This window comes from Streptomyces sp. NPDC056231 (genome assembly GCF_048270745.1).
In the GTDB taxonomy this organism is placed as follows: Bacteria; Actinomycetota; Actinomycetes; order Streptomycetales; family Streptomycetaceae; genus Streptomyces.
In genome coordinates, this window is the sequence record NZ_JBLVKW010000007.1 from 1 (window position 1) to 204,127 (window position 204,127).

The following is a 204,127-nucleotide window of genomic DNA, read 5'->3' on the forward strand; positions in this document are numbered from 1 at the left end:
GGTCCGATCTTCCGGACCCGCCCGGCGACCGGGGCAGTTCCCAGTGCCCCTCCCGGCAAGCTTTGCCCCGTCGCGCCGCCCACCACGGCCTCCCCCAAGGCCTTAAGGGCCAGGGGGGACCCCCTTCCGCGTTGGCCAAAAGTCCTGGTAGCTCCTTCCCCAAGCTCTCAGCTTCGTTCGAGCAGGGGAGACCCCGTCCAAGGACTTCCGGCCGCCTTGCGACCGCACGCACCGGACGACGCTCCTCACGGGACAAACATCGCCGGTCACGGCACTAGAAGCCCGCGATCGGGTTCCTGAGTGTGCCGACGAGCTGCAGTGCTCCCGACGGGTCCGTCAGATCGACCATCTGCTTGTTGTCGCGCAGCTGGAGCCGGTTCAGGCAGGACAGTGCGAATTCCTCCGTGAACATGTCGTACTGCTTGAACTTGTCCGCGAGCTGCGGCACCGACTCCTGGTAGCCGGACACACAGGCGGCGACCGTCCGCCAGAACGTCTCCTCGTCGAGGATCCCCTCGGTGGCGAGTCCGGCGCCCAGGAAGCGGAGGAAGCAGTCGAAGACGTCGGTGAGGACCGACAGCAGTTTCATGTCGTCCGGGACCTCGGCGCGGATCCGCTCGACCTGGGGCGGCAGCACCGCGTCCGGGTCCATGACGGCGATCTCCTCGGCGATGTCCTTGAAGACCGTGCGGGTGACGACGCCGTTCTCGACGACCAGGATGACGTTCTCGCCGTGCGGCATGTACACGAGGTCGTACGCGTAGAAGCTGTGCAGCACCGGCACCAGGTAGGCGTCCAGGTAGCGGCGCAGCCAGTCGGCGGGCGCCAGTCCCGACTCTCCGATCAGTGCGCCCGCGACGGAGTTGCCCTCGTGGTCGGTGTGGACGAGCGATGCCATGGTCGCGACCCGTTCGCCCGGCGCCAGGCCGGGCACCGGACTCTCCCGCCAGAGCGCGGCGAGCATTTTCAGGTACGGGGAGCCCTTGGCGGTGGCCGCTTCGTACGTCCGGTGGCGGTAGCCGATGGCCGCCCGCTCGCGGATGATCGAGAACCGGGCCGCGCGCAGCACCTCGTCGCGCTCGATGAGCCCGGACAGCCAGTCGTTGATCGCGGGCGTCGCCTCCATGTACGCGGCGGAGAGCCCGCGCATGAAGCCCATGTTCAGGACGGACAGTGCCGTCTTGACGTAGTGCTTCTCCGGGTTTCCGGTGTTGAAGAAGGTGCGGATGGACTGCTGGGCGAGGTAGCTGTCGTCGCTCTCGCCGAGGCAGATCAGACGATGCTGGGCGATTTCTCCGGCGAAGGTGACGGCCAGTTTGTTCCGCCACTGCCAGGGGTGGACGGGGATGAGCAGGTAGTCGTCGGGGTCGAGCCCGAGGCCGGTCAGCGTGCCGGCGAACCGCTGCCGGGTCGCCTTGCTCAGTTCGCCGCCGATCAGCGTGTCGTAGTCGAGCCCGGCGCCCGCCGTGAACGTGGCGCGGTCGCGGTGGGCGGCGAGCCAGACCAGCCGGATCGCTCTCGCCGTCTCGGGTGCGTACGCACGGTACTCGTCGATGCCGAAGCCGAGGCGCCCGTTGTTGGCGACGAAGCAGGGATGGCCCTCGGTCATGCCCGTCTCGATCGCCTGGAATCCGGCGGCGACGAGCGCGGCGGAGGTCACCGGTTCCTTGGTGAGTTTGTACGCGGTTCCGGCCAGTGTGGAGGAGATCTCCTCCAGATAGACCGGCAGGACCTCCGCCGAAAGCCCCAGCGTCTCGCGCAGTTCGACGAAGAATTCCAGTGCGTCCAGGGGCAGTTCGGTGCCGTGCCGGTGGCGGGTGACGGAGGCGGCGTCGACCTGCCAGTGGTCGAGCGCGAAGCGCCGGGCGGCGAAGCGGTATTCGGTCGCCGTGTCGTCGCCGCGTACCGCGTAGAGGCCGGCGCCGAGCGGCTCGGGGGTCAGCAGCCGCTCGTGGCTGAACTCGGCGAGGGCTTTGCGGATGAGCTGCCGGTTGGCGATGGCCCAGCGCTCGGGGGTGAGGTGCGCGACGGCGGCGGCGGTGGTGGTGGTGGTCATCGGGCGTCTCCTTCGCGCGCGGCGTGGAACTGTTCTCGGGTGCAGGCGCTGAGCAGGGCGGTCTTCTCCGGCTTGGCGATCTCGCGGAGGACCTCGAAGCCCACGGCCTTGTTGAGCGCGTGCACGGCTGTGTTGCGGACGTCCGGTTCGACGACGACCCGGCGTACCGAAGGATCGGCGAACAGCGTCTCCAGCACAGTGGTGATCACCGCGTGCGTGAAGCCGTGCAGCGGGGTGTCCGTCGGGGCGACGAGGAAGTGCATCCCGATGTCGCCGGGTTCGGCCTCGTACAGCCCCTTGAGCTCGACCTCGGCGGGGTCGTACCGCTCCATCAGGAAGGCGGGCTCCCCGTTGTGCAGTCCTATGAACGCGTCGCGGTGCGGGTGGGCGGCGATCGCCCGGTACTCCCGCTCGACGTCCTGCAGCCGGGCGTCGCCCATCAGCCAGAAGGACGCCTTGGGGTGGGTGACCCAGCTGTGCACCAGTTCGGTGTCGGACATGGAGCCTGACCCGTTCGAACCGGGCCGAGAGGCCGTGGAAGGGTCGAGGGCGCGGACGGTGAAGGTACCGAGGCCGGTGTTCATACGGCGAACTCCTGGAAGGCGATGGACTTCTCGACCGGGTAGTACTCACGGCCGAGCAGCTCGCCGATGATGTACGCGTTGCGGTAGGCACCCATGCCCAGGTCGGGCGAGGTGATCGAGTGGGTGTGCGTGCCCGCGTTCTGCAGGAAGACGCCGCGCCCGGTGGTATCGATGGAGTAGTTGCGGGCCACGTCGAAGCGGCCGCGGCTGTCGTGGCGCAGCCGGCCGGCGATCGGCTCCAGGAAGGCCGGCGGGGTGTAGCGGTAGCCGGTGGCGAGGATCAGCCCCTCGGTGGTGAGGCTGTACTCCCTTTCCTGCTCCTCCTGGTGCAGGCCGAGCGTGTACGTGCCGCTGCTCTCCGCGTAACGCGCGCTGAGCAGGGCGGAGTTGGTGAGGAGGCGGGTGGGGACCGGTCCGGGCAGGTTCTTCCGGTAGAGCAGGTCGAAGATCGCGTCGATCAGTTCGCCGTCGATGCCCTTGAAAAGTCCCTTCTGGCCGGACTCCAGCCGGTAGCGGGTCTGTTCGGGCAGGGTGTGGAAGTAGTCGACGTACTCCGGGGAGGTCATCTCCAGCGTCAGCTTGGTGTACTCCAGTGGGAAGAACCGCGGTGAGCGTGTCACCCAGTTCAGCCGGTAGCCGTGCGCGTCGATCTCGGAGAGCAGGTCGTAGTAGATCTCCGCCGCGCTCTGCCCGCTGCCGACGAGGGTGATGGACTCCTTGGCCTGGAGGGCCGCCTTTCGCTCCAGGTAGCGGGAGTTGTGCAGGAAGTCGCCACCCAGTTCCCGGCACGCCTCCGGGATGTACGGGGGAGTTCCCGTGCCCAGCACCAGGTGCCGGGCGCGGAAGACGCTTCCGGCGCGGGTGCGGGCAGTGTAGAGAGCGGTGCTCTCGTCGTACCTGACCGATTCGACGGTCTCGTTGAATCGGACGCTGCTCAGCCGGCCGGCGGCCCACCGGCAGTAGTCGTTGTACTCGGTCCGCAGCGGGTAGAAGTTCTCCCGGATGTAGAAGGAGTACAGCCGTCCGCGTTCCTTCAGGTAGCTGAGGAAGGAGTACGGCGAGGTGGGGTCCGCCATCGTCACGAGGTCCGACATGAACGGCGTCTGGAGATGGGCGCCTTCGAGGAACATTCCGGCATGCCACTCGAAGTCCGGCTTGGACTCCAGAAACACACCGCGGAGTTCGTCGATGGGTTCGGTCAGGCAGGCGAGGCCGAGGTTGAACGGGCCGAGGCCGATCCCGATGAAGTCGTGGGGGTCAGGAAGCGCGGTCAAGGGAGTCTCCCAGGTACTGCTCGGCGTGGCCGGCGATCAGGTCGAGGACTGCGGCGATGTCCTGTGCGGTCGTTTCGGGGTTGAGCAGGGTGAATTTCAGGTACTGGCGGCCGCCGACCTTCGTCCCGGCGACGACGGCCTCGCCGGAGGCGAAGAGCGCCTTGCGGGCGTAGAGGTTGGCGCGGTCGATCTCGACGGGTGAGGTGACGTCGTCCGGGACGCAGCGGAACACCAGCGTGGAGAGCTGCGGCTCGACGACGACGTCGAAACGCGGGTCCGCGGTGAGCAGCTGCCATCCCTCGGCGGCCAGGCCGCAGACCTCGTCGAAGAGCTCGCCGATGCCGTCCGCGCCCATGACGCGCAGGGTCATCCACAGTTTGAGGGCGTCGAATCTGCGGGTGGTCTGCAGGGACTTGTCGACCTGGTTGGGGATGCGCTCGGCGGTCATGCGCTGCGGGTTGAGGTACTCCGCGTGGTACGTGGCGTGGCGCAGCGTGGCCCGGTCGCGCACCAGGACAGCCGAGGAACTCACCGGCTGGAAGAAGGACTTGTGGTAGTCCACGGTCGCGGAGTCGGCGTGCTCGATGCCGTCGAGGAGGTGGCGGCGCTCGCCGGAGGCGAGCAGTCCGCAGCCGTACGCGGCGTCGACATGCATCCAGGTGGAGAACTGCCGGCAGAGCACGGCGACTTCGGGCAGCGGGTCGATCGAGCCGAAGTCCGTGGTGCCCGCGGTGGCGACGACCACCATCGGGGCGGCGCCCTCGGCGGCGCACTGCTCCAGCGCGTGGGCGAGGGCCACGGTCTGCATGCGCTTCTTCCGGTCGACGGGGACGGAGACGACGGAGTCCGGTCCGAGACCGAGGAGTTTCGCCGATTTCTGGACGCTGAAGTGGCTGCATTCGGAGGTGAAGATCCGCAGCCGGTCGAACTGCCCGGGGCGGGACTTGGCCTCTTCGCGGGCGAGCAGCAGGGCCTGCAGGTTGGACTGTGTGCCGCCGCTGGTGAAGATGCCGTCGGCGGCCGGGCCGAGGCCGATCCGGGCCGCGGTCCAGTCGATCAGCCGGCGCTCGATCAGGGTGCCGCCCGCGCTCTGGTCCCAGGTGTCCAGGGAGGAGTTGACGGCCGACAGGACGGCTTCGCCGACGAGGGCGGGGATGACCACCGGGCAGTTGAGGTGGCCCAGGTACCGGGGGTGGTGGAAGTAGACGGCGTCCCGGAGATAGACGCGGTCGAGCTCGTCGAGGGCGGCGGACGCGTCGCCCAACGGCCGGTCCAGGTCGATCGCGTCGACGACCGGGGAGAGCTCGCCGACGGAGATCCCGGTGAACGGCCGGTCGGCGGCGGCGAGTTTGGCTGCGACCCGTTCGATCCCTGCGGTCACGGAGCGACGGTAGTGCTCCGCAGTCGAGTCATTGAGCAGGTGCGAACGCATGAAGGGGTCCTCCCGGGTGCGGGGAAACTTCATCGGCGCCCTCAAGGCAGAGAAAGAGGGGCGAGGGCCCGATGTCAAAGTAAGGTTAGCCTAACCTAACGTTGCGTCGAGTTGTTCCCTCGCCCCACGGGACGCCGCCTGCCATGTGCCGGTCGGTCAAAGTTGTCCGGATCAGGCGTTCTCGGTGACCGCTTCTGCGCGCAGCTGCTCCTCACTCATCCCGCGACGCCAGTAGCCGACGAACGTCACCCGCCTGCGGTCGAACCCGCGCTCCTGGACCAGATAGCGGCGCAGCGCCCGTACGTTCGACGACTCGCCCGCGATCCAGACGTACGGGGTCCCCTCGGGCAGCTCGGCGGCGCGTACGGCGTCCACGGCGGACGGTGCGCCCTCGTCCCGGACGAGCCAGCTGATCCGGGCGCGGGCCGCGGTGCTCAGCGCCTGGCGGTCCTTGGTGTGCTGGACCTCGAGCCAGACGCGGGCCCGCATGCCGGCGGGCAGCCACTCCAGGGCTGCCGATGCGGCGGGAAGCGCCGTCTCGTCGGCCCAGATCAGCACCCAGTCGGTGTCCTCCGGGGGCCGGAAGCGGACGGCCGTGTTGTTCTCGACGGCCGGGCCGAGCGCCTTGAGGAGATCGCCGGGGGCAGCGGTGGCGGCCCAGCGGCAGGCGGGTCCGCCGTCCTCGTGCAGCGCGAAGTCGATGTCGATTTCGGGCGATCCGTCGGGGGTGCGGCGCTGCGCACGGACGGTGTACGAGCGCATGACGGCCCGTATGTCCTCGGGCAGGGCGCGCCAGGCGGCGAACCAGTTGCCGTCCTTGCCGACCGGAACGACTGGTTCCGGCTGGCCGGGGTGCGGCAGGAACAGCGACAGGCTCTGGTCGCGGCCCCCGGCGGCGAAGCCGTCGAGCCCCGGACCGCCGAAGGTGATCCGGAGCATGGAGGGTCCCAGCCGCCTGGTCCGGGTGACCGTCAGGCCGAAGAACCGGAAGGGGGCTGCGGGAGGTGCGGCTGCGGTCGTCATACGAGGGCTCCTTCCAGGAACCGGGAAGCGAAGGAAAACGGCCCGGCCGGGGGGCAACCCTGGCCGGGCCGGAGACGGGGGTGCCTGGTGCTCGGTCAGCTGACCTTCTTGGCGCCCTCGATGGCCTTCGCGAGGTCCTCGAGGATCGGCGCGCACTTGTCGTAGGAGTAGATCGGCTCGGTGGTGCGCGGGATGACTTGACCCGCCTTGACGGCGGGCAGCCGCGTCCAGGTCGGCTTGGACGTCAGGGCGTCGGGCTGCAGGGCCGAGGAGCGGTTGTCCATCATGATGATGTCGGCGTCGTACTTGTCGACGTTTTCCCAGCTCAGCTCCTCGAAGAAGCCCGCGGCGTTGACCTTCGGCTCGACGAACTTCACACCCAGCTCCTGGAAGTACAGGGTGTCCGCGGACATCGTGGCGAGCGAGACGTAGAAGAGGTCCTGGCTGGCCGAGCCGATCATGACCTTGATGTTCGGCTTGGACTTGGCGGCGGCGCGCAGCCGGGCCGCGGCCTTCTCGAAGCGGGCCTTGGCGTCGGTCACCGCGGCGGCCCTGACGTCGGCGCCGAGGGAGGCGGCGAGATCCTCATGGCGCTGGATCGCCTTGGGGATGGTGGTGTGGGCGGCCCACAGGGCGACGCTCGGCGCCAGCTTCAGGATCTTGTCCTTGGACTGGTCCGGCACGTACCAGAGGGAGTCCTTCTCCCACATGGCGGTCACGAGCAGCTCCGGGCCGAGCGCCGCGTACTTCTCGACGTTGAACTCGCCCCAGACGTTGCCGAGGATCTCGACCTTGCTGATGTCGAGGTCGCCGGCCTGCACATCGGCCTTGCCGTCCTTGGTCTTCGTCGGGCCGAAGACGCCCTTGACCTCGATGCCGTAGTCGTGGAGGGCGGCGGCGACACCGATGAAGGCGACGATGTCCTTCGGGACCTTCGCGGCCTTCACGGTCTGGCCGCGGTCGTCCTTGAACGTCCACGGGCCGGACTTCCCGGCACTCGAACCCGAGCCGGAGTCCTTCGAGTCGTTGCCGCCGCACGCTGCGAGTGCGGCGCCGAGACCGACGGCGCCGCCGGCGGCCAGCAGGCCGCGACGGGAGAGGGAGGTGGTCCGGACCTTGGGCATGGGTGTGTCTGCTTTCGTACGCGCCGGTGGGCGCCCGCTGACGAGTTCGAAGGTAGGTTAGCCTAACCTCACTAACTGTCCAGAGGGCGGCCTGCCCGGCCCGCCGGGCTACCAGACGAGCACCCCGCCGCCGACGTCCTGGGCCCGCCGGGCCGCAGCGGTGATGTTGGCCAACCGCTCGACCACATAGCCCTCGCGGTAGCCGCAGTGCGCATCGAGCTCCGCCGCGTGCGGGTGCAGCAGCTCGCACTCGGCGAGGAAGTCCTCGATGTCCTCCGGCTCGACGTACAGGTCGCAGGAGGCGAGCTCCGGAAGGAACCGGGCCCCGAGGGACCGGATCCGCTCCGACCCCCACAGGCCGGTCCGGCAGCTCTCGCACCCCGCCATGTCGCTGCCGTCCGGGGGATCGTCGAGGAGGTGCGGCCTGCCGCTCTTCCCCCGTACGAAGGTGTGCACCAGGAGCGTCATCCGCCGAAGTCCTTCCGGCACGCGTCGAGTCCGGTGATCCGCACATCGACGGTGCGGTGTTCCTCCCAGCGGTCGCGGTCGATCCGCAGCCGCTGCAGGGTGACGGGGGCGCCCCGCAGCGCGGCCACCTCCAGTCCGTCCGGCAGATAGCCGAGCCGGCGCGAGACGCCCAGCGAACGCGGGTTGTCCGTCATCGCGGACGAGATCGCGCTCCGGGCGCCGAGCCCGGCGAACGCCAGATGCAGCACGGCGGCCCGCATCTCGGTGCCGATGCCCTGACCCTGGTGCGCCAGCCCCAGCCACGACCCGGTGTGCACCTCACCGGTCACCGCGAAGTCGCGCGCCCCCAGGTCCTGCCGCCCGACTACCGTGCCCTCGTGCAGCACGACGAGGCTCAGGACCCAGTCCCGTACGGACCAGTTGGCGACGGTGGACAGCACATGCTGGTACACGGCCCGGCCGCGTTCGGCGGGCGTGCCGTCGGTCCAGGGCACGGTGAACGGCATGCTGTCCGGCGCGTGCACCCCGTCGGCGGCGACGCTTGCCAGGTCGTCGAGCAACTCCAGTTCCGGAAGGCGGAGTTCCAGGCGTGGCGTGCGGATGCGGAGCCCGTACAGGGGCCAGTGCTGGGGTTCCATGAACAGACTCTGCCGGGGCGGGCCCGGCCCTGTCGAACGAATTGCCCGTGGTGTGACGCCGTACCGGGCTGCTCGTCCGGGCTGCCGCGGTGGTTCTCGGCAGGCGATGCTCTGTGCCCCATCGTGGCCGGTCTACGGGCGGCGGAGCTGCGGATTCCGATTGCCGGGCCGCACCGGCCCCGTCACCACGGCCCGACCCGCTGATCCCGGCAGGTCCCGCCGCGCGTCGGGGCTCGACGCACGGCGGGTGGTGGAGTCCTGCCGCGCACTTTTCAGGCCGGCAGCCCCAGCTCCCGGGCGATCAGCATCCGCTGCACCTCGCTCGTTCCCTCGCCGATCTCCAGGATCTTGGAGTCGCGCCACATCCGCGCCACCGGGTACTCGTTCATGAAGCCGTAGCCGCCGTGGATCTGGGTCGCCTCGCGGGCGTTGTCCACCGCCACCGTCGACGAGTACAGCTTGGCGACCGCCGCCTCCTTCTTGAACGGTTCGCCCGCCAGCAGCCTGGATGCCGCGTCCCGCCAGCCGATCCGGGCCATGTGCGCCCGCATCTCCATGTCCGCGATCTTGAACTGGATCGCCTGGTTGGCGCCGATCGGCCGGCCGAAGGCGTGCCGCTCCTTGGCGTACTTCACCGACTCGTCGACACAGCCCTGCGCCAGACCCGTGGCCAGCGCCGAGATCGCGATCCGTCCCTCGTCGAGGATCCGCAGGAACTGCGCGTACCCGCGGCCCTCCTCGCCCAGCAGGTTCGCCGCCGGGACCCGGACGTCCGAGAAGGACAGCTCACGGGTGTCCGACGCGTTCCAGCCGACCTTGGAGTACGGAGCGGCGACCGTGAAGCCGGGGGTGCCGGACGGCACGATGATCGACGAGATGAGCGGGGCGCCGTTCTCCTTGCGTCCGGTCACCGCCGTGACCGTGACCAGCGAGGTGATGTCCGTGCCGGAGTTGGTGATGAAGCACTTGGATCCGTTTATCACCCACTCGTCGCCGTCGCGCACGGCCGTCGTCCGGGTGCCGCCCGCGTCCGACCCGCAGTCCGGCTCGGTCAGCCCGAAGGCACCCAGCGCCTCGCCCGAGCAGAGCTTCGGCAGCCACTGCTGCTTCTGCTCCTCCGTGCCGAACCGGTAGACCGGCATGGCACCGAGCGAGACCCCGGCCTCCAGAGTGATCGCCACGGACGAGTCGACGCGGGCCAGCTCCTCCAGGGCGATCCCGAGGGCGAGATAGTCGCCGCCCATGCCGCCGTACTCCTCCGGGAACGGCAGCCCGAACAGGCCCATCCGCCCCATCTCGCGCACGATCTCGTACGGGAACTCATGACGCTCGTAGAAGTCGCCGATCTTCGGGGCGACCACGTCCTGCGCGAACTCCTCGACGGTGCGGCGCAGTTCCTCGTGCTCGGCAGTCAGCCGGTGGTCCAGTGGCATGGTGGGGGTCACTCCTTGTGGGACTGTGTTTATTGAACCGAGAGCGCGCGGACGGTACGGGACGGGCTCGGGCGGCCCAGTTGTTCGGCGAGCCACACGCTGGTGGCGGTGAGCGCGTCGAGGTCGACCCCGGTTTCGATGCCGAGGCCGTCGAGCATCCACACGAGGTCTTCGGTGGCGAGATTTCCGGTGGCGCTCTTCGCGTACGGGCAGCCGCCGAGGCCGCCCGCGGAGGCGTCCACGGTGGCGACACCGTGCTGGAGCGCGGCGAGGGTGTTGGAGAGCGCCTGGCCGTACGTGTCGTGGAAGTGCACCCCGATGGTGTTGGTGTGCACGCCCTCCTCGTTCAGCTCGGAGAGCAGGTTCTGCACATGGCCGGGGGTGGCGACGCCGATGGTGTCGCCGAGGGAGAGCTCGTCGCAGCCGAGGTCCATCAGCGCCTTGGCCACGCGCACGACCTGGTGGACGGGGACCGGCCCCTCCCACGGGTCGCCGAAGCACATCGACAGATAGCCGCGGACATGCACCTTGTCCGCCTTGGCGCGGGCGACGACGGGCTCGAACATGGCGAGCGACTCGGCGACCGTGCGGTTGAGATTGCGGGCGGCGAACGTCTCGGTCGCCGACCCGAACACGGCGATCCGGCGCGCACCGAGAGCGAGGGCGCGGTCCAGACCGCGTTCGTTCGGTACGAGCACCGGGAGCGCGACGCCCTTGATGTCCCCGAGGCGGGGGAACAGGTCCTCGGCGTCGGCGAGTTGGGGCACCCACTTCGGATGGACGAAGCTGGTCGCCTCGATGGTGGTCAGGCCGGCCGCGGCGAGGCGGTGGATGAACTCCGCCTTCACCTCGGTCGGAACGACCGCCTTCTCGTTCTGCAGCCCGTCGCGGGCGCCGACCTCGTGGATGCGTACCCGGGCGGGCAGATCCGGTGCGGGCACGGGCATGGGCAGCTTGCCGACGGTCATGCTTCCTCCTCGCTCGGAACCACCACGGCCAGCACCTGGTCCATGGCGACGGTGGCACCGGCCGTCACATCGAGTTCGGTGACGGTCCCGGCGTGCGGGGCGGAGATGACGTGCTCCATTTTCATCGCCTCCACGACGAGCAGGCTCTGCCCGGCGACGACCTCGTCCCCGACGGCCACCTTCACGACGGTGACCGTGCCCGGCATGGGCGCGGCGAGCGTGTCCGCGCCGCCGTGTGCGGCGCCGGTGAGGGACGCCTCCACGGGGTCGTGGTCCTGTACGTGCCAGGTGTCGCCGTCGCGGCCCAGCCAGGTCCCCTCCGGGGATGCGGCGTGGGTGAACGTGTGGGTGACACCGGCGAGTTCGAAGATGAGGCGGTGTGCGGAGACGTCGATGACCCTGGCTGTCTCCGTGCCGCCGGGCAGCGGGGCCAGCGGGCCGCAGGTGCCCGTCGCGGGCGCCGGCGGCAGCGTGCCCTCCCCGACATGACCGAACGTCAGCTCCGTGCCCGCCGGACAGGAGCGCGCGGCGACCTGCACCGGGTCGTGGCCCGGCAGCCGGAAGTGGTGGACCGTGCGGGCGGGGGCGCCGCCCAGCCGCCAGCCGTTGGCCACCGAGAACGGGTCGACCCAACCGGAGCTGCCCCCGGGCGAGGTGCCCCGGGCGGCCGGCTGCCGCAGCAGCGCCGCCGCCGCGTACACCTCCTCCGGTACCCCGTCCGGCACCAGCCCGTCCACCGCGCGCTCCACCAGCCCGGTGTCGAGATCGCCTGCCACCACCTGCGGGTGGGCGAGCAGCCTGCGCAGGAACCCGGCGTTGGTCGGCACGCCCAGGATCACCAACTCCGACAGGGCGGTGCGCAGCCGCCGCAGCGCCGTGGCCCGGTCGGGTCCGTGGACGATGACCTTCGAGAGCATCGGGTCGTACAGACTGCCGACCTCGACCCCCTCGCTGAGACCCGAGTCGGTCCGTACACCCTGGCCGTTCGGCTCGCCGAGGGAGAGCACCGTACCGCCGGACGGCAGAAATCCGCGGGCCGGGTCCTCGGCGCAGATACGGGCCTCGATCGCATGTCCGGTGAGTGTGATGTCCGGCTGCTTGTACGGGAGTTGTTCACCGGAGGCGACCCGCAGCTGCCACTCCACCAGGTCCAGGCCGGTGATCAGTTCGGTGACCGGGTGCTCGACCTGGAGGCGGGTGTTCATCTCCATGAAGTAGTACGAGGCGGGGTCGTTGCCCGGGACGATGAACTCCACCGTGCCCGCCCCGACATACCCGCAGGAGCGGGCCGCCTGGACGGCCGCCTCGCCCATCGCCGCCCGGGTCTCCTCGTCGAGCAGGACGGACGGCGCCTCCTCGATGATCTTCTGGTGGCGGCGCTGGAGCGAACACTCGCGCTCGCCGAGATGCACCACGTTCCCGTGCCCGTCGGCCAGGACCTGGATCTCGATGTGGCGCGGCCGGTCGATCCACCGCTCCACGAGCAGGGTGTCGTCCCCGAACGAGCCGCGCGCCTCGCGCCGGGCGGCGGCGATCTCGTCGGCGAGCAGCGCCTCGTCGCGCACCAGCCGCATGCCCTTGCCGCCGCCGCCCGCCGAGGGCTTCAGCAGCACCGGCATGCCGATCGTGCGCGCCGCCTCCGCGAGCTGTGTGTCGCTGAGCCCGCTGCCGGACGAACCCGGCACGACCGGAACCCCGGCCGCCGCGACGGTCTCCTTGGCCCGGATCTTGTCGCCCATCAGCGAGATCGCGGAAGCGGGCGGCCCGATGAAGACGAGCCCCGCGTCCGCGCACGCCTGCGCGAACCCCGCGTTCTCGGCGAGGAACCCGTACCCCGGGTGCACGGCCTGCGCGCCGGTGCGCCGGGCGGCCTCCAGCAGCGCGGGCACGCTGAGATAGCTCTCGGCGGCGGGTGCGGGTCCGATCCGCACCGCCGTATCGGCCTCCCGTACGTGCCGGGCGTCGGCATCCGCGTCGCTGAAGACGGCGACGGACCGCACACCCAGCTCGCGCAGGGTCCGGATCACCCGGACCGCGATCTCGCCGCGGTTGGCGACCAGAACGGTGTCGAACATCGTCATCTGTTCCCTCACATCCGGAAGACGCCGAAGCCGGGGTCACCCAGCGGGGCGTTGGCACACGCGGTCAGAGCGAGCCCCAGCACCTGCCGGGTCTCCAGCGGGTCGATGACCCCGTCGTCCCAGAGCCGGGCGGTGGCGTAGTACGCGTTGCCCTGCGTCTCGTACTGCTCGCGGATCGGCGCCTTGAAGGCTTCCTCGTCCTCGGCGCTCCAGTCGTCGCCCAGCTGGTCGCGCTTGACCGTCGCGAGGACGGACGCGGCCTGCTCGCCGCCCATGACGGAGATCTTGGCGTTGGGCCACATCCACAGGAAGCGCGGCGAGTAGGCCCGCCCGCACATGGAGTAGTTCCCCGCCCCGTACGACCCGCCGACCACGACGGTCAGCTTCGGGACCCGGGTGCAGGCGACGGCCGTGACCATCTTGGCGCCGTGCTTGGCGATGCCGCCGGCCTCGTAGTCGCGCCCGACCATGAACCCGGAGATGTTCTGCAGGAAGACCAGCGGGATGCCGCGCTGGTCGCAGAGCTCGATGAAGTGCGCACCCTTCTGGGCGGACTCGGAGAACAGGATGCCGTTGTTGGCGACGATGCCGACCGGGTGCCCGTGGATCCGGGCGAATCCGGTGACCAGCGTCGTCCCGTACTCCGCCTTGAACTCGGCGAACCGCGACCCGTCGACGACCCGCGCGATGACCTCCCGTACGTCGTACGGCGTCCGCGAATCGACCGGCACGGCCCCGTACAGCCCGGCAGGATCGACCTTCGGCTCCTCCACGGCCTCCACGGACCAGGGCAGAGCCCCGCGCGCGGGCAGCGTGGCCACGATGTTCCGGACGATCCGCAGCGCGTGCGCGTCGTCCTCCGCGAGATGGTCGGTGACGCCCGACGTGCGGGAGTGGACCTCGCCGCCGCCCAGCTCCTCCGCCGTGACGACCTCACCGGTCGCGGCCTTCACCAGCGGCGGACCGCCGAGGAAGATCGTCCCCTGGTTCCGCACGATCACGGCCTCGTCGCTCATCGCGGGGACGTACGCCCCACCGGCCGTACAGGACCCCAGCACGGCCGCGACCTGCGGAATCCCGGCCCCCGACATCCGCGCCTGGTTGTAGAAGATCCGCCCGAAGTGCTCCCGGTCGGGAAACACCTCGTCCTGCATCGGCAGAAACGCGCCACCGGAGTCCACGAGGTACAGACACGGCAGCCGGTTCTCCAGCGCCACCTCCTGTGCCCGCAGGTGCTTCTTCACCGTCATGGGGTAATACGTGCCGCCCTTGACCGTGGCGTCATTGGCGACGATCACGCACTCCCGGCCGCTGACCCGCCCGATCCCGGCGATCACCCCGGCCGCCGGAGCGGCGCCCCCGTACAGCCCCTCGGCCGCGAGCGGTGCCAGCTCCAGGAAGGGCGACCCGGGGTCGAGCAGGGTGTCCACCCGCTCCCGGGGCAGCAGCTTCCCGCGCGCCACATGGCGGGCGCGGGCCTTCTCACCCCCGCCCAGCCTGGCCGCGGCCAGGCGCGCCCGCAGCTCGTCGCCGAGCGCGCGGTGCGCCTCCTCGTTGGCCAGCCAGCCCTGAGACGCGGGATCCGCCGCACTCGCCAGCACCGGTGCCTGCTGCATCCGTCGAGCCCCCTTGCCCGGTCGGCCGGCCCGGCCGATCCGGTTAATGAGCGTTAACACTTTTCCTTCAGGTTAACGCTCGCTAACGCCACTGTCTAGAATCGAATCCATGACCACCAGGACGGACGCCCCCACGCGCCGCGAGCAGATCCTCAAGGAGGCTGCCCGCCTCTTCGCCGAGCGCGGTTTCCACGGTGTGGGCGTCGACGAGATAGGCGCAGCCGTCGGGATCAGCGGTCCCGGCCTCTACCGCCACTTCCCCGGCAAGGACGCGATGCTCGCCGAGCTGCTGGTCGGCATCAGCGAGCGCCTCCTGGCCGGCGGAAGGCTCCGCGTCACGGAGGACGCGAGCTCCGGTGACGGCTCCCCGGAAGCCCTCCTGGACGCGCTCATCGAGGGCCACATCGACTTCGCCCTGGACGACCGCCCCCTGATCACCCTGCACGACCGCGAGCTGGACCGCCTCCGGGACACCGACCGCAAGCGCGTACGCCAGCTCCAGCGCCAGTACGTGGAGCTGTGGGTCGAGGTGGTCCGCACCCTCTACCCGCTCCTCCCGGAGAGCGAGGCCCGCGCCACCGTCCACGCGGTCTTCGGCCTGCTCAACTCGACCCCGCACCTGGGCCGCCCCGGCGCCCTTCCGGGGCGCACGGCGACGGCGGCGCTGCTGCACCGGCTGGCGCGGGGGGCGTTCGCTGCGGCGGCGACCGGGCGTGAAGCAGCAGACGTATAGGGCGTCGCCGGGCTGTGGTGCGAAATCGGGGAGCGAAGGCGCGGCCCGATTTACGACGAGGGCGGGGCGAACACGCTCTGTTCCGTCACATCGGTAAGAACGCGCGCTGCGGCACGGAAGTCGTTGTCGTCATGCAGAACGACCAAGCAGTGGTGCGCGGCTGTGCCGCAGACCAGCCAGTCGACCACGGACAGGCTCCGATGCTGTCCCCGCTGGGCCAGGGCCTGTTGTGAAAGTGCTGGTCGCGTAGGTTGTTAGGGTCCAGCCATGACGCGGCTGAAGATTGAGATATCCGTCCCCGAGAGTCACGCGGAGACCGTGATCGAGGCTCTCCGTACAGCCGGTGCAGGACGGGTTGGCGAGTATGCGCAGTGCTCCAGCATCTGGAAGGTGACCGGCAGTTGGCAAGCCCTGCCCGGCTCGCAGCCATACGACGGTGCAGTGGGTGTCGTGCAGCACAGCGAAGAGTGCCGGATCGAGTCGGTCTGTGATGCGGAGCAGGCCCGTTCCGTCCGGCAGGCTGTCCGCGACGCCCATCCGTACGAGGAACCGGTCATTCACTTCCTGCCCCTGTACGAGCTGTAGGCGACAGCTGTCAGACGCACCCGTCACAGCCATTCGTTGAGGATCATCAGTGATCCGGGTCAGGTGCAGCTCGGGATCGACTGCTCGGGCTTTCAGTACGCCTACGGTGGTGATTTCGCGCAGCGCCTGATGCTGGTGAAGCTCCCTGCCTGTGCGCCGACCACTGCGGAGGTGGAGGGCTGTAAGGCGCGTGAGGTCGTGCCACACGAGGCGTAGAGCTTCGACGCCGTATGGGCGACCGCAACCCCCGTGCAACAGGAAGGCTGACCGTGGCCCGCACCGAGTACTACGACGACCCCGGCGCACTGAAGCCGAACAGCATGGTCGTCGCCGCCTCCGCCGTCGTCACCGACGACCACGGGCGCATCCTCCTCCAGCGCCGCCGCGACAACGACCTGTGGGCGCTGCCCGGCGGCGGCATGGACCTTGCCGAATCCCTGCCCGGCACAGCCGTCCGCGAAGTCAAGGAAGAGACCGGCCTCGACGTCGAGATCACCGGCCTGGTCGGCACCTACACCGACCCGAATCACATCGTCGCCTACACCGACGGCGAGGTCCGCCGCCAGTTCAACGTCTGCTTCACCGCCCGCATCACCGGTGGCCAGTTGGCAATCTCCGACGAGTCCACGGAGCTTCGGTTCGTGCCGCCGGAAGAGATCGAGCAGTTGCCGATGCACCACACCCAACGGCTCAGGCTCCAGCACTTCCTGGAACCCCGTGAGAAGCCGTACCTGGGCTGAACCAGCTGACGGCAACAACCCCGCACAAGCGCGGACCCCCACGCACGTCACCGGACCAGCAAACTGCACTCCGGTGCGGTGTAGGAGCGCGTCCCTCCCCGCCCTGTCCGCCGTGCAAGACACCGGGCACACTGCGCACACCTGACGGCACAATGGGTTCATGCCGATACCCAGCCGCGCCGCCCTCGTCGAACACCTCGTCCGCACGCGTATCGCCGGAGATGTCGCCACTCCCCGAGACAACAACCTCACCCACTACCGCAGGCTCGCCAACGGTGACACGCACTACTGGCTGGGGCTGGAGCTCGGCAACCGGTGGGCCGATGAGCAGGACGTGCTCGCCGTGATGGCCGAGCGCTGTGGGGTCAGTGATGATCCGGAGCACCGACACGGGCAGGACACCATCGACCCGGAGCTGACCGTAGACGCGCTGGAGCGGATGGCGGCCCGGCTGCGCAAGGCGGCGGCCGGGGCGGAGCGGGTGTTGTTCGCGACCGGGCATCCGGGTGGGTTGCTGGACGTGCACCGGCAGACCGCGGACGCGCTGCGCGGGGCGGGGTGCGAGATCGTACGGATTCCGTCCGGGCTGATGGCGGACGAGGGCATGGTCTTCCAGTTCGCGGACGTGGCGGTGCTGGAGCGCGGGGCGACGCTGTGGCACACGCACTCACCGGCGCCGATGGCGGCGATCCTGGACGGTCTGGAGCGCGAGGGGCGGCCGCTGCCGGATCTGGTCGTCGCCGACCACGGGTGGGCGGGGTGCGCCGGGCAGCGGGGGCTCGATGCGATCGGGTACGCGGACTGCAATGACCCCGCGCTCTTCCTGGGCGAGGCGGAGGGCACCCTGCAGGTGGTGGTGCCGCTGGACGATCACGTGCTCGACCCACGGTTCTACGACCCGATGACGGACTATCTTCTGGACGCGGCCGGGCTGCTCTGATGCGCACGGTCGGCGCGGGGCCGAGCTGGGCCGACAGCCGCGGGGTGCTTTGCCCCGCGGGCATTCCAGAGGCGGACGGAGCGTCACAGCCGTCCGGCACTCGGTGAGCTCCCACGCGCGTACCCAGCCCCGCTCCTTGTCCCGCCCCCCCCAAGCGCCGGTCGGTCTCAGTCCCGCGGGACCCGGACCACGCCCTCCTGGATGACGGTGATCGCCAGCCGGCCGTCCTGTGTGTAGATACGGGCCTGGCCGAGCCCGCGCCCGCCGGACGCGGACGGCGAGGCCTGGTCGTACAGCAGCCATTCGTCGGCCCGGAACGGCCGGTGGAACCACATCGCGTGGTCCAGGCTCGCGCCCACCACGTCGCCGACCATCCAGCCGCCGCGCCCGTGCGCGAGCAGCACCGAGTCGAGCAGCGTCATGTCGGAGACGTACGTGGCCATGCAGACGTGCAGCAGCGGGTCGTCCGCGAGCTTGCCGTTGGTGCGGAACCACACCTGGGAGCGGGGCTCCTGCGGTGTGCCGACGCTGGCGAACGGCGGGGCGCCGACATAGCGCAGGTCCACCGCGTCCCGCGCCTCCAGCAGCCGGTCCATGACACCCGGGTCGGTGAACAAGCCGGCGTACTGAGGCAGCAGCTGCGCCGCCGTGGGCAGGGTCTCCGGGTCGGGAGCGGGCGGCATGTCCGCCTGGTGCTCCAGGCCCTCCTCGTACGTCTGGAAGGACGCCGAGAGATGGAAGATCGGCTGCCCGTGCTGGACGGCCACCACCCGGCGGGTGGTGAAGGAGCGGCCGTCGCGGATCCGGTCGACGCTGTAGACGATCGGCGCGCCCGGGTCGCCCATCCGCAGGAAGTAGGAGTGCAACGAGTGGGGCAATGGGGTCTCCCCTGCTCGAGCGGAGCCGAGAGCTTGGGGAAGGTCCCCGGGGACGGTGCGGCCCGCGGCAACGAGTGCCTGGGCCGCGACCTGGCCGCCGAAGACCCGGGGCACGATCGCCGAACGGCTCGTACCCCGGAAGATGTCCCGCTCGATCTGCTCCAGGTCGAGCAGATCGAGCAGGGAGTCAAGTGCTGCGCTCATGGAGAAGAACGTAACCGTTCTACAGGCCCATGGACTTGGCGATGATCGACTTCATGACCTCGCTGGTGCCGCCGTAGATGCGGTTGACGCGGTTGTCCGCGTACAGGCGGGCGATCGGGTACTCGTTCATGAAGCCGTAGCCACCGTGCAGCTGGAGGCAGCGGTCGATCACGCGGTGCGCGACTTCGGTGCAGAACAGCTTCGCCGAGGCGGCCTCGGCGGCGGTCAGCTCGCCGGCGTCGAGGGCCTCCAGCGCGCGGTCGGCGACGGCCTGGGCCGCGTCCACCTCGGCCTGGCAGGCGGCCAGCTCGAACTTGGTGTTCTGGAACGAGGCGACGGTCTTGCCGAAGACCGTGCGGTCCTGCACGTAGCTCTTGGCGAACCGGACGGCGGCGGCGGCCTGCGCGTACGCGCCGAAGGCTATGCCCCAGCGCTCGGACGCCAGGTTGGTGCCGAGGTAGCCGAAGCCCTTGTTCTCCTCGCCGAGCAGGTCCTCGGCGGGGACCTTCACGTCGACGAAGGCCAGCTCGGCGGTGTCGGAGACCTTCAGGCCGAGCTTGTCGAGCTTGCGGCCCACCGAGTAGCCCTCGGACTCGGTGTCGACGGCGAACAGGGAGATGCCGAAGCGGCGGTCGTCCTCGCGGGGAGCGGAGGTACGGGCGCACACGATCACGCGGTCGGCGTGCACCCCGCCGGTGATGAAGGTCTTGGCGCCGTTGAGGACGTAGTGCGTGCCGTCCTCGGAGAGCTTGGCGGTGGTCTTCATGCCCGCGACGTCGGAGCCGGTGCCCGGCTCGGTCATCGCGAGAGCCCACATCTCCTCGCCGGTGGTGAACTTCGGCAGCCAGCGCTTCTTCTGCTCGTCGGTGCCGAGCATCTTGATGTACGGCAGGCCGAGCAGGGTGTGCACACCCGAGCCGCCGAAGGAGACGCCGGCGCGGGCGGTCTCCTCGTAGATGACGGCCTCGTACTTGTGCGAGTCGATGCCGGCGCCGCCGTACTCCTCGTCCACCTCGATGCCGAAGACGCCCAGCTCGCCGAGCTTGTGGTAGAACTCGCGCGGCGCCTGGCCGGCGGCGAACCACTCGTCGTAGACGGGGACGACCTCGGCCGCGATGAAGGCGCGGATGGTCTCCCGGAACGCCTCGTGGTCCTCGTTGAATACCGTACGGCGCACGGGGGTGCCTCCTCTGTCGGCTTCGATCAGCTTCGGACGAGCATCGGCCAGGCTGGTTGGCTAAGCGCTTGCTCAGTTCTGGTCAAAGTTACCCGGCGGTCACCAGGGCTGTCCAGGGTGATGCTCGGCACGCTCGGGGCGGTCGGGGGGCGAACAAGAATTCAGTCGGATCTCCGCGCTCGGCCGGCTGCGGAGCGCAGCGCGAACCACAGTTCCGTGCGCACGTCCATGTCGTCCAGGTCCGTGTCCAGCAGCGTCGCGCAGCGGGTGATGCGCTGGCGGACCGTGTTGCGGTGGATCTGGAGGGCGGTCGCCGTACGGTCCCAGCTGCCGTGCAGGCTGAGCCAGCAGCGCAGGGTCTCGATCAGCGGTTCGGTGAGCGGGGCGAGCAGGGCTCGGGCGTGGGCCTCGGCCTGGTCCGGAGGGATCAGGGCGGACAGACCGCCTCCGGCGCCGTTGTCGTGGTGGGCCAGCGGGGTGCGGGTGGCCACGGCCCGGCCCAGGGCGCGGGCCGCCTGGCCGTCGGCGAGGTCCAGCGCGGTGATGGAGACGGGGGTGGAGGTGCCGAGTGTCCAGCCGGGCTGCGGGGTGACCCGCGCGTCACCCGGGACCAGGACCTTGACCGCATCGCCGCCCCGGCCCGCGTCGACCAGCGCCGACCCCAGCGCGGCACCCAGTGCCCCGGCGGTGAGCGGGTCGACGGGGCCGCCACCGCTGCGCCGGGCATGCACCACCGTCCAGAGTTCGGCGCCGCCGAGCAGCGGGGCGACGGCCACCGGGTCCGCACCCAGCAGCAGCCGCACCAGTGCCGCGGACCGGCCCGCGGCGTCGGCGCCCTGGTGCGGGGCGGCCAGCAGGGAGAGAAGGACGACCGCGATCCCGGTGACCGTGTGGTCGCCCGCCTCTCGCCGCCCCGTCGACATCGCAAGGACGAGCCCCTGCCCGCCGCCGAGCGCGTACGCGAAGAGATGCGTGTCGCCGACGGTGTCGGTCGCGGATGTGGGGGCGGGGGAGGCGGGAAGCGCGGCGGGGGAGACCACGCGGGTCAGCCGGGCCAGCGCCGCCCGCACCTCGGGGGGTGGGCGGCGGCCCGCCGCGTGCAGTTCCTCGCCGGCCGCGGAGAGCAGGACCGCCCACCCTGAAAACTGGGCGGCGAGCTGGTGCAGCACCGCGGGGACCGGATCCGCCCGGGCCGCCGCCGTGGCCAGGGCCTGCTGGGCGCGCGTCACCCGGCGCAGCTCCCGGTGCCGGGCCTCGGCCATCAGGCGCCACACCGCTCGGGCGATCGCGGTGAACGGGGTCTCGGGCGGCACCTCCACCAGAGGCAGCCCGTGCCGGTCGCACGCCTCGATCAGCGCCTGCGGCACGGAGTCGTGCACCGGTGTGACCCCGAAACCGAGCGCCGCCGCCCCCGCCTCCACCAGCCGGGCGACATAGGTGGCCGGGTCCTTGAGCAGGACCCCGGCGCTCAGCAGCAGCTCACCGCCGAGCAGATATGGGTACGGGTCGGCCATCTCCGAGGTGTGCACCCACCACAGGTCCGCGTGGTCGGGTCCCGCGATCCGGCGCAGCCGGAGCTCCTCGCGGGCGAGCAGCTCGGCGAGCGGGACGGGCGGAGTGGGGGGAGCGGACCCGGTGGTGGCTGTGGGTCCGGTGGGAGTGTCAGGCATGGATGGTCCATCCATCGGCTACGACGAGAATGGATGAAACGTACACTTCAGCGTCGCTTTTGAGCCACCTACTGTCTTCACACAACACATACCCGCAACATTTCACGGAGACGGAGGTAAGCCCATGGGTGTCGACTACGCAGTGATCATCGTCTATCTGGCCGGCATGCTCGCGATGGGCTGGTGGGGCATGCGCCGCGCCAAGTCCAAGAGCGAATTCCTGGTGGCGGGCCGCCGCCTCGGCCCCTGGATGTACTCCGGGACCATGGCCGCGATCGTGCTCGGTGGCGCCTCCACCATCGGCGGCGTCGGCCTCGGCTACCAGTACGGACTCTCCGGCGCCTGGATGGTCTTCACCATCGGCCTCGGGCTGCTCGCCCTGTCCATCTTTTTCTCGGCGCGCATCGCCCGGCTGAAGGTCTACACCGTCTCCGAGATGCTCGACCTGCGCTACGGCGGCCGGGCCGGACTCATCTCCGGTGTCGTCATGTGGGCGTACACGCTGATGCTCGCGGTCACCTCGACCATCGCGTACGCCACCATCTTCGACGTCCTCTTCGACATGAACCGCACCGTCGCGATCATCCTCGGCGGCACCATCGTCGTCGCGTACTCGACGCTCGGCGGCATGTGGTCGATCACGCTCACGGACATGGTGCAGTTCGTCGTCAAGACGATCGGCGTCCTGCTGCTTCTCCTGCCGATCGCCGTCATCAAGGCCGGCGGCTTCAGCGAGATGAAGGCGAAGCTGCCCACCGAGTACTTCGACCCGCTGGGCATCGGCGGCGAGACGATCTTCACCTACGTGCTGATCTACACCTTCGGCATGCTGATCGGCCAGGACATCTGGCAGCGCGTGTTCACCGCGCGCAACGACCGCACCGCACGCTGGGGCGGCACCGTCGCCGGTACGTACTGCCTGGTGTACGCGATCGCCGGAGCCGTCATCGGTACCGCCGCCAAGGTCATGTACCCGAAGCTGCCCAGCGCGGACGCGGCCTTCGCGACCATCGTCAAGGACGAACTGCCGGTGGGTGTACGCGGACTGGTGCTGGCCGCCGCACTCGCCGCGGTGATGTCGACGTCGTCCGGTGCGCTGATCGCCTGCGCCACTGTCGCCAACAACGACATCTGGTCGAGGCTGCGGGGCGCGGTGACCCGGAGCGGCGGCGAGGAGCACGACGAGGTGAAGGGCAACCGGGCCTTCATCCTCATCATGGGTGTGGCCGTCATCGCCATCGCCATCGCCCTCAACAACGTCGTCGAGGCCCTGACCGTCGCGTACAACCTGCTCGTCGGCGGGCTGCTCGTACCGATCCTCGGTGGTCTGCTGTGGCGTCGCGGCACGGCCGCCGGTGCGCTGGCCGCGGTGTCCGTCGGTGGCCTCGCGGTGATCGGTCTGATGGCGACGTACGGAATCCTCGCCAACGAACCGGTCTACTACGGGCTGCTGTCCTCGCTCGCGGCGTATGTGATCGTGTCCCTGGCCACGAAGCCGACGGACGCGGCGGTGCTCGCCGCATGGCGCGAGCGCCTGGCGGGCCGGGGTGCCGACTCCGACGAGACGCCGGCCGCGGACCCGGTCGCCGTCTAGTGCCCCTCGTCCTCAATCGCCGGGCAGGCAATTCAAGCCCGTCCGGCGATTGGGGGCGGCACTGTTGCGGGAGGCACCCCGCGTGCCATTGCATTCCGCACATTCGAATATCGTACGAACGCCCACAAAGCGTGCATCACCCTCTCAGGAAGGCACTTCACATGAGCAGCAACGAAACGCCGCGCGGCCCCGTCGACTCCTCCCGCGTCCCGCGGTACGCCGGTCCCGCGACGTTCGCGCGGCTGCCCCGGCTCGACGAGGTCGGCACCGCCGATGTCGCCGTCGTCGGCGTGCCTTTCGACACGGGTGTCTCCTACCGCCCCGGCGCCCGCTTCGGCGGCAACGCGATCCGTGAGGCGTCGCGCCTGCTGCGCCCGTACAACCCGGCGCAGGACGCCTCGCCGTTCGCCCTCGCGCAGGTCGCCGACGCCGGTGACATCGCCGCCAACCCGTTCAACATCAACGAGGCCGTCGAGACGATCGAGGCCGCGGCCGACGACCTCCTCTCCACCGGCGCCCGCATGATGACGCTCGGCGGCGACCACACCATCGCTCTTCCGCTGCTGCGCTCCGTCGCGAAGAAGCACGGCCCGGTCGCCCTGCTCCACTTCGACGCCCACCTCGACACGTGGGACACCTACTTCGGCGCCGAGTACACCCACGGCACCCCGTTCCGCCGGGCTGTGGAGGAGGGCATCCTCGACACGTCCGCGCTCTCCCACGTCGGTACCCGCGGCCCGCTGTACGGCAAGCAGGACCTCGACGACGACGCCAAGATGGGCTTCGGCATCGTCACCTCCGCCGACGTCATGCGCCGCGGCGTCGACGAGATCGCCGACCAGCTGCGCCAGCGCATCGGCGACCGCCCGCTGTACATCTCCATCGACATCGACGTCCTGGACCCGGCGCACGCGCCCGGTACCGGCACCCCCGAGGCGGGCGGCCTCACCTCCCGCGAGCTCCTCGAGATCGTCCGCGGCCTGTCCTCCTGCAACCTGGTCTCCGCCGACCTGGTCGAGGTCGCCCCCGCGTACGACCACGCGGAGATCACCTCCGTCGCCGCATCCCACACCGCGTACGAGCTGACGACGATCATGTCCCGTCAGATCGCCGCCGCAAAGGGGACTCAGAGCAAGTGACCCACGACCACCACGACGAGCGGCCGCAGCTCACCCCGGAGCAGATCGCGGCCGCTCTGAACCCGCCGGCCGGGCGCAACGGCGGTGACCTCGTCGTCGAGACCCTCCAGGGTCTCGGCGCGACCACCGTCTTCGGACTGCCCGGTCAGCACGCGCTGGGCATGTTCGACGCGCTGCGCCGCTCCTCCCTCTCGTACGTCGGGCTGCGCGTCGAGAACAACGCGGGCTTCGCCGCCGACGCGTACGGTCGGATCACCGGCGAAGTGGCGCCGCTGCTGCTCTCCACCGGGCCGGGCGCGCTCACCTCCCTCGCCGCGCTCCAGGAGGCGGCGGCCGCGTCCGCCCCCGTGCTGGCCATCTCCAGCCAGATCCCGACCGCGGGTCTGGGCGGCGGCCGCCACGGCTACCTGCACGAACTCCGGGACCAGAAGGCGTCGTTCCGCGACATCGTGAAGTCGGTCCACACGGTCCGTACGGCGTCGCAGATCCCGTCCGCGATCGCCGCTGCGTGGGAGTCCGCGCTGACGGCCCCGCACGGCCCGGTCTGGATCGAGATCCCGCAGGACGTGCTCCTGGCCGAGACCACCCTGCCCGCCGTCACGGCGATGGACGCCACTCCGCGCGCCCTGCACCCGCGTCCCGAACTGACCGCCGTGGCAGCGCACCTGCTGTCGAACGCCGAGCGTCCGGCGATCATCGCGGGCGGCGGAGTCGTACGCTCCGACGCGTCCGGCAAGCTGCTCGCCCTCGCGGAGAAGATCGACGCCCCGGTCGTCACCACGTTCGGCGGCAAGGGCGCGTTCCCCTGGGAGCACCCCCTCTCGCTCCAGTCCTGGCTGGAGGACCGTCACACGACGGACTTCCTCGAAGCGGCGGACGTCCTGCTGGTCGTCGGCTCCGGACTGGGTGAACTCTCCTCGAACTACCACACGTTCAGCCCGCGCGGCCGGGTCATCCAGATCGAGGCGGACGCCGGGAAGCTGGAGTCCAACCACCCCGCACTCGGCATCCACGCCGACGCCCGCGAGGCCCTCGCCGACCTCCTCGACGCGGTCGACTGCCGCGAGGACACGTCGGCGGCGGACCGCGTGCGAACGGTCCTCGACGCGGTACGGACCCGGATCGCAGGCCAGGACCTCACGCTGGAGCAGCAGCTCATCGCCTCGGTCCGTGAGGCGCTGCCCGACACGTCCCCCAGCTTCTGGGACATGACGATCCTCGCCTACTGGGCCTGGTCCGCCTTCGACGCCCGCCACCCGAACACGATGCACTCGGCGCAGGGTGCGGGCGGCCTCGGCTACGGCTTCCCGGCTGCGCTCGGCGCGGCGGCGGCCGACCGTACGAAGCCGGTCCTGGCGGTCTCCGGCGACGGCGGCGCGATGTACTCCGTCGCGGAACTGGCCACGGCCCGTCAGTACGACCTGCCGGTCACCTGGCTGATCGTCGACGACGGCGGCTACGGCATCCTGCGCGAGTACATGACGGGTGCGTTCGGCGAGGCCACGGCGACGGAACTGTCCCGCCCGGACTTCGTCGCCCTCGCCGAGTCGTTCGGCGTACCGGCGGTCCGTACGACCCCGGAGACGCTCGCTGACGACCTGGCGAAGTCCTTTGCGGAGCCCGGCCCTTCGGTGGTCGTGCTTCCGGCGCTGCTGAGGATGTTCGAGCCGACGCATCTGTAGGGCGTTTTCCGAAAGTCCCGCCTGCCGGGCGGCGTCCGGCACGCACGCTCGCCGTGGTGGTGCGCAGGTGGTTCAGCGATCGGCGGACTCCTCGCCGATCGCTTCCACCTGCGCCTGCCGACCGTGCTCGAACTCCTTCTGCTGGTCATCGGACAGGGTGTCAGGCAAGTGCCTGGTCGAGGGCATCAGGCCCGGGATCGACCGGAAGACGGCGCCGGCTGCCGGGCCGCGGCCCTTCATCCGTGCCTTGTCCAGATACCGGCCGGACTCCCACAGGCGTGGCTGCATTTCGGGACGGGGTCTCCTGGCGGCCTTCTGCCTCGACTCCGGGCGCGACAGCGAGCGGAAGTCGACATCGGCGAGGGTCTGCAGCGCTTCCAGCGCCGCGTACAACTGCCCACAGCGATATGCGTCGCTCGGTCGATCGTTAGGCATGGTCCCTCCCCGGGCCGCTCACGGAAGCCATCTCTACCCGCGTCTTCGGGGCCGGGAACGCCAGTCCGGACCAGCCGTACAACTTTTCGACCAGTCGTGAGTCATCCCTGACAGGTGTGCAGGGGGCACACCGCACAGATCACTCAGGGGGACACGTCTCATGACGGACCAGCCTCGTACATCCCGCCGCGCGCGCACCGCGCTCGCCGTCACGCTCGCCGCAGGCGTGCTCGCGCCCGTGACCCTCGCAGCCACGCCCGCCGCAGCCGCGACGCCGGTCGTGACATGCACCTCAGGCAAGGCGGGACTCGCCGCCAAGCTGTCGACCGACATCACCGCCGCGCTCAAGGGGCGCAACTCGACCACGGCGATCGCGCTCTACGACCGGACCACCAAGACGTCCTGCACGATGCGGTCCACGAGCAGGTACGACTCCGCGAGCGTCGTGAAGGCGACCGTCCTCGCGACGCTGCTCTGGGACAACAAGAGGCACAATCGCTATCTCACCCAGCGCGAGATCAACCTCTCCACCGCCATGATCACCAAGTCCGACAACAATGCGACCACCAGCCTGTGGAAGCAGCTCGGCGTGTCCAAGGTGAAGGCGTTCCTGACCGCCGCGGGCATGACGCACACCGTGCCCGGCTCCGGTGGCTACTGGGGGCTGACCCAGATCACCGCGCAGGACGAGCTGCGGCTGCTGACGCTGCTGACCGCCAAGAACTCCGTACTCAGCGACAACGCGCGTGCGTACGAACTCGGCCTGATGCGCAAGGTCATCTCCTCGCAGCGCTGGGGAACGCCCGCCGGAGCCCCGTCCGGGGTGACCGTCCAGGTCAAGAACGGCTGGCTGCCGCGTGCCACGCACGGCTGGCGGGTGCACAGCATCGGTGCGTTCACCGGGAAGGGGCACGACTACGGCATCACCGTGCTCACGCAGGACAACAAGACGATGAACGAGGGCATCAACACCATCCAGGCCGTCGCCCGCGCCATCCACAAGGACCTGAACCCGGCGGCCGTGACCGGGACGACCGTCGCCCCGCCGGCCGCGCCGCAGGAGGCGGTCCCGGCGGTGCCGGAAGCCCCCGCCGTGCCGATGCTGACGGCGACGCCCAGGTCGTAGCGCGCCGATGAGAGCCTGTCGGGTGACCTCCGACCGGGCGGCCACGCCCTGGCACGCACGCTTCCCGCGTTGTCGTCAGTCACCAACGCTCCGCGTTGACTCCCTCCTCCGCCTTGGAATCGCACGCACCAGACCGCGTCCGCTATCCGATCAGAGGTCACCCGACAGGCTCTGAGCCGCGCCCCCCGCCCCCAGATGCGCTCCGTCGGACGACGTACGCCGGTCCTACTCCGTTGGGACCGTCTTTGTGACGGCGGGATGAAATCCGCAGCTGATCGCGTTGGTGCCTTCCGGTAGACGAGGTCGAACGGGAGGCACCGGTGACGGTCGGGGACACGGACGCGGCACAGCAGGGCTGGGCGCGGCGACTGGGCGGTTACGCATGGCGCTACCGGCGCAATGTCCTGCTGGCGCTCGGTTCGTCGCTCGCCGGGATGGCCGTGCTGGCAGTCGTCCCGCTGATCACCAAGGTGATCATCGACGATGTCGTCGGCAACCACACGCGTTCCCTCGGCGTCTGGACCGGCCTCCTGATCGCCACCGCCGTGCTGGTGTACGTATCGACGTACATCCGCCGTTACTACGGCGGCCGGCTCGCCCTCGACGTACAGCACGATCTGCGCACCGACATGTACCGGACGCTCACCCGGCTCGACGGGAAGCGGCAGGACGAGCTGTCCACCGGGCAGGTCGTCGGGCGCGCCACCAGTGACCTGCAGCTGATCCAGGGGCTGCTGTTCATGCTCCCGATGACGATCGGGAACGTGCTGCTGTTCCTCATCTCCCTGGTGATCATGGCGTGGCTCTCACCGCTGCTGACTTTGATCGCGATCGCCGTCGCCCCCGCGCTCTGGCTCATCGCCCGCCGCTCCCGCTCCCGGCTCTTCCCCGCCACCTGGTACGCCCAGGGGCAGGCCGCCGCCGTCGCCGAAGTCGTCGACGGAGCCGTCTCCGGGGTCCGGGTCGTCAAGGGGTTCGGGCAGGAGGAGCAGGAGACCGGGAAGCTCCGCGAGGTCGGGCGGAAGCTGTTCGCCGGGCGGCTGCGCACGATCCGGCTGAACTCCAGGTACACCCCCGCCCTCCAGGCCGTCCCCGCGCTGGGCCAGGTTGCGATGCTGGCGCTCGGCGGCTGGCTCGCCACCCGCGGCGAGATCACCCTCGGTACGTTCGTCGCGTTCTCGACCTACCTCGCCCAGCTCGTCGGGCCGGTCCGGATGCTCGCCATGGTCCTCACCGTCGGTCAGCAGGCCCGCGCCGGTGTGGAGCGTGTCATCGAGCTGATCGACACCGAGCCGACCATGAAGGACGGCACGGTGGAGCTCCCCGCCGACGCCCCGGCGAGCGTCGAGTTCGACGACGTGCGGTTCGGATACGACCCCGAGCGGCCGGTGCTCGACGGGTTCTCGCTGACCATCGAGCCCGGCGAGACCGTGGCCGTCGTCGGCGCCTCCGGCAGCGGGAAGTCCACCGTCTCCCTCCTCCTGCCCCGCTTCTACGACGTGGCGCACGGCGCCGTCCTGGTCGGCGGCCACGACGTCCGGGAGCTCACCCAGGACTCGCTGCGGGCCGCCATCGGCCTCGTACCGGAGGACAGCTTCCTCTTCTCCGACACGGTCCGCGCCAACATCGCCTACGGGCACCCGGACGCCACCCAGGAACAGATCGAGCAGGCCGCCCGCGCCGCCCAGGCGGACCGGTTCATCGCCGATCTGCCGAACGGCTACGACACCAAGGTCGGCGAGCACGGGCTCACCCTCTCCGGCGGCCAGCGCCAGCGCGTCGCGCTCGCCCGCGCCATCCTCACCGACCCCCGGCTGCTCCTCCTCGACGACGCCACATCCGCCGTCGACGCCCGCGTCGAGCACGAGATCCACGAGGCCCTCGCCCGGGTCATGGAGGGGCGGACGACCCTCCTCATCGCCCACCGCCGCTCCACCCTCGGCCTCGCCGACCGCATCGCCGTACTCGAAAATGGCCGGCTCGCCGACATCGGCACGCACGAGGAGCTGGAGCGCCGCTCCGCCCTCTACCGGCGTCTGCTCACCGACCCGGACGAGCTGGGCGGCACCTCCCCGGGCCACCAGCCGGTGAAGACCGACACGGCCGTCGAGGACGACCGGGCACTCCAGGAGGATCTGGAAGCCGATTTCGACGCCGAGCGCGGCATCAGCCCCGGACTCTGGGTCCGCAAGGAGGAGCCCCGCGACACCGGCGCGGCCGGCATGCCCGCCACGCCCGAGCTGCTCGCCCAGGTCGAGGCGCTTCCCCCGGCCACCGACACCCCCGGGATCGACGAGGCACGCGCCGTCCGGCGTGAGGAGTCGTACGGGCTGCGCCGGCTGCTGCACGGCTTCGGGCTTCCGCTGGCGGTCAGCCTGGCGCTCGTCGCCGTCGACGCGGGCATGAGCCTGCTCCTGCCCGTACTGATCCGGCACGGCATCGACCAGGGCGTCACGCGGATGGCGACCGGTGCGGTCTGGGCGGCGTCCGCGCTCGCCCTGCTCGTCGTGCTGGTGCAGTGGGCGGCGCAGATCGGCGAGACCCGGATGACGGGCCGCACCGGAGAGCGGGTGCTCTACTCGCTCCGGCTGAAGATCTTCGCGCAGCTCCAGCGGCTCGGTCTCGACTACTACGAGCGCGAGCTCACCGGCCGCATCATGACCCGGATGACGACGGACGTGGACGCGCTGTCCACGTTCCTGCAGACCGGTCTGGTCACGGCCTTCGTCTCCGCCGTCACGTTCTTCGGCATCATGGTCGTGCTGCTCGTCCTCGACGTCCAGCTGGCGCTCGTCGTCTTCGCGACCCTGCCGGTGCTGGTCATCGGTACGTTCTTCTTCCGCCGCAAGAGCGTCAAGGCGTACGAGCTGGCCCGGGAGCGGATCAGCGCCGTCAACGCCGACCTCCAGGAGTCCGTCTCCGGGCTCCGGATCGTGCAGGCGTTCCGCCGCGAGAAGGACGGCGCGGAACGGTTCGCCGAACGCAGCGACCACTACCGCGAGGCCCGGGTGCGCGGCCAGTGGCTGATCTCGGTGTACTTCCCGTTCGTGCAGCTGCTGTCGTCGGTGGCCGCGGCCGCCGTACTGATCGTCGGCGCGGGCCGCGTCGACAACGGCACGCTCACCACCGGCGCCCTCGTGGCGTATCTCCTCTACATCGACCTGTTCTTCGCGCCCGTGCAGCAGCTCTCGCAGGTCTTCGACGGCTACCAGCAGGCCACGGTCTCCCTCGGCCGCATCCAGGAACTCCTCCGGGAGCCGACCTCCACCGCCGACTCCGAGGAGCCGCTGGACGTGCTGTCGCTGCGCGGCGAGATCGCGTTCGAGGACGTGACCTTCGCGTACGGCTCCGGCGACGACGAGGAAGAGGCACTCACCGGCATCACCCTGCGGATCCCGGCCGGGCAGACCGTCGCCTTCGTCGGGGAGACCGGCGCCGGGAAGTCCACCCTGGTCAAGCTCGTCGCCCGGTTCTACGACCCGACGGGCGGGCGGATCACGGCGGACGGCACCGATCTGCGCCGCCTCGGCCTCACCGCGTACCGGCACCGGCTCGGAGTCGTACCGCAGGAGGCGTACCTCTTCGCGGGTACGGTCCGGGACGCCATCGCGTACGGGCAGCCGGACGCCACCGACGCACAGGTGGAGGCGGCGGCCCGGGCGGTCGGCGCCCACGACATGATCGCGACGCTGGACGGCGGCTATCTGCACGAGGTCGCCGAGCGGGGCCGCAACCTCTCGGCCGGCCAGCGCCAGCTGATCGCACTCGCCCGCGCCGAACTCGTCGACCCCGACATCCTGCTGCTCGACGAGGCGACCGCCTCCCTGGACCTCGCCAGCGAGGCCCTGGTCAACCAGGCGACCGACCGGCTGACCGGCCGGCGCACCACTCTCGTCGTCGCCCACCGGCTGACCACGGCCGCCCGCGCCGACCGGGTCGTGGTGATGGACCATGGCCGGGTCGTCGAGGACGGCACGCATGACGAACTCCTCGCCGGGGACGGGCATTACGCCGTGCTGTGGCGCACCTTCATCGGGGAGGACGAGCCCGCGGGAGTCTGAGAGTGCCCGGCAGCAGGCAGCCCGCGACGCCGCGAAGCCTGCTGCCGGGCACTCTCAACCGCAGGTCTCAGCGGATGCCGGAGATCTTGCCGGTCTGCAGGTCCGACTGGACGGTCAGATAGGTGTACCGGGGGTGCTTGCCGCCGCTCCAGGTCAGCCGCACCTTCGACCAGGTGTGACCGACGCCGCTGTCGCCCGCGGTGACCTTGAGGGCGAGCGGTGTGTTCTGGGCGCGGAGCACCCCGTCCGCGTGGTTGCGTGCCTCCCAGGTGCGCAGCTGCGAGCGGAGACCCGGCGTCAGGTAGAAGGACCGGAGGGCGGTGGCGAGCCTGCTGCCGCCCCCGGCCGTGCGAGCGTCGATGTAGGCGCCGTAGAAGTGGGCGACCTGCTGATGGGCGGGGGTGACGTGGGTGCTGCGCAGCTGCGTCGAGGGCGCCGGGGCCTGCGGCGCGGCAGCGGCGGCCGGGACCACTGAGGCGGCGGCGAGGAGAGCGGTCACGAGAAGGGTGCGGCCGGCGGTGCCGCGGCCGAGCGGGCTGGGCGCATTGCGGAGTTGGATCACGGCAGTTCCTACCTTTCATATGGCTCTGCCCTGTTTGACCCACGCTGTGGAGGTTCGGTTGCGCGGGATGCGGAGCGCGCCGTATGCAACCTTCGGATGGCCCTTCGCGTCGTACGCATGTACGCGTATGAGCCGGGCGGGGGCGCGAGTGTTCGATGGGGTGAGGGAACTGCTGGGAGACAGGCATGGGGAAACCGCCGGAGACGGCGGCACCGGACGACGGGCACTGGTCCAGGTGTTCGTCCTGGCACTGGTGACCGCCGTCGGGCTGGTGCTCGGCGGCCCTGGGGCCGGCAGCGCCGACGCCGCATCGTCCTGCGGAGGGCGGCTCGCGAAGACGGTGACGTTCTCCACGGGTGAGGTGCGGGTCTACAAGAGCCGTTCCTACGCCTGCGCGATCACGGTCGCGAAGAAGTCGGGCCCGCGCCGCAAGATGTCCGTCATGATCCAGGCGCGCGGCGGCCGGCCCGTCACCGGCAGCGGCAGGTATACCAAGCAGACCGGCCGGGTGACCGTCCACGCGCTGCACCGATGTGTCCGGGCCGCGGGTTCGGTCGCCGGAAAATCCGGCGCCACGGGCTGGATACTCTGCTGATACTTCTGACGATGTGACAAGAGGGTCTGTTCAGCCGGGTGTTGCACCGCTAGATTCGCGATCAATCTTGTGAATCCAGGTGAATTCCCCATGGAGGGTGCATGCGCAAGGCGCTCAGAGGTTTCCTTTCGCTCGCGGTGCTCATAGGCACGGTGAGCGCGACGGGTGCCTCGGTCGGTGCGGCCAGTGCCGCGGACGCGACCGCGATCCGGTCCGCCGGGTCCGACCGGTCCGCCGATGCGACCGCGGACATCAAGGACCGCATCCTGGCCATACCCGGGATGAGTCTGATCGAGGAGAAGCCGTACGCGGGCTACCGCTACTTCGTTCTCAACTACACTCAGCCGATCGACCACCGGCAGCCGTCCAAGGGCACGTTCCAGCAGCGCATCACCCTGCTGCACAAGGACACGTCGCGCCCGACGGTCTTCTACACCAGCGGATACAACGTCTCCACGAACCCCAGCCGCTCCGAGCCGACCCGGATCGTCGACGGCAACCAGGTCTCGCTGGAGTACCGCTTCTTCACCCCGTCCCGCCCCGCCCCCGCCGACTGGTCGAAGCTCGACATCTGGCAGGCGGCCAGCGACCAGCACCGCGTCTTCACCGCGCTGAAGCAGATCTACTCCGAGAACTGGCTGAGCACCGGCGGTTCCAAGGGCGGCATGACCGCCACGTACTTCGAGCGCTTCTACCCGAATGACATGGACGGCGTCGTCGCGTACGTCGCGCCGAACGACGTGGTCAACAAGGAGGACTCGGCGTACGACCGGTTCTTCGAGAACGTCGGCACGAAGGAGTGCCGCGACCGGCTCGAGGGTGTGCAGCGCGAGGCGCTGATCCGCCGCGAGCCGCTGGAGAAGAAGTACAAGGAGTACGCCGAGACGAACGGCTACACCTTCAACACCGTCGGATCCCTCGACAAGGCGTACGAAGCCGTCGTCATGGACTACGTCTGGGCGTACTGGCAGTACAGCCTGCTCTCCGACTGCGACACCATCCCCGCCGATGCCAAGACCGCACCCGACCAGGCGATCTGGGACTCGATCGACGACATCTCGGGCTTCTCCGCCTACGCGGACCAGGGCCTGGAGAGGTACACGCCGTACTACTACCAGGCGGGCACCCAGCTCGGCTCGCCGGACATCAAGCAGCCGTGGCTCGGCAATCTCAGCCGCTACGGGTACCAGCCGCCGCGCACCTTCGTGCCGAGCTCCATCCCGATGAAGTTCCAGCCGTCGGCGATGCGGGACGTCGACACCTGGGTGAGGCACAACGCCACCCGGATGATGTGGGTGTACGGGGAGAACGACCCGTGGGGTGCGGAGCCCTTCCGCCTCGGCAACGGCGCCCAGGACAGCTACGTCTACACGGTGGCCGGCGGCAACCACGGTTCCAACGTGGCCGGTCTCGCCGCCGACGAGAAGGCGAAGGCGACCGCCGACATCCTGCGCTGGGCGGGCGTCGCCCCGGCCGCTGTACAGTCGGACCCGGCCAAGGCGAAGCCGCTCGCGCCGTACGACGCGCGGCTCGACAAGCGGGACGTGACGAACGAGCGCAGGCAGGGCCCCGCGCTGCGCCCGTAGCAGGCCGACCGGTGTGATGCGTGCCGGGTCCGAACCGTGCGGTTCGGGCCCGGCACGCGCGCGTAGCCCGTCCGGTCAGTACGTCAGGCCGTAGCCGACCGGGTACAGCACCTGCGTCGGATCGTCCGCCTGTTGCACCGGCACCGGCAGTCGGCCCTCCGGCTTGGCCTGGCCCGCGATCACCCGGGCCGCGGCGCGCAGTTCGACATCCGTCCAGGAGTACGCCGCCAGGCTCGCCGCGTGGGCGGGCAGGCGGGCGATGTCGTACGGGTTCCGGATCGCGATCGTGATCACCGGGACTCCGGTCGCCACGAGGGCGCTGACCAGGGTGCGCTGGGAGCTGGTCGCCGAGACGTTGTACGTCCCCACGATCACCGCGTCCTTGCCCTGCGCGGCCGCCACCGCCTCGGCGATCTTCGCCTGGGTGGGCGCGGTGCCGGTGGACAGCGCGGTCGCCGCGTACCCCAGTTCGGTGAAGGCGCCGGCGAGGGTGGTGGTCGGCGGTCCGGTGGTGCCGGACGGGGAGGCGGGATCGGCGCCGACCACGAGGAGGTTCTTGTGGGAGCGGCGGGACAGCGGCAGCACCGCACCGGTGTTGGCCAGCAACGTGGTGGTGTGCTCGGCGATCCGGTCGGCGGCGGCGAGGTGCGACCGGGTGCCGACGGCACGGTCCACGCCCTCGTGGCTGACGAACGGGTCGTCGAAGAGCCCCAGCTTCGCCTTCAGCCGCAGGATGCGCAGGATCGATTCATCGATCCTGGCCTCGCTGATCTCGCCGCTCTTCACGGCCGCCAGAACGGCGTTCCAGGAGACGTCGAGGCTCGGCGGGTTCAGCAGCTGGTCCACACCCGCCTGCAGGGCGAGGACGGGCACGCGGTCGTCGCCGTACTTCGTGCGCACCCCCTCCATGCCGAGCGAGTCGGTGACCACGACACCGTCGTAACCGAGCTCCTCGCGCAGGATGCCGGTGAGGATCGGCCGGGACAGGGTCGCCGGGTCCTCGGCGGGGTCGAGCGCGGGGACGACGATGTGCGCGGTCATGATCGCGTCGATGCCCGCGGCGATCGCGGCGCGGAACGGCGGCGCGTCCAGCTCCTCCCACTGGTCGCGGGAGTGGTGGATGTAGGGCAGACCGGAGTGGCTGTCGGTGTTGGTGTCGCCGTGGCCCGGGAAGTGCTTGGCCGTCGAGGCGATCCCGGCGCTCTGATACCCCTTCACCTGCGCGGCGACCATACCCGCCACGGCCTGCGGATCGGCGCCGAAGGACCGTACGCCGATCACCGGGTTGGCCGGGTTGACGTTGACGTCGGAGTCCGGGGCGTAGTTCTGGTTGATGCCGATCGCGGCGAGCTCGGCGCCCGCGATCTGCCCGGCCCGGCGTGCGTCGGAACGCGAACCGCCCGCACCGAGCGCCATCGCACCCGGCATCAGCGTGGCGGGCTCGCCGACGCGGCAGACGATGCCGTGCTCCTGGTCGGTGGAGATCAGGAGCGGCAGCGGAGTGGGACCGGCGAGACCGGCGCGCTGGATGCCGTTGGAGAGGTCGGCGATCTGGTGCGGGTCGCGGGTGTTGTGCGCCCAGGCGAAGTAGATGATGCCGCCGACGTGGTACTTGGCGATCATCTCGGCGGCGGTACGGACCCCGATCTCGGCCATGTTCGCGTTGATGTCGGCCTGGTCGGGCTCGGTGGCGGAGTGCCCGTACACCCGCATCACGAAGAGCTGGCCGACCTTCTCCTCCAGGCTCATCCGGGAGATGAGCTGCTTGAGGCGCTTGGTGGTGGACGCGGAGGAGGCGAATGCCCCGGGGGCGGAGACCGCTCCGGTCGCAACCGCTGCGGCGGTCACGGCGGTTGCGGTGAGGAGGGTCCGTCTGGAGGTGCGGTGGTGCACGTGTGCTCCTTCGGCCGTACTCAGGGGAGAGGGGGGCGGTGAAAGTAACTTCCAAGGGGCACGAATATCTAGAAAGTAACTTCCAGTCAAGGGGGCGGTCCGATAATCGGCTCGGCGACGTGTGATCCGGCTCGGCTCGTCCGGTGACCGAGGCGGGTGCGTGGCCGCAGGCCGCACCGGGGAAGCCCCCCCCGGTCCCTTACGGCCTTCCCTGCGACAGGGAGGGGGCCCCCGACGCCCTGCGGCTCCCCAAGCCCGCCCCCGCCCCCCGCGCCTGAAGCGATTCCACCGCCACGGTGATCGCGGGCCGCCGGGCCGCCTCCGTGCGCCACAGCGCGTACAGCCGCCGCACCGGTACGGGGTCCAGCGGCACCGCCACCACTCCCGCCGGCAGCGGTCCCCGCCCCAGCCGCGGGATCATCGCGACCCCGAGACCGGCGGCGAGCAACGCCAGTTGGGTGTGGTTCTCCTCCGCCTGGTGCCGGATGTCCGGTTCGTAACCCGCCGCTCGCAGCGTCCGTACGAGCCAGTCGTGACAGACCGTCCCCGGCGGCTGGCAGATCCACCGCTCCTTCGCCAGCTCCTCGCGCCGCACCGAGTCCCGCCCGGCGAGGCGATGCCCCTGCGGCACCAGCAGATCGCACCGGTCGTCACCGATCACCGCCTGCGCGATGCCCTCGGGGGCGGGCAGCGGTGCGATGTCCCAGTCGTGCGCGACAGCGAGGTCGATCACGCCCTTGGCCACCAGATCGACCGACAGATGAGGGTCGACCTCGGTCAGCCGCACGTCCAGGGCAGGGTGGTCCCGGTCCAGCTCGGCCAGCACGCCGGGCAGCAGACCGCGCGCCGCGGACGCGAAGGCGCCGATCGACAGCCGTCCCGTCGGCAGCCCCCGGCGCTCCTCCAGCGTCGTCTCGGCGCGCTCCACGATCGCGAGCAACTGCTGGGCGGTGGCGGCGAGATGCAGTGCCTCCTCGGTGAGCGCGACACCGCGCCCGCGCCGCTCCAGCAGCGTCGTACGGGTCTCCCGCTCCAGCTTCGTGATCTGCTGGGAGACTGCCGACGGGGTGTAGCCGAGCGCGGCGGCGGCGCCCGCCACGGACCCGTGGACGGAGATGGCGTGCAGTGCGCGCAGCCGGGACAGATCGAGCACCGGAACCTCCCGGACCTTCCTGATTCATTAGCGACGCTCAATTCCACCATGAAGAAATCCGCGCTGGTGCTACATGGTCCCGGCGGGCGATCCTCACTCCATGCGTCCCCTTCACATCGCCCTGGCCGCCCTGGTGGCCGCCGTCTGGGGTGTCAATTTCGTCGTCATCGAGGTCGGCCTCGGGCACTTCCCGCCGCTGCTCTTCTCCGCCCTGCGCTTCCTGGTCGCGGCGCTGCCCGCGGTCTTCTTCGTCGGGCGGCCCAAGGTCGCGTGGAAGTGGATCGTGGGCGTCGGGCTGGTCCTGGGCGTGGCCAAGTTCGGTCTGCTGTTCATCGGTATGGACCGTGGAATGCCCGCCGGTCTCTCCTCCCTGGTGCTCCAGGTCCAGGCAGTCTTCACGGCCCTCTTCGCGGCCGTGGCGCTCGGCGAACGGCCGGGCGGAGTACGAGTGTTGGGGATGGGGATCGCGCTGGCCGGTATCGGGGTCGCGGCGGTGGACGAGGGCGCGGGCGGCCCCGTGCTCGCCTTCGTGCTGGTGATCGCGGCAGCGGCCTGCTGGGGCGTGTCGAACGTCCTGACCCGCAAGGCCGCCCCGCCCGACTCCCTCAACTTCATGGTGTGGGTCTCGACCGTGCCCGTCCTGCCGCTGCTCGGTCTCTCCCTCCTCTTCGAGGGCTGGGGCCGCGACGCCGACGCGCTGGCCGCACTGGACTGGAGCGGCGCCGGCATCATCGTCTACGTCGCCTGGATCACCACGGTCTTCGGCTTCGGGGCGTGGGGTTTCCTGCTGCGCCACCACCCGGCGTCGTCCGTGGCCCCGTTCACCCTGCTCGTCCCGGTCTTCGGGATGTCCTCGGCCGCGCTGTTCCTCGGTGAGTCGGTGAGCCCGTTGCGGTGGTGCGCCGCGGCGCTGCTGGTGGGCGGGGTGGCACTCACGTCACTGGCGGGGACGCGGCGGACGCGGGCCGCGGCGGCAAAGACGCCGGAACCGCAGCCCGCGCGCACCTGAGCTCCTGCGAACCCGGGCCGGCCCCTACTGCTCGGGCGCGCCCAGGCGGAGCAGGTGCTCGCGCCCCGCGCTCAGCAGTCCCGGCAGCTCGGCCGCGTCCGGGTGCCAGCGCTTCTCGTACTCCCAGCAGACCCAGCTGTCCGCGTCCAGCGTGTCCAGACAGGCACCCAGCGGCAGCACCCCGGCCCCGAGCGCCAAGGGTTCGGTGTCCTCCGCCGATGCGATGTCCTTGACCTGTACGTATCCCAGGTGCGGGGCGAGCACCGCATGGCTCGCGGCCGGCTCCTCGCCCGCCAGCCAGGTGTGCATGATGTCCCACAGCGCACCGACCTGCCGGTGCCCGACCGTCCCTGCGATCCGGGCCACATCGGCACCGGCCCGGTGCGAGTCATGGGTCTCCAGCAGGATCCGTACGCCCAGGTCGGCGGCGTAGGGGGCGGCGGCGCCCAGCCGGCGGGCGGCGTTCGCATCGGCCACCTCCGGGTCCAGCCCGCCGCCACCGGGGAAGACCCGGACGTGGAGGGCGCCCAGATCCCGCGCCAGCTCCACCAGCCCGGCGAGCTCGTCCAGCACCGGCTGGTCGTCCCCCTCGGCGGCAACCCGGACGTACCCGGCGACGGTCAGGATCTCGACGCCGCCCTTCTTGAACTCCTCGGCCACGTCGGCGCGTTCGGCCGAGGAGAGCCCCGGGTGCACCGGCTCCTCGGGGTGGGCGCGCAGCTCCACCCCCTGGTAGCCGTGGTCGACGGCCAGCCGGATGACGTCGGCGATCGGCATCCCCGGTACTCCGAGGGTCGAGAAAGCGAGCTTCACGTGCGTGTTCCTTCCGTCGGTACCTGCCCCTGCGCCGTACGGACCGGACAGCGGCCCGCACATCATCGGCCCATGGCACGCGGTAGGGGTACCACGGACCGGGGAGCGGAACCCGGCCGCGTCACTTCCGCGGCGGCGCCGTCGACCCCCGCACCATCAGCTCCGCCGCGATGGTCGCGATGCCTCCGGGCGGCGGCGTCTCCCTGCCCATCGCCAGCCGGCCGGCCCGCGCCCCCGCCTCGAACAGCGGCAGTCGTACGGTCGTCAGGGCCGGGACCGCGTCCACCGAGAACGGCAGGTCGTCGAAACCGGCCACGGAGATGTCCTCGGGGATACGCAGACCGCGGTCCCGGATCGCCGCGCTCGCGCCCAGGGCCACGGTGTCGTTGGCGGCGACGATCGCGGTCATCTCCGGTTCGCGGCGCAGGAGTTCGAGCGTCGCGTCGTAACCTGACCGGCGGTCGTACGGGCCGTGCACGGTGAGGCGATCCTCGTCCGCGGCATCTGCGAGGCGCCCTTCCGTGGTCGCGTCGTCCCCGTACAGGCCCGCCGCCGCCATCGCGTCGCGGTGCCCTTCCAGCCGGTGGCGCGTCGTCGTCCGCTCCATCGGGCCCGCGACATAGCCGATCCGCCGGTGGCCGAGCGACAGCAGATGTTCGGTGAGGCGCCGGCCGCCGCCCCGGTTGTCGAAGGCGAGCGCCGCCACGACCGCTTCGCCCTCGGGCAGCGGGGGCCGTCCGCACAGCACCACCCTGGTCCCGGCATCCGCGAGTTTCGCCAGCTTCGCCGCCATCGCCCCCTGGTGCGCCGGGTCCTCCACCGCGCCACCGGTGAGAATGACGGCCGCGGCGCGCTGACGCTGGAGCAGGGTGAGGTAGGTGAGTTCGCGTGCGGGGGAGCCGCCGGTGTTGCAGACGACGGCGAGCTTCTCGCCCCCGGCCCGCCCGGAGCCGTCGCCCGGCCCGCCGATCTCGGTCTGCGCCGCCCCGGCCATGATCCCGAAGAACGGGTCGGCGATGTCGTTGACCAGGATGCCGACCAGGTCGGACGTGGCGGCGGCGAGCGAGCTGGCCGGTCCGTTGAGCACGTAGTCCAGGTCGTCGACCGCGCGCAGCACCCGCTCCCGGGTGGACGCCGCCACCGGGTAGTTGCCGTTGAGCACACGGGACACGGTGGCGGGCGACACCCGGGCGCGAGCCGCCACGTCCGCGAGGGTGACTGTCATCGCTTCCTCCGAGGGTTTTGGACGGAGCCCTCTTGTCCGGGCCGCTGTCGGCAGGCTAGCGTCATACCGCATAGAAAGCGCTTGCTACGGCTGTATGGAGGAAACTTCGTGACACGCAGGACAGTGCGCATCGCCATGAACGGCGTCACGGGTCGCATGGGATACCGGCAGCACCTGGTGCGCTCGATCCTCGCGATCCGCGAGCAGGGCGGCCTCGACCTCGGCGGCGGCGAGGTGCTGTGGCCCGAGCCCGTCCTCGTCGGCCGCCGCGCCCACGCGCTGGAGGAACTCGCAGACCGGCACGGTCTGACCGAGTGGTCGACCGACCTCGACGCGGTCCTCGCGGACGAGCGCATCGACATCTACTTCGACGCCCAGGTCACCTCGGCCCGCGTCGAAGCGATCAAGAAGGCGATCGCCGCGGGAAAGCACGTCTACACCGAGAAGCCCTCCGCCACGGACGTCGAGGGCGCCCTGGAGCTGGCCCGCCTCGCCAAGGACGCCGGGATCAAGCACGGCGTCGTCCAGGACAAGATCTTCCTGCCGGGCCTGTTGAAGCTGAAGCGCCTCATCGACAGCGGCTTCTTCGGCGAGATCCTCTCCGTGCGCGGCGAGTTCGGCTACTGGGTCTTCGAGGGCGACTGGCAGGAGGCCCAGCGCCCCTCCTGGAACTACCGTGCCGAGGACGGCGGCGGCATCGTCGTCGACATGTTCCCGCACTGGGAGTATGTGCTCCACGAGCTGTTCGGCCAGGTCAAGACCGTTCAGGCGCACGTCCGGACGCACATCCCGCAGCGCTGGGACGAGCAGGGCAAGCCGTACGCCGCCACCGCCGACGACGCCGCCTACGGCATCTTCGAGCTGGCCGGTGGCGCCGTCGCCCAGATCAACTCCTCCTGGGCCGTCCGCGTCAACCGCGACGAACTCGTCGAGTTCCAGGTCGACGGAACGCACGGCTCCGCCGTCGCCGGGCTGCGCAACTGCCGCACCCAGCACCGCTCGGCCACCCCCAAGCCGGTCTGGAACCCCGACCTCCCGGTCACCGAGTCGTTCCGCGACCAGTGGCAGGAAGTCCCCGACAACGCCGTCTTCGACAACGGCTTCAAAGCCCAGTGGGAGCTCTTCCTCCGCCACATCGTGCTCGACGAGCCGTACACCTGGGACCTGATGGCCGGCGCCCGCGGTGTCCAGCTCGCCGAGCTCGGCCTCAAGTCATCCGCCGAGGGGCGACGCCTGGACGTACCGGAGCTGACGCTTTGACTCCTCCCCCTCGTGAACGAGGGGGACTCCTAGCTCACTTCGCCCGACACCTAGCAGGTGGCAGGGCTTACAAGATCAGCACTAGCCGGGTTGAGACCAGCCCGGACGAGCATCACGCGGGCGGAGTTCTTGTCCCTGGAGGACACCGCTCCGCACGCGGTGCACGTATACGTTCGTTCCGAGAGGGGGAGTGCGTGCTTGGCTCTCGCTCCGCACTGCGCGCAGTCCATGGTGGTGTGCGCTGGGTGGACAAGGTGCACGGCGCGGCCGTGCTTGCGGCCCATCTCGATCAGGGCGCGCTTGGTCGTGCCGATTGCTGCGTCGGCCGCTTTACGGGCCATGGTGGACTTGGCGAGGAACTTCGGCCGGAAATCCTCCACGGCAAGGGCGTCGTGGTCGCGGACCACGGTCTTGGCCCACTTACGGGCGGTGTCCTGCCGCTGGTTGGCGACCTTCTTGTAGAGCTTGGCCCGCAGGTTCTTCGCATGCCGGTAGCCCTTCGATGCGGCCTGCCCCTTCTTCGGCTTGCGCCGGGCCATCATCCGGTCATAGCGGGTCAGCTTCGCCTGGGCCTTCTTGCCGTGCTGCGCGTGAGGCAGGTCATGGGTGTCGGAGGTGGTGGTCGCGGTCTCCTTCACACCCCAGTCGATGCCTATCACCCTGCCCGTGGTGGGCAACGGCTCCCCCTCGGTCTCCACGACGAAGCCGACGTACCAGTGCCCGACGGCATCGCGGTACACGCGCACGCTGGACGGGTCGGCCGGAAGATCCCGCGACCACACCACGGTCAGCACGCACTCGTTCCACACCCACCGACACCGCGCCCACTCGGTACTCAAGGCCGTGCGGGCAGTGGACGACACACGCAGACGGAAGGTGTACCGGGCGTGCCGACCCCTCAGCCGTTTCCTGCGCCGTCGTCATGATCGAGACCTTAACCCCGCCCACTGACAATCAACCGAAAGCGCAGGTCAGAGCAGATGTACAGAGAACTCCGCCGCTTCGCGGCGTTCCAAGGACCCATTCCTCCCCGGGCTGAAGCCCGGGGCATCCTGGGAGAAATCCGGTGACGATCCATCTCCCGCAGGGCCCGTACGAACCCCGCACCACCCCGCTCGACCTTGCACCGGCCGGGGCTCCGCTCGCCTCCCGTACGGTCTTCTCCGCCGCTCATGTCGTCGCCGACCCGTACGCCGACATCAGCCCCGACGATCCCGCGGCCGTCGACTGGGACGCCACCCTCGCCTTCCGCCGCCACCTGTGGTCGCACGGCCTCGGCGTCGCCGAAGCCATGGACACCGCCCAGCGCGGCATGGGCCTGGACTGGGCCGGTGCCGCCGAACTCATCCGCCGCTCCGCCGCCGAGGCGAAGGCGGTCGGCGGCCGGATCGCGTGCGGGGTCGGCACCGACCAGCTCCCCGCAGGGCCCGCCACGCTCGCCGAGGTGAAGGCCGCGTACGAGGAACAGCTCGCCCTCGTCGAGGAGAGCGGTGCCCAGGCCATTCTGATGGCGTCCCGCGCCCTCGCCGCCGCGGCGAACGGCCCCGAGGACTATCTGGAGACGTACGCACACCTGCTGCGCCAGGCCTCGGAGCCGGTCGTCCTGCACTGGCTCGGCCCGATGTTCGACCCCGCGCTGGAGGGCTACTGGGGCTCGTCGGACCTCGACGCCGCCACCGACACCTTCCTGAAGGTCATCGCCGAACACCCCGACAAGGTCGACGGCATCAAGATCTCGCTCCTCGACGCCGAGCGCGAGATCGACGTACGCCGCCGCCTTCCCGGCGGGGTCCGCTGCTACACCGGCGACGACTTCAACTACCCGGAGCTGATCGCGGGCGACGGCCAGGGCTTCAGCCATGCCCTGCTCGGCATCTTCGACCCGCTCGGCCCACTGGCCGCCCACGCGGTACGCGTCCTGGACACCGGAGATGTGAAGGGCTTCCGCGAACTCCTCGACCCCACGGTCGAGCTGTCCCGGCACCTCTTCCAGGCTCCCACCCGCTTCTACAAGACGGGCGTGGTCTTCCTCGCCTGGCTGGCCGGTCACCAGGACCACTTCACGATGGTCGGCGGCCTCCAGTCCGCCCGCTCACTGCCCCACCTGGCGAAGGCGTACGAACTCGCCGACCGGCTGGGCCTGTTCCCCGACCCGGAGCTGGCCGAATCCCGGATGCGCGCCCTGCTCACGGTCAACGGAGGTGTCCGGTGACGGATCTGTCGCGCCTGAGCATCAACCAGGAGACCATCAAGCAGTGGTCGCTGCCCGAGCTCGCCGAGGGCTGCGTCAAGGCGGGCATCGACAAGGTCGGCCTGTGGCGGGCACCTGTCCAGGAATACGGAATCGAGCGCACCGCGCAGCTCCTGAAGGACGCCGGCCTGACCGTCACCAGCCTCTGCCGGGGCGGCTTCTTCACCGCGCTCGACCCGGCCGAACGGGCCCGCGCCCTGGACGACAACCGCGCCGCGATCGACGAGGCGGCGGCCCTGTTCACCGACACCCTGGTCCTGGTGTCCGGCGGCCTCCCGCCCGGCAGCCGCGATCTCCACGGCGCTCGCGAACGTATCGCGGAAGCGCTTGCCGAGCTGGGCCCGTACGCGCGGGAACGCGGCGTACGCCTGGCGATCGAACCGCTGCACCCGATGTTCGCCTCGGACCGCTGCGTCGTCTCCACCCTGTCCCAGGCCCTGGACATCGCGGAGCGATTCCCGGCGGAGCAGGTCGGCGTGGTCGTCGACACGTACCACATCTGGTGGGACGACCAGGCGGCCGCGCAGATCGCGAGGGCGGGGGCGGGCGGCCGTATCCACTCGTTCCAGCTGGCGGACTGGATCACCCCGCTCCCTGCCGGCGTACTTGTCGGACGGGGCCAACTCGGCGACGGGAGCGTCGACTTCCACGCGTTCCGCGAGATGGTCGAGGCCGCCGGCTTCGACGGACCGATCGAGGTGGAGATCTTCAACGAGGACCTGTGGGCGCGCGACGGCGCCGAAGTCCTCGCGGAGGTCGCGGCGCGGTACGCCGAGCACGCCTGCTGAGAGCGGGCACCGGACGCCCGGGCAAAGAGAAAGCAAAGGCGTACAACCCTTTGCCGCCTTGCCGGGTCGTACCTTGCGTCGGGCGCTTCCGGGAGGGATCCGGGGGGATCGGGAAGCCCTGATGGAGGGGGAAAGCGAGGGGGTCCGGTCTTCTGACCGGACCCCATTTCGTCTCCCGCGCCACAGCTGAGGGGCTGTGGCCCCCAGTCGTCAGCTCGATCTGCCAGCACACCGGACGCGGCACACGCCGTTCCCCCGTGCAGATCTTGAGGTGCTTACGCCCGAGATCTGTGGTGCCGGGGGAACGGCGTGCGGTTCACTGCGCGGAAGAGCTGTTCGAGGCCGGTGGCCGTCGAGATCGGCGTCGCCGCCGGCTGATCAGTAGGCCGAGTTGACGTTGTCGATCGAGCCGTAGCGGTGGGCTGCGTAGTTGCAGGCGGCGGTGATGTTGGCGACCGGGTCGTAGATGTTCCACGAGGTGCCGGGGACGTGGTACGCCTTGAAGGTCGGGTCTATGACCTGGAGCAGGCCCTTGGACGGGATGCCCTTGGCGGCATTCGAGTCCCAGTTGTTGATGGCGTTCGGGTTGCCGGCGGACTCGCGCATCAGGTTCTTGTAGATGCCGTTGTAGGAGCCCGGGATGCCCTGCGCCCGCATGATCTCCAGTGACTGGTTGATCCATGTGCTGACGCTGCCGCCGGACCGGGCGGGGGCGGCGGCGGAGGCGGCCGGAGCGCTGACGAGAGAACCGGCGACGACTGCGGCGCCGGCGGCGACCATACCCAGCGAAACCTTCTTGGTCTGGGTCAGGTGAGCGAACTTCTTGGACATCGCGGAGATCTGCATCGGAAATTACCTCTTCCGTCGGGATGCCAAGAAGTTTTAAACGGGGCTTAAGTTTCGGTCAATGAGCCTCATTACTATCGAGGTACGTACAAGGAACCGACAGCATGTCCGAAATGGCCGCTAACGGGCGACAAGGCGACCTCTTTGCCCTACTAAGTCGTATCATGGTGACGCACACCATATCGCCCACGTCACACGACAGAAGTATTAAAGCGTCACAAAACGGACAAGGGTGTATTGCCTCCGTCAAACGGAAAACCCTCTATTCGAGCCGCGTGATGAATAAAATGCACGGTGTAATGAGAGTGTGTTGGGCCCATTCGAAAAGCGGCCTGGGGGAGCCTGCGGAGGCAGTCTCGACGGAGATGGCGGGTGAAGGCCTCGTCGTGAGTCCGGTCGTCGTCGACCCGGTGCCGGACGACGCCGCGCGGACCCTCGCGGGCAGGGGTGGCCGCCGCTGATCTTCGCGTAGTACGCGATCTCACCCTCGGTGTCCGGGGCGTAGAGCGTTGCTGAGGCAAGCGTGGGGGCGGGAGGTGGATGTGCGAGCGCGGCGGAGGGTGCTGCGTCGACAGGCCCGAGGGCCTCACCCGCCGCTCACGCCAGGGCCCGCAACGTGCAGAAACCAAGACGACACGGCCTCACTCCGTCCGGCGCGCATCGCCGAGCGCGGGTTGTCTGCTTCTAGACAATGCTGGTTTCGGACAGTCACCATCCATTCACCACAGGGTCACTGGGCCTACACACTGGGCCCGCCTGCTCGTCCTTGCAGGCACCTTCGAAAAGGAGTCCCTGTGAAGAAGACCCTCTCCATGGCGGTCAGCCTGGCGATCGCCGCGACCTGTGCTGTTGGTGTGGCGCTCCCCGCGCACGCCGCTGACGCGACGGGGACCGCGACCGCCAGCAGTCAGTCGCTCCAGTCGGCCATCGACACCTCCACGTTGCCTCCGCGGCTCAAAGTCCTTGCCGACAAGATGCTGGCGAAGTTGCCCGCCGACTGGCAGTCCCGCTCCAAGGCTGCTGCCGCGAAGTACGGCATTGACGATTCGCAGTGGAGCGAGCTGCGCGACAGCCTGATCAATCCCGACGACTACCAGTGCCCGTCGACTGAGCTCAAGACCTGGGCCCGCTCTCTCCTCGTGGGCGCCGAGGACCCCTTCGCCATCTTCATGCTCTCGATCTTCGATGGTTTCAACCTCCCGACCTACGACGCGCTGATCTTCGGCACGGAGTCGAAGTCCAACAAGTTCGGTGCCAACGGTGAGTACACGCAGGAGCTCACCTCCGAGATGAAGAACCTCAAGCGGTTCTGGGACATCAACTCGGCGGACATCCAGCTGGTACCCCTGCACGGGGCCGATGTCTTCTCCAGCCCCGAGCGGGTTGCTCGCACGCTCTCCGTGCTGTACGGCGGGACGCCGGAGTCCCAGCTCGACCTGGCCGAGATGTTCCTCGAGATCGTCGACATGGAACCGATCCTGAAGGGCGGCGCCAACCCGATCTTCTCCTTCAACGCCTTCGCCTACAGCGAGAAGCGTGACCCGGAACCGACAGGCGTCTCCGACCGGATCGTCATGGGTGACGGCATCCTGCAGGGCATGAAGGCCGTGGGTCTGGGCGATGTCGCGCCGCGGGCGATCGAGGCCCACGAGTTCGGCCACCACGTGCAGTACGAGAAGGATCTGTTCGTGAGCGACCTGACCTGGGCCGAGGCCACCCGCCGTACGGAGCTCATGGCCGACGCGTTCGGGACGTACTACCTGACCCACGCCCGCGGCGAAGCGCTGAACACCAAGCGTCTTCTGGGCTCTGAGCAGTCGTTCTACGAGGTAGGCGACTGCGGCTTCGACAACCCGGGCCATCACGGCACGCCGAACCAGCGGCTCGCTGCGTCAAGTTGGGCGGCGAGCGTGGCCAACGACGCGGCGAACCAGGGCCGCATCCTGCCGTCGCTCACGTTCGCCGGGCGGTTCGAGGCCAAGCTTTCCGACCTGGTCAAGCCGGACGCCGGCTGACGCTGCAGGTCGACCGCAGGACGCGCTCCCTCGATCGGCCGAAGATCCGCATGAGGCGGGCCGGATCCCTCTGCCGGCCCGCCCCACGCGCCCGTCACGTGTGGGCGATGTCGTCGACACCAGAGCGCAGAAAGGTGCAGACCACCGGGTGTGCGGGTGAGGCAGCGGCCTCCGGCCTGGGCGACGGTTCAAAGGACCGTTCAGAGCCAGCCTTGGCGGCTGGCCTGGACACCGAGCTGGAACCGGGTCTGGGTACCGAGTACCTCCTGCAGGCGGGCGACGCGTCGGGTGACGGTCCGTTCACTCACCCCGAGCTCACGGGCGATCGACTCATCGGTGAGCCCGGCGCTGAGGTAGCCCAGGAGTTGCCGCGCCTCGTTCGTCGGACGGGCCCAGCCCTCGGTGGGCTCGCCGGCCCGAGGAAGCGGGACGGCTATCCGCCAGTACGACTTGAAGACTCCGATCAGCCCATCCAGCAGGCCTGATGGCTGGACGATGACGCTGTGGTGTCCCGAGCGGTCCGGCGCGGCGACGGACAACACGGCCAGACGATCGTCACAGAGGAGCAGATTCATCGCGAGGTCGGGAAAGACCCGGGCCTGCTCCCCGCGGTCGACGCACGCGTGCGCCGCCTCCAAGGCCTTGGGCTCCTGCAGGATGTCGACGCTGTACACCACTCGGTAGGCGACCCCGCGGGCCAGGGCGTCCAAGGCTCCGCTGTCGACCTCCGGCACACGATCACCTCCGCCCACCGGCCCGATCGACAGCGCGCGCACCTCTGCCACTGCCTCGTTGTGGACCCGTTGCTGGATCACGTCAGGGCTGTGGGAGGTGTCGACGACCTCGATGTAGCTCGAGCCCGAGGTGTGGTCGAGCCAGAAACGCGAGAGGAGCGTCGCACTCTCGTGGGCGATCCGGGCCTCTCGTGCGCGCCGCTCGGCTATGGCTTCCAGCACTGCGCGAGGGGGCTGGGCGGCCAGCCTGTCATCCGTGCGGGACACCAATCCGATGGCGGCGAGCTCTTCGACCGCGTGGTGCAGCCCTTCGGCAGACGATCCGGCCCGCGCCAGCTGACCGGCGAGCTTCGCCGGGGTCAGCGGACCGTGCTCCACGAGTGTGAGGTAGGCAGTCTCAGCTGTCATGGAGAGGCCGAGATCCTGCAGTGGGCGCATTTGGGTAGGTCACTCCCAACCAGCGGCGCCACACGGCGCCCGTCACTGACCCCATTCCCATGGGGACTGTCCATCTGCCGGATGGCCGTCAGCCTAACATCACATGATCATGTGGGGGCCGGGCCGAGGATGGAGACCACCCGGCCAAGTCCGCCCTGGCGATTTCGGCAATGTCCTGCCCAATCTGGCTGTCTTGGTCACCTCCGCCGGGGCTTTCGCTGTGTCTGCCGGCGGGGCCGTCGCGGTGACATGGCAGCGGCCCCGTCGGGCGCGCGGCTGGATGCGCTGGGTCCGTGACCGGGCGTGTGGAGTGTCGGTGGCGACCGATACCGTCGAGCCATGTCCAACATGGCCGTCCTCGAAGGTGTGCTGGAGCGCATCACGTACGCGAACGAGGAGAACGGGTACACGGTCGCCCGCGTCGACACGGGTCGGGGCGCGGGTGATCTGCTGACGGTCGTCGGTTCGCTGCTGGGTGCGCAGGTCGGCGAGTCGCTGCGGATGGAGGGGCGCTGGAGCTCGCACTCCCAGTACGGCAAGCAGTTCACCGTGGAGAACTACACGACCGTCCTGCCCGCCACCATCCAGGGCATCCGCCGCTATCTCGGCTCCGGGCTGATCAAGGGCATCGGGCCGGTGATGGCCGACCGGATCACGACGCATTTCGGTGTCGAAACGCTCGACATCATCGAGCAGCAGCCGAAGCGGCTGGTCGAGGTTCCGGGGCTCGGGCCGAAGCGGACGAAGATGATTGCCGCCGCCTGGGAGGAGCAGAAGGCGATCAAGGAGGTGATGGTTTTCCTGCAGGGTGTGGGTGTCTCCACCTCCATCGCCGTCCGTATCTACAAGAAGTACGAGGACGCGTCGATCTCCGTCGTCAAGAATCAGCCCTACCGGCTGGCCGCAGACGTCTGGGGCATCGGTTTTCTGACCGCCGACAAGATCGCGCAGGCGGTCGGCATCCCGCACGACAGTCCGGAGCGGGTCAAGGCGGGGCTGCAGTACGCGCTGTCGCAATCCACCGACCAGGGGCACTGCTTCCTCCCTGAGGAGCGGCTGATCGCCGACGCCGTCAAGCTGCTCCAGGTCGATACGGGGCTGGTCATCGAGTGCCTCGCCGAACTTGCCGAGGATCCGGAGGGCGTCGTACGGGAGAAGGTGCCGTCGCCCGAGGGGGGCGAGCCGATCACCGCCCTCTATCTCGTACCGTTCCACCGCGCCGAGGTCGCTCTCGCCGCGCAGGTGCAGAGGCTGCTGCGGACCCCCGAGGACCGGCTGTCGGCCTTCCAGGACGTGGACTGGGACAAGGCGTTGACGTGGCTCGCCGGTCGTACCGGGGCGACGCTCGCCGCCGAGCAGGAAGCGGCCGTACGGCTCGCGCTCAGCCGGAAGGTCGCCGTGCTGACCGGCGGACCCGGCTGCGGCAAGTCGTTCACGGTCCGCTCCATCGTCGAGCTGGCCCGCGCCAAGCGCGCAAAGGTCGTTCTGGCCGCACCCACCGGGCGGGCCGCCAAACGGCTGTCCGAGCTGACCGGCGCCGAGGCGTCCACCGTGCACCGGCTGCTGGAGCTGAAGCCGGGCGGGGACGCGGCCTACGACCGGGACCGTCCGCTGGACGCCGATCTCGTCGTCGTCGACGAGGCGTCGATGCTCGATCTGCTGCTCGCCAACAAGCTGTTCAAAGCCGTGGCACCCGGTGCCCATCTGCTGCTTGTCGGGGATGTCGACCAGCTGCCGTCGGTCGGCGCGGGGGAGGTGCTGCGCGATCTGCTCGCCGAGGGCGGACCCGTTCCCGCGGTCCGGCTGACGACGATCTTCCGACAGGCCCAGCAGTCCGGTGTCGTCACCAACGCCCACCGGATCAACTCCGGGACGCCGCCGCTCACTCAGGGCCTGAGCGACTTCTTCCTCTTCGTCGAGGACGAGACGGAGGAGGCGGGCGTCCTCGCGGTGGACGTCGCCGCCCGCCGCATTCCGGCCAAATTCGGCCTCGACCCGAGGCGTGACGTCCAGGTTCTCGCCCCCATGCACCGCGGTCCGGCCGGCGCGGGCACGCTCAACGGACTCCTGCAGCAGGCCATCACCCCGGCCCGTCCCGACCTGCCCGAGAAGCGGATGGGGGGCCGGGTCTTCCGGGTCGGCGACAAGGTCACCCAGATCCGAAACAACTACGACAAGGGGGAGAACGGCGTCTTCAACGGCACGGTCGGCGTCGTCACCTCGCTCGACCTCGATGAACAGCAGCTGACGGTCCTCACCGACGAGGACGAGGAGATCCCGTACGACTTCGACGAGCTGGACGAGCTGGCTCACGCGTACGCCATGACGATCCATCGCTCCCAGGGCAGCGAGTATCCGGCCGTCGTCATCCCCGTCACCAAGAGCGCCTGGATGATGCTCCAGCGGAACCTGCTGTACACGGCTGTGACGAGGGCGAAGAAGCTCGTCGTACTGGTCGGCTCCCGGCAGGCGATCGGCCAGGCGGTCCGCACGGTTTCCGCCGGCAGACGCTGTACGGCGCTGGATTACCGGCTGCGTGGAGGGGCGGGCGGAGGATCGGCGGAAAAAATGATCGATCAAATCGGTGGCAAACATCACGGAGCCCTTCCGGAACCGGAGTCAAGGGGGCAGGATGAGTAAGTTGACGGCACTCAGTGCCGTCAGTAGGTCCAATGGACGACCCCGAGTGCACTCTCCTGGGCCAAATGGAGGAGGGTGGAGACAGTCAGGGAATCTCGAAGTAGAGCCACTACGTCGGTGAGGGATGACGTGAGCGACAACTCTGTAGTACTGCGGTACGGCGATGACGAGTACACCTACCCGGTGATCGACAGCACCGTCGGCGACAAGGGCTTCGACATCGGGAAGCTCCGGGCCAATACCGGCCTGGTGACGCTGGACAGCGGATACGGCAACACCGCCGCATATAAATCCGCCATCACCTACCTCGACGGCGAGCAGGGCATCCTGCGGTACCGCGGCTATCCCATCGAGCAGCTCGCCGAGCGCTCGACGTTCCTGGAAGTCGCGTACACGCTCATCAACGGTGAGCTTCCCAAGGTCGACCAGCTGGCGACCTTCAAGAACGAGATCACCCAGCACACGCTGCTGCACGAGGACGTCAAGCGGTTCTTCGACGGCTTCCCGCGCGACGCCCACCCGATGGCCATGCTGTCCTCGGTCGTCAGCGCGCTGTCCACGTTCTACCAGGACAGCCACAACCCGTTCGACGAGGAACAGCGCCACCTCTCGACGATCCGGCTGCTGGCCAAGCTGCCGACGATCGCCGCGTACGCGTACAAGAAGTCGATCGGTCACCCCTTCGTCTACCCGCGCAACGACCTCGGGTACGTCGAGAACTTCCTGCGCATGACCTTCTCGGTCCCCGCCCAGGAGTACGACCTGGACCCGGTCGTCGTCTCCGCGCTCGACAAGCTGCTCATCCTGCACGCGGACCACGAGCAGAACTGTTCGACCTCCACCGTGCGTCTGGTCGGCTCCTCGCAGGCGAACATGTTCGCCTCGATCTCCGCCGGCATTTCGGCGCTGTGGGGCCCGCTGCACGGCGGCGCCAACCAGTCGGTGCTGGAGATGCTCGAGGGCATCCAGGCCAACGGCGGCGACGTCGACTCCTTCATCCGCAAGGTGAAGAACAAGGAGGACGGCGTCCGGCTGATGGGCTTCGGCCACCGCGTCTACAAGTCCTTCGACCCGCGCGCCAAGATCATCAAGGCTGCGGCCCACGACGTGCTGTCGGCGCTCGGCAAGTCCGACGAGCTGCTCGACATCGCGCTGAAGCTGGAGGAGCACGCGCTCTCCGACGAGTACTTCGTCTCGCGCAACCTCTACCCCAACGTGGACTTCTACACGGGTCTGATCTACCGGGCCATGGGCTTCCCGACCGAGATGTTCACCGTGCTCTTCGCGCTCGGCCGGCTCCCCGGCTGGATCGCCCAGTGGCACGAGATGATCAAGGAGCCGGGATCCCGCATCGGCCGCCCGCGCCAGATCTACACCGGCGAGGTCCTGCGCGACTTCGTCCCGGTCGAGAGCCGCTGAATCCCGTAGCACCCCTGTACCGCCCCGGTCCGCTGCGGCCGGGCTGCCTTCGCCCCGCGTACCGCGCTTTCGCACAGAGCGCGGTGTCCGGGGCGATTCGCGTATCCGGCCCGCCCCTGCATGGAGCGAGAAGCGCCCCGCCATCGATCCCCCCACGGGCCGACAACGAGGCGCTTCCCATGTCCCGGAGCGGATTCCCCCCACGGGATCCGGCCGGGCGTCTGCGGGAGCCGAAGCTCCTGGGTGTTCCTCGGTACTGCTGCACCACGTCACTGCGGTTGCACGTCTCGCGGTCTGCCGGGGTACGTACCTTCGGGAGGGCCGCTCAAAGCTCCCCGGTGCACGTGCCCCGGCCAACGCTTGCCTGAAGCGTCCCCCAAGACGCTTCGTCGGACGTCCCCCAAGACATCCTTGGCATCGCACTCTTAGACTCGCGAACCCATCGGATGGTTACCCTCAAACCAATGTGATCTAGATCTCTTTGTGGAAATCACGTGAAGGCGCGCAACCGCAGGCTGTTCGTCACGACGAAGACCGATGAGAAGGCCATCGCCGCTCCGGCAATCATAGGGTTGAGCAGGCCAAACGCCGCAAGGGGTAGGGCGGCAACGTTGTAGCCAAATGCCCAGAAAAGGTTGCCCTTGATCGTGGTCAGGGTGCGTCGTGAGAGCCGGATGGCATCGGCGGCCACCTCGAGATCTCCACGAACGAGGGTGAGATCGCTCGCCTCGATCGCGGCGTCCGTGCCGGTGCCCATGGCCAGCCCGAGGTCGGCGGTCGCGAGGGCCGCCGCGTCGTTGACACCGTCCCCGACCATCGCGACCGAACGGCCCTCCGCCTGGAGCCGCTCGATGACGTGCACCTTCTCCTCGGGGAGCACCTCGGCGTAGACCTCGTCGATGCCGACGGCGCGGGCGACGGCGTCCGCCACGGCCCGGTTGTCGCCGGTCAGCAGCACCGGCCTGAGGCCGAGGGCGCGCAGCTCGGCGACGGCTGTCGCACTGGAGTCCTTGATCGCGTCGGCGACCCCGAGAACGCCACGCGCCTCGCCGTCCCAGGCGACCGCGATGGACGTACGTCCCCGGGCCGCCGCGTCCGTGAGGGAGCCGGACAGTGCCTCGGGGACGGCGATCCCGGCGCCGGTGAGCAGCTGGGGGCGTCCGACGAGCACCTGATGCCCGTCGACGGTGCCGCGTACCCCGAGCCCCGGGACGTTGGTGAAGGACTGGACGGTGGGGAGCGCGGCCCCGGTGCGTTCGGCGGCGCCGGTGGCGACGGCCTGGGCGATGGGGTGCTCGGAGGCGTGCTCCAGGGCGCCGGCCAGCCGCAGCAGTTGCGTCGCGTCGGTGCCGGGCGCCACGTGGACGTCCTGGAGAGTCATCCGGCCGGTGGTGACCGTGCCGGTCTTGTCCAGGACGATCGTGTCGATACGCCGGGTGGTCTCCAGGACCTCCGGGCCCTTGATCAGGATGCCGAGCTGTGCGCCGCGCCCGGTCCCCACCATGAGGGCGGTCGGAGTGGCGAGGCCGAGCGCGCACGGGCAGGCGATGATCAGTACGGCGACGGCGGCGGTGAACGAGGCGGTCACGTCGTCCGTGAACAGCAGCCAGACGACCAGGGTGACCAGCGCGAGCAGCAGGACGACCGGGACGAAGACCGCGGAGATCCGGTCGGCGAGGCGCTGCACCTCGGCCTTTCCGTTCTGGGCGTCCTCGACGAGCCTGGCCATCCGGGACAGCTGGGTGTCGGCGCCGACCCGGGTGGCGCGCACGACGAGGCGGCCCGAGACATTGACGGTGGCGCCGGTGACGGAGTCCCCGACGTTCACATCGACCGGAACGGACTCGCCGGTGAGCATCGACGCGTCCACGGCGGAGGTGCCCTCGGTGACGGTGCCGTCGGTGCCGATCTTCTCGCCGGGACGGACCACGAAGCGGTCGCCGACGGTGAGCCGGGCGACGGGGACGCGTACTTCGGTGCCGTCCCTGAGGACGGAGACGTCCTTCGCGCCCAGGTGCATCAGTGCGCGCAGCGCGGAACCGGCCTTGCGCTTGGACTTCGCCTCCAGATAGCGGCCCAGCAGGATGAAGGTGATGACCCCGGCGGCCACTTCCAGATAGATGGTGGACGAACTCTCCGTGCGTGAGACCGAGAAGTCGAAGCCGTGCCGCATCCCGGTCATGCCCGCGTCCCCGAAGAACAGCGCCCAGAGCGACCAGCCGAACGCGGCGAGTGTGCCGACGGAGACGAGGGTGTCCATGGTGGCCGCGCCGTGCCGGAGGTTGGTCCAGGTGGCGTGGTGGAAGGGCAGTCCGCCCCAGACGACCACGGGGGCGGCGAGCGTGAGGGAGAGCCACTGCCAGTTGTCGAACTGGAGGGACGGGACCATGGCCAGGAGCACGACGGGGGCGGCGAGGACGGCCGAGACGGCCAGCCGCTGCCGCAGGGCGGCGAGGGCGTCGGCCGCGCTGCGCTCGGCTTCGGTTTCCTCCGGCGTGGTGTCGGAGTCCGCCGCCACCGCGGTTTCCCGGATCTGCCGGGTCTCCTCGGTCCGCTCGGCCTCGGCGGGGCCGGTGGCCTCGGGCGGCGAGAGCGTTTCAGCGGGCAGCGGGGGCGGCGCCGGTGCGGGCCGTTGTACCGGCTGTGCGGTGTATCCGGTCTTCTCGACCGTGGCGATCAGGTCAGCCAGCCGGGTCCCGGCACCGAACGTGACGCGTGCCTTCTCTGTCGCGTAGTTCACGGACGCGGTGACGCCGTCCATCCGGTTGAGCTTCTTCTCGACGCGGGCCGCGCACGAGGCGCAGGTCATCCCGCCGATCGTGAGTTCCGCTTCCGAACTCGCGACTGCCGGGGCTTCGGCCTCTGTTGCGCTGTGCATGTCCGAACTCCTGAAATGCCGACCGGGCCGTGCCCCACCAGTATCAGCTGGTCGGTCCGGCCCGGTGGTGCAAGGGGTGGTGCAGATGATGCTGGTGGTGCAGGTCCGCAGGGTGTCCGGGTGGGCCCGGACGGCGTTCAGGCCTGGCCGGCGAGCTCGTAACCCGCCTCGTCGACCGCGGCGCGGACGGCGTCCTCGGACAGCGGGGCCTCGGAGACGACGGTCACCTCTCCGGTGGAGGCCACGGCCTTCACCGAGGTGACGCCCTCGATGTCGGAGATCTCCGCGGAGACGGCGCCTTCGCAGTGCCCGCAGGTCATGCCCGTCACTCGGTAGACGGTGGTGACCGCACCGGCCGTTGCCTCGGTGCCCGCACCGTCGTGGCAGGAGCCGTCGGGCGAGCAGCAGGAGCCGGTGGCCTGGGGGAGCTGGGTCTCGGCGGTCATGGTGTTCTCCTCTTCGACGCGTACAGCTTCAGTGTGGCGCCAGGGAGCTCCGGGAAGGCCGGCGCGCCCCAACACTCAGAACTATATACCCCTAGGGGGTATGAATGCGAGGGGGGACGATGTCGCTTCGCGCGCTATCGGTCATTCGGCGGAGCGGCGGCCGGGGTGGGCGAGGGGGGTTGGAGGGTCCGGTCGCCGACCAGTGGCTCCAGGTAGCGGAGGAGTACGGTCTTCAGCTCCCTGATGTACGCCTCCCGCTCCTCGCCCTCGTGGGCCATGATCACGTCGAGTCCCGCCTTGAAGAGGATGAAGATCATGGTGGCGGTGCGGGTGATCTCGGCGGGCGGTGTGTCCGGGAGGTAGCCGCCGAGGATGGCCTCGACCCGGGAGAGCATCGCCGCGTGCAGGGTGTCGTGCTCGTGGGTGATCACGCCGGGGATCTCGGAGCCGTGCATCAGGACGGTGAAGGCCGGATTCTCGCAGTTGAAGGTGATCAGCGGGTCGAGGGTGGCGTCCAGCATCCGGTCGAGGGGGAGCGCCAGATTGTCCGGCAGGAAAGCCGCCCCGTACGTCTCGCGCCAGCGTTTGAGGAGCTGGTCGCCGAGCTCGACGGCGATGGCCTCCTTGTTCGGGAAGAACTGGTAGAGCGTGCCGGGCGAGACGCCGGCCTCGCGGGCGATGGCGTTGGTGCTCGCTGCTGTGTAGCCGGTCGCACAGAAGACGCTGGCGGCCGCTTTGAGGAGCTGGGTGATGCGGGCTTCGCCGCGGGCCTGACGGCGGCGCGGCCGTCCGGCGGTGGTACCCGCACGCCCGTCGGCAGGTGCGTCCCCGGTGGCGCTTTTCCTCTCGGTGGTGCCCGCGTCCCCGGCGGCGCCCTTCCTCCCGGCGGCTCCGGCGGCTCCGGATCTGGCCTCCGACACGGTAATCCCCAGCTTTCCTCACGCGTTTGACAAACGCGAGTGGCCGCTCGCATTCTCGTGGAACGCGAGCGATGACTCGTGTTTGCCAGTGTATGTGGCAACGAGTGACCCATGCTGCCCTGTGCCGCCCGGGTCTGGGGGAAGGGGACACCGCACCATGCCTCAAGTCAACCGCCCGGAGCGCCTGGGGGGCTGGACCCGGTTCGTCACCGCGCGGCCGCGGCTCGCGCTGCTCGCCGCCCTGGTGATCACGGCGCTCGCGGTGTTCGCGGGCAGCGGTGTCGCCGACCGGATGGGCAGCGGTGGCTGGGAGGCCCCCGACGCCGAGTCCACCTATGCGACCAAGGCGCTGGAGCGCGAGTTTCCCGCGTCCCAGCCCAATCTTCTGCTGCTGGTCGACAGCGGCAGCACTTCCGTGGACGACCCCGCGGTGGCCGCCGAGGCCGCGCGGCTCACCGAGGGGCTGGCTGCTGAGAAGGGCATCACGGGCGTCGGTTCGTACTGGCAGAGCAAGTCGCCCGCGCTCCGCGCCAAGGACGGGCGGGAGGCATTGATCGCGGCCAGGATCGAGGGCCAGGACAAGGCGGTGGGCGAGACCCTGGACCGGATAGCACCCACCTACCGAGGGACGCACGGTCCGGTGAAGGTCTCGGTCGGCGGCCCCGTCGCCGTACGGCACGAGATGCAGACGATCATTCAGGAGGACCTGCTGCGGGCCGAGATGATCGCCCTTCCCGTCACCCTGGTGCTGCTGGTCATGGTCTTCGGCAGCGCGATCGCGGCCCTGCTGCCGCTCGGCGTCGGCATCGTCGCGATCCTGGGGACCAACGCCGTGCTGCGGGGCATCACCGAATTCACCGACGTCTCGGTCTTCGCCCAGAACCTCACCACGGCCCTCGGTCTCGGGCTCGCCATCGACTACGCCCTGTTCATCGTGCGCCGGTTCCGTGAGGAGCTCGCGGCGGGAGCGGACACCCGGTCGGCGGTCGGCGCGACGCTGCGCACCGCGGGGCGCACGGTGCTGTTCTCCGCGCTGACCGTGGCGGTCTCGCTGGCCGCGATGCTGGTCTTCCCGCAGTACTTCCTGCGCTCGTTCGCCTATGCGGGGATCGCCGTGGTTCTGCTGGCCGCCGCTGCGGCGCTGATCCTGCTGCCCGCCGCGCTGATGCTTCTCGGTCCTCGGGTCAACTCCCTGGACCTGCGCGGACGGTTGCGCCGCCGGGGGAGCGAGGCGCGCCACGAGCCGGACACGGCGGGCAAGGGATGGGGGAGGTTCGCGACGTTGGTAATGCGCCGGGCGCCGGTCTTCGCCGTCCTCACCACCGTGGGCCTGGTCCTGCTCGGACTGCCGTTCCTCGGGGTGAAGTTCGGTACGGCGGACGACCGCCAGCTGCCCGCAGGTGCCGAGTCGCATGTCGTCCAGCAGCACATACGGGACGGCTTCCCCGGCAGCCCCGGCGGCGGCCTCGAAGTCTTCGCGGAGGGCAGCGCGACGCCCGCCCAGTACGCCGACTACCGGAACCGGATCGCTGCACTCCCCGGCGTTCTCCGAGTCGACGGGCCGGTGACGGAGGGGCGGTCCGCATACTTCGGCGTGCTGCCCAAGGGGGAGGCCGTGGGGGAGGAGTCCCAGCAGCTCGTACGCGAGCTCCGGGCCCAGCCCGCTCCGTTCGACACCTCGGTGACGGGCGCGGCGGCGGTCCTCATCGACTCCAAGGACGCCATCGCGGACCGGCTGCCGTGGGCAGTGGGCATCATCGTCCTCGTGACGCTGCTGCTGGTCTTCCTGCTCACCGGCAGCGTGCTCATCCCGCTCCAGGCAGTGGTGCTCAACGCTCTGAGCCTGACAGCGATGTTCGGAGCGGTCGTCTGGGTCTTCCAGGACGGGCATCTGTCCGGACTGCTCTCCTTCACCAGCACAGGGGACATAGAGACGACCCTGCCCGTACTGATGTTCTGCGTCGCGTTCGGACTCTCCATGGACTATGGGGTGTTCCTGCTCTCCCGGATCAAGGAGGAGTACGACCGCACCGGTGACCACGAGCATTCGGTGACCTTCGGGCTGCGGCGCACCGGCGGGCTGATCACTGCGGCTGCCGTGATCCTCGCGGTGGTGATGGTCGCCATCGGGACGTCGCGGGTGACCAACACGAAGATGCTCGGCCTCGGCATCGCGCTGGCCGTGCTGATGGACGCCATGGTGGTGCGGAGCCTGCTGGTGCCGTCGGTGATGAAGCTGATGGGTCGGGTGACCTGGTGGGCGCCCGCGCCGCTGCGGGCCTTCCACCAGCGATTCGGGCTGAGCGAAGGGGGGTCCGCACCTGCCCCCGTCGAGGAGGTGTCCGCAGCCGCTCCCGATCGGGACAGGATCAGCGCCGGGGCGTAGACGGACGGAGGCCCCGTGCGGCGCCGGGTCGGAGCCGGTCGCCGTACGGGGCCTGGAACGGACGGAGGGAGGGGGAGAGGGCGTCAGCCCTTGCGGCCCCGGTTGCTCGGGCGGGCAGCGACCCAGGCGCGGACGGTGTCCGCGTACCAGTAGGGCTTACCGCTCTCCACATGGTCGGGTGCGGGAAGGAGACCGTGCTTGCGGTACGAGCGAACGGTCTCCGGCTGCACCCGGATGTGCGCGGCAATGTCCTTGTAGGACCAGAGCCTTCTGTCCGTCATAAGTGACACCTCTCTGCGCCGCAGCGGCAGCCGGGAGGCTGTCTGGAGAGCCGCGGCACGGACGCTGACGATCACTCAGCCTGTGTCCGGTGAACGACACGGAGTGACGGGCTGGGTGGGGTCGTCGAACGCCTGTGACGGAAGACCCGTGTAACGCGGACATGTGTGACGAGGGAGTGATATCTGTGACAGAAGGCGTGCATTCGAAACACGCCTTAGGCGTGCCAGAGCGCGAACCAGGTCTGCGGACCGACGAGGCCGTCCGGGACGAGTGGCGGGTGGTCCGCCTGGAAGCGCTGAACAGCGGCGAGGGTCGCCGTCCCGAAGGTGCCGTCAACGGCACTCCACGGCAGATAGCGGCGGTTGGCCAGAAGGCACTGCACCTCGGAGACCCGTTCGCCCTGCTCGCCGAAGAAGGTCAGCTGATTACCGTCGTAGAACACGCAGGCCGCGCCGGGCGAGGGGAGCGGCTGCTCCGGGGTGTGCCCGGCGGCCCAGGCGGCGGGGGCGGTGGTGAGGGCGGCAGTCAGGGCGAGTGCGGCCAGGACCGAGGCCCCTGCCGTCCTCGCGGAGAGAGGCGTCTTTCGGATCACGGTGAGTTGCTCCTTGTGCGGTCACGGGGCGCGGAAGGGACCGCACCCGCTTCACTGCGAGCACAACACCGCACGCCGCCGGGACGTCACATCTGTGCCTCGTTCGGTGTGTCCTGCTCGGGCGCGGGTGTCGGCGCCGGTGTGCCGCAGGAGCGGAGGAAGGCGCGGGTGCGACGGGCGATCGGCAGCGGCTTGTCGGGCGGGCACGGATACATGTCCTGCTCGACGATCGCGAACAGATCGATGTCCAGCCGTCGGGCCGCGTCCAGCACGGGACCCAGAGCGGGTACGCCATTGGGCGGTTCGCACATGACGCCCCGTGCCACGGCCGGCCCGAACGGCACCTCGCCCGCTACGACGTCGGCCAGCACATCCGGGTCGACCTGCTTGAGGTGCAGATAGCCGATCCGCTCGCCGTAGGTCTCGATCAGCTTGACGCTGTCCCCGCCGCAGTAGGCGTAGTGGCCGGTGTCGAGACAGAGCGAGACCAGGTCGGGATCGGTGGCGTCGAGGAAGCGGTGGACGTTCTCCTCGCTGTCGACATGGGTGTCGGCGTGCGGATGGACGACGATCTGCAGTCCGAAACGGTCCTGTACCTCGCGGCCCAGCCGCTCCGTCTGCGTGGTGAGGTGGCCCCACTGTTCCGCGGTGAGGGTGCGGTCCTCAAGGATCTCGCCGGTCTTGTCGTCCCGCCAGAATGACGGGATGACCACCAGATGCCCGGCGCCCATCGCCCGGGTGAGTGCCGCGATGTCGGCGACATGCGCCCAGGTCCGTTCCCAGACGTCCGGGCCGTGGTGCAATCCGGTGAAAACGGTGCCCGCGGAGACGGTGAGTCCGCGGCGGCCGGTCTCCTCGGCGAGGCGGGCCGGGTCGGTCGGGAGGTAGCCGTACGGGCCCAGCTCGATCCACTCGTAACCCGCCTCGGACACCTCGTCGAGGAAGCGCTGCCACGGCACTTGGCGGGGATCGTCGGGGAACCAGACCCCCCAGGAGTCGGGTGCCGAGCCGATACGGATGCGGGCCGGAGCGGAAGCGGAGGAGGTCATGCGGCCAAGAATTCGGCGCCGGAAGACGAGTGTCAAGAGAACGTCCTTATGTCCGGACAAAATGTTGACAGGGTTCCGGGGAGAGGGCTAGACCTGGGGGCAGCCGCTCCGGTCGCCGGTCGAAGGGATGCGTATGCCCGAGATGTACGACGTGATCACCATGGGGCGGATCGGGGTGGACCTCTACCCCCTGCAGACCGGACGGCCGCTGGCCCAGGTCGACACGTTCGGGAAGTTCCTCGGCGGCTCACCGGCCAATGTGGCGGTTGCGGCCGCCCGGCTCGGCCGGCGGACGGCGGTGGTGACACGCACCGGCCGGGACGCGTTCGGGGACTATCTCCACCAGCAGTTGCGGGAGTTCGGGGTGGACGACCGATGGGTGACGTCTGTCGACGCGTATCCGACGCCGGTGACCTTCTGCGAGATCTTTCCGCCGGACGACTTCCCGCTCTACTTCTACCGCCTGCCCAAGGCGCCCGACCTGGAGATCCACGAGGCGGAACTCGACCTGGACGCGATCCGGGCGGCCCGGGTCTTCTGGATGACCGGCACCGGACTGTGCGCAGAACCCAGCCGCACGGCCACGCTGGCCGCGTTGCGGGCCAGGAGCGAGGCGCGGGCGGAGTCCGGCGACGAGCGAGGCCTTGCGCCAGGTTGCTGCACGGTCTTCGACCTGGACTGGCGCCCGATGTTCTGGACCGACGTGCCCGATCACCCCGGCGCGGACCACCTCTCCGACCCCACGGCCACCGCGCGCTACCGCGAGGCCCTCGCCCACGCCACCGTCGCCGTCGGCAATCTCGACGAATGCCGGATCGCCACCGGGGAACGCGAGCCGTATGCGGCCGCCCGCGCCCTGCTCGCCGCCGGGGTCGAGCTCGCCGTCGTCAAGCAGGGCCCCAAGGGTGTCCTCGCCGTCCACCGGGACGGCACCGTCGCCGACGTCCCGCCTCTGCCCGTGGACGTCGTCAACGGTCTCGGCGCCGGAGACGCCTTCGGCGGGGCGCTCTGCCACGGGCTGCTCGCCGGCTGGGAGACCGAGCGCATCATGCGGTACGCCAACGCGGCCGGCGCCATCGTCGCCTCACGGCTCGCCTGTTCGCCCGCGATGCCCTTCCCCCGCGAGGTGGAAGAGGCACTCGTCCGCGGCGCCGTCACCACCGGCGAAACCGAACCCGGAACCGGGACCGGGGCGGTGTCATGACACCCGCGGCCTCCTCCGTGGCCGACCTCGTACGGCTGCGCGTGCGCCACCCCGAAGCCGTCGCCGAGGCCGCCGCCCGCCGCCGCAGACGGCCCCTCGTCGGTGACAGCGGGCGCCTGATGATCATCGCGGCGGACCATCCGGCCCGCGGCTCCTTCGCCGTCGGCGGGCACGAACTGGCCATGGCCAATCGGTTCGAGCTCCTGGAGCGGCTCTGCCTCGCCCTCTCCCGCCCCGGCGTCGACGGTGTCCTCGGCACCGCCGACATCCTCGACGACCTGCTGCTCCTCGGCGCGTTGGAGGACAAGGTCGTCATCGGCTCGATGAACCGCGGCGGACTCGCGGGCGCCTCCTTCGAACTCGACGACCGCTTCACCGGTCACCGCCCCGACGACCTCGCCCGGCTCGGCTTCGACGCGGGCAAGCTGCTGCTCCGCATCGACTACGACGACCCCGGCTCCCTCGACACCATGCACGCCACCGCCCGCACCATCGACGCCATGGCCGCGCACCGGCTGCCGGTCTTCGTCGAGCCGTTCCTCTGCCGCCGGGTCGACGGCAAGGTCCGCAACGACCTCGGCGCGGCCGCGGTGACCACGTCGATCGCCATCGCCTCGGGGCTCGCGGGCACCTCCGCGTACACCTGGCTCAAGGTCCCCGTCACCGAGAACCCCGACCACATGGCGCGCGTGATGGAGACATCGACGCTGCCTGCCGTGCTGCTGGGCGGCGAGGTGGGCGCCGACCAGGAGGGTGCGTACGAGAAGTGGCGTGGCGCGCTGCGACTTCCCACCGTTCAGGGGCTGGTGGTGGGGAGGTCGCTGCTCTATCCGGTCGACGGGGATGTGGCCGGTGCAGTCGACACGGCCGTGGCACTGCTGTAGCGAGTGGACAGGAGGGGAAGGGAGAAGGCATGACGACGGACCATGAGGAACGCGTACGGGAACGGCCGGGGCGCCGGTGGCATCTGCCCGCGGGCAGCACGGCGCAGGGACCGTACGCCCTGGACATCGATCCGAAGCGGGCCGGCTGGGACCGGTCGAGCCTGCGTGTGGTGGACCTGAGGCCCGGTGGCGTTCACACACTTGTCACCGGGGAGAGTGAGTGGATCGTCCTGCCGTTGACCGGTGGCTGTACGGTGCACACCTCAGGTGACATCTTTGAACTGCTGGGCCGGGAAAGCGTGTTCAGCGGGGTGTCCGACTTCGCCTACGTACCACGCGACGCCCATGCGCAGATCGCCTCCGGCGCAGGAGGCCGCTTCGCCCTGGCAGGAGCGAAGTGCGAGCGACGACTCCCCGCTCGCTACGGCCCTGCGCCGGAGGTACCCGTGGAACTGCGCGGCTCCGGAACCTGCTCGCGCCAGGTCAACAACTTCGCCGCCGCCGACACGTTCGAGTGCGACCGGCTGATCGCCGTCGAGGTCCTCACCCCGGGCGGCAACTGGTCCTCGTATCCGCCGCACAAACATGACGAGCACCGCCCCGGATCCGAGTCGGTCCTCGAAGAGATCTACTACTTCGAGATCCAGGATCGGGGCGGCACTGCCGGGTTCGGCTATCACCGTGTCTCCCCGTCCCGGCCCGGCGGCACGGATGTCCTCGCCGAGGTCCGCAGCGGCGACGCGGTCCTGATCCCCGACGGATGGCACGGCCCGTCCATCGCCGCCCCCGGCCACACCATGTACTACCTCAATGTGATGGCCGGCCCGGGGGAGCAGCGGGAGTGGCTGATCAGCGACCACCCCGATCACGGCTGGATCCGCGACACCTGGCCGGCGCAGCCGGTCGACCCCCGGCTCCCGCTCCACGGACTCCCCGGCCCCGGCGGAATCTCCGGTCAGGAGGCAACCCGATGAGCACCCGCAAGCTCACCACCGCCCAGGCCCTGGTCTCCTTCCTCGCCCGCCAGTACACCGAGCGCGACGGCCGGCGGCAGCGTCTGATCAGCGCCACCTGGGGCATCTTCGGCCACGGCAACGTCGCCGGAATCGGCCAGGCACTGCTGGAGACCGGGCCCTCCATGCCCTACCTCCAGGGCCGCAACGAGCAGTCCATGGTGCACGCCGCCGTCGGGTACGCCCGCCAGTCCGGCCGGCTCTCCGCACACGCCGTCACCACGTCCATCGGCCCCGGCGCCACCAACCTCGTCACCGGTGCCGCCCTCGCCACGATCAATCACCTTCCCGTCCTGCTCCTCCCCGGCGACACCTTCGCGACCCGCCCCGCCGACCCCGTCCTGCAGCAGCTCGAAGTCCCGTCCGCCGGCGATGTCTCCGTCAACGACTGTCTGCGCCCCGTCTCCCGCTACTTCGACCGGATCACCCGCCCCGAGGCGCTCGTCCCGGCCGCGCTCCAGGCGATGCGGATCCTCGCCGACCCGGCGGAAACCGGCGCCGTCACGCTCGCACTGCCGCAGGACGTACAGGCGGAGGCGTACGACTGGCCGGAGGAGTTCTTCGCCGAGCGCATCTGGTACGTACGCCGGCCTGCGCCCGACGCCCATGAGCTGGAGCGGGCGGTACGGGCCGTGCGCACCGCCCGCCGGCCGCTGATCGTCGCAGGCGGCGGCGTCCACCACAGCGCCGCCGAGGAGACCCTCGCCGCGCTCGCCGCCGCCACCCGGATCCCGGTCGCCTCCACTCAGGCGGGCAAGGGCTCGCTGCGCCACGACCATCCCGCCGATGTCGGCGGCATCGGCTCGACCGGCACCGCGGCCGCCGACGAGCTGGCCCGCACCGCCGACCTGGTCATCGGCATCGGCACCCGCTACTCCGACTTCACCACCGCCTCCGCCACGCTCTTCTCCCACCCGGCGGTCCGCTTCCTCAACCTCAACATCACCGGCTTCGACGCCCACAAGCTCGCCGCGCTCCCGCTCGTCGCCGACGCCCGCACCGCCCTCGAAGCACTGACCGGGGCCCTGAACGGGCGCAACTACCGCGTCGACCCGGCGTACGAGACCGAGTACACCGAGGCGAAGGAGCGTTGGGAGCAGCGCGTCGACGCCGCGTTCGCCGCCGACGACCCCCACGCCCGGCCCACCCAGGCCCAGGTCCTCGGCCTCCTCGACACCCTGGTCACCGACGACGACATCCTGATCAACGCCGCGGGTTCGCTCCCCGGCGACCTGCACAAGCTGTGGCGGACCCGCTCCCGAGGCCAGTACCACGTGGAGTACGGCTACTCCTGCATGGGATACGAGATCCCGGCCGCGATCGGCGTACAGCTGGCCGCCCCCGGCCGTCCCGTCTGGGCGCTCGTCGGCGACGGCACCTACCTGATGAACCCCACCGAGATCGTCACCGCAGTGCAGGAGAACCTCCCGATCAAGGTCGTCGTCCTGCAGAACCACGGCTACGCCTCCATCGGCGGGCTCTCCGAGACGGTCGGCGGCGAGCGCTTCGGCACGGCCTACCGGCACCGGAGCGCCGACGGGAGTTTCACCGGCCCCCCGCTGCCCGTCGATCTCGCCGCCAACGCGGCCTCCCTCGGAATGCGGGTACTGCGCGCGAAGACCGTCCATGACCTGCGCGAAGCCCTCGCCGAGGCGCGGAGTGCGGACCGCCCCACTTGTGTCTACGTCGAGACCGAAACGGCAGACACAGTGTCGGGCCCCCCTCCGGCACAGGCGTGGTGGGATGTTCCTGTAGCCGAAACGGCCACCCGCCCGTCGGCGGTAAAAGCCCGGGAAGACTACGACCGGCAAGTCGCAGCCCGACGCCGCCACCTCTGAAGGCCTGAAGGAGTTTCGTAATGAAGACCGTCAACCACTGGATCGGTGGCAAGACCGTCGAGGGCACGTCGGGCAACTACGGCCCCGTCACCGACCCGGCCACCGGTGCCGTCACCACCCAGGTCGCGCTCGCCTCCCTCGAAGAGGTCGACGCCGCGGTCGCCGCAGCGAAGGACGCGTACGCCACGTGGGGCACGTCCTCGCTGGCCGCCCGCACCGCCGTCCTCTTCCGCTACCGTGCGCTGCTCGACGCCCACCGCGACGACATCGCCGAGCTGATCACCGCCGAGCACGGCAAGGTGCACTCCGACGCGCTCGGCGAGGTCGCCCGCGGTCTGGAGATTGTCGAGCTGGCCTGCGGCATCACGACCCAGCTCAAGGGCGAGCTGTCCACCCAGGTCTCCAGCCGGGTCGACGTCTCGTCGATCCGTCAGTCGCTCGGTGTCGTAGCGGGCATCACGCCGTTCAACTTCCCGGCCATGGTGCCGATGTGGATGTTCCCGCTGGCCATCGCGTGCGGCAACACGTTCGTCCTCAAGCCCAGCGAGAAGGACCCGTCGGCCGCCAACCTGCTGGCCGAGCTGGCCGCCGAGGCCGGTCTGCCGGACGGCGTGCTGAACGTCCTGCACGGCGACAAGGTCGCGGTCGACGGGCTGCTGAACCACCCGGACGTCGCCGCGGTCTCCTTCGTCGGCTCGACCCCGATTGCCCGCTACATCCACACCACCGCCTCCGCCAACGGCAAGCGCGTCCAGGCGCTCGGCGGTGCGAAGAACCACATGCTGGTCCTGCCGGACGCGGACCTCGACGCCGCCGCCGACGCCGCGGTCTCCGCCGCGTACGGCTCCGCCGGTGAGCGCTGCATGGCGATCTCCGCGGTCGTCGCGGTGGGTGCCATCGGTGACGAGCTCGTCGCCAAGATCAAGGAGCGGGCCGAGAAGATCAAGATCGGCCCCGGCAACGACCCGACGTCCGAGATGGGTCCGCTGATCACCGCGGCCCACCGCGACAAGGTCGCCTCCTACGTCACCGGCGCCGCGGCCCAGGGCGCCGAGGTCGTCCTCGACGGCACCGGCCACACCGTCGACGGCTTCGAGGACGGCCACTGGATCGGCCTCTCCCTCCTCGACCACGTGTCCACCGACTCGGACGCGTACAAGGACGAGATCTTCGGCCCGGTGCTCTGTGTCCTGCGCACCGAGACGTACGAGGAGGGCGTCGCCCTCATGAACGCCTCGCCGTTCGGCAACGGCACCGCGATCTTCACCCGCGACGGCGGCGCCGCCCGCCGCTTCCAGCTGGAGATCGAGGCCGGCATGGTCGGCGTCAACGTGCCGATCCCGGTGCCGGTGGGCTACCACTCCTTCGGTGGCTGGAAGGACTCCCTCTTCGGCGACCACCACATCTACGGCAACGACGGCGTGCACTTCTACACCCGTGGCAAGGTCGTCACCACCCGCTGGCCGGACCCGGCGGACGCCCCGGCGGGCGTGGACCTGGGCTTCCCGCGTAACCACTGATCGCCACTGGTTCCGCTGCTCTTCCGCCCGACGGCCCGTACGGAAGCTGTATCCGTACGGGCCGTCGGCATGCACCGACGGCCGTGTCCGGCGGCCACGGCCGTCCGGTGTGCTCTCACAGGCGCCGCAGGCCCACGTACTGGAGCGCACCCATGGCCGCCACCGTCAGGCCCTGGAACACGATCCACCCGTTGCCGGCGCCCGTCGCCGTCAACGCGTCCGCGAGCACGGTCACGACACTTGCCACGGCCCAGGCCACGTTCAGGCCGATGACGACGGCGACCGCGCCGCGGCTGATGCGCTCCTGACGGGAGACGGCCAGCACCCACAGGGCGTACACGGTGAGGAACGCGCCCACCGCGTACTGAACGGACGCAGGCACGCCGAGGAACGAGTCCAGGACGGTGGCCAGCGCGAGGTATCCGATGCCGTTCGCACCGGTGAGGACGACGTCCGCCGAGAGGGCGAACCTGAGCAGGCTGTCGGAGCGGGTGGCGCCTGCCGCCGGGACCGTACCCGCGTTCTGGGACGACATCATGAGGTCTTCCTTTCCTTGTTGTGTTGCTGATCCGCAGGTGTGTGCCGGGTAGGGCTGGAGGTGCCCCGGCATCGGGGAACACCGGGGTGGGCGAACCGGGCAGGACCCGGGTCCCGGTGTTCACCCGCAGGAACGATTCGAGCGCGATGCCGCTCGGCGGACCGGAGGGGAGATCGGAGGTGAGGGGGCCGGGGCGTTCACCCGCGCGTCCGCGGCGCGAAGGCCCCTACGGGGACGGTAACGACCGGCACACGGCCGCCTCAATTACCTCCCAGGTAATCGTCGCCCGGCGGAGTCCGGGGCCGACCACCGGTTCGGGGACCGGTGGTTGCCGGCTGACCCGACCGGTGAAGCGGTCCGACCGAGCCGGTACGCCGAAGGCATGCGGAATCCGGACGGGGATGGGCTGACCGCCAAGCAGCGCAAGCGTCGGGAAGAGGTACGAATGCGGGCCGTTGACCTCCTCGAGACCGGCCCCGAGACGCTGAAGTCAGGTAGACATCAAGCTCAGAACGGTCGCTGGGCGTTGTCCATGAGTCGGCTCTCCCAAGCCCAGGCCGCGATCTCGACCCGATTGCGGACCTGAAGCTTGTTCTGGATCGTCGCCAGGTGGCTCTTGACCGTGCTCAGCGAGATGAACAGCTCGGCGGCGATCTCCTGGTTGGTGCGACCTCGCGCGATGGCTCGGACCACTTCCATTTCGCGCTCCGAGAGCGGCTGCGTCGGCCTCGGGTTCGCCCTCCGGGCCGGCGCGAGGTTGCGCAGCAGCCGCAGCGTGATCGACGGAGAGATGAGGGCGTCGCCGGCGCTCGCCGCGCGGACCGCCTCGACCAGCAAGGTCGGCCCGGCGTCCTTGAGGACGAAGCCGACCGCCCCGGCGTGCAGCGCGCCGTAGACGTACTCGTCAAGGTCGAAGGTGGTGACGATGACCACCCTCAGAGGGTCCGGCACGCCCGGCCCGGCCAGGGCGCGGGTGACCTCGATGCCATCCAGCATCGGCATAGGGATGTCGATCAGGCAGACATCAGGGCGCAGCCGCCGGGCGAGGTCGACCGCCCCGGCGCCGTCGGCGGCCTCGCCGACCACGGTGATGTCCTCCTGGTCCTCCAGAATGAGCCTCAGACCGCTGCGGATCATCGCCTGGTCGTCGGCCAGCATGACCTTGATCGTCACCGGCCCTCCTTCAGGAGAATCGGCACCTTGGCGAGCACCGACCAGCCGACTCCAGGCTCGGGCCCCACAGCCAGGGTGCCGCCGAGCGCCTCGACCCGCTCGCGCATGCCGATCAGGCCGAACCCGCCCTTCGGCAGGTGCCGGGTATGACCGGTGGGCGCGTCGTCGGTGATCCTGACGGTGACGCCGGCCGGGTCCTGGGCGATGTCGACGGTGGCCGAGCGGGCGTGCGAGGCATGCCGGGCGATGTTCGTCAGGGACTCCTGGACGATCCGGTGCACGGTGGTGGTGACCTCGGGCGGCCAGGGTGCCTGGTCCTCGGGCAGCCGGAGTTCCACGTCCGGTCCGTGCCCTTCGAACCGCCGTACGATCTCGGCCAGTTGCTCTGGGTCCGGCGTGGTGGGAGAAGTGGTCGCCGCGTCGTCGGTGTCGCGCAGCAGGCCGACCACGCGGCGCATGGCGGCCAGCGCCTCGCTGCCGGCCTCCTCGATGCCTGCCACGGCTTGGTCCAGCATCTCGGGCTGCCGCTTACCCACGATCCGCGCGGCCTGGGCCTGCACCACGATGCCCGTGATGTGGTGGGCGACCACGTCATGCAGTTCCCGGGCCAGGGCCAGGCGCTCGTCGTGCCGGACAGCCTCGGTGGCCATCCGGCGGCGGTAGTCCGGGAAACGCAGGCCGAGACCGGTCCCGAGGGCGAGGATCCAGACGTCCGTACCGACCCGGACCGGAGTGCTGGGGGCGTCCGTGGTCAGCCAGCCGACGGTCATCAGCGCGAACCCGGCGGCCGCGATTCCGCAGGCCTGCCGGCGAGGCAGCGCCCGGACCGCGGAGCCGCCGAGGACCAGCAGCGCCAGTGATCCGGCCGCACTACGAATCGCCGGTCCGCACCTCGGTGCCGCTCACCGCACAGCTGATCAGCGGCCTGACGAAGATCGGCACCTACGGCGACATCGGCGGGCTGCGGGTGCCCGGTGGGCCCTGGGTGGTGGAGACCACTGCCATGCTCGACTCCAAGGGCAAGGAGGTCGGCCACACGGACTGGTTCCAGGACTGCACCAACAACAAGTCGCTGACCCAGATGCCGAGTTGCCTGGCGAAGGGCAACCTCCACGTAGACGTCTCCGAGCAGCCGGCCAGCCGCTACTGGACGTTCCAGTGGCTGGAGACCTCGATCTTCGCGACCCTCGCCGGGCTACTGGCTGTCCTGAGCCTCTGGCGGATTCGCAGCCGGCTCGACTGACGCCGGCGCGGCAGCGGAATCCTCCGCCGCCTGGCCTCAGCAGCCAGTCGGTTCCCGGCCGGCCGCCAGGGCCGCCGCGGGTGAACGCACGTGCCCGTAACTCGCTCGCCGGACCCGTCCGGTGGGTGTTGTGATGGGCGCATGACCGCCCCGACCAGGCCGCAGCACGAGATCCGCGCCCAGTACACGGACACGACCGTCACCGTCTACCAGGCGTACACCCCGTCCATCGGCCTTCCCGCCGCACGTGACGGCCGCTTCCCTGCGGCCTGGAAGCGCGACCGCATGACATGGATCAAGCCGAGCTTCCTGTGGATGATGTACCGCTGCGGCTGGGGCACGAAAGAGGGCCAGGAGACCGTCCTGGCCGTCGAGATCACCCGTGAGGGCTTCGACTGGGCCCTGGCCAACTCCGAACTCTCCAATTACGTAAGGGGAGTACACCCCGACCGCACCACCTGGCGGAGCAGCCTGCGCCGTTCCCCGGCGCGCGTCCAGTGGGACCCCGAGCGCGATCTCCGCCTGGACCGGCTTCCGAACCGCTCCCTCCAGCTCGGGCTCGCGGGCGAGGCGGCGCGGCGGTACGCGGACGAGTGGACGGTCTCGATCCGTGACGTCACCCCGCTCGCCCGGGAGATCCATGGCCAGGTGCGGGCGGGCCGGCTCGACGAGGCGAGGGCACTGCTGCCGGCCGAGTTGCCGTACCGGACGGACGCGACGCCGCCCAGGGACTGACCCGAGCTGCGCTACCTGGCATTCTGCACGTGTCCACCGGGCCCCGAAGGCGGAGACCGGTCAGGGAAGAGGGACGAGGGGAGACAGCCGTGGAACCCACGCCTGCCCGGGGGCGGCACGACACACTCCCCGAAGGGCTCACCGAGGCGATACGCGACACCGCCGAGGAGATAGCGGCGCTGCTGCGCGGCCGCACGGACACGAGCGTGCCCGTCCCCGGATCCGAGTGGACGCTCGGTGAGGCGGCAGCCCATCTGGCGCAGGCCAACGAGCTGATGGCGGAGGTCGCCGCGGGCCACGAGCGCAGCTACGGGGACGGTACGCCGCAGAGCCTGGCGGCGGCCAACGAGCGTGCCCTCGCCGGGTTCGAGGAGCGTGGGGCGGATCCGCTGGCCGCCATGATCGTGGCGCAGGCGGCCGCCTTTCTCCGGGCCGCGGAACACCGAGCACCGGACGAGCCGGTGGAGACGCCGCTGGGCTCGATGGGTCTCGCAGAGCTCGGCTCGTACCTGCTCACCCACATGCTCGGCCACGGCTACGATCTCGCCCGCGCGCTCGGCCGTCCGCACATGCTCGACCGCACCCGGGTCGAGCTGTCGATGCCCTTCATGCTCACGGTCATGCCGAAGGTCGTCTCCGCCGCATCCGCCGGGCTGACCGCCCGCTTCGACATCCGTCTGCGCGGCGGCTCGCGGTTCGGGGTGATCGTCACCGACGGTGCGGTGACCGTCGAGCGCGGGCCGGTGAGCCGCCCGGACTGCACGATCCTCATCGAGCCGGTCACCTTCCTGCTGATCGCGCTCGGCCGCTGCGATCCCTGGGGCGCCATCGCCCGCGGCCGGGTGCTCACCTGGGGCCGCAAGCCCTGGCTCGCGCCCCGGTTCCCGACCTTGTTCACGGCTCCCTGAAGCCGGGCCGCGACGGGAGCTGTTCCGCGCGCGGCCCATCGGCAGCCTTGCCCGGCGATGCGCGCACCCCAGCCCCGCTCCTTCACCCACCCCAACTGCCCTTCGGTCTAGGGTCGACACATGCAGACCCCTGACTCCCGATGGCGCCGGTGGACCCGTGAGCGCGGCCGATGGGCGGCGGCCCTGGCCGCGCTCGTCGTGCTCGCGGGTGCCGGTACCTGGACCGCGGTGGCCGACGACCGTGCGCCCGCCGTGCAACGCGAGGACCGGACGATGCGGATCGACGGGGTGTCCCTGGACACCTCGTACTTCACGTCCGGCGGTTCGGAGCGACGGCCTGCCGTGCTGATCGGGCACGGCTTCGGCGGTTCCAAGGACGATGTGCGGGCACAGGCGGAGGAGCTGGCCGGTGCCGGGTACGCCGTCATGACCTGGTCGGCCCGCGGATTCGGGAAGTCCGGCGGGGAGATCTCGCTCAACGCGCCCGACCGCGAGGTCAAGGACGTGTCCGGGCTGATCGACTGGCTGGCCCGGCGGCCCGAGGTGCAGCTGGACGCGAAGGGCGACCCGCGGGTCGGCGTCACGGGCGCCTCGTACGGTGGCGCGGTGTCGCTTCTCGCCGCCGGGTACGACCGGCGCGTCGACGCCATCGCGCCGGTGATCACGTACTGGAACCTCGCCGACGCACTCTTCCCCGGAGGGGTCTTCAAGAGGCTCTGGGCCGGGATCTTCGTCACCTCGGGCGGCGGTTGCGAGAAGTTCGAGAAGCAGCTCTGTGCCATGTACGAACGGGTCGCCGTCTCCGGGAAGCCGGACGCCGCCGCGCGTGCGCTGCTCAGCGAGCGGTCGCCGAGCGCCGTCGGCGATCGCATCAAGGTGCCCGCGCTCATCGTGCAGGGGCAGACCGACTCCCTCTTCCCGCTCGGCCAGGCCGATGCCATGGCGCGGACCATCAGCGGGAACGGCGCACCCGTCGCCGTCGACTGGATCGCGGGCGGTCACGACGGCGGCGACATGGAGAGCGGGCGGGTCGAGAACCGGATCGGGGCCTGGTTCGACCGCTATCTGAAGGAGGACAAGGGAGCCGACACCGGACCCGCCTTCCGTGTCACCCGTACGGGAGGCATCGACTCCACGGACGGGGAGGCGCTTCAGCGCGGGGCGAGCAGCGACACGTATCCCGGGCTGTCCAGCGGCGACCGGGAGATCGCGCTGACCGCGACGAGCGACGGGCCGGGCATCGTGGGCACAGGCACAGGCACAGGCACAGGCACAGGCGCAGGCGCAGGCGCAGGCGCAGTTACGCCGGCGAGTGGCGGACGGAGCGGCGGATCCGCGGACCGCCGGACGCAGACCTTCCGCAACCCCGCCGGTGCCAACCCGCCCGCCATCTCCGCCGTCCCGGGCGTCGGCGGCGGCATCGCCCAGCTCTCGTCCCTCGGCGTCGGTCTGTCGATCGACTTCCCCGGCCAGCACGCCCGCTTCGACTCCGCACCGCTCGATACCTCGATGCGCATCACCGGATCACCCACCGTCCGCGTGAAGGTGACGGCCGGGCAGGGCGACGCGGTCCTGTTCGGCAAGGTGTACGACGTCTCGCCGGACGGGAAGCAGCAGGTGCTGCCCGCCCAGCTCGTCGCCCCCTACCGGATCACACCGGAGCAGCAGAACAAGACGGTCGAGCTGACCCTGCCCGCCGTCGACCACGCAGTCGACGCCGGACACCGGCTCCGGCTCGTCCTCTCCGCCACGGACCTCGGCTACGCCTCACCGGCCGAGCCGACCACCTACAGCGTCTCCCTCGACGGCCCGCTGACCGTCCCCACCGCCCCCGCGGTGAAGACGGCATCGGCCGCCCTGCCGTGGTGGACCTGGGGGCTCCCGGCGGCGGCCGCCGTCATCGCTCTCGTACTCCTGCTCACCGCACGGCGGCGCACCGCGACCCCCGCCCCCGACCCGGTGCTCGCCGAGGTCCCCCTCCAGATCACCGGACTGTCGAAGAAGTACGCCAAGTCCGCCGACCGGTACGCCGTGCAGGACCTCTCCTTCCGCGTGGAGAAGGGCCAGGTCCTCGGACTCCTCGGGCCCAACGGCGCGGGCAAGACCACCACGCTCCGCATGCTGATGGGGCTCATCACGCCCGACGACGGCGAGATCCGCGTCTTCGGGAATGCCATCCGGCCGGGCGCGCCCGTGCTGTCCCGGGTCGGCTCGTTCGTCGAGGGCGCCGGATTCCTGCCGCACTTGTCCGGGCGCGCCAATCTGGAGCTGTACTGGCAGGCCACCGGACGCCCCGCCGGGGACTCGCACATCGAGGAGGCCCTGGAGATCGCCGGGCTCGGTGACGCGCTGGCCCGCGCCGTGCGTACGTACTCCCAGGGCATGCGACAGCGGCTCGCGATCGCCCAGGCCATGCTCGGCATGCCGGATCTCCTCATCCTCGACGAGCCGACCAACGGGCTCGACCCGCCCCAGATCCGCGAGATGCGGGACGTGATGATCCGTTACGCGGCCGGGGGCCGGACCGTCATCGTCTCCAGCCATCTTCTCTCCGAGGTCGAGCAGTCCTGCACCCACCTGGTGGTGATGGACCGGGGCCGGCTCGTCCAGGCCGGACCGGTCGCCGAGATCACCGGCTCGGGCGACATGCTGCTCGTCGCCACCGCCGAGGAGATCGCCGAACCGCTGGTGGAGAAGATCGCCGCACTCCCCGGGATCGGCTCGGCCGTCCGTACGGACGACGGGCTGGGCCTGCTCGTCCGGCTCGACGGCGCGAACTCCTCCCGACTGATCGCCGAACTGGTACGGCTGGACGTGCCGTTGACGGGGGTCGGGCCGCACCGTCGCCTGGAGGACGCGTTCCTCACTCTGATCTCCGGAGGCTCCGCATGAGTGCCGCAGTCGATGTCACCCACGCCGCCGAGGCGCCCGGATACCTGGCCCGGCGCACCCTGCCGCTGCGTGTCGAGGCGGTTCGGCAGCTGCGCAGGCGGCGCACCTTGCTGATGGGCGGGGTGCTGGCGGCGCTGCCGTTCATCCTGATCACCGCCTTCGCGATCGGCGGCACCCCGAGCTCCCGGGGCGGCGGCGACCGGATCACCCTGATGAACACCGCGACCGCGTCCGCCGCGAACTTCGCCGCGACCTGCCTGTTCGTCTCGGCCGGGTTCCTGCTCGTGGTGCCGGTGGCACTGTTCTGCGGGGACACCGTCGCCTCGGAGGCCAGCTGGTCCTCGCTGCGCTACCTGCTCGCCGCGCCGGTGCCCCGGGCCAGGCTGCTGTGGAGCAAACTCGTCGTGGCACTCGGCTTCAGCCTGGCCGCGATGGTGCTGCTGCCGCTTGTCGCACTGGCCGCCGGAGTGGCGGCATACGGCTGGGGGCCGCTCGAACTCCCCACCGGTGGTGCGCTCGCGGCCGGCGATACGGTGCCGCGGCTCGCCCTCGTCGTCGCCTTCATCTTCGTCTCCCAACTGGTCACTGCCGGGATGGCGTTCTGGCTGTCGACGAAGACCGACGCCCCGCTGGGCGCGGTCGGCGGCGCGGTCGGGCTGACCATCGTCGGCAATGTGCTGGACGCCGTCACCGCGCTCGGCTCCTGGCGCGACTTCCTTCCTGCGCACTGGCAGTTCGCCTGGGCGGACGCGCTCCAGCCGGATCTGGAGTGGGGTGGCATGGTGAAGGGGGCGGCGGTCTCGGTGGCGTACGCCCTGATCCTTTTCGCTTGCGCGTTCCGCGGGTTCAGTCGTAAGGACATCGTGTCCTGACGTTGATGTTCCGCGGCGTATCGCGCCGTTTGCGCCCGCCGTTGCCGCATCGAGACTGTTCCGCAACGTCTTCGTCTGCTCCCCTGCGCCGTCCCGAACGTCACATTCACAAGTGCTGACGCGATGGTTGGGGGTACGGGATGGAAGACCGGACGCATGGCCGGACATATCGAAGGACGCTCGGACTGGCGCTGGCGGGCGGGATGCTGGGCGCGGCGCTGCTCACCGGGTGCGGGGCGGGGGGAGGCGGGTACAACTCGTCCGCCAAACGTGCCGACGGTCCGCAGGGGACGAGCGGGGGCGGCCAGGTCGTCCCCGCGCCCGGCGCCGAGAAAGACGGTGCGCAGAAGGCCGAGGACAGGCCGGAGAAGCCCGTGGCGCCGGACTATCTCTCCACGTTCGCGCTGGACGTGGACACCGCCAGTTACGGGTATGCGCGCCGCAAGCTCGGCGACGGCGAGCTGCCGGGGGCGGAGACCGTACGGCCCGAGGAGTTCGTCAACAGCTTCCGCCAGGGCTACCGACGGCCGACCGGCAACGGATTCTCGGTGACGGTCGACGGGGCACGCACGGGCGAAGGCTCCGGGGCCGGTGGCTGGTCGCTCGTACGGGTCGGTCTGGCCACCCGCGTCGCGGACGAAGACGCTGAACGCCCGCCCGCCGCGCTGACCTTCGTCGTCGACATCTCCGGCTCGATGGCCGGTACCGGCCGCCTCGACCTGGTGAAGAAGTCCCTCTCGATCCTCACCGACGAACTCCGCGACGACGACTCCGTCTCCCTGGTCACCTTCAGCGACAAGGCGAAGACGCTGGTGCCGATGACCCGGCTGCGGGACCACCGCGGAAAGATCCGCGACGCCGTCGACTCCATGGAACCCACCGACTCCACCAATGTGGAAGCGGGTGTCCGGCGCGGTTACGAAGAGGCGGTCGCCGGTCACCGCGCGGGCGCGAACAACCGGGTCGTCCTGCTCTCCGACGCCCTCGCCAACACCGGCGAGACCGATGCCGACGCCATCCTCGAACGGATCGACGACGCCCGCCGCGAGTACGGCATCACCCTCTTCGGCGTCGGTGTCGGCAGCGACTACGGGGACGCGCTGATGGAACGCCTCACCGACAGGGGCGACGGCCACACCACCTACATCGGCGACGAGACCCAGGCCCGCAAGGTCTTCGTCGACCAGCTTCCCGCCCACATCGAACTGCGGGCCCGCGACGCCAAGGCGCAGGTCGCCTTCGACCCGAAGAACGTCAAGCAGTTCAAGCTCATCGGGTACGAGAACCGCAAGGTGGCCGACGACGACTTCCGCGACGACAGCGTGGACGGTGGCGAGGTCGGCCCCGGGCACACGGTGACCGCGCTCTATGCCGTACGGCTCCGGGACGGCGCCGCCGGACATGTGGCGACCGCGACGGTGCGCTGGCTGGACCCGAAGACACGGGCGCCGCACGAGCGGTCGGGCACGGTCGAGACCGGCGCGATCGACGGCAGCCTGTGGGGCGACGGCGGCGACAAGCGGCTCCAGGTGGCCGCGGTGGCCGCGTACTTCGCGGAGGACCTGCGCGGCGGCGCACTGCCGGATCAGCCGAAGCTCGGCGAACTCTCCAACCGGGCGGCGGCGTTGGCGGCCGGCACGGAGGACAGCTCGGTACGGAAGCTGGCGACGGCGATCGATCAGGCCGACCGGCTCCGGGGCGACGACAGGGGACCCGGCGGCGGAGGCGAGAAGGAGGGCGAGATGGGCTGACCCGGCCGGGGCACCGGATTCTGACCGGTCGCAGAACAGCTTGGTGCCGACCGTCGACGGGTCGGCTCGGTTTGCCTGACGGCCGGCTGTCGGCGCCGGTGGCCCTGCGTGAGGTATGCGCAGGGCGACGGGCTGAACGACGCTGTGAAGTGCCCCTGTTAGCCTGATCGACATGATCAGGGGGGCCAGGCAGCGGGTACCCGGCGGGCCGGATTCCGGTCCGTAGCGAGCTCTGATCACCGCCAGTTTCGTCAGCAGGGTGGGCAATGGTCTCTTCAACACCGCTGCCATCCTCTACTTCACGTTCGTGGTGCACCTGCCCGCCACACAGGTAGGAGCGGGTCTCACGATCGCCGGCCTCAGCGGCTTGGCGGCCGGCATACCGGCGGGGAATCCGGCCGACCGGTACGGGCCACGCGCGATCTGGCTGGTGACCCTCGCCCTACAGGCCGTCACCATGGCGGCCTTCGTCTTCATCAACAGCTGGCTCGCGTTCACGCTCGTCGCCACACTGGGCCGGCTGGCTGCCACGGCGAGCGGCGCCGCGGGCGGTGCACTCATCGCCAGGGTCGGCGGTGAACGTCCCGCCGCCTTCCGGGCCAGACTCCGGACCTTCGTCAATCTCGGCGTCGTCGTGGGCACCCTGGGTGCGGCCGTCGCCATCCAGATCAACACTCGCGCTGCCTACACCGGGCTGATCCTCGCGAACGCCGCCAGCTTCGCCTGCGCCGGACTGATCGCGTTCCTGGGCGTCCCGAACTACCGTCCTCTGCCCCGGCCCAAGCAGCACCGTCAGTGGTCCGTGCCGGCCGACCGGCCGTATGTGTCCTTCGTCGCGCTCTACAGTGCCATGGGGCTGCAGTACCAGACGCTCGCGGCGTTGTCGGGCTCGCCCCGATACGACCGGTATCGGGGCGACCCTCCGCCTTGCGATCGCACGCACCAGACGCCGCCCGGCCCGCCCTGCGGGCGGACGACGCTACTTTCGAAACACGCCCTAGTTGCGATGAGCCGCGACGGATCGGATTCGGTCAAGGAAGTCTCAGAGTTGGCTCAGGTTTGAGCAACGGAATCGTTCTTACGATCGATCTTCGAACTCCGTATGAGAAAGTTTGCTGCTTCCGAGTCGCCTGTCTGACGCAGCGTCCAGCCGGCTCCGCCTTGTTCCCCGCTGTCCCGTACTCATCGTTGAGGTCTCTGTGTCGAATCACCGCATGTCGAAGAAGCGGCGCCGGATCGGAATGGCGCTGGCCGGGGTGGGCGTGCTGACCGGTGCGGCGTTCGCCGCCGAGGCGGCCACCGCGACCACCGTCACCCGGCCCGCGCCGACCGTCTTCACCGGCCACGCCTTCGACACCTGCACCGCACCGACGCTCACCACCATGCAGAAGTGGCGGGCCACCTCGGTCTACCGGGCTGCCGCGGTGTACATCGGCGGGAAGAACCGCGGGTGCGCCCAGCCCCAGCTCACCCCGTCCTGGGTGAAGTCCGTGAGCGCCGGGGGCTGGAAGCTGATACCGCTGTACGTCGGCGCTCAGCCGCCGTGCCAGACCAGCAACAACCCCGAGAAGATGACCGCCGCCAACGCCACCGCGCTGGGCGCCACCGACGGCGCCGACGCGGTGGCCAAGGCGTCCGCGCTGGGCATGAAGACCGGCAGCCCGGTCTACCTGGACATGGAGTACTTCGACCCCGCCAACACGTCCTGCGTGAACACCGTCCTCGCCTACATCCGCTCCTGGGACAAGACGGTCCACGCCAAGGGGTACTGGACCGGCTTCTACGGTTTCAGCAACTCCAGCGCCGCTGTCGTCGCCAAGGCCACGACGCGCACCGACCTGCCGGAGATCCTCTGGTACGCGCGGTACGACGACATCTACTCCACGACCACCGGGTTCCCGTACGACAAGACTCTGTGGACCGGACACCGCCGCGGCCACCAGTACGCGGTCAACAAGAAGGTGACCCATGACGGGGCCACTCTCACCATCGACCGCGACGCGTGGGACGCGCCGGTGGCCGTCGTCGCCAAGTAGCGCCCGGTGCAGCGGCCTGCCCCACGACAGGGGGTGGGCTCCCGACGCCCTGTGATTTCCTTCTCCGCCTTGCCGTCGAAGCCGCGTGACGCCGCTCCCTGCAGCGGGGAGACCGTAAGCGGAGCAGGGACGGACGGCGACGGAGGCGGGCCGGGCAGCGGCGCCTTGGTGAAATGATGCCGCGCGGCCCGTCCCGCCGCGCCATGATGTGCGCCATGGCCTCTCTGCTGCTCGCGCTCGCCGCCGTCACCACCGGTCTCTATGCCGGCTTCCTGGTGTGCTTCACCACCGGGATCATGCCCGGCCTGAAGCTATTGCCGGACGACCAGTTCGCCGCCGCGATGCGCCGCTTCAACGAGACGGTGCCGAGGCCGGTGTTCCTCGTCCTCTTCCTCGGGGTGATCGCCTTCCCGGTCGCCGCGCTCGTCGTCCCCGTCGACGGCCGGACCTCTGTTGAGCGGGCACTCGTCGCAGGCGGGCTGGTCTGCGCGGCGCTCAGCCACCTCGTCACCGTGAGCGGCAACATCCCGCTCAACTCGGCGCTCGCGGAGGCCGAGGGCGGCGACGACAGCGCGGCCCGCCAGGCATTCGAGTCCCGTTGGACCGCCCTCCACCGGATCCGCACCGTGCTCTCGGCCGCGGCCTTCGCGCTGCTGGTCGCTGCCGCGGTGTAACTGAGACCGGCCCCCGGGACTCCGGCAGCACCGATGGTTCCGGTGCGGCAGCGTCTTCTACGGTGGGGCCATGCGCCCTCAGAACGTGTGGCAGGCCCTGCCGGGAGCCCGCTATCTGCTGTCGTCCTGGCCCTGGCGGTCGGCCGGATACCTGCTGAGCGGAGCCGTGGCAGGCGCCGTGGTGCTGTTCGTGATCACGCTCGGCGTGCTGCTCGGCGGAGCGCTCACCCTCGTGGTGATCGGGCTTCCGCTGCTCGCCCTGATGACCCTCGCAGGGATCCCGGTGGGTGCCCTGGAGCGGGTACGGCTCCGCCTGACGGACCGGGTTCCTGCGTCCGGCCCGCACCGCCGTCCGGCCGAGCCCGGGCTTTGGAGCTGGCTCGCGTTCCGTTACCGGGAGCCGGCGACCTGGCGGGAACTCGGGTACGCGCTGCTCTGGGCCGTGGTCCTGTGGCCGCTCGACGCCCTCGCGCTGGGTGCGTGCGTGGCCGTCCCGCTGGCGCTGATGTCCGCCCCCGCGGTGATGCAGGTGTACGGGAACGGCGAAGAGGCCCGCGTGGTGAAGCAGTGGACGGTCACCACCTGGCCCGAAGCCTTCGCCACTGCCGCGCTCGGCCTCGTACTCCTCGCGCTCGGCTGCTATGCGCTGGGCCTGCTGGCCGGAGCGAGAGCCGGACTGGCCCGCCTCCTGATCGCTGACAGGGGCGACGAGATGCGGGACAGGGTCACCGAACTCACCCGTTCCCGGGTCCGGTTGGTCGACGCCTTCGAGGCAGAGCGGCGCCGCATCGAACGCGATCTCCACGACGGCGCCCAGCAGCGCATCGTCGCGCTCACCATGACCCTCGGACTCGCCCGCCTCGACGCGCCGCCCGGCCCCCTCGCCGACCAGTTGTCCAAGGCCCACCAGGAGGCCGGTCAGGCACTGGCCGAACTGCGCGAACTGATCCACGGTATTCATCCCAAGGTCCTTGCCGACTACGGCCTGGAAGCCGCCGTCTCCGACGCGGCCGACCGTTCCGCGACCCCCGTCGACCTGGAGCTCGCGCTCCCCGGCCGGTTCCCCGAGGCCGTCGAGGCGGCCGCGTACTTCGTGGTCTGCGAGGCGTTGGCCAACGTCGGCAAGCACAGCGGTGCGAGCCGCGCCGAGGTGACCGGCGGCCACAGCGCGGGCCGGCTCTTCCTGGAGATCCGCGACGACGGGCGGGGCGGCGCGCGCACCGGTGGCGAAGGGTCCGGGCTGACCGGTCTTGCCGACCGGGTCTCCGTACTGGATGGCAGACTTGCGCTGTCCAGCCCGCCCGGCGGCCCGACCCTGTTGCGTGTGGAGATTCCTTGCGAGTGGACCGATCGCTCCGTGTAGTGCTGGCCGAGGACAGCGTGCTGCTCCGGGAAGGTCTCATCGGAATGCTCACCCGCTGCGGCCACGAGGTCGTCGCCGCCGTCGGCGACGCGGAAGCGCTCCTCGCGGCCGTCGCCGCGCACTCCCCGGACATCGTCGTGACCGACGTCCGGATGCCGCCCGGTCTCCAGGACGAAGGACTGCGCGCGGCGGTGGAACTCCGCGAGAGGCAGCCCGCTCTGCCGGTGCTGGTGCTCAGCCAGTATGTGCAGCGGACGTACGCCGCCGAACTCCTCGACTCCAGCGACGGATCCGGTGTCGGCTACCTGCTCAAGGACCGGGTCGGCCAGATCGAGGAGTTCATCGACGCCCTGCGGGAGGTCGCCGACGGCGGCACTGTCGTCGACCCGGAGGTCGTACGCCAACTCCTGCGCCGCCGCCGCGATCCGCTGGAGCGGCTCACCGCCCGCGAACGGGAAGTGCTCGCCCTGGTCGCCCAGGGCAGGTCGAACGGAGCGATCGCCCGCGACCTGGTGGTCTCCGAAGCCGCGGTCGGCAAGCACATCGGCAACATCCTCGCCAAGCTGGACCTGCCGCCGGCCGACGAGACACACCGCAGGGTGCTGGCGGTGCTGGCGTTCCTCCGCGCCTAAGTCCGATCGGCAATCGGGGGGCGGCGTCACGGGGCTGGGGCACGCACCTCGCGGCGTTGTCGTCCATCACCATGGCTCCTTCCCCAAGCTCTCGGCTTCGCTCGAGCAGGGGAGACCCCATCCGGCTCGATCCTCCGCCTTGCGATGCACGCACCCCAGCCCCGCTCCTTCACCCACCCCCCAATTGCCGGTCTGTCTAACTCCACGCCCCGTGGCCGTTATGCGTCGCCGCTGTGAGTGTTGCGGCGTCAAATTTCCCGTGCGGTAGTCGATGTGTCTCCAGGCGCAGGGCATACAGCTCCCGTATACATCCGTGACAGTCCACTGCCGGATGCTGTGCCCGTCCCGAGCGAAGACCGCCGGGACAGTCACGTTCCCTCACGGAGGAGCTCCCCCATGCGCCGACGCATCGCAGTCCCTCTGGCCACTGCGGCCCTCGCCCTGTCCGCCGCACTTCTTCCCGCCGCCGACGCCGCCGCCGCACCCGCCGACAAGCCCCAGGTCCTCAGCAGCTGGACGCAGACGAGCGCAAGCAGCTACCACGCGTTCTTCGCGGCCAGAGGCAACCAGAGCGCATGGAGTGCGTACGGGTTCGACTGGTCGACCGACTACTGCACCACCTCGCCCGACAACCCCTTCGGCTTCCCCTTCGCCAACTCCTGTGTCCGCCACGACTTCGGCTACCGGAACTACAAGGCGGCCGGCACCTTCAGCGCCAACAAGGCCCGTATCGACAGCGCTTTTTACGCCGACCTGAAGCGGGTCTGCGCGGCATATTCGGGCGTCAAGAAGGCCTCCTGCGACGCGACGGCCTGGACCTACTACCAGGCGGTCGACAAGCTCGGCTACACGGCGGTGGTGGACGCCGCGTAGCGAGCCCCGCGGCCGCCGCCTGCACATTCGCTGGTCCACACCCGTACGTACACTTAAGAGGGCAAAGTGACTCATTCCGGGTGCCCTGTGTCCTACGCGGGTTCGCGGAAGGGAGCGAGCGATGGCTGGGCGGCTCCTGACGGACAAGGCCAGTGCGGCACGGCTTCGGATGATCATCGAAGCGGGGGTTGAGCTGGGCGGAGTCGAACTGCTCGGTTTCGCCCTGGAACATGCGGTGACGGAGGCCGACGGACTGGGCGGAATGGTTCATGTGAGGGGCCCCGGAGGCCGGGGCCTGCTGATGATGGCGTCCAGCGGGATCGTGCGCACCGTGGCCCAGGACTGGGAAGAGATCGCAGTGGACGGCGACACCGCGCCGGCGCGCGCGGTGACCGGTGGCGCCTCGGTATGGATGTCCGCTCTGGGCGGGCAGAGCCTCCCCGAGACCTCCGTGGACCAGCGTGGCACAGGGGGCGGCACAAACCGCGCCGGACAGGGCGGTACGGACGGCGGCGCGCGGCACGGCGGCCGGGGCCCCGACAGCCCCCTCGGCCGCCACCCCCACGCCGCCGCCCCCTGGTCGCCGCCCTCCGCGCTGCCCGCAGGCAGCGGACTGCTGGCCGTTCCGCTCCTCACGCCGGACGGGGTCGTGGGCGCGCTGTCCGTGCTCACCGTCGGCGAGGGGCAGCCCACGCCGCAGCAGCGGTCCGCCGTCGAGACGCTCGCCGCCTGGGCAGCCCTGCGGCTGCGGGAGCCCTCGATGGACTGGGGCAGGGCCGACCTCAGGCGGTCCGGGAAGGAACCACCCGTCACCAGGCTCCAGGAGGCACTGGAAGCGATCAAGGTCGGTTCCTGGGAATGGGACCTGGCCACCGGGGAGCTGCTGTGGGACGAGTCGACACTCGCCATCCTCGGTATGGCAGGGCAGTCCACGAACCAGCGCTTCGACACCTGGAGCGGGCTGGTCCACCCCGATGACCTGCCGTGGCTCCTGGTCGAGGTCGAGCAGGCGATCCGTAACGAGCGGGTGTCCGGAGTGGAGTACCGGATACGCCGCCCGGACGGGACCACGCGCTGGGTCAGCTCGCGGGGAAGGGTCCTGCCGGGGGAAGGCGGCCGGCCCGGCCGCATGGTCGGCACGGTGTGGGACACCACCGAGAGCCGGATCGCCCGGGACTCGGTCAGCCGCGCGCTGCGGCACATGAGCGATGCGTTCTTCGCGGTCGACGGCGAGTGGCGGATCACCTTCCTCAACATGGAGGCGGAGCGGCTCATCGGAGCCTCGCAGGAGCTGCTCGGCCAGGACCTGTGGGACGCATTCGCCGAGATCGGCATCGACGCCGTGGGACTCGGCCTGCACGCGTCGTACCAGCGGGCCGTCGACCGCGGCACCCCGGTCTCTTTCGTGGTGCGGTGGCCCGTCAACCGGCGTCAGTACCAGATGCGGCTGGTCCCGGTACCGGACGGCCTGATGGTGTACGCCACCGATGTCACCGAGATGCGGTCGCGTGAGGCCGAGTCCGTGGCCGCCGAACGCGTCACGGCCGACCGCAACGCCCGCATCACCGCACTGGCCGGCGCCCTCGCCGAGGCCCTCACGGTGCAGGATGTCGTGAATGCCGCCGCCGAGCGGATCATGGCGCCGTTCGGCGCCTCCGGTCTCGTCGTCCACCTCATCGAAGGGGAGACGCTGCACGTCGCCGGGCAGGTCGGATACCCGGAGACGTTCTTCCGCGACTTCGAGGGAAAGCCGGTCGGCGACATCGCCCCGCTCGACGAGGTGCATCGCACGAGAACGGCCGCCTTCATCGACTCGGAGGAGGAGTACGTCGAGCGCTTCCCCCGGATGGCCGGCCGCCCGGCCGAGGCCAGGAAGTCGTCCTGGGCGTTCCTGCCGCTGGTTGTCTCCGGCCGCTCCGTCGGCTGCTGTGTCGTCTCCTTCACCGAGCCGCGGCGTCTCGGCGGTGAGGAAAAGGCTCTGCTCATCACACTCAGCGGACTGATGGCGCAGGCCATCGAGCGTGCCCGGCTGTTCGACGCCGAGCACATGAGGGCCCAGGAGCTCCAGCGGGGACTGCTGCCGAGTGAGCTTCCGACCCTGTGCGCGGTCAGCACCGCCGCCCGCTATGTGCCCGCCAACGAGGGCATCGAGGTCGGCGGCGACTGGTACGACGTGATTCCGCTGTCCGGCGCCCGGGTGGCGCTGGTCATCGGCGATGTGATGGGACACGGCCTGGCCGAGGCGGCCACCATGGGGCGGCTGCGGACCGCCGTGCACACGCTCGCCGATCTGGAGTTCCCGCCCTCCGAGCTCCTGACCCGCCTCAACCAGGTGGTGAACGACCTCGGCGACGACTTCTACGCCACCTGCCTGTACGCGGTGTACGACCCCGTCACGTGCACGTGCAGGTTCGGTTCCGCCGGGCACCCGCCGCCGGCCGTCGTGTATCCGGACGGCACCACGGAGTTCCTCGCCCACCGTCCGGATCCGCCGCTGGGCACCGCACGCCCGCCGTTCGAGACCACGGAGGCCGTCCTCCCCGAGGGCAGCTTGCTGGTGCTCTACACGGACGGACTGATCGAATCCGTCACCCGCGACATCGACCGGGGCATGCTGCACCTGACGAAGGCGCTCTCGATTGCGGCGGCCGCCGCACGGGAGGACGACGCCGCGGGCAGCGCGCTCGGGCTGGAGCGGCTGTGCGACGACGTCCTGGCCGAGCTGCTGCCCGGCACCCAGCTCATGGACGACGCCGCACTGCTCGTCGCCCGCACCTCTGCGATACCGGCCGACTCCATTGCCAGCTGGACACTTCCCGACGGTCCGATCGCCGCGAGCGAGGCACGTCACCATGTCCGGGACCAGCTGGAGGGCTGGGAGCTCGACGACCTCGCCATGACCGCCGAGCTCCTGGTCAGCGAGCTGGTCGGGAACGCTGTCCGGTACGGCAAACGCCCCATCGCCCTCCGCCTGCTCCGCGCCGAGGGGCTGATCTGCGAGGTCTCCGACGGCAGCCTGTCCACACCCCGCATCCGCAATGCGGCGGAGACCGACGAGGGCGGCCGCGGTCTGCAACTGGTCGCCGCCCTCGCCCACCGCTGGGGCGCTCGCTACACCGCCACCGGCAAGTGCATCTGGACCGAACAGCCGGTGACCTGACCGCCGTGCGGCGGGTCCCCGCGAACGGGCGGACGGCGCGGCCGGATCGAGGGCGCCGGTCGGCGAACTCGTCCGGTACGGCCGATTCCTCTCCCGCCTCCGCCGACGGCCAGTGGAGGGAGGCCAGTTCACCTGCCAGGTGCGCCGGCCAGCAGCTGTTCGGCTCGGGTCTCGGTGATCTCCAGCACGGCGAGCACGGCCGGCAGTGCGATGCTCGGCAGTACATAGCGCAGCAGCATCGAGATCCGTTGTTCCAAGTCCGCGCGCTCACAGAGGACCTGGGACATCTCCTGAATGCCGGAGAAGGCGCCGGCCAGGAGCTGGGCGGCCTCCGCGGGGTTGACGTGAGGCAGGACCTCGCCCTGCTGCTTCGCCTCGATCAGCAGGGTTTCGAGCCGGGCGATCCAGGAGTGGAACGGCAGGCCGCGGTCCAGTTCGCCGCTGCCCTGCTCCATCGCCAGCCCGACGCTCGCGCGCACCAGCGGCTCGTGGCGGAGCCGATGGGCCAGCACCAGGCCCTGATCGACCAGCTCCTGGAGCTTCGTCAACTGCGCTGGCAGCGAACCGACTTCCAGTTGCGCCTGCATCACTCCGAGGGCCAGATCCTCCTTCGAGGCGAAGTGGAAGTAGAGGGCCCCTTTGGTCACGCCGGCCCGTGTGAGAATTTCGCTGATGGTGGCGCTTCCATAGCCGCGCTCGTCGAAGACGGTGGCGGCGGCCAGCAGGATCGACTGCCGGGTCTGGATCGCTCGAGCTTGTTGGGCCATCAGCTGTGCGTTCCTGCCTCTCGTGGCGTTGGGATCCCGCATACGCCAGCCGGAGTGTGGAAGAACCAGGGCCGTCGGTATCTTACCGTGGGGGAGCGAGGCACTCCCCGACGGATGAGTTGGGGGTATTGCCATGGTTCACATCGATGTGCCCGACACTGTCACCCTCACCGAGACCGAACCATCCGGTCTCCACAGGCCGGCGATCCCGCCCCAGAGAGGCTGGAGAACCGATGTCTCGCATGAACTCGTTCACCGGTCCGACCCCAGGGACATCTTTCCCACCGCCTGGTGCAGGCTGAGCGATACGGAGTTCTCCGTAACGGCCCAATGGCCGCGCCCGCACCACTTCTTCGCCGCCGCATCGGGCGACCACCAGGATCCCCTGCTGATAGCCGAGACCATGCGGCAGGCGACGATGATGCTGGCCCACGCGGAGATGGGAGTTCCGGTCGACGACCAGTTCGTGATGTGGGACCTGGCGTACGACACCGTCGTTCCGGGTTTTGCCCTGGAGACCGCGTCCGGAAAGGTTCTGATCGATCTGACCTGCTCGGATGTGCGGAAGCGGGGCAGGAGCATCGCCGGTATGCGGGTCGACCTGTGTTTCCGCCGCGGCGGCACCGTACTGGCGACCAGCTCGGGACGGATCAGCTGCACATCGGCGCGGGCCTACCGCCGCCTCCGCCAGGACAGTCTGGACATGGTGGGCCGTCCCGTACCGCTGTCGCCCGGTGCGGATCCGTACGAGGTGGGCCGGACGGCGGAGTCGGACGTCGTACTGTCGCGGACACCTCAGCCGAACCGCTGGCGGTTGCGGCTGGACACCACCCACCCGACCCTGTTCAGGCGCCCGAACGACCATGTTCCGGGCATCGTGCTGCTGGAGGCGGCCCGCCAGGCAGCCGTCGCCGCCGCTCCGGGGCACGCGTTTCTCCCGACATCGGTGGAGATCGCCTTCCACAAATACGCCGAACTCGACAGCCCCTGTTGGGTGGAGGCCGAGTTGATGGCCTCCGACGACAGCGACCGCACCGTGGTGCGGGTGCGCGGGCAGCAGGACGGCGAGCCGGTATTCACCAGCGCACTCACTCACACACATGGGGACGGCCGGTTGTGACCACGCACATCCTCATCACCGGGGCGAGCGGCTTCGTCGGCAGGCATGTGGTGGCGGCTGCGGATGCCGTCCCCGGCGTCCGGCTGCGTCTGATGGAACACCGGGTGCCCGTGGACGTCCCGGCGTCCGGCGCGGGCTCCGGTATCGAAACCGTGCCCGGGGACCTCGCCGCCATCGCGTCGTTGCGCGGCGTCTGCGACGGGGTCGACGCGGTGATTCACTGCGCCTCGCAGATCAACGGGGACGAACGAACGATCCGGTCCGTGAACGACCTCGGTACCCGGGCGCTGGTGGAGGAGGCACAACGCGCAGGCGTCGCGCGCATCGTCTATCTGAGCACGGCAGCCGTGTACGGACGCGGGCCGTTCACGGATTTGGCACCCGGCCGTGCACCGCTCGCCCCGGTCTCGCCCACCAGCGTCACGCGTGCCGCCGCGGAGAGCCATGTGCTGGCCGCGGGCGGGACCGTGCTGCGCCCCCACCTCGTCCACGGCGAGGGGGACCGCTGGGTGATCCCCGGTCTGGCCGCGCTGGTCCGGGAACTGTCGTCCGGTCTGGCCGGGTGCGGCGCCCGGCACTCCATGGTCGATGTGCGGGTGCTGGGCCGGGCCCTGCTGGCCGCGGCGCTCTCACCCCGGGAGACCGCCGGTGTCCACCACGTCAACCACCCTGACCCGGTGGCCTGTTCCGATATCGTCGCGACGGTCTCCGCCGCGCTCGGACTGGAGTGGGCCGCCGCGGACACCGCGCTGGACGAGGCCCGGGCGCGGCTCGCCGCGTCACCGCGTCTCCTGCATGCCCTCCAATTGCTCACCGTGGAGCACTGGTTCACCGATGACCGGGTCTGGGAGCTCCTCGACTGCGATCCCGGTGGCGGCTTCAAGGCGGACTTCCCGCTCCATGCCGACTGGTACAGAAGCGTTCTGATGCCCGGCAGGCAGGGATGACCGGGCCGGACCCGTCGATGATGTGCGGCGCGTCCGACGGCGTCGTTCCCGGGGCGTCTTCCGACTCCTTGTAAGCTACACAGATCAACCACCGTAAGGACACGCACTGTTCACGCCTCCATCATGTGTGAACGTCGGTGTTGACATGATCCAGCCATTGAATCTCCCCGAACCCACGCCTGCCACGGGCGTGATCGAGGGAGGGCCGCATGTCGACCGCAGAGGCGGGATTGGAACCGGCCAGACCGGAGCCGGAGAGCGCCCCGCCGCGCCCGAAGAACGCGGCCCGCGGCACCGGTGACCGGATCTTCCGGCTTCAGCTCACGGGCGCCGGCACGATCGTGCTCACCATCATGGCCGCAGTCGGAATCTTCCTGCTGCTGAGAGCCGGATCGGCGCTCAAGGTGGCCGGCCTGTCCTTCCTCACCACCGCCCAATGGCAGCCCGACGTCCACAACTTCGGCATCGCCGCAATCCTCATCGGCAACCTGCTCATCGCCGCCGTCGCCGTCACCTTCTCACTGCCGCTCGCGCTCGGCACCGCGCTGTTCATCTCGGACATCGCGCCGCGCAGGCTGCGCCGCACCCTGATCGCGATGGTCGATCTGATGGCCGCCGTCCCGTCCGTGGTCTACGGCCTGTGGGGCCTGTTCTTCCTGCAGGGACACGTCGTCGGAGTGTCGCGCTGGCTGTCCGACTGGCTCGGCTGGATCCCGTTCCTGCACGTGGACGGCGCGCAGCCGGGCGATCCGCTTGCCTCCACCAGCGTCTACACCGCCTCCTCCTTCGTCGCCGGGCTCGTGGTTGCGCTGATGGTGGCACCGATCCAGTGCTCCGTGATGCGCGAGGTCTTCTCCCAGGCCCCCGTGGGCGAGCGGGAGGGCGCGTACGCGCTCGGGGCGACCCGCTGGGGCGTGATCCGGACCGTCGTCCTGCCGTACGGGCGCGGCGGCGTGATCGGCGGCACGATGCTGGGGCTCGGCCGGGCGCTGGGCGAGACCATCGCGGTCTACCTGATCATCTCGCCGGTCTTCACGATCCAGCCACACATCCTGCAGACCGGCGCCAACTCGGTCTCCTCACTGATCGCCCTGCACTACGGCGACGCCTCCGAGTTCGGCATGTCGGCGCTGATGGCGGCGGGCCTGGCGCTGTTCCTGCTCACGCTGGTGGTCAACTTCACCGCCTCATCCATCGTGGCCCGCTCCCGTTCCGGCTCGCAGAGCGAGGCATGACATGACCGTCGTCGAAGAGACCCCCGCGCACGTCGTCGAGGACGCCGTCCCCGACCCCCCGGGCATCGCTCACGTGCCCGAACCGCCCGACCGGCCGCGCCGGATCGGCGGTGTCACCCGGGGCGGCGTTCTCGCCGTCACCGGCGCCGCCGCCTCCGGGCTCTGTGCCGCGATCCTGCTGTTCGGCGAACTGGCGCCGCTCTCGGGCACGCTGGGCTTCACCGTGACCGCGTACCTGTGCTTCCTGGCCGCCTACGCGATGCTGACCGGCCTGGAGGACGACGGCCCCGCTGTCCGCGACCGGGTGATGACGGTCGTGCTGTGGTCGGCGGCCACGGTCCTGTTCTCCGCGCTCGCCCTCGTCGTGGGCTTCACCCTGTGGCGCGGCCGGCAGGCGCTGCCGCACGGCAACTTCTTCACCCACGACATGCAGGCGGCGGGTCCCCTGGATCCGCTGACCGCGGGCGGCATCGCGCACGCCATGCTCGGCACCCTGATCATGATCAGCATCGCGCTGGCCATCACCGTCCCCCTCGGCCTGGCCTGCGCGGTCTACCTCAACCAGATCCCGGGGCGCTTCTCCCGCTTCGTCCGTACCATCGTCGAGGCCATGACGGCGCTCCCGTCGATCGTGGCCGGCCTGATGGTGTACGCGACCTGGATCCTCGGCCTCGGCATGGAGAAGTCGGGCCTCGCGGCGGGCTTCGCGATCAGCGTGATGATGCTGCCGATCGTGATCCGCGCGTCCGACGTCGTCCTGCGGCTGGTCCCCGGCACGCTGACCGAGGCCTCGGAGGCGCTCGGCGCGCCGCGCTGGCGCACCGTGTGGCACGTCATCCTGCCCACCGCCCGCTCGGGCCTGGCCACCGCCGTCATCCTCGGCACCGCCCGCGGCGTCGGCGAGACCTCGCCGGTGCTGCTCACGGCCGGCTTCACCGCGGCCCTCAACGCCGACCCGCTGCAGGGCCCGATGGTCTCCCTGCCGCTGGCCGTCTTCAACTTCGTCAAGTCCCCGGAACCCACCATGATCGCCCGTGGTTTCGGTGCCGCCGCCGTGCTGATGGCCCTGGTCCTGGTGCTCTTCACGATCGCCCGGCTGCTCGGCGGCCGCGGCCCGGGTCACCACACCAAGCGCCAGGCGCGCCGCGCCGAGCGGGCCTCCCGCCGCGACGTGGAGCGCTTCGTCGAACTGCACGCCCCCGCCCTGTCCGTGCTCGGCGGTGCCCCCGCCGCCGCCCCTGGAGACAACGACTGATGCGCATCCCCTTCACTCGACGGTATGCGGCCGTCCGGGCCCGATGGCGTGTCCTGAGCGCGCTGGCCGCGCTGCTGGGCGTGCTGTCCGGCGTGGTCCTGCCCGCCGCGCAGCCCGCCACCGCCGACTCCGGCTACACCCCGATCGCCGGCGCCGGCTCCACATGGGCCGAGAACGCGGTGGACGAGTGGCGCCGCGGCGTGACCCAGTACGGCATGCGGATCAGCTACTCCGGCACCGGAAGCTCCGACGGACGCCGGCAGTTCCTCAACGGCCAGGTCGACTTCGCCGTCTCCGACATCCCGTTCCAGACCCACCCCACCGACGGCTCCGCCGCCGAGCAACCGGGCGCCGGCACGTACGCGTACATGCCGATCGTCGCGGGCGGCACGGTCTTCATGTACCACCTCACGATCAACGGCAAGCGGGTCAACAACCTGCGGCTCTCCGGTGACGTGGTCACCAAGATCTTCACCGGTGCCATCAGCTACTGGGACGACAAGGCGATCGCCGCCGACAACCCCGGGATTCGGCTGCCGCACCGCAAAGTCATCCCCGTCGTGCGCTCCGACGGCTCCGGCTCCACCGCCCAGTTCACGTTGTGGATGGCCAACCAGCACAAGTCGCTGTGGCAGGCCTACTGCGGGCGAGTCGGCCGCTCCGGGGCGTGCGGCCAGACCTCGTACTTCCCGAGCGTCTCCGGCATGATCGCCCAGTCCGGCGACCTGGGCGTGGCGGGCTACGTCGCGCAGAATTACGGCGAGGGCGCGATCGGGTACGTCAACTACTCGTACGCCCTCAACGCCGGCTTCCCGGTGGCCAAGGTCCTCAACCACGCCGGTTACTACACCGAGCCGACCGCGCAGAACGTCGCCGTGTCCCTGCTCAAGGCGAGGATCAACACCGACAAGCAGTCCACCGACTACCTCACCCAGCAGCTCGACGGTGTCTACAACGACACCGACCGGCGCAACTACCCGCTGTCCAGCTACTCGTACATGATCCTGCCGCTCAAGGAGCAGGGCACCTTCACCGAGGCCAAGGGCAAGACCCTGGGCGCCTTCTCGTACTACTTCATGTGTCAGGGCCAGCGGCAGGCACCCGAGCTGGGCTACTCGCCGCTGCCGATCAACCTGGTGCAGGCGGGCTTCGACCAGATCCGCCGCATCCCGGGCGTGAAGACGCAGACCATCAACATCAAGGGCTGCAACAACCCCACCTTCAGTCAGGACGGCCGCAACCGCCTCGCCGAGACCGCTCCGTACCCCAAGGCCTGTGACAAGAAGGGCGCCCCGCCCTGCACCACCGGCAGTGGCGGTGCGAAGGGTAACGGCGGCTCGTCCGGCGGTACGTCCGGCGGTACGTCCGGCGGCAGCGCCGCCACGGGCGGTACGGCCTCCGGCGGCACGACCGCGTCCGGTGGTACGTCCAGCGGTCCCTCCGTGGACCCCGACACCGGGCAGACCGTCGCCCCGAAAGGCGGGACCTCGGGCGGCACCGGCGCCTCCGGCGGTGCCACCGGCACCGTCGCCCTCGCCCAGCCGGTGACCGTGGCCGCCGGGAGCGGCTGGGGCGGTGCCCAGACGCTGATGCTGCTGGCCGTGGTGACCCTGCTCGGGCTCGTGCTGCTGCCCGCCGCCGTCTCCCAGGCGCTGCGAAGGAGATCCCGATGAGCACGCGGAGCCGTATCAAGCGCCTCCTTCTTCGCGTCGCCGCCGGATCGGCGATCGGCGCGCTCCTCGGCGGCGTCGTGGCCCAGGCCGCGCAGCCCGCGGCCGCGGCGGACCCGAAGAGCTCGGCCGTCACCGTCCCCGGGCGCGGCGAGTTCCAGGACATGGAGTTCACGGTCAGCCAGACCGAGGACCTCACCAGTCAGGCCGTCACCGTGTCCTGGCGCGGCGGCAGCCCGACCACCTTTGCCGGCACCCAGTTCAACACCGACTTCGTCCAGATCATGCAGTGCTGGGGCGACGACGACGGCACCGTCCCCGGCAACCCAGGACCGCCGCGCACCCAGTGCCAGTACGGTGCCTCGCCGACCACCGACCGCAGCAGCTGGCCGGGGAACAACAGCGACGACACCCGCGATGTCATCTACAGCGCCGACCCGTCCAACTACGGTCAGGACGACCGTTACGGCGCCGGTGGCGTCTTCGGTCAGGGCGAGGTGCCCTTCAAGTCGGTCGACGGCACGCTGATCACCAGCGGTCTGCAGAACAACGCCCTGTACAACCGCAACACCACCAACGAAGTCGACTTCGCCCGCACCAGTGCCGACGGCACCGGCAAGGAGTTCTTCGAGGTCCAGACCGCCTTTGAGGCCCCCCACCTGGGCTGCGGCACCCCCGTCACCAAGAACGGCCGCACCGCGCCTCGCTCCTGCTGGCTGGTCATCGTGCCCCAGGGGCACCTCGACCTCGACGGCAAGCCGTACGCCGACCGCACCCAGGTCAATGCGGGCTCGCCGGTCTCCTCCACCAACTGGAAGAACCGCGTCGCCATCAAGCTCGGCTTCAACAAGGTCGGCGCCTCCTGCCCGCTCGGCTCCGACGAGCGAGCCACCAGTGGCAGCGAACTGGCCGCCGACGCCATGACCAGCTGGCAGGCCGCGCTCTGCCCCAGCGGCACCGTCTACGGCTACACCGAGCTCGGTGAGCCCGAAGCCCGTGCCCGCCTCGCCCGCGAGGGCAAGAGCGGTCTTGCCTTCACCACCCGCGCCCTGGACACCGCCAACGACGTGACGTACGCGCCCGTCGCGCTGTCCGGCGTGGTCATCGGCTTCACGATCGAACGCCGCGCCAGGGCAGGTGCCCCGGACTCGGTGCGCAAACTCTCCGGCACCAAGGTGGAGTCCATCGACCTCACCCCCCGGCTGGTCGCCAAGCTGCTCACCGAGTCCTACCGCAACTCCCCGTGGGCGGCGGTGGTCACCACGTTCTCCGACGGTACGTCCAGCCTCACCGCCGCCAAGCACTACGAGTGGGCGAAGAAGAACCCGGCGGGTCTGGTCACCGACCCCGAGTTCCTCGCGTACAACCCGGAGTTCGCCGAGCTGTCGGTCTCCGAGACCCCCGCCACCGATACCGACCTCATCACCGCGCTCGGTCACTCCGACTCCGCGCGCGCGGTGTGGAAGTGGGTCACCGCCGACAAGGACGCCCGGCGCTTCCTGGCCGGCATCCCCGACGACTGGGGCATGACGGTCAACCCGTACTACAGCACGAACGCCGACCTGAACACCGACGGCGCCTTCGATCCGGCGCGCGACGACTTCCCCAAGAGCGACCGCTGGTGCACGATCCCGCCGGGGACGGGCGCCACGCAGCAGCAGTGCATGACCGACTTCCACCCCTACGTGGCGGACATGCACGCCGGAGCCCTGCACACCCGCCGCGCGGACACGCTGTGGAAGTCCTCCTGGGACGCGCTCGCGAGCCCGCCGGCCTTCAAGAGCCCCGGCCCGCAGACCGTCGGGTCGCGCTTCGTGCTGACCATCACCGACGCCGCCTCCGCGGCCCGGTACGGACTGCAGACCGCGCGGCTGCTCAACGCCGCAGGAAAGTTCACCGCGCCGGCCGGCAAGACCCTCGTCGCGGCCGCCGCGAGTGCGTCCGGCGATTTGGTCCAGGAGATCGACCCGGCCACGGCCAAGGCCAAGAACGCCTACCCGCTCGCCCAGCTGGTCCACGCCGCCGTACGCCCTGCCGCGCTCGAGGCCGACGCCCGCAAGGACTACGCGACGCTCCTGACGTTCGCCGCCGGCTCCGGCCAGACCAGCGGCACCGGCCCCGGTGAACTGCCGCCCGGCTACGCCCCGCTGCCGTCCGCTCTGCGCGCCGAGGCCGTCAAGGCCGCGGCCGAGCTGGCCTCCTGGAAGCCCAGGGCCTCCGCCAGCCACGACAAGGGGTCCGGCGACAGCGGCGGCTCAGGTACTTCGGGCGGCAGCGACGGCACGGACGCCGGGCCGACCGGCGGCGCCGGCCCCGACGCGACGCCCACCGGGGCGAGTCCGGTGCCCAGCGGTTCCCCCTCCTACGACGGCGGCGACGCCGTCCAGGTCACGGCGAACGGAACCACCCCCGCCGACCCGTCCAACGCGCTGCGTTACGCCGTCCCGATCGGCGCGGCGCTCGGCGCCGCCGCCGGTCTGGGCGCGCCCTTCGCGGGCGGCGCGAGGCTGCGGCTGCCGCTGCGCGTGCCGCTGCCCGGCGGCCGCGCGCTGACGGTGCTGCCGGAGTCGGCGGTCCTGCGGGACCGGTTCGGCCGACTGCGACGCCGCGTCGGACTGTGACCCGCCCGGCGGCTCAGCCGCCCCCACAGACGGCCGTCCGCCCCGAAAGGCAGTCGGGGCGGACGGTTGGTACCACCTTGCCAGATCCCTTGCAATCACCGGTTTCACGTTCATGAGCAGGAGACCTTTCATGCGCTCTGTGCGCCTTACGGCCGTGGCCCTCGTGTCCGCCGTCATGGCCGGCGGTCTGGCTCTCGCGAGCCCGGCCCAGGCCGATCCCGATGCCCGAGCCTTCCGCAAGCTCGTCGGCGTCGGCTCCGACACCACCCAGGACGTGCTCAACGCGCTGGCGGGCGACACCGTCAACACCAAGAGCTACGCCGCCACGGCCGTGACCGCCGGCGGCGCCGGCCTCGCCTCGTACGACGCGGTCGAGCCCGGCACCGGCTCCACCACCTCCAAGATCACCACCCGTTCCGGCGGGCCGTCCTTCCTGCGCCCCAACGGCTCCGGCAACGGCCGCACCGCGCTGAGCATGTCGCTGACCGGCAGCAAGTTCCCGAACAGCGACGGCGTCGGCATCTCCGGCCAGGTGGACTTCGCCCGCTCGTCGGGCGGCCCGAGCGCGAGCGGCAACGCCCTCACCTACATCCCGATGGCCCGCGACGCGGTCGGCGTGGCCGCCCGGGGCTCCGCGCTGCAGAACCTGACGGTCGACCAGCTGCACGACATCTACAACGGCACGCTGAAGACGCTGAACGGCCTGACCGTCAAGCCGTACATCCCGCAGAACGGATCCGGCACCCGGAAGTTCTTCCTGTCGTCCATCGGGCTGAACGACAACGACGTCGCCTGGGTCCCCACCGTCCAGGAGAACCAGGCCGACGACGCCCTCACGGCCGAGGGCGCCCTGGTGCCCTTCTCCGTCGCGAGCTGGATCGCCCAGAACAACGGCGTCGCCCCGGACCACAGCTCCACCGCGGTCGCCGCCGGCGCATTCCTGGCCGGCATCCAGCTGCCCGGGGACGCCGTCCCCACTTCCCCGGTGACGAAGGTCGACGGCAAGTTCGCCCCGGTCGGCGACTACTACGACGACGCGACCTTCGGCCGCGACGTCTACAACGTCGTACCGTCCCGGGCGATCGACCCGAGCAGCGCCTTCTTCGACAAGGCGCTGTACGACATCTTCGTCACCAACGGCAGCCACGTCGCGGCGCTGGCCTCGGACACGGCCGAGGATGTCATCGACGACTTCGGCTTCATGAACGAGCCCTACAACGGCTCGATCAATCCGGCCAAGCACGCCAAGTTCGGCGGTCTCGAGGACGGCGGTGTCTCCAAGAACCTGCCCGGCACCCCGGTGCTCAAGGCCACCCCCGGCAGCGGGAGCCTGAAGCTCAGCTGGACCGCTCCGGCCGGCACCGGCCTGGCCGTCACCGACTACCGCGTGGTCATCACCGGTCCAGGCGGCTCGGTCGTGGCGAACAAGGACCTGGTCGCGGGCACCACCTCGTACACCGCGAGCGGCCTGACCGTCGGCAGCTACTCGGCCACGGTCACCGCCAACAACCTCAACGGTGCGGGCAAGGCGGCCTCCTGGACCGGCTCGGTCAAGTACGCCAGCAAGACCGTTGCCACGGTCGCCACCACCGCGTACGGCCGCACCCCGAAGCTCGCCGTCACCGTCACCGGCAGCAACTCGGTCACGCCGAGCGGCACGGTCACGGTGAAGGAAGGCAGCACCACCCGCGGCACGGGCACGCTCGACAGCCACGGCAAGGTCACCGTCCCGGTGTCCAACCACCTGTCGGTCGGCACGCACACCCTCACGGTGTCGTACGGCGGCAACAGCAAGCTCTCCTCCTCCACCGCGACCGTCAAGCTGACGGTCACCAAGGCCACGGCCTCGGTGACCACCAGCGCGCCCACCTCGGTAAGCCACACCAAGCAGGCCAAGGTCACCGTGAAGGTCACCGCCACGGGCACCACCCCGGGCGGCAAGGTGCAGATCGTCGAGGGCACCAAGGTCCTCGCCACGGGCACCCTGAGCGGCGGCAAGGTGACCATCACCCTGCCGAAGCTGAAGACGGGCAAGCACACCCTGCACGCGCACTACCAGGGCTCCTCGACGGTGAACACCAAGAACGGCGCGAACTTCACCATCAAGTCCACCTGATCCACCTGCCGGGGAGGCCGCACACCGCGGCCTCCCCGGCCCCACCCCATCCGTAGGAGGCAGGCCGCCGTGACGGTCGTCGCACCGAACCCGCCCCGTATCCGTGACCGGGGCGCCACCGTAACGCTGTCCCGCACCCGGATACCCACCGCTCAGCACCTTGCCCGGGGCGCCCTGCTCACTCTTGCCGCGGTACTGCTGGGACTGACCACGCAGCTGCTGGTCGTCAGCCATGCGCAGCACCGCGCAGCCCAGCAGGGAGCGTTCGACGAGCTGCGCGCGAATCTCGCGCTCGGCACCGCGCCCGTCGCCCAGACGGACCCGCAGGGCAGGCTGCTCGCCCCCGGCACTCCGGTCGCCCTCCTCAGCATCCCGTCCCTGCAGGTGCGCGAGGTCGTCATGGAGGGCACCGATTCCCGTGTGCTCACCGACGGCCCCGGCCACCGCCGCGACACCCCGATGCCCGGCCAGGCCGGCACGAGCGTTCTGCTCGGCCGCGCCGCTGCTTACGGCGGTCCCTTCGGACGGCTGTCGGAGCTGAAGAGCGGCGCCGCCTTCACGGTCACCACCGGCCAGGGCAAGGTCTCCTACCGCGTCATGGACGTCCGCAGGGCCGGGGACCCGGCGCCCGCGCCCGTCGCCGCGGGCAAGGGCCGCCTCGTCCTTGTGACCGCCACCGGTCCGGCCTACCTCCCGGCCGGCATCCTGCGCGTCGACGCCGAGCAGGTGTCCGCCACCGCCGAGACCCCGGCCGCCACCATCCAGCCCGGCACCTTGCCCGAGTCCGAGCAGCCGATGGCCGCCGGCTCCGGCGTGCCCTGGCCGCTGGTGATGTGGCTGCAGGGCCTCGCCCTCGTCTCGATCGCCGCCGTGTGGGCCTGGTACCGCTGGGGCCGCCACCAGACCTGGATCGTCTTCGCCCCCGTGACGGCCGTCCTGGGGCTCCAGGTCGCCGCCCAGGTCACCCAGCTGCTCCCCAACCTGCTCTAGAGGAAACCGCCATGACCGACACCGTCGTACTTCCCGACCCCACCGCCGTCACCGGAGCGAACCCGGCCGCGCTGGAGGCCCGCGCCGTCTCCGCCTGGTTCGGCAGCCACAAGGTGCTGGAGCGGGTCTCACTGACGATGCCCGCCGGGGAGGTCACCGCCCTCATCGGCCCGTCCGGCTGCGGCAAGTCGACCTTCCTGCGCACCCTCAACCGGATGCATGAGCTGATTCCGGCCGCCGCCATGTCCGGCGAGGTGCTCTTCGAGGGCGAGGACGTCTATTCGCCCGGCCGCCGCCTCACCGACGCCCGCCGCCGGATCGGCATGGTCTTCCAGAAGCCGAATCCCTTCCCCGCGATGAGCATCTACGACAACGTCGTCGCCGGGCTGAAGCTCACCGGCGTCCGCGCCACGCGCCGTACGAAGGACGAGCTGGTCGAGGAGTGCCTGACCCGCGCGGGCCTGTGGAAGGAGGTCCACGACCGGCTGCGCAAGCCCGGCGGTGCCCTGTCCGGAGGCCAGCAGCAGCGGCTGTGCATCGCCCGCTCGCTCGCGGTCCGGCCGCGCGTGCTGCTCATGGACGAGCCCTGCTCCGCCTTGGACCCCACCTCCACGCGGCGGGTCGAGGAGACGATCACGGAGCTGGCGGGCGAGGTGACCATCGTCATCGTCACGCACAACATGCAGCAGGCGGCCCGCGTCTCCGTGCAGTGCGCCTTCTTCCTCGCCGAGCAGGGCACACCCGGCCGGATCGTCGAGCACGGCCCCACGGAGCAGATCTTCGGCAGTCCCACCGACCAGCGCACCGCCGACTACGTCGCGGGCCGCTTCGGGTGAGGCGCGGCCCTCCGCGGTCGGCCATCTCCGCGGAGTCCAGCCTCTTCTCTCACCCGTCGCCGGCGGACTGAGTCACCGGGGGAAACGTCGACACGCGTTCGTCCCGCGCACTGTCCGGCATCGACTTCCGTAGCACGGCAGGGTCAGGGTCCGCTCGCCTAAGGGCTGTCCCGTAATCCCTGGCGGGCGCACGACGACAGCTGCGGCACCTCGCTGCGTTGTCGGAACACGCGAATACGCCCAGTATGAGGACGCCCCTCCGCCTTACCAATGCCGCGCCAGAGCCTGCCAGCTTCTGGCGCGGCACCGTCTTGCTGGGGTGGACCATTTCGAGGCGCTCACACAATGGGCGCCCGGCTCGCGACGCCTGGCACGCACGCTCGCTGCGTTGCCGAAATGCCCCAGCAGCTCCTTCTCCGAGCTCTCAGCTTCGTTCGAGCAGGGGAGGCCCCGTCCGAGGACCTTCCAGCGCCGAACAGTGTCCCCGTGCTGCCGGCCGCCTACGCCCGGTGCGTCGAGGGGTAGCTTCCTCATATCCAGGGGCGGCTCGAAGCTGCGGGGGATCCCCCTGAGCTGCCGGATGCCGGCTGACTGTTCCGGCCGAAGACCTCGGCACGTATTCGATACGGCCATCCGCGAAAACCCGGTGCCAGCCGGACAGCGCCGGACCCTCCCCACCGTGACCTGGGGCCGGTCCGGCGTTTATGCGTTCGCTACACGTCCCCCGCTACCGTGCCATGACCAGCAAGAAGGCCCTCCCGGCGGGAGGGCCTCATGGTCGTGCGCGCTGTGCGCCCCCGGCAGGACTCGAACCTGCGGCCAAGCGCTTAGAAGGGGCTGGTCTTCTGCTACATGTTTAGCCGTGTGACCTGGGGCGGAGCACCGGCCAGCTCCTCTGCAGTGGCCGACGCGCCGCGTATTCACCGGAGGGCATCGTTCCACTGGAGAGGTGCGGAGCTGCGGGGAAGCGTGCGGCAACCTGCCATCACGCAATCCCTGCTGATCTCATGAGCGATGGCTCCAGACGAGGCACGCTCCATGCCGGGCCGAGCGGATCCGTCGGAGGCGTATGGCGTCAACGGGTCGCTACTCCGGGCGCCCGCGGGGGCGGTATCGAGCTGGAAGGTCACGGAGCCAGACGGTCACGGTCCGTAGCCCCATAACGCGCGCAGCAGGCGCCTTCGTCCTTGGATCTCCTAGTGGGGTGGCCACTCCGTGCGATCCTCTACGATCAAGCCGACTGTGCTCCTCGCCATGCCCGGAGCCCGCCGCCCCAGGACAGGAACATGTTCTTCGACCCTCTCGCTCCAGAGCCTTACCTTGCTGCCTTGATCAACGCGTTGCCAGCTGAGTGGGGCGGATGCTAGACAGGGACGGAGCTGGCCGACAGCTATCAAGAAGAGCTGCGCCAGCGGGATCTTGCTCGTGATGCCCGTCCCTGGGCGGAGTTTCTCCGACCGGATGAGACAACGGGCGCTGGGGAGCGGTTGCTGCTGTCCCTTCACGATGAGCGCTACGCAGTCACCATCGGACTGCTGTCCGGCCCCGATGGCAGCTCGTCCCTGTTCATCTCATCTCCTGGCGGGCTGGCAGACGAGCGCGGGGAGTTTCTTCGGCTCCCCCACGTCAGCACGCCCGGCGAGGTAGCTCACGCTCTGTGCCGGCTGGCCCGTGCCGCGGACCGGCGCGCGGTTGAGAAGCATTTGCAGGAGGCGACAGCAGAGAGACGGCATGCCGCTAGTTCGTTTCCTGGCGAGCGCATCGTCGTTTTGGATCTGGAGACGACTGGGTTGGATCCCGATACGGACCGCATCGTGGAGGCCGCCTGGCTGCTGGCCGACCACCGCGCCCTGGCCTGGGACAGCGTCCTGATCAATCCCGGCGTGCCGATTCCCGAAGACGCCTACGACATCCACGGCATAGACGACACGATGGCCCGTAATGACGGTGTGAGCCCACGTGACGCCATCGTTGAACTGACAGGCATCCTCGCTGAGCAAATCGCCGATGGGGCCACGCTGGTGATCTTCAACCGCACCTACGACCTACCCTTGCTGGACGCGGAATGCCGCCGACACGGCCTTCCCACCCTTGCCGACCGTCTGGGTCGGCCGGTGCAAGTCGTGGACCCGATGCGGATCAGTCAGCAGACCCGATACCACAGAGGCAATCACGCTCTGTCCGACCTCGCCGACCTGTACTCTCCCGGCAACCTTGCCGCGCACAGTGCTCTCGGCGACTGCCTGGCCACCTGGGACGCCCTGGTGGGTCTGTGCCACCACTACGGCAAAATCGTCGTGCGCCTACTGTTCCAAAGGCAGGAAGTTGCCCGGCATGATGAGCCGCTCACGGTGAGGCACCTGCTCGCCTGCAGCAACGTCGGGTGAGATTCGCCTTCATCCTGCTGGCAGGTTGACCGGCTCGACGTGGTGTATGACGGCTGTCCGTTGAGGAGCCTTCGTTGTCTCAAGCATGCCTGAAAGCAGTTCAAACGCCTCGCCGTCCGCTGGGAACGTCTCCTCGACGACGTGGCGCAGTTTGCCCAGGCGCTTGATGTTCGGTATGCACTAGCGGGAGATCGAGCGGGGCTCCCCCGCGCCCCAGCCTCGCCTGCCATGAGGTCGTCACCGTTTCCTGTAGGCGCGGAGCAGCGCACTATAGTCCGGCTCGTCGTCGCCGTCGGGCTCGTCGTCGCCGTCGGGCTCGTAGTCCTCGTCTGGTTCGAACTCGTTGTAGTAGTCCTCGGGCGAAACGTCCACGTCGACGTCGCCTCCAAGGGGTACGACCAGCAGGTCAAGCTCCTCCTGCTCAAGGCGAAGGTCGCAGACGAAGCACCGAAAGATGTGGGGTGTCAGCACGACAGCCCACCTCTCTTCATCCACGGAGTTGTGACCCATCAACGAGCCCTGTGACGAGCACGCGGGACAGGCCGCTGACGCGGAGTACTCGCCGATGAACCCCGGAGTGATCACACGAGCAACGGTGGTCAGCACGAGCTCCCGATCCCTCTCGTTGATGTGCCCATACCGCTCCGCGAAGACGCGCCGGGCTCTGGCGAGCTTGCCCTCCAGCCGAACACGAGCAGCTTCCACTCCCTCGCCGAGCAGCTTGTCGTGCAGCGCCTTGTAGTCACCCCAGTAGTCGGGGCCAACCGCAAGCTCAACAAGCAGCTGATCGATCACCGCAATGCAGTTGGTGAAGACCTTGTGCACCTCTGACGGATCGTGGTATCCGCAGTGGGCAACGCCATTACGGGCATCAGCAAGCGGCCAGACCTTGGGCTTCGGGGGGATCTTGCCTTTCAAGATCTTCTGCACTCGGTCATACGCCTCACCGAGTGGGATCGTCTTGACCTGTGTCCCCCGGACCTGAAGGAGTGCGCCATGCCCCGCGGCGTAGAGCATCGAATTGAAGTCCTTGCCGTCGACTATCAGTGTCGGGTGCAGCCTGACGAGGAACGCCTTCAGTAGATGCTCGGTGGCCACTCCTGCGTGATGGACCGCCATGTCTTCCGAGGACGGTCCATCAGAGAAGGCCGCGAATGCGGCGGTCATCCACTTGCGCGAGGAACCCGCGAGCCGTTCTGCGTCCATATGCATGAGTTGGACAGTAGAGGTCGATGCCCGGCGCGGGACAGCGATTATGGAACCTAAGAACTCGTAAAAGGATCACGAGCGGGTCTTTTTGAGGCGTCTCCAGCAGATGAGGCTGCAGGCCAACGCGACCAAGGCGTGGTGGAGCTCGGGTCGTCGTTCCCAGCGGACGGCGAGGCGTTTGAACTGGTGGAGCAGGGCGAATGTCTGCTCCATGACGTAGCGGATCCTGCCCAGGTCCTTGATGTTCGGGGCGCCTCTGCGGGGGATGACCGGCAGGATCTGGCGCTTGCGCAGTGCACGGCGGACGGCCCGGGAGTCGTACGCCTTGTCGCCGAGCACGGCTGTACGAGCTCCGGGAAGCGGTCAAGACCGCTTCAGTGTGCCGACGTTGCCGCAAAGATTGCCGTCACCGCAGCTTGCAGAGAGCTTGCGTGCCGGCACGGCACGCCCGAGTTGCGCCCTCTCGCCGGAGTTCGACTCGGGCTGGTCGGGCGAGCGGATCCTCAGCGGTAATGCGGCTCAGCAGTGTGCGGGCTTCCTGGGTCCGGGGGTGGATCGGATGCAGGAATTGCTCGCAGGCGTTCAACGCCTGCCGGGCTGTAGCTTCCGCCTCGCTGCGGCGGCCCAGGCCATACAGGGCTGTGGCCGCGCCGATGTCCTGAGCCCCGCTCGCGGCGCGGACCCGGTCTGGCGTGAGCCGACGGGCCTCGGCCAAAGCTTCTTCGTGCTGGCCCTGCCCGTTCAGGCTACGCACCAGGACTCGCCAGCATCGCTCCCTTGCGCCTGTTGTGATCTGCGGAGAAACGCCGACGCTCAGGGACACGGGTCCTCGCCGTCCGCACCTCGTCCAGAAGGGACGCTTCGCCCAGAAGGGACGCTTCGTCGAGGGCACTGTCAGTGTTCTGATCTACGGTGTCGCCCATGGCTCGTTCCGGCAGAGGGTCGTTCCCGGAAGGAGCCACTAGACTGGGGCTCTGGGCTAGGGGGAGGGACCAATTGACTTCATCTCAAGTAGTCACTTACATGCTCGACGATGCCACCACCGTGCGCTTCGAGATTGAGCCGACGAGTGATTTCCAACCTGTGAGTGCTGATGGCGTGGCCGGCCATGTGCAAGAGGCGATAAGCCCTGCCGTGCAGGCCGCTCGTATTGTGATGCAGAAGGTGGCGGAGGCCAAGCCGAGCGAAGTGCAGATAAAGTTTGGGATCAAGGTAAACGGCACAACTAACTGGCTCGTAGCAAAAACTGGCGTAGATGCCAATTTTGAAGTCACGCTGACATGGAAACCTGACGGCAACAGCAGCGCCACAGCATAGGTAGCGGTACATGTCCGGGGCCGAGCGTGACGCTAGACCGCAGTCAGCCGCGTGGGTTGCAGCCATACATGCCTCAGAGGACGACTTGCGACCTCTTGGGTCAGGTTTTGTAGCTGACATCAATCGAGTCATGACTTGTGCCCATGTTGTACAACCCCTGCTAAGTAGCGGAGTAAGTCCTTGGGTGGCATTTCCCAAATCAGACCACATGGGCCCCCGCAGAGTCCAAGTTCGTGAGATCGTAACCCCACCACAACCACAGATTCAAGATGTTGCCATCCTGTATCTGGAAGAGCCCCTCCCTGACGATACACCCGCCAGATTGAGATGCCCTAGCGCCAACGATTTGATTGGCGGGGAATGGTGGTCTTTTGGATTTCCCGATGGACAGTGGATAGGGAATTCATCCAGCGGATTGATCGGCGAGGAGCTGAGTTACGGGTGGGTGCGCCTGGATACAGACTCTCGTTACCCCGTCCGTCCCGGTTATAGTGGCGCAGCCCTTTGGTCGCCAAATTACAATGCGGTAGTCGGCATGGTGGGACAAGCAAGCGGCGTAAGCGGTGACGCCTGCGCTATCTCACTTGCCCAGGTGGATCGATGCCTTCCCGACCAAAAACTTCGAATCCTCAGCGAATGGTCTGTTGAAGCAGCGGGTGAGGCGGCACTTGCAGCCTGGGGTTGGAAGCTCGAAGAAGATCCTGAAGCAGGCAGACACTGGAAGCCGCGCGCACGCGGCGTCACTGTAGACACCGAACGAGGTTACCGATTCCGCGGTCGAACTACCGCGCTTACAAAGATAATTCAGTGGATCGGTGGGCGGTATGAGCGGCGAGCCCTCGTAGTTACTGGTTCGCCCGGTGTCGGAAAGTCAGCTGTGCTAGGCCGCATAGTCACGACAGCAGATGCAGCGATAGCCGCGTCTCTACCGCCTGAGGACGACGGCATACGGGCCCCTATTGGCTCAGTAGCATGCGCTGTCCACGCCAAGGGAAAAACTGCCTTGGACGTAGCATGTGAGATCGCGCGAGCCGCTTCGGCTACTTTGCCAGCTCAAATAGATGATCTTCCCGCTGCGCTACATAGCGCACTTGTTTCGCGTCCCGTCAAGGGATTTACCGTCGTCATCGACGCGCTGGATGAAACTGTAAGCGCCGAGCAGGCGCGTCTTACAGTTACCAGAATCGTGCTTCCCCTTGTGGAAACCTGCTCCGATGTTGGCGTTCGCGTGCTCGTTGCGACTCGACCACGCGACGACGAAGGCAACTTGTTGGATGTCTTCGGGCCCGCTGCAGAAGTCATTAACCTTGATAGTTCAGAGTTCTTCGAAGAAACAGATCTTGCCGCCTACGCGGAGGCTACGCTACGCCTCCTGGGAGATGAGAGACCAGGCAATCCATACCTGGACCACAAGGTAGCAAGTCCTATTGCTCGTAGAATCGCTGAACTTTCTGAGAGAAACTTCCTCGTAGCGGGTTTGGTCGCTCGCACCCATGGTTTGTATGATGACGTTGCGATCAGGCCTGAGGATGTATCTTTTACACCGACGGTCGAAGCGGCTTTGAGGAATTACTTGCAAAGGCTTCCCGATGTTGGAAGCGTCAAGGCAGAGGTTGCACTTTCAGCACTCGCTTACGCTGAAGCCCCCGGGTTCCCTATCGATCTCTGGAAAACGGCAGTAGCGGCTATATCGGGTATTGACCTAAGCGTCGCTGAGGTCAAGAATTTTGCTCGCTCGTCTGCCGCTAATTTCTTGATCGAAACTAGCAGTATTGATGAGGTGAGCCAATATCGCCTCTTCCATCAAGCATTGAATGATGCCTTGATTGCAGGCCGCCGCGATGGGTCATCAAGGAAAGAGGATGAGCGCGCCATCGCCAGGTCGTTTATCGCGGAAGGGCGATCTCTGCGTTGGCAGAATTGTTCACCTTACATGTTCAAGTCTCTCCCCAATCATGCTCACCGCGGCGGGATTCTGGATGAGATACTTGTTGATAACGAATACCTACTGCGCTGTGATCTACCGAGAATCATTCCCCTAGCAGATGATGGAGCGAGTGAGGCCACTCGCCACCGTGCCCAATTGCTCAGGAAAGTCCCTCAGGCAATTGGCGCGACTCCCGAGGAGCGAGTTTCGCTATTCAGCGTTTCCGAATTGCAGGAGCGTCTGGGAAGTAACTTTAAGGAGTACCCAGCACACACTCCCTACAGGGCCGAGTGGACCACGGTGACGCCTAGATCAGAGGAGGTTACGCTCGAGGGTCACACTGGCGGCGTTGGAGCATTGTGCGCCGTGAAGGCTGGAGGGCGCCAGCTACTAGCGAGCGGTAGTGAGAACGGAAACCTGCGTCTATCTGACCCTTCGAGTGGAGAAACAGTCAGAGTGCTGGAGGGCCACGCCGGCACAGTGATCGCGCTCTGCAGCATCCAGACCGGAGGCCGGACCCTGCTGGCAAGCATCACGGCGGATTCCACTACCTCTGCGACTCGAAGGGCAAACGAGGTATGGCTGTGGGATCCGACAACTGGCATTAAGATTCGCGCACTCAACAACGACTCAAAAGAGGCTGCCGACACAGACGCGTTTGCCCTACGGAGTGTTCGTGTGGGAGGAAATGATCTCCTCGCGATGGCACACTTCAGTGGTCGTGTTTCTATCTGGGATCCACTGTCAGGACGGTGCCTCCGTACGGTTTCGTCTGTGAACTGGGTAGAGGCGATATGCACCGCGACATTGGAGAGTCGCGAATTCCTAATCTGCTCAGAAGCAGGAGATATAAGCATAGTTGACCCGCGATCCGGGGGAATTGTCCGGAGGTTGGGGGAGGAGGACGAGGGGGATATAAGTAAGGATTACTACACCGGCGAACAAGAAATAAATTCAATATGTCAAGTCGTCGTTGGTGGTATCCCCTGTGTTGCTAGTGCTTCAACCATGGGCGTTACGCTAAGGCGTCTAGACAGTGGCAGAGCAACGCTAACAATCGAAGCTCCAGATGAGGCTATTCGAGGGGTCTGCGTCGTAAACGATGGGGAAACTGATCTACTAGCAGGATTTTGCAACGAGGTCATCCTCCTCTGGTGTCCTCAAACTGGACGAGTGGTTCGTCGTCTCAAGGGACACACCGAGGATGTCCTTGCTATCTGCAGTGTTCAAGTCGGCCGACGTGCCATGTTGGCGAGTAGCGGGGTCGATAACTCGGTTCGGCTCTGGGACCCGAATGCAGCCATAGGTCATACACTGTCTGAGCTTACGCACGGGGTCCACACAGTGCAGAGCTTCTCGCTTCAGTCGCGCCCTTCGGTCTTGTCTTGTGATTACAACGGTGCGGTCCGTCTGTTGAGTGTAAAGTCGGGAAAGACGGTGCGTCTGATCCGGCGTGGCCCGCAGGGCGTCGGGTCTGTGCTCTCTTCCCAAGTTGCTGGTAAACAAGTGGTACTGACGGGTGGGTTGGACGGGACCATTCGAATGCGTGAACCACTTGCACTGGATGAGTTCGTACCGATTTTTCAATCGCATACGGCACCGGTCGTTGCCATGTGTCGCGTCAATGTTTTCGACTGGTCCCTCATCGCGAGCGCCGATCGGAGTGGGCTCATCTGTGTCTGGGACCCGATTTCCGGTGAGTGCGTATTGCGCATTGAAGATTGGTACAGCGCTGCCTACGATGTGTGCGGCCTGCCAAGCGGAGGTGACACGCTCATTGCTTGCGCGGGTGAAAATTGGACTGGAGGTTCACTTGCGATAATGAACCCAGTAACGGGCGAGGTTGTTCGCAAACTCTGTGATCAACCAGACTGGGTGTTATGCGTCGAGGGATTTGAGGTCAACGGCAGCAATTTTTTGGTCACCGGGGGTAGGGATACCCTGGTTCGGATATGGGATCCATTGAGTGGTAATCCTATTGCAACCTTGGAAGGACATACTGACTGGGTCACCTCTGTTGCGCTATTCCGCTCTCGGGGTGCGACCATTTTGGTGAGTGGAGGCGACGATAGAACAGTGCGACTCTGGGACCCAGTTGAGCACAGGCGGTTGATGGAGATCCCCGTTTATCATCCCGTCACGTCCATTTCCCAAGTGGGGCGATCTCTTGTCGTGGGGTCCAGCGCCGGCATTCTCTCCTTGTCGATTGATATGCAATTGCATGAATTGCGGCGATAATCGCAGTTCTGCGGGCAGACGTGCGGCGGAGGGCTCCCCTTAACCCCCTTCACCTGCGGCCTCTCCATCGCTAGATACCCCTAGGGCACGCCGGGGGGATGGGGCTCCGAGAACAGTCGCAGGATTTTAATGGAGTAGAGAAACTTTTACCGCGCTCGCACAGCGACGACTTTCAAGACAGGTCGGCGTGTAGGGGCTATTCGGGGCCTGACCTGCGCATTTCCGGGATCCGGCGCGGTGTGCGGCGTACCTGGCCCACAGGCCCGTCAGAGCTCCGACTCTGCAAAAGCACGGGCAACGCTGTTCATGTCGACGACGACCACGTCCGCGCCGGCCTCGGCGAGGGCGACCGCCTTCGTCGGCTTGTTGGCGAAGCCGACGCTTCGCGCCGACGCTGCGCGGGACGCCTCGATGTCGGTCACGGAGTCGCCAATGAGGACCGTCCGCTCAGGGGGCACACCAAGACGCGAGGCCACTTCGAGCAGGGGGTGTGGTGACGGCTTCATGAGGTCCGGCCGCAGAACCGGGCGACCGACCACCTCATCAACGACGCTCAGGATCCGGTTCAACGAGAGGTAAGCCCGCACGCACTCGGCAGAGTTGTTGCTCACGACCGCCACGCGCCGACCCGACTCGCGCGCGGCCTTTATGCTCTCGACGGCCCCGTCGGTCGGCGGCCCGGCGACGCTGACCGGCTTGATCTCCGCCTCTGTGAGCGCCGCTTCGACGACAGCAAGGGCCGCCTCCCCACCCCCCACCGAAAGGCGGTGGACCTCCATCGGGTCGTCCGTGGCGCGCGCTGCACCTTCGAGCGCCGGGGTAAGCCCGACGAGCATCTCCGCGAGTTCGTGGGCCACACCGGGGGCGGGGAGCCCCCGGAAGACGTGACAGATGGGGCCGTCGAAGTCGAAGCTACTGCCGTGAACTGGTACGACTTCGCTGTCCAGTTCGCCGACGTCCAATGGGACCGGACGGCCGGCAACAGCCGGAAGAACACGTCCAAGGCGCTGACGGCAACCACCATCGCTCTGCTGCGAACGCCATCAACAGGCTTTCGGCCTGTCGACGTGCGCACGGCACTCCGTGAGTTCGCCTTCAACACCAAGCGGCGCGAGGAGGCGCCGCCGGAGGTATTGGCCATCCTCAAGTGGGTGGAACGGAACACACTGTCCATGGCGGCCTGGGAGGACCCGGCCAAGGTCGATGGAGTGCTGCGCGCGTTCGATATTCGGCTGGACGGCACACGCGCTGCCGCCAGCTCCGTCAAGCGCAACCGGCGCGTTCTCAACGTCGCCATGGAGCACGCCGTGAAGCGCAAGGTCCTGAGGACGAACCCCCTGCCGAAGGGCAGGGGAACCGCGCCGAGGACATCGTCTGCGGTGGACAAGCGGGCACTCCTGAATACCGGCCAGGCCGCCCGGCTGCTGGGGTGGGTACGCAGCCGTCCCCGCGGTGGTCCCCGACTGCATGCAATCTTTGCGCTGCTCTACTACGCCGGTCCGCGCCCCGAAGAGGCAGTGGCGATGCGCGTGAGGGACGTTCGGCTGCCCGACCCAGACTCTGCGGACCAGTGGTGCGAGCTGCTTTTTCACACAGCTCAGCCGGAGGTCGGCAAGAACTGGACCGACACCGGGGCCATCCACGAGGAGCGGGGATTGAAGGGGCGAGCCGCGGACGACACCCGCGTCGTCCCCGGGCATCCGTCGCTCACGCGGATTCTGCGCGAGCACATCAAAGCCGAGGAACTGAAGCCGAGCGACCTGCTGTTCCAGGGGGAGAAGGGCGAGCTGCTCGCAGGCTCCGTCATTCGCCGGGCCTGGCGATCCGCTCGTGCGAAGGTCCTCACCCCTGATGAGTTCGCCTCACCCCTGGGCAAGCGGGTGTACGACCTGCGGCACACGCGGCTGACGAAGTGGCTCAACGACGGCATTCCGTCGGCACAGGTCGCGGAGTGGGCGGGGAACAGCGTGCCGGTCCTGCTGGCCATCTACGCCCGCTGCGTGTCCGGTCAGCTCTCCGAACTCAAGAAGCGGATGGAAGCCGGGGAAGACCTCCCCGACCTGCCTGACGAGGGCTGATGGGGGCGCGGAGACCTTCTCCGTGCATTCTCCGTAGCCACCCGTAGAAACCCGGTGGCAACCGGACAGCGCCGGACCCTCCCCACCTTGACTGGGGGTCGGTCCGGCGCTTATGCGTTCTCTACGCCGCCCTCGCTACGGTGCGGTGACCTGCCAAAAAGGCCCTCCCGAGGGAGGGCCTGATGTCGTACGGGCAAAGTGCCCCCGGCAGGACTCGAACCTGCGGCCAAGCGCTTAGAAGGCGCCTGCTCTATCCACTGAGCTACGGGGGCCGGGTGGTGGCCTCGGTGGCCTGGAGCCCTGGGGCCGGACCGGTCCGTGACCTTGCCGGGACAAGGATAGGGCTCCGTTCGCCTTGACCCGGTTGCATCACCTGCGTGGCACGATGTGTAGGTTCGGTGAAGCGAACCGATAATCGCAGGTAGGCGCCGCTCGCGCATCGCTTTTGACGCCTCGCGCCCCGGGTGTTGTGCACTCGTTATGCCTGCGTCCCACTCGCCCCCTCTGTCCCGGCGGCGCCATCGGCGCGCAGAGGTGGCTATACGCTTCAAAAAGGCGCCAAAATTGGGCATTCTTCGCATGTGGTGACCATGGACGTACGGCCTCAGCTCATCGACGCACTTTCCGCCCTGCGCGACCGTGTCGCCGCCGTGCGTCTCCCACTCCCGCTCCCCGGGGTGACACGTGCCCGGCAAACCAGGGTCGAGCTGCTCGCACAGCTCGACGACTACCTGCTTCCCCGGCTCAAGGATCCCGAAGCGCCCGTGCTCGCGGTCATCGGCGGATCCACCGGCGCCGGGAAGTCGACGCTCGTCAATTCGCTCGTGGGGCGGCAGGTCAGTGAGGCCGGGGTGCTGAGGCCAACCACCCGGATCCCCGTCCTTGTCTGCCATCCGGATGACCATCACTGGTTCGCCGGGGGCAGGGTGCTGCCGCAGCTGACCCGGGTCTGGCTGCCGCCGGGGGAGTCCATGGACCCCGGCCTCTGCGACGAGCTCGACGGGCTCCACGACGGGGCGGAGGAGGACGGGACCACACTGCGGGTCGAGACCGCCGCGAGTCTGCCGCGTGGGCTCGCGCTGCTCGACGCCCCCGACATCGACTCGCTCGTCGTACGGAACCGGGTGCTGGCCGCCGAACTCATCTGTGCCGCCGACGTCTGGGTCATGGTGACCACCGCCTCCCGGTACGCCGACGCGGTGCCGTGGCATCTGCTGCGTACCGCGAAGGAGTACGACGCCTCGCTCGTCACCGTGCTCGACCGGGTGCCGCACCAGGTGATCGACGAGGTCTCGCGGCAGTACGGGGCGCTCCTCACCAAGGCGGGACTCGGTGAGGTGCCGCGGTTCACCATCCCGGAACTGCCCGAGTCGGCGGGCGGCGGCAGCGGGCTGCTGCCCACCACCGCGGTTGCCCCCCTGCGCGCCTGGCTCAGCCACCGTGTACAGGATCCGGCGGCCCGCCAGCAGGCGGTGGGGCGTACGGCGGCCGGGGTCATCGACTCGATGGACGTGCGGATGCCGGAGCTGGCCGGCGCCGTCGCCGCACAGCACGCCGCGGCCGTGCGGCTCACCGGTGTGGTCGAGGACGCCTACCAGAAGGAGAGTGCACGGGTCCGGCGGCGGGTGGAGAGCGGTGGCGTGCTCTCCGGGGACGCCCGTACCCGATGGCGCGGATACCCGCACTTCAGCACATCCGAGGAACTTCTCGAAGCGCTGGTGGACAGCCTCGCCGCGCTGCTGCAGTGCGCTGCGGCCGCCGCGGACGAGCAGATCCGTACCGCCTGGCAGCGCGAACCAGCAGCCGGTGTGTTCGGGTTCGGGGACTCGGGCCGGGAAGCCGGGGGATGGGGGCCCGCCGAGGACGTCCGGGGCCGGATCGCCATGGCCGCACGGCGGTGGCGGCGGGTCCTGGAGGAGCTGGCCGAGGAAGAGGTGCGCCGACTGGAACGCAGCGCCGCACCCGACGCCGAGACGGTGGCCGCGCTGCTGGCCGCCGCGCTGCTCGGCGGCCGTCGCGCCCGCAGCGCCGGGGAGCAGCTCGCCGAACGTATCGGAGCCCAGGGCGCGCTGCGGCTGCGCGACAAGGGCGGGGCCCTGCTGACCAGCTGTCTCGACCGGGTGCTGGGCAGCGAGCGCGACCGGCGGCTGGCGCCGCTCGACGCGCTCGACGTGGCCCCGGAGCCGCAGGCCGAACTGATTGCCGCGCTGTCCGTACTGCAGAAGGAGAGGGGGCAGCATTGACTGCCGTCACTGACCAGGATCACGGCCAGGAACAGGGCGAGGCCGGTGGTGTCGTCGTATGCCAGGGCCGGCACGTCACCGCGTCCGAGGGCCGGTGGGACGACGGGCTCATCGCCCGGCGCGCAGCGGCCCTCGCCATGGACCCCGAGGACCCCGAGCCCGAGGCCGTCCCCGACGACGTACGTCCTCAGGTCGAGGCGTACGTAGCCTCCGGCGGCCCGCTCCGGCCGCGGCTCGACGCGCTGCGCGAACTCGTCGGGCTGTCCCGGGCCCGCCTCGACGGGACCACGCTCGCCGAGGCGGGGCGCGTACTCGACGAGGCCGCCGCACGACAGCGGCTCTCCTCACGGCACACCGTCGTCGCCATCGCCGGGGCGTCCGGCAGCGGCAAATCGACGCTCTTCAACTCCCTGGCGGGTGCACAGATCTCCGAGACCGGGCTGCGGCGGCCGACCACCGCCGCACCCCTTGCCTGCTCCTGGACCGACGGCGCCGCCGGACTGCTCGACCGGCTGGCCATCCCGGGACGCCTCAGGCGCAGGCCGCAGCAGGGCGGTACGGAGGCGGACGAGGCGCTCCAGGGGCTTGTCCTCGTCGATCTGCCCGACCACGACTCGGCAGCGGCCGGGCACCGCGAGCAGGTCGACCGGGTGCTGGCCCTGGTCGACGCGGTGATCTGGGTCGTCGATCCCGAGAAGTACGCGGACGCCGCCCTGCACGAGTGCTATCTGCGGCCGCTGGCCGGCCACGCGGAGGTCACGTTCGTCGTCCTCAACCAGGTGGACCGGCTGCCCGGTGACTCCGCCGACCAGGTCCTCGACGACCTGCGCAGGCTCCTCGACGAGGACGGCATGGCGCTCGGCGAACACGGCGAACCGGGCGCCACCGTCCTGTCGCTGTCCGCGCTCACCGGCGAAGGCGTCGGTGAACTGCGTGAGCTGCTCGGCCGGTTCGTGCAGGAACGCGCAGCAGCGGCGCGCCGGCTCTCGGCCGATGTGGACGCCGCGGCGGCGGAGCTGCGGCCGGTGTACGTCGCCGAGGGGCGGCCGGGGCTCGGGGAACGGGCCCGCGAGGAGTTCGCCGACCGGCTGGGGGAGGCGGTGGGCGCGGCCGCGGCCGGTGAGGCCGCCGAACGTGAGTGGCGCAGGAACGCCGGACGCGCCTGCGGGACGCCGTGGCTGCGGCTGTGGCGGTGGTACGAGTCCACCCGGCGGCCGGGAAGTCCGGACCGGGCGGCGGCCATGCCGGCGCCCGCGGAGGAACAGCTGACCGCCCGACAACGCGTTGAGCAGGCGGTACGGACGGTGGCGGACGCCGCCGCGGACGGGCTGCCGGGTCCCTGGGCGCAGGCGGTCCGCGAGGCCGCGGTGCAGGGGGCGACGGGGCTGCCGGAGGCGCTGGACGATCTGGTCGGGAAGGCCGGAACGGTGGGGCCCGGGCGGGCCAGGGGCGCGGGCGACGACGCGGGGCGCGGTACCGCGGCCGCAGTCGGCGGTGGGGGCGTGGTGGCCACCGGTGTGGCCGGTGCATCGGGTGTGGCGCACAGCGGGCGGGTGGGAGGCAAGCCGCCGAGGCCCGCGTGGTGGCCCGCCGCCGTGCTGGCGCAGGCGTCCATGACGCTGCTGCAGATCTTCGGCGGGCTCTGGCTGGTCGGCCAGATCATCGGCGTGATCGAACCGGGACTGCTCACGCCCGCGCTGGTGATGCTGGCGGGCGTGATCGGCGGTCCACTGGTCGAGTGGTCGTGTGCCGCAGCAGCCCGGGGGCCCGCCCGGCGGTACGGGCAGGAGGCCGAGCGGTGTCTGCGCGAGGCGGCTGCGGCCGTCGGCCGGGCGAAGGTGCTCGATCCGGTGGCGGCCGAACTGGTGCGGTACCGGGAGGTGCGCGAGCGGTACGTGACGGTGACGGAGTTTTCCACAACCGGTCGGTAGTACACAGCCCTCAGCAGGATCCCCGCCTCCCCTTCAGCATGAGATCTGTGACCGCGCAGCAGCGGTCACGGAGCCGAAGGGGAGGCGGAGGCATGAACGAGACCGTGGTGACGCTGGTGGGCAATGCGGCGACCGGGGTGGAATTCCGGGAGACCGCGACCGGGGGAATGGCGCGATTCCGGTTCGCCGTGACGGCCCGCAGATGGGACCGGGAGAAACAGCTCTGGACGGACGGGCACACCAGCTTCTACACCGTGTGGGCGTGGCGCACACTGGCGGCGAATCTCGCGGGCTCGGTCTCCGTCGGAGAACCGCTGCTCGTGCACGGCCGGTTGAAGGTGCGCGAGGAGGAACGGGACGGACAGCGCCGGACGTTCGTGGACATCGAGGCGGTGGCGGTCGGACACGATCTGACACGGGGGACGGCGGCGTTCCGGCGGGTGCTGCGGGGTGACCCGACGCTGACGGCACGACCGGGCAGGAGGGACGGGCCGGACGGGGCGGGAGATGTGAGGGGAAGGGGGAAGGATGCCGAGCGGGGGCGGCGGCGGGCGGCAGTCGCAACGGGGGAGCCGACGGGGACACCGGTGCAGACGCCGGTGGGGATGATGATGCGTCAGGAGCCCATCCCTGAGCTGGCGTCGGCACCGTGACGCCGCTCGGGGTGGGGGAGCGGGGGGCGGCGGCGGGCGGTAAACCGTTCCGGCGATAACGATTCTGATTCGGAATGGTTGTACGACAGTATTGACGGGGGACTGTGCCTCGTCTCCTCCTTAGGATTCCCCAGTACTCATCGGGTACTTGAGTCGGCTGGCGGGGCAATCCCCACACGCGCATCAGGCGCGGAAGGCCCCGCCCGGAGGGGACATCTGTGTTTTCTGCTTCTTCAGCGACCTTTTCATCGTCCAATGCGGGGGCGAATCCGCCACGGGGCCGGGGCATTGCCCGGCTGGCCGCATCGGTGGCGGCATCCGGACTCGTCATAGCCGGGGCCCTCGTCGGCGCGGGCACTGCGATCGCCGACGAGGTGCCCCAGCACCAGGGCGGTGCCAGCGCGGTCCTGGACGGGTTGAAGACCTACGACCGGGCCGTGCTCACCACGAACGGGAAGAAGCAGGAACTGCCCGCCGGGCTCTTCGAGATGACCGTCGACGGCGGCGGCAAGCTCAAGACGTACTGCATCGACATCCATAACCCCACCCAGGACCAGGCGAAGTACCTGGAGACCCCCTGGAACCAGACGTCGCTCGGCGCCAACAAGAACGCGGGCCGGATCCGCTGGATCCTGGAGCACTCCTACCCGCAGATCGACGACCTCGCGGCGCTCGCCGAGAAGGCCGGCACCGGGCCGCTCACCGAGCGGACCGCGGCGGCGGGCACCCAGGTCGCCATCTGGCGCTACTCGGACGACGCCGATGTCGAGGCCGCCGACAAGCAGGCCGAGAAGCTCGCCGACTGGCTGGGGGAGCACGCCGAGGACGTCGCCGAGCCCAAGGCGTCCCTGGCTCTCGACTCGGCCGCGGTCTCCGGCCGGTCCGGTGAGCGGCTCGGGCCGGTCACCGTCCGCACCAACGCCGGCCAGGTCTCGGTGACCCCGCCCGCCGACTCCGCCAGCGGCGTCAAGGTCACCGACAAGAGCGGCAAGCCCGTCACCGCCGCCGCCAATGGCGCCGAGCTCTACTTCGACGTCCCGGCGCGCGCCGCCGACGGCACCGCCTCGCTGACCGTCCAGGCCACCACCTCGGTGCCGGTCGGCCGGGCCTTCGCCGGAGTGACCAAGAGCCAGACGCAGATCCTGGCCGGCTCCAGCGAGTCCACGGTCTCCGCGACCGCCACCGCGACCTGGGCCAAGAAGGGCGCGATCCCCGCGGTCACCGCGAAGAAGAACTGCGCCAAGGGTGGCGTGGACGTCACCGCGAGCAACGAGGGCGACGAGGCGTTCACCTTCGAGCTGGCCGGCATCAAGCACACCATCGAGGCCGGCGCGTCCGAGACGGTGACCGTCCCGGTCGCCGAGGACCAGGCTTACGACTTCACGATCACCGGTCCTGGCGGGTTCACCCAGACGTTCAAGGGCGTCCTGGACTGCAAGACCACCGGCAGCTCCACCGGCGGCCTCGACACCCAGACCCTCGCCCAGCCCGCCCCGGCCACGGCCGGCGGCAGCTCGGCCGGTACCGGGGGCGACCTCGCCGAGACCGGCAGCTCGAGTGCCACTCCGGTGATCGCGGGCATCGCCATCGCCCTGGTCGTCGTCGGCGGCGGCGCGGTCTTCCTCCTTCGGAAGCGGAAGACGCAGACCACCGCGGAGTAAACAAAGAGTGACGCATCGGGCCAACACCGTCACGATGCGCTGATGGCAGCCCCGGTACGCCCACGCGCACCGGGGCTGCCGCGTACCGGAAGGCACCCATGGGGCGCGGGAGCGCCCCGCGGCGCGTGGCTGCGGGGCGCCTTGTGGGGTCTAGTCGACCGCCTGGCCGTCGTGTGTACCGCCCACGCAGGGGTTGCCCGGCAAGTCGATCCGGGGCTCTCCGCCGCCCTCCCTGCACTGAGAAGGGCTGACGACGGATGGGGCACCCTGGGCGGTGGCGGTGGCGACACCTGTGAGGCCGAGTCCGGCGAGGGCTGCCGTGGCGATGACGGCGGCGAGGATTCGTCGAATGCGCATTTGGTTCCCCTTTCACGGATTGCCTCGGTCGGGGCACTAGTCAGCTTGATCTTCACCAATGTGGGTGGCACCTCATATTGCGCCATTCGGGTGACAGTGCTGTCGGGTGCGGGGTCGGTGACGTGACCCGTCGGACAGGCCCTGGAACGAGTCGGACAGGCCCTGGAACGAAGAGACCACCCCGGCCGGAAGGGGCGTTTCTTTGTTGTTCCGAGATCAGAAGGCTTCTGACATCCACGGCTGACATCAACGAGGACGGACAGCGGCACACAACGGTGCCCCTGGGTGACCGTCGGGCCGGCCGACGACAGCACCAGGGGCGGGCGTGGATCGAACTCCTCATGCGGTGCTCATCTCCGCGCAGCGGCGCGGAGCCAGTCGGTGAGCGTGGAGAAGTCGGCGTCCGTGAGCCCTTTGGTTCGGTCGACGCGATGCAGAAGCGACTGCCCAGGGTGTTGGGCAGCGACCCAGAGGCGGTCCATGGCGCTGATCTCGTCGTCGATCCAGATGAACGGCCGGCGGTCGGCCCACTCGACAAGGTGGCGGGTCTTCCAGTGCAGGCCGCGCGGGCTGTCGTCGGCGCAGGCGTCCGGCCACTCCACCACGGGCAGCTTCGGCAGTCCGAGGCGTGGGGCGACGGCCTCGTTCGCATCGTCCATCCATGTCGTAGCCCACACGAGACGGCGGCCCAGGGCCAGGAGACGCGGCCCGATCCCGGGAGCAAGCCGATCAAGCAGCGGGTTCCCCTGATCGAGAGATGCCGAGGAGCCGGAAACGGTGGCCTGCCGTGGACCGTACGACGTCCCGAACGGGATGAGTGGACCGTCGACGTCGAGGAAGAGGACGGGGCGCTCCGCTGCGCTTGTCACAGCGGCACGACAGCGCGGCGCGGAGAGGGCAATCTGGTTCCTGGGCCGTCCCTGGGCCGTCCGAGGCCCCGGGGCCGACCAACGGCGACCGACAGTGACAGACGAGCTACCGCCGCCGGCAGCGACCCCCAGGTCAGAGCCCCCCGACCGCACGGGTTTCCGCACAGGGGTGGCGGTACGGCAAGATGGGGTGTATCTGCCCACACATCGATAGCCGGACGGTTTCTCTTGGCTGAGTACATCTACACCATGCGCAAGACGCGCAAAGCGCACGGCGACAAGGTGATCCTCGATGACGTCACCCTGAACTTCCTGCCCGGCGCGAAGATCGGTGTCGTGGGCCCCAACGGCGCCGGCAAGTCCACGGTGCTGAAGATCATGGCGGGCCTGGAGCAGCCGTCCAACGGTGACGCGTTCCTGTCGCCCGGGTTCAGCGTCGGCATCCTTATGCAGGAGCCGCTGCTCGACGAGTCGAAGACGGTGCTGGAGAACGTCCAGGACGGCGCCGCCGAGATCATGGGGAAGCTCACGCGCTTCAACGAGGTCGCCGAGCTCATGGCGACGGATTACTCGGACGCGCTGATGGAGGAGATGGGCAAGCTCCAGGAGGACCTGGACCACGCCAACGCGTGGGACCTGGACGCCCAGCTGGAGCAGGCCATGGACGCCCTGGGCTGCCCGCCCGGCGACTGGCCGGTCGTCAACCTCTCCGGTGGCGAGAAGCGCCGCGTCGCGCTCTGCAAGCTGCTGATCGAGGCGCCGGACCTGCTCCTCCTCGACGAGCCCACCAACCACCTCGACGCCGAGTCGGTGAACTGGCTGGAGCAGCACCTCTCGAAGTACACGGGCGCCGTCGTCGCCGTGACGCACGACCGGTACTTCCTGAACAACGTCGCCGAGTGGATCCTCGAGCTGGACCGCGGCCGCGCGCTCCCGTACGAGGGCAACTACTCCACGTACCTCGACAAGAAGGCCACCCGCCTCAAGGTCGAGGGCCGCAAGGACGAGAAGCGCGCCAAGCGGCTCAAGGAAGAGCTGGAGTGGGTCCGCTCCAACGCCAAGGGCCGGCAGACCAAGTCCAAGGCGCGTCTCGCCCGGTACGAGGAGATGGCGGCCGAGGCGGACAAGATGCGGAAGCTGGACTTCGAGGAGATCCAGATTCCGCCGGGCCCGCGGCTCGGTTCCATCGTCGTCGAGGTCGAGAACCTCTCGAAGTCCTTCGGCGACAAGGTCCTCATCGACGACCTGTCGTTCACGCTGCCGCGCAACGGCATCGTCGGCGTCATCGGTCCGAACGGTGCGGGCAAAACCACGCTGTTCAAGATGCTCCAGGGCCTGGAGACGCCGGACTCCGGTGGCATCAAGATCGGCGAGACCGTCAAGATCTCCTACGTGGACCAGAGCCGCGCCAACATCGACCCCAAGAAGACCCTCTGGGCGGTCGTGTCGGACGAGCTCGACTACATCAACGTCGGCCAGGTCGAGATGCCGTCGCGGGCGTACGTCTCCGCGTTCGGCTTCAAGGGCCCGGACCAGCAGAAGCCGGCCGGTGTGCTCTCCGGTGGTGAGCGCAACCGCCTCAACCTGGCGCTGACGCTCAAGGAGGGCGGCAACCTGCTGCTCCTCGACGAGCCCACCAACGACCTCGACGTCGAGACCCTGTCCTCGCTCGAGAACGCCCTGCTGGAGTTCCCGGGCGCCGCTGTGGTCATCTCCCACGACCGCTGGTTCCTGGACCGCGTCGCCACGCACATCCTGGCGTACGAGGGCGACTCCAAGTGGTACTGGTTCGAGGGCAACTTCGAGTCGTACGAGAAGAACAAGGTCGACCGCCTCGGTGCGGACGCGGCCCGCCCGCACCGCGCCACGTACAAGAAGCTCACGCGAGGCTGATCGTCTTGGCTCGTCACATCTACAGCTGCCCGCTGCGCTGGTCGGACATGGATGCCTTCGGCCACGTCAACAACGTGGTCTTCCTCCGCTACCTGGAGGAGGCGCGCATCGACTTCATGTTCCGGCTGGCGCCGGGGGACGGCTCGCCGTCCTTCGCCGGCGGGTCCGTCGTGGCCCGGCACGAGATCGACTACGTGCGCCCGCTGGTCCACCGGCACGCGCCGGTGACCGTCGAGTCCTGGGTCACGAAGATAGGTGCCGCGTCCCTGACGATCTCGTACGAGATCAAGGACCCGGACCAGGTGTATGTACGGGCCTCGACCGTCGTCGTGCCGTACGACCTGGCAGCGGAGCGACCCCGGCGGATCTCCGCGGAGGAGAAGCTCTTCCTCCAGGAGTACCTGGCCGAGGAGCCCGCCGCCGTATGACGGTGTCCGTGCAGTCGCTGCACTTCGCGGATGCGAGGGAGGCGGCGGATCTCGCCGCCTTCCTCGTCCGCCTGCTGCACTACGACCGGGCGGCCGCCGTCCGGTTGCAGGCGGGCGGCGGCGCACTGGCCGTGTTCGGCCGGCCGCCGTCGTTCGAGGTCCTCGCGATCCGGACGGCGCGGCTGGCCGGCCCGGTCGACTTCGACATCACCGTGTCCGCCGGTGAACTCCTCGAATCGCTCGACGTCGAGGCGGGTGATTTCCGTGGCGGGCTGCCGGCGCCCGTCACCGGGCCGCCGTGGACGGGGCTGCTCCCGCCGCGCACCGGCTGGCAGGAACGGCCCGGACTGCCCGGCGCCGTCTCCCTGCGCACCGCCGTCACGGCCGCGGTGGCGGAGTTCCGCTCCCGCGACGAGGCGCTGCCCGAGGACCGCCGCACCAGAGCGGAACGGGACCTGATCGGCCGCGAGATCTGGTCGCGCACGGTCGGCGGTACCCCGCTTCCGCTGCGGGCCGTCCACGCCGCCCAGTCCCTCGGCTTCCTCCGCTCGGCGCCGGACTTCCCGGTCGCTCTGCTCGCGGCCGGGACCTGGCTGCGGCTGCGTACCCCGTTCGGCTCGATCGCGTTGCGTGGTCCGGGCAGCGGACTCGGCACACTCGCGGTGACGGTGGGCGCGGGCTGAGCACCGGTGGGCCGATGACACGGCCCAGCCGCCCGGTGGCCGCGGCCGCGGTTGACGAGCGGTCCGAAGACGGGCTGGGCAGCGCGGCTGCGCTCCATGTCGGCCCAGTACGCCTCCGGGTCCTTCGGCCAGCCGCTGGCCAGTCAGCCGCTGTCGCCGCCCTGAGGGGCGCGCACGGCGAGGCAACACGGGGCCACCTGGCCGGAGCTCCCTGGGGCCGGCACCAGCAACTCCGGTTACGGGTGCGGCTGGTCGTCCGGCCACACCCCGATGTGGTCCTGCTCCAGCTCCAGCATCACGCGGTGCTCCATCCCCAGCGTCTCGGTGTAATCGGCGGGCAGCTGCAGCCGCCCCGCGCGGTCGAGCATCGCGTACTCGCGGGCCACCTGGGACTCCTGGCCCGTCGCCGCATCCACCTCCGTACGGCGCAGCACCTCGGACGACGTGCGGCCGTCGCGGATGGCGACCGTACGGCGGACCTCGCTCGCCACCGCCTGGTCGTGGGTGACGATCACGATGGTCGTCCCCAGCTCCTCGTTGGCCCGGCGGAACGCGGCGAACACCTGCTCGCCCGTCGCCGAGTCCAGCTCGCCGGTCGGTTCGTCGGCGAGCAGCACCGAGGGGTTGTTGGCGAGCGCGACCGCGATCGCCACCCGCTGCTGCTGGCCGCCGGACATCTGCGGGGGCCGCCGGTCGCGGCAGTCCGCGACCTCCAGCATCTGCAGCAGCGACTCGGCGCGCGCGGCGCGTTCGCGGTTCCGGCCGCGGCCGCGCAGCTGCATGGGCAGCGTGACGTTCTGGACGGCGGTGAGGTAGGGGAGCAGGTTGCGGGCGGTCTGCTGCCAGACGAACCCGACGACGTCCCGGCGGTAGCGGAGCCGTTCCTTCGTGCCCATCGACAGCAGATCGCAGCCCGCGACCTTCGCCGACCCGGCCGTCGGCACGTCGAGGCCCGCCAGAATGTTCATCAGGGTCGACTTGCCGCTGCCGGACGCCCCGACGAGTGCCATCAACTCGCCCTCGGTGACCAGCAGATCGAGGCCTTGGAGGGCCTGCACCTCGACTCCGTCCGCGGTGAAGATGCGGACCAGCCGATCGCAGGCGATCAGTGCGTCGTGCCCGTACGAGGGCCGGTTGCGGCGTGCGGCGGCCCGCTGTTCGAGCTCCGCCAGCGTGGTCTCGGTCGTCGATGACGTCATCGCGTGTCTCCTGCCCTGAGTTCGGTGATCGATCCACGGCGCCCGGCCCACCAGGCCTGCACGGCTGCCACGGCGGCGGCGAGTGCGACCACTCCGAGCGCCGGAAGCGCCAGCGACCACGGGTCGGCCCGCAGCGGAGCGGTGTCGAGAACGTCGGATCCGGGCCCGCTGGACAGCGCCAGCTGGACGAGGTCGACGCCGGGTGCCAGCAGGGCGATCGTCGCCCAGCCGACGAGAAGCCCGCCGACCGCGGCCAGCAGTGCCTGCGGCATCGCCTCCAGGCCGAGGAGCCGTCGGCCCTGCCGGCGAGTGAGGCCCATGGTCCGCAGCCGGGCCAGCAGCGCGCTGCGTTCCGGTGCGGTCTGCAGCAGCGACAGCAGTACGGCGAGCAGCGCGTAGCCCGCGCCGGCCGCGATCGCCGCCGCGTAGATCCGCTCGGCACCCGACTGCATGGGGGTGTCGACGAACGCCGCGCGCTCCTCGGACCGCAGCACTACGAAGTACGTCGAGCCCGCCCGGTGCGTGGCCGCGCGCAGCGCCTGCGCGTCCAGGGAGTCCCCGGTGACCAGCAGGGTGGTGGTCTGCCGCTGGGTGAGGGACGCGGCGTCGACGATCACGAAGTTGTCGTTGTCGACGGCGGGCGTACGCGGCACCGTTCCGACGACCCGCACCTTGAAGTTCCCGGCCAGCGACTTGATGTCGCGGGGCCGTTCGCCGAGCTGCTCGGCCACGGTCGGCGACGCCAGGACGGGCAGCACTCGGTCCTCCGACGGCGGCGTGCCCTTCACGGGCGCCGCTCCGGTGGCCTTCAGCCGGTCCGCGGGGAACGGTCCGAGACCGGTCGCGCGGGCCAGCCTGGCGTACGTTCCCGGATCGACGCCGATCAGCGCGGTCTTCGCGTCGGTGCCGAGCCTGCTGGACGGCAGCGCAACGCTGTACTCGATCTGGACCGGCGTTACTTCCCGTACGCCTCGGGCCTTCCGTACGTCCCGGACCAGCTGGTCCGGCAGCGGCATCACGTCGCCCTCGCCGCTGATCCGGGCGTCCGCACCGGTGGCCAGCACCGCCGCGTCGTCCCGGGCGCCGGCGACCCCCGCCAGCACCGAGCCGCCGAACGCCGCCGTCGTCAGCGCGACCAGCAGCGCCAGCAGCGCCGGTATGCCGCTCGCCGACGCGCGCCCGGCACGGGCCAGTGAGAGGAAGCCGACCGCGCCCCGCAGCCGTGCGATGGAGCGGGAGGCGAGCCGTAGCGGCAGCGGGTACAGGCGGGCGAGGACCAGCGCCGCGATCAGCCCGACCAGCACGGGAGCGGCGCTGACCAGGAAGTCCGTCCCACCGTCCGCGGAGGTACCGCGGCGGCGCAAGGCGGCAACCGCGCCGACGGCCAGCACCAGCAGGGTGAGCTCGGCGACCGTGCGCCGCCGCGACGGGCGGGCGGTCATCATGTCGTCGCGGGCGCCGTGCAGCAGCGGTCTGCGGTGACCGAGCGTCGTATTCAGCGGCAGGGCAGCACAGACCAGGACGGCGACGGCTGCGGCCCCGATGGCCGCGGGCCACAGCCGGGCCTCGCCGACGGCGGCAACGGCGAGCAGCAGACCGAGCGCCGCCGCGGGCAGCGTCGTCACCGCGGTCTCGGCGAGCAGCCGCCCGCCGATGCCGCGCAGCGATCCGCCTCGTGAACGCAGCAGAGCCAGTTCGCTGTGGCGGCGGGCGGCGAGCAGGCCGCCCGTCATCAGCAGGACGACGGCGGCGACGGCACCGATTCCGACGGCGGCGACCGTGACGACCGGGCTGATCGCCGAACGCATCGCGTCGTAGTCGGTGAGGACCTGGTCCAGATCGGTCCTCAGTGTCGCCGCCGGACCGGCCAGCGCACGCAGCTTCAGCAGCTCGGGGCCGTTCTCCAGAGAAGCCACCCGGGAACGCAGCCGGTCCACGTCGAGCGCGGTGAGCCGGTCGGCGTCCGGAGCGATCCGCCAGTACGGCTCGGGTGTACCGGTCGTGGCGAGCAGCGCGGGCGCCGCGTCCGGCGGCAGCAGCAGGGCCGCCATCCAGTAGTAAAGAGGGTCGGTCTTGGTGGGCTTCGCGGCCAGCGCCGGAGTGCGCAGCAGGGGCTCGAACGACCAGTAGACGGCCTCCGGAAGCTTCGGGGCGACGATGCCGGTGATCCGTACGGTCAGCGGACGATCGCCCAGGGTCGGTACGGCGATCGTCGACCCCACCTTGATCCGCAGGGCCTTCGCGGTCGCTTCGGTGACCGCGGCCTCGACCTCCGTGGAGGCCGTGGTGACCTCGCCGTGGACGGTGGGCCAGGCGCCGTCGCGCAGCGTGGCGTGGGCCGGCAAGGCCGACGGGGTCACGTACGTCAGCTCGGGGTCGAGGCCGTTGGGCCGGGGCAGCCATTTCTCCCCGGCGGCGATCGTCTGCGTCGTGTGGATGCCGTAGGAGGACTGGGAGGCGTCGGCGCGCACCGGCTCGGGCAGCCCGGCGATGACCTTGTGGTGGACCGCGCCCAGCGCTGCCCCGCGCACTGCGGCCTCGCGCTCCGCGTCCACCCCCAGGGCGGGTGGCGGAGCGCTCAGCTCCAGCACGCTGCGCGTGGGGTTCTCGACGGTCAGCTTGTGGCGCAGCCCTTTGTTCTCGTACGCGTCGACGGCCCGCGGGAATGCGGCGGCGAGGAACGCGGTGAGCAGCACCAGCAACGCGAGCGCGCAGGCGGCCCCGGGTGCGGTACGCAGCCGGGTGCGAACCCACGGGGCACAGGCGCCGGCCCGGGCGATGGCTGCGGAACGACCGCTGTCGGAACGCGGACTCATGTCAGTTGTCCCCCCTGGTGGCGCAGCGAAATCGCCGGGTCGGCGCGGCGCAGGGCAAGCGCTGCCACGATCAGCAGCGGCAGCGCGGCGACGCCCGCCAGCAGCGCGACGACCTGCCCGGCCGGCAGCTGCACCAGCACGGGTGGCACCGGCTGGGCGGCCTGCCCGGTCAGCACGATGAGTGGCACGACGGCCTTGGTCAGTACGGCCCCGAGCGCGAACCCGACCAGCAGCGCGATGGCGATCAGCACGCTCTGCTCGGCGGCGACCATCCGGGCCAGCCCGCGGCGCGGCGCACCCAGCGCGCGCAGCACGGCGAATTCGGCGGACCGTTCGCGCTGCGACCCGACGGCGCTCACCGCGAAGCCGACCGCTGCCAGCGCGGCGGCGACGACGGCCACCGCGAGCAGCGCGGACTGCGGCCCTGCACCCAGCGGGTCGCCAAGCAGGTCCTGGGCCACCTCGTCGCGGACCATGACCTGCGCCGGGTCGGTGTCGGGTTGTTCACGGAGCGCGGCGGCGACCTTCCCGGCCTGGCCGGGGTCGGTGCTCAGCCACCATTCGGTGGCGGTGAGGACGGCGTTCGGGCGGTCTGCGAGGACCTGGCCGAGGGCCCTGAGGTCGATCAGCAGCGCGCCGCCGTCCCGGAGCCGGGACGCCTCGACGGCGGCTGCGGTGATGGCGGTGCCGGGCCCGGTGGTGGGCAGCTGACGGACCGACCGCACGATCTTCACCCGGACCGTTTCGCCGGCCAGCGTGACCTCGACGTCCTGGCCCACCTTCGCCCCGGACGCCTTGAGATAGGTGTCGTTGGCGATTGCCTGAACTGCCGGGGCCTTGGCGCGGGCTGCGGCGATCCGCACGTTGATGGCCGGCACCCCGTACACCAGATCCCTGGTCGGAACGAACCCGGTGGCGTATTCGGCCGTCAGCGGGGCCTGGTCGGACGCGGCCGCGTGGATGGGGCCGCGTGCGTGCGTCTCGTTGAAGAGGTTGGTGGTCAGGCTGCCCTGCCAGCTGAATCCGGCGGGGACGGGGACCGGCTGCTCGGTGCCGTCCGTGGTCACGGTCCGCAGCCGGTTCACGGAGAACCGGTGCGTCTCGCCCCGGTCGACGGGCTGACTGCCGGTCAGCTCGAACCCGGTCACGGCCAGCTCACTGGCGGCCGTCACCGCGAGCGACACGGGGTGCGCCCTGCCGTCGGCCGGTACGGCTCCGACGAGAACCCGGTACGGAATGCCGTAACGGTCCTCCAGCGCCATGGTGACCTGCGGGGCCATGTGGGACGGCGACGCCCGGTGCGGCGCCGAGGCCACGGTGGTCTGCAGGTCGAACCGGATCTCCCTGCTGCCCTTCGGCAGCAGCAGCCCGGCCCGCGCGCTCTTCGGCGGTGTGATCGAGTCGAACAGCCCGTCCGCCGACCCGTCGGCGAGATCGCCGCGCATCAGCATCCGCTCGTCGGCGTGCGCGGTGTCCAGGGCGATCACGTCGGCCGCGCGGTCGCCGGACAGGTCCACCGTCGTACGGAAAGCGGGCGCCGCCTCCCGTACCCCCGGCAGCTGTGCGTACGAGCCCGCCTTCGACGGATCGCTGGAGACCTTGCCCACCACGCGTACCGACGCACCGGCCCTGAAGTCGGCCTGATCGCTCTGCGAACGGTTCCAGGACGCGCTCTGCCCGATCGCCAGCATGCCCATCGCAGCAGAAAGGACCAGCAGCAGCACCGGTCCGGCGCCGCGCAGCGGACGGCGGCTGAACTGCCAGCCGGCCAGCGCGGTGGACAGTCCCCGGCCGCCCGCCGCACGACGTTCCGCCAGCTTGGCCGCGGGCGGCAGTAGCCGCAGCGTCAGTACGGTGCCCGCGAGCAGCAGCAGCGCGGGCGCGGCGACGAGCAGCGGATCGATACCGAGACCGCCCTTCCGGTCACCGCTGAGCGCACCGCTGCCGGAGCCACCGGTCTGCCGGTCGAGCTGCCAGTAGGCCACCGCCGCGATCAGCAGCAGCCCGATGTCGGCGCCCGCGCGCACCGGTCCGGGCAGCGCGGCGGCCCGGCTGCGGCTGCGCACCCCCGCGCTGGCGGCCAGCGCGGGCGCGACGACGGCCAGCGCACAGGCCAGCGCGACGGCGGCGGCCACCAGCCACACGGTGCCGGTCGTGCCCTCGTCGAGCCGCAGCCCGATCCGGGTCAGCTCACTGCGGTCCGCGAGGAGCCGGGTCAGCGGCCCGGCCAACAGCGGGGCGATGACGGCGGCAGGCAGCGCGAGCAGGAGCGCCTCGATCGCGGCGAGCGAGGTGATCCGGCCGCGCGAACCACCGCGGGCCCGCAGCAGTTCCGTCTCCCCGCCGCGCTCACTGCTCAGCAGCCGGGCCACGAGCAGCAGCGCGTAACCGGCGAGCAGCACCAGCTGCACGGCGACGATCATCAGGGTCGAGCGGGAGACCAGCAGCGCCCGGTCGATCTGATCGAGGACGGTGGGCAGTGAGGTCTGCACGGTGGCCCCGGTTTTGAAATCCGGGGTGGCGAGGAGCGATTTCGGGCCCTTGGTCGCGGCGGTGTGCAGCGCGTGGATGCGGTCCGTGGTGACGGTCCGGAAGTCGGCTGAGGCCAGCCACGACATCTCGCCGGGGCTGATCGGCCCGGAGGCGAGCACGGCGGGATCGGTGAGCAGTGGACCGTACGTGGTGAAGACGACCTTGCGGACGCCACGCCCGCCGAGTTCGTCCAACTGCCAGTACGGGTCGGACTGGTCGACCGCTTCGTAGAGGCCGGTGATCAGGATCGGCTGCTTGGTGCCGTCGGCGAGCCGGGCGGTGAGCGTGAGTCGCGCGCCGGGCTTCAGCTTCAGCACATCGGCGGCGGCGGAGGGCAGGGCCACCTCGACGGGTTCGCCGTTCTTCCCGCTCTCGGCACTGGGCATGCGGCCCGCGGTGAGACGGACGCGGCTGGGCTCGAGCGAGGCGAACCGGGTGAGATCGGGGTAGTCGCTCCGGGCCGCCGGAGCCTGAAGGCTGCGCGGCAGAGCGTACGGCCCCGAGGCCTCCAGCTTCCGTACGGTCACCGGCAGGCCGTCGAACGTCTCACGGGCGGCCTTGCGCGCGGCCGCGTCGGCCGATTCCCGCTGCTCGCGCTCCACCTGCGCGGAGATGACGAGCGACGCGGACGCGGCGGAGCGGTGGGTGAGCGTGTGGCGCATGGCCGCGTCGCCGATGGAGCCGGAGAAGGCGGTGAGTGCCGCCAGTACCGATGTGGTGAGCATGACGGCCAGGACGGCTGCGGCGAGAAGGAGCCGATGCGCCCTCACCCGCAGAAAGACGAACCCCGTCACATGGCCCCCTCGGCACTGTTGTCCCTCACGCCCCCCGACGTTCCCGGAATGCTTTCAGAGCGCACCCGCTGCTGGAAACCGCTTACGAGCACACCTTGATGGGATCGTGACCGTTATCCGGTTGCGGAGCACCGCATTCCGCACCGGGGCATGCGTGATTGGGGGATAAAAGGGACGGGGCTGCGCCGTCAGCCCTCGGTGTTCACCATCGAGGCGGCTGCGTACGTGAGGTAGTCCCACAGCTGCCGCTCGTGCTCCGGGGACAGTCCGAGTTCGTCGAGAGCCACCCGCATCCGGCCCAGCCAGGCATCGTGCGCGGCCCGGTCCACCCGGAACGGGACGTGCCGCATCCGCAGCCGGGGGTGACCGCGCTGCTCGCTGTAGGTCCGGGGGCCACCCCAGTACTGGATCAGGAACAGGGCGAACCGCTCCTCGGCAGGCCCCAGGTCCTCCTCCGGATACATCGGCCGCAGCAACGGGTCCTCGGCTACCCCCTGGTAAAAGCGGTGGACCAGGCGCCGGAAGGTCTCCTCGCCGCCGACCTGCTCGTAGAAGGTCTGCTCCTGAAGCGTGCCGTGCGGATTCTCTGTCACCCGTCCATGGTCGCAGACGCACCGGCCGAGGACCCGGGTCCTAGGACCCGGACCCGGCAGACCCGGACGGCTCAGTCCTTCCGGGGCACTCGCCTGTGCCGGTACCGCCGGGAAAGCAACCCGCCGGCGAACGTCGCCGCACCCTCGCTCAACACGACCGCACAGGCCGTCGGCGTACCCATTCCCCACCGGGCGAGCCGCACAGGGAACCGCATCCCGAGGGCCGGCCCGCCGTCCGCCTCGTCGCTTCCAGGGAGCGCGAGCGGGAGAGTGGAGGTATGGGCCCACATCTGGATCAGTTCGCGGAGGCCGGCGCCGAGGCCCGGTGGGCGATGGTGCGGGGGATTGCCGAGGGCGGGGCGCTGGAGGACCCCGCCTGGCGTGCCGCGTTCGAGACGGTGCCCCGCCATCTGTTCGTGCCGTACTACTACGTGACCGGGACCAGCGGGCCCGAACGGCTCTGGTGCGAGGACCCCGACCCGACCCGGCAGGCCCGGTGGCTGCACGGCGCGTACGCCGACGCGGCGCTGGCCACCCGGATCAGGGACGGCGAACTCGTCTCGTCGAGCAGCCAGCCGTCGCTGATGGCCCGGATGCTGGAAGAGCTCGACATACGGGACGGCCACACCGTTCTGGAGATCGGCGCGGGCACCGGCTACAACGCCGCGCTGCTCGCCCACCGCCTCGGCGACGACGCGGTGACCACGATGGACCTCGACCCGGAGATCACGGAGTCGGCCCGCAACCATCTGTCGGCGGCGGGCTGTCACCCGGCGGTGATCACCGGGGACGGGGCGCGCGGCTGCCCCGAGCGGGGCCCGTACGACCGGATCATCGTGACCTGCACCCTGCCGTCCATACCGGAGGCCTGGCTGGCGCAGTGCAGGTCCGAGGCGCGGATCCTGGCACCGTTCGCGACCGGTCTGATCCTGCTGCGGGTAAGCCCGTCACCGCACGGCCCGTATGCCGAGGGCCGGTTCCTGCACACCCCCGCGTACTTCGTGCCTCTGCGCGGGGTGGTGCCGCCGCCGGTGCGCCACCCGCACACCGGCGGAGTGCCGAGGCGGGTGGCCGAGAACGAGTTGTTCCGGTTCCTGCTGGCGCTGACCGGCACCACCCTCGACCCGCGTGAGGCCCTCTCCCTCTGGCAGCGCGAGAAGCGTCCCGAGCGGGAGAGGTTCGGCATCACCGTCCGCGACGGGCGGCAGTGGGCCTGGCTGGACGACCCCGAAGGGCCGTACGCCTGGCCACTGATCGCCGGCTGAGAAACCCGGTCAGTCGCGCTGGATGGTGATCGTCGTCCACGCGCCGACATGCACCTGGTCGCCGTCCTGGAGCGGTACGGGGACGTAGGGCTGGATCGGGTCCTCGGCGCCGTTGAGCGTGGTGCCGTTGGTGGAGTTCTGGTCGACCACGGCCCAGCTGCCGTCGGGCTGCTGCACCAGCACCGCGTGCTGGTGCGAGACGCCCGGATCCTCCGGCGGCACGGACAGATCGACGTCGGGGGACTCGCCGGTGCTGTGCCGGCGACGGCCGATGGTGACCTGGTTGCCGGTGAGCTGCAGGCGCTGCTCCGGGGAGTACGCGGGCAGATTGAGCCCGGTCGCCTCGGGGCCGCTGCGCTGCATCATCGCCAGGAAGTACTCACGGTCCGGGGCGATGACCGCCGTCCAGCCCGCAGGCGCCCGGTTCTGGTCCGGTCCCTGGTTCGGTCCTTCGCCGGGGCTCTGGCTCCGGAACGGCTGTTGCGTCGGCACCTGCTGCTGCGAGGGCGGTGGCAGCATCCAGTCGTCCCCCGTGGCCTGCGGCCGCGGCGGCGCGGGCGGGCCGGGCTGTTCGAACGAGGGCGGCGCGCTCTGCTGCTGGAACGACGGCGGAGGGGGCGGGCCCTGCTGCTGGAACGACGGCGGAGGCGGCGGAGCCTGCTGCTGGAACGACGGCGGGGGAGGCGGGCCCTGCTGCTGGAACGGGTGCGGCGGCTGCTGCGGGCCCGGTGCCGGGGGCTCGGGGGCGAGCGGCTCGGCCGACCGGTTCACCTGCGAGGGCCGTGAGCTCTGGTACTCGTACGGATCGCGCTGCTGCGGCGGCACGGGCGGCCCCTGCTGCGCCTGGAAGCCGGGCGGCAGGTTCAGACCGGGCACCGGACCGCCGGGGCGGGGCCCGCCGCCCCCGCCGTGCTGCGGGGCCAGCGGGGTGTACGACGTCGCCGTGTTCGTGAGGAAGTTCCAGCGGCACTCCTCGCAGAACGGCGCCATCGCCTCACGCGGGGTGCGGCACTGCGGGCAGAGCTCTGCCTGCTGGGTGGCATCGGAGCCGGGGCCCTGCGGGCGGCTGTATCCGGGCGCGGGCGGCGGTGGAGGCGGCGGGGGGACTGCACCCGCAGGCGCGCCGGCCCCGGCCATACGATGGCCGCAGACCTCGCACCAGTCCTCGGAACCCGACTGGTGTCCGTTCGGGCAGGTCGGCATGTCGGCGCTTCCTCCTCTCCTCGTCCGGCCCCGGGGGCCGTCATGTCTTGTCGCTTCGCCACGTCGCTGAGCTGCGCGGCCCTCGTGTTATTTCTTCACGCGGACGGTCTTGGTGGAGCGCGTTTCGAGGGTCATCTCGTCGGCCTCCGCGACCTTCGCCTTCAGTCGCACAGTACCGGTCGCCGCATCGACGACGTCGACCACCTTCGAAAGCAGTTTCGCAGTGTCCTCGTTCCCGGACGCCGATGCCAGCTGCACCGCACGGCCGAGTTTCGCCGTCGCTCCGTCGAAGTCACCCGACTTGCGCGCATCTAGTCCCTGCTGGATGACTTGTGCCAGTTCCGCCTGGCCGGTGTAGTGCGCGACCTGCGGATTGATCGAGGTGGATGCCACCATGTCGTCGGTCCACACCGCCCGTACCAGCGCCTGCGAGAGGACCTGCGGGGCCGCCGCCCCCGACGGGTCGGGGAGGATCAGCGAGACGCGGGCCGCGAGCATCTCCTGCCCGATCCCGGCCTCCGGCACCCGTACACACACGTGGTAGTCGCGGGACTCGTCACCCCAGGAACCGGTCGGGTAGTCCCCCGCGCGCGGGCTCGCCTCGGTGCGGCGGTCGGTCAGTTCGGCGACCGTCGGCGCGACCTGCTTCACGAACTTGATCTCGACCCCGACGGGCGTCCACAGGCGCAGCGCCACGTCCGCGACCTCCTTGCCCATCGCGTTCTCCATCATCTGCGTGAAGTCCGCGGCGAGCCCCGCCGGGTCGGCGACGATGTCGGCCGTGCCGAGCAGCGCCGAGGCTATGCCTGTGACCTCTTTCACCTCCCAGTCGGTTCCGACACCGCGGGCGTCACAGGTGAAGCGGCCCGCACACGCGTCGAGCGCGGCCCGCAGATCCTCCGGCGACTCGTGTTCGTTGCGGCCGTCGGTGAGGAGGATGCCGTGCCGGATGTCGACGTCGGCGGCACCGAGCAACCGGTCGGTGAGCCGCAGCCAGGTGCCGATCGCCGTACCGCCGCCCGCGCTGAGCCGGCGCAGCGCCTCCTTCGCCTGGGCGCGGGTCTGCGCGCCGGCCACGGCGAGGCGGCCGTTGCCCGGATAAACCTCCTTGGCGATGTGCGTACCGCCGACCACGGCGAACGAGGTGCCGTCGCGCAGGGTGTCGATGGCCGCTGCCGTCGCATCACGGGCGTTGCGCATCTTCGTCGGCGGATAGTCCATCGAACCGGAGCAGTCCACCATGATCACCACGGCGGCTTTCGGCCGCCGGCCCGGCACCTGCGCGGGCGGGAGAGCCGCACCGGCCAGCGGGACGCCACCGGTGGTGCCACCGCCGGTCGAGACGACCGTGACGATCGCGTTGACCTCGCGCCCGCCCTCCGGCAGATATTCGTTCTGATACACCTCGACGGAGAACTGCGGCACGTGGGACTTGGAGAAGTTGGCCATCTGATCGGCTCCTGGCAGAGGTGGCAGAGCTGGCAAAGGTCGCGGCGGACACGAGGGCAGGCAGTACCGGACGTGGGGCCTTCAGAGGTGCTCTTACGCCGATCCTGCCCCTGGTGACGGCACGGCGAACGGCAGCAGAGCCACTGTTACGTTGTCGTGGCCCCCGCCGTCCAGCGCGTGACCCACCAGCACCTGGGCGCCGTGCAGCGGTCGTTCGTGGGCATCGGCGGGTACCGCGGCGGCCATCTCGTCCGCCGATTCCGCGTAGTTCCACAGCCCGTCCGTGCACACCACGACCAGACCCGGCCGGTCCGGTTTGAACGACGCGGTGTGCGGCTCCAGTTCGTACGCATCGGCGCCGAGCCAGCCCGTGATGGCGTGGGCGCGCTCGTCCGCGTACGCCTCCGCCTCGTTCATCAGGCCCGCCGACACCATCTGCGCGGCCCAGGAGTCGTCCTCGGTCAGGCGTGCGGGCGGGTGAGTGCGGTCGTCCGGCACCCAGTAGACGCGGCTGTCGCCGACCCAGCCGACAACCAGGAGTCCGCCGGCGCTGATCGCGCCGACGAGGGTGCACGCCGGGGCGTTCGTGTGGTGGTGCGGATCGTGCTCCCTGGCCCGGCCGTCGTCGTGGGCCAGGGAGTTGACAGCCTCGGCCGCCACGACGATCGCGTCGTGCATTGCCTGCTGCGGGTGGGCGCCGCGCGGCAGCGACTCCAGCAGCGCCTCGTTGGCGGCCGTCGCGGCGGCGGCCGAGGCCTCGTCGGGGCGGCTCGCCGAGGAGACGCCGTCGCAGACGATCGCGACGACGGCCGGGGAGCCGTCGGGCAGGGCGGTCGTCGACACCGCGAACGAGTCCTCGTTGCGGTGATGGCGCAGACCGCGGTCGCTGACGGCTGCCACCGAACCGAGCTCCTGCTCCATGTGGTCGCGCTCGCGGGGCTGGGCATGGCCGCAGTGCTCGCAGTAGCCGTCGGTGTCGACACGACCGGCGCGGCAGGCCACGCACAGTTTGCTGCCCGCCGTGCGTTCCTGCTCCGGGGCGGAGCCGGTGGTACGGGGATCGGGAGCGACGGGTGCCGCGGGCGCGGCCAGTTCGAAGTCGCCCGACCCGCCCCGCCGGTCGAAACGGACTCCGGCGGGCGGACCGGCCGGGGCGGGCGGCTCGGACCGGTCGGCGGCGGACGCGGCCGGCCACTCCACCGAACCGGAGGCCGCCGCGGTGTGCCCGCCCGGACCGGCCACCGGCGCACCGGTCCCTTGCGCACCGGTCATGGGCGCACCGGTCCCTTGCGCACCGGTCATGGGCGCACCGGTCACCGGCACGGTGATCGCGATGGTCGGGCGGTCCTCCGGCGGTGCGGGTACGACCGACAGGTCGTACCCGCACGCGCCGCAGAACAGGTCGCCCGATTCCAGCGGCTCCTCGCAGTTGGGACACCTCGACAAGGCGGTCTCCTGGTGCATCCGCGACATCTTCACACCCACGTCCGGGGGCGGAAACGGTTGGCCCGCTCCACCAGTTCGATCCTCTCGTCGCCGCGCTGTGCCAGCCGGGCGAGCATCCGGTACGAACGCTCCAGGCCGAAACGCAGGCCGCGTTCGTCCAACTCACTGCCGAGCAGCATGCTCGGCCCGGCAGGCCCCTGCGACTGCGACGGCGACTGCGGTGCCGGCGACTGGGCCGTGGGACTCCCGGAGAGTACCCAGTCCAGCGCCGTCCCCAGCACCTCCGTCGACAACTGCTCGCGGCGCACCGCGTCCAGCCCGAAACTCTGCAGCCCGGTCACCTGGTCGGCGGCCGCCGTGAGATCGGCGATCAGCGGCTCGTGCGGGGCACGCTCGCGCAGCCGGGCCCGTACGGCGGCGACCCGGGCCGCCGTGTAGTGGATCGACGCCTCGGGCACGGACTCCAGCGTCCGCACGGCCCCGGCCCGGTCCCCGACGGCGATCTGCACCCGGGCCAGACCGAACGCGGCGCTGACGAAGCTCGGATCGGTCGCCCACACCAGGTGGTAGTACTCGGCTGCGTTGTCCAGCTGGCCGAGGACCTCCGCGCAGATGCCCAGCGCCAGCTTGGGCGCGGGCTCACCGGGGAAGGCGTCGTAGACCGCGTCGAACGACAGCGCCGCGGTCGCGTTGTCCCCGGTCACCAGCGAGGTGATCCCGCGGTACCAGACGACCCGCCAGTCGTCCGCGTGCAGCGCCTCCAGACCCGTCAGCGTCTGGACGGCGGCACCGGGTTCGTTCAGCTCCAGGCGGGCGCGCAGCTCGCGCAGCCGGGTCTCCAGCGAGGCGGCGGGAACCGCCTGCAGTGCGGTGATCAGTTCGGAGGGTGCAGACGTCATCACACCGGCGAGGAATCCCGCGTTCGGGTCGTTCGCGTCAACCCGGGGGACGGGCAGCGCGAGCGAAGTGGCCCGCGCGTCGAGCCCGGCCAGCCGGGGGCCGGCCGAGGCATACGCGTCAGGGCCGGCCGGCGCCGGCCGCGGCGCCGGAACGGCCGCCCTGGGCGGCTCGTACGGGAGAGCGGCCGCAGTGCCGTTACCGCCCCGGACGTGTGTGGGAGGCGCCGACAGCAGGGCAGCCCCCGGAGCCCGCTGCCCCGGTACACCCGGCACCGCGTGCCCCACCGCCCCCGGCGCAGCCGGAGCCCCGGCGGCCGGAGCAGCCGCGAGAGGAGCCCCGGATCCAGCCGTCCTCTTCCCCTTCCGCCGCCCGGTCGGCTCCGCCCGTACCCCGAGCCGCGACACATCGCCCGTCAGCTCGGCGAACAACTGCGTGTCCGTGACCCGCAGTTCCGTACCGAACAGCGTCGACAGGGCCGGCCGCGGACGCCCCGTCTGCAACGCCACGACCTCCCGCAACACCCCCGTCAGCTGCTCCGCCATCTCCGAGGCCGAGGCGAACCGCCGCGCCGGATCCGGGTCCGTGGCCCGGACCAGGAGCCGGTAGAACGACTCGTACGTCCGGAAGACCTCGATGTTGTCCGGGTCCGGCAGCGAGTCCACGAAGACGTTCGTGTACCCCTGGAAGTCGAAGGTGAGCACCGCGAGCGTCCGCGCCACCGTGTACAGATCGGAGGCGACCGACGGTCCGACCTCCGCGACCTCCGGCGCCTGATACCCCACCGTGCCGTAGATGGCCGACTCCTCGTCGTCCATCCTGCGCACCGCGCCCATGTCGATCAGCTTCAGCTGGTCCTCGGTCTGGATCGCGTTGTCGACCTTGAAGTCGCAGTACAGCAGATTGCGGCTGTGCAGATGACCGAGCGCCTCCAGCGCCTCGATGCCGTACGCGCAGGCCTGTTCGACGGGCAGCGGATCCCGCCTCCCGGCAGCGGTGCGGCGCTCGTTCGCGATCTCCTTGAGCGCCTTGCCGCCCACGTACTCCATGACGATGTAGCCGTCGAGCGAACCGGTCCGCTGATCGAGGTGCTCGACGAAGTTGTAGATCCGGACGATGTTGGAGTGCTCGATCTCGGCGAGGAAGCGGCGCTCCGAGATCGCGGCCGCCATGGCGTCCTGGTCACCGGTGTCCAGCAGCCCCTTGAGGACCACCCAGCGGTCCGAGACCGCACGGTCCACCGCGAGATAGACCCAGCCGAGCCCGCCGTGCGCCAGACAGCCCGCCACCTCGTACTGGCCGTGCACGATGTCGCCACCCCGCAGCTTCGGTACGAAGGAGTACGGGTGGCCGCACTTGGTGCAGAACCCCTCCGTCCGTCCCGGCTGTTCGCCGCGCGACCGTCCCACCGGGGCCCCGCAGTCGGAGCGCGAACAGAACCGCTTCCGCTCCGGCACCTCCGGGTTCTCCATCACCGCGGAACGCGGGTCGGGCCGCGGCACCTCCGGCACCTGAACCAGGCCGGCGCCCAGCCGGTTGCGCCCGGAAGCGCTCGACGACGCGCCGGAGGAACGCACCGACACCGAGCGGGCCGTGGAGGTCCCCGACAGGGACCGGGAGAGCCGCCCGGAGACCGAACGTCGCGAGGTCGACGAGCGGGACGAGGAGCGCGACGACGCCTGTGAACTGCTTCGCGTCGAACTGCTGTTGCCCCCCTTGCCGACCGCGATACCGGTGGGCGGCGAGCTCACCATGCCCACTGGCGAGACGACCGGGGCCAGACCGCAGGTGTCGCAGTACAGCTCACCGTCGCCCATGTCCTCGTAGTTGCCTTCGCACGCGGGACGCTGGCACTGCGTACTCATGATCGGTCCCCCTGTTCGCCCCGCCGCCGCGGCGGCCCGTTCACCTTGCGCGCTCATCGCCGATCCTCCGGTGCGGACGACCGGCGGACGTCCAGCAGTTCCGCCACCGCCTCCTGATAGCGCAGCACCGCCTGCCCCGCGACCCGCAGATCGCACGGGGCGCTCCACAGCATCCGGCGCGCCGCGTCGTACCGCTCGATCAGCAGCGGGTCCTCAGCCAGCCCGTGCCGGGCGACCTTCGCCTTGTACGCGTCGAGCCGGCCACGCAGCTCCGCCCGGACCGCCAGTGGCGCGGTGACCGCCGACAGTGACTCGCGGGCCCGCAGCAGTTCGTCCTCCGCCTCCCGTTCCAGCGACTCCAGCAGCGGGGAGAGCCGGTGCCACTGGGCGTGCCTGCGGTACTCCGACGCGGCGGCCAGCCGCTCCTGCAGCGCGGTCGGCGGACCGCTGACCGCGGGCACCTCGGACGCGGCGATCTTCGCCAGCACCTCGCCGCGAGCCGACCGGGCCTCGGCCAGCGTGCGGTCCGCGCGGGAGAGCACGTCGCGCAGGTGGACCAGGCGCTGCTCGGCGTCCTGGCGGACCGCGATCACCGCCTCGATCTCCCGCCGCACGTCGTCCAGCGCGCGGGCCGCCCGGTCGTAGCGCGTCGTGTCCGGACGTCCGCCGCCGGGCGCCGCGCTGCCGGGACCCGGCAGCCAGAACGCCAGCGGGTCGGAGATCACCTGGACCCGCAGCGTGGCCAGCTCCTGGGTGATCGACTCCAGGTCGTCGCCCGCCGGGTGCTCTCCGGGACGCACGCCGACGGAGTGTGCCAGCGAACGCGTCCGGTGCAGCTCGGCGGCGAGCAGATCTATCCGGGCGGGCAGCGCGGACCATACCGAGTCGGAGGCGACGACCATGTCCAGCGAGCGCGCGTACAGCTCGTTCATCCGGGCGACCAGCTCCTCCAGCGTGAACCGCTCGGAGAGTCTGGCCGGACCGGTGATGGACGGATCGGGCCGGGTGGCGGTGGACGCCACCGTGACGCCCTGGCCGCGCAGAAGCTCGGTCAGCGCCAGCAGGTCGTCACGGTTGGGGAAACGACGCCTGGCCCGTATCTCACGTGCCGCGTCGATCGCCCCGGCATAGGCGTCGAAATACCCCCACAGCAGCGTGATCGACTGCTCGGTGGCGGCCCAGCGCTCCTTGGTGACACCGGTCAGATCGGCGCCCTCCAGGAGCCGGCGGCCCGCATGGTCCTGCAGGGCGAGGAGCGAGGTCTCGATCGCCTCGTGCTCCGCGCCGAGCCGGGCCAGCGCACGGTCCGCCTCGTCCCGGTCCATGACCGGGCCGGGGGGCCTCCCCGCATAGCCGGGGAAGGGGCCCGCGACGCCCATCGATCACCTCTTCGCTCTCCCCGCCGGGCGGACCCGGCGGGATCAAGGACTAATTGCTCCGGTACTTGGGCGCAGGCGGCGCCGTTATGCCGGGCAGTCCGGTCGCCAGCCACTTCCGGTACGACACCATCCAGGGGCTGTCCGCACCACCCCTGCGGTAGTCGACCAGTACGTGGTTGACCCGGGCCACCAGGTCGTTCGCGCCGTGCTTCGTGGCCACGCCGTAGTACTCGGTGGTGAACGGCTTGTCGCCCTTGAGGGCGATGGCCGGATCCTGGGCGGCCTGTCCCGCAGCCAGCGCGTTGTCCGTGACCACAGCGTCGACCTCGCCCAGCTGCAGCCGGACCAGGCAGTCCAGCTGGTTGGGGACGGTGAGCCGGTCCTCGTCCGCCTCCGTGCCGTCGTGCTCGTCCTTGAACACCGCGCCGAAGGACTGTTTCTCCAGCGCCTCGTACGCCGTGGAGCCCTCCGCGGTGCAGACCCGCTTGCCGGCCAGGGACTTGTCGTATCCCGTGATCGGCGAGTCCTTCGGTGCGAGGACCTGCTGCCCGGCCTGGAAGTAGGCGGTGGAGAAGGAAACCTGGTCGAGCCGGCTGCAGTTGATCGTCATCGTTCGCACGACGACATCGACCCTGTCGTTCTCCAGGGCGGCGATGCGCTGGTTGGTGGGGATCGCCCGGAAGATCACCTTGTCGGGGTCGCCCAGGATGTCCTGCGCGATGGCTCGCACCAGATCGATGTCGAAGCCCTCGAGCCTGCCCGTCTCCCGATTGCGGTAGCCCCAGCGGAAGCTGTTCTGGTCGACCCCCGCGATCAGCCTCCCGCGCGCCTTGATCTTCGCGATGCTCGGTCCGTCGGCGATCGACGGCTGCAGGCTCGCCTCCGGGTCCTTGCAGTCGCCGGCCCGGACGGGCACCGCCGTCGCCGTACCCGGCCCGGAGACACCGACGTCGAAGGAGCCGGCGCCGCCGCGCGAGAGCGGCAGCAGGGTGAGTGAGGCCGTCAGCGCGCAGGCCACGGCCATCCCCGTCACCCCGCCCCAGCCGCGCAGTCCGGCCCGGGCGGAACCAGTCCTGGTCATCGCTCCCCCTCTCACCGGTACTCCGACAGCCTGCGGTTGACCCCGATGATCGCGGCGACCGCGGCCAGCGTGGCGAGAGCCGCCGCCCCGGCCGGCAGCCCGCCGAGCGCCCCGCGCCCGCTCTTCGCGGCCCGGGTGAACTCGCCCTGCTCATGGGCGAGTGCCTGCTGCAGCGCGTCGTCCACCTCGTTGAAGGACTCCCCGGTGGAGTCCTTCGCCCCGATGATCTGCTTCAGCGCGCTCTCGTAGTCGCCGTTGTCGTCGGTCTTGCGGGCGGTCCGGTGGCGGGTCTGCCACTCGGAGACACCGCTGATGGCGTGCGCCACCGGCCCGCTCCCCTGGGAGTCGTCGGCGAGCTTCCTGGCCGTCCTCAGCTCATCGCCGAGGGCCTTCATGCCCGTGGTGTAGTCGGTCTCGTACTTGTCGTTCTTGCCGTCGGCGGTGAGCACCGCGCCGCGGGCGACCACGGTCAGGAGCTCATTGGCGCGTGCCTTCAGCGAGTTGATCCGTGCCTGGTTGAGCACATCGAGCGACTGCTGCCCGTGCACATCGGCGTCCCGCAGTTCGGTGCGTGCGACCGTGTGTCCCACGGCCAGCCACAGCATCAGCACCGTGGAAGCGGCGGTCGCGGCGAGCAGCCCGTGATTGAAGACCCGGTTCGTCCTGCGGTAGTTGCGCCGCTGCGCCCAGAACAGCCCGCCCAGCGCGACGGCACCGAGACCCAGCGAGAAGAACGGCCAGGCCCGGGCGGAATCGTAGTCCTGGTCGAGCCGTCCGGTCTCCGCTGTGTAGAGCCGCTCGGCGGCGGGGAGGAGCTCCTTGGACATCTTCTGGTTCGCGTACCGGAGGTAGGCGCCGCCGAGCGGCAGCCCCTGCCGGTTGTTGGCGCGGGCCCGCTCGATCAGGCCGGTGTACCGGGGGAGTTCCTGGTTGAGCGTGGCGATCTCCTGGCCGGACGGCGACGCGGCGTCCGTGGTGGACGCCGCCTTCACCAGCAGCCGGGACGCGTCCTTGATGTCCTTGTCGTACCGTTCGCGGACATCGCGCGGCTCCTGCGCCCCCGCCAGGAATCCACTGGCAGCCGCGGTGTCCGCATCGGCCAGGGAGCGGTAGATGTTCGCCGCCTCGGCGCTCAGCGGCTGACTGCGGCTCACCACGTCGTCTGCGGCGGCCGCCCGGTCGGAGACCTCGATCGCCGTCACGGCCCCGAACGCGACGACGAGCGCCGCCAGCACGGCCCCGATGATCTGGAGCCTGCCCGGTTCGGTCGTCGCCGCCGCACGCAGCCGCGCCGACGGCTCGGACCAGGCACCGCGGCGCGGCGCGGGCACGGAAGCGGGCGCGGGCGGCTGGGCCGGCACGTGGTCCGGCGCCGTGCGCACATTCGGCGGGTATGTCACGTGACCTCCCCCTCGGTCGCTGACGGTGGCCATTCCCCCGGCCGATCAGGGGACTGGCACCCGGCCAGAAGTATGGCCGCAGGGACCGACATCCACACCAGGAACGCCTGGATCGCATCGATCCTCGGATGCACCACGCATTCGATCAAGGCAGGCGCCGCCGATCAAGACGAATCGGCGGAACAACCCTCGGTGCGGACCGATCTCCCCACTCATGAACACGCTCGGGACGACTGATCGGTTCCCTTGTGCAAGGGGCGTCCTGCGGTGTGATCAACCGCAGGACGCCCCCTCAGTGCCCGTCTGCCGAGGTGTCAGCCGTACTGCGCACGCAGCATGCTGTGCACCTCCGGCGCAGCCCCCGTGTGGTCCAGCCCCAGCAGGCCGGCCCCCAGCACCGGCGGCTCCTGGACCACCCGGACCACCGACTTCGGGGCCCGTGCCGCGAGGAGTTCGGCGATCCGGTCGTCCAGCTGCGGGTGGCGCGCCGCCAGCACGCTGCCGCCCAGGACCACCGGTGCGTCCTCGTCCAGCAGCCCGAGGCGGGTCAGCGCGACCGACGCCATCGCGACGACCTCCTCCGCCAGCCGGTGCACGAGGCCGCGCGCCACCGGGTCCCCGGCCGCACCGGTCGCGAACAGCACCGGTGTCAGCTCGTGCCGTCGCTCGAACTCGATGTGCCCCAGATGCAGCGCCTCGATCAGCGCGTACATCGAGTCGAGCCCGAAGTGGGCAGGCAGGGTGCGCGCCAGTTCGGTCGGTTCGCCGCGCCCGTCCTCGGCCCGCGAGGCGAACCACAGGGCCTCCTCGGCGAGCCCCGAACCGCCGCCCCAGTCACCGGAGATCCGGCCGATGGCGGGGAAGCGCGCGGTCCGCCCGTCCGGCACCATGCCGACACAGTTGATCCCCGCGCCGCAGACGACGGCCACGCCCCGGGGCTCGTCGACCCCGGCACGCAGTATCGCGAACGTGTCGTTGCGGACCTCCACCGTGCGGCCCCAGTCACGGGCCTGCAGCGCCGCGGCGAGCGCGTGCTCCTCGACCGGGAGATCGGCATTGGCCAGACACGCCGACACATGCGCGACGGAGTCCACCGGCTCGCTGAACACGCGTGCTTTCGCCAGCGCCTCCCCGATCGCCGCGGCCAGGACGTCCACGGCCGCATCGATGCCGACGGTCGGCGGCTGGAAGCCGCCTCCGCGCACCGAGCTCAGCAGCGTTCCGTCCGGTCCGATCAGGGCCACATCGGTCTTGCTGTTCCCCGCGTCGATGGCGAGGACCGCAGCGTTCACGCCCACGCGAGGTGCTCCCGGTTGTGCGCGATCAGCTTGTCGGTGAGCGCCTCGGCGTACTCGAACTGGCCGATCAGGGGATGGGCGAGCAGCGCCTTGAAGACTGCGTCTCTCCCACCCGCCCGACCGGTGGCCCGGCCGCCGCGCAGCGCCGCTTCCAGGGCGAGGTCCTCGTACGCCGTCACGTTGGCGATCAGCCCCGCGTACAGCGGGTCCAGCTCCGGAACGGCGAGCGGCGTCGCCCCCGTGCCGTCGACCCGGGCCTGCACCTCGATCACCGCGTCGTCCGGCAGGAACGGCAGCGTCCCCCTGTTGTAGGTATTGACGACCTGTACCGCCGCGCCGCCGGAGCCCAGCAGCGAGGACGCCAGGTCCACGGCCGCCTCCGAGTAGAACGCGCCGCCGCGCTTGGCGAGCAGCGCGGGCTTCTCGTCCAGCGCCGGGTCGCCGTACATGGCGAGGAGTTCCTTCTCCATCGCGGCGACCTCCGCCGCCCGGGACGGTTTGGTGCCGAGCTCCCGCACGACCTCGTCGTGGGCGTAGAAGTACCGCAGATAGTACGAGGGGACGACGCCGAGCCGGTCGACGATCGCCCGCGGCATGCGCAGATCGTCGGCGATCGCGGCGCCGTGCTCGGCGAGCAGCTTCGGCAGGACGTTCTCGCCGTCAGGGCCGCCGATCCGCACTCCGAGCTCCCACGTCAGGTGGTTGAGCCCGACATGGTCGAGGTGCACCTCACCTGGGGTGACGTCGAGCAGCCTGGCGAATTTCCGCTGGAGGCCGATGGCCACGTTGCACAGGCCGACGGCCTTGTGGCCGGCCTGGAGCAGCGCCCGGGTCACGATGCCGACCGGATTGGTGAAGTCGATGATCCACGCGTCGGGGTTGGTGCGACGGACCCGCTCGGCGATGTCGAGGACGACCGGGACGGTGCGCAGCGCCTTGGCGAGACCGCCGGCCCCGGTGGTCTCCTGGCCGATGCAGCCGCACTCCAGCGGCCATGTCTCGTCCTGGTTGCGGGCGGCCTGACCGCCCACGCGCAGCTGCAGCAGGACCGCGTCGGCGTCGGCGACGCCCGCGTCGATGTCCGAGGTGGTGACGATCCGCCCCGGGTGGCCCTGCTTGGCGAAGATCCGCCGGGCGAGACCGCCGACGAGGTCGAGACGGTCGGCCGCCGGGTCGACGAGCACGAGCTCCTCGATGGGCAGCGTGTCCCGCAGCCGGGCGAAACCGTCGATCAGTTCAGGGGTGTAGGTGGACCCGCCACCAACTACTGCGAGCTTCATGGGTCAGCCCTTTACTCCGGTCAGTGTGACGCCTTCGACAAATGCCTTTTGAGCGAAGAAGAACACGAGGATCACGGGGGCCATGACCAGTACGGTCGCGGCCATGGTCAGGTTCCAGTCGGTGTGGTGTGCGCCTTTGAAGGATTCCAGGCCGTAACTGAGTGTCCAGGCGGCCGGGTTCTCGGAGGCGTAGATCTGCGGCCCGAAGTAGTCGTTCCAGGCGTAGAAGAACTGGAACAGTGCGACGGCCGCGATGCCTGGTCTGGCCATCGGCAGCACCACCTTGAGCAGGGTGCGTACTTCGCCGCAGCCGTCGACCTTCGCCGCGTCGAGGTACTCGTTCGGGATGGTCAGCAGGAACTGCCGCAGCAGGAAGATGGAGAACGCGTCACCGAAGGCCATCGGGATGATCAGCGGCCAGAGCGTGCCGGACATGTCCAGCTGCTTCGCCCAGAACAGATACATCGGAATGACGACGACCTGCGGCGGCAGCATCATCATCGAGATGACGAGCATCAGCGACAGCCGGCGGCCGCGGAAACGGAACTTGGCGAGCGCGTACGCCACGGGCAGTGACGACGCAACCGTGAGGACGGTGCCGAGTCCCGCGTACAGCAGGGTGTTCTTCCACCAGGTCAGGAAGCCCGGCGTGTCGAACACCTTGCGGTAGTTGTCCCACTCGAAGGGGTGCGGCCACAGATCCCTGGTCAGCGCCTGCTGGTCGCTCATCAGAGAGGTCAGGAACAGGAAGACGAACGGCAGCACGAAGAAGAGTGCGGCCGCGACGCCGAGCGCGTGCACGGCGATCCAGTTCAGCAGCGCCTTGCGGCGTGCGACGCGCTCGGCCGGGGTGACCGGTCCGGCCGACGGGCCGGCGGCCTTGAGGGTGTCGAGAGCCTGCGCCACGTCACTCACCTGCCTGGATCAGCCCGCTGCGGCGTCGCATCAGCAGTGCGGTGAACGCCATGGCGAGTACGAAGAGAACGAGCGCGACCACACAGGCGGAGCCGTAGTCGAAACGCTGGAAGCCGAGGTTGTAGACGAGTTGCGGAAGCGTCAGTGTCGACTTGTCGGGATAGCCCGGTTCGAACTGCTGCCCGGAGCCGCCCATCACCCCCGAGGCGACCTTCCCGGCCACGAGCGGCTGGGTGTAGTACTGCATCGTCTGGATGATCCCGGTGACCACGGCGAACATCACGATCGGCGAGATGTTCGGCAGTGTGACGAAGCGGAACCGCTGGTACGCGGTCGCCCCGTCCAGCTCCGCCGCTTCGTACTGCTCCTTCGGTACGTCGAGCAGCGCGGCCATGAAGATCACCATCAGGTCGCCCACGCCCCAGACCGCGAGCGCGGTCAGGGCCGGCTTGGACCAGGTGGCGTCGGTGAACCAGCCCGGCGTGGGCAGCCCCAGATCGCCGAGGAGTGAATTGACCGGCCCGGTGCCCGGGTTGAGCAGGAAGACGAAGCCCAGGGTCGCCGCGACCGGCGGCGCCAGGTACGGCAGGTAGAACAAGGTCCGGAAGACGCCGGTACCGGTCTTGATCTTGGTGATCAGCAGACCGACGCCGAGACCGAAGACGACCCGGCAGCTGACCATGACCACGACCAGCCACAGCGTGTTCCGCAGGGCGGGCCAGAACAACGGGTACTCGTTGAAGACATACGACCAGTTCTTCAGCCCGTCGAACTCCGGGGGCGCGAAGCCGTCGTACTGGGTGAAGGAGAAATAGACCGTGGAGATCAGCGGATAGGCGAAGAAGACGCAGAACCCGATCAGCCACGGCGACATGAAGGCCGCCGTCCGCAGCGCCGCGCGGCGGCGCTTCGAGCCCAGTGTGTACGTGCCCGTACGTGTGCTCATCGCGGTTCTACTTCGCCTGTGCGATCGCCGCGTCGATTTCCTCGGCGGTCTTCTCCAGACCCGCCTTGATGTCCGTCTGCTTGCCCTTCTCGATGTCGAATCCGAGGTTCTGCAGGGACACCAGGTACGCGCCGCCGTTCACCGAGGGCGGGGTGGTGGTGCTCTTCGGGTTCGCGGCGATGTCCAGGAACGTCTGGAACCGCGGGTCGTACTTCAGCTTCGGCGACTTCAGCGCCGCCAGCGTGGACGGAACGTTGTGAATGGCGTTGGCGAAGTCGACCACCGCGTCGGTGTCGGTGGTCATGAACTTCACCAGCTCCCACGCCGCGTTCTGCTTCTGCGAAGTGGCGGCGATACCGGCGATGGTGCCGGTCAGATAGCCCTTGCCGTAGGTGTCGGCCTCGTTGTCGGCGACGGGCATCGGGGCCACGCCGATCTCGAACTTCGGCTTGGTGTCCTCGGCCATGCCGAGCCGCCACTCGCCGTCCAGCTGCATGGCCACCTGGCCGGTGTGGAACGGGTGCTTGGCGCCCCACTCGTCACCGAACGTGGTGCGGAACTTCTCCAGCTTCGCGTAGCCGCCCAGGTCGTCGACCAGCTTCTTCTGCGTGGTCAGCATCGACGCGAACGCCGGGTCCTTGGCGATGTTCGATTTGCCGTCGCCGTCGAAGTACGTCGGGTTCCAGCCGCCGAGGTAGTGCTCGGTCGTCGTCTCGTAACCGTGGTAGTTCGGCATGAAGCCGAGCTGCTCGTACGAGTCGCCCTTGGTCTTCGTCAGCTTCTTCGCGTCCGCGGCGAGTTCCGACCAGGTCTTCGGCGGGGAAGCGATACCCGCGGCCTTGAAGGCGTCCTTGTTGTAGTACAGCCCGTACGCGTCCCCGAGCAGCGGCAGCGTGCACCGGACCCCGTTGAACTGGGTGTACTCGTTCATCGCCTTCGGAAACGTCCTGTCCGCGTCGATCCCGTCCTTCTTCAGGAAGGAATTCAGGTCGACGAACGCCTTGGACGAGCAGAACTTGCCCACATTGTTCGTGGTGAACGAGGAGACCACATCCGGGGCTTTGGAACCGCCCGCCCGCAGCGCCTGGTTGATCTTGTCGTCGGTCATGTTGCCGACGACCTTCACATGGATGTTGGGGTGCGCCTTCTCGAAGGCGTCGACGGTGGCCTGAATTCCCTTGACCTCGTTCGGGGCACTCCAGCCGTGCCAGAAGGTGATGGTCGTCTCCTTGGACGCGTCATCGTGGGCACCGGAGCCGCTCTGACCGGTACAGGCGGAGGCGAGAAGGGATATCGCGGCGGTCGCGGCGAGCGCGGCGGCCGTCTTCCGGCGGTTTCCGGACATGGCGGTGTCTCCCGATGAAGGGTTGGGGCAGGGAAGGGACGGACGTGCGGCGGGCGGGTCAGCGCGACGTGTCGAAGACTTCGTCGCGGGTGGTGGCGAGGGCGCTCTCCAGCGCCCCGCGCAGTACGGGCCGGTGCGTGACGCCACCGATGATCAGCCGGGGCCTGGAGGCCGCCAGTTCGGCGAGCTCCGCTTGCACCCGGGCGCGCAGCGGTTCCCCGCCGGAGGCGATCAACTCGCCGGAGAGAACCACGAGTTCGGGGTCGAGTACGGCGACCATGGAGGCCAGGCCGGTCGCGAGGCCGGTGGCGAACAGATCGAGGAGCCGGGCGTACGGGCCGTCCTCGCCCTGCTCCGCGGCCGCGGCGGCCCGGGTGATCAGGCCGGCCGCGACCTCGTGATGGGTACCGGTGGCGCGGGCCGGCTCGGCGTCGATGCCGAGCTCCCGGGCCAGTCGGGGCAGCGCCTGAGCGCCCGCCAGCTCCTGAAAGCCGCCCGAGTTCGCCTTGGCGACCTGACGGACCAGCGGGACACCGGGCACCGGCAGGAAACCGACCTCACCGGCGCCGCCGGTGAAGCCGCGGTGCAGCCGTCCGCCGATGACGAGGGCGGCGCCGAGCCCCTCCTCGTTCCACAGCAGGACGAAGTCGTCGTGGCCGCGGGCCGCGCCGAGCCGCTGCTCGGCCACCGCGACGAGGTTCACGTCGTTCTCGTACTCGACCGGCATCGGCAGGAAGGCGGCCAGCTCGTCGAGCAGGGTGGGGGAGTGCCAGCCGGGCAGGTGGGAGGCGTACCGCAGCCGCCCGGTACCGGGGTCGAAGGCGCCCGGTGTACCGATGACGACCCGGTGCACATCGGAGCGGGTGAGCCCGGCGTCCTTGATGGCCCCGTCCAGCGCGTCCGCCACCTGCCGCACCACACTGTCGGCGCGCCGTCCCGGGGTGCGCAGCTCGAACTCGCCGACCGTCTCACCGGTCACATCGGCAATGGCGGCGACGATCCGGTGGGCGTTCACATCGAGACCGGCGACATGGGCGGCACGGGCGTTCACCGCGTACAGCTGGGCATTGGGCCCCGGCCGCCCGGCCACGGTCCCGGTGGCGACGACCAGACCGGCCGCCTCCAGGCGGGCCAGCAGCTGCGACGCGGTGGGCTTGGAGAGTCCGGTCAGCTTCCCGATCTTCGTACGCGAGAGGGGTCCGTGCTCCAGCAGCAGATCGAGGGCGGCCCGGTCGTTCATGGCCCGCAGGACGCGGGGGGTTCCGGGTGTCGTTCCGGCCATGCGTGCTGCACCCGCCCTCTGTTAGGAAAGTTTCCTATTCGATGAGAGGACGGTAGGGCGCACGTCACCGACGCGTCAATGGGCCGAGCGCCGGCGGCAACCAAAGCGTTATCCGGCGAGCCGGACGGAGGGCTGTCCCGCCGGCGATCACGGGACAGCCCTCAGGCGCATTCAGGCCGAACCGGGCCCGCTTCGGCGGGGTTGGGCGGAGTGGTACGGCCGGTGGCGCCGAGTCCGGTTGTGCCGTCCGTGGGGCGGGTGGGCGCGAGCGCTGCCAGGGCCCGGCCGCCCGGCACCCCTCGGGCGGGCCAGGAATGAGCTGCTTCCGAGCCCCGGTCTCCTGTACTGCCGCCCGGGGCCCGTCCCGGTGTCATCGGCTGCCCGCCACCGCCGTTCAACCCGCTTTCACGCCGAAGGGCGCCCCACAGGCCCTCAGGGGCCGGGCGGGGCGCCCGTGGTTCCGCGGTGCTACTTGGCCAGGTTCGACGGCGGGATGGGTGTCGCGGCCAGCGACTGCGGGGATGTCGTCGACGCGTACGCGGACGGGGCAGCCATGCCGGCGGTCGGGTCCGCCGCCGACGGCTCGTCCGGCTGGGCCGGCACGCCACCGACCATCCGGATGCCCGCCTCGTCGAAGGCCAGCTTGATCCGCCAGCGCAGCTCGCGCTCCACGCCCAGCGCCTTGCCCGGCATCGTCTTCGCGGTCACCCGGACCGTCATCGAGTCCAGGAGCACCGAGTCCAGCCCGAGGATCTCCACCGGACCCCACAGGCGCTCGTTCCACGGGTCCTCCTTGGCCATCAGCCCGGCGGCCTCGGTGATCAGCGTACGTACCCGGCCGAGGTCCTCCGTGGGTTGTACCTGCACATCCACCCCGGCGGTCGACCAGCCCTGGCTGAGGTTGCCGATCCGCTTCACCTCGCCGTTGCGGACGTACCAGATCTCACCGCTGTCACCACGCAGCTTGGTGACCCGCAGACCGACCTCGATGACCTCACCGGAGGCGACGCCCGCGTCGATGGTGTCCCCGACGCCGTACTGGTCCTCAAGGATCATGAAGACACCGGAGAGGAAGTCGGTGACGAGGTTGCGCGCACCGAAACCGAGTGCCACACCCGCGACACCGGCGGAGGCGAGCAGCGGCGCCAGATCGATCTGGAAGGCGCCCAGGATCATCAGGGCGGCCGTACCGAGGATCAGGAACGAAGCGACCGACCGGAGTACGGACCCGATCGCCTCGGAGCGCTGACGGCGGCGTTCCGTATTGACCAGCAGGCCGCCGAGAGCGGTGCCCTCGACGGCTTGGGCGCTGCGGTTCATCCGCTCGATGAGCTTGGTGAGAGCACGGCGGATCGCGATGCGCAACATGACCGCGATGACTGCGATGAGGACGATGCGCAGACCGGTGTTCAGCCAGGTGGACCAGTTCTCCTCCACCCAGCCCGCGGCGTGACCGGCCTGCTTGGCGGCTTCGTCCAGCGAGCCGCCGGGCTCGGGTGACGGGGCTGCGGCCAACAGGGCGGACAGGGACACGGCGGAACCTCCAGATGGACGTGGGCTGACCAACCACACTAACGGGGTATCGGGAGTGCTCCATTGCCGTGACGGAGGGGAGAGGCACGCCTCACCCGGGGATATGGCAAGGGCAGCCGGTTCCGCGAACGGGGTGCGAGGCTGATTGTGGCCGATCGCACATCGATTCCGGGACCGCTCCGGCAACGGCCTCCCCAGCACGTGTTCCGGCGCTTGCGGGCCGTGCCGACGGCAGGGACCCGGGAAAATCCTTCCGGCCCGTTACCCGCACGTGGTGGCGGATTGACCAGGCATGAGGAGAGACTGAGATCGGATCGTCCCGGCGCGAGCCACGCGCCGCCGGCGTACAAGGAGGCATCCACCGTGCCGCATGTCCTGGTTCTCAACGCGTCGTACGAGCCGCTCGGCGTCGTACCGCTCCGCCGCGCGCTCGTCCTCGTCCTGGAGAACAAGGCCATCTGCCTTGAAGAGTCAGGCGCCCTCATGCACAGCGCCACCCGCGCCATCCCAGCCCCGAGCGTCGTCCGCCTGAAGCGGTTCGTACGGGTTCCCTATCGGGGGCCCGTTCCACTGACCCGCCGGGCGCTCTTCGCCAGGGACGGCGGGCGATGCATGTACTGCGGCGCCGCCGCGACCAGCGTCGACCATGTCATCCCCCGCAGCCGAGGCGGACAGCACGCCTGGGACAACGTGGTGGCGGCCTGCCGCCGCTGCAACCACGTCAAAGCCGACCGGCATCTGCCGGAGCTCGGCTGGCGGCTGCACCAGCAGCCCGCCCCGCCGACGGGACTCGCCTGGCGGATCATCGGGACGGGGCACCGGGACCCGCGCTGGCTGCCGTACTTGCAACCCTTCGGCGCGGACGACGCAATGGCCCGGATCGATGGCATCTCAGCCTGAGGACCCGGGCCTTTGTCGTCCCCGGGGCAGCCCCAGGGGTGACGGGAGAGCCCCTCTCAAGGGCTGTCCTCGACGGCGTACGCCTCCACGGACCAGAGCGAGTAGCCGAACTCGGTGCCGCGGGCGTCGCCCTGGACCCTGAGGAAGCGGGTGTCCTTCGCGTCCATGCGGACGGATTCGCGCCCGCCCTTGCCGTCCCGGACGGTCGCCGCCGTGCGCCAGTTGCGGCCGTCCGCGGAGACCTGTATGCGGTAGCGGGAGGCGTACGCGTCCTGCCACCGCAGTACCACCTGCCCGATCCTGGCGGGCTCCGCCAGTTCCGCCTGCCACCAGGCGCCGTCCTCGGCCGGGGACGACCAGCGGGTGGCCGGATCGCCGTCCGACGCGGCGGCCGCCGGGAAGTCGGGGGTCTCGTCGCCGGACGAGGAGGCGGTGGCCGTACGCACCAGATCGGGCCCGGCGGTCCGCGGGTAGGCCCGCACGGTGAGGGTGCTCTCCTCCCCGCCGAAGCCGATCGGCACCTCGTACTCACCGGCCGGGGTGTCCGCCGGGACGGTGATCTCCACGGGGACGTCGGTACGTGACCCGCGCGGCACCGTCGTCTGCTTCGGGATGGTCACCTCGATGCCCCGGGGCGCCTTCACGGTGAGTGTGCCGCGCACCTCGGTGAGGCGGCGGGCGGCGAGCCGCGCCGCGACCCGCTGCGGCCGGCCACCGATCTCGGCGTCCGTCTCACCGCGTACGAGGTCCAGCCTGGCCGCGGGCTCGTCACCGAACCACGGCACGAGGGCGCGTACCCGGAGGGCTTGGGGTGCGGTGGCGATTCCGGAGACGATCGGGGGCAGCGTGCCCGGGCTCGCTCCCGGGGCCTTCGCCATGGAGCCGGTGGGCCAGATCAGCCGGATCGCGTCGGTTCTGAGGCCCTTGGCCGCGGTCTGGGTCCAGCCCGTCCGCGACACCGGGCCGAGGCTGCGCCAGCCCTCGCCCGGCACATGGGCCTGCAGCGTCGCGTCCGTCCCGGCGCCCGGAACGGTCATCGCGGTCACGGCCTCCATCGGGCGGGCCCGGTTCAGCCGGACCGTATAGCTGCCCGGGGCCTCGGTCACCGTACCGGTGTCCCGGTCGGCACCGGTCCACGCGTCGGCCTCCTTGCGCACCCGGTCCAGGAAGGGGTCGAGCACCCCCTTGCCGACCGTCGCCCCGCTCGCCCTGACCTCAGTGCGCAGCGGCTCCAGGGCCAGCGACGCCTTCCACGCGGCCGCGCCGTCGCCGCGTGCCTGGGCCTGCAGCAGATCGACGGCGAGTTCGCCCGCCCGTCCGTACCGGGCCAACTGCTCGGTCCAGGGACGCACTTCGTCGTCGAGCCGCCCGTCCGCCGGGCCCTTCAGCCGCTGCGGGGCCTCCCGCATCACGGTGAAAGCGGCCCGCAGCTCGCGTGCCGCGTCGGCCCGCGCCGTGGCGTTTGTCGTCGTACGGGAGTTCCAGAACGCGGCGAACAACGGCCGCAGATACGCGGACTCGTCGCCGCCCAGCACGGACGTCGCACTGTTCCCGGCCAGCGCCCGCAGCGCGTCCCGGGTGCGGGCGTCGCCGCCCGCCAGATCGTCGATGGCCGCCTGCCAGGACTCCTGCGCCCGGTAGCCCTGTGGGTTCCAGGCGAAGTCGGCGGCGGTGAACAGCGGGATGCGGGACGCGGACGGCTGCTCCATCGCGTTGGCGAGCAGCGCCGCCGAACCGATTGCGACCGCCGGGTCCCGGCCGGTGTACGGGCCGAGGAAGATGCGGTCCTGTGCGTAGTCGTTGACCGGGTAGTTGTCCATCGTGACGAGCGGATGCCGGAACGTGGCGCGAGCCCCGGCCAGTTCTCCGCCGGTGATTGTCCTCGGCACGACCCCGACGCCGGTCCAGGCGATCTGCACGCGGTCGTCCAGCTCCTTCGCGAGAGCCGCGCGGTAGTCGGTGACCCCGTTCTGGTAGAACTCCGTCGGCATCACCGACAGCGGCTCCGCATCCGGGTACCGGTCCGCGAGGTGCTGTGCCACCTTGCTCGCGACCCGCGCCTGGGCCCTGGCCGCCGCCTCGGGGCCGCTGCCGAAGGTGTCCCGGTCGTCGTCGCAGTGCCATTCGCTGTAGCTGACGTCCTGGAACTGCAGCTGGAAGACGCGCACGCCGAGTGCCCACATGGCGTCGATCTTCCGCGTCAGCGCCTTCACATCGCTGTCCGAGGACATGCACATGGCCTGGCCGGGCGAGACCGCCCAGCCGAGCGTCACATGCTGGGCGCGGGCCCGTTCGGCCACCGCCCGGAAGTCGGCGCGCCGTTCGGCGGGGTACGGATCGCGCCAGCGGGCCTGCCGATACGGGTCGTCGCCCGCCGCGTAGAGGTACCGGTTCTGCTTCGTCCGCCCCATGAAGTCGATCTGCGCGAGCCGCTCCGCACGCGTCCACGGATGCCCGTAGAAGCCCTCGGTCATGCCGCGCACGGTGGTGCCCGGCCAGTCCCGCACGGTGACCCCGGCGACGCTTCCGTTCCGGATCAGCTGACGCAGCGTTTGCACGGCGTGGAAGAGGCCGTCGTCGCCGAGGCCGTCCAGGGCGATGGTGGGGCGGCCCGCGACCGTACCGACCGCTATCCGGTAGCCGCCGGACGGCAGATCGGTGCGCTCCGGGGCGTGCAGGGCCCGCAGGGCGTCCTGGGCGTCGTCGCCGCCGAGCCGGATGACCGGCCCGCGGCCCGGCAGCGCCTCGTGGACGGTCCGTACGCCTGCGTCGCGCAGCACCTGCCGGGCTGCGTCGAGGGCGTACGGATCGGTGCGCGCACCGGCGAGGAGGGTCACCTCGGTGGAGAGCGGTACGGCGGCTCCGGACGCCTTGATGGCCTGCGGGCGAGGCCACACGGTGGGCAGCGCGCCGTCGTCGGTACGGTCGGATGCCGAAACGGCGGGAGAGCCGGGGCCCGAGGGTGCGGCGAAGGCGGCCGGGGAGCCGGTGGAGAGCAGTCCGCCGAGCACGGCGGCCGCGACGGCCGCCGCCTGCTTTCTGCGCCTGAGCTGCATGCCGTACTCCCTCGCTCCCATCGATGGGATCCGAGCCCACCACCCGGGCGCGAGGGTGTCAATGTGTGTGACCGTTGTGCCGCATATGCCCGATGCGGTGGGTGGGGTGAGATGTGGTCAGCGATCGGCGGACCGCAGCAGGGATGACGCCGAACGGCCGAAAACGGCGGACGGTTTACGGGTGACCGGCCTCTGGGGAACGGAATGTGACCCAGGGCACGTTGGGGTCGTTGTTGTAGCGCCTATGTCTGCGGTCGCCCCCGCTGGGTAGGCCTGCTGTGTCCACTTGTCCACGGCCAGGAGGCCGCCATGCCCGCTGCCGCGCAGCTTCTGCTCTCCGCCCTGACCGAACAGGTACCGGGTCCCGCCCCGCTCACCGGCGAACCCGCATCCGCCGACGTCATTCCTCTCACCAGCGAGCCGCCGCTCGCCGACGCAATTCCTCTCACGAGCGAGCCGCCGCACGCCGCAGCCATCCCTTTGACGAGCGAGCCGCCGCTCGCTGCCGTCGCCCCACTGACCAGCGAGCCGACCGCCCCCGGCACCGCGGGGGGCACGGAGTCCCCAGGAGTCTGAATGGGCCTGTCCCGGCTTGCCGCAATGCACGGCGTCGCCACCTCCTACTCCCCGTCCGCGGATGTCACGGTGACCGTCCCCGACGGCACGGTGATCACCGTGCTCGCCGCGCTGGGCGTGGACGCCACCACCCCCGAAGCGGTACGGGAATCACTCTCCGCCGCCGAGTCGGCGGCCGCCTCCCGGCTGCTCCCGCCGACGCTCGTGGTGTGGGCCGGGGAGCCCCTGCCGCCCGCCCTGACCGCACTGAGCCCGGGCACCACACTGGACATCGAGCCAGAGGGAGCGGCCGGATCGCCCCGGCCGCCACGGATGAGGGTGGCGGGCGGACAGCCGGATCCGGCCGTTTCCACGGTGAGCACTGCCACCCCCGCCTGGTGGGCCGAACCTTCGCTCGGCGTGCACCGGTTGACCGTGCGTACCCAGCACGGCCGGTCCGCCACCACCACTTTGATCGTCGCCCCAGCCCGGGTGCCCCAGTCGCCCCGGCGCACCCATGGCTTCCTCGTTCAGCTCTACTCCCTGCTCTCCGGGCGCTCCTGGGGCATGGGCGACCTCGGCGACCTCGCCGACCTCGCCGCCTGGTCGGGCCGGACCCTCGGCGCCGGGTTCGTCCAGGTCAATCCGCTGCACGCCGCCGTACCGGACAGACCCACCGACCCGTCCCCGTACCGCCCCTCATCGCGCCGCTTCCCCGACCCCGTCCATCTGCACATCGAGTCGATCCCTGAGTACGGGCACGTGCGGGACCGGGCCGCCCTCGACGACCTGCGGCAAAGTGCCGAAGCCCTCAGCGAGGCGGTCCTGAACAAGGGCGCCCTGATCGACCGGGACGCCGTCTGGGAACTCAAGCGCCAGGCTCTCGAACTCGTATCGGAGGTCCCGCTGACCCCCGGCCGCCGCGCCGCCTACTGCGACTTCCTCGCCGAGCAGGGGCAGGCCCTGGAGGACCACGCCCTGTGGTGCGCCCTCGCCGAGGTGCACGGCTCCGACTGGCACGCCTGGCCGGCCGGGCTGCGCGACCCCCGCTCCCCGCAGACCGCCCGCGCCCGTGGCGAACTCCTCGACCGGGTCGACTTCCACTGCCGGCTCGCCTGGCTGACCGACACCCAGCTCGGCGCCGCCCAGAGCGCCGCGCGGGACGCCGGGATGGCGGTCGGCATCGTCCACGACCTCGCCGTCGGCGTGCACCCCGGCGGCGCCGACGCCTGGGCGCAGCAGGACGCCTTCGCGCACGGCATGTCGGTCGGCGCACCCCCGGACGCGTTCAACGCGCGCGGCCAGGACTGGGGGCTGCCCCCGTGGCGCCCCGACGTCCTCGCCGCATCCGGCTACGCCCCGTACCGCGGACTGCTCCGCGGTCTCCTCTCCCGCGCGGGCGCCCTCCGCATCGACCACGTCATGGGCCTGTTCCGGCTCTGGTGGGTTCCCGAGGGAAAGCCGCCGACCGAGGGCACATACGTCAGTCATGACGCCGAGGCGATGCTCGCCGTCCTCGCCCTGGAGGCGCACCTGGCCGGCGCGGTCGTCATAGGGGAGGATCTCGGCACGGTCGAACCCGGCGTACGCGAAGCACTCGCCCGGCGCGGAGTGCTCGGCACGTCCGTGCTCTGGTTCGAGCGCGACTGGGCGGGCACCGGCCGCCCGCTGCCCCCGCAGGCCTGGCGCGAGGGATGCCTGGCCACCGCCACCACCCACGACCTGCCGTCCACCGCCGCTCGGCTGACCGGCGACCACGTGACGCTCCGCCACCGTCTCGGCCTGCTCACCCGCACCCTGGAGCAGGAACAGACCGAGGACGCCGCCGACACCGCCGAGTGGCTCGCCCTGCTCGCCCGACTCGGACTGTTCCCGGAGGGCGCGGGCGACGAGGAGGGCGCGGTCCGGGCCGTCCACCGCTTCCTGCTCCGTACCCCCGCCCGCATGGTCGGCATCTGGCTCCCGGACACGGTCGGCGACCGCCGCCCGCAGAACCTGCCGGGCACCTGGGACCAGTACCCCAACTGGCGGCTGCCCATCGCCGACGCGGAGGGCCACCCGGTCACCCTGGAGGAGCTCGCCGCATCCCCTCGTCTGCACCGCCTGATGGAGGTCCTCGGCCCCGAGAACAGTCGCCCCCGTCCCCGTACGGTACCCCCGGGCGCGCGCCGCTCCTAGGCGTTCGCTACGTTTGCACTGTGGACAAGAAGAACGCAATGCGCGCCGGCGCCGTGGCGGCCGGTACGACGCTGATGATGCTGCTCATGTCGTCCCCTGCGCTTGCGCTGACGCGTGACGCCGGCGACGACCCGGGCCCCGGCCTGAGCGCGATCGAAACGATCGGCCTGTACGTCGTGGCCCCCATCGCTCTGTTCGTGATCATCACGGGTCTGGTCATGCTCCTGGACAAGTCCAAGAAGCACGCCTGACCCTCCGGTTGCGCAGCGCCAGAACTGCGTAGCCACACCAGCGCTGTCCCAGGGCGCCTCGGCGTGCGTCAGGCACGTCGAGGCGCCCTGTTGTGCGTTCCGGCGGAGCGCCCTTCCTCGCGGGCCGGGTCCGCGGCGGCGGATAATGTGCGGACATGACCGAGTGGGACATCAAGAAGCTCCGGATTCTGCGCACGCTGAGCGAGCGCGGGACCGTCACGGCGACGGCCGAGGCGCTGCTGATGACCCCCTCCGCGGTGTCCCAGCAGCTCTCCAACCTGGCCAAGCAGCTGGGCGTACCCCTGCTGGAAGCACAGGGGCGACGCGTCCGGCTCACCGATGCCGCGCACCTCGTACTCCGCCACGCCGAAGCGGTCTTCGCCCAGCTGGAACGCGCCGATGCCGAGTTGACCGGCTACCTGCGGGGCGAGGCGGGGGAGGTGCGGGTCGGCGCCTTCTCGACGGCGGTGCCCGCCCTCGTCGTACCGGCGGTCCGGCTCCTGCGCGCCGACGGCCGGCCGGGACCGTCGGTGCGGGTACGGGAGGCGGAGGCCGCGGAGGCGTACCAGCTCCTGTCGGCCGGCGACGTCGACCTCGCGCTCTCCCTCGCCGCGCACGCACCGACCGCCCACGATCCCCGCTTCACCCTCCGCCCTCTGCTGACCGACCCGCTCGACGTCGCCCTCCCCGCCGGTCACCGGCTCGCGGACGCCCCAGGGCTCCGGCTGGCCGACCTCGCCGCAGAACCGTGGATCTTCGGCGGTTCGGGCCCCTGGTCGGAGATCACCACGGCCGCGTGCGAGGCGGCCGGGTTCGTGCCGGAGCAGGCGCACAGCGCCTCCGGGTGGACCGCGATCCTCGCCATGGTCGAGGCGGACATGGGTGTCGCCCTGATCCCGCGGATGGCCTCGGCAGAACGCCGCAAGGGTGTGGTGATGCGCGTTCTGGAGGCGGACCTGCCCAGGCGCCATGTGATGGCGGCGGTACGGCAGGGGGCGGAGGAGGGGCCGGCGGTGGCCCGGGTCCTGGCCGCGCTCGAACAGGCCAGCGCGGCCCGCGCGAATACGTTCAGCTGAGCTGAAGGAATTGTGCGAAAACTTTCGATGGACCTGATGGGTCATTCGGCGCGACAGTTACCCACATGACCTTCGACGCGAACGAGACCACTGCCTCCGACAACGACCCCCACGCCAACGACGCGGCCCCCTATGGCGGAGGCGACCCCTACGCCGACTACCGCACCGGCGACTTCCCCTTCACCGAACTGGTGGACCTCGCCGACCGCCGCCTCGGTGCGGGCGTGATCGCCGCGAACGACGAGTTCTTCGCCGAGCGCGAGAACCTGCTGATCCGCGAGCGTGCCGTGTTCGACCCTGAGCGCTTCGGGCACAAGGGCAAGATCATGGACGGCTGGGAGACCCGCCGCCGCCGCGGCACCGACGCCGCACACCCCTTCCCGGCGCCCGAGGACCACGACTGGGCCCTCGTCCGCCTCGGTGCCCCCGGCATCATCCGCGGCATCGTCGTCGACACCGCCCACTTCCGTGGCAACTACCCGCAGCGCGTCTCGATCCAGGCGACATCGGTCGAGGGCTCACCCAGCCCCTCCGAACTCCTCGCCGACGACGTGAAATGGGAGGAGATCGTCCCGCCGACCCCCGTACGGGGCCACGCCGCCAACGGGTTCGAGATCACCGGCGGCCGCCGCTACACCCACGTCCGCCTCTGCCAGCACCCCGACGGGGGCATAGCCCGCCTCCGCGTCCACGGCGAGGTCCTCCCCGACCCCGCATGGCTGGCCACCCTCGGCACGATCGACCTGATCGCGGTGGTCAACGGCGGTGCCTACGAGGACGCCTCGGACCGCTTCTACTCCTCACCGACCCAGATCATCCTGCCCGGCACCTCCCGCAAGATGGACGACGGCTGGGAGAACCGCCGCCGCCGCGTACGCGACACGAACGACTGGGTCCGCTTCCGCCTGGTCGCCCAGGGCGCGGTCCGCGCGGTCGAGATCGACACAGCCTGCCTCAAGGGCAACGCGGCCGGCTGGATCGCCCTCCGGGGCCGCAACGGCGAGACGGGTGAATGGTTCGACATCATCCCCCGCACCGAGCTCCAGCCCGACACCCTCCACCGATTCCCCCTGCGCGCGCAGGCCGTGGTCACTCACGTCCGCCTCGACGCGTTCCCGGACGGCGGCGTGGCCCGCATGCGCCTGCACGGCACGCTCACCGAATCGGGAGCGGCCGAACTGGCCACCCGTTACGAGGAGTCGGGCGCGTAGCTTCACGCCCTACCGCTCCCGCCCGGCGAACGGCCGCGCCACGCGAATGTCCCCTGGGGGTCGCGGACGAGGCACGCGAAGGGGGCGCTCCCCGAAGGAAGCGCCCCCACTGCTCAGCTGCTGTTACTGCTACGCGGTCGCCGCCGCCGCGTCCGCCGCCTGGGCCTTCAGCGCGCGCTCCACGCCTGCCCGCGACTCGGAGATCAGCCGGCGCAGTGCCGCGTTCGGCTCCGCCGAGTCCAGCCAGGCGTCCGTCGCGTCCAGGGTCTCCTGCGAGACCTGGAGGGACGGGTAGAGGCCGACGGCGATCTGCTGGGCCATCTCGTAGCTGCGCGAGTCCCAGACGTCCTTCACCGCTGCGAAGAACTGCTCGGAGTACGGGGCCAGCAGCTCGCGCTGGTCGGTCTGGACGAAGCCGCCGATGACCGCCTCCTGGACGGCGTTCGGAAGCTTGTCCGACTCGACGACCGAGGCCCATGCCTCCGCCTTCGCCTCGGCCGTGGGACGTGCCGCGCGGGCGGTCGCCGCGTGGCGTTCGCCGGCGGCCGTCTTGTCGCGCTCGTACTCGGCGGCGATCTCGTCCTCGTCCAGCAGGCCGACCGCGGCAAGTCGTTCGACGAACGCCCAGCGCAGCTCGGTGTCGACGACGAGGCCCTCGACCGTCTCCGTGCCGTTGAGCAGTGCCTGGAGCAGGTCGAGCTGCTGCGGGTTGCGGGCCGTTGCCGCGAGTGCGTGGGCCCAGGCGAGCTGGTGGTCGCTGCCCGGCTCCGCGGCGCGCAGGTGGGCGAGGGTCGCCTCCGTCCAGTGCGCCAGTGCCGCCTCGCGGGACTCCGGCGCCGCGTACAGGTCCAGGGCCAGCTTCACCTGGCGGTGCAGCGACTGGACGACGCCGATGTCCGACTCCTTGCCGATGCCGGACAGGACGAGCGAAAGGTAGTCGCGCGTCGCCAGCTCTCCGTCACGGGTCATGTCCCAGGCGGAGGCCCAGCACAGGGCGCGCGGCAGCGACTCGGTGAAGTCGCCGAGGTGCTCGGTGACGACCCGCAGGGACTCCTCGTCGAGGCGGACCTTCGCGTACGACAGGTCGTCGTCGTTGAGGAGGATGACCGCCGGACGGGCGGTGTTCGCCGGGAACGGGACGGTGGTGCGCTCGCCGTCGACGTCCAGCTCGATCCGGTTCGTACGGACCAGCTTGCCGGAGTCGTCGAGGTCGTAGCAGCCGATCGCGATCCGGTGCGGGCGCAGCGTCGACTCGCCCTTGGCGCCGGCGGGCAGCGCCGGGGCCTCCTGAAGGACGGTGAACGACGTGACGTGACCGTTCTCGTCGGTGGCGACCTCCGGGCGCAGGATGTTGATGCCCGCCGTCTCCAGCCATGCCTTCGACCAGGTCTTCAGGTCGCGGCCGGAGGTCTCCTCCAGCGCGCCCAGCAGGTCGGACAGGCGGGTGTTGCCGAACGCGTGCGCCTTGAAGTACGCCTGGACGCCCTTGAAGAACTCGTCCATGCCGACATACGCCACCAGCTGCTTCAGGACCGAGGCGCCCTTGGCGTACGTGATCCCGTCGAAGTTGACCAGCACGTCGTCCAGGTCACGGATGTCCGCCATGATCGGGTGCGTGGACGGCAGCTGGTCCTGGCGGTAGGCCCAGGTCTTCTCGCTGTTGGCGAACGTGGTCCAGGCGTTCGGCCACTTCGAGCCCTCCGCGTACGCCTGGCAGGCGACCGAGGTGTACGTGGCGAACGACTCGTTCAGCCACAGGTCGTTCCACCACTCCATGGTGACGAGGTCGCCGAACCACATGTGCGCCAGCTCGTGCAGGATGGTCTCCGCGCGCCGCTCGTACGCCGCGTCCGTCACCTTCGAGCGGAACACGTACTGGTCGCGGATGGTGACCGCGCCCGCGTTCTCCATCGCGCCCGCGTTGAACTCCGGGACGAACAGCTGGTCGTACTTGGCGAACGGGTAGTCGTAGTCGAACTTCTCCTGGAACCAGTCGAAGCCCTGCCGTGTGACGTCGAAGATCGCGTCCGCGTCGAGGAACTCCGCGAGCGAGGGACGGCAGTAGATGCCGAGCGGAACGGACTGGCCGTCCTTCTCGTAGCTGCTGTGCACCGCGTGGTACGGACCGGCGATCAGGGCCGTGATGTACGTCGAGATGCGCGGCGTCGGTTCGAAGACCCAGACGTCGTCCGTGGGCTCCGGGGTGGCGGAGTTCGAGATGACCTTCCAGCCCGCCGGCGCCTTCACGGTGAACTGGAAGGTCGCCTTCAGGTCGGGCTGCTCGAAGCTCGCGAACACCCGGCGGGCGTCCGGCACCTCGAACTGCGTGTACAGGTACGCCTGCTGGTCGACCGGGTCGACGAAGCGGTGCAGGCCCTCGCCGGTGTTGGTGTACGCGCAGTCCGCGACGACCCGCAGCTCGTTGGAGCCCGCCCGCAGGTGCGGCAGTGCGATCCGCGAGTCGCGGAAGACGGCGGCCACGTCCAGGGCCTTGCCGTTCAGCTCGACCTCGTGCACGGCCGGGGCGACCAGGTCGATGAAGGTTTCCGCGCCGGCTTCGGCGGATTCGAAGCGCACGGTGGTGACGGACCGGTAGGTGCCGCCCTCCTGTGCGCCGGAGAGGTCGAGATCGATCTCGTACGCGTCCACGGTCAGCAGGCGCGCCCGCTCCTGTGCCTCTTCGCGGGTCAGATTCGTGCCAGGCACCCGGTCATCTCCTTGATATGCGATGTTTCCGGGTCATCCTTCCACGCGGAACGCACGCAACGCTATGTCCGTTTTCCGCCGGACCCCGGCGGTGCCACGCGCGACGCTCGAACCATGACCCGTTACGAGGCACGTCCCATCGAACCTGCTGTCCTCAAAGAGCTCCGCGACACCGACGACGCGGGCCGTCCCTGCGCCCCCTACACCGAGCGGGAAGGCGGCAGCCCGCTGCGCTGCTGTCTGCGGGGCGTCGAGCCGGGGGAGCGGATCGCCCTCGTCTCGTACGCGCCGCTGCGCCGCTGGGCGGCCGCGACCTGGGCCAGGCCCGGGGCTTACGACGAGCAGGGCCCCGTCTACATCCACGCCGAGGAGTGCGAGGGCCCGGCGGCGGGCGGGGACGGCTATCCGTTCGCCCGGGCCGGCGCGCTGCGCACGGTCCGCCGCTACAACGCGGACGGCCACATCGTCGGCGGCCGTCTGCTGGAGATCCCCGCCGACCCGTCGCGCGGCTTCGACGAGGCGTTCGCGGAGGCGTTCGCCGACCCGGAGGTGGCGCTGGTGCATGTCAGGGCCGTCGAGTACGGCTGCTTCCACTTCGAGGTCCGCAGGCCGCAGGGCTGACGGCGGAGGGAGAGAGGGCACGGACAGAGGTGTCGGCGGACACCCGGCAGGGTGCCCGCCGAAACCTCTGTCCGTGCGACGCGTCAGCCGTTCAGCTCCGCCGCGACGAGCTCCGCGATCTGCACCGCGTTCAGCGCCGCGCCCTTGCGCAGGTTGTCACCGGAGACGAAGAGCGCCAGCCCGTTCTTCACGGTCTCGTCGGCCCGGATGCGGCCCACGTACGACACGTCCTGGCCGGCCGCCTGGAGCGGGGTCGGGATCTCCGAGAGCTCGACGCCCTCGGCGTCCTTCAGCAGCTCGTAGGCGCGCTCGACGCTGATCGGACGGGCGAAGCGGGCGTTGATCTGGAGGGAGTGGCCGGAGAAGACCGGGACCCGGACGCAGGTGCCGGACACCTTGAGCTCCGGGATCTCCAGGATCTTGCGGGACTCGTTGCGGAGCTTCTGCTCCTCGTCGGTCTCGAACGAGCCGTCGTCGACGATCGAGCCGGCAAGCGGCAGCACGTTGAAGGCGATCGGCCGCTTGTAGATGGCCGGCTCGGGGAAATCGACGGCCCCGCCGTCGTGGGTGAGCTTGTCGGCGTCGGCGATCACCTTGGACGCCTGCCCGTGCAGCTCGGCGACCCCGGCCACACCGGAGCCGGAGACCGCTTGGTAACTGGCGACGACGAGCGCGTCGAGACCGGCCTCGTCGTGCAGCGGGCGCAGCACGGGCATCGCGGCCATCGTGGTGCAGTTCGGGTTCGCGATGATGCCCTTGGGACGGTCCTTGATCGCGTGCGGGTTGACCTCGGAGACGACCAGCGGAACCTCGGGGTCCTTGCGCCACGCGGAGGAATTGTCGATCACGACGGCGCCCTGGGAGGCGACCTTCTCGGCGAGCGCCTTGGACGTCGCGCCACCGGCGGAGAACAGCACGATGTCCAGACCCGTGTAGTCCGCGGTGGAGGCGTCCTCGACCGTGATCTCCTGGCCTTCCCACTCGATCGTGGAACCTGCGGAGCGCGCGGAGGCGAAGAGCCGCAGCTCGTCGGTCGGGAACTTCCGCTCGGCCAGGATCCTGCGCATGACTGTGCCGACCTGACCGGTGGCGCCGACGATTCCGACCTTCACAGGGACTCCTTCAAACGTACGAGCTGGCGCGGTTGCCGTTCCATGATGCGTATGTCCACGGCTTCCTTGTCCAATCCATTGTCCGGCAGACGGACAGCGGGCGGGAATCGAACGTTTCGCAACGCCTCCGCGTCAGAGGGGAAACACGCTCCAGGGGAGGCAGTCCTTGCTGAGAAGGAGAGCTCTGGGCGCGGGGGCGGACCCCCTCGGCCCCGCGCAGGTCGACCGGGTCCGCGCGGTCCTGTCGCTCGGCGGAGTGCCGTACGCCGATCTTCAGGACGGGGTGCAGCAGGTCCGGCTGCGGCTGCTGGAACGCCTCGCGAACGGCCTGGAGGCGCCGCGGGAGGTGGGGGCGTGGGCGGCGGTGGTCGCCTCGAACCTGGCCGCCGACTGGCATCGCACCCGGCACCGGCAGGAACGGATCGGTGCCAGGCTCCACGCGTTGCGCGGGCCTGATACGGGGACCTCCGGGGACGACCAGGAGGGCCGGCTGCTCGCGCTGGCGGTCGCCGAGGGCCTCGACGCGCTGCCGGCCCCGCAGCGCCAGGCGCTGGTGCTCCGGTTCTACGCGGATCTCTCCGTGCCGCAGATCGCGGCGGAGCTGTCCGTCCCGGAAGGAACGGTCAAGAGTCGTCTGCACGCGGCGGCGAAGGCCATGCGTGCGCGGCTCCATGCGGACGAGGTGGTGTGACGGTGCCCAGGAAAGACGATTCCGACGAGCTCATGGCCGTGCTGCTGGGGGAGCCGGTGCCCGAGGGGGGCGACCCGACGGCGGCCCGGTATGCGGCGGCGGCCCGGGACATGGCGGTCCTGAGCGGCCGGCTCCGCTACATCGGGGACACGCTGGCCGCCGGGGGGGAGCCGGCGCGGGCCGCCCCTGTGGTGCGGCGGTCCCGGATGCGCCGCGGTCCGCTCGCGCTGGCCGCCTCGGTGGTGGTCCTGGTGTGCGCGCTGGGCGTCGGAGTGCTCTGGCGGGCGGCGCAGCCCGCGGGCGAGGGGGGTGACGCCAAGCTCACCGAGTCGGGGATGGTGGCCTGCGCCCGGACCATCGCCGACGGCTCCGTGACCCGTACCGAAGGGGCCGGCGGGAGCGTACGGGTGGTACTCGCCGTGGAACGCTATCTCAAACCGGAGCGGGGCGGGCCTGCCGAGATGGAGTTCCTCGTCTCGCGTGACGAGGCGGGGTACTTCCGGCCGGGTGAGCGGATGGTGGTGAGCATCTCCCGGTTCGCCGGCGAAGGGGTCCAGTCGTACACGGGGGCCGACCGGGAGGCCGCCTGGGAGTGGATGTCGGCTGTCCTGCCGGAGTCCCGCTCCGGCTGCCCGGGCCCCGGCTGAGCGCACCCGCGAACGGGCGGGGCGGGTGCCCTCGCGAACGGGCGAGGGGCCGGCGCCCCTGTGCGGGCGCCGGCCCCTCCCCGTATCACCGCGAGGCAACCGCTACGGCGTGACCTTCTCGATCACGACGCTGCCGGTGCCTGCCGCGGTGCCGCGGCTGTTCACCAGCCGGACCTCGCCGAAGAACTGACGTCCCTCGGGAGCCGCACCGGCGACCACGACCTCGGCGCCGACCTGTGCCGAGGCGCCGTTGGCCAGGTTCACGGCCTTCGACTCGTCGACCTTGAGCGTGCCGAGCGACGGGGTGTAGTACACGTCGCGGTAGTTGTACGTGGTGGTCCCGGCCGGGACCGAGTAGCCGTCGACGCGAATCGTGTACGTACCCGCGGCGGGCTTCACCAGGCTGACCGCTTCCTCCGAGCCTGCGGTCGTGGAGGCGCCGACCTGGTTGCCGTCCTTGTCGAGGACGTACAGGTCCAGGTCGGCGTTGGCGTCCGAGGTGCCGCCGATGGCGACGTCCAGCTTCTCGACGCCCTCACCGATGGTGACGGTGGTGATCTGCTGGTCCTTCGTCTTGATCGACGGGGTGGCGACCTTGGCCGAGCCCAGCGAGCCGCCCTTGAGCTTGCCCGCCAGGTCGCCCGCACCGTTGGTGGCGGTCCAGCTCACCGCGGTCGGCGTGCCGATCTTCGCCTCGGGCAGCGTCTGCACGGCCGGGTCGAAGGACGCGCCGAGCAGGGAGACGTCGAGCTTGAACGGGTTGTCCAGCAGCGGCGACGTGCGCCGTGCCTCGACCTCGATCTCCCAGACACCGGCCTGCGGGTCGGCGTACGAGCGCACGTCGGGGCGGCAGGTGTTGGCCGGGTTGTCGTAGTTCGGGTAGCAGAACGGCGTTCCGCTGTTCTCCATCGTCACCCCGTACGGGTGGAGGGAGATGAACCGCGTCTGGCTGCCCGAGCGCAGGCCGCTCATCGCGACCTCAAGGGTCTTGGCGCCCTCCGGCACGTTCACGAAGTACGACGTGGTGCCGTTGCGCTGCACCGAGCCGGATGCCGTGAACGCGTAACCCGGCTTCACCAGGTCGTTGGAGACGATGACCGTGGCGAGGATCTGCTGGTCCACACCGACGGTCTTCGCGTCGTCGACCTGCAGGATCGCGCTGTGCACGCCCGCGCTGCCCGGCTTCGCCCGGACCTTGACGGTCACCGGCTTGCCCAGCGGCAGCGAGATGGCACTGCTGCCGGTGAGCGCGAAGGTGCCGTCGTTGTTCTTCCAGGACAGCTGGTGCGTGACGGCCTTGTCCGGGCCCGTGGTGCGGGTGACCGTGACGTCGTACGACTTCGTCTGGCCGGCCTTGAGGCCGCCCTCGCGGTCGTACAGGCCGGTACCGAAGCCCGGGGTCTCCAGCGCGAAGTCGATCGCCGTGTCGACCGGGGCCTTCACGGAGTACTCGTGCGCCGGGGCGCCCTGCTTCTCGATCAGCTTCCAGGCGTCGACGATGTTGATCAGACCGGCACCCTGGGCGTGCGCGGGCACACCCTCGATGTGCGTGGCGCTGCTGGTCAGCGCGGTGCGCAGGTCGGCCGGCGGCAGCTCGATGTGCTGCTGCTTCGCGGCGGACAGCAGCAGCGCGGTCGCACCGGCGGCCTGCGGCGAGGCCATCGAGGTGCCCTGCAGCATGGAGTAACCGGCCGGCAGGTCGTAGCCCGCCTCCTTGACCGGGCCGCCGGGCAGCCAGGTCTGGGTGCTGTTGATCGCGGCACCCGGGGCCGTCAGGGTCGGCGTGAAGCCGCCGTCCTCACGCGGACCGCGCGAGGAGAACGGCATCATGTCGTACTTCTTGGTGACGTTCGAGCCGTAGTTGGCGGCCCACGTCTCCTTGGAGACGGACGCACCGACGGAGATGACGTGATCGGCGAGGCCGGGGTCACCGATGGTGTTGACACCCGGGCCGTTGTTCCCGGCCGAGATGACCAGCTGGACGCCGTACATGTCGATGAGCCGCTTGTAGAGCCTTGCGCGGGCGTTGTTGCCGTCGTTGAGTGCCGGCAGGCCACCGATCGACATGTTGACGACATCGACACCGCGGTTCACGACGAGGTCGGTCATGCCCTCCATGAGCGCGATGTTGGTGCAGCCGCCGGTCCAGGTGCAGGCGCGCGAGGAGACGATCTTCGCGCCGGGCGCGGCGCCGTTCATCTTGCCGCCGAACAGCCCGTTGGCGGCGGTGATGCCGGCGACGTGGGTGCCGTGCTCGCTCTCGATGACACCGATGTTGACGTAGTCGGCCTTGTCGCCGGCCGCGTTGTACACGACGTTCTTGCGGGTCTCGACGACGAACGGGATGCGCTCGACGACCTCGGTCGCCGGATCGTCCGTGCCGAAGTAGCCGACCTGGTGGCCGTCCTTGTACGGCTTCATGACGGCGTCGTTCGTGAAGTCCGCGTCGTTGTTCAGGTCGACACGGACGGTGCCGTCGACCGGGTCGTAGAGCACGGCCCAGACGTCGGTGGTGTCGCCGTCCCGGTTCAGGTCGCCGGCCATGTCGCCACCCTTGGTGGCGGCCTCGGAGAAGAGCTGGATCTTGTACGAGCCGCTCGGCGCCGAGTAGGTGCGCCCGCCGATGGTGAAGGTCGGGCCGGTCACCGAGGCGGTCATCCGCAGCCAGGTGCCGTCGCGGTCGCTGACCGGGTCGGTGGCCGTCACCCAGTCGACGATCTTGCGCTCGCCGGTGGTGGTCTTCTGGAGCGCCGGGTGACCGAGGTCGACACCCGAGTCCAGGATGCCGATGGTCACGCCGCGGCCGTCGGCCTTCGGGTGCTCCTTCACGAAGTCGACCGCACCCGTCTCGAAGGACGGGTTGTACGGGTTCTTCGCCGGCGTCTTGCTGCTGGGCGCCGGGTAGGTGCCCGTGGACGCTGTCGTCGCCCCGGCGGCCCGGTCGCCCGAGGGCGTCGGGTCGTCGAGCATGATCTCCTGCTTGAGATCGATGCCTTGGACGGACGTCAGCTTCGAGGCCGCCTTGATGGTCGCCTCGGCGGTCTCGGTCGGTACGGTCGCGCGGACGTAGCCGAGCTTGTCGTACGTACGTCCCAGCACGGACCCCTTGACAGCTTCCAACTGCTTGGTGACCTGCTCGGTCGCACCGGGCGCCGTGGCGATCATCATGGTGATGTTCTTCTCGCCCTTGGCTTCCGCCTTGGTCAGAAGATCGGCATCGGCCGCACCGAGCTTGTCGCTGTCGGCGGCTGCCTTGACGAGGGCGGTGGCCGGGTCGTCGGCGGCGAAGACCGGGGCGGCACCGGAGGCGGCCAGTGCGGCCACCAGACCGGCAGCAGCCGCGACTCGGGCCACGCGTCTCGCCCCGGATATGGAACTGGGGGATTCGGAGGTCATCAGCATCCCTGTAAGTGAAAGAGAAAGTCCGGAATTCGGTACCGGATGACCGCTCAGCCTTTCGTAAAGGCCAGGTTTTGTGGAGGGTTGGTGTGTCCGAATTGCTGCTGTGGCGTACTTCCGCCAATGGGGCTGATGCGCCACGAGGGATGAACCCGGTGATAACTCCCTTATCAGCGGGGCAGGATGACCACATACTCAGCAGGGGCACAGTCGGCGGCAGCCATCAGCGCGGTACGCACCGCGGTCGCCTGCTGCTCCGGCGCCTCCTGGAGCCTCTTCGGCGTGAGGCGGACAACGGTGATGCCGAGCCCTTCCAGGTGCTCCCGCTCGGCGGCGTACCCGGACCACCGGGCGTCGAGGCCGGCCCGACGCCGGTCGCCGTCGAGCGGGCTGTGCCGGGGCGCCCCGGTGTCGAGTTCGACGGCGACCGCCTCCTCCGGCCAGTAGGCGTCCACCTCGCCCAGATGCGGCCCGCCCGGCAGTCGGAGGCTCACATTCCACAACGGCTCCGGTAGGTCGTACGTCCGCACCATCTCGTACAACCGGCATTCCGCCGGCGCCCGCCCCTCGGCGATCAACGAGTCCACGGCGTGCACCACATGGAGACGGCCCAGAAGCTTGGCGCGGCTCAACTCCCTTACCACCGCGGCCGGCTCGCACAGTCCTCCGCGGACCGCCTCGGTGAGCAGCCGCCGTGCGGCGGAGGCGTCCCCGATCCCGGCGACCGCGTCCGCGAGCGCCCGCGCCACGGGGGCCACCGGCAGCCCGGCGAGCCGGACCGGGCTGGGCAGTTCGGCCGTCCGCACCACGTGCGCGTACCGGGCTGACCGCAGCCGCCGGGTACGGGGCACCAGAACGTCGATCCGGTCGAGCGAGTCCAGCGGCGGCGCGGCGGAGAACCCGTGCAGGGCCAGCGCGGCGAGCCCGGTGACCATGCCTTCGCCGTCCCCGGTCTCCGCCGCGCCGCGCCGCCGTCCGGCGTACAGCAGTGCGGACCGCAGCCGCTCCTCACCGGTGGGGGGCCCCGGGTGCAGCACAAATACACCGGGCAGCGGCTGCTGCCACGGACCGCCGTCCCGGCACTGCGCGGCGGCGCGGGCGGCGGACACCCCGTGAACCTTCAACTCCTCGGCGGAGAGCACGCGTTGCTCCACGCGGGTGGGGAGGCGGACGGGGCAGGCGGAGAGCGGGGTGTTCTGGGTCATGTTCCGGGGTATGCCGCACGCCGTCGTGCGGCTAACCCCTGTTACACGCCCGTCGATGATTCAGGACAAGCCCGCTCTAAGACCGACCGGCAATCGGGGGGCGGCGTCACGGGGCTGGGGCACGCACCTCGCGGCGTTGTCGTCAATCACCATGGCTCCTTCCCCAAGCTCTCGGCTTCGCTCGAGCAGGGGAGACCCCATCCGGCTCGATCCTCCGCCTTGCGATGCACGAACCCCAGCCCCGCTCCTTCACCCACCCCCCCAATTGCCGGTCGGTCTAAAGGACGGGAGTTCGACGACCGAAAAGGCACGATCCCGCCTGTGACGTCCTCGTCCTCCCCGTCCCCGCCTCCGTCCGGCCCCGCGTACGCTCAGAACCGGCCGCCGGCCCCCGCGTCACACGCCTGTGCCCGCAGCGCCCGAGCCAGATCGTCCCGGGCCTCCAGCACCAGCCGCCGCAGCGCGGGCGCCGCGTCCGCGTGCGCCTCCAGCCACGCATCCGTGGCCGCCAGCGTCGGCTCGTCGTCCTGCAGTGCCGGGAACAGCCCCTTCACCACAGCCATCCCGATCTGGATCGACCGCTCGGCCCACACCCGCTCGATCGCCTCGAAGTACCGAGCCGTGTAGGGCGCCAGCAACTCCCGCTGCGACGACTGCTCGACCCCGGTGATCGTCGCCTCCACCAGCGCGTTGGACAGCGTGTCCGACTCGACCACCGCCACCCACGCCTGTGCCTTGACCGCCGCCGACGGCCGGGAGGCCAGGCACCGCACGTGGTGCCGCTTGCCGGACGCCGTGTCGTCCCGGGCCAGTTCGGCATCGATCACCGACTCGTCGGCGACCCCGTGCGCAGCCAGCGGCGACAGGAATGCCCACCGCAGCTCCTGGTCGACCTCGAGCCCGTCGATCCGCGCGGACTCCCCCAGCAGCGAGGACAGCAGCTGGAAGTCCGCGTCCGAGTCCGCGACCGCCGCGAAGAACCGCGCCCACGCCAGCTGGTGCTCGCTCCCCGCCGCAGCGATCCGCAGCTCCCGCAGCGCGCCTTCGGCCAGCGCCCGGCCGCCCTCCTCGCGCCACTCGGGGGCGGCATAGTGGACGAGCGCGGTCTGGGTCCAGGCGTGCAGCATCTGCAGGACGCCGATGTCGGACTCCCGGCCGGAGAAGTCCAGCACGAGCGAGATGAAGTCGCGGGCCGGCATCAGCCCGTCCCGCGTCAGGTTCCACAGCGCGGACCAGCACAGCGCCCGCGCCAGCGGGTCGGTGATGGCACCGAGGTGTGCGCGCAGCGTGTCGAGGGACGCCTCGTCGAAGCGGACCTTGCAGTACGTGAGGTCGTCGTCGTTGACGAGGATCAGGTCAGGCCGCTCGGCCCCGGCCAGCTCCCCGACCACCGTGCGCGCCCCCGCCACGTCCACCTCGGCGCGCGCGTACCTCACCAGGTCGCCGTCCGACCTGCGCCGGTACAGGCCGACCGCGACCCGGTGCGGCCGCAGCTCCGGGTGCGACTCGACCGCCTCCTGGAGCACGGCCAGCTCCGTGATCCGGTCCGCCGCGTCGTACGTCACCACCGGCGTCAGCGAGTTCACGCCCGCCGTCTGCAGCCAGGACCGCGACCAGGTGACCATGTCCCGCCCGGACGTCTCGGCCAGCACCGACAGCAGGTCGCCCAGCTGCGTGTTCCCGTACGCGTGCTTCTTGAAGTAGCGCCGGGCGCCCTCCAGGAACGCGTCCCGCCCGGCGTACGCCACCAGCTGCTTCAGCACCGAGGCGCCCTTGGCGTACGTGATGCCGTCGAAGTTCAGCTTGGCGTCCTCCAGGTCACGGATGTCCGCCGTGATCGGGTGCGTGGACGGCAGCTGGTCGGCGCGGTACGCCCAGGACTTGCGGTTGTTGGCGAAGGTGATCCAGCCGTCCTCGAAGCGGGTCGACTCGACCATGGCGAAGACGCCCATGAAGTCGGCGAAGGACTCCTTCAGCCACAGGTCGTCCCACCACTGCATGGTGACGAGGTCGCCGAACCACATGTGCGCCATCTCGTGCAGGATGACGTTGGCCCGGCTCTCGTACGACGCCTGCGTCACCTTGCCGCGGAAGATGTACTCCTCGCGGAACGTGACACAGCCCGGGTTCTCCATCGCGCCGAGGTTGTACTCGGGCACGAACGCCTGGTCGTACTTGCCGAACGGGTACGGGTAGTCGAAGTTGTCGTGGAAGAAGTCCAGGCCCTGCTTGGTGACGAGGAAGATGTCGTCCGCGTCGAAGTGCCGGGCGAGCCCCTTGCGGCAGAGGGCGCCGAGCGGGATGTCCAGCGTCGTGCCGTCGTCGAACGTACGGCTGTAGGAGTCCGTCACATAGTGGTACGGGCCGGCGACGACCGCCGTGATGTAGGTGGAGATCGGCTTCGTCTCGGCGAACCGCCAGACCCCGCCGTCCCGGGACTCCTCCGTCCCGTTGCTCCAGACCGTCCAGGCCTCGGGCGCCGTCACCTCGAAGCGGAAGGGTGCCTTCAGGTCGGGCTGCTCGAAGTTCGCGAAGACGCGCCGCGCGTCGGCCGGCTCGTACTGCGTGTAGAGGTAGACCTCGCCGTCCTCCGGGTCGACGAACCGGTGCATGCCTTCGCCGGTCCGGCTGTACGCGCACTGCGCGTCGACCACCAGGACGTTCTCGCCCTCCGGCAGATCGTTCAGCGCCACCCGCGTTCCGTCGAAGACGACGGCGGGGTCGAGCGCCTGACCGTTCAGGGTCACCGACGTCACGCTCGGCGCCAGCAGGTCGGCGAAGGTCGACGCCCCTGCCCGCGCGGTGCGGAACCGGATCGTGGTCACCGAGCGGAAGGTCCGCGGATCGGACGGCTGCTCCCCACCGCCGGGCCCGTCGATCGCGGAACGCACGTCGAGCACGACGTCGTATCCGTCGACGGTCAGCAGTTCGGCCCGCTCGTGGGCCTCGTCGCGGGACAGGTTCTGACCGGGCACAGGTGCACTCCTTTGTGTCACGTTCGAATGCTTTGATCCTCCCACGCGCGTTCCGGCCCTGGTGGCCGGGAATGACGGGCACGTTCTGCGGCGTTCTCGGGCACAGGTGCGACCGCCTCTTGAGGAGAGACATGTCTGAGAACAGCCCGGTGAACGGCAGGACCCCCGTCGATTTCTGGTTCGACCCGCTCTGTCCCTGGGCCTGGATGACCTCCCGCTGGATGCTGGAGGTGGAGAAGGTCCGCGACGTCGAGGTCCGCTGGCACGTGATGAGCCTCGCCGTCCTCAACGAGGACAAGCTCGACGAGCTGCCGGAGGAGTACCGCGACCTGCTGGAGAAGGCGTGGGGCCCGGTCCGCGTCGTCATCGCCGCCCAGCAGAAGCACGGCGACGACATCGTCGGCCCGCTGTACACAGCGCTCGGCACCCGCTTCCACAACCAGGACGAGGGTCCCACCCCTGAGGCGATCGTGGGGGCGCTGGGGGACGTCGGCCTGCCGGTCGAGCTGGCGGACTTCGCGGACTCGGACGTGTACGACGCCGAGCTGCGCGCCTCCCATAAGGAAGGCATCGACAAGGTCGGCCAGGACGTCGGCACCCCGGTCATCGCCGTGCCCGGCTCCGACGGCGAGCAGATCGCCTTCTTCGGCCCGGTCGTCACCCCCGCCCCGAAGGGCGAGGAGGCGGCGAAGCTGTGGGACGGCACGCTGATGGTGGCGTCGATCCCCGGCTTCTACGAGATCAAGCGGACCCGGACGCAGGGCCCGATCTTCGACTGATCCACACGGTGCGGTGCGGGGCCCGGCGGCTGTCCGGACCCCGCACCCTCCTTCTCACGCGTACAGCACGGCCAGCTTCGGCAGCCGCGCCGCCACCCGCTCCGCGTCGTCGAAGTCGAAGTCCCAATCCGGGTCCAGCGCGGGGTATCTGATCGAGAACGAGCCACCGGGCAGGTTCTCGCCGGTCGCCGCCCGGTGCGCCTCCCAGGCCACCGCGAGCATCCGCTCGCACTCCACCTCCTCCCTCTCCGCCGCCGCAGCCCTGATCTCCGGCAGCTCGGCCAGCGTGTCCGGATCGGCGACGACCCGCTCGAACACCTCGCGCCCCTGCGCTATCAGCCAGCCCCGGAAGTAGTCGAAACCGTCGTCGGAACAGCCCCCGTTGACCGTGTACGCCGCAGCCCAGAGCGGCGCCCGGTAGGAAGCGGCCATCAGGTCCCAGAGCAACTGCTGCGCCGCGGTGATCTCGTCCCGGGGCCGGGTGGCGAGCAGCGCGGAGGCCCGCTCGACGACGGCCTCGGCGTCCGCCGGGTCGGTGACCCGGACGCGGGCGTCGTCGATCAGATTCCAGAAGTCCGTGGTGTCCATGTGGTGCAGCATGCCGGAGGGGGCTGACAGTCGGGCGGGCCTGAAGGCACCCCCTGATCGATGTGGCGCGCGTCACGTCTCGATGGTGAACCGGTCGGCCCACCCCGGACGACGAAGGGGTGTGAACAGAGAGCCGCTGGACGCGGATACCGAAGCGGACCTCGTGGCGGCGGTCGCCGACGGGGACCGCGTCGCCTTCGAGCTGCTCTACCGTCACTACGCCCCCTGGCTGACCGCCAGGCTGCGCCACCGCTGTGCCGACGAATCGCTGCTCGACGACATGGTTCAGGAGACGTTCCTGGGCCTCTGGTGCAGCTGTTCCTCGCCCGGCCGGCCGGCACCGCGGATCGACGACATGGCGGGCTGGCTGTGGCGCGTCGCCTCCCGGCGGCTCGTGGACCAGGCCCGTGCGGGCGGTGCCCGCGCACGGCTGTGGCAGGCGCTGCGACGGGCGCGCCCGCGCGTTGAGCGGTCCGCCGAGGAACGGGTGCTCGACAGCGCCGAACACGGTGATCTGGCCGACGCGCTGGCCAGGCTGCCCACCGAGTTGCGGCAGGTCATGCAGACCCTGGTCGTCGACGGCCTGACCGTACGGCAGACGGCGAGCCTGCTGGCACTGCCGCCCGGCACCGTGAAAACCCGCGCTATGCGCGCCCGCACATTGCTGAAGCGGGAACTCGGGGGCCCGGAACCAGGGCCCGAACCGGAACCAGGACCGAGCCCGATGCCCGGGCGCGCGAGGAGACGACGATGACGACGTACCGGAGCGGCGACCCACACCCGCCCGACCCCTTGCTCCACAGCTACGCACGCGGCGAGACGGCGACCGTCGCCCTGCGCACCGTCGAACCTCACCTCGACGGCTGCCGACTCTGCCGTGCGAGGCTCGCCGACCACCTCGACCCGGCCGCCGCGGACCGTGGCTGGGGACGACTCGACGCGGCGATCGACGCGCCCGTGCCGGGCCCGGGAGAGCGGCTGCTGCTGCGTGGCGGGGTGCCGGACCACCTGGCCAGGCTGCTGGCCGCCACCCCGGCACTGCGCGCGTCCTGGGTCGGCGGGGCAGCCCTGACACTGCTGCTGGCCGCCCTGGTCGCACGGCTCGCGGAACCGTCCGGCACCCCTCTGGTCTTCCTCGGCCTCGCCCCGCTGCTGCCCGTGACCGGCGTGGCCGTCTCGTACGGCAGACGCTGGGATCCCGCGCACGACATGGGTCTGGTCACCCCGGTGCGGGCCTTCCGGCTCGTCCTGCTGCGCACCGCGGTCGTGCTCGCCACCTGCGTCGCGCTCACCGCCGCCGCGAGCACGGTGCTGCCCGGGCCCGCACGCGTCACCCTCGGCTGGCTGCTGCCGGGATGCGCGCTCACCGCGGTGAGCCTCGCCCTCGCCGCCCGGATGGAATTCACGACGGCGGCGGCAGCGGCCGGGGCGGGCTGGCTGGCGCTCCTGGCCGTCACCCGTGACTCGCACGCCGTCTTCACCGCCCAGGGGCAGCTCGCCTCGGCCGCGGTGCTTGCCGCGGCCTCGACGGTCGTCCTGCTCTCCCGTACCGCGTTCGACCGGCCCGCCCACCGATGGAGGACTGCCCGATGACGATCGAGCACACCGTTCGGACAAGAGAGTTGGGTGTGCGGTACCGCCGTTCCGTGGCGCTCGACTCGGTGACTCTGGCGCTGCGGGCCGGAGTCACCGGCCTGCTCGGGCCCAACGGCGCGGGCAAGACCACCCTGCTGCGCGCCGTGGCCACCGCACTCGTCCCCGACAGCGGGGAGATCAGCGTGCTCGGCCGCGACCCCCGCGACCCCCGGGAGCGGACCGAGATCCGGCGGCGGCTCGGATTCCTGCCGCAGGACCCAGGCTTCCATCCGCACTTCACCGTCTTCGAGTTCGTGGACTACGTGGCGATCCTCAAGGAGATGACCCACCGGGCACGCAGGCACGACGAGGTCCGCCGAGTGCTCGACGCCGTCGGGATGAGCGAGCACCGGGGCCGGCGCATGAAAGCCCTCTCCGGCGGGATGCGGCAGCGGGTGGCGCTGGCCGCCGCGCTCGCGGGTGCGCCCGAACTCCTCGTCCTGGACGAGCCGACCGTCGGACTAGACCCCGAACAGCGCCTGAGATTCCGTGAGTTGATCGCAGAAGCCGGTGAGGGGCGTACGGTCCTGCTCTCCACCCACCAGACGGAGGACGTCTCCGCGCTCTGTCACCGTGTCGTGGTTCTCGACCACGGGGCCGTGAAGTTCGACGGCGACCCGGCGGGGCTGAGCGCCGTCGCCGAGGGCCGGGTGTGGAGCAGCGCCGAACGCGACCCTCACGCACTCGCGGGCTGGCGCACCGGCACGGGGACGTTCCGCAACATCGGCAGCCCGCCCCCGGATGCCGAGACAGTGGCCCCGGCGTTGGAGGACGGTTATCTGCTGCTCCTCGACGCCACGACCCGAACGGCGGGGCGGGGGGCCACGGCATGAGCGCCACGACGACCGAGGCCCCTGCACGGCCCGGCGGCGACGGTACGGACTCCGCGGCGCGATCCGCCACGCGGTCACTGGCCCGTACCGAAGCGGTGCGGCTGCTGCGGCACCCCGCCGTGCTCGTCGCGTTCGCGCTGTACGCGGCACAGTGGGCGTACAGCGCGTACGCGGGACACGACCGCTACCCGGTGCTGCAGGACGAGGACCGCTACACCCAACCACCGCTCCTGCTGATCGCGGCGGGAACGCTCCTCGCGGCCAACCTCGCCGCGCTGCGCCCCCACCGGCACGGCACCGACGCGATGTTCGACCTCCTGGTGCTCCCGCCCCGGCGGCGCACCTGCGCCCACCTGCTCTCCCTGCTGCCGCTCGCCGCACTGTCGGCGGCCGTTGCCGGGGCCCGTACCGGTTACGCGGTGATGCAGGACGGGGCGGTCGGCAGCCCCTCCGGGGCCGAACTCGCCACCGGACCGTTCGTCGTCCTGCTTTCCGGTGCGATCGGCGTCCTCGCCGCCCGTCTCGTACGGTCCGTGGCGGCCGGGCCGCTCATGGTGGCCGGGCTCGGCATCGTGATGGTGGCCGGTGCCCTCCAGCCGCGGTCGGACTGGCGCTGGTGGGGTCTCGTCGCCGTGGAGGACGAGAACCGGGCGCCGCTGCCCAGCTCCCTCATGCACCGTCCGGCGGGCTGGCACCTGCTCTATCTGGCCGCGCTGCTGGCCCTGGTGGCGGCAGTGGCCCTGCTGCGCTCCGGCCGCCGTGTCACCACCGGCCTCGGGGCCGTGACCGGCCTCGCCCTGGCCCTCGCGGTCGTCGCGGGATGCGTGCAGCTGCGCGGTGTCCCGGACGAGGTCTCCAGGGCCCGCGCGGCGGCCGAACGGGCTCCGTCCTCGCAGCAGGTGTGCGGTATGCGCGGACCCGTCGACTACTGCGCGTTCCCCGAGTTCGCGGACCGCTCCCAGCAGTGGGCGCAGGTTGCCGAAGGGATACGGCGGTGGGTGCCAAAGGGTGCGCGGGAGAAGCGGTATGTCGTACGTCAGCACCTCGTTCCGGACCTGCCCGCCGGCGGTCTCGTACCCCCGCTGCCCCTGGAGAGCTGGGCGGCCGACGACCGTGCGGCCGGGACGCCCGACGCCCTGCCGGTCGGCACGGACTGGGGCACGCACAGCGACGTGGCGGGCGACCGGATGCTCGCCTTCGCCGCAAGCCTCGCCCACCGGTCGGTGACCCGGGAGTCCTCACCCGCCCCCGAACACGGCGTGGTCTGCCGCTCCAGGGGAGTGCTCACGCTCTGGCTCGCCGTCCGGTCGACCGCCGATACCCGGGCCGCCTACGACTCCCTGGCCGGGCGGTCCTTCGGCGGCATCATGCTCAACAGCTTCGACGCGGACACCGGACTCGGCTTCAACCGCCGCGAACAGGGCGTTGTGGACGCGCTGTTGAGACGGGACGCCGCCGACATCGGTGCCAGGGTGCAGCGGTCCTGGGCCGAACTCACCGCACCGTCCACCACCACCGACCGGGCGGCAGCCCTCCTCGGTGTCCCCGCACCCCCGCCCGCGCCCCGGGAGGACGAAGGGGTGTGCGCCGTATGAGCCCCGCCACCCCTGCCGCCCCCGTCGCGGTGCTCCGCGCACTCCTGCGCCCCGACCTGCGCGCGGCCCGCACCCGCCCCCTGCTGGCAGCCGGAACGGCGGGGCTGGCCGTCACGGCCGGCCCCGCCGCGTTCCACACCCACATCGAACCGGCCGCGGCTGCGCTGCTGCTGCGGTTCGCCACCGTGCTCGGCGCCCTCGGACTCGCCTTCCTGCTGGACGATCCCGCCGCCCGTACGACCGAAGTGCTGCCGGTGACGAAGGCACTGCGCAAGGGCCTGCGGATGGCCTTGGGGCTAATGGCCTTCGGGGTCTTCTGGGGTGCCTCGGCCGGTCTCGCCCGGCTCGGGGTGGCCGCCAGGGTGCGGGAGGCTTTCCCGCTCGGCGCCCTTGCTACGGAGGGTGCCGCACTCGCCGCGCTCACGCTGGCCCTGGCCCTGCTGGGGCTGCGGCTCTCGGCCTCCGGATCGGGCAGCCCACTCGCGGCCCCGGCACTGGTCCTGCTGCTCGCGACGGTGCTCCTGCTGCCGGACCGGTTCGCCCTGTTCCCCGCACCGGGTGCTCCGAACGCGGGCGTCGCCGCCCTCCGTTGGGGCGCCCTGCTCGTCCTCGCACTGTGCTTGAGTGGATGGGAGCTGCGCGAGCGGCGAACCGCACACCGAGGGAAGGGAGTCCGGCGGACATGAAGGTACGACCGGCACAGCGATCCGAGGCCGGGGAGCTGACCGAGCTGGCGATGGCCTCGAAGGCCCACTGGGGCTACGACGAGGCGTTCCTCGCCTCCTGCCGTGACGAACTCACCCTGCGCCCGGCCGACCTCGACCGCCGTCGCACCGCGGTCGCCGAGGAGGACGGCCGCGTCCTGGGCTTCACCACCCTGGACGGCGCCCCGCCCCAGGGCGCCCTCGGCATGATGTTCGTCGCCCCGGACGCGCTGGGCCGGGGCATCGGCCGGCTCCTGTTCGAGCACACCATGACGCAGGCCCGCCGCTTCGGCTTCGCACGACTCACCATCGATGCCGACCCCAACGCGGAACCCTTCTACCTCGCGATGGGCGCGGTACGGATCGGGGCGACCCCGTCCGGATCGATCCCCGGCCGTGAACTGCCGCTGCTGGAGTACGTCCTCACGTCGCACTGACTCCCCCCATGTGCCGGTCGGTCTCAGACCGACCGGCACATGGGGGCGGCGTCGCGGTCATCGACGGGGTCAAGGCCGGGGCCTTCACCGGCTGAACCACTCCGCGACCTCGACCGTGCCCCCGACGGTCACCACGCCCTCGCAGACCACCGCGTTCTTCGCGCCGAAGCTCACCTTGTTCTTGTACTCCGGCTCGCGCCGGTACGTCGCAAGGGTCCGGACCGGTTCCGGACCCGCGCGACGGCCGGTGCGCTGGTCGACGAGCGGGACGTTGCACCGCATCGCCCGTACCGAATAGGCGAGTTCCACGGAACCGAGGGTCATCCGGCGTACTCGGTCCTCGAAGTGGGGTTCGTCGTTGCCGGTCAGGACGATGTTGGCGCGGAAACGGTCCATCGGGACGGGCGCGGCGTCGCCCCGGGCGGCGATGCGGGTGTTGAGGCCGTCCAGGGAGGCCGTCGACGCGACCAGCACCGCATGCGCGTCGGCGAAGTTGACCTTGCCAGGGGTCTCGCCCCAGCCGTCCCGGTCGAAGCCGGGGGCCACCCGTACCAGGCGGGACTTGGCGCCGAGCGCGTCGGAGAACCATTCCGCGACCTCGTCCCCCTGGTCGGCTGCCGCGCCGAGGGGGCGGTCGAACATGCTGACGTCACGGCGCGGGCCGTCCAGGTCGACCTTCAGACGCAGCGGCTCGACACCCGCGGTGGACAGGGCCAACACCGCTCCGGAGTCAAGGACTTCGACCCTGATCGCGGCCATCGACGGGTGCGTGCGCTGGCTGCGAAAGGCACCGTCCGCCGCGTCCACCACCATGAACGTCCGATCGTGTTCGAGGCCGGTCCCGAGGACCTGCGCGGAACCGACCGTGGTCCCGGCGCAGCCCTTGACGGGGTAGTAGGCGAGTTCTCGAACAGTGATCGTCATGATGTCCCCTCCGGGGCGGCCGCTTCGAGCGTGTCGACGCTGCCGGACATGATGGTGCGGATGTGTCGGGTGAGGCGATGATTTTTCCATAGGCCACGTCAGCCACATGTTCGCTGTACGGGCTGGATCATCGATATCCAGGGCTGTTCGGCATCACAGGCACGTTTGTCACGTCGTTCCGCGCAGAGCCTGCCACCCTGGTGATCCTCGGCTCCCACGACCGGCGACGGCAGCCGTCTTCCGCCCAGGACTACCGCCGAGTCCCTGACGCCCGGATCGAGATCCTCGACGGCGTCGGACACACCCCCGTGATCGAGGACCCCGACACCGCCGGAGCCCTCCTGCATGGCTTCGCCCTGCAAACCGCGCCACGCTGACCCGGCACCACCAGTCATCTGCACCGGCCGCCGTGCGTCGCCGCGCTGCCGGGTGAAGAAGGACCCTCACCTGTCACGTCCAGGCGAGGGTCCCCCTTCATCCGCCTGCCCGGTGAAGGTTGAGAAGACGATCACGAGGCAGGACGTTCATGCGCCTCCCCGTCAGGGGGCGAGCAGCAGCACGTCGGCACGCTCCTTCGCGGCTGCGTAACGCTTCGCCACGTCCTGCCAGTTGACGACACGCCACATGGCCTCGATGAAGTCGACCTTCTGGTTCTTGTACTGGAGGTAGAAGGCGTGCTCCCAGGCGTCGAAGACCAGGATCGGGACGGAGCCCTGGCCGACATTGCCCTGGTGGTCGTAGACCTGCTCGACGATCAGCTTTCCGCTGACCGGCTCGTAAGCGAGGACGCCCCAGCCGGAGCCCTGCGTGGTGGCCGAAGCCTTCGTCAGCTGGGACTTGAAGCCGGCGAACGACCCGAACGACTCCGTGATCGCGTCCGCGAGGTCACCGACACCGTCCGCCGCCAGGGGCTCGCCGCCGCCGTCACCGCTCATGTTGTGCCAGTAGATCGAGTGCAGGATGTGGCCGGAGAGGTGGAACGCGAGGTTCTTCTGCAGGCCGTTGACCGCTCCCCAGGCCTCCTTGGCGCGCGCCTCCTCCAGCTGCTCCAGGGTGTCGTTGGCGCCCTTGACGTAGGCGGCGTGGTGCTTGTCGTGGTGGAGCTCGATGATCTGCGGGTTGATGACCGGTTCGAGCGCCGCGTAGTCGTACGGGAGTTCCGGGAGCGTGTACGTGGCCATAAGGCAAACCCTCCAGCTGCTTTCCTGTTGTTATTGCAACCTATATGCAAATGCAGGCTAGCAGGAGGAAAGGGGTCTGTGGTGCGGGGATGCCGGCGCCGGTGTCGGACCCGGGTGGTGCACGCCTCGTCGGTGCACGCCCTCGCCCGCGAGCTGCGGGCCACATGGCCGGAATCCGGCAGCTTCTGCGTCCCGGCCGGGCGCGCACCGCCCGCCACATGGAGCCGTACCTCAAGCTGGTGGACGAACCGGAACGGCGGGGCCGGCTGTCCGGGGTGCTCGCCACCCACGCCCGGTCCCGAACGGAGAGTCGATGACCACCAGCCCGACCGCCTTGTTCCTCGCCCGGCATGGACAGACCGTGTGGCACGCCGAGAACCGCTACGCCGGGGTCAGTGACGTAGCCCTCACCGAGGAGGGGCGCCGCCAGGCCGAACAGTTGGCGCAGTGGGCGTTGCGACACCGGGTCGACGCGATCTGGACGTCGACCGCCACCCGCGCCATCGAGACCGCCCAACCCGCGTGCTGGGCGCTCGATCTCGTGCCCGGACGCGAACCCGATCTGCGGGAGTGCGACTTCGGGACGGTGGAGGGGCGCACCCTCGCCGAGTTCGCCGCGGAGGACCCGGAACGGGCGGCGGCGTTCCGGGCCGACCCGGTGGTCAACGCCTTCCCCGGGGCCGAGGACCCGCGCGTGGTGGCGGCCCGGGGAACGATGGCGCTGCGCCGGATCGCGGCCGGCCATCCGGGGCAGCGGGTCCTCGTCGTCGCGCACGACACGCTGCTGCGGCTGGTGCTGTGCGAACTGCTGTCGATCCCGCTCGGCGCCTACCGCCGCGTCTTTCCGCAGCTGCGGAACGCGGCGGTGAGCGAGGTGCGGCTGGGGGAGGAGGGCGGCGCGCTGCTCTCCCTCAATGTGCCGTGCGCACCGGACGTCAGCCCTTGACGGCCGCGGCCCGCCGCTGTCGTACGACACCGATCACGATGAGGACGGCGGTCAGCAGACCGGTCGCCAGCAGCTGGTCACGCGTTTCGGGCCGGCCCAGCATCAGCAGGAAGATGCCGGCCATGGCCAGCAGCGCCAGCACCGTCCCCACCGGGAACAGCCACATCCGTACCACCAGCTTCTCGGGCGCCTCGCGCTCCAGCCGGGTACGCAGCACCAGCTGCGAGGCCGCAATGAAGATCCAGACGACCAGGATCACCGCGCCGATCATGTTGAGCAGCCAGGGGAAGACATCGTCCGGCCGCCAGTAGCTGAGCAGCACGCAGAGGAAACCGAAGACGGACGAGACGAGAACCGCGTTGCGGGGTACGCCGGAGGTGACCCTGCCGAGCCGCTGCGGGCCCTGGCCGCGGGCGACCAGTGAGCAGGCCATGCGCGAGGCGCCGTAGATGTTCGCGTTCATCGCGGAGAGCAGCGCGACCAGGATGACCACATTCATGATCTCCGCGGCGCCGCTGATGCCGAGGTGGTCGAGGGTCGCGTAGAACGGACCGACCGTGGCGACCTTCGGGTCGTCCCACGGCACGAGCGTGACGATGACCGCCATCGAGCCGACGTAGAACACCGCGATCCGCCACATCGCCGTCCGCACCGCCTTCGCGACACCCCGTACCGGGTTCTCGGACTCGGCCGCGGCGATGGTGACCGTCTCCAGACCGCCGTACGCGAAGACCGAGGCCAGCAGCCCGATGATGAAGCCGTTGGAGCCGTTCGGCAGGAACCCGCCGTCGCCGGTGAGATTGGCAAGGCCGGGGGCGTCCGTGCCGGGCAGCACGCCGAGGATCGCCAGCACACCCAGCACGAGGAAGATCACGATCGCGGCGACCTTGAGCGCGGCGAACCAGAACTCGAACTCGCCGAAGTTCTTCACGGCGGCCAGGTTCGTGCCGAGGAAGACCGCCATGAACAGCGCGACCCAGGCCCACTCCGGGGTGCCGGGCAGCCAGCCGGTGACGATCTTCGCGGCGCCGATCCCCTCAAGGCCGACGGCGACACAGAGCAGCACCCAACGCCCACCCGGCAGTGAATCCCGCCCACGGTCCGATCGCCCGTTCCGCATGGACGGAGAACGAGCCGGATGCCGGATTGGCGGCGGACATCTCGCCGAGCATGCGCATCACGAACATGACCAGCAGTCCGGAGATGGCGTAGGCGAGGACGATCGAGGGCCCGGCGGAGGCGATACCGGCGCCGGAACCGACGAACAGCCCGGCACCGATGACACCGCCGAGGGCGATCATCGACAGATGGCGCTGCTTGAGTCCATGGGTGAGGGCGGAGTCGACCGGGGCTGCGGAGGCGTCGGAGCCGGCGGTGGGGGGAGACGCGGAGGTCCGAGACATGGACGTGCCCTGTTCGGTAGGTGAGACGGTGGACGAGGCCAACAGTCTGTCCGCGCCCCCGGCTCACAGGGAAGAGCTGTCCGCTATCCGGGCACCGGGCTCACACATGGTGCACACACGCGTACGCACCCGCGGCGGCTCCGTCCCGTCAGCCCCGGCGCCGGTCCCGCACCTCCCGCGCCAGCGCCACGAGCAGCATCAGGCCGGTCGCCCCCGCCGACCACAGCACCTGCGGCCGCGCCACCTCATCGGTCAGCATCAGCACGAGCACGGCCGCCAGTGCGACCAGGGTCAGCCAGGTCAGCCAGGGGAAGAACCACATCCGCAGCGTCAGGGCCTCGGGCGCCTCCCGTTCGATACGGCGGCGCAGCCGCAGTTGGGACGCGGCGATCAGCCCCCATACGAACAGCAGTACCGCGCCCACCGAGTTGAGCAGATACAGGAATACGGAGTCGGGCCACTTCAGATTGAGGAGTACGGAGACGAAGCCGAAGGCGACCGAGGCGAGCACCGCGCGCCGTGGCACTCCGCCCTCGCCGCCCTGGCCGCCCGACACCTTGAGCAGCCCGCGCGGCCCCTCGCCGCGCTCGGCCAGCGAGAAGATCATCCGGGACGAGCCGTAGAGGTTGGCGTTCAGTGCGGAGAGCAGCGCCACGAACACCACGATGTTCATGATCTGCCCGGCCGACGGCACCCCGATCGCGTCCAGGACCTTGACGTACGGGCTCAGCCCGGCCTGCTGCGCGGTCCACGGCAGCACCGTCACGATCACCAGCATCGACCCGACGTAGAAGAAGAGGATGCGCACGACCGCGCTGCGCACGGCGCGTCCCACCGCGCGCGCCGGATCGTCGGTCTCGGCCGCCGCGATCGTCACGACCTCCAGTCCGCCGAACGCGAAGGCGACGGTCAGGACACCGGACACGACCCCGGTCCAGCCGTTCGGCAGGAATCCGCCCTGGCCGGTCAGGTTGGTCAGTCCTACCGGATCCGTGTCCGGGAGCAGGCCGAAAATGGCCAGCAGCCCGAGCACGAGGAAGATCACGATCGCGGCGACCTTGAGCGCGGCGAACCAGAACTCGAACTCGCCGAAGTTCTTCACCGCGGTCAGATTGGCGACGGTGAACACCACCATGAACACCAGCACCCAGGCCCACTGGGCCACGGCCGGCACCCAGCCATGGGCGATCGTCGCGGCTGCGGTCGCCTCCACGGCGAGGACGATCACCAGCAGGAACCAGTAGAGCCAGCCCACACTGAACCCGGCCCACCGGCCGAGCGCCCGCTCCGCATGGACGGAGAACGAACCGGAGGCGGGCATCGCGGCCGACATCTCGCCGAGCATCCGCATCACCAGCATCGCGAGGCCGCCCGCGATCAGATACGACACGACGATGGCCGGGCCCGCGACGGCGATCCCGGCGCCCGAACCCACGAAGAGCCCGGCGCCGATCACCCCGCCCAGTCCGAGCATCGTCAGATGGCGCTGTTTCAGCCCGTGCGCCAGCGGTTCCGGCTGCCTGGGCTCCGTGGGGGGAGGGGCGTCGTGCATGGGGGTGCGGATCACTCTCGGATCATTCAACGGGTCCGGTAGCTGGGGGGGGACCCTCTTATGGAGAACCTACAGTCTCACGTTGCAAGACCCAGCCTGCCGGACAGCCCCTCCCGCGCCCTCACCTCAGTGACAAGCATCACGCCGTCGTGTCTTTGCTCGCCGGCCTTTGTGTAAAACCCACCAAGCCATCAAGCGCCGCTTTGTGGGCGGCTGATGGTGATCGGGCGTCAACCCGTGGGCTAACGTCAGCCTCAGAGCCTGTCGGGTGACCTCTGATCGGGCGGCCACGCCCTGGCACGCACGCTTCCGGCGTTGCCGAAATGGCCTAGTAGCTCCGCTACGAGGCCATCCCGGCGCCTTGGAATCGCACGCACCATGCCGCGTCCGCTCTCCGATCGAAGGTCACCCGACAGGCTCTCAGCCTGTCCCCACCTGCCCTCACCACCGCGGAGTCCCGATGAGCACTGCTGCCGCCGCCCCCGTCCGTACCGGAGCGGTCCTCGCCGACCTGCTGCCCGCAGCCCGGCACCGCTACGCCGTCGACACGGCCCTGGTCGTGGGCGGCGCCGCGCTCACCGGCATCGCGGCCCAGATAGCCGTCCCGATCCCCGGCTCTCCGGTCCCCGTCACCGGCCAGACCTTCGCCGCGCTCCTCGTCGGCACCGCCCTCGGCGCCCGCCGCGGCTTCCTCTCCCTGGCCGTGTACGCGCTCGTCGGCATGGCCGGCATGCCGTGGTTCGCGGGCGGCAGCTCCGGCGCGGGCGGTGCCTCGTTCGGTTACGTCCTCGGCATGCTGCTCGCCGCCACCGTGGTCGGCGGCCTCGCCCGCCGCGGCGGCGACCGCTCGGTGCTGCGCACGGCGGGCACGATGGTGCTCGGCTCCGCGATCATCTACGCGGTCGGTGTCCCGTACCTGGCGCTTTCCACGGGGATGTCGGCGAGCGCCGCGATCGCGGCGGGCCTGGTGCCGTTCCTGGTCGGTGACGCGCTGAAGGCGGCCCTGGCGATGGGCGCGCTGCCCGCCGCCTGGAAGCTCGTCGGCCGCCGCGGCTGATCGGGCGCTTTCGCAAACCCCTCCGAAGAGGCTCGCCGGGTCGTACTGCGACACCACACCGGCGGGCCTCTTCCGCGTCCGCTCGCCGTGGAATCCGTACGGACCCGCCTCCGGCATACCCGAAGGTGCGGCCCAGCACTCCGAGTCCGCCGTCCAGCGGGTCGAGACCGCGCCGACGCGGGGCGCGGAGCCGTTCGGCTGGGCGAGGCCGTGCGCGGCGGCGGGCCCGACGACCTGGCCCCAGCGCGCCCCTGCCCCCGGTCCGGCAGGTCCCGGCGGCGCGACGGGGACGTCGTCCATCCGGCGCGTACTGATCGGCACCCCGCCTTCGGCGGCGCCGGCCAGACCGTGCCCGGTGGCCTGGACGGCGACAGGCGGTCCGCGGGCGGCGGCGTACACGACGGCGGCCCGGACCTCGTCGGCATCGATGGTGCCGATGGGGTCCGGGCCGCAGCGTGCAGGGACGGGCTCGGTCAGGCGTCGGCGGTCGCGTCCGCCGTGACCGCTCCGCTCCTGCGGTGCCGGACCTCACGTACCAGCGAGATCGCCACCACGATCGCCGCGACGAGCAGCGAGAGCAGTACCTGCTGACGGCCGCTGTCGTCGGTCAGCATGTAGACCAGCACGAACGAGATCATCGCGATGGTCGCCCAGGTCAGATACGGGAAGAGCCACATCCGTACGACCAGCTTCTCCGGCGACTCGCGCAGGATGATGCCCCGCATGCGCAGCTGGGTGAAGCAGATGACCAGCCAGACGAACAGGGCGACCGCACCGGACGAGTTCAGCAGGAACTGGAAGACGGTGTCCGGCCACTGGTAGTTGAAGAACACGGCGACGAAGCCGAAGACGACGGAGGACAGGATGGCCGCCTGCGGCACGCCCCGCTTGTTCGTCCGGGCGAACGCCTTCGGCGCGTCACCGCGGCCGCCGAGCGAGAACGCCATCCGCGAGGCCGTGTAGAGGCCGGAGTTGAGGCAGGACAGCACGGCCGTCAGCACGATGACGTCCATCACCTGGCCGGCGTGCGGGATGCCGATCGAGTTCAGTGCGGCGACATAGCTGCCGTCCTTGAGGATCGACGCGTCGTTCCACGGCAGCAGCGTCAGCACGATGAAGATCGAGCCCAGGTAGAAGACGGCGATCCGCCAGATCACGCTGTTGGTGGCCTTCTGGACGGCGCGCTGCGGGTTCTCCGACTCGCCGGCCGCCAGCGTCACGATCTCGCTGCCCATGAACGAGAAGACGACCATCAGCACACCGGTGAGGATGGCGCCCGGCCCCTTGGGGAAGAACCCGCCGGTGTCCGTGAGATGCGCTAGCCCCGCGCCAGGGTTGTCCGAACCGGGCAGTACACCGAAGACGGCGAGCAGCCCGACGACGACGAACGCGCCGATCGCCACGACCTTGATCCCGGCGAACCAGAACTCGAACTCTCCGTACGAAGAGACCGAGACCAGGTTCGTCGCGGTGAGCACGACCATCACGATCAGCGCCCACGCCCACTGCGGGACGCCCGGCACCCAGCTCTCCAGGATCTTGGCACCCGCCGTGGCTTCGACGGCGAGCACCACGACCCAGAAGAACCAGTACAGCCAGCCGATCGAGAAGCCGGCCCAGCGGCCGAGGGCCTGGTCGGCGTATGCGGAGAAGGAGCCCGAGCTCGGACGGGCCGCGGCCATTTCGCCGAGCATCCGCATCACGAAGACGACCATGAGGCCGACCAGCGCGTACGACAGCAGGATGGCGGGCCCCGCGGCGGCGATACCTGCGCCGGAGCCCACGAAGAGGCCGGCTCCGATCACTCCGCCGATGGCGATCATCGACAGGTGCCGGTTCTTGAGACCGGCCTGGAGCCCGTCGGAGGAGCCCGGCTTGTCCGCCTGGTCCGGCTTGCCGGGCTGGTGGCCCGGCCCTGCCAGAGTCGTCTGCGTCATGGATCGAATCCTTACGTTTTGGATCACTCAGTTCCTGGTTGTGCCGCTGCACGGTGGTGCGGCGGAGGAGTGTCAGCATTGAAGCCTGCGGAACCCCGGAAGCGGAACCCCTTCTTCCGGATCGATTTGAGTGGGATTGCCCACATGCCCTGCACAGGGACTCGGCAGCTTCGGCCGGCCCGGAGGGTCCCGACCCCGATGACGGCTACCCGGCGCCGCGCATGCCACACTCGGAACATGCGCGTGTACCTCGGCTCCGACCATGCCGGCTTCGAACTCAAGAACCACCTCGTCGAGTGGCTCACGGCCCAGGGCCACGAAGCCGTCGACTGTGGTCCCCACATCTATGACGCCCAGGACGACTACCCGCCGTTCTGCCTCCGCGCCGCCGAGAGGACGGCCGCGGACGCGGGCAGCCTCGGCATCGTGATCGGCGGCTCCGGCAACGGTGAGCAGATCGCCGCCAACAAGGTGAAGGGCGTACGCGCCGCACTCGCCTGGAGCGAGCAGACCGCCGCGCTCGGCCGCGAGCACAACAACGCCAACGTGGTGGCCGTCGGTGGCCGGATGCACACGGTGGAGGAGGCGACGAGGTTCGTCGAGATCTTCCTCACCACGCCGTACTCCGGTGAGGAGCGTCACACCCGTCGCATTGAGATGCTGACGGCGTACGAGACGACGGGCGAGCTTCCCCCGATCCCCGCCCACCACCCGCAGCAGGGCTGACCGCCCCACATCTCCTGTGCCGCCGGCCCGCCCGGCGGCACAGCCATGTCCCGACCCGACCGAGGAGAGCCACCGCCGTGCCCGAGGGACACACGATCCACCGCCTGGCAGCGGACCATCGCGACCGGTTCGTGGGCGGGCCGGTGCGGGTGAGCAGCCCGCAGGGCAGGTTCTCGGACAGCGCGGCGCTCCTCGACGGCCGTGCGCTCACCGGCGTCGATGCGCACGGCAAGCATCTGTTCCTCGGTTTCGGGGACTTCGGCTGGGTCCACATCCACCTGGGACTGTTCGGCAAGCTCCACTTCGGTACGGCACCGGTACCGCCGCCCACCGACACGGTCCGCCTGCGCCTGGCCAACGACGAACACCACGCGGATCTGCGCGGTCCGACCACCTGCGCCCTGATCACGGAACCCGAGAAGCGCGCGATACACGACCGGCTGGGCCCGGACCCGCTACGGACCGACGAGGACGGCGAACGCGCCTGGCAGCGGATCTCGCGCAGCCGCATCACCGTCGCCGCTCTGCTGATGGACCAGAAGGTCATCGCCGGCGTCGGCAACGTCTACCGCGCCGAGGTCCTCTTCCGCCACGGCATCGACCCGTACCGGCCGGGCAAGGACCTCGGCCGCGCGGAGTGGGACGCGATGTGGGACGACCTGGTGATGCTGATGCGCGAGGGTGTGCGGAACAACCGGATCGACACGGTCCGCTCCGAGCACATGCCGGAGGCGATGGGGCGTCTGCCGCGCGTCGACGACCACGGCGGCGAGGTGTACGTGTACCGCAGGGCCCGGCAGGCCTGCCACATCTGCGGCAGCGAGATCCGCACCGCCGACCTCGCCGCCCGCAACCTCTTCTGGTGCCCGGGGTGCCAGAAGGCCTAGGGGTTCCCCAGGGCGTGTTTCGAAGGTAGCGTCGTCCGGCCGTAGCCCGGCAGGCGGGACTTTCGAAACACGCCCTAGAACCCCCGCGGCAGCCACGGCGCCGTGTCGGACAGGAACGCCGACGACGTCTCCGCCAGCGCGCCCGCCCGCAGCTCCCGCACCCGCCCGGCCAGACCCAGCGAGCTCAGCGACTCGCCGCCCAGGTACGCCGAGCCCAGCTCCCGTACCGAGAGCGCGAGATCGGCCGGATCCTCGGTGCGCCGGCACGAAGCGACGCCCTTCGCGTCGGCTGTGAGCCGCCAACGCCCCGCGTTCCAGGGGCAGAACGCGTCCTCCACCTCGAACACCACGTCCAGCGGGCCCCGGTACGTCCGCGCCTCCAGCGCCGCCCCCAGATCCACCAGCCGCACATGGAGTGCATCCCGAACCCGGATGTTGCACCGCCGCACGTCCGACACCAGGTGCAGCACCGCGTCGTCGACGGGCCGATTCCGGGCCACGATCGTCGTCATCAGGTCGATGTCGAAGACGAACCGCCACAGCGCCGCGTACGCCGCCGGGTCCAGGGCGGCCAGGTCGTTGACCACGACGGTGCCCTTGGGGCCGGACGGCTCCCACTCCGGCTTGATGTGGTACGTCACATTGCCGACGATCTCCCCGTCCCGCTCCGCCAGCACGCACTGCTGCGCCGAGGAGCCCTGCCGGTTGGAGACCGGGTCGACCATGGGCTTGCGCTCCCAGCCCGGTCCGTGGGCTGGGACGCCGGGACGGCCGGAGACCAGCTGCTCGTACACGCTCTCGCACGCCGCCATCGCCTCGTCCGGCTTCGCGTGGCGCAGCCGCACCTCGTCCGTGCCCGGCGGCACGTCCAGCCGGATCCGGTCCTTCTCGATCGTCAGGGACATCTGCCGCGAGGCGGCGCCGTAGCCGAACCGGCCGTAGATCACCGGTTCCGAGGCCGTCAGTACGGCGAACGGCTCGCCCAGCGCGCGGATGTCGTCCAGCTGCCGGCGCATCATCGAGGTCAGCAGCCCGCGCCTGCGGTGCGTGGAAGCGACGCTCACCATCGTGATCGCGGCGGCGGGCACCAGCGCCCCGCCCGGCACCGCGACCCGGAAGCTGAACGCCCCCGCCGTGCCGACGACGTCGCCGTCGTCCCAGATGCCGAGCGACCGCTCGGGCTCGGTCAGCTGCTCGAACAGCTCGCGCTCCTCGGGAGTCTCCCCGTCCCCGCCGAACGCCAGCTCCAGACACTGGAACCATTGGTTCCATTCTGACGGACGCAGCACCCGCAACTCTGTAGTCATATGCCATGCCTACCAGGGGTACGGCAGACGGGCGACCCGTTTTCGAACGCATTGTCACAGGGGTCCCCCTGCACCGGAGGCGCCCGGGTCGATAGGGTCCGAGCAATGGCCCGTCGCGCAAGAGCAGACTCGTACCCGGCCCGATTGCGGAAATCGGCGCACCGGGCACGCATCGCGCTGCGCAAATCCGGGGTCGACTACTTCCGTGGCGACGGCTCCGACTGGATCGCTCTGGCCGGACTGCTGCTCACCATCCCGGCGATCACCTGCGGGACGCTGCTGAACGCGGTGTGGTGTTCACCGGCCGCGCTCGTGCTGCCGATCGTCGCGGGCGGTCTGCTGCTGCGGCCGGCCAGCCTGCTGGGTCTGTACGCGACCGCTGCCGCGGCCCTGATCGTGGAGTCCGTCGCGCTCGGCCCGTACGGACAGGGGGCGGCCCGGGTCACCCCGGGCACCGTCCTGGTTGTCGCGGCCTGCGGCTTCTTCGGCCTGATCCTCGCCCAGTTCCGGGCCAGAGTCGGAGTTCCCTGGCGACGCGGCGGCACCATGCTCTTCGACCTGCGCGAACGCATCCGGGTGCAGAGCGCCCTGCCACGTCTGCCGCAGGGCTGGCACCGGGAGATGGCGCTGCGCCCCGCGGGCGGCCAGTCGTTCTCCGGCGACTTCGTCGTCGCGGCCCGCACCAACGGCGGCCGCACCCTGGAGGTCGTCCTCACCGACGTGTCCGGCAAGGGCATGGACGCGGGCTCCCGCGCCCTGCTGCTGTCCGGTGCCTTCGGCGGTCTCCTCGGTTCACTGCCGCCGCACGGCTTCCTGCCCGCGGCCAACGGCTATCTGCTCCGCCAGGACTGGGACGAGGGTTTCGCCACCTCGATCCACTTGGTACTGGACCTCGAATCGGGTGACTACGAGCTCCTCTCCGCGGGCCACCCGCCCGCCGTGCAGCTGCACGCGGGAAGCGGCCACTGGGAGGAGATGGCTGCGGAGGGCCCGCTGCTCGGGGTGTACGACGGTGCGCAGTTCGACGCGGTGAAGGGCTCGCTGGCCCCCGGTGACGTCCTGATGCTGTTCACGGACGGCCTGGTGGAGACGTCCGACCGGGACATCGCGGAGGGCATCGACCGTCTGACCGGCGAGGCGGACCGCTACGTCGTCACCGGCTTCGAGGGCGCGGCCTGGCATCTGATCGAGGCGTGTGCGAAGGATGTCAACGACGACCGGGCGCTGCTGCTCCTGTCCCGCCGTCACTGAACCGTTTGCCACCGCCCCGAACGGGGCTTCCGTCAAGGGAAGCCGGGCCGTCACCCGAACGTGGGGCACGGCCGTTCTCCAGGTGAGGGACGCGGCGGCCCGGACCCGGAGAGCGGCTGTCCCTGCGAACACGCTCATGGCCAGCGTCACCGCGGCGGCACAGGCCAGGGCCCTGGTGGGGTTTGCCCTACCCCCGATCCTCCAGCAGCCGCCATGGTTCCGGCCCACCCGTGATCCGTAGGTTCAAAGGTACGAGCGAGGCCCGCTCGCGAAGAGCTACGGAAGGCGGACACCATGGGACTGCGACGCACCAGGCAGGGCGCGCAGGACGGGCAGTACACGGCGTATACCGACGAGGGGCACGGCTCCTCGGACCTGGCCGTCGAACTGCGCGGTGTCCGGCGGCAGTACGGGCGCGGCGCATCCGCCGTCCACGCCCTGCGCGGCATCGACCTCGCCCTGCCGCGCGCCACGTTCACCGCCGTGATGGGCCCCTCCGGCTCCGGCAAGTCGACCTTCCTGCAGTGCGCGGCCGGGCTCGACCGCCCCACCGAGGGTTCCGTACGCCTCGGCGGCACCGAGATCACCGGCATGAGCGAGAACAAACTCACCGAGCTGCGCCGTACCCGCCTCGGCTTCGTCTTCCAGGCGTTCAACCTGCTCCCGTCGCTGACCGTCGAGCAGAACGTCGTCCTGCCGATGAGGCTCGCCGGCCAGCGCACCGGCTCCGCCCGCAGCCGCCGTGAAGCCGCCGAGATGCTCGGCCGGGTCGGGCTCGGCGACAAGGGAAGCCGCCGCCCCGGCCAGCTCTCCGGCGGTCAGCAGCAGCGCGTCGCCATCGCCCGCGCCCTGGTCACCCGCCCCGACGTGGTCTTCGCCGACGAACCGACCGGCGCGCTGGACACCACGACCGCGGCCGAGATCCTCGCCCTGCTGCGACACGCGGTGGACAGCCTTGGTGCGACCGTGGTGATGGTCACCCACGACCCCGCGGCCGCCGCCTACGCCGACCGTGTGCTGTTCCTCGCCGACGGTTCGATCGCGGACAGCCTGCCGCGTGCCCGCGCCGAGCAGATCGCCGCCCGGATGACCGCACTGACGGCCCCTGCCCACGTGGGAGCAGCAGCCTGATGTTCGCTCCGCACCTCCCGAACGGTCTCGCCCGCGCGGCCGTCCGCTTCAAGCCCTCCTCGTTCGTGGGGACCTTCGTCGCGCTCCTGATGTCAGCGGCGATCGTCTCCGCCTGCGGCGTCCTCCTGGAGACCGGAGTCCGTGCCTCCGTACCTGCCGAGCGCTATGCGAAGGCGCCGGTGCTCGTCGCCGCGGACCAGCAGGCGCATCTGAGGACCGGCAGCGGCGAGGGCGCATCCGACCAGACGACCCCGTTCCCGGACATCGCACGGCTGCCCGAATCCCTGGTACGGAAGGCCGCCGCGGTTCCGGGCGCGGCAACCGCGATCGGGGACGTCACCTTCCGCGTACACCTGGACCGCACGCCCTTGACCGCACACGGCTGGGGCTCCGCCGTCCTCACCGGGACGCGACTGCTCACCGGCGACGCACCGGAAGCCGGCGACGTCGTCGTTCCCGCCGACGCCAAGGGCCGCGTCGGAGACCGCATCGCCCTGGACACCCCGGCAGGCGTACGGGACTTCCGCATCTCGGGCACGACCGACGCCGCGGCAGGCACTGCCTGGTTCACCGATCAGCAGGCCGTCGCCCTCTCCGGACACCCCGGCCGGGTCGACGCCATCGCCGTACTCGCCGCCCCCGGCACCCCCACCGCCACCCTCGCCGACCAGGTCACCCGGGCCGTCGGGCACACCGCAGCCGCGCAGGTGCACACCGGCGTCGACCGCGGCGCCGCAGAGAACACCGGGCTGGCCGGAGCCAAGGAGCTCCTCACCGGAATCGGCGGCTCCTTCGGCGGGGTCGCAACCATGGTCGCCGTGTTCACCGCAGCGGGTACCGTCGCCCTCTCCGTCGGCCAGCGCAGCCGCGAATTCGCCCTGCTGCGCGCCATCGGCGCCACCCCGCGCCAACTGCGCCGCACCATCGCCACCGAGTCGCTGCTGATCGCCCCGCTTGCCGGAGCCCTCGGCTGCCTGCCCGGAATCGTCCTGGCCCACTGGTGGTTCGGCCAACTCCGGGCGAAGGGCGCCGTCCCGGACGCCGTCGACCTGCACATCTCCTGGCTGCCGCTCACCGTGGCCACGGCCACCACCATGGCGACCGCGCTGTGCGCCGGATACGCCGCCGCCCGCCGCCCCTCGAAGACCAAGCCGGGCCTCGCCCTCGCCGAGTCCGCCGTGGAACGCGCCCCGTTCGGCTGGATCCGTACACCGCTCGGCATCGCCGCCCTCGTCGGCGGTGCGGTCTTCGCGGGCTTCGCCGCCTCCGAGACCGGCGAGGACGCGGCCAACGCCGCACTCGGCGTCGTCATGCTCTTCATGCTCGCGGTCGGACTGCTCGGCCCGCTGCTCGCCCGCCTCTGCGCCGCCGTCCTCGGTGTCCCGCTGCGTGCCGCAGGGGCATCCGGTTCGCTGGCCGCCGCCAACTCCCTGACGAACTCCCGCCGGCTGGCCTCCGCGATCACCCCGATCGTGCTCGCCATGGCCTTCGCCTCGACCCTCGTCTTCATGCAGACCAGCGAGGACCGCGTGATCGCACACCAGCAGCGCGACGGCATCACCGCCGACCACATCGTCTCCGCCCCGACGGGGCTCGCCTCCGACGCGACCGCCCGCGCCGCCGCCACGCCCGGCGTCTCCACGGCCGTCGGACTGCTCCGTGCCTCCGTCCTGGTCCCCGTGGGCAGCGGCGGCGACCGGTATCTGCAGAGCGCGTCCGCCCAGGGCGTCATCGGATCGGGGCACGACCTCACCAAGGTCCAGGACCTCGACGTCCGTACGGGATCGCTCACCCGGCTGCGCCCCGGCACAGTCGCCATCGACACCACACTCGCCGAATCGGCGCACGTCGCCACGGGCGACCGGCTCGCGCTGCGGTTGCCGGACGGCACGAGAGCATCCCCGCGGGTCGTCGCCGTCTACGGCCGCGGCCTCGGTGTCTCGCTCGTCACCCTGCCCGTCGCCGACCTGCGGACCCATGTCACCTCGCCGTACGCCTCCGACGTCTTCGTACGGTCCGCCCCGGCCGCCGCGCGGAAGCTCACTGCGCTCGGCACCGTCACCGACGCGTCCGGCTACGCAGCCGCGCGGAGCCAGGACCGTGAGCTCAACGCCTGGGCCAACACCACCATGGCCGCGGTTCTCGGCGGTTTCGCCGCCGTCGCCGCCGTCAACACGCTGGTCATGACCGTCCTCGACCGCCGCCGCGAACTCGGCATGCTCCGCCTCGTCGGTTCCACCCACCGCCAGGTCATGGACATGATCCGCTGGGAGGCGCTGCTCGTCACGGTGGCCGGAATCGCGATCGGTACGGGCATCGCACTGGCCACGCTCAATCCGATGATGAAGGGCCTGACCGGCGAAGCCCCGTACATTCCACCGGCGCTGTACGGGGCGTTCGTCGCCGCGATCGTCGGCCTCGGCCTCGCCGCCGTCACGCTACCGGCCCGTGCCGCCCTGCGCCGGACAGCCGAACGTCCGTAGAGTCGGCCCATGCCCGCATCCCGGAGCAAACCGACCCTGGCCGAAGTCGAGGCGATCGCCCGTGCGGCCCACGCGGATCAGAAGGACAAGGCCGGACGCCCGTATGCCGAACACCTCGCCGCCGTCGCGGAGGGCGTACGGGCCAGGGGCGGCACCGACGAACAGATCGCGGCGGCCTGGCTGCACGACGCCGTCGAGGACGAGGTGCTGCCCGAGGAGTGGCTGGCCCGCGCGGCCCTGCCGCAACAGGTCAAGGACATGGTCCTCGCCGTCACCAAACGGGACGGCGAGGACCTCGCCTCTTACACCCGGCGCATCCTCGCCACCCCGGGCGCCCTGCTGATCAAGGAGTCCGACCTCGCGCACAACGCCGATCCGGACCGCCTCGCGGTACTGGACCCGGCGACGCGGACCCGGCTGACCGCGAAATACGCGCAGGTACGCGCACTGCTCGGGCTCACCACCGTCGAACCGCCCGCCGACCGGCCGGATCCGGCCAACACCACGGGCGACTGAGTCCCCCATGCGCCGGTCGGTCTGAATCCACTCAGAGCCTGGCGGCGTCCCGCCGGAAGGCCCAGTCCATGTCCGGTTCGGTGGCGAAGCGCAGTATCCGCCGTACGGGTGGCGTACACATCAGCGTCACCGCGGCGGCCGCGGCCAGGGAGACGAGGACCAGGCCGCCCGGCTCGGAGAGCCACGCGTACCGGTCGAACACCCCGGCGTAGCCGACGCCCTTGATCAGGAACCCGTGCAGCAGATAGCCGCAGATCGTTCCGGCGCCCAGCCCCGTGAACCACATGCGGCGGCGCGGCACCCAGGCCAGGAACCCGGCGGTGAGCAGCAGTGCACAGCCGAACATCGCCAGCGTCATCACCGCACCCGACCACCACGGAGCGCCCATCTCCTGAGCGCTGTTGCTGCGGTAGAACCAGCCCAACTGCATCCGCGGCGCCACCCAGTACGCGAACACGAGGGCCCCGGCGAACAAGGGCAGCGCCAGCAGTCGCACCTCACGTCGGCGCACCAACTGGAAGTGTTCGGGCTTCAGTTGGAGGCCGAGCACGAAGAACGGCAGGAACTGCAGGACCCGCTGGAGATCGAGGTCGTTGCCGATCGTGGGGGAGAACGAGGCGAGTACGGCGATGACGAGCGCGACGGGCAGCGGATGGCGCAGCGCCTGCCACAGGGGGGTGGTGATCCGCCAGATGAACAGCGCGCACAGGAACCAGGTGAGATACCAGGGGTCGAGCAGGCTGATCGGATGGTCCGGCGAGTCGTCCGCGTACCGCTTGAAGAGCGAGTACGCCGTCTCGAACACCACATAAGGCACGGCGACGCCGGTGACCAGGCGTTTTACCTTCTTGGCGCTCAGGTCGAACGAGCGGGAGAAATAGCCGGAGATGATGATGAAGGCCGGCATGTGAAAGGTGTACGCGACCATGTACAGCGCACGGGTGGTCCGGCTCCCGTCCATCACGGGTTCCCATGCGTGCGCCACGGCGACCAGCACGATCGCCAGGTATTTGACGTTGTCGAAGTAGGCGTCGCGCCGCTTCGCGGGCTCGGCCGCAGGAGGCTTGTTCGCCACCGGCGTGGGGGCTGTCCCGGTGGTGGCCCTGCCTCCTTCCGGTCTGGGCTCCGACTCCCGGGTCGCCGGGGAGATCGGGTCCCTCTGAAATACGTTCGGAGCGTGGAACATCTCAAGCACCTTAGGCGTCTCGAATGCAATTCGTAAAACGGCCATCGGATATCGCGCGTTCCCGCCCATTCGAAAGTGAAACCATCAAAAAATGCCCACTATGACCTGATTGATCCTCCTTAAATGGTGCATACCGCCAGACTGTTGAAGGGAGTGAATTTCATCGCATCGAGGTCGATGAAATCCATGTGAATGATGTGTGTGGATATGGAAACCGTCACAGTGGCGCTTCATTTGATCCGGGCCCCGAACGACCCCTGCGCCCCGCTCCGGGACGGTTCCGGTGGAGTGCGGGCAGGCGTGCCGGAAGGGTGGTGCGCCCCTCGCGCACACGGGGCGTGAGGATGGCGAGATCTGGACAGTGTGATGCGTCACCTGGCAGCAACCACGGGGGAGTTGATGGCACGATGGACGTAACGGAGGGGTGCCGGGATGCGCGCCTCCGGGCCGGCAAGGCGGACCGACCAAGGGTGTGATCAGTCGTGGCCATTTCACTGTCTGTGGTGCTGATGTTGGCGATCGTCCTGGTGGTCCTGATCCGCAGCGGCTCCATCAAGCCCGGACCCGCGGTCGTCGCGGTGCTCTTCGGCTTCTTCCTGGCATCGACCGGCATGGCGCCGTCGATCAACAGGTTCATGAACTCGATAGCGGAGACGATCAGCAACATCTCCTTCTGACGCACCGTCGGCCGGCCCCGTGAGGTGAGTCGCCGTGGGTCGCCGAACGCATCAGGGCCAGGTCGGAGGAGATCCTCCGACCTGGCCCTGAGTGGCATGGAGCGGGCGACGGGAATCGAACCCGCGTAGCTAGTTTGGAAGACTAGGGCTCTACCATTGAGCTACGCCCGCAAGCACGCACCGCAGGTCGCTGAGGACCGCGGCACGAAGAGCATCGTAGCGGGTCGCGGACGGTCTGCGCACACCTGGTGGTGGCACGGGGTGCCGCGTTCCGCGCCGCCCACGAAAAGCGGTCTGTGCACCGCCTGTCGGCATGTACCCTACGTGTCGCACCGACGGGGTGTGGCGCAGCTTGGTAGCGCGTCCGCTTTGGGAGCGGAAGGTCGTCGGTTCGAATCCGGCCACCCCGACCACCAGCAAGATCGCATTGTGGGAGTCATCCCCCGTGCCGTTACTATGCAAAATGCGTGCCCGTGTGTCTGATCTACCGGGCTCGATCCGCGGAGCCGCTGACCGGTGGCCGAGCAGAACCCCAAGAAGTCAGCCACCAAGGAGACCGAACCGTGAAGAGCGCCGTGGAGACCCTGAACCCGACTCGGGTTCGGCTCAGCATCGAGGTGCCCTTCGAGGAGCTCAAGGACAGCCTCGACGCGGCGTACAAGAAGATCAACCAGCAGGTCACGGTGAAGGGCTTCCGTAAGGGCAAGATCCCCAACCGGGTCATCGACCAGCGGTTCGGCCGTGGTGCTGTGCTGGAGGAGGCCGTCAACGACGCCCTCCCGAAGTTCTACACCGAGGCTGTCAACGAGGGTGAGCTCAACGTCCTGGGCCAGCCCGAGGTCGACATCACCGAGCTGAAGGACGGCGAGCTGCTGGCCTTCACCGCCGAGGTCGACGTGCGCCCCGTGATCGAGATCCCGGACTACTCCGGCATCGAGGTCACCGTGGACGCCCTCGAGGTCACCGACGAAGAGGTCGAGAAGGCCGTGGAGCAGCTCCGCGAGCGCTTCGCCTCCACCAACCCGGTCGAGCGCGCCGCCGCCGAGGGCGACGTCGTCACGATCGACCTGCAGGCCAAGGTCGACGGCGAGGTCCTGGAGGACGGCGTGGCCGAGGGTGTCTCGTACACCATCGGTTCCGGCGAGCTCCTCGACGGCATCGACGCTGCTGTCACGGGCCTGGAGGCGGGTGGCGAGGCCACCTTCACCTCCGAGCTGAAGGGCGGCTCGGCCGAGGGCAAGGAGGCCGAGGTCACCGTCAAGGTCACCGCGGTCGCCGCCCGTGAGCTCCCGGAGCTGGACGACGAGTTCGCCCAGATGGCGAGCGAGTTCGACACGCTCGACGAGCTCAAGGCGGACAGCCGTACGCGCCTGGAGAACACCAAGCAGTACGACCAGGCCACCCAGGCCCAGGAGCGTGTCCTCGAGGAGCTGCTGAAGCTCGCCGAGGTCCCGATCCCGGAGAAGCTGCTCGCGGACGAGGTCCAGACCCGCAAGCACAACCTGGAGCACCACCAGCTCGGCCAGATGGGTCTGACCCTGGAGAAGTACCTGGAGATCCAGGGCAAGACGGTCGAGGAGTTCGACGCCGAGACCTCCGAGCAGGCCATCAAGGGCATCAAGACCCAGTTCATCCTTGACGAGCTCGTCAACAAGGAGAAGCTGAACGTCAACCAGGAGGAGCTCACCGAGCACCTCATGCGGCGCGCTGCTTCCTCCGGCATGAGCCCGGACCAGTTCGCCCAGGCCGTCGTCGAGGGCGGCCAGGTGCCGATGCTCGTCGGCGAGGTCGCCCGCGGCAAGGCGCTGGCTGTGGTCGTCGAGGCCGCCAAGGTCGTCGACACCAACGGTGAGGTCGTCGAGCTGGAGGACGAGGAGGAGCTCGAGGAGGCCATCGAGACGGTCGAGGCCGCCGAGGGCACCACCGAGGCCGCTGCCGAGGAGAAGAACGAGGCCTGAGCCTCGCGCTGAACCCGTGCGACGGGCTCCGGACGCTACAGCGTCCGGAGCCCGTCGTCGTCTCGCGGCAGGCCCCCGCGCAGCCGGCCCCGAGCTCCCCGCCCGGTGCCGCGGAACCCTTGTGCGCACTGCCCAGCTTGCGCTCCCAGCGAACAGTTGCGGAAGCGGGATGGCGTTGTCCTACCTGCGCGTTAGGGTCCATGAATAGGAAGGGCAGGGGAGTCCCTGCCCGCCCGGTACGAAGACGCTGAGACGGCCGGAGCCGTCAGAGACGAGCAGGTGGATACGTGACGAATCTGATGCCTTACGCCGCCGGAGAGCCGTCCCTCGGTGGTGGCCTCGGTGACCAGGTCTACAGCCGACTGCTCGGCGAGCGCATCATCTTCCTCGGTCAGCAGGTCGACGATGAGATCGCCAACAAGATCACGGCGCAGCTGCTTCTCCTTGCCGCTGAACCCGACAAGGACATCTACCTCTACATCAACAGCCCCGGCGGCTCGGTGACAGCAGGCATGGCGGTCTACGACACCATGCAGTACATCCCGAACGACGTGGTCACCATCGGTATGGGCATGGCGGCCTCGATGGGCCAGTTCCTGCTGACCGGTGGCACTGCGGGCAAGCGCTTCGCGCTCCCGAACACCGACATCCTCATGCACCAGGGTTCGGCCGGTATCGGCGGTACCGCCTCGGACATCAAGATCCAGGCGCAGTACCTGCTCCGTACGAAGCAGCGCATGGCGGAGATCACCGCCCGTCACTCCGGCCAGACCGTGGAGACGATCATCCGCGACGGCGACCGCGACCGCTGGTACACGGCGGAGGAGGCCGTGGAGTACGGGCTGATCGACGAGATCATCTCCGCCGCATCGGGCGTTCCGGGCGGCGGCGGCACCGGGGCCTGAGCCCCTTGCCCGCCCAGCCCGCAGCCCACAGCCCTCAGAACGCCACCAGGATGGTGAACACCGACATGAGCAACTACCCCGGCCTCCCCGGCGCCTCCGCCAGCGGCCTCTACACCGGCCCGCAGGTGGACAACCGCTACATCGTTCCGCGCTTCGTGGAGCGCACCTCGCAGGGTGTGCGGGAGTACGACCCGTACGCGAAGCTCTTCGAGGAGCGCGTGATCTTCCTCGGCGTGCAGATCGACGACGCGTCCGCCAACGACGTCATGGCGCAGCTGCTGTGCCTGGAGTCGATGGACCCGGACCGTGACATCTCGATCTACATCAACAGCCCCGGCGGCTCGTTCACCGCGCTCACCGCGATCTACGACACGATGCAGTTCGTGAAGCCGGACATCCAGACGGTCTGCATGGGCCAGGCGGCCTCCGCCGCAGCGGTCCTGCTCGCCGCCGGCACGCCCGGCAAGCGCATGGCGCTCCCCAACGCCCGTGTGCTGATCCACCAGCCGTCCTCGCAGACCGGCCGCGAGCAGCTCTCCGACCTGGAGATCGCCGCCAACGAGATTCTGCGGATGCGCACCCAGCTGGAGGAGATGCTGGCCAAGCACTCCACCACGCCGCTGGAGAAGATCCGCGACGACATCGAGCGCGACAAGATCCTGACCGCCGAGGACGCCCTCGCCTACGGTCTCGTCGACCAGATCGTGTCGACCCGCAAGAGCGCGGCCGGAGCGGCCGCCTGACGTCGGCCTTTGCCCCTTGGTGCGGTGGTTTCGCACGGTCGCTGCTGTGTGAACCGCGCCAAGGGGGGCCCGAACGGAGGGCCAGGCAAGGTACCGTCGGATAGAGGCACCAGGAGCCGCTGAACCAAGCTGCTCCCAGGCGAAGGGGAAGCACCTCGTGGCACGCATCGGTGATGGCGGCGACCTGCTCAAGTGCTCGTTCTGCGGAAAGAGCCAGAAGCAGGTGAAGAAGCTCATCGCGGGACCCGGTGTGTACATCTGCGACGAGTGCATCGATCTCTGCAACGAGATCATCGAGGAGGAGCTCGCGGAGACCTCCGAGGTGCGGTGGGAGGAACTCCCCAAGCCGCGCGAGATCTACGAGTTCCTCGAGGGGTACGTCGTGGGTCAGGAACCCGCGAAGAAGGCCCTCTCGGTCGCTGTGTACAACCACTACAAGCGGGTCCAGGCGGGCGAGAACGGCGGCGCGCAGGGCCGGGACGACGGCATCGAGCTGGCCAAGTCCAACATCCTGCTGCTGGGCCCCACGGGCTCCGGCAAGACGCTCCTCGCGCAGACGCTGGCCCGTATGCTCAACGTCCCGTTCGCCATCGCCGACGCGACGGCGCTGACGGAGGCCGGCTATGTCGGCGAGGACGTCGAGAACATCCTGCTGAAGCTGATCCAGGCCGCGGACTACGACGTCAAGAAGGCCGAGACCGGGATCATCTACATCGACGAGATCGACAAGGTCGCCCGCAAGAGCGAGAACCCGTCGATCACCCGCGATGTCTCCGGCGAGGGCGTCCAGCAGGCGCTGCTGAAGATCCTGGAGGGCACCACCGCCTCCGTGCCGCCGCAGGGCGGCAGGAAGCACCCGCACCAGGAGTTCATCCAGATCGACACGACGAACGTGCTGTTCATCGTGGGCGGTGCGTTCGCCGGTCTGGAGCGGATCATCGAATCGCGGGCGGGCGCCAAGGGCATCGGCTTCGGCGCGACGATCCGTTCCAAGCGCGAGATCGAGGCGAGCGACCAGTTCCAGGAGGTCATGCCGGAGGACCTGGTGAAGTTCGGGATGATCCCCGAGTTCATCGGCCGTCTCCCCGTGCTGACCTCGGTCCACAACCTGGACCGCGAGGCGCTGCTGCAGATCCTCGTCGAGCCGCGCAACGCGCTGGTGAAGCAGTATCAGCGCCTGTTCGAACTCGACGGTGTGGAGCTGGACTTCGACCGTCCGGCGCTGGAGGCCATCGCCGACCAGGCGATCCTGCGCGGCACCGGCGCGCGCGGGCTGCGCGCCATCATGGAAGAGGTACTCCAGTCCGTGATGTACGAGGTGCCGTCCCGCAAGGATGTGGCCCGCGTCGTCATCACGGCGGACGTGGTCCGCAACAACGTGAACCCGACGCTGGTTCCGCGCGAGCCGCGGACGATCGGGAACAACGACGGTGGGCGGCACGAGAAGTCCGCGTAGCGGCAGGCGAACGCCGAAGGGGCGCCCGGCCAGTCAACTGGCCGGGCG

The 204,127-nt window shown here is 70.1% G+C and carries 159 protein-coding genes, 3 tRNA genes and 3 pseudogenes; 91 read left to right on the forward strand and 74 right to left on the reverse strand.

All coding sequences use genetic code 11. The features are described from left to right. Window positions 1-274 precede the first annotated feature (274 nt). The 12 genes from ACNPQM_RS08460 to ACNPQM_RS08515 all read right to left on the reverse strand — a co-directional run bounded on the left by ACNPQM_RS08460 (window position 275) and on the right by ACNPQM_RS08515 (window position 14,697). Complete coding sequence (locus ACNPQM_RS08460) at window positions 275-2,056, reverse strand: IucA/IucC family protein (protein WP_418083497.1); 1,782 nt, start codon at window positions 2,054-2,056, stop codon at window positions 275-277. After that, complete coding sequence (locus tag ACNPQM_RS08465; protein ID WP_418083498.1) at window positions 2,053-2,640, reverse strand: GNAT family N-acetyltransferase; 588 nt, start codon at window positions 2,638-2,640, stop codon at window positions 2,053-2,055. The genes ACNPQM_RS08460 and ACNPQM_RS08465 overlap by 4 nt, the downstream gene beginning before the upstream one ends. Then, window positions 2,637-3,914 carry a lysine N(6)-hydroxylase/L-ornithine N(5)-oxygenase family protein gene (locus ACNPQM_RS08470; protein WP_418083499.1) on the reverse strand — a complete coding sequence of 426 codons (1,278 nt, stop codon included), beginning with the start codon at window positions 3,912-3,914 and terminating at the stop codon, window positions 2,637-2,639. Before ACNPQM_RS08470 ends, ACNPQM_RS08465 begins: the two co-directional genes overlap by 4 nt. Beyond that, window positions 3,898-5,346: a pyridoxal phosphate-dependent decarboxylase family protein gene (locus ACNPQM_RS08475; protein ID WP_418083500.1), complete on the reverse strand. Its 1,449-nt coding sequence runs from the start codon at window positions 5,344-5,346 to the stop codon at window positions 3,898-3,900. The genes ACNPQM_RS08470 and ACNPQM_RS08475 overlap by 17 nt, the downstream gene beginning before the upstream one ends. A 171-nt stretch (window positions 5,347-5,517) precedes the next feature. Further along, window positions 5,518-6,369, reverse strand: coding sequence for a siderophore-interacting protein (locus ACNPQM_RS08480; RefSeq protein ID WP_418083501.1), 852 nt, complete (start codon window positions 6,367-6,369; stop codon window positions 5,518-5,520). A 95-nt stretch (window positions 6,370-6,464) separates the two neighbouring features. Further along, entirely contained in the window at window positions 6,465-7,493 is a 1,029-nt protein-coding gene (locus tag ACNPQM_RS08485) for an ABC transporter substrate-binding protein (RefSeq protein ID WP_418083502.1), read from the reverse strand. A 108-nt stretch (window positions 7,494-7,601) separates the two neighbouring features. Then, complete coding sequence (locus ACNPQM_RS08490) at window positions 7,602-7,961, reverse strand: hypothetical protein (protein WP_418083503.1); 360 nt, start codon at window positions 7,959-7,961, stop codon at window positions 7,602-7,604. Continuing rightward, window positions 7,958-8,599, reverse strand: a complete 642-nt coding sequence (locus ACNPQM_RS08495; RefSeq protein ID WP_418083504.1) for a GNAT family N-acetyltransferase — start codon at window positions 8,597-8,599, stop codon at window positions 7,958-7,960. The genes ACNPQM_RS08490 and ACNPQM_RS08495 overlap by 4 nt, the downstream gene beginning before the upstream one ends. Window positions 8,600-8,871: 272 nt before the next feature. Beyond that, window positions 8,872-10,032 (reverse strand): acyl-CoA dehydrogenase family protein, encoded by a 1,161-nt coding sequence (locus tag ACNPQM_RS08500; protein WP_358860718.1) that lies wholly within the window; start codon window positions 10,030-10,032, stop codon window positions 8,872-8,874. Window positions 10,033-10,061: 29 nt separating this feature from the next. Beyond that, window positions 10,062-11,000, reverse strand: a complete 939-nt coding sequence (locus ACNPQM_RS08505; RefSeq protein ID WP_358860717.1) for a hydroxymethylglutaryl-CoA lyase — start codon at window positions 10,998-11,000, stop codon at window positions 10,062-10,064. Beyond that, window positions 10,997-13,075: an acetyl-CoA carboxylase biotin carboxylase subunit gene (locus tag ACNPQM_RS08510; RefSeq protein ID WP_418083505.1), complete on the reverse strand. Its 2,079-nt coding sequence runs from the start codon at window positions 13,073-13,075 to the stop codon at window positions 10,997-10,999. Before ACNPQM_RS08510 ends, ACNPQM_RS08505 begins: the two co-directional genes overlap by 4 nt. A 14-nt stretch (window positions 13,076-13,089) precedes the next feature. Then, window positions 13,090-14,697: a carboxyl transferase domain-containing protein gene (locus tag ACNPQM_RS08515; protein ID WP_418083506.1), complete on the reverse strand. Its 1,608-nt coding sequence runs from the start codon at window positions 14,695-14,697 to the stop codon at window positions 13,090-13,092. A gap of 109 nt (window positions 14,698-14,806) precedes the next feature. On the opposite strand from ACNPQM_RS08515, the gene ACNPQM_RS08520 reads away from it, so the two are divergent. The 4 genes from ACNPQM_RS08520 to ACNPQM_RS08535 all read left to right on the forward strand — a co-directional run bounded on the left by ACNPQM_RS08520 (window position 14,807) and on the right by ACNPQM_RS08535 (window position 17,695). After that, complete coding sequence (locus ACNPQM_RS08520) at window positions 14,807-15,430, forward strand: TetR/AcrR family transcriptional regulator (RefSeq protein WP_418083507.1); 624 nt, start codon at window positions 14,807-14,809, stop codon at window positions 15,428-15,430. Window positions 15,431-15,697: 267 nt separating this feature from the next. Further along, on the forward strand, window positions 15,698-16,015 hold the full coding sequence (locus ACNPQM_RS08525; RefSeq protein WP_418083508.1) for a hypothetical protein: 318 nt from the start codon (window positions 15,698-15,700) through the stop codon (window positions 16,013-16,015). Window positions 16,016-16,284: 269 nt separating this feature from the next. Beyond that, window positions 16,285-16,755 (forward strand): NUDIX domain-containing protein, encoded by a 471-nt coding sequence (locus tag ACNPQM_RS08530; RefSeq protein ID WP_418083509.1) that lies wholly within the window; start codon window positions 16,285-16,287, stop codon window positions 16,753-16,755. A gap of 160 nt (window positions 16,756-16,915) precedes the next feature. After that, on the forward strand, window positions 16,916-17,695 hold the full coding sequence (locus ACNPQM_RS08535; RefSeq protein WP_418083510.1) for a phosphatase: 780 nt from the start codon (window positions 16,916-16,918) through the stop codon (window positions 17,693-17,695). A 167-nt stretch (window positions 17,696-17,862) separates the two neighbouring features. Here the strand turns inward: ACNPQM_RS08535 and ACNPQM_RS08540 are convergent, their stop codons facing one another. The 3 genes from ACNPQM_RS08540 to ACNPQM_RS08550 all read right to left on the reverse strand — a co-directional run bounded on the left by ACNPQM_RS08540 (window position 17,863) and on the right by ACNPQM_RS08550 (window position 21,624). Next, a complete protein-coding gene (locus ACNPQM_RS08540) occupies window positions 17,863-18,777 on the reverse strand; it encodes an acyl-CoA thioesterase (RefSeq protein ID WP_418083511.1) in 915 nt (304 codons plus the stop codon). 19 nt (window positions 18,778-18,796) lie between these two features. Then, window positions 18,797-19,954: an acyl-CoA dehydrogenase family protein gene (locus tag ACNPQM_RS08545; RefSeq protein ID WP_418083512.1), complete on the reverse strand. Its 1,158-nt coding sequence runs from the start codon at window positions 19,952-19,954 to the stop codon at window positions 18,797-18,799. A gap of 161 nt (window positions 19,955-20,115) precedes the next feature. Beyond that, window positions 20,116-21,624: a PucR family transcriptional regulator ligand-binding domain-containing protein gene (locus tag ACNPQM_RS08550; protein WP_418083513.1), complete on the reverse strand. Its 1,509-nt coding sequence runs from the start codon at window positions 21,622-21,624 to the stop codon at window positions 20,116-20,118. A gap of 124 nt (window positions 21,625-21,748) precedes the next feature. Between ACNPQM_RS08550 and ACNPQM_RS08555 the strand changes: the two genes are divergently transcribed. The 3 genes from ACNPQM_RS08555 to ACNPQM_RS08565 all read left to right on the forward strand — a co-directional run bounded on the left by ACNPQM_RS08555 (window position 21,749) and on the right by ACNPQM_RS08565 (window position 26,039). Further along, window positions 21,749-23,218 carry a sodium:solute symporter gene (locus ACNPQM_RS08555; protein ID WP_418083514.1) on the forward strand — a complete coding sequence of 490 codons (1,470 nt, stop codon included), beginning with the start codon at window positions 21,749-21,751 and terminating at the stop codon, window positions 23,216-23,218. 161 nt (window positions 23,219-23,379) lie between these two features. Continuing rightward, entirely contained in the window at window positions 23,380-24,357 is a 978-nt protein-coding gene (speB, locus tag ACNPQM_RS08560) for an agmatinase (protein ID WP_358860705.1), read from the forward strand. Continuing rightward, a complete protein-coding gene (locus ACNPQM_RS08565) occupies window positions 24,354-26,039 on the forward strand; it encodes a thiamine pyrophosphate-binding protein (RefSeq protein WP_418083515.1) in 1,686 nt (561 codons plus the stop codon). The genes speB and ACNPQM_RS08565 overlap by 4 nt, the downstream gene beginning before the upstream one ends. 72 nt (window positions 26,040-26,111) lie before the next feature. On the opposite strand, the gene ACNPQM_RS08570 is transcribed toward ACNPQM_RS08565, so the two are convergent. After that, window positions 26,112-26,474 (reverse strand): hypothetical protein, encoded by a 363-nt coding sequence (locus ACNPQM_RS08570; RefSeq protein ID WP_418083516.1) that lies wholly within the window; start codon window positions 26,472-26,474, stop codon window positions 26,112-26,114. 160 nt (window positions 26,475-26,634) lie between these two features. On the opposite strand from ACNPQM_RS08570, the gene ACNPQM_RS08575 reads away from it, so the two are divergent. Together ACNPQM_RS08575 and ACNPQM_RS08580 are read left to right on the forward strand one after the other, a co-directional pair. Next, complete coding sequence (locus ACNPQM_RS08575) at window positions 26,635-27,600, forward strand: serine hydrolase (RefSeq protein ID WP_418083517.1); 966 nt, start codon at window positions 26,635-26,637, stop codon at window positions 27,598-27,600. A 320-nt stretch (window positions 27,601-27,920) separates the two neighbouring features. Continuing rightward, window positions 27,921-31,661 (forward strand): ABC transporter ATP-binding protein, encoded by a 3,741-nt coding sequence (locus ACNPQM_RS08580; protein WP_418083518.1) that lies wholly within the window; start codon window positions 27,921-27,923, stop codon window positions 31,659-31,661. A gap of 67 nt (window positions 31,662-31,728) precedes the next feature. Here ACNPQM_RS08580 and ACNPQM_RS08585 read toward each other — a convergent pair whose 3' ends face one another. Beyond that, a complete protein-coding gene (locus tag ACNPQM_RS08585; RefSeq protein ID WP_418083519.1) occupies window positions 31,729-32,223 on the reverse strand; it encodes a hypothetical protein in 495 nt (164 codons plus the stop codon). A gap of 148 nt (window positions 32,224-32,371) precedes the next feature. On the opposite strand from ACNPQM_RS08585, the gene ACNPQM_RS08590 reads away from it, so the two are divergent. Both ACNPQM_RS08590 and ACNPQM_RS08595 read left to right on the forward strand, forming a co-directional pair. Next, the gene (locus ACNPQM_RS08590) at window positions 32,372-32,818 is read left to right on the forward strand and encodes a hypothetical protein (protein WP_418083520.1); all 447 of its coding nucleotides are present in this window, start codon (window positions 32,372-32,374) and stop codon (window positions 32,816-32,818) included. Window positions 32,819-32,919: 101 nt separating this feature from the next. Further along, window positions 32,920-34,404: a S28 family serine protease gene (locus tag ACNPQM_RS08595; protein WP_418083521.1), complete on the forward strand. Its 1,485-nt coding sequence runs from the start codon at window positions 32,920-32,922 to the stop codon at window positions 34,402-34,404. Between the two features lie 75 nt (window positions 34,405-34,479). Here ACNPQM_RS08595 and ACNPQM_RS08600 read toward each other — a convergent pair whose 3' ends face one another. Together ACNPQM_RS08600 and ACNPQM_RS08605 are read right to left on the reverse strand one after the other, a co-directional pair. After that, on the reverse strand, window positions 34,480-36,297 hold the full coding sequence (locus ACNPQM_RS08600) for a glycoside hydrolase family 3 protein (RefSeq protein WP_418083522.1): 1,818 nt from the start codon (window positions 36,295-36,297) through the stop codon (window positions 34,480-34,482). A gap of 199 nt (window positions 36,298-36,496) precedes the next feature. Then, on the reverse strand, window positions 36,497-37,450 hold the full coding sequence (locus ACNPQM_RS08605; protein WP_418083523.1) for a LysR family transcriptional regulator: 954 nt from the start codon (window positions 37,448-37,450) through the stop codon (window positions 36,497-36,499). Window positions 37,451-37,550: 100 nt separating this feature from the next. Between ACNPQM_RS08605 and ACNPQM_RS08610 the strand changes: the two genes are divergently transcribed. Next, a complete protein-coding gene (locus ACNPQM_RS08610; protein ID WP_418083524.1) occupies window positions 37,551-38,459 on the forward strand; it encodes an EamA family transporter in 909 nt (302 codons plus the stop codon). A 24-nt stretch (window positions 38,460-38,483) separates the two neighbouring features. Here the strand turns inward: ACNPQM_RS08610 and ACNPQM_RS08615 are convergent, their stop codons facing one another. Further along, window positions 38,484-39,272: a sugar phosphate isomerase/epimerase family protein gene (locus tag ACNPQM_RS08615; RefSeq protein ID WP_418083525.1), complete on the reverse strand. Its 789-nt coding sequence runs from the start codon at window positions 39,270-39,272 to the stop codon at window positions 38,484-38,486. Between the two features lie 121 nt (window positions 39,273-39,393). Continuing rightward, window positions 39,394-40,497 carry a LacI family DNA-binding transcriptional regulator gene (locus tag ACNPQM_RS08620; RefSeq protein ID WP_418083526.1) on the reverse strand — a complete coding sequence of 368 codons (1,104 nt, stop codon included), beginning with the start codon at window positions 40,495-40,497 and terminating at the stop codon, window positions 39,394-39,396. A 108-nt stretch (window positions 40,498-40,605) separates the two neighbouring features. On the opposite strand from ACNPQM_RS08620, the gene ACNPQM_RS08625 reads away from it, so the two are divergent. Further along, complete coding sequence (locus ACNPQM_RS08625) at window positions 40,606-41,757, forward strand: Gfo/Idh/MocA family protein (protein ID WP_418083527.1); 1,152 nt, start codon at window positions 40,606-40,608, stop codon at window positions 41,755-41,757. A 50-nt stretch (window positions 41,758-41,807) separates the two neighbouring features. Here the strand turns inward: ACNPQM_RS08625 and ACNPQM_RS08630 are convergent, their stop codons facing one another. Further along, the gene (locus ACNPQM_RS08630; protein ID WP_418083615.1) at window positions 41,808-42,659 is read right to left on the reverse strand and encodes an RNA-guided endonuclease InsQ/TnpB family protein; all 852 of its coding nucleotides are present in this window, start codon (window positions 42,657-42,659) and stop codon (window positions 41,808-41,810) included. Between the two features lie 164 nt (window positions 42,660-42,823). Here ACNPQM_RS08630 and ACNPQM_RS08635 point away from each other — a divergent pair, with 164 nt between their 5' ends. Together ACNPQM_RS08635 and ACNPQM_RS08640 are read left to right on the forward strand one after the other, a co-directional pair. Then, a complete protein-coding gene (locus tag ACNPQM_RS08635; protein WP_418083528.1) occupies window positions 42,824-43,969 on the forward strand; it encodes a dihydrodipicolinate synthase family protein in 1,146 nt (381 codons plus the stop codon). After that, window positions 43,966-44,796 carry a sugar phosphate isomerase/epimerase family protein gene (locus ACNPQM_RS08640; RefSeq protein WP_418083529.1) on the forward strand — a complete coding sequence of 277 codons (831 nt, stop codon included), beginning with the start codon at window positions 43,966-43,968 and terminating at the stop codon, window positions 44,794-44,796. Before ACNPQM_RS08635 ends, ACNPQM_RS08640 begins: the two co-directional genes overlap by 4 nt. Before the next feature lie 378 nt (window positions 44,797-45,174). On the opposite strand, the gene ACNPQM_RS08645 is transcribed toward ACNPQM_RS08640, so the two are convergent. Continuing rightward, complete coding sequence (locus tag ACNPQM_RS08645; protein ID WP_358860690.1) at window positions 45,175-45,642, reverse strand: transglycosylase SLT domain-containing protein; 468 nt, start codon at window positions 45,640-45,642, stop codon at window positions 45,175-45,177. Window positions 45,643-46,436: 794 nt separating this feature from the next. Between ACNPQM_RS08645 and ACNPQM_RS08650 the strand changes: the two genes are divergently transcribed. After that, window positions 46,437-47,657, forward strand: coding sequence for a hypothetical protein (locus ACNPQM_RS08650; protein ID WP_418083530.1), 1,221 nt, complete (start codon window positions 46,437-46,439; stop codon window positions 47,655-47,657). Window positions 47,658-47,857: 200 nt separating this feature from the next. Here the strand turns inward: ACNPQM_RS08650 and ACNPQM_RS08655 are convergent, their stop codons facing one another. Then, entirely contained in the window at window positions 47,858-48,799 is a 942-nt protein-coding gene (locus ACNPQM_RS08655) for a LuxR C-terminal-related transcriptional regulator (RefSeq protein WP_418083531.1), read from the reverse strand. A 369-nt stretch (window positions 48,800-49,168) separates the two neighbouring features. Between ACNPQM_RS08655 and ACNPQM_RS08660 the strand changes: the two genes are divergently transcribed. Both ACNPQM_RS08660 and ACNPQM_RS08665 read left to right on the forward strand, forming a co-directional pair. Continuing rightward, on the forward strand, window positions 49,169-51,469 hold the full coding sequence (locus ACNPQM_RS08660) for an ATP-dependent RecD-like DNA helicase (protein WP_418083532.1): 2,301 nt from the start codon (window positions 49,169-49,171) through the stop codon (window positions 51,467-51,469). A 129-nt stretch (window positions 51,470-51,598) separates the two neighbouring features. Continuing rightward, complete coding sequence (locus ACNPQM_RS08665; RefSeq protein WP_358858642.1) at window positions 51,599-52,888, forward strand: citrate synthase; 1,290 nt, start codon at window positions 51,599-51,601, stop codon at window positions 52,886-52,888. Window positions 52,889-53,378: 490 nt separating this feature from the next. Here ACNPQM_RS08665 and ACNPQM_RS08670 read toward each other — a convergent pair whose 3' ends face one another. The 3 genes from ACNPQM_RS08670 to ACNPQM_RS08680 all read right to left on the reverse strand — a co-directional run bounded on the left by ACNPQM_RS08670 (window position 53,379) and on the right by ACNPQM_RS08680 (window position 57,132). After that, window positions 53,379-55,766: a heavy metal translocating P-type ATPase gene (locus ACNPQM_RS08670; protein WP_418083533.1), complete on the reverse strand. Its 2,388-nt coding sequence runs from the start codon at window positions 55,764-55,766 to the stop codon at window positions 53,379-53,381. A 137-nt stretch (window positions 55,767-55,903) separates the two neighbouring features. Further along, a complete protein-coding gene (locus ACNPQM_RS08675) occupies window positions 55,904-56,212 on the reverse strand; it encodes a heavy-metal-associated domain-containing protein (RefSeq protein ID WP_418083534.1) in 309 nt (102 codons plus the stop codon). A gap of 134 nt (window positions 56,213-56,346) precedes the next feature. Then, window positions 56,347-57,132 carry a TetR family transcriptional regulator gene (locus ACNPQM_RS08680; protein WP_418083535.1) on the reverse strand — a complete coding sequence of 262 codons (786 nt, stop codon included), beginning with the start codon at window positions 57,130-57,132 and terminating at the stop codon, window positions 56,347-56,349. Between the two features lie 157 nt (window positions 57,133-57,289). Between ACNPQM_RS08680 and ACNPQM_RS08685 the strand changes: the two genes are divergently transcribed. Continuing rightward, window positions 57,290-59,518, forward strand: a complete 2,229-nt coding sequence (locus ACNPQM_RS08685; protein ID WP_418083536.1) for an MMPL family transporter — start codon at window positions 57,290-57,292, stop codon at window positions 59,516-59,518. An 83-nt stretch (window positions 59,519-59,601) separates the two neighbouring features. On the opposite strand, the gene ACNPQM_RS08690 is transcribed toward ACNPQM_RS08685, so the two are convergent. The 3 genes from ACNPQM_RS08690 to ACNPQM_RS08700 form a co-directional block, all read right to left on the reverse strand. Next, complete coding sequence (locus tag ACNPQM_RS08690) at window positions 59,602-59,799, reverse strand: helix-turn-helix transcriptional regulator (RefSeq protein WP_037694159.1); 198 nt, start codon at window positions 59,797-59,799, stop codon at window positions 59,602-59,604. A 215-nt stretch (window positions 59,800-60,014) separates the two neighbouring features. Further along, window positions 60,015-60,392, reverse strand: coding sequence for a peptidoglycan-binding domain-containing protein (locus tag ACNPQM_RS08695; RefSeq protein WP_358858647.1), 378 nt, complete (start codon window positions 60,390-60,392; stop codon window positions 60,015-60,017). Between the two features lie 86 nt (window positions 60,393-60,478). Beyond that, window positions 60,479-61,441 (reverse strand): sugar phosphate isomerase/epimerase family protein, encoded by a 963-nt coding sequence (locus tag ACNPQM_RS08700; protein ID WP_418083537.1) that lies wholly within the window; start codon window positions 61,439-61,441, stop codon window positions 60,479-60,481. Window positions 61,442-61,574: 133 nt separating this feature from the next. On the opposite strand from ACNPQM_RS08700, the gene iolC reads away from it, so the two are divergent. Genes iolC through mmsA form a run of 5 tightly spaced genes read left to right on the forward strand, consistent with a single transcriptional unit; the run spans window position 61,575 to window position 67,900 of the window. Next, a complete protein-coding gene (gene iolC, locus ACNPQM_RS08705) occupies window positions 61,575-62,645 on the forward strand; it encodes a 5-dehydro-2-deoxygluconokinase (protein ID WP_418083538.1) in 1,071 nt (356 codons plus the stop codon). Next, the gene (locus ACNPQM_RS08710) at window positions 62,642-63,529 is read left to right on the forward strand and encodes a Cgl0159 family (beta/alpha)8-fold protein (protein WP_358858650.1); all 888 of its coding nucleotides are present in this window, start codon (window positions 62,642-62,644) and stop codon (window positions 63,527-63,529) included. Before iolC ends, ACNPQM_RS08710 begins: the two co-directional genes overlap by 4 nt. Before the next feature lie 29 nt (window positions 63,530-63,558). After that, window positions 63,559-64,503: a 5-deoxy-glucuronate isomerase gene (gene iolB, locus ACNPQM_RS08715; protein WP_418083539.1), complete on the forward strand. Its 945-nt coding sequence runs from the start codon at window positions 63,559-63,561 to the stop codon at window positions 64,501-64,503. Then, window positions 64,500-66,380 carry a 3D-(3,5/4)-trihydroxycyclohexane-1,2-dione acylhydrolase (decyclizing) gene (gene iolD / locus ACNPQM_RS08720; protein ID WP_418083540.1) on the forward strand — a complete coding sequence of 627 codons (1,881 nt, stop codon included), beginning with the start codon at window positions 64,500-64,502 and terminating at the stop codon, window positions 66,378-66,380. Before iolB ends, iolD begins: the two co-directional genes overlap by 4 nt. A 20-nt stretch (window positions 66,381-66,400) precedes the next feature. Next, complete coding sequence (gene mmsA / locus ACNPQM_RS08725; RefSeq protein ID WP_358858653.1) at window positions 66,401-67,900, forward strand: CoA-acylating methylmalonate-semialdehyde dehydrogenase; 1,500 nt, start codon at window positions 66,401-66,403, stop codon at window positions 67,898-67,900. Between the two features lie 115 nt (window positions 67,901-68,015). Here mmsA and ACNPQM_RS08730 read toward each other — a convergent pair whose 3' ends face one another. The 3 genes from ACNPQM_RS08730 to ACNPQM_RS08740 all read right to left on the reverse strand — a co-directional run bounded on the left by ACNPQM_RS08730 (window position 68,016) and on the right by ACNPQM_RS08740 (window position 70,381). Beyond that, window positions 68,016-68,438, reverse strand: a complete 423-nt coding sequence (locus ACNPQM_RS08730) for a hypothetical protein (RefSeq protein WP_366132574.1) — start codon at window positions 68,436-68,438, stop codon at window positions 68,016-68,018. Between the two features lie 507 nt (window positions 68,439-68,945). Continuing rightward, entirely contained in the window at window positions 68,946-69,596 is a 651-nt protein-coding gene (locus ACNPQM_RS08735; RefSeq protein ID WP_418083616.1) for a response regulator, read from the reverse strand. Window positions 69,597-69,607: 11 nt separating this feature from the next. Beyond that, a complete protein-coding gene (locus tag ACNPQM_RS08740; protein WP_418083541.1) occupies window positions 69,608-70,381 on the reverse strand; it encodes a sensor histidine kinase in 774 nt (257 codons plus the stop codon). Window positions 70,382-70,467: 86 nt separating this feature from the next. Between ACNPQM_RS08740 and ACNPQM_RS08745 the strand changes: the two genes are divergently transcribed. From ACNPQM_RS08745 to ACNPQM_RS08805, 13 genes are all read left to right on the forward strand, one after another. Next, on the forward strand, window positions 70,468-70,854 hold the full coding sequence (locus tag ACNPQM_RS08745; protein ID WP_418083542.1) for a hypothetical protein: 387 nt from the start codon (window positions 70,468-70,470) through the stop codon (window positions 70,852-70,854). 141 nt (window positions 70,855-70,995) lie between these two features. Further along, window positions 70,996-71,589 carry a DUF4291 domain-containing protein gene (locus tag ACNPQM_RS08750; RefSeq protein ID WP_418083543.1) on the forward strand — a complete coding sequence of 198 codons (594 nt, stop codon included), beginning with the start codon at window positions 70,996-70,998 and terminating at the stop codon, window positions 71,587-71,589. 89 nt (window positions 71,590-71,678) lie between these two features. Beyond that, on the forward strand, window positions 71,679-72,497 hold the full coding sequence (locus ACNPQM_RS08755) for a maleylpyruvate isomerase family mycothiol-dependent enzyme (protein ID WP_418083544.1): 819 nt from the start codon (window positions 71,679-71,681) through the stop codon (window positions 72,495-72,497). Between the two features lie 120 nt (window positions 72,498-72,617). Then, window positions 72,618-75,389: an alpha/beta fold hydrolase gene (locus ACNPQM_RS08760; protein WP_418083545.1), complete on the forward strand. Its 2,772-nt coding sequence runs from the start codon at window positions 72,618-72,620 to the stop codon at window positions 75,387-75,389. Continuing rightward, window positions 75,386-76,261: an ABC transporter permease gene (locus tag ACNPQM_RS08765; RefSeq protein ID WP_418083546.1), complete on the forward strand. Its 876-nt coding sequence runs from the start codon at window positions 75,386-75,388 to the stop codon at window positions 76,259-76,261. The genes ACNPQM_RS08760 and ACNPQM_RS08765 overlap by 4 nt, the downstream gene beginning before the upstream one ends. Before the next feature lie 140 nt (window positions 76,262-76,401). After that, the gene (locus tag ACNPQM_RS08770) at window positions 76,402-78,012 is read left to right on the forward strand and encodes a YfbK domain-containing protein (RefSeq protein ID WP_418083547.1); all 1,611 of its coding nucleotides are present in this window, start codon (window positions 76,402-76,404) and stop codon (window positions 78,010-78,012) included. Window positions 78,013-78,247: 235 nt separating this feature from the next. Beyond that, complete coding sequence (locus ACNPQM_RS08775) at window positions 78,248-79,075, forward strand: MFS transporter (RefSeq protein WP_418083617.1); 828 nt, start codon at window positions 78,248-78,250, stop codon at window positions 79,073-79,075. Between the two features lie 151 nt (window positions 79,076-79,226). Continuing rightward, a complete protein-coding gene (locus tag ACNPQM_RS08780; protein WP_358858665.1) occupies window positions 79,227-80,048 on the forward strand; it encodes a glycoside hydrolase domain-containing protein in 822 nt (273 codons plus the stop codon). Between the two features lie 215 nt (window positions 80,049-80,263). Beyond that, a complete protein-coding gene (locus ACNPQM_RS08785; protein WP_418083548.1) occupies window positions 80,264-80,722 on the forward strand; it encodes a DUF1772 domain-containing protein in 459 nt (152 codons plus the stop codon). Window positions 80,723-80,792: 70 nt separating this feature from the next. Next, entirely contained in the window at window positions 80,793-82,085 is a 1,293-nt protein-coding gene (locus ACNPQM_RS08790) for a sensor histidine kinase (protein WP_418083549.1), read from the forward strand. Beyond that, entirely contained in the window at window positions 82,085-82,717 is a 633-nt protein-coding gene (locus ACNPQM_RS08795; RefSeq protein WP_418083618.1) for a response regulator, read from the forward strand. Before ACNPQM_RS08790 ends, ACNPQM_RS08795 begins: the two co-directional genes overlap by 1 nt. Before the next feature lie 396 nt (window positions 82,718-83,113). Next, complete coding sequence (locus ACNPQM_RS08800) at window positions 83,114-83,590, forward strand: phospholipase (RefSeq protein WP_358858668.1); 477 nt, start codon at window positions 83,114-83,116, stop codon at window positions 83,588-83,590. A gap of 121 nt (window positions 83,591-83,711) precedes the next feature. Continuing rightward, the gene (locus ACNPQM_RS08805) at window positions 83,712-86,750 is read left to right on the forward strand and encodes a SpoIIE family protein phosphatase (protein ID WP_418083550.1); all 3,039 of its coding nucleotides are present in this window, start codon (window positions 83,712-83,714) and stop codon (window positions 86,748-86,750) included. Window positions 86,751-86,878: 128 nt separating this feature from the next. On the opposite strand, the gene ACNPQM_RS08810 is transcribed toward ACNPQM_RS08805, so the two are convergent. Next, window positions 86,879-87,517 carry a ScbR family autoregulator-binding transcription factor gene (locus ACNPQM_RS08810; protein WP_418083551.1) on the reverse strand — a complete coding sequence of 213 codons (639 nt, stop codon included), beginning with the start codon at window positions 87,515-87,517 and terminating at the stop codon, window positions 86,879-86,881. A 133-nt stretch (window positions 87,518-87,650) separates the two neighbouring features. On the opposite strand from ACNPQM_RS08810, the gene ACNPQM_RS08815 reads away from it, so the two are divergent. The 10 genes from ACNPQM_RS08815 (at window position 87,651) to ACNPQM_RS08860 (ending at window position 102,694) form a co-directional block, all read left to right on the forward strand. Then, entirely contained in the window at window positions 87,651-88,637 is a 987-nt protein-coding gene (locus tag ACNPQM_RS08815; RefSeq protein WP_418083552.1) for a ScbA/BarX family gamma-butyrolactone biosynthesis protein, read from the forward strand. After that, on the forward strand, window positions 88,634-89,584 hold the full coding sequence (locus ACNPQM_RS08820; RefSeq protein WP_358858672.1) for an NAD-dependent epimerase/dehydratase family protein: 951 nt from the start codon (window positions 88,634-88,636) through the stop codon (window positions 89,582-89,584). The genes ACNPQM_RS08815 and ACNPQM_RS08820 overlap by 4 nt, the downstream gene beginning before the upstream one ends. A 209-nt stretch (window positions 89,585-89,793) precedes the next feature. Next, window positions 89,794-90,819 carry a phosphate ABC transporter permease subunit PstC gene (pstC, locus tag ACNPQM_RS08825; protein ID WP_358858673.1) on the forward strand — a complete coding sequence of 342 codons (1,026 nt, stop codon included), beginning with the start codon at window positions 89,794-89,796 and terminating at the stop codon, window positions 90,817-90,819. Window position 90,820: 1 nt separating this feature from the next. Then, complete coding sequence (gene pstA, locus ACNPQM_RS08830) at window positions 90,821-92,074, forward strand: phosphate ABC transporter permease PstA (RefSeq protein ID WP_418083553.1); 1,254 nt, start codon at window positions 90,821-90,823, stop codon at window positions 92,072-92,074. After that, window positions 92,074-93,747 (forward strand): phosphate ABC transporter substrate-binding protein PstS, encoded by a 1,674-nt coding sequence (locus ACNPQM_RS08835; protein WP_418083554.1) that lies wholly within the window; start codon window positions 92,074-92,076, stop codon window positions 93,745-93,747. The genes pstA and ACNPQM_RS08835 overlap by 1 nt, the downstream gene beginning before the upstream one ends. Next, the gene (locus ACNPQM_RS08840; RefSeq protein ID WP_418083555.1) at window positions 93,744-96,365 is read left to right on the forward strand and encodes a hypothetical protein; all 2,622 of its coding nucleotides are present in this window, start codon (window positions 93,744-93,746) and stop codon (window positions 96,363-96,365) included. The genes ACNPQM_RS08835 and ACNPQM_RS08840 overlap by 4 nt, the downstream gene beginning before the upstream one ends. A gap of 130 nt (window positions 96,366-96,495) precedes the next feature. Next, on the forward strand, window positions 96,496-98,481 hold the full coding sequence (locus ACNPQM_RS08845) for an Ig-like domain repeat protein (protein ID WP_418083556.1): 1,986 nt from the start codon (window positions 96,496-96,498) through the stop codon (window positions 98,479-98,481). Window positions 98,482-98,550: 69 nt separating this feature from the next. After that, a complete protein-coding gene (locus ACNPQM_RS08850; RefSeq protein ID WP_418083557.1) occupies window positions 98,551-99,471 on the forward strand; it encodes a sortase in 921 nt (306 codons plus the stop codon). An 11-nt stretch (window positions 99,472-99,482) separates the two neighbouring features. Continuing rightward, window positions 99,483-100,307: a phosphate ABC transporter ATP-binding protein PstB gene (gene pstB, locus ACNPQM_RS08855; protein ID WP_418083558.1), complete on the forward strand. Its 825-nt coding sequence runs from the start codon at window positions 99,483-99,485 to the stop codon at window positions 100,305-100,307. A gap of 1,487 nt (window positions 100,308-101,794) precedes the next feature. After that, complete coding sequence (locus ACNPQM_RS08860; RefSeq protein WP_418083559.1) at window positions 101,795-102,694, forward strand: exonuclease domain-containing protein; 900 nt, start codon at window positions 101,795-101,797, stop codon at window positions 102,692-102,694. A gap of 237 nt (window positions 102,695-102,931) precedes the next feature. Here the strand turns inward: ACNPQM_RS08860 and ACNPQM_RS08865 are convergent, their stop codons facing one another. Together ACNPQM_RS08865 and ACNPQM_RS08870 are read right to left on the reverse strand one after the other, a co-directional pair. Then, a complete protein-coding gene (locus ACNPQM_RS08865) occupies window positions 102,932-103,906 on the reverse strand; it encodes a hypothetical protein (protein WP_418083560.1) in 975 nt (324 codons plus the stop codon). Window positions 103,907-103,975: 69 nt separating this feature from the next. Further along, window positions 103,976-104,242 carry a transposase gene (locus tag ACNPQM_RS08870; protein WP_418083561.1) on the reverse strand — a complete coding sequence of 89 codons (267 nt, stop codon included), beginning with the start codon at window positions 104,240-104,242 and terminating at the stop codon, window positions 103,976-103,978. A 684-nt stretch (window positions 104,243-104,926) separates the two neighbouring features. On the opposite strand from ACNPQM_RS08870, the gene ACNPQM_RS08875 reads away from it, so the two are divergent. The 3 genes and pseudogenes from ACNPQM_RS08875 (at window position 104,927) to ACNPQM_RS08885 (ending at window position 109,385) form a co-directional block, all read left to right on the forward strand. Then, the gene (locus ACNPQM_RS08875; protein WP_418083562.1) at window positions 104,927-105,220 is read left to right on the forward strand and encodes a CU044_2847 family protein; all 294 of its coding nucleotides are present in this window, start codon (window positions 104,927-104,929) and stop codon (window positions 105,218-105,220) included. A 10-nt stretch (window positions 105,221-105,230) separates the two neighbouring features. After that, a pseudogene (locus ACNPQM_RS08880) lies at window positions 105,231-105,746 on the forward strand (S1 family peptidase); the annotation flags it as partial. 9 nt (window positions 105,747-105,755) lie between these two features. Beyond that, window positions 105,756-109,385, forward strand: coding sequence for a WD40 repeat domain-containing protein (locus ACNPQM_RS08885; RefSeq protein ID WP_418083619.1), 3,630 nt, complete (start codon window positions 105,756-105,758; stop codon window positions 109,383-109,385). Between the two features lie 266 nt (window positions 109,386-109,651). Here the strand turns inward: ACNPQM_RS08885 and ACNPQM_RS08890 are convergent, their stop codons facing one another. After that, a complete protein-coding gene (locus tag ACNPQM_RS08890) occupies window positions 109,652-110,242 on the reverse strand; it encodes an HAD family hydrolase (protein WP_418083563.1) in 591 nt (196 codons plus the stop codon). 63 nt (window positions 110,243-110,305) lie between these two features. On the opposite strand from ACNPQM_RS08890, the gene ACNPQM_RS08895 reads away from it, so the two are divergent. Then, on the forward strand, window positions 110,306-111,463 hold the full coding sequence (locus ACNPQM_RS08895) for a tyrosine-type recombinase/integrase (protein WP_418083564.1): 1,158 nt from the start codon (window positions 110,306-110,308) through the stop codon (window positions 111,461-111,463). A gap of 199 nt (window positions 111,464-111,662) precedes the next feature. Here the strand turns inward: ACNPQM_RS08895 and ACNPQM_RS08900 are convergent. After that, window positions 111,663-111,735 (reverse strand) — tRNA-Arg (locus ACNPQM_RS08900). 318 nt (window positions 111,736-112,053) lie between these two features. On the opposite strand from ACNPQM_RS08900, the gene ACNPQM_RS08905 reads away from it, so the two are divergent. The 4 genes from ACNPQM_RS08905 (at window position 112,054) to ACNPQM_RS08920 (ending at window position 117,951) form a co-directional block, all read left to right on the forward strand. Further along, window positions 112,054-113,706 (forward strand): dynamin family protein, encoded by a 1,653-nt coding sequence (locus ACNPQM_RS08905; protein WP_418083565.1) that lies wholly within the window; start codon window positions 112,054-112,056, stop codon window positions 113,704-113,706. Beyond that, window positions 113,703-115,637, forward strand: a complete 1,935-nt coding sequence (locus tag ACNPQM_RS08910) for a GTP-binding protein (RefSeq protein WP_418083566.1) — start codon at window positions 113,703-113,705, stop codon at window positions 115,635-115,637. The genes ACNPQM_RS08905 and ACNPQM_RS08910 overlap by 4 nt, the downstream gene beginning before the upstream one ends. Before the next feature lie 92 nt (window positions 115,638-115,729). Further along, window positions 115,730-116,290 (forward strand): single-stranded DNA-binding protein, encoded by a 561-nt coding sequence (locus ACNPQM_RS08915; RefSeq protein WP_418083567.1) that lies wholly within the window; start codon window positions 115,730-115,732, stop codon window positions 116,288-116,290. 218 nt (window positions 116,291-116,508) lie between these two features. Beyond that, on the forward strand, window positions 116,509-117,951 hold the full coding sequence (locus ACNPQM_RS08920; protein ID WP_418083568.1) for an LAETG motif-containing sortase-dependent surface protein: 1,443 nt from the start codon (window positions 116,509-116,511) through the stop codon (window positions 117,949-117,951). A 150-nt stretch (window positions 117,952-118,101) separates the two neighbouring features. Here the strand turns inward: ACNPQM_RS08920 and ACNPQM_RS08925 are convergent, their stop codons facing one another. Further along, a complete protein-coding gene (locus tag ACNPQM_RS08925; RefSeq protein WP_358858685.1) occupies window positions 118,102-118,308 on the reverse strand; it encodes a hypothetical protein in 207 nt (68 codons plus the stop codon). Window positions 118,309-118,658: 350 nt separating this feature from the next. Continuing rightward, entirely contained in the window at window positions 118,659-119,177 is a 519-nt protein-coding gene (locus tag ACNPQM_RS08930) for an HAD domain-containing protein (RefSeq protein WP_418083569.1), read from the reverse strand. Window positions 119,178-119,405: 228 nt separating this feature from the next. Here ACNPQM_RS08930 and ettA point away from each other — a divergent pair, with 228 nt between their 5' ends. The 3 genes from ettA to ACNPQM_RS08945 are packed head-to-tail and all read left to right on the forward strand — an operon-like array spanning window position 119,406 to window position 122,181. Next, window positions 119,406-121,070, forward strand: coding sequence for an energy-dependent translational throttle protein EttA (gene ettA, locus ACNPQM_RS08935; protein WP_418083570.1), 1,665 nt, complete (start codon window positions 119,406-119,408; stop codon window positions 121,068-121,070). Between the two features lie 5 nt (window positions 121,071-121,075). Further along, window positions 121,076-121,498 (forward strand): acyl-CoA thioesterase, encoded by a 423-nt coding sequence (locus ACNPQM_RS08940; RefSeq protein ID WP_358858688.1) that lies wholly within the window; start codon window positions 121,076-121,078, stop codon window positions 121,496-121,498. Then, window positions 121,495-122,181, forward strand: coding sequence for a hypothetical protein (locus ACNPQM_RS08945; RefSeq protein ID WP_418083571.1), 687 nt, complete (start codon window positions 121,495-121,497; stop codon window positions 122,179-122,181). Before ACNPQM_RS08940 ends, ACNPQM_RS08945 begins: the two co-directional genes overlap by 4 nt. Window positions 122,182-122,417: 236 nt before the next feature. Here the strand turns inward: ACNPQM_RS08945 and ACNPQM_RS08950 are convergent, their stop codons facing one another. From ACNPQM_RS08950 to ACNPQM_RS08965, 4 genes are all read right to left on the reverse strand, one after another. Next, on the reverse strand, window positions 122,418-123,380 hold the full coding sequence (locus ACNPQM_RS08950; protein WP_418083572.1) for an ABC transporter ATP-binding protein: 963 nt from the start codon (window positions 123,378-123,380) through the stop codon (window positions 122,418-122,420). Beyond that, entirely contained in the window at window positions 123,377-126,196 is a 2,820-nt protein-coding gene (locus tag ACNPQM_RS08955; protein WP_418083573.1) for an FtsX-like permease family protein, read from the reverse strand. Before ACNPQM_RS08955 ends, ACNPQM_RS08950 begins: the two co-directional genes overlap by 4 nt. Beyond that, window positions 126,193-129,522 (reverse strand): ABC transporter permease, encoded by a 3,330-nt coding sequence (locus ACNPQM_RS08960; protein WP_418083574.1) that lies wholly within the window; start codon window positions 129,520-129,522, stop codon window positions 126,193-126,195. The genes ACNPQM_RS08955 and ACNPQM_RS08960 overlap by 4 nt, the downstream gene beginning before the upstream one ends. A 188-nt stretch (window positions 129,523-129,710) precedes the next feature. Then, on the reverse strand, window positions 129,711-130,115 hold the full coding sequence (locus tag ACNPQM_RS08965) for a globin (RefSeq protein WP_358858693.1): 405 nt from the start codon (window positions 130,113-130,115) through the stop codon (window positions 129,711-129,713). 278 nt (window positions 130,116-130,393) lie between these two features. Between ACNPQM_RS08965 and ACNPQM_RS08970 the strand changes: the two genes are divergently transcribed. Continuing rightward, window positions 130,394-131,380 (forward strand): methyltransferase domain-containing protein, encoded by a 987-nt coding sequence (locus ACNPQM_RS08970; protein ID WP_418083575.1) that lies wholly within the window; start codon window positions 130,394-130,396, stop codon window positions 131,378-131,380. A gap of 9 nt (window positions 131,381-131,389) precedes the next feature. Here the strand turns inward: ACNPQM_RS08970 and ACNPQM_RS08975 are convergent, their stop codons facing one another. The 14 genes from ACNPQM_RS08975 to ACNPQM_RS09040 form a co-directional block, all read right to left on the reverse strand. Continuing rightward, on the reverse strand, window positions 131,390-132,583 hold the full coding sequence (locus ACNPQM_RS08975; protein WP_418083576.1) for an FHA domain-containing protein: 1,194 nt from the start codon (window positions 132,581-132,583) through the stop codon (window positions 131,390-131,392). 87 nt (window positions 132,584-132,670) lie between these two features. After that, window positions 132,671-134,032 (reverse strand): vWA domain-containing protein, encoded by a 1,362-nt coding sequence (locus ACNPQM_RS08980; protein ID WP_418083577.1) that lies wholly within the window; start codon window positions 134,030-134,032, stop codon window positions 132,671-132,673. Between the two features lie 93 nt (window positions 134,033-134,125). Beyond that, window positions 134,126-135,505, reverse strand: coding sequence for a PP2C family serine/threonine-protein phosphatase (locus ACNPQM_RS08985; protein WP_418083578.1), 1,380 nt, complete (start codon window positions 135,503-135,505; stop codon window positions 134,126-134,128). Between the two features lie 2 nt (window positions 135,506-135,507). Then, window positions 135,508-138,240, reverse strand: a complete 2,733-nt coding sequence (locus ACNPQM_RS08990) for a tetratricopeptide repeat protein (RefSeq protein ID WP_418083579.1) — start codon at window positions 138,238-138,240, stop codon at window positions 135,508-135,510. Between the two features lie 53 nt (window positions 138,241-138,293). Then, window positions 138,294-139,619 (reverse strand): hypothetical protein, encoded by a 1,326-nt coding sequence (locus ACNPQM_RS08995; protein WP_418083580.1) that lies wholly within the window; start codon window positions 139,617-139,619, stop codon window positions 138,294-138,296. A 49-nt stretch (window positions 139,620-139,668) separates the two neighbouring features. Beyond that, the gene (locus tag ACNPQM_RS09000; RefSeq protein WP_418083581.1) at window positions 139,669-140,700 is read right to left on the reverse strand and encodes a glutamate ABC transporter substrate-binding protein; all 1,032 of its coding nucleotides are present in this window, start codon (window positions 140,698-140,700) and stop codon (window positions 139,669-139,671) included. Window positions 140,701-140,711: 11 nt separating this feature from the next. Next, window positions 140,712-142,100: a hypothetical protein gene (locus tag ACNPQM_RS09005; protein WP_418083582.1), complete on the reverse strand. Its 1,389-nt coding sequence runs from the start codon at window positions 142,098-142,100 to the stop codon at window positions 140,712-140,714. Window positions 142,101-142,414: 314 nt separating this feature from the next. Next, the gene (locus ACNPQM_RS09010) at window positions 142,415-143,398 is read right to left on the reverse strand and encodes an N-acetylglucosamine kinase (RefSeq protein WP_418083583.1); all 984 of its coding nucleotides are present in this window, start codon (window positions 143,396-143,398) and stop codon (window positions 142,415-142,417) included. Next, window positions 143,389-144,678: a 6-phospho-beta-glucosidase gene (locus ACNPQM_RS09015; RefSeq protein WP_418083584.1), complete on the reverse strand. Its 1,290-nt coding sequence runs from the start codon at window positions 144,676-144,678 to the stop codon at window positions 143,389-143,391. Before ACNPQM_RS09015 ends, ACNPQM_RS09010 begins: the two co-directional genes overlap by 10 nt. 3 nt (window positions 144,679-144,681) lie before the next feature. Continuing rightward, complete coding sequence (locus ACNPQM_RS09020; RefSeq protein ID WP_418083585.1) at window positions 144,682-145,584, reverse strand: carbohydrate ABC transporter permease; 903 nt, start codon at window positions 145,582-145,584, stop codon at window positions 144,682-144,684. 1 nt (window position 145,585) lies between these two features. After that, window positions 145,586-146,467, reverse strand: a complete 882-nt coding sequence (locus tag ACNPQM_RS09025) for a carbohydrate ABC transporter permease (protein WP_418083620.1) — start codon at window positions 146,465-146,467, stop codon at window positions 145,586-145,588. A gap of 79 nt (window positions 146,468-146,546) precedes the next feature. Further along, window positions 146,547-147,884: an ABC transporter substrate-binding protein gene (locus ACNPQM_RS09030; protein WP_418083586.1), complete on the reverse strand. Its 1,338-nt coding sequence runs from the start codon at window positions 147,882-147,884 to the stop codon at window positions 146,547-146,549. A 58-nt stretch (window positions 147,885-147,942) separates the two neighbouring features. After that, on the reverse strand, window positions 147,943-149,166 hold the full coding sequence (locus ACNPQM_RS09035; RefSeq protein WP_418083587.1) for an ROK family transcriptional regulator: 1,224 nt from the start codon (window positions 149,164-149,166) through the stop codon (window positions 147,943-147,945). Between the two features lie 468 nt (window positions 149,167-149,634). After that, window positions 149,635-150,699 carry a mechanosensitive ion channel family protein gene (locus ACNPQM_RS09040; RefSeq protein WP_358858704.1) on the reverse strand — a complete coding sequence of 355 codons (1,065 nt, stop codon included), beginning with the start codon at window positions 150,697-150,699 and terminating at the stop codon, window positions 149,635-149,637. Between the two features lie 363 nt (window positions 150,700-151,062). On the opposite strand from ACNPQM_RS09040, the gene ACNPQM_RS09045 reads away from it, so the two are divergent. Beyond that, window positions 151,063-151,599 (forward strand): HNH endonuclease, encoded by a 537-nt coding sequence (locus ACNPQM_RS09045; protein WP_037698282.1) that lies wholly within the window; start codon window positions 151,063-151,065, stop codon window positions 151,597-151,599. 56 nt (window positions 151,600-151,655) lie between these two features. Here the strand turns inward: ACNPQM_RS09045 and ACNPQM_RS09050 are convergent, their stop codons facing one another. Next, window positions 151,656-154,655 carry a beta-N-acetylglucosaminidase domain-containing protein gene (locus ACNPQM_RS09050; protein WP_418083588.1) on the reverse strand — a complete coding sequence of 1,000 codons (3,000 nt, stop codon included), beginning with the start codon at window positions 154,653-154,655 and terminating at the stop codon, window positions 151,656-151,658. Between the two features lie 309 nt (window positions 154,656-154,964). On the opposite strand from ACNPQM_RS09050, the gene ACNPQM_RS09055 reads away from it, so the two are divergent. The 5 genes from ACNPQM_RS09055 to alc all read left to right on the forward strand — a co-directional run bounded on the left by ACNPQM_RS09055 (window position 154,965) and on the right by alc (window position 159,926). Then, window positions 154,965-155,231, forward strand: coding sequence for a hypothetical protein (locus ACNPQM_RS09055; RefSeq protein ID WP_358858706.1), 267 nt, complete (start codon window positions 154,965-154,967; stop codon window positions 155,229-155,231). Next, window positions 155,232-157,388 carry a 4-alpha-glucanotransferase gene (malQ, locus tag ACNPQM_RS09060; RefSeq protein ID WP_418083589.1) on the forward strand — a complete coding sequence of 719 codons (2,157 nt, stop codon included), beginning with the start codon at window positions 155,232-155,234 and terminating at the stop codon, window positions 157,386-157,388. Between the two features lie 20 nt (window positions 157,389-157,408). Continuing rightward, the gene (locus ACNPQM_RS09065; protein WP_358858708.1) at window positions 157,409-157,639 is read left to right on the forward strand and encodes a hypothetical protein; all 231 of its coding nucleotides are present in this window, start codon (window positions 157,409-157,411) and stop codon (window positions 157,637-157,639) included. A gap of 155 nt (window positions 157,640-157,794) precedes the next feature. Further along, window positions 157,795-158,715: a LysR substrate-binding domain-containing protein gene (locus ACNPQM_RS09070; RefSeq protein ID WP_418083590.1), complete on the forward strand. Its 921-nt coding sequence runs from the start codon at window positions 157,795-157,797 to the stop codon at window positions 158,713-158,715. 65 nt (window positions 158,716-158,780) lie between these two features. Beyond that, window positions 158,781-159,926 carry an allantoicase gene (gene alc, locus ACNPQM_RS09075; protein WP_358858710.1) on the forward strand — a complete coding sequence of 382 codons (1,146 nt, stop codon included), beginning with the start codon at window positions 158,781-158,783 and terminating at the stop codon, window positions 159,924-159,926. 129 nt (window positions 159,927-160,055) lie between these two features. Here the strand turns inward: alc and pepN (ACNPQM_RS09080) are convergent, their stop codons facing one another. Then, entirely contained in the window at window positions 160,056-162,632 is a 2,577-nt protein-coding gene (pepN, locus tag ACNPQM_RS09080) for an aminopeptidase N (protein ID WP_418083591.1), read from the reverse strand. 114 nt (window positions 162,633-162,746) lie between these two features. Between pepN (ACNPQM_RS09080) and ACNPQM_RS09085 the strand changes: the two genes are divergently transcribed. After that, window positions 162,747-163,253 carry a DUF1203 domain-containing protein gene (locus tag ACNPQM_RS09085; RefSeq protein WP_418083592.1) on the forward strand — a complete coding sequence of 169 codons (507 nt, stop codon included), beginning with the start codon at window positions 162,747-162,749 and terminating at the stop codon, window positions 163,251-163,253. Window positions 163,254-163,336: 83 nt separating this feature from the next. On the opposite strand, the gene ACNPQM_RS09090 is transcribed toward ACNPQM_RS09085, so the two are convergent. Beyond that, window positions 163,337-164,365 (reverse strand): aspartate-semialdehyde dehydrogenase, encoded by a 1,029-nt coding sequence (locus ACNPQM_RS09090; RefSeq protein WP_418083593.1) that lies wholly within the window; start codon window positions 164,363-164,365, stop codon window positions 163,337-163,339. Window positions 164,366-164,531: 166 nt separating this feature from the next. Between ACNPQM_RS09090 and ACNPQM_RS09095 the strand changes: the two genes are divergently transcribed. Then, the gene (locus ACNPQM_RS09095; protein ID WP_418083594.1) at window positions 164,532-165,056 is read left to right on the forward strand and encodes an RNA polymerase sigma factor; all 525 of its coding nucleotides are present in this window, start codon (window positions 164,532-164,534) and stop codon (window positions 165,054-165,056) included. A 2-nt stretch (window positions 165,057-165,058) separates the two neighbouring features. Continuing rightward, a complete protein-coding gene (locus ACNPQM_RS09100) occupies window positions 165,059-165,703 on the forward strand; it encodes a hypothetical protein (RefSeq protein ID WP_418083595.1) in 645 nt (214 codons plus the stop codon). A 102-nt stretch (window positions 165,704-165,805) separates the two neighbouring features. Here ACNPQM_RS09100 and ACNPQM_RS09105 read toward each other — a convergent pair whose 3' ends face one another. From ACNPQM_RS09105 to pepN (ACNPQM_RS09115), 3 genes are all read right to left on the reverse strand, one after another. After that, on the reverse strand, window positions 165,806-169,105 hold the full coding sequence (locus ACNPQM_RS09105; RefSeq protein ID WP_418083596.1) for a S8 family serine peptidase: 3,300 nt from the start codon (window positions 169,103-169,105) through the stop codon (window positions 165,806-165,808). Between the two features lie 167 nt (window positions 169,106-169,272). Then, window positions 169,273-170,307 (reverse strand): hypothetical protein, encoded by a 1,035-nt coding sequence (locus ACNPQM_RS09110; protein ID WP_418083597.1) that lies wholly within the window; start codon window positions 170,305-170,307, stop codon window positions 169,273-169,275. Between the two features lie 371 nt (window positions 170,308-170,678). Beyond that, the gene (gene pepN / locus ACNPQM_RS09115) at window positions 170,679-173,282 is read right to left on the reverse strand and encodes an aminopeptidase N (protein WP_418083598.1); all 2,604 of its coding nucleotides are present in this window, start codon (window positions 173,280-173,282) and stop codon (window positions 170,679-170,681) included. Between the two features lie 131 nt (window positions 173,283-173,413). On the opposite strand from pepN (ACNPQM_RS09115), the gene ACNPQM_RS09120 reads away from it, so the two are divergent. Beyond that, the gene (locus ACNPQM_RS09120; RefSeq protein WP_418083599.1) at window positions 173,414-174,061 is read left to right on the forward strand and encodes a DsbA family protein; all 648 of its coding nucleotides are present in this window, start codon (window positions 173,414-173,416) and stop codon (window positions 174,059-174,061) included. A gap of 54 nt (window positions 174,062-174,115) precedes the next feature. Here ACNPQM_RS09120 and ACNPQM_RS09125 read toward each other — a convergent pair whose 3' ends face one another. Further along, window positions 174,116-174,649 (reverse strand): DUF4240 domain-containing protein, encoded by a 534-nt coding sequence (locus ACNPQM_RS09125; protein WP_418083600.1) that lies wholly within the window; start codon window positions 174,647-174,649, stop codon window positions 174,116-174,118. A gap of 121 nt (window positions 174,650-174,770) precedes the next feature. Here ACNPQM_RS09125 and ACNPQM_RS09130 point away from each other — a divergent pair, with 121 nt between their 5' ends. The 6 genes from ACNPQM_RS09130 to ACNPQM_RS09155 are packed head-to-tail and all read left to right on the forward strand — an operon-like array spanning window position 174,771 to window position 179,853. Continuing rightward, window positions 174,771-175,403: an RNA polymerase sigma factor gene (locus ACNPQM_RS09130; RefSeq protein ID WP_418083601.1), complete on the forward strand. Its 633-nt coding sequence runs from the start codon at window positions 174,771-174,773 to the stop codon at window positions 175,401-175,403. Further along, a complete protein-coding gene (locus tag ACNPQM_RS09135) occupies window positions 175,400-176,242 on the forward strand; it encodes a zf-HC2 domain-containing protein (protein ID WP_418083602.1) in 843 nt (280 codons plus the stop codon). Before ACNPQM_RS09130 ends, ACNPQM_RS09135 begins: the two co-directional genes overlap by 4 nt. Beyond that, on the forward strand, window positions 176,239-177,117 hold the full coding sequence (locus ACNPQM_RS09140) for an ATP-binding cassette domain-containing protein (RefSeq protein ID WP_418083603.1): 879 nt from the start codon (window positions 176,239-176,241) through the stop codon (window positions 177,115-177,117). Before ACNPQM_RS09135 ends, ACNPQM_RS09140 begins: the two co-directional genes overlap by 4 nt. Then, on the forward strand, window positions 177,114-178,712 hold the full coding sequence (locus ACNPQM_RS09145; RefSeq protein WP_418083604.1) for an ABC transporter permease: 1,599 nt from the start codon (window positions 177,114-177,116) through the stop codon (window positions 178,710-178,712). The genes ACNPQM_RS09140 and ACNPQM_RS09145 overlap by 4 nt, the downstream gene beginning before the upstream one ends. After that, complete coding sequence (locus tag ACNPQM_RS09150) at window positions 178,709-179,398, forward strand: ABC transporter (RefSeq protein ID WP_418083605.1); 690 nt, start codon at window positions 178,709-178,711, stop codon at window positions 179,396-179,398. Before ACNPQM_RS09145 ends, ACNPQM_RS09150 begins: the two co-directional genes overlap by 4 nt. Next, window positions 179,395-179,853: a GNAT family N-acetyltransferase gene (locus tag ACNPQM_RS09155; protein WP_418083606.1), complete on the forward strand. Its 459-nt coding sequence runs from the start codon at window positions 179,395-179,397 to the stop codon at window positions 179,851-179,853. Before ACNPQM_RS09150 ends, ACNPQM_RS09155 begins: the two co-directional genes overlap by 4 nt. 84 nt (window positions 179,854-179,937) lie before the next feature. On the opposite strand, the gene ACNPQM_RS09160 is transcribed toward ACNPQM_RS09155, so the two are convergent. Continuing rightward, window positions 179,938-180,777: an MOSC domain-containing protein gene (locus tag ACNPQM_RS09160; protein ID WP_418083607.1), complete on the reverse strand. Its 840-nt coding sequence runs from the start codon at window positions 180,775-180,777 to the stop codon at window positions 179,938-179,940. Window positions 180,778-180,977: 200 nt separating this feature from the next. Between ACNPQM_RS09160 and ACNPQM_RS09165 the strand changes: the two genes are divergently transcribed. Continuing rightward, a complete protein-coding gene (locus ACNPQM_RS09165; protein ID WP_418083608.1) occupies window positions 180,978-181,154 on the forward strand; it encodes an alpha/beta fold hydrolase in 177 nt (58 codons plus the stop codon). 162 nt (window positions 181,155-181,316) lie between these two features. On the opposite strand, the gene ACNPQM_RS09170 is transcribed toward ACNPQM_RS09165, so the two are convergent. Further along, the gene (locus ACNPQM_RS09170; protein ID WP_358858728.1) at window positions 181,317-181,958 is read right to left on the reverse strand and encodes a superoxide dismutase; all 642 of its coding nucleotides are present in this window, start codon (window positions 181,956-181,958) and stop codon (window positions 181,317-181,319) included. 164 nt (window positions 181,959-182,122) lie between these two features. Between ACNPQM_RS09170 and ACNPQM_RS09175 the strand changes: the two genes are divergently transcribed. Both ACNPQM_RS09175 and ACNPQM_RS09180 read left to right on the forward strand, forming a co-directional pair. Further along, entirely contained in the window at window positions 182,123-182,275 is a 153-nt protein-coding gene (locus ACNPQM_RS09175) for a hypothetical protein (RefSeq protein ID WP_418083609.1), read from the forward strand. After that, window positions 182,272-182,904, forward strand: a complete 633-nt coding sequence (locus ACNPQM_RS09180) for a histidine phosphatase family protein (RefSeq protein WP_418083610.1) — start codon at window positions 182,272-182,274, stop codon at window positions 182,902-182,904. Before ACNPQM_RS09175 ends, ACNPQM_RS09180 begins: the two co-directional genes overlap by 4 nt. Here the strand turns inward: ACNPQM_RS09180 and ACNPQM_RS09185 are convergent. Further along, window positions 182,894-184,307: pseudogene (locus tag ACNPQM_RS09185) on the reverse strand (amino acid permease). The gene ACNPQM_RS09180 and the pseudogene ACNPQM_RS09185 sit on opposite strands and share 11 nt — an antisense overlap. 148 nt (window positions 184,308-184,455) lie before the next feature. Continuing rightward, window positions 184,456-185,859, reverse strand: a complete 1,404-nt coding sequence (locus ACNPQM_RS09190) for an amino acid permease (RefSeq protein ID WP_418083621.1) — start codon at window positions 185,857-185,859, stop codon at window positions 184,456-184,458. 460 nt (window positions 185,860-186,319) lie between these two features. Here ACNPQM_RS09190 and ACNPQM_RS09195 point away from each other — a divergent pair, with 460 nt between their 5' ends. Continuing rightward, entirely contained in the window at window positions 186,320-186,916 is a 597-nt protein-coding gene (locus tag ACNPQM_RS09195; protein WP_418083611.1) for a biotin transporter BioY, read from the forward strand. A gap of 234 nt (window positions 186,917-187,150) precedes the next feature. Here ACNPQM_RS09195 and ACNPQM_RS09200 read toward each other — a convergent pair. Together ACNPQM_RS09200 and ACNPQM_RS09205 are read right to left on the reverse strand one after the other, a co-directional pair. After that, window positions 187,151-187,315 (reverse strand): annotated as a pseudogene (locus ACNPQM_RS09200) (FAD-binding protein); the annotation flags it as partial. Window positions 187,316-187,389: 74 nt separating this feature from the next. Beyond that, window positions 187,390-188,853: an amino acid permease gene (locus tag ACNPQM_RS09205; protein ID WP_358859015.1), complete on the reverse strand. Its 1,464-nt coding sequence runs from the start codon at window positions 188,851-188,853 to the stop codon at window positions 187,390-187,392. Window positions 188,854-189,090: 237 nt separating this feature from the next. Here ACNPQM_RS09205 and ACNPQM_RS09210 point away from each other — a divergent pair, with 237 nt between their 5' ends. Together ACNPQM_RS09210 and ACNPQM_RS09215 are read left to right on the forward strand one after the other, a co-directional pair. Beyond that, the gene (locus ACNPQM_RS09210) at window positions 189,091-189,579 is read left to right on the forward strand and encodes a ribose-5-phosphate isomerase (RefSeq protein WP_358859016.1); all 489 of its coding nucleotides are present in this window, start codon (window positions 189,091-189,093) and stop codon (window positions 189,577-189,579) included. 77 nt (window positions 189,580-189,656) lie between these two features. Next, window positions 189,657-190,466, forward strand: coding sequence for an Fpg/Nei family DNA glycosylase (locus ACNPQM_RS09215; RefSeq protein WP_418083612.1), 810 nt, complete (start codon window positions 189,657-189,659; stop codon window positions 190,464-190,466). Window positions 190,467-190,540: 74 nt separating this feature from the next. Here the strand turns inward: ACNPQM_RS09215 and ACNPQM_RS09220 are convergent, their stop codons facing one another. Beyond that, window positions 190,541-191,773, reverse strand: a complete 1,233-nt coding sequence (locus tag ACNPQM_RS09220) for a GNAT family N-acetyltransferase (RefSeq protein ID WP_358859018.1) — start codon at window positions 191,771-191,773, stop codon at window positions 190,541-190,543. A 105-nt stretch (window positions 191,774-191,878) separates the two neighbouring features. Here ACNPQM_RS09220 and ACNPQM_RS09225 point away from each other — a divergent pair, with 105 nt between their 5' ends. The 4 genes from ACNPQM_RS09225 to ACNPQM_RS09240 all read left to right on the forward strand — a co-directional run bounded on the left by ACNPQM_RS09225 (window position 191,879) and on the right by ACNPQM_RS09240 (window position 197,154). Next, window positions 191,879-193,024 carry a PP2C family protein-serine/threonine phosphatase gene (locus tag ACNPQM_RS09225; RefSeq protein ID WP_358859019.1) on the forward strand — a complete coding sequence of 382 codons (1,146 nt, stop codon included), beginning with the start codon at window positions 191,879-191,881 and terminating at the stop codon, window positions 193,022-193,024. 294 nt (window positions 193,025-193,318) lie between these two features. After that, complete coding sequence (locus ACNPQM_RS09230; RefSeq protein ID WP_358859020.1) at window positions 193,319-194,155, forward strand: ABC transporter ATP-binding protein; 837 nt, start codon at window positions 193,319-193,321, stop codon at window positions 194,153-194,155. Beyond that, the gene (locus ACNPQM_RS09235) at window positions 194,155-196,638 is read left to right on the forward strand and encodes an FtsX-like permease family protein (protein WP_418083613.1); all 2,484 of its coding nucleotides are present in this window, start codon (window positions 194,155-194,157) and stop codon (window positions 196,636-196,638) included. Before ACNPQM_RS09230 ends, ACNPQM_RS09235 begins: the two co-directional genes overlap by 1 nt. Window positions 196,639-196,647: 9 nt before the next feature. After that, complete coding sequence (locus ACNPQM_RS09240) at window positions 196,648-197,154, forward strand: HD domain-containing protein (RefSeq protein ID WP_418083614.1); 507 nt, start codon at window positions 196,648-196,650, stop codon at window positions 197,152-197,154. A gap of 31 nt (window positions 197,155-197,185) precedes the next feature. On the opposite strand, the gene ACNPQM_RS09245 is transcribed toward ACNPQM_RS09240, so the two are convergent. Beyond that, window positions 197,186-198,340, reverse strand: coding sequence for an acyltransferase family protein (locus tag ACNPQM_RS09245; protein WP_358859023.1), 1,155 nt, complete (start codon window positions 198,338-198,340; stop codon window positions 197,186-197,188). Between the two features lie 482 nt (window positions 198,341-198,822). Here ACNPQM_RS09245 and ACNPQM_RS09250 point away from each other — a divergent pair, with 482 nt between their 5' ends. Continuing rightward, on the forward strand, window positions 198,823-199,017 hold the full coding sequence (locus ACNPQM_RS09250) for a hypothetical protein (RefSeq protein WP_358859024.1): 195 nt from the start codon (window positions 198,823-198,825) through the stop codon (window positions 199,015-199,017). Between the two features lie 97 nt (window positions 199,018-199,114). Here ACNPQM_RS09250 and ACNPQM_RS09255 read toward each other — a convergent pair. Continuing rightward, window positions 199,115-199,188 (reverse strand) — tRNA-Gly (locus ACNPQM_RS09255). A 165-nt stretch (window positions 199,189-199,353) separates the two neighbouring features. Between ACNPQM_RS09255 and ACNPQM_RS09260 the strand changes: the two genes are divergently transcribed. The 5 genes from ACNPQM_RS09260 (at window position 199,354) to clpX (ending at window position 204,079) form a co-directional block, all read left to right on the forward strand. Beyond that, window positions 199,354-199,430, forward strand: a tRNA-Pro gene (locus ACNPQM_RS09260). Window positions 199,431-199,580: 150 nt separating this feature from the next. Beyond that, window positions 199,581-200,975 carry a trigger factor gene (gene tig, locus ACNPQM_RS09265; RefSeq protein ID WP_366694943.1) on the forward strand — a complete coding sequence of 465 codons (1,395 nt, stop codon included), beginning with the start codon at window positions 199,581-199,583 and terminating at the stop codon, window positions 200,973-200,975. Window positions 200,976-201,274: 299 nt separating this feature from the next. Beyond that, window positions 201,275-201,880, forward strand: a complete 606-nt coding sequence (locus ACNPQM_RS09270; protein ID WP_358859087.1) for an ATP-dependent Clp protease proteolytic subunit — start codon at window positions 201,275-201,277, stop codon at window positions 201,878-201,880. A 50-nt stretch (window positions 201,881-201,930) separates the two neighbouring features. Next, complete coding sequence (locus tag ACNPQM_RS09275; RefSeq protein WP_358859026.1) at window positions 201,931-202,623, forward strand: ATP-dependent Clp protease proteolytic subunit; 693 nt, start codon at window positions 201,931-201,933, stop codon at window positions 202,621-202,623. Between the two features lie 157 nt (window positions 202,624-202,780). Further along, complete coding sequence (gene clpX, locus ACNPQM_RS09280) at window positions 202,781-204,079, forward strand: ATP-dependent Clp protease ATP-binding subunit ClpX (protein WP_358859027.1); 1,299 nt, start codon at window positions 202,781-202,783, stop codon at window positions 204,077-204,079. Window positions 204,080-204,127: the final 48 nt, after the last annotated feature.

Bases quoted from the DNA above. Each gene is read 5' to 3' on its own strand.
- ACNPQM_RS08460 (WP_418083497.1), bottom strand. From the start codon at position 2,056: ATGACCACCACCACCACCGCCGCCGCCGTCGCGCACCTCACCCCCGAG.
- ACNPQM_RS08465 (WP_418083498.1), bottom strand. From the start codon at position 2,640: ATGAACACCGGCCTCGGTACCTTCACCGTCCGCGCCCTCGACCCTTCC.
- ACNPQM_RS08475 (WP_418083500.1), bottom strand. From the start codon at position 5,346: ATGCGTTCGCACCTGCTCAATGACTCGACTGCGGAGCACTACCGTCGC.
- ACNPQM_RS08480 (WP_418083501.1), bottom strand. From the start codon at position 6,369: ATGACGACCGCAGCCGCACCTCCCGCAGCCCCCTTCCGGTTCTTCGGC.
- ACNPQM_RS08485 (WP_418083502.1), bottom strand. From the start codon at position 7,493: ATGCCCAAGGTCCGGACCACCTCCCTCTCCCGTCGCGGCCTGCTGGCC.
- ACNPQM_RS08490 (WP_418083503.1), bottom strand. From the start codon at position 7,961: ATGACGCTCCTGGTGCACACCTTCGTACGGGGGAAGAGCGGCAGGCCG.
- ACNPQM_RS08495 (WP_418083504.1), bottom strand. From the start codon at position 8,599: ATGGAACCCCAGCACTGGCCCCTGTACGGGCTCCGCATCCGCACGCCA.
- ACNPQM_RS08500 (WP_358860718.1), bottom strand. From the start codon at position 10,032: ATGCCACTGGACCACCGGCTGACTGCCGAGCACGAGGAACTGCGCCGC.
- ACNPQM_RS08505 (WP_358860717.1), bottom strand. From the start codon at position 11,000: ATGACCGTCGGCAAGCTGCCCATGCCCGTGCCCGCACCGGATCTGCCC.
- ACNPQM_RS08510 (WP_418083505.1), bottom strand. From the start codon at position 13,075: ATGTTCGACACCGTTCTGGTCGCCAACCGCGGCGAGATCGCGGTCCGG.
- ACNPQM_RS08515 (WP_418083506.1), bottom strand. From the start codon at position 14,697: ATGCAGCAGGCACCGGTGCTGGCGAGTGCGGCGGATCCCGCGTCTCAG.
- ACNPQM_RS08520 (WP_418083507.1), top strand. From the start codon at position 14,807: ATGACCACCAGGACGGACGCCCCCACGCGCCGCGAGCAGATCCTCAAG.
- ACNPQM_RS08525 (WP_418083508.1), top strand. From the start codon at position 15,698: ATGACGCGGCTGAAGATTGAGATATCCGTCCCCGAGAGTCACGCGGAG.
- ACNPQM_RS08535 (WP_418083510.1), top strand. From the start codon at position 16,916: ATGCCGATACCCAGCCGCGCCGCCCTCGTCGAACACCTCGTCCGCACG.
- ACNPQM_RS08540 (WP_418083511.1), bottom strand. From the start codon at position 18,777: ATGAGCGCAGCACTTGACTCCCTGCTCGATCTGCTCGACCTGGAGCAG.
- ACNPQM_RS08550 (WP_418083513.1), bottom strand. From the start codon at position 21,624: ATGCCTGACACTCCCACCGGACCCACAGCCACCACCGGGTCCGCTCCC.
- ACNPQM_RS08555 (WP_418083514.1), top strand. From the start codon at position 21,749: ATGGGTGTCGACTACGCAGTGATCATCGTCTATCTGGCCGGCATGCTC.
- speB (WP_358860705.1), top strand. From the start codon at position 23,380: ATGAGCAGCAACGAAACGCCGCGCGGCCCCGTCGACTCCTCCCGCGTC.
- ACNPQM_RS08570 (WP_418083516.1), bottom strand. From the start codon at position 26,474: ATGCCTAACGATCGACCGAGCGACGCATATCGCTGTGGGCAGTTGTAC.
- ACNPQM_RS08575 (WP_418083517.1), top strand. From the start codon at position 26,635: ATGACGGACCAGCCTCGTACATCCCGCCGCGCGCGCACCGCGCTCGCC.
- ACNPQM_RS08595 (WP_418083521.1), top strand. From the start codon at position 32,920: ATGCGCAAGGCGCTCAGAGGTTTCCTTTCGCTCGCGGTGCTCATAGGC.
- ACNPQM_RS08610 (WP_418083524.1), top strand. From the start codon at position 37,551: ATGCGTCCCCTTCACATCGCCCTGGCCGCCCTGGTGGCCGCCGTCTGG.
- ACNPQM_RS08620 (WP_418083526.1), bottom strand. From the start codon at position 40,497: ATGACAGTCACCCTCGCGGACGTGGCGGCTCGCGCCCGGGTGTCGCCC.
- ACNPQM_RS08645 (WP_358860690.1), bottom strand. From the start codon at position 45,642: ATGCAGATCTCCGCGATGTCCAAGAAGTTCGCTCACCTGACCCAGACC.
- ACNPQM_RS08655 (WP_418083531.1), bottom strand. From the start codon at position 48,799: ATGACAGCTGAGACTGCCTACCTCACACTCGTGGAGCACGGTCCGCTG.
- ACNPQM_RS08660 (WP_418083532.1), top strand. From the start codon at position 49,169: ATGTCCAACATGGCCGTCCTCGAAGGTGTGCTGGAGCGCATCACGTAC.
- ACNPQM_RS08670 (WP_418083533.1), bottom strand. From the start codon at position 55,766: ATGCACAGCGCAACAGAGGCCGAAGCCCCGGCAGTCGCGAGTTCGGAA.
- ACNPQM_RS08675 (WP_418083534.1), bottom strand. From the start codon at position 56,212: ATGACCGCCGAGACCCAGCTCCCCCAGGCCACCGGCTCCTGCTGCTCG.
- ACNPQM_RS08685 (WP_418083536.1), top strand. From the start codon at position 57,290: ATGCCTCAAGTCAACCGCCCGGAGCGCCTGGGGGGCTGGACCCGGTTC.
- ACNPQM_RS08690 (WP_037694159.1), bottom strand. From the start codon at position 59,799: ATGACGGACAGAAGGCTCTGGTCCTACAAGGACATTGCCGCGCACATC.
- ACNPQM_RS08700 (WP_418083537.1), bottom strand. From the start codon at position 61,441: ATGACCTCCTCCGCTTCCGCTCCGGCCCGCATCCGTATCGGCTCGGCA.
- iolC (WP_418083538.1), top strand. From the start codon at position 61,575: ATGCCCGAGATGTACGACGTGATCACCATGGGGCGGATCGGGGTGGAC.
- ACNPQM_RS08710 (WP_358858650.1), top strand. From the start codon at position 62,642: ATGACACCCGCGGCCTCCTCCGTGGCCGACCTCGTACGGCTGCGCGTG.
- iolB (WP_418083539.1), top strand. From the start codon at position 63,559: ATGACGACGGACCATGAGGAACGCGTACGGGAACGGCCGGGGCGCCGG.
- iolD (WP_418083540.1), top strand. From the start codon at position 64,500: ATGAGCACCCGCAAGCTCACCACCGCCCAGGCCCTGGTCTCCTTCCTC.
- mmsA (WP_358858653.1), top strand. From the start codon at position 66,401: ATGAAGACCGTCAACCACTGGATCGGTGGCAAGACCGTCGAGGGCACG.
- ACNPQM_RS08730 (WP_366132574.1), bottom strand. From the start codon at position 68,438: ATGATGTCGTCCCAGAACGCGGGTACGGTCCCGGCGGCAGGCGCCACC.
- ACNPQM_RS08735 (WP_418083616.1), bottom strand. From the start codon at position 69,596: ATGCTGGCCGACGACCAGGCGATGATCCGCAGCGGTCTGAGGCTCATT.
- ACNPQM_RS08740 (WP_418083541.1), bottom strand. From the start codon at position 70,381: ATGACCGTCGGCTGGCTGACCACGGACGCCCCCAGCACTCCGGTCCGG.
- ACNPQM_RS08750 (WP_418083543.1), top strand. From the start codon at position 70,996: ATGACCGCCCCGACCAGGCCGCAGCACGAGATCCGCGCCCAGTACACG.
- ACNPQM_RS08760 (WP_418083545.1), top strand. From the start codon at position 72,618: ATGCAGACCCCTGACTCCCGATGGCGCCGGTGGACCCGTGAGCGCGGC.
- ACNPQM_RS08765 (WP_418083546.1), top strand. From the start codon at position 75,386: ATGAGTGCCGCAGTCGATGTCACCCACGCCGCCGAGGCGCCCGGATAC.
- ACNPQM_RS08770 (WP_418083547.1), top strand. From the start codon at position 76,402: ATGGAAGACCGGACGCATGGCCGGACATATCGAAGGACGCTCGGACTG.
- ACNPQM_RS08780 (WP_358858665.1), top strand. From the start codon at position 79,227: ATGTCGAAGAAGCGGCGCCGGATCGGAATGGCGCTGGCCGGGGTGGGC.
- ACNPQM_RS08785 (WP_418083548.1), top strand. From the start codon at position 80,264: ATGGCCTCTCTGCTGCTCGCGCTCGCCGCCGTCACCACCGGTCTCTAT.
- ACNPQM_RS08790 (WP_418083549.1), top strand. From the start codon at position 80,793: ATGCGCCCTCAGAACGTGTGGCAGGCCCTGCCGGGAGCCCGCTATCTG.
- ACNPQM_RS08800 (WP_358858668.1), top strand. From the start codon at position 83,114: ATGCGCCGACGCATCGCAGTCCCTCTGGCCACTGCGGCCCTCGCCCTG.
- ACNPQM_RS08805 (WP_418083550.1), top strand. From the start codon at position 83,712: ATGGCTGGGCGGCTCCTGACGGACAAGGCCAGTGCGGCACGGCTTCGG.
- ACNPQM_RS08810 (WP_418083551.1), bottom strand. From the start codon at position 87,517: ATGGCCCAACAAGCTCGAGCGATCCAGACCCGGCAGTCGATCCTGCTG.
- ACNPQM_RS08815 (WP_418083552.1), top strand. From the start codon at position 87,651: ATGGTTCACATCGATGTGCCCGACACTGTCACCCTCACCGAGACCGAA.
- pstC (WP_358858673.1), top strand. From the start codon at position 89,794: ATGTCGACCGCAGAGGCGGGATTGGAACCGGCCAGACCGGAGCCGGAG.
- pstA (WP_418083553.1), top strand. From the start codon at position 90,821: ATGACCGTCGTCGAAGAGACCCCCGCGCACGTCGTCGAGGACGCCGTC.
- ACNPQM_RS08835 (WP_418083554.1), top strand. From the start codon at position 92,074: ATGCGCATCCCCTTCACTCGACGGTATGCGGCCGTCCGGGCCCGATGG.
- ACNPQM_RS08840 (WP_418083555.1), top strand. From the start codon at position 93,744: ATGAGCACGCGGAGCCGTATCAAGCGCCTCCTTCTTCGCGTCGCCGCC.
- ACNPQM_RS08845 (WP_418083556.1), top strand. From the start codon at position 96,496: ATGCGCTCTGTGCGCCTTACGGCCGTGGCCCTCGTGTCCGCCGTCATG.
- pstB (WP_418083558.1), top strand. From the start codon at position 99,483: ATGACCGACACCGTCGTACTTCCCGACCCCACCGCCGTCACCGGAGCG.
- ACNPQM_RS08865 (WP_418083560.1), bottom strand. From the start codon at position 103,906: ATGCATATGGACGCAGAACGGCTCGCGGGTTCCTCGCGCAAGTGGATG.
- ACNPQM_RS08875 (WP_418083562.1), top strand. From the start codon at position 104,927: ATGCTCGACGATGCCACCACCGTGCGCTTCGAGATTGAGCCGACGAGT.
- ACNPQM_RS08885 (WP_418083619.1), top strand. From the start codon at position 105,756: ATGGTGGGACAAGCAAGCGGCGTAAGCGGTGACGCCTGCGCTATCTCA.
- ACNPQM_RS08905 (WP_418083565.1), top strand. From the start codon at position 112,054: ATGGACGTACGGCCTCAGCTCATCGACGCACTTTCCGCCCTGCGCGAC.
- ACNPQM_RS08915 (WP_418083567.1), top strand. From the start codon at position 115,730: ATGAACGAGACCGTGGTGACGCTGGTGGGCAATGCGGCGACCGGGGTG.
- ACNPQM_RS08925 (WP_358858685.1), bottom strand. From the start codon at position 118,308: ATGCGCATTCGACGAATCCTCGCCGCCGTCATCGCCACGGCAGCCCTC.
- ACNPQM_RS08945 (WP_418083571.1), top strand. From the start codon at position 121,495: ATGACGGTGTCCGTGCAGTCGCTGCACTTCGCGGATGCGAGGGAGGCG.
- ACNPQM_RS08950 (WP_418083572.1), bottom strand. From the start codon at position 123,380: ATGACGTCATCGACGACCGAGACCACGCTGGCGGAGCTCGAACAGCGG.
- ACNPQM_RS08955 (WP_418083573.1), bottom strand. From the start codon at position 126,196: ATGAGTCCGCGTTCCGACAGCGGTCGTTCCGCAGCCATCGCCCGGGCC.
- ACNPQM_RS08970 (WP_418083575.1), top strand. From the start codon at position 130,394: ATGGGCCCACATCTGGATCAGTTCGCGGAGGCCGGCGCCGAGGCCCGG.
- ACNPQM_RS08975 (WP_418083576.1), bottom strand. From the start codon at position 132,583: ATGCCGACCTGCCCGAACGGACACCAGTCGGGTTCCGAGGACTGGTGC.
- ACNPQM_RS08980 (WP_418083577.1), bottom strand. From the start codon at position 134,032: ATGGCCAACTTCTCCAAGTCCCACGTGCCGCAGTTCTCCGTCGAGGTG.
- ACNPQM_RS08985 (WP_418083578.1), bottom strand. From the start codon at position 135,505: ATGTCGCGGATGCACCAGGAGACCGCCTTGTCGAGGTGTCCCAACTGC.
- ACNPQM_RS08990 (WP_418083579.1), bottom strand. From the start codon at position 138,240: ATGAGTACGCAGTGCCAGCGTCCCGCGTGCGAAGGCAACTACGAGGAC.
- ACNPQM_RS08995 (WP_418083580.1), bottom strand. From the start codon at position 139,619: ATGGGCGTCGCGGGCCCCTTCCCCGGCTATGCGGGGAGGCCCCCCGGC.
- ACNPQM_RS09000 (WP_418083581.1), bottom strand. From the start codon at position 140,700: ATGACCAGGACTGGTTCCGCCCGGGCCGGACTGCGCGGCTGGGGCGGG.
- ACNPQM_RS09015 (WP_418083584.1), bottom strand. From the start codon at position 144,678: ATGAAGCTCGCAGTAGTTGGTGGCGGGTCCACCTACACCCCTGAACTG.
- ACNPQM_RS09025 (WP_418083620.1), bottom strand. From the start codon at position 146,467: ATGTCGCCGTGGCTGATCGGGTTCTGCGTCTTCTTCGCCTATCCGCTG.
- ACNPQM_RS09030 (WP_418083586.1), bottom strand. From the start codon at position 147,884: ATGTCCGGAAACCGCCGGAAGACGGCCGCCGCGCTCGCCGCGACCGCC.
- ACNPQM_RS09035 (WP_418083587.1), bottom strand. From the start codon at position 149,166: ATGGCCGGAACGACACCCGGAACCCCCCGCGTCCTGCGGGCCATGAAC.
- ACNPQM_RS09050 (WP_418083588.1), bottom strand. From the start codon at position 154,655: ATGCAGCTCAGGCGCAGAAAGCAGGCGGCGGCCGTCGCGGCCGCCGTG.
- ACNPQM_RS09055 (WP_358858706.1), top strand. From the start codon at position 154,965: ATGCCCGCTGCCGCGCAGCTTCTGCTCTCCGCCCTGACCGAACAGGTA.
- malQ (WP_418083589.1), top strand. From the start codon at position 155,232: ATGGGCCTGTCCCGGCTTGCCGCAATGCACGGCGTCGCCACCTCCTAC.
- ACNPQM_RS09070 (WP_418083590.1), top strand. From the start codon at position 157,795: ATGACCGAGTGGGACATCAAGAAGCTCCGGATTCTGCGCACGCTGAGC.
- alc (WP_358858710.1), top strand. From the start codon at position 158,781: ATGACCTTCGACGCGAACGAGACCACTGCCTCCGACAACGACCCCCAC.
- ACNPQM_RS09085 (WP_418083592.1), top strand. From the start codon at position 162,747: ATGACCCGTTACGAGGCACGTCCCATCGAACCTGCTGTCCTCAAAGAG.
- ACNPQM_RS09105 (WP_418083596.1), bottom strand. From the start codon at position 169,105: ATGCTGATGACCTCCGAATCCCCCAGTTCCATATCCGGGGCGAGACGC.
- ACNPQM_RS09110 (WP_418083597.1), bottom strand. From the start codon at position 170,307: ATGACCCAGAACACCCCGCTCTCCGCCTGCCCCGTCCGCCTCCCCACC.
- ACNPQM_RS09120 (WP_418083599.1), top strand. From the start codon at position 173,414: ATGTCTGAGAACAGCCCGGTGAACGGCAGGACCCCCGTCGATTTCTGG.
- ACNPQM_RS09125 (WP_418083600.1), bottom strand. From the start codon at position 174,649: ATGGACACCACGGACTTCTGGAATCTGATCGACGACGCCCGCGTCCGG.
- ACNPQM_RS09135 (WP_418083602.1), top strand. From the start codon at position 175,400: ATGACGACGTACCGGAGCGGCGACCCACACCCGCCCGACCCCTTGCTC.
- ACNPQM_RS09140 (WP_418083603.1), top strand. From the start codon at position 176,239: ATGACGATCGAGCACACCGTTCGGACAAGAGAGTTGGGTGTGCGGTAC.
- ACNPQM_RS09145 (WP_418083604.1), top strand. From the start codon at position 177,114: ATGAGCGCCACGACGACCGAGGCCCCTGCACGGCCCGGCGGCGACGGT.
- ACNPQM_RS09150 (WP_418083605.1), top strand. From the start codon at position 178,709: ATGAGCCCCGCCACCCCTGCCGCCCCCGTCGCGGTGCTCCGCGCACTC.
- ACNPQM_RS09155 (WP_418083606.1), top strand. From the start codon at position 179,395: ATGAAGGTACGACCGGCACAGCGATCCGAGGCCGGGGAGCTGACCGAG.
- ACNPQM_RS09160 (WP_418083607.1), bottom strand. From the start codon at position 180,777: ATGACGATCACTGTTCGAGAACTCGCCTACTACCCCGTCAAGGGCTGC.
- ACNPQM_RS09170 (WP_358858728.1), bottom strand. From the start codon at position 181,958: ATGGCCACGTACACGCTCCCGGAACTCCCGTACGACTACGCGGCGCTC.
- ACNPQM_RS09175 (WP_418083609.1), top strand. From the start codon at position 182,123: ATGGCCGGAATCCGGCAGCTTCTGCGTCCCGGCCGGGCGCGCACCGCC.
- ACNPQM_RS09180 (WP_418083610.1), top strand. From the start codon at position 182,272: ATGACCACCAGCCCGACCGCCTTGTTCCTCGCCCGGCATGGACAGACC.
- ACNPQM_RS09190 (WP_418083621.1), bottom strand. From the start codon at position 185,859: ATGCACGACGCCCCTCCCCCCACGGAGCCCAGGCAGCCGGAACCGCTG.
- ACNPQM_RS09195 (WP_418083611.1), top strand. From the start codon at position 186,320: ATGAGCACTGCTGCCGCCGCCCCCGTCCGTACCGGAGCGGTCCTCGCC.
- ACNPQM_RS09205 (WP_358859015.1), bottom strand. From the start codon at position 188,853: ATGACGCAGACGACTCTGGCAGGGCCGGGCCACCAGCCCGGCAAGCCG.
- ACNPQM_RS09210 (WP_358859016.1), top strand. From the start codon at position 189,091: ATGCGCGTGTACCTCGGCTCCGACCATGCCGGCTTCGAACTCAAGAAC.
- ACNPQM_RS09220 (WP_358859018.1), bottom strand. From the start codon at position 191,773: ATGACTACAGAGTTGCGGGTGCTGCGTCCGTCAGAATGGAACCAATGG.
- ACNPQM_RS09225 (WP_358859019.1), top strand. From the start codon at position 191,879: ATGGCCCGTCGCGCAAGAGCAGACTCGTACCCGGCCCGATTGCGGAAA.
- ACNPQM_RS09230 (WP_358859020.1), top strand. From the start codon at position 193,319: ATGGGACTGCGACGCACCAGGCAGGGCGCGCAGGACGGGCAGTACACG.
- ACNPQM_RS09235 (WP_418083613.1), top strand. From the start codon at position 194,155: ATGTTCGCTCCGCACCTCCCGAACGGTCTCGCCCGCGCGGCCGTCCGC.
- ACNPQM_RS09240 (WP_418083614.1), top strand. From the start codon at position 196,648: ATGCCCGCATCCCGGAGCAAACCGACCCTGGCCGAAGTCGAGGCGATC.
- ACNPQM_RS09245 (WP_358859023.1), bottom strand. From the start codon at position 198,340: ATGTTCCACGCTCCGAACGTATTTCAGAGGGACCCGATCTCCCCGGCG.
- ACNPQM_RS09270 (WP_358859087.1), top strand. From the start codon at position 201,275: ATGCCTTACGCCGCCGGAGAGCCGTCCCTCGGTGGTGGCCTCGGTGAC.
- ACNPQM_RS09275 (WP_358859026.1), top strand. From the start codon at position 201,931: ATGGTGAACACCGACATGAGCAACTACCCCGGCCTCCCCGGCGCCTCC.